The 225424-nt window shown below is 60.6% G+C and carries 219 protein-coding genes, 2 tRNA genes and 6 pseudogenes (2 of these 227 running past the window's edge); 143 read left to right on the forward strand and 84 right to left on the reverse strand.

Annotation, left to right across the window (positions count from 1 at the left end; all coding sequences use genetic code 11):
• The 5 genes in view from ruvX to U5O12_RS02370 are tightly spaced (at most 13 nt apart) and all read left to right on the forward strand, a layout consistent with a single transcriptional unit that may run on beyond the window.
• Nucleotides 1-132: the 3' end of a Holliday junction resolvase RuvX gene (gene ruvX, locus U5O12_RS02350; protein ID WP_322577084.1), read on the forward strand. Its footprint begins 288 nt before the window's first position; 132 of the gene's 420 nt are visible here — the last part of the coding sequence; its start codon lies beyond the left edge, outside the window; the stop codon is at nt 130-132.
• Entirely contained in the window at nt 129-626 is a 498-nt protein-coding gene (gene pyrR, locus U5O12_RS02355; RefSeq protein ID WP_322577085.1) for a bifunctional pyr operon transcriptional regulator/uracil phosphoribosyltransferase PyrR, read from the forward strand. The genes ruvX and pyrR overlap by 4 nt, the downstream gene beginning before the upstream one ends.
• Before the next feature lies 1 nt (nt 627).
• Complete coding sequence (locus tag U5O12_RS02360; RefSeq protein WP_322577086.1) at nt 628-1599, forward strand: aspartate carbamoyltransferase catalytic subunit; 972 nt, start codon at nt 628-630, stop codon at nt 1597-1599.
• Between the two features lie 13 nt (nt 1600-1612).
• Nucleotides 1613-2905, forward strand: coding sequence for a dihydroorotase (locus tag U5O12_RS02365; protein ID WP_322577087.1), 1293 nt, complete (start codon nt 1613-1615; stop codon nt 2903-2905).
• Nucleotides 2906-2909: 4 nt separating this feature from the next.
• Nucleotides 2910-3650, forward strand: a complete 741-nt coding sequence (locus U5O12_RS02370) for a lysophospholipid acyltransferase family protein (RefSeq protein WP_322577088.1) — start codon at nt 2910-2912, stop codon at nt 3648-3650.
• A gap of 17 nt (nt 3651-3667) precedes the next feature.
• Here U5O12_RS02370 and U5O12_RS02375 read toward each other — a convergent pair whose 3' ends face one another.
• Complete coding sequence (locus U5O12_RS02375) at nt 3668-4738, reverse strand: ABC transporter ATP-binding protein (RefSeq protein WP_322577089.1); 1071 nt, start codon at nt 4736-4738, stop codon at nt 3668-3670.
• Nucleotides 4739-4807: 69 nt separating this feature from the next.
• Between U5O12_RS02375 and U5O12_RS02380 the strand changes: the two genes are divergently transcribed.
• A complete protein-coding gene (locus tag U5O12_RS02380) occupies nt 4808-6430 on the forward strand; it encodes an iron ABC transporter permease (protein ID WP_322577090.1) in 1623 nt (540 codons plus the stop codon).
• Nucleotides 6431-6502: 72 nt separating this feature from the next.
• Here the strand turns inward: U5O12_RS02380 and U5O12_RS02385 are convergent.
• From U5O12_RS02385 to U5O12_RS02410, 6 genes are all read right to left on the reverse strand, one after another.
• A tRNA-Arg gene (locus U5O12_RS02385) sits at nt 6503-6577 on the reverse strand.
• Between the two features lie 73 nt (nt 6578-6650).
• Nucleotides 6651-7865: a VWA domain-containing protein gene (locus U5O12_RS02390; RefSeq protein ID WP_322577091.1), complete on the reverse strand. Its 1215-nt coding sequence runs from the start codon at nt 7863-7865 to the stop codon at nt 6651-6653.
• The gene (locus U5O12_RS02395) at nt 7859-8803 is read right to left on the reverse strand and encodes a hypothetical protein (RefSeq protein WP_322577092.1); all 945 of its coding nucleotides are present in this window, start codon (nt 8801-8803) and stop codon (nt 7859-7861) included. Before U5O12_RS02395 ends, U5O12_RS02390 begins: the two co-directional genes overlap by 7 nt.
• 20 nt (nt 8804-8823) lie before the next feature.
• Entirely contained in the window at nt 8824-9417 is a 594-nt protein-coding gene (locus tag U5O12_RS02400; RefSeq protein ID WP_322577093.1) for a GNAT family protein, read from the reverse strand.
• A gap of 3 nt (nt 9418-9420) precedes the next feature.
• A complete protein-coding gene (locus U5O12_RS02405) occupies nt 9421-9642 on the reverse strand; it encodes a hypothetical protein (RefSeq protein WP_322577094.1) in 222 nt (73 codons plus the stop codon).
• Between the two features lie 10 nt (nt 9643-9652).
• Complete coding sequence (locus U5O12_RS02410) at nt 9653-10507, reverse strand: MoxR family ATPase (RefSeq protein ID WP_322577095.1); 855 nt, start codon at nt 10505-10507, stop codon at nt 9653-9655.
• Nucleotides 10508-10637: 130 nt separating this feature from the next.
• Here U5O12_RS02410 and U5O12_RS02415 point away from each other — a divergent pair, with 130 nt between their 5' ends.
• A complete protein-coding gene (locus U5O12_RS02415) occupies nt 10638-11303 on the forward strand; it encodes a c-type cytochrome (RefSeq protein ID WP_322577096.1) in 666 nt (221 codons plus the stop codon).
• Between the two features lie 61 nt (nt 11304-11364).
• Here the strand turns inward: U5O12_RS02415 and U5O12_RS02420 are convergent, their stop codons facing one another.
• Nucleotides 11365-11799, reverse strand: coding sequence for a DUF1841 family protein (locus U5O12_RS02420; protein WP_322577097.1), 435 nt, complete (start codon nt 11797-11799; stop codon nt 11365-11367).
• A gap of 211 nt (nt 11800-12010) precedes the next feature.
• On the opposite strand from U5O12_RS02420, the gene U5O12_RS02425 reads away from it, so the two are divergent.
• Nucleotides 12011-12766 carry a sulfite exporter TauE/SafE family protein gene (locus tag U5O12_RS02425; protein WP_322577098.1) on the forward strand — a complete coding sequence of 252 codons (756 nt, stop codon included), beginning with the start codon at nt 12011-12013 and terminating at the stop codon, nt 12764-12766.
• Nucleotides 12767-12787: 21 nt separating this feature from the next.
• Here U5O12_RS02425 and U5O12_RS02430 read toward each other — a convergent pair whose 3' ends face one another.
• The 3 genes from U5O12_RS02430 to U5O12_RS02440 all read right to left on the reverse strand — a co-directional run bounded on the left by U5O12_RS02430 (nt 12788) and on the right by U5O12_RS02440 (nt 16122).
• Nucleotides 12788-13555 (reverse strand): hypothetical protein, encoded by a 768-nt coding sequence (locus U5O12_RS02430; protein ID WP_322577099.1) that lies wholly within the window; start codon nt 13553-13555, stop codon nt 12788-12790.
• 87 nt (nt 13556-13642) lie between these two features.
• Complete coding sequence (kefC, locus tag U5O12_RS02435; protein WP_322577100.1) at nt 13643-15469, reverse strand: glutathione-regulated potassium-efflux system protein KefC; 1827 nt, start codon at nt 15467-15469, stop codon at nt 13643-13645.
• Entirely contained in the window at nt 15469-16122 is a 654-nt protein-coding gene (locus tag U5O12_RS02440; RefSeq protein ID WP_322577101.1) for an NAD(P)H-dependent oxidoreductase, read from the reverse strand. Before U5O12_RS02440 ends, kefC begins: the two co-directional genes overlap by 1 nt.
• Nucleotides 16123-16163: 41 nt before the next feature.
• Between U5O12_RS02440 and U5O12_RS02445 the strand changes: the two genes are divergently transcribed.
• Entirely contained in the window at nt 16164-16784 is a 621-nt protein-coding gene (locus U5O12_RS02445) for a ParA family protein (RefSeq protein WP_322577102.1), read from the forward strand.
• 64 nt (nt 16785-16848) lie between these two features.
• The gene (locus tag U5O12_RS02450; protein ID WP_322577103.1) at nt 16849-17304 is read left to right on the forward strand and encodes a MaoC family dehydratase; all 456 of its coding nucleotides are present in this window, start codon (nt 16849-16851) and stop codon (nt 17302-17304) included.
• Here U5O12_RS02450 and trmL read toward each other — a convergent pair.
• Nucleotides 17301-17774 carry a tRNA (uridine(34)/cytosine(34)/5-carboxymethylaminomethyluridine(34)-2'-O)-methyltransferase TrmL gene (gene trmL, locus U5O12_RS02455; RefSeq protein ID WP_322577104.1) on the reverse strand — a complete coding sequence of 158 codons (474 nt, stop codon included), beginning with the start codon at nt 17772-17774 and terminating at the stop codon, nt 17301-17303. The two genes, U5O12_RS02450 and trmL, sit on opposite strands and share 4 nt — an antisense overlap.
• A gap of 113 nt (nt 17775-17887) precedes the next feature.
• On the reverse strand, nt 17888-18583 hold the full coding sequence (locus U5O12_RS02460) for a ComF family protein (protein WP_322577105.1): 696 nt from the start codon (nt 18581-18583) through the stop codon (nt 17888-17890).
• A gap of 39 nt (nt 18584-18622) precedes the next feature.
• Between U5O12_RS02460 and U5O12_RS02465 the strand changes: the two genes are divergently transcribed.
• From U5O12_RS02465 to U5O12_RS02500, 8 genes are all read left to right on the forward strand, one after another.
• A complete protein-coding gene (locus tag U5O12_RS02465; protein WP_322577106.1) occupies nt 18623-19540 on the forward strand; it encodes a biotin synthase in 918 nt (305 codons plus the stop codon).
• A gap of 145 nt (nt 19541-19685) precedes the next feature.
• On the forward strand, nt 19686-20162 hold the full coding sequence (locus tag U5O12_RS02470; protein ID WP_322577107.1) for a DUF2244 domain-containing protein: 477 nt from the start codon (nt 19686-19688) through the stop codon (nt 20160-20162).
• 58 nt (nt 20163-20220) lie between these two features.
• The gene (gene coxB / locus U5O12_RS02475; RefSeq protein WP_322577108.1) at nt 20221-21405 is read left to right on the forward strand and encodes a cytochrome c oxidase subunit II; all 1185 of its coding nucleotides are present in this window, start codon (nt 20221-20223) and stop codon (nt 21403-21405) included.
• A gap of 42 nt (nt 21406-21447) precedes the next feature.
• Entirely contained in the window at nt 21448-23064 is a 1617-nt protein-coding gene (ctaD, locus tag U5O12_RS02480; RefSeq protein ID WP_322577109.1) for a cytochrome c oxidase subunit I, read from the forward strand.
• Complete coding sequence (locus U5O12_RS02485) at nt 23064-23177, forward strand: cytochrome oxidase small assembly protein (protein WP_296467097.1); 114 nt, start codon at nt 23064-23066, stop codon at nt 23175-23177. Before ctaD ends, U5O12_RS02485 begins: the two co-directional genes overlap by 1 nt.
• Nucleotides 23178-23179: 2 nt before the next feature.
• The gene (locus U5O12_RS02490) at nt 23180-23776 is read left to right on the forward strand and encodes a cytochrome c oxidase assembly protein (RefSeq protein ID WP_322577110.1); all 597 of its coding nucleotides are present in this window, start codon (nt 23180-23182) and stop codon (nt 23774-23776) included.
• Nucleotides 23776-23994 (forward strand): DUF2970 domain-containing protein, encoded by a 219-nt coding sequence (locus U5O12_RS02495; protein WP_322577111.1) that lies wholly within the window; start codon nt 23776-23778, stop codon nt 23992-23994. The genes U5O12_RS02490 and U5O12_RS02495 overlap by 1 nt, the downstream gene beginning before the upstream one ends.
• Before the next feature lie 53 nt (nt 23995-24047).
• On the forward strand, nt 24048-24929 hold the full coding sequence (locus U5O12_RS02500; protein ID WP_322577112.1) for a cytochrome c oxidase subunit 3: 882 nt from the start codon (nt 24048-24050) through the stop codon (nt 24927-24929).
• 81 nt (nt 24930-25010) lie between these two features.
• Here the strand turns inward: U5O12_RS02500 and U5O12_RS02505 are convergent, their stop codons facing one another.
• On the reverse strand, nt 25011-25232 hold the full coding sequence (locus U5O12_RS02505; RefSeq protein ID WP_322577113.1) for a twin transmembrane helix small protein: 222 nt from the start codon (nt 25230-25232) through the stop codon (nt 25011-25013).
• Between the two features lie 15 nt (nt 25233-25247).
• Between U5O12_RS02505 and U5O12_RS02510 the strand changes: the two genes are divergently transcribed.
• The 5 genes from U5O12_RS02510 to U5O12_RS02530 are packed head-to-tail and all read left to right on the forward strand — an operon-like array spanning nt 25248 to nt 29314.
• Nucleotides 25248-25994 (forward strand): SURF1 family protein, encoded by a 747-nt coding sequence (locus tag U5O12_RS02510; protein ID WP_322577114.1) that lies wholly within the window; start codon nt 25248-25250, stop codon nt 25992-25994.
• Nucleotides 25972-26661 carry a hypothetical protein gene (locus tag U5O12_RS02515; RefSeq protein WP_322577115.1) on the forward strand — a complete coding sequence of 230 codons (690 nt, stop codon included), beginning with the start codon at nt 25972-25974 and terminating at the stop codon, nt 26659-26661. The genes U5O12_RS02510 and U5O12_RS02515 overlap by 23 nt, the downstream gene beginning before the upstream one ends.
• 21 nt (nt 26662-26682) lie before the next feature.
• Entirely contained in the window at nt 26683-27801 is a 1119-nt protein-coding gene (locus tag U5O12_RS02520) for a COX15/CtaA family protein (protein WP_322577116.1), read from the forward strand.
• Nucleotides 27798-28694, forward strand: a complete 897-nt coding sequence (cyoE, locus tag U5O12_RS02525) for a heme o synthase (RefSeq protein ID WP_322577117.1) — start codon at nt 27798-27800, stop codon at nt 28692-28694. The genes U5O12_RS02520 and cyoE overlap by 4 nt, the downstream gene beginning before the upstream one ends.
• Before the next feature lie 8 nt (nt 28695-28702).
• Nucleotides 28703-29314 carry an SCO family protein gene (locus U5O12_RS02530; protein WP_322577118.1) on the forward strand — a complete coding sequence of 204 codons (612 nt, stop codon included), beginning with the start codon at nt 28703-28705 and terminating at the stop codon, nt 29312-29314.
• A gap of 81 nt (nt 29315-29395) precedes the next feature.
• Here U5O12_RS02530 and U5O12_RS02535 read toward each other — a convergent pair whose 3' ends face one another.
• Nucleotides 29396-30385 (reverse strand): tripartite tricarboxylate transporter substrate binding protein, encoded by a 990-nt coding sequence (locus U5O12_RS02535; protein WP_322577119.1) that lies wholly within the window; start codon nt 30383-30385, stop codon nt 29396-29398.
• Nucleotides 30386-30490: 105 nt separating this feature from the next.
• Nucleotides 30491-30883 (reverse strand): XRE family transcriptional regulator, encoded by a 393-nt coding sequence (locus U5O12_RS02540; RefSeq protein ID WP_322577120.1) that lies wholly within the window; start codon nt 30881-30883, stop codon nt 30491-30493.
• Between the two features lie 79 nt (nt 30884-30962).
• Between U5O12_RS02540 and U5O12_RS02545 the strand changes: the two genes are divergently transcribed.
• The 5 genes from U5O12_RS02545 (at nt 30963) to U5O12_RS02565 (ending at nt 37848) form a co-directional block, all read left to right on the forward strand.
• On the forward strand, nt 30963-31964 hold the full coding sequence (locus U5O12_RS02545; RefSeq protein WP_322577121.1) for a DEAD/DEAH box helicase: 1002 nt from the start codon (nt 30963-30965) through the stop codon (nt 31962-31964).
• Nucleotides 31965-32070: 106 nt separating this feature from the next.
• Nucleotides 32071-33471, forward strand: coding sequence for a helicase-related protein (locus tag U5O12_RS02550; RefSeq protein WP_322577351.1), 1401 nt, complete (start codon nt 32071-32073; stop codon nt 33469-33471).
• A gap of 143 nt (nt 33472-33614) precedes the next feature.
• Nucleotides 33615-34292, forward strand: a complete 678-nt coding sequence (locus tag U5O12_RS02555) for a hypothetical protein (RefSeq protein WP_322577122.1) — start codon at nt 33615-33617, stop codon at nt 34290-34292.
• Nucleotides 34293-35593: 1301 nt separating this feature from the next.
• Nucleotides 35594-35878: a hypothetical protein gene (locus tag U5O12_RS02560; protein ID WP_322577123.1), complete on the forward strand. Its 285-nt coding sequence runs from the start codon at nt 35594-35596 to the stop codon at nt 35876-35878.
• Between the two features lie 1364 nt (nt 35879-37242).
• Nucleotides 37243-37848, forward strand: coding sequence for a hypothetical protein (locus U5O12_RS02565; RefSeq protein WP_322577124.1), 606 nt, complete (start codon nt 37243-37245; stop codon nt 37846-37848).
• 295 nt (nt 37849-38143) lie between these two features.
• Here the strand turns inward: U5O12_RS02565 and U5O12_RS02570 are convergent, their stop codons facing one another.
• Together U5O12_RS02570 and U5O12_RS02575 are read right to left on the reverse strand one after the other, a co-directional pair.
• Nucleotides 38144-38464, reverse strand: a complete 321-nt coding sequence (locus tag U5O12_RS02570) for a HigA family addiction module antitoxin (protein ID WP_322577125.1) — start codon at nt 38462-38464, stop codon at nt 38144-38146.
• Nucleotides 38465-38476: 12 nt separating this feature from the next.
• On the reverse strand, nt 38477-38758 hold the full coding sequence (locus tag U5O12_RS02575; RefSeq protein ID WP_322577126.1) for a type II toxin-antitoxin system RelE/ParE family toxin: 282 nt from the start codon (nt 38756-38758) through the stop codon (nt 38477-38479).
• A 53-nt stretch (nt 38759-38811) separates the two neighbouring features.
• On the opposite strand from U5O12_RS02575, the gene U5O12_RS02580 reads away from it, so the two are divergent.
• Nucleotides 38812-41670, forward strand: coding sequence for an ATP-binding protein (locus U5O12_RS02580; RefSeq protein WP_322577127.1), 2859 nt, complete (start codon nt 38812-38814; stop codon nt 41668-41670).
• 127 nt (nt 41671-41797) lie between these two features.
• Here U5O12_RS02580 and rpoH read toward each other — a convergent pair whose 3' ends face one another.
• Nucleotides 41798-42739 (reverse strand): RNA polymerase sigma factor RpoH, encoded by a 942-nt coding sequence (rpoH, locus tag U5O12_RS02585; RefSeq protein ID WP_322577128.1) that lies wholly within the window; start codon nt 42737-42739, stop codon nt 41798-41800.
• Nucleotides 42740-42911: 172 nt separating this feature from the next.
• Nucleotides 42912-44591 carry an AMP-binding protein gene (locus tag U5O12_RS02590; protein ID WP_322577129.1) on the reverse strand — a complete coding sequence of 560 codons (1680 nt, stop codon included), beginning with the start codon at nt 44589-44591 and terminating at the stop codon, nt 42912-42914.
• Nucleotides 44592-44820: 229 nt separating this feature from the next.
• Between U5O12_RS02590 and U5O12_RS02595 the strand changes: the two genes are divergently transcribed.
• Genes U5O12_RS02595 through U5O12_RS02610 form a run of 4 tightly spaced genes read left to right on the forward strand, consistent with a single transcriptional unit; the run spans nt 44821 to nt 47547 of the window.
• Complete coding sequence (locus U5O12_RS02595; RefSeq protein WP_322577130.1) at nt 44821-45387, forward strand: isochorismatase family protein; 567 nt, start codon at nt 44821-44823, stop codon at nt 45385-45387.
• A gap of 11 nt (nt 45388-45398) precedes the next feature.
• Nucleotides 45399-45668, forward strand: a complete 270-nt coding sequence (locus U5O12_RS02600; RefSeq protein WP_322577131.1) for a DUF1272 domain-containing protein — start codon at nt 45399-45401, stop codon at nt 45666-45668.
• Between the two features lie 14 nt (nt 45669-45682).
• Nucleotides 45683-46594, forward strand: coding sequence for an EamA family transporter (locus U5O12_RS02605; protein WP_416221432.1), 912 nt, complete (start codon nt 45683-45685; stop codon nt 46592-46594).
• Nucleotides 46582-47547 (forward strand): GlxA family transcriptional regulator, encoded by a 966-nt coding sequence (locus tag U5O12_RS02610; RefSeq protein ID WP_322577133.1) that lies wholly within the window; start codon nt 46582-46584, stop codon nt 47545-47547. The genes U5O12_RS02605 and U5O12_RS02610 overlap by 13 nt, the downstream gene beginning before the upstream one ends.
• Here U5O12_RS02610 and U5O12_RS02615 read toward each other — a convergent pair.
• Entirely contained in the window at nt 47522-48277 is a 756-nt protein-coding gene (locus U5O12_RS02615) for an ABC transporter substrate-binding protein (protein ID WP_322577134.1), read from the reverse strand. The genes U5O12_RS02610 and U5O12_RS02615 overlap by 26 nt on opposite strands.
• A gap of 114 nt (nt 48278-48391) precedes the next feature.
• The gene (locus U5O12_RS02620) at nt 48392-49150 is read right to left on the reverse strand and encodes an ABC transporter substrate-binding protein (protein WP_322577135.1); all 759 of its coding nucleotides are present in this window, start codon (nt 49148-49150) and stop codon (nt 48392-48394) included.
• Nucleotides 49151-49283: 133 nt separating this feature from the next.
• Between U5O12_RS02620 and U5O12_RS02625 the strand changes: the two genes are divergently transcribed.
• Genes U5O12_RS02625 through U5O12_RS21105 form a run of 3 tightly spaced genes read left to right on the forward strand, consistent with a single transcriptional unit; the run spans nt 49284 to nt 51042 of the window.
• The gene (locus U5O12_RS02625; protein WP_322577136.1) at nt 49284-50516 is read left to right on the forward strand and encodes a multidrug effflux MFS transporter; all 1233 of its coding nucleotides are present in this window, start codon (nt 49284-49286) and stop codon (nt 50514-50516) included.
• Nucleotides 50513-50836, forward strand: coding sequence for an NlpC/P60 family protein (locus U5O12_RS21100; protein ID WP_416221425.1), 324 nt, complete (start codon nt 50513-50515; stop codon nt 50834-50836). Before U5O12_RS02625 ends, U5O12_RS21100 begins: the two co-directional genes overlap by 4 nt.
• 47 nt (nt 50837-50883) lie before the next feature.
• A complete protein-coding gene (locus tag U5O12_RS21105) occupies nt 50884-51042 on the forward strand; it encodes an NlpC/P60 family protein (protein ID WP_416221433.1) in 159 nt (52 codons plus the stop codon).
• Nucleotides 51043-51061: 19 nt separating this feature from the next.
• Here U5O12_RS21105 and U5O12_RS02635 read toward each other — a convergent pair whose 3' ends face one another.
• Both U5O12_RS02635 and U5O12_RS02640 read right to left on the reverse strand, forming a co-directional pair.
• A complete protein-coding gene (locus U5O12_RS02635; RefSeq protein ID WP_322577137.1) occupies nt 51062-51763 on the reverse strand; it encodes a hypothetical protein in 702 nt (233 codons plus the stop codon).
• Nucleotides 51764-51786: 23 nt separating this feature from the next.
• Nucleotides 51787-52377 carry a flavin reductase family protein gene (locus tag U5O12_RS02640; protein ID WP_322577138.1) on the reverse strand — a complete coding sequence of 197 codons (591 nt, stop codon included), beginning with the start codon at nt 52375-52377 and terminating at the stop codon, nt 51787-51789.
• A 140-nt stretch (nt 52378-52517) separates the two neighbouring features.
• On the opposite strand from U5O12_RS02640, the gene U5O12_RS02645 reads away from it, so the two are divergent.
• Genes U5O12_RS02645 through U5O12_RS02655 form a run of 3 tightly spaced genes read left to right on the forward strand, consistent with a single transcriptional unit; the run spans nt 52518 to nt 54604 of the window.
• On the forward strand, nt 52518-53006 hold the full coding sequence (locus U5O12_RS02645) for a hypothetical protein (RefSeq protein WP_322577139.1): 489 nt from the start codon (nt 52518-52520) through the stop codon (nt 53004-53006).
• Nucleotides 52993-53262, forward strand: a complete 270-nt coding sequence (locus tag U5O12_RS02650) for a hypothetical protein (protein WP_322577140.1) — start codon at nt 52993-52995, stop codon at nt 53260-53262. The genes U5O12_RS02645 and U5O12_RS02650 overlap by 14 nt, the downstream gene beginning before the upstream one ends.
• Entirely contained in the window at nt 53231-54604 is a 1374-nt protein-coding gene (locus tag U5O12_RS02655) for a DNA polymerase Y family protein (protein ID WP_322577141.1), read from the forward strand. The genes U5O12_RS02650 and U5O12_RS02655 overlap by 32 nt, the downstream gene beginning before the upstream one ends.
• A 6-nt stretch (nt 54605-54610) precedes the next feature.
• Here U5O12_RS02655 and U5O12_RS02660 read toward each other — a convergent pair whose 3' ends face one another.
• Both U5O12_RS02660 and U5O12_RS02665 read right to left on the reverse strand, forming a co-directional pair.
• Complete coding sequence (locus U5O12_RS02660; RefSeq protein ID WP_322577142.1) at nt 54611-55102, reverse strand: hypothetical protein; 492 nt, start codon at nt 55100-55102, stop codon at nt 54611-54613.
• The gene (locus U5O12_RS02665; RefSeq protein WP_322577143.1) at nt 55102-55617 is read right to left on the reverse strand and encodes a DUF1993 domain-containing protein; all 516 of its coding nucleotides are present in this window, start codon (nt 55615-55617) and stop codon (nt 55102-55104) included. The genes U5O12_RS02660 and U5O12_RS02665 overlap by 1 nt, the downstream gene beginning before the upstream one ends.
• 46 nt (nt 55618-55663) lie before the next feature.
• Between U5O12_RS02665 and U5O12_RS02670 the strand changes: the two genes are divergently transcribed.
• Nucleotides 55664-56152, forward strand: a complete 489-nt coding sequence (locus U5O12_RS02670; RefSeq protein WP_322577144.1) for an acyl-CoA thioesterase — start codon at nt 55664-55666, stop codon at nt 56150-56152.
• Nucleotides 56153-56212: 60 nt separating this feature from the next.
• Nucleotides 56213-57304, forward strand: coding sequence for a patatin-like phospholipase family protein (locus tag U5O12_RS02675; protein WP_322577145.1), 1092 nt, complete (start codon nt 56213-56215; stop codon nt 57302-57304).
• 96 nt (nt 57305-57400) lie between these two features.
• Here U5O12_RS02675 and U5O12_RS02680 read toward each other — a convergent pair whose 3' ends face one another.
• On the reverse strand, nt 57401-57868 hold the full coding sequence (locus U5O12_RS02680) for an Lrp/AsnC family transcriptional regulator (protein WP_322577146.1): 468 nt from the start codon (nt 57866-57868) through the stop codon (nt 57401-57403).
• Between the two features lie 65 nt (nt 57869-57933).
• Between U5O12_RS02680 and U5O12_RS02685 the strand changes: the two genes are divergently transcribed.
• The gene (locus U5O12_RS02685) at nt 57934-58878 is read left to right on the forward strand and encodes an EamA family transporter (RefSeq protein WP_322577147.1); all 945 of its coding nucleotides are present in this window, start codon (nt 57934-57936) and stop codon (nt 58876-58878) included.
• 16 nt (nt 58879-58894) lie between these two features.
• On the opposite strand, the gene U5O12_RS02690 is transcribed toward U5O12_RS02685, so the two are convergent.
• Both U5O12_RS02690 and U5O12_RS02695 read right to left on the reverse strand, forming a co-directional pair.
• The gene (locus U5O12_RS02690) at nt 58895-59656 is read right to left on the reverse strand and encodes an SDR family oxidoreductase (protein ID WP_322577148.1); all 762 of its coding nucleotides are present in this window, start codon (nt 59654-59656) and stop codon (nt 58895-58897) included.
• 463 nt (nt 59657-60119) lie between these two features.
• Nucleotides 60120-60689 carry a YlcI/YnfO family protein gene (locus U5O12_RS02695; RefSeq protein WP_322577149.1) on the reverse strand — a complete coding sequence of 190 codons (570 nt, stop codon included), beginning with the start codon at nt 60687-60689 and terminating at the stop codon, nt 60120-60122.
• Between the two features lie 104 nt (nt 60690-60793).
• Between U5O12_RS02695 and U5O12_RS02700 the strand changes: the two are divergent.
• A pseudogene (locus U5O12_RS02700) lies at nt 60794-64125 on the forward strand (error-prone DNA polymerase).
• 67 nt (nt 64126-64192) lie between these two features.
• Here the strand turns inward: U5O12_RS02700 and U5O12_RS02705 are convergent.
• Nucleotides 64193-64810, reverse strand: a complete 618-nt coding sequence (locus U5O12_RS02705; protein ID WP_322577150.1) for a hypothetical protein — start codon at nt 64808-64810, stop codon at nt 64193-64195.
• A 183-nt stretch (nt 64811-64993) separates the two neighbouring features.
• On the opposite strand from U5O12_RS02705, the gene U5O12_RS02710 reads away from it, so the two are divergent.
• Nucleotides 64994-65953 carry a chemotaxis protein CheX gene (locus U5O12_RS02710; protein ID WP_322577151.1) on the forward strand — a complete coding sequence of 320 codons (960 nt, stop codon included), beginning with the start codon at nt 64994-64996 and terminating at the stop codon, nt 65951-65953.
• A 45-nt stretch (nt 65954-65998) separates the two neighbouring features.
• Complete coding sequence (locus U5O12_RS02715; RefSeq protein ID WP_322577152.1) at nt 65999-66370, forward strand: response regulator; 372 nt, start codon at nt 65999-66001, stop codon at nt 66368-66370.
• 11 nt (nt 66371-66381) lie between these two features.
• Here U5O12_RS02715 and U5O12_RS02720 read toward each other — a convergent pair whose 3' ends face one another.
• The 3 genes and pseudogenes from U5O12_RS02720 to U5O12_RS21110 all read right to left on the reverse strand — a co-directional run bounded on the left by U5O12_RS02720 (nt 66382) and on the right by U5O12_RS21110 (nt 69347).
• A complete protein-coding gene (locus tag U5O12_RS02720) occupies nt 66382-67416 on the reverse strand; it encodes a Gfo/Idh/MocA family oxidoreductase (RefSeq protein WP_322577153.1) in 1035 nt (344 codons plus the stop codon).
• Nucleotides 67417-67424: 8 nt separating this feature from the next.
• A complete protein-coding gene (gene iolG / locus U5O12_RS02725) occupies nt 67425-68420 on the reverse strand; it encodes an inositol 2-dehydrogenase (protein ID WP_322577154.1) in 996 nt (331 codons plus the stop codon).
• A gap of 50 nt (nt 68421-68470) precedes the next feature.
• Nucleotides 68471-69347, reverse strand: a pseudogene (locus U5O12_RS21110) (MurR/RpiR family transcriptional regulator).
• Between the two features lie 204 nt (nt 69348-69551).
• On the opposite strand from U5O12_RS21110, the gene U5O12_RS02740 reads away from it, so the two are divergent.
• The 8 genes and pseudogenes from U5O12_RS02740 (at nt 69552) to U5O12_RS02775 (ending at nt 79843) form a co-directional block, all read left to right on the forward strand.
• Complete coding sequence (locus U5O12_RS02740) at nt 69552-70586, forward strand: sugar ABC transporter substrate-binding protein (protein ID WP_416221426.1); 1035 nt, start codon at nt 69552-69554, stop codon at nt 70584-70586.
• 81 nt (nt 70587-70667) lie between these two features.
• A pseudogene (locus tag U5O12_RS02745) lies at nt 70668-71817 on the forward strand (ABC transporter permease).
• A gap of 18 nt (nt 71818-71835) precedes the next feature.
• Nucleotides 71836-72621 carry an ATP-binding cassette domain-containing protein gene (locus U5O12_RS02750; protein ID WP_322577157.1) on the forward strand — a complete coding sequence of 262 codons (786 nt, stop codon included), beginning with the start codon at nt 71836-71838 and terminating at the stop codon, nt 72619-72621.
• A 5-nt stretch (nt 72622-72626) separates the two neighbouring features.
• Complete coding sequence (locus U5O12_RS02755; RefSeq protein WP_322577158.1) at nt 72627-74582, forward strand: bifunctional 5-dehydro-2-deoxygluconokinase/5-dehydro-2-deoxyphosphogluconate aldolase; 1956 nt, start codon at nt 72627-72629, stop codon at nt 74580-74582.
• Nucleotides 74583-74643: 61 nt separating this feature from the next.
• Nucleotides 74644-76521, forward strand: a complete 1878-nt coding sequence (iolD, locus tag U5O12_RS02760; RefSeq protein WP_322577159.1) for a 3D-(3,5/4)-trihydroxycyclohexane-1,2-dione acylhydrolase (decyclizing) — start codon at nt 74644-74646, stop codon at nt 76519-76521.
• 23 nt (nt 76522-76544) lie between these two features.
• Entirely contained in the window at nt 76545-77471 is a 927-nt protein-coding gene (iolE, locus tag U5O12_RS02765; RefSeq protein WP_322577160.1) for a myo-inosose-2 dehydratase, read from the forward strand.
• A gap of 18 nt (nt 77472-77489) precedes the next feature.
• Nucleotides 77490-78309: pseudogene (gene iolB, locus U5O12_RS02770) on the forward strand (5-deoxy-glucuronate isomerase).
• 19 nt (nt 78310-78328) lie between these two features.
• Nucleotides 78329-79843, forward strand: a complete 1515-nt coding sequence (locus U5O12_RS02775) for a CoA-acylating methylmalonate-semialdehyde dehydrogenase (protein ID WP_322577161.1) — start codon at nt 78329-78331, stop codon at nt 79841-79843.
• Between the two features lie 100 nt (nt 79844-79943).
• On the opposite strand, the gene U5O12_RS02780 is transcribed toward U5O12_RS02775, so the two are convergent.
• Genes U5O12_RS02780 through U5O12_RS02790 form a run of 3 tightly spaced genes read right to left on the reverse strand, consistent with a single transcriptional unit; the run spans nt 79944 to nt 83346 of the window.
• Nucleotides 79944-80621: a GntR family transcriptional regulator gene (locus U5O12_RS02780; RefSeq protein ID WP_322577162.1), complete on the reverse strand. Its 678-nt coding sequence runs from the start codon at nt 80619-80621 to the stop codon at nt 79944-79946.
• A complete protein-coding gene (locus tag U5O12_RS02785; RefSeq protein WP_322577163.1) occupies nt 80618-81991 on the reverse strand; it encodes an aspartate aminotransferase family protein in 1374 nt (457 codons plus the stop codon). Before U5O12_RS02785 ends, U5O12_RS02780 begins: the two co-directional genes overlap by 4 nt.
• 14 nt (nt 81992-82005) lie before the next feature.
• Nucleotides 82006-83346, reverse strand: a complete 1341-nt coding sequence (locus tag U5O12_RS02790) for a glutamine synthetase family protein (protein WP_322577164.1) — start codon at nt 83344-83346, stop codon at nt 82006-82008.
• Between the two features lie 179 nt (nt 83347-83525).
• On the opposite strand from U5O12_RS02790, the gene U5O12_RS02795 reads away from it, so the two are divergent.
• The 8 genes and pseudogenes from U5O12_RS02795 to U5O12_RS02830 all read left to right on the forward strand — a co-directional run bounded on the left by U5O12_RS02795 (nt 83526) and on the right by U5O12_RS02830 (nt 94345).
• Nucleotides 83526-84695, forward strand: a complete 1170-nt coding sequence (locus U5O12_RS02795) for an MFS transporter (protein ID WP_322577165.1) — start codon at nt 83526-83528, stop codon at nt 84693-84695.
• Nucleotides 84696-85164: 469 nt separating this feature from the next.
• On the forward strand, nt 85165-86808 hold the full coding sequence (locus tag U5O12_RS02800) for a ShlB/FhaC/HecB family hemolysin secretion/activation protein (protein WP_322577166.1): 1644 nt from the start codon (nt 85165-85167) through the stop codon (nt 86806-86808).
• A 15-nt stretch (nt 86809-86823) separates the two neighbouring features.
• A complete protein-coding gene (locus U5O12_RS02805; RefSeq protein ID WP_322577167.1) occupies nt 86824-89424 on the forward strand; it encodes a filamentous hemagglutinin N-terminal domain-containing protein in 2601 nt (866 codons plus the stop codon).
• A 243-nt stretch (nt 89425-89667) separates the two neighbouring features.
• Entirely contained in the window at nt 89668-90777 is a 1110-nt protein-coding gene (locus tag U5O12_RS02810) for a FecR family protein (RefSeq protein WP_322577168.1), read from the forward strand.
• 4 nt (nt 90778-90781) lie between these two features.
• Nucleotides 90782-91903 (forward strand): annotated as a pseudogene (locus tag U5O12_RS02815) (CHASE2 domain-containing protein); the annotation flags it as partial.
• 340 nt (nt 91904-92243) lie between these two features.
• The gene (locus U5O12_RS02820; protein ID WP_322577353.1) at nt 92244-92939 is read left to right on the forward strand and encodes an adenylate/guanylate cyclase domain-containing protein; all 696 of its coding nucleotides are present in this window, start codon (nt 92244-92246) and stop codon (nt 92937-92939) included.
• A 22-nt stretch (nt 92940-92961) separates the two neighbouring features.
• Entirely contained in the window at nt 92962-93723 is a 762-nt protein-coding gene (locus U5O12_RS02825) for a GAF domain-containing protein (protein ID WP_322577169.1), read from the forward strand.
• A gap of 40 nt (nt 93724-93763) precedes the next feature.
• A complete protein-coding gene (locus U5O12_RS02830) occupies nt 93764-94345 on the forward strand; it encodes a cyclic nucleotide-binding domain-containing protein (RefSeq protein ID WP_322577170.1) in 582 nt (193 codons plus the stop codon).
• A 235-nt stretch (nt 94346-94580) separates the two neighbouring features.
• Here the strand turns inward: U5O12_RS02830 and xylA are convergent, their stop codons facing one another.
• The 6 genes from xylA to xylF form a co-directional block, all read right to left on the reverse strand.
• Nucleotides 94581-95897 (reverse strand): xylose isomerase, encoded by a 1317-nt coding sequence (gene xylA, locus U5O12_RS02835; protein WP_322577171.1) that lies wholly within the window; start codon nt 95895-95897, stop codon nt 94581-94583.
• A 74-nt stretch (nt 95898-95971) separates the two neighbouring features.
• Nucleotides 95972-97420 carry a xylulokinase gene (gene xylB / locus U5O12_RS02840; protein ID WP_322577172.1) on the reverse strand — a complete coding sequence of 483 codons (1449 nt, stop codon included), beginning with the start codon at nt 97418-97420 and terminating at the stop codon, nt 95972-95974.
• A gap of 6 nt (nt 97421-97426) precedes the next feature.
• On the reverse strand, nt 97427-98602 hold the full coding sequence (locus U5O12_RS02845; RefSeq protein ID WP_322577173.1) for an ROK family transcriptional regulator: 1176 nt from the start codon (nt 98600-98602) through the stop codon (nt 97427-97429).
• Between the two features lie 19 nt (nt 98603-98621).
• Nucleotides 98622-99401: an ATP-binding cassette domain-containing protein gene (locus tag U5O12_RS02850; protein WP_322577174.1), complete on the reverse strand. Its 780-nt coding sequence runs from the start codon at nt 99399-99401 to the stop codon at nt 98622-98624.
• Entirely contained in the window at nt 99398-100534 is a 1137-nt protein-coding gene (locus U5O12_RS02855; RefSeq protein ID WP_416221434.1) for a sugar ABC transporter permease, read from the reverse strand. Before U5O12_RS02855 ends, U5O12_RS02850 begins: the two co-directional genes overlap by 4 nt.
• 244 nt (nt 100535-100778) lie before the next feature.
• Entirely contained in the window at nt 100779-101798 is a 1020-nt protein-coding gene (xylF, locus tag U5O12_RS02860; protein WP_322577176.1) for a D-xylose ABC transporter substrate-binding protein, read from the reverse strand.
• Nucleotides 101799-102020: 222 nt separating this feature from the next.
• Between xylF and U5O12_RS02865 the strand changes: the two genes are divergently transcribed.
• The gene (locus tag U5O12_RS02865) at nt 102021-105005 is read left to right on the forward strand and encodes an FG-GAP-like repeat-containing protein (protein WP_322577177.1); all 2985 of its coding nucleotides are present in this window, start codon (nt 102021-102023) and stop codon (nt 105003-105005) included.
• Nucleotides 105006-105027: 22 nt separating this feature from the next.
• Here the strand turns inward: U5O12_RS02865 and U5O12_RS02870 are convergent, their stop codons facing one another.
• A complete protein-coding gene (locus tag U5O12_RS02870; protein ID WP_322577178.1) occupies nt 105028-105612 on the reverse strand; it encodes a hemerythrin domain-containing protein in 585 nt (194 codons plus the stop codon).
• 154 nt (nt 105613-105766) lie between these two features.
• Between U5O12_RS02870 and U5O12_RS02875 the strand changes: the two genes are divergently transcribed.
• Together U5O12_RS02875 and U5O12_RS02880 are read left to right on the forward strand one after the other, a co-directional pair.
• Complete coding sequence (locus U5O12_RS02875; protein WP_322577179.1) at nt 105767-109489, forward strand: DUF748 domain-containing protein; 3723 nt, start codon at nt 105767-105769, stop codon at nt 109487-109489.
• 10 nt (nt 109490-109499) lie between these two features.
• Complete coding sequence (locus U5O12_RS02880) at nt 109500-110135, forward strand: FMN-binding negative transcriptional regulator (RefSeq protein WP_322577180.1); 636 nt, start codon at nt 109500-109502, stop codon at nt 110133-110135.
• Here the strand turns inward: U5O12_RS02880 and U5O12_RS02885 are convergent.
• Complete coding sequence (locus tag U5O12_RS02885) at nt 110132-111148, reverse strand: pirin family protein (protein WP_322577181.1); 1017 nt, start codon at nt 111146-111148, stop codon at nt 110132-110134. The two genes, U5O12_RS02880 and U5O12_RS02885, sit on opposite strands and share 4 nt — an antisense overlap.
• A gap of 79 nt (nt 111149-111227) precedes the next feature.
• Between U5O12_RS02885 and U5O12_RS02890 the strand changes: the two genes are divergently transcribed.
• On the forward strand, nt 111228-112427 hold the full coding sequence (locus tag U5O12_RS02890; RefSeq protein WP_322577182.1) for a sialidase family protein: 1200 nt from the start codon (nt 111228-111230) through the stop codon (nt 112425-112427).
• The gene (locus tag U5O12_RS02895) at nt 112424-113038 is read left to right on the forward strand and encodes a hypothetical protein (RefSeq protein WP_322577183.1); all 615 of its coding nucleotides are present in this window, start codon (nt 112424-112426) and stop codon (nt 113036-113038) included. The genes U5O12_RS02890 and U5O12_RS02895 overlap by 4 nt, the downstream gene beginning before the upstream one ends.
• 150 nt (nt 113039-113188) lie before the next feature.
• Here the strand turns inward: U5O12_RS02895 and U5O12_RS02900 are convergent, their stop codons facing one another.
• Nucleotides 113189-114139 carry a HEPN domain-containing protein gene (locus tag U5O12_RS02900; RefSeq protein WP_322577184.1) on the reverse strand — a complete coding sequence of 317 codons (951 nt, stop codon included), beginning with the start codon at nt 114137-114139 and terminating at the stop codon, nt 113189-113191.
• A gap of 123 nt (nt 114140-114262) precedes the next feature.
• On the opposite strand from U5O12_RS02900, the gene ygiD reads away from it, so the two are divergent.
• The 7 genes from ygiD to U5O12_RS02935 all read left to right on the forward strand — a co-directional run bounded on the left by ygiD (nt 114263) and on the right by U5O12_RS02935 (nt 120446).
• Entirely contained in the window at nt 114263-115168 is a 906-nt protein-coding gene (gene ygiD, locus U5O12_RS02905; RefSeq protein ID WP_322577185.1) for a 4,5-DOPA dioxygenase extradiol, read from the forward strand.
• 101 nt (nt 115169-115269) lie between these two features.
• On the forward strand, nt 115270-115974 hold the full coding sequence (locus U5O12_RS02910) for a TetR/AcrR family transcriptional regulator (RefSeq protein ID WP_322577186.1): 705 nt from the start codon (nt 115270-115272) through the stop codon (nt 115972-115974).
• 160 nt (nt 115975-116134) lie between these two features.
• Nucleotides 116135-116689: a TRAP transporter small permease gene (locus tag U5O12_RS02915; RefSeq protein WP_322577187.1), complete on the forward strand. Its 555-nt coding sequence runs from the start codon at nt 116135-116137 to the stop codon at nt 116687-116689.
• Between the two features lie 17 nt (nt 116690-116706).
• Nucleotides 116707-117984: a TRAP transporter large permease subunit gene (locus U5O12_RS02920; RefSeq protein WP_322577188.1), complete on the forward strand. Its 1278-nt coding sequence runs from the start codon at nt 116707-116709 to the stop codon at nt 117982-117984.
• Nucleotides 117985-118084: 100 nt separating this feature from the next.
• A complete protein-coding gene (locus tag U5O12_RS02925) occupies nt 118085-119092 on the forward strand; it encodes a TRAP transporter substrate-binding protein (protein WP_322577189.1) in 1008 nt (335 codons plus the stop codon).
• A gap of 65 nt (nt 119093-119157) precedes the next feature.
• Nucleotides 119158-119613, forward strand: coding sequence for a type II 3-dehydroquinate dehydratase (gene aroQ / locus U5O12_RS02930; protein ID WP_322577190.1), 456 nt, complete (start codon nt 119158-119160; stop codon nt 119611-119613).
• Nucleotides 119613-120446, forward strand: coding sequence for a shikimate dehydrogenase (locus tag U5O12_RS02935; protein ID WP_322577354.1), 834 nt, complete (start codon nt 119613-119615; stop codon nt 120444-120446). The genes aroQ and U5O12_RS02935 overlap by 1 nt, the downstream gene beginning before the upstream one ends.
• 5 nt (nt 120447-120451) lie before the next feature.
• Here U5O12_RS02935 and U5O12_RS02940 read toward each other — a convergent pair whose 3' ends face one another.
• From U5O12_RS02940 to U5O12_RS02950, 3 genes are read right to left on the reverse strand one after another with little or no spacing between them, the layout of a single operon-like run.
• Nucleotides 120452-121138: a DUF4336 domain-containing protein gene (locus tag U5O12_RS02940; RefSeq protein WP_322577191.1), complete on the reverse strand. Its 687-nt coding sequence runs from the start codon at nt 121136-121138 to the stop codon at nt 120452-120454.
• Between the two features lie 3 nt (nt 121139-121141).
• Nucleotides 121142-122605 (reverse strand): TIGR01777 family oxidoreductase, encoded by a 1464-nt coding sequence (locus U5O12_RS02945; protein ID WP_322577192.1) that lies wholly within the window; start codon nt 122603-122605, stop codon nt 121142-121144.
• 15 nt (nt 122606-122620) lie between these two features.
• Entirely contained in the window at nt 122621-123298 is a 678-nt protein-coding gene (locus tag U5O12_RS02950; RefSeq protein WP_322577193.1) for a DUF4166 domain-containing protein, read from the reverse strand.
• Between the two features lie 192 nt (nt 123299-123490).
• Here U5O12_RS02950 and U5O12_RS02955 point away from each other — a divergent pair, with 192 nt between their 5' ends.
• From U5O12_RS02955 to U5O12_RS02965, 3 genes are read left to right on the forward strand one after another with little or no spacing between them, the layout of a single operon-like run.
• Complete coding sequence (locus U5O12_RS02955; RefSeq protein WP_322577194.1) at nt 123491-125329, forward strand: ATP-binding protein; 1839 nt, start codon at nt 123491-123493, stop codon at nt 125327-125329.
• Nucleotides 125330-125334: 5 nt separating this feature from the next.
• Nucleotides 125335-126723 carry a sigma-54 dependent transcriptional regulator gene (locus U5O12_RS02960; RefSeq protein WP_322577195.1) on the forward strand — a complete coding sequence of 463 codons (1389 nt, stop codon included), beginning with the start codon at nt 125335-125337 and terminating at the stop codon, nt 126721-126723.
• Nucleotides 126724-126761: 38 nt separating this feature from the next.
• Nucleotides 126762-126977, forward strand: coding sequence for a hypothetical protein (locus tag U5O12_RS02965; RefSeq protein WP_322577196.1), 216 nt, complete (start codon nt 126762-126764; stop codon nt 126975-126977).
• 69 nt (nt 126978-127046) lie between these two features.
• Here the strand turns inward: U5O12_RS02965 and U5O12_RS02970 are convergent, their stop codons facing one another.
• Genes U5O12_RS02970 through metK form a run of 4 tightly spaced genes read right to left on the reverse strand, consistent with a single transcriptional unit; the run spans nt 127047 to nt 131834 of the window.
• Entirely contained in the window at nt 127047-128873 is a 1827-nt protein-coding gene (locus tag U5O12_RS02970) for a hypothetical protein (protein WP_322577197.1), read from the reverse strand.
• On the reverse strand, nt 128870-129361 hold the full coding sequence (locus U5O12_RS02975) for a GtrA family protein (protein ID WP_322577198.1): 492 nt from the start codon (nt 129359-129361) through the stop codon (nt 128870-128872). Before U5O12_RS02975 ends, U5O12_RS02970 begins: the two co-directional genes overlap by 4 nt.
• Nucleotides 129358-130599, reverse strand: coding sequence for a glycosyltransferase family 9 protein (locus U5O12_RS02980; RefSeq protein WP_322577199.1), 1242 nt, complete (start codon nt 130597-130599; stop codon nt 129358-129360). The genes U5O12_RS02975 and U5O12_RS02980 overlap by 4 nt, the downstream gene beginning before the upstream one ends.
• Before the next feature lie 53 nt (nt 130600-130652).
• Nucleotides 130653-131834 carry a methionine adenosyltransferase gene (gene metK / locus U5O12_RS02985; RefSeq protein ID WP_322577200.1) on the reverse strand — a complete coding sequence of 394 codons (1182 nt, stop codon included), beginning with the start codon at nt 131832-131834 and terminating at the stop codon, nt 130653-130655.
• Nucleotides 131835-132018: 184 nt separating this feature from the next.
• Between metK and U5O12_RS02990 the strand changes: the two genes are divergently transcribed.
• Together U5O12_RS02990 and U5O12_RS02995 are read left to right on the forward strand one after the other, a co-directional pair.
• On the forward strand, nt 132019-132849 hold the full coding sequence (locus U5O12_RS02990) for a lysophospholipid acyltransferase family protein (protein ID WP_322577201.1): 831 nt from the start codon (nt 132019-132021) through the stop codon (nt 132847-132849).
• A gap of 20 nt (nt 132850-132869) precedes the next feature.
• Nucleotides 132870-133737: pseudogene (locus U5O12_RS02995) on the forward strand (lipid A biosynthesis acyltransferase).
• Nucleotides 133738-133741: 4 nt separating this feature from the next.
• On the opposite strand, the gene yihA reads toward U5O12_RS02995, so the two are convergent.
• The 4 genes from yihA to U5O12_RS03010 form a co-directional block, all read right to left on the reverse strand.
• A complete protein-coding gene (gene yihA, locus U5O12_RS03000; RefSeq protein WP_416221427.1) occupies nt 133742-134473 on the reverse strand; it encodes a ribosome biogenesis GTP-binding protein YihA/YsxC in 732 nt (243 codons plus the stop codon).
• A 34-nt stretch (nt 134474-134507) separates the two neighbouring features.
• The gene (locus tag U5O12_RS03005; RefSeq protein ID WP_322577202.1) at nt 134508-134816 is read right to left on the reverse strand and encodes a hypothetical protein; all 309 of its coding nucleotides are present in this window, start codon (nt 134814-134816) and stop codon (nt 134508-134510) included.
• A gap of 14 nt (nt 134817-134830) precedes the next feature.
• Nucleotides 134831-135097, reverse strand: a complete 267-nt coding sequence (locus U5O12_RS21115) for a recombinase family protein (protein ID WP_416221435.1) — start codon at nt 135095-135097, stop codon at nt 134831-134833.
• 4116 nt (nt 135098-139213) lie between these two features.
• Entirely contained in the window at nt 139214-139552 is a 339-nt protein-coding gene (locus tag U5O12_RS03010) for a hypothetical protein (protein ID WP_322577203.1), read from the reverse strand.
• Between the two features lie 575 nt (nt 139553-140127).
• Here U5O12_RS03010 and U5O12_RS03015 point away from each other — a divergent pair.
• The 6 genes from U5O12_RS03015 (at nt 140128) to U5O12_RS03040 (ending at nt 146356) form a co-directional block, all read left to right on the forward strand.
• Entirely contained in the window at nt 140128-140391 is a 264-nt protein-coding gene (locus U5O12_RS03015) for a hypothetical protein (protein WP_322577204.1), read from the forward strand.
• A 36-nt stretch (nt 140392-140427) separates the two neighbouring features.
• Nucleotides 140428-141066, forward strand: coding sequence for a c-type cytochrome (locus U5O12_RS03020; protein WP_322577205.1), 639 nt, complete (start codon nt 140428-140430; stop codon nt 141064-141066).
• Between the two features lie 114 nt (nt 141067-141180).
• Nucleotides 141181-143313, forward strand: coding sequence for a cytochrome c biogenesis protein ResB (locus U5O12_RS03025; RefSeq protein ID WP_322577206.1), 2133 nt, complete (start codon nt 141181-141183; stop codon nt 143311-143313).
• Between the two features lie 5 nt (nt 143314-143318).
• Entirely contained in the window at nt 143319-144677 is a 1359-nt protein-coding gene (gene ccsB, locus U5O12_RS03030) for a c-type cytochrome biogenesis protein CcsB (RefSeq protein WP_322577207.1), read from the forward strand.
• A gap of 44 nt (nt 144678-144721) precedes the next feature.
• The gene (gene msrP, locus U5O12_RS03035) at nt 144722-145729 is read left to right on the forward strand and encodes a protein-methionine-sulfoxide reductase catalytic subunit MsrP (protein ID WP_322577208.1); all 1008 of its coding nucleotides are present in this window, start codon (nt 144722-144724) and stop codon (nt 145727-145729) included.
• Nucleotides 145730-145732: 3 nt separating this feature from the next.
• On the forward strand, nt 145733-146356 hold the full coding sequence (locus U5O12_RS03040; protein WP_322577209.1) for a protein-methionine-sulfoxide reductase heme-binding subunit MsrQ: 624 nt from the start codon (nt 145733-145735) through the stop codon (nt 146354-146356).
• Between the two features lie 34 nt (nt 146357-146390).
• Here the strand turns inward: U5O12_RS03040 and lysA are convergent, their stop codons facing one another.
• The gene (gene lysA / locus U5O12_RS03045) at nt 146391-147674 is read right to left on the reverse strand and encodes a diaminopimelate decarboxylase (RefSeq protein ID WP_322577210.1); all 1284 of its coding nucleotides are present in this window, start codon (nt 147672-147674) and stop codon (nt 146391-146393) included.
• The gene (gene lptM, locus U5O12_RS03050; RefSeq protein WP_322577211.1) at nt 147671-147850 is read right to left on the reverse strand and encodes an LPS translocon maturation chaperone LptM; all 180 of its coding nucleotides are present in this window, start codon (nt 147848-147850) and stop codon (nt 147671-147673) included. The genes lysA and lptM overlap by 4 nt, the downstream gene beginning before the upstream one ends.
• Before the next feature lie 12 nt (nt 147851-147862).
• Between lptM and cyaY the strand changes: the two genes are divergently transcribed.
• Nucleotides 147863-148192, forward strand: a complete 330-nt coding sequence (gene cyaY, locus U5O12_RS03055; RefSeq protein WP_322577212.1) for an iron donor protein CyaY — start codon at nt 147863-147865, stop codon at nt 148190-148192.
• Here cyaY and U5O12_RS03060 read toward each other — a convergent pair whose 3' ends face one another.
• A complete protein-coding gene (locus U5O12_RS03060; protein WP_416221428.1) occupies nt 148193-150550 on the reverse strand; it encodes a penicillin-binding protein 1A in 2358 nt (785 codons plus the stop codon). It abuts the gene before it with no gap.
• Nucleotides 150551-150828: 278 nt separating this feature from the next.
• Here U5O12_RS03060 and U5O12_RS03065 point away from each other — a divergent pair, with 278 nt between their 5' ends.
• The 28 genes from U5O12_RS03065 (at nt 150829) to U5O12_RS03200 (ending at nt 178487) form a co-directional block, all read left to right on the forward strand.
• The gene (locus U5O12_RS03065; protein WP_322577214.1) at nt 150829-151908 is read left to right on the forward strand and encodes a pilus assembly protein PilM; all 1080 of its coding nucleotides are present in this window, start codon (nt 150829-150831) and stop codon (nt 151906-151908) included.
• Nucleotides 151905-152564, forward strand: coding sequence for a PilN domain-containing protein (locus tag U5O12_RS03070; protein ID WP_322577215.1), 660 nt, complete (start codon nt 151905-151907; stop codon nt 152562-152564). The genes U5O12_RS03065 and U5O12_RS03070 overlap by 4 nt, the downstream gene beginning before the upstream one ends.
• Nucleotides 152565-152573: 9 nt before the next feature.
• The gene (locus U5O12_RS03075; protein WP_322577216.1) at nt 152574-153239 is read left to right on the forward strand and encodes a type 4a pilus biogenesis protein PilO; all 666 of its coding nucleotides are present in this window, start codon (nt 152574-152576) and stop codon (nt 153237-153239) included.
• Complete coding sequence (locus U5O12_RS03080) at nt 153236-153784, forward strand: pilus assembly protein PilP (RefSeq protein WP_322577217.1); 549 nt, start codon at nt 153236-153238, stop codon at nt 153782-153784. Before U5O12_RS03075 ends, U5O12_RS03080 begins: the two co-directional genes overlap by 4 nt.
• An 8-nt stretch (nt 153785-153792) precedes the next feature.
• Nucleotides 153793-155871 carry a type IV pilus secretin PilQ gene (pilQ, locus tag U5O12_RS03085; RefSeq protein ID WP_416221436.1) on the forward strand — a complete coding sequence of 693 codons (2079 nt, stop codon included), beginning with the start codon at nt 153793-153795 and terminating at the stop codon, nt 155869-155871.
• A 33-nt stretch (nt 155872-155904) separates the two neighbouring features.
• Nucleotides 155905-156429, forward strand: a complete 525-nt coding sequence (locus U5O12_RS03090) for a shikimate kinase (RefSeq protein WP_322577357.1) — start codon at nt 155905-155907, stop codon at nt 156427-156429.
• A gap of 44 nt (nt 156430-156473) precedes the next feature.
• On the forward strand, nt 156474-157580 hold the full coding sequence (gene aroB, locus U5O12_RS03095) for a 3-dehydroquinate synthase (protein ID WP_322577218.1): 1107 nt from the start codon (nt 156474-156476) through the stop codon (nt 157578-157580).
• A gap of 58 nt (nt 157581-157638) precedes the next feature.
• On the forward strand, nt 157639-158847 hold the full coding sequence (locus U5O12_RS03100; protein ID WP_322577219.1) for a deoxyguanosinetriphosphate triphosphohydrolase: 1209 nt from the start codon (nt 157639-157641) through the stop codon (nt 158845-158847).
• A gap of 14 nt (nt 158848-158861) precedes the next feature.
• Complete coding sequence (locus U5O12_RS03105; RefSeq protein WP_322577220.1) at nt 158862-159452, forward strand: DUF1415 domain-containing protein; 591 nt, start codon at nt 158862-158864, stop codon at nt 159450-159452.
• Nucleotides 159449-160366, forward strand: coding sequence for an SAM-dependent methyltransferase (locus U5O12_RS03110; RefSeq protein WP_322577221.1), 918 nt, complete (start codon nt 159449-159451; stop codon nt 160364-160366). The genes U5O12_RS03105 and U5O12_RS03110 overlap by 4 nt, the downstream gene beginning before the upstream one ends.
• Before the next feature lie 53 nt (nt 160367-160419).
• On the forward strand, nt 160420-160887 hold the full coding sequence (locus U5O12_RS03115) for a hypothetical protein (protein WP_322577222.1): 468 nt from the start codon (nt 160420-160422) through the stop codon (nt 160885-160887).
• A 93-nt stretch (nt 160888-160980) separates the two neighbouring features.
• Entirely contained in the window at nt 160981-161757 is a 777-nt protein-coding gene (locus U5O12_RS03120; RefSeq protein WP_322577223.1) for an MBL fold metallo-hydrolase, read from the forward strand.
• Between the two features lie 40 nt (nt 161758-161797).
• Entirely contained in the window at nt 161798-162496 is a 699-nt protein-coding gene (locus U5O12_RS03125) for a transposase (protein ID WP_322577224.1), read from the forward strand.
• Between the two features lie 177 nt (nt 162497-162673).
• A complete protein-coding gene (locus U5O12_RS03130; protein WP_322577225.1) occupies nt 162674-167446 on the forward strand; it encodes a glutamate synthase-related protein in 4773 nt (1590 codons plus the stop codon).
• 34 nt (nt 167447-167480) lie between these two features.
• Entirely contained in the window at nt 167481-168947 is a 1467-nt protein-coding gene (locus U5O12_RS03135; protein ID WP_322577226.1) for a glutamate synthase subunit beta, read from the forward strand.
• 56 nt (nt 168948-169003) lie between these two features.
• Entirely contained in the window at nt 169004-169843 is an 840-nt protein-coding gene (locus U5O12_RS03140) for an ABC transporter ATP-binding protein (RefSeq protein ID WP_322577227.1), read from the forward strand.
• Nucleotides 169840-170622, forward strand: coding sequence for a lipid asymmetry maintenance ABC transporter permease subunit MlaE (gene mlaE / locus U5O12_RS03145; protein ID WP_322577228.1), 783 nt, complete (start codon nt 169840-169842; stop codon nt 170620-170622). The genes U5O12_RS03140 and mlaE overlap by 4 nt, the downstream gene beginning before the upstream one ends.
• Nucleotides 170623-170632: 10 nt before the next feature.
• Nucleotides 170633-171115, forward strand: a complete 483-nt coding sequence (gene mlaD, locus U5O12_RS03150; protein WP_322577229.1) for an outer membrane lipid asymmetry maintenance protein MlaD — start codon at nt 170633-170635, stop codon at nt 171113-171115.
• Between the two features lie 11 nt (nt 171116-171126).
• Nucleotides 171127-171864, forward strand: coding sequence for a VacJ family lipoprotein (locus U5O12_RS03155; protein ID WP_322577230.1), 738 nt, complete (start codon nt 171127-171129; stop codon nt 171862-171864).
• Between the two features lie 128 nt (nt 171865-171992).
• A complete protein-coding gene (locus tag U5O12_RS03160; RefSeq protein WP_322577358.1) occupies nt 171993-172577 on the forward strand; it encodes an ABC transporter substrate-binding protein in 585 nt (194 codons plus the stop codon).
• Between the two features lies 1 nt (nt 172578).
• Nucleotides 172579-172845, forward strand: a complete 267-nt coding sequence (locus U5O12_RS03165; RefSeq protein WP_322577231.1) for an STAS domain-containing protein — start codon at nt 172579-172581, stop codon at nt 172843-172845.
• Between the two features lie 28 nt (nt 172846-172873).
• Nucleotides 172874-173803 carry an ABC transporter ATP-binding protein gene (locus U5O12_RS03170; protein WP_322577232.1) on the forward strand — a complete coding sequence of 310 codons (930 nt, stop codon included), beginning with the start codon at nt 172874-172876 and terminating at the stop codon, nt 173801-173803.
• Complete coding sequence (locus U5O12_RS03175; RefSeq protein WP_322577233.1) at nt 173800-174555, forward strand: ABC transporter permease; 756 nt, start codon at nt 173800-173802, stop codon at nt 174553-174555. Before U5O12_RS03170 ends, U5O12_RS03175 begins: the two co-directional genes overlap by 4 nt.
• 7 nt (nt 174556-174562) lie before the next feature.
• A complete protein-coding gene (locus tag U5O12_RS03180; protein ID WP_322577234.1) occupies nt 174563-174805 on the forward strand; it encodes a BolA family protein in 243 nt (80 codons plus the stop codon).
• A 7-nt stretch (nt 174806-174812) separates the two neighbouring features.
• Nucleotides 174813-176090 (forward strand): UDP-N-acetylglucosamine 1-carboxyvinyltransferase, encoded by a 1278-nt coding sequence (murA, locus tag U5O12_RS03185; RefSeq protein ID WP_322577235.1) that lies wholly within the window; start codon nt 174813-174815, stop codon nt 176088-176090.
• A gap of 8 nt (nt 176091-176098) precedes the next feature.
• Nucleotides 176099-176737, forward strand: coding sequence for an ATP phosphoribosyltransferase (hisG, locus tag U5O12_RS03190; protein WP_105262764.1), 639 nt, complete (start codon nt 176099-176101; stop codon nt 176735-176737).
• Between the two features lie 17 nt (nt 176738-176754).
• Nucleotides 176755-178071, forward strand: a complete 1317-nt coding sequence (hisD, locus tag U5O12_RS03195; RefSeq protein ID WP_322577236.1) for a histidinol dehydrogenase — start codon at nt 176755-176757, stop codon at nt 178069-178071.
• Between the two features lie 29 nt (nt 178072-178100).
• The gene (locus U5O12_RS03200) at nt 178101-178487 is read left to right on the forward strand and encodes a hypothetical protein (protein ID WP_322577237.1); all 387 of its coding nucleotides are present in this window, start codon (nt 178101-178103) and stop codon (nt 178485-178487) included.
• Between the two features lie 211 nt (nt 178488-178698).
• Here the strand turns inward: U5O12_RS03200 and U5O12_RS03205 are convergent, their stop codons facing one another.
• The 3 genes from U5O12_RS03205 to U5O12_RS03215 all read right to left on the reverse strand — a co-directional run bounded on the left by U5O12_RS03205 (nt 178699) and on the right by U5O12_RS03215 (nt 180986).
• A complete protein-coding gene (locus U5O12_RS03205; RefSeq protein WP_322577238.1) occupies nt 178699-179673 on the reverse strand; it encodes an alpha/beta hydrolase in 975 nt (324 codons plus the stop codon).
• Between the two features lie 92 nt (nt 179674-179765).
• On the reverse strand, nt 179766-180134 hold the full coding sequence (locus U5O12_RS03210) for a VOC family protein (protein ID WP_322577239.1): 369 nt from the start codon (nt 180132-180134) through the stop codon (nt 179766-179768).
• A 264-nt stretch (nt 180135-180398) separates the two neighbouring features.
• Entirely contained in the window at nt 180399-180986 is a 588-nt protein-coding gene (locus tag U5O12_RS03215; protein WP_322577240.1) for a hypothetical protein, read from the reverse strand.
• A gap of 139 nt (nt 180987-181125) precedes the next feature.
• Between U5O12_RS03215 and U5O12_RS03220 the strand changes: the two genes are divergently transcribed.
• From U5O12_RS03220 to tatC, 14 genes are all read left to right on the forward strand, one after another.
• On the forward strand, nt 181126-181350 hold the full coding sequence (locus U5O12_RS03220; protein WP_322577241.1) for a CopG family transcriptional regulator: 225 nt from the start codon (nt 181126-181128) through the stop codon (nt 181348-181350).
• The gene (locus tag U5O12_RS03225; protein WP_322577242.1) at nt 181343-181807 is read left to right on the forward strand and encodes a PIN domain-containing protein; all 465 of its coding nucleotides are present in this window, start codon (nt 181343-181345) and stop codon (nt 181805-181807) included. The genes U5O12_RS03220 and U5O12_RS03225 overlap by 8 nt, the downstream gene beginning before the upstream one ends.
• A gap of 19 nt (nt 181808-181826) precedes the next feature.
• On the forward strand, nt 181827-182969 hold the full coding sequence (gene hisC, locus U5O12_RS03230) for a histidinol-phosphate transaminase (RefSeq protein WP_322577243.1): 1143 nt from the start codon (nt 181827-181829) through the stop codon (nt 182967-182969).
• Nucleotides 182966-183601: an imidazoleglycerol-phosphate dehydratase HisB gene (gene hisB / locus U5O12_RS03235; protein WP_322577244.1), complete on the forward strand. Its 636-nt coding sequence runs from the start codon at nt 182966-182968 to the stop codon at nt 183599-183601. Before hisC ends, hisB begins: the two co-directional genes overlap by 4 nt.
• A 78-nt stretch (nt 183602-183679) precedes the next feature.
• Nucleotides 183680-184330 (forward strand): imidazole glycerol phosphate synthase subunit HisH, encoded by a 651-nt coding sequence (gene hisH / locus U5O12_RS03240; protein WP_322577245.1) that lies wholly within the window; start codon nt 183680-183682, stop codon nt 184328-184330.
• Between the two features lie 68 nt (nt 184331-184398).
• A complete protein-coding gene (hisA, locus tag U5O12_RS03245) occupies nt 184399-185139 on the forward strand; it encodes a 1-(5-phosphoribosyl)-5-[(5-phosphoribosylamino)methylideneamino]imidazole-4-carboxamide isomerase (RefSeq protein ID WP_296466749.1) in 741 nt (246 codons plus the stop codon).
• A 119-nt stretch (nt 185140-185258) separates the two neighbouring features.
• A complete protein-coding gene (gene hisF / locus U5O12_RS03250) occupies nt 185259-186038 on the forward strand; it encodes an imidazole glycerol phosphate synthase subunit HisF (RefSeq protein WP_322577246.1) in 780 nt (259 codons plus the stop codon).
• 118 nt (nt 186039-186156) lie between these two features.
• Nucleotides 186157-186564: a phosphoribosyl-AMP cyclohydrolase gene (hisI, locus tag U5O12_RS03255; protein ID WP_322577247.1), complete on the forward strand. Its 408-nt coding sequence runs from the start codon at nt 186157-186159 to the stop codon at nt 186562-186564.
• Nucleotides 186565-186609: 45 nt separating this feature from the next.
• Nucleotides 186610-186993, forward strand: a complete 384-nt coding sequence (locus U5O12_RS03260) for a phosphoribosyl-ATP diphosphatase (RefSeq protein WP_094482449.1) — start codon at nt 186610-186612, stop codon at nt 186991-186993.
• 10 nt (nt 186994-187003) lie between these two features.
• Nucleotides 187004-187399 (forward strand): hypothetical protein, encoded by a 396-nt coding sequence (locus U5O12_RS03265; protein ID WP_322577248.1) that lies wholly within the window; start codon nt 187004-187006, stop codon nt 187397-187399.
• Entirely contained in the window at nt 187396-187770 is a 375-nt protein-coding gene (locus U5O12_RS03270) for a histidine triad nucleotide-binding protein (RefSeq protein WP_322577249.1), read from the forward strand. Before U5O12_RS03265 ends, U5O12_RS03270 begins: the two co-directional genes overlap by 4 nt.
• Nucleotides 187771-187842: 72 nt before the next feature.
• The gene (gene tatA, locus U5O12_RS03275) at nt 187843-188082 is read left to right on the forward strand and encodes a Sec-independent protein translocase subunit TatA (RefSeq protein WP_322577250.1); all 240 of its coding nucleotides are present in this window, start codon (nt 187843-187845) and stop codon (nt 188080-188082) included.
• Nucleotides 188083-188096: 14 nt separating this feature from the next.
• Nucleotides 188097-188540, forward strand: coding sequence for a Sec-independent protein translocase protein TatB (tatB, locus tag U5O12_RS03280; protein WP_322577251.1), 444 nt, complete (start codon nt 188097-188099; stop codon nt 188538-188540).
• A 20-nt stretch (nt 188541-188560) separates the two neighbouring features.
• Nucleotides 188561-189355, forward strand: coding sequence for a twin-arginine translocase subunit TatC (gene tatC / locus U5O12_RS03285; protein ID WP_322577252.1), 795 nt, complete (start codon nt 188561-188563; stop codon nt 189353-189355).
• A gap of 122 nt (nt 189356-189477) precedes the next feature.
• Here the strand turns inward: tatC and U5O12_RS03290 are convergent, their stop codons facing one another.
• Complete coding sequence (locus U5O12_RS03290; protein ID WP_322577253.1) at nt 189478-190623, reverse strand: S1C family serine protease; 1146 nt, start codon at nt 190621-190623, stop codon at nt 189478-189480.
• Nucleotides 190624-190720: 97 nt separating this feature from the next.
• On the opposite strand from U5O12_RS03290, the gene U5O12_RS03295 reads away from it, so the two are divergent.
• The 3 genes from U5O12_RS03295 to pdxA are packed head-to-tail and all read left to right on the forward strand — an operon-like array spanning nt 190721 to nt 192905.
• Nucleotides 190721-191086: a hypothetical protein gene (locus U5O12_RS03295; protein WP_322577254.1), complete on the forward strand. Its 366-nt coding sequence runs from the start codon at nt 190721-190723 to the stop codon at nt 191084-191086.
• Between the two features lie 17 nt (nt 191087-191103).
• Nucleotides 191104-191856, forward strand: coding sequence for a Nif3-like dinuclear metal center hexameric protein (locus U5O12_RS03300; RefSeq protein ID WP_322577255.1), 753 nt, complete (start codon nt 191104-191106; stop codon nt 191854-191856).
• Nucleotides 191853-192905, forward strand: a complete 1053-nt coding sequence (gene pdxA, locus U5O12_RS03305) for a 4-hydroxythreonine-4-phosphate dehydrogenase PdxA (RefSeq protein WP_322577256.1) — start codon at nt 191853-191855, stop codon at nt 192903-192905. The genes U5O12_RS03300 and pdxA overlap by 4 nt, the downstream gene beginning before the upstream one ends.
• Before the next feature lie 77 nt (nt 192906-192982).
• On the opposite strand, the gene mscL is transcribed toward pdxA, so the two are convergent.
• Entirely contained in the window at nt 192983-193411 is a 429-nt protein-coding gene (gene mscL, locus U5O12_RS03310) for a large conductance mechanosensitive channel protein MscL (protein ID WP_322577257.1), read from the reverse strand.
• 155 nt (nt 193412-193566) lie between these two features.
• Here mscL and petA point away from each other — a divergent pair, with 155 nt between their 5' ends.
• From petA to U5O12_RS03340, 6 genes are all read left to right on the forward strand, one after another.
• The gene (petA, locus tag U5O12_RS03315) at nt 193567-194181 is read left to right on the forward strand and encodes a ubiquinol-cytochrome c reductase iron-sulfur subunit (protein ID WP_322577258.1); all 615 of its coding nucleotides are present in this window, start codon (nt 193567-193569) and stop codon (nt 194179-194181) included.
• A gap of 11 nt (nt 194182-194192) precedes the next feature.
• Nucleotides 194193-195605, forward strand: a complete 1413-nt coding sequence (locus U5O12_RS03320; protein ID WP_322577259.1) for a cytochrome bc complex cytochrome b subunit — start codon at nt 194193-194195, stop codon at nt 195603-195605.
• 18 nt (nt 195606-195623) lie between these two features.
• Nucleotides 195624-196379: a cytochrome c1 gene (locus U5O12_RS03325; protein ID WP_322577260.1), complete on the forward strand. Its 756-nt coding sequence runs from the start codon at nt 195624-195626 to the stop codon at nt 196377-196379.
• A 102-nt stretch (nt 196380-196481) separates the two neighbouring features.
• Complete coding sequence (locus U5O12_RS03330; protein WP_105262683.1) at nt 196482-197093, forward strand: glutathione S-transferase N-terminal domain-containing protein; 612 nt, start codon at nt 196482-196484, stop codon at nt 197091-197093.
• A gap of 18 nt (nt 197094-197111) precedes the next feature.
• Nucleotides 197112-197576, forward strand: coding sequence for a ClpXP protease specificity-enhancing factor (locus U5O12_RS03335; RefSeq protein WP_322577359.1), 465 nt, complete (start codon nt 197112-197114; stop codon nt 197574-197576).
• Nucleotides 197577-197626: 50 nt separating this feature from the next.
• Nucleotides 197627-197702: transfer RNA gene (locus tag U5O12_RS03340), tRNA-Thr, on the forward strand.
• A gap of 13 nt (nt 197703-197715) precedes the next feature.
• Here U5O12_RS03340 and U5O12_RS03345 read toward each other — a convergent pair.
• The gene (locus tag U5O12_RS03345) at nt 197716-198039 is read right to left on the reverse strand and encodes a hypothetical protein (protein ID WP_322577360.1); all 324 of its coding nucleotides are present in this window, start codon (nt 198037-198039) and stop codon (nt 197716-197718) included.
• A gap of 26 nt (nt 198040-198065) precedes the next feature.
• Here U5O12_RS03345 and U5O12_RS03350 point away from each other — a divergent pair, with 26 nt between their 5' ends.
• The 5 genes from U5O12_RS03350 to U5O12_RS03370 all read left to right on the forward strand — a co-directional run bounded on the left by U5O12_RS03350 (nt 198066) and on the right by U5O12_RS03370 (nt 204533).
• A complete protein-coding gene (locus U5O12_RS03350) occupies nt 198066-199022 on the forward strand; it encodes a M23 family metallopeptidase (protein WP_322577261.1) in 957 nt (318 codons plus the stop codon).
• Between the two features lie 137 nt (nt 199023-199159).
• Nucleotides 199160-201913, forward strand: coding sequence for a preprotein translocase subunit SecA (secA, locus tag U5O12_RS03355; protein ID WP_322577262.1), 2754 nt, complete (start codon nt 199160-199162; stop codon nt 201911-201913).
• A 10-nt stretch (nt 201914-201923) separates the two neighbouring features.
• Nucleotides 201924-203153, forward strand: a complete 1230-nt coding sequence (gene argJ / locus U5O12_RS03360) for a bifunctional glutamate N-acetyltransferase/amino-acid acetyltransferase ArgJ (RefSeq protein WP_322577263.1) — start codon at nt 201924-201926, stop codon at nt 203151-203153.
• A gap of 22 nt (nt 203154-203175) precedes the next feature.
• Nucleotides 203176-204048 carry an ATP-binding protein gene (locus U5O12_RS03365; protein ID WP_322577361.1) on the forward strand — a complete coding sequence of 291 codons (873 nt, stop codon included), beginning with the start codon at nt 203176-203178 and terminating at the stop codon, nt 204046-204048.
• A complete protein-coding gene (locus tag U5O12_RS03370) occupies nt 204045-204533 on the forward strand; it encodes an NUDIX domain-containing protein (protein ID WP_322577264.1) in 489 nt (162 codons plus the stop codon). Before U5O12_RS03365 ends, U5O12_RS03370 begins: the two co-directional genes overlap by 4 nt.
• A gap of 28 nt (nt 204534-204561) precedes the next feature.
• Here U5O12_RS03370 and U5O12_RS03375 read toward each other — a convergent pair whose 3' ends face one another.
• From U5O12_RS03375 to rfbB, 10 genes are all read right to left on the reverse strand, one after another.
• Nucleotides 204562-204765, reverse strand: coding sequence for a DNA gyrase inhibitor YacG (locus tag U5O12_RS03375; protein ID WP_322577265.1), 204 nt, complete (start codon nt 204763-204765; stop codon nt 204562-204564).
• 18 nt (nt 204766-204783) lie between these two features.
• Nucleotides 204784-205539 (reverse strand): cell division protein ZapD, encoded by a 756-nt coding sequence (gene zapD / locus U5O12_RS03380; RefSeq protein ID WP_322577266.1) that lies wholly within the window; start codon nt 205537-205539, stop codon nt 204784-204786.
• 22 nt (nt 205540-205561) lie between these two features.
• The gene (coaE, locus tag U5O12_RS03385) at nt 205562-206170 is read right to left on the reverse strand and encodes a dephospho-CoA kinase (RefSeq protein ID WP_322577267.1); all 609 of its coding nucleotides are present in this window, start codon (nt 206168-206170) and stop codon (nt 205562-205564) included.
• Between the two features lie 4 nt (nt 206171-206174).
• Nucleotides 206175-207020 carry an A24 family peptidase gene (locus U5O12_RS03390; protein WP_322577268.1) on the reverse strand — a complete coding sequence of 282 codons (846 nt, stop codon included), beginning with the start codon at nt 207018-207020 and terminating at the stop codon, nt 206175-206177.
• Nucleotides 207020-208237, reverse strand: coding sequence for a type II secretion system F family protein (locus U5O12_RS03395; protein ID WP_322577269.1), 1218 nt, complete (start codon nt 208235-208237; stop codon nt 207020-207022). The genes U5O12_RS03390 and U5O12_RS03395 overlap by 1 nt, the downstream gene beginning before the upstream one ends.
• Before the next feature lie 20 nt (nt 208238-208257).
• A complete protein-coding gene (gene pilB / locus U5O12_RS03400; protein ID WP_322577270.1) occupies nt 208258-209988 on the reverse strand; it encodes a type IV-A pilus assembly ATPase PilB in 1731 nt (576 codons plus the stop codon).
• 131 nt (nt 209989-210119) lie between these two features.
• On the reverse strand, nt 210120-210656 hold the full coding sequence (gene rfbC / locus U5O12_RS03405) for a dTDP-4-dehydrorhamnose 3,5-epimerase (RefSeq protein WP_322577271.1): 537 nt from the start codon (nt 210654-210656) through the stop codon (nt 210120-210122).
• Nucleotides 210656-211558 (reverse strand): glucose-1-phosphate thymidylyltransferase RfbA, encoded by a 903-nt coding sequence (gene rfbA, locus U5O12_RS03410; protein ID WP_322577272.1) that lies wholly within the window; start codon nt 211556-211558, stop codon nt 210656-210658. The genes rfbC and rfbA overlap by 1 nt, the downstream gene beginning before the upstream one ends.
• 2 nt (nt 211559-211560) lie before the next feature.
• On the reverse strand, nt 211561-212466 hold the full coding sequence (gene rfbD, locus U5O12_RS03415; protein WP_322577273.1) for a dTDP-4-dehydrorhamnose reductase: 906 nt from the start codon (nt 212464-212466) through the stop codon (nt 211561-211563).
• Entirely contained in the window at nt 212463-213542 is a 1080-nt protein-coding gene (gene rfbB / locus U5O12_RS03420) for a dTDP-glucose 4,6-dehydratase (protein ID WP_322577274.1), read from the reverse strand. The genes rfbD and rfbB overlap by 4 nt, the downstream gene beginning before the upstream one ends.
• A gap of 232 nt (nt 213543-213774) precedes the next feature.
• On the opposite strand from rfbB, the gene U5O12_RS03425 reads away from it, so the two are divergent.
• Together U5O12_RS03425 and U5O12_RS03430 are read left to right on the forward strand one after the other, a co-directional pair.
• Nucleotides 213775-214197 carry a prepilin-type N-terminal cleavage/methylation domain-containing protein gene (locus tag U5O12_RS03425; protein ID WP_322577275.1) on the forward strand — a complete coding sequence of 141 codons (423 nt, stop codon included), beginning with the start codon at nt 213775-213777 and terminating at the stop codon, nt 214195-214197.
• Nucleotides 214198-214214: 17 nt separating this feature from the next.
• Nucleotides 214215-214802, forward strand: coding sequence for a PEPxxWA-CTERM sorting domain-containing protein (locus U5O12_RS03430; protein WP_322577276.1), 588 nt, complete (start codon nt 214215-214217; stop codon nt 214800-214802).
• A gap of 89 nt (nt 214803-214891) precedes the next feature.
• Here the strand turns inward: U5O12_RS03430 and U5O12_RS03435 are convergent, their stop codons facing one another.
• The 9 genes from U5O12_RS03435 to U5O12_RS03475 all read right to left on the reverse strand — a co-directional run.
• A complete protein-coding gene (locus U5O12_RS03435; RefSeq protein ID WP_322577277.1) occupies nt 214892-215359 on the reverse strand; it encodes an FxDxF family PEP-CTERM protein in 468 nt (155 codons plus the stop codon).
• A 94-nt stretch (nt 215360-215453) separates the two neighbouring features.
• Complete coding sequence (locus U5O12_RS03440; protein ID WP_322577278.1) at nt 215454-216890, reverse strand: phosphomannomutase; 1437 nt, start codon at nt 216888-216890, stop codon at nt 215454-215456.
• Between the two features lie 117 nt (nt 216891-217007).
• Complete coding sequence (locus tag U5O12_RS03445; protein ID WP_322577279.1) at nt 217008-218111, reverse strand: DUF1972 domain-containing protein; 1104 nt, start codon at nt 218109-218111, stop codon at nt 217008-217010.
• A 1-nt stretch (nt 218112) separates the two neighbouring features.
• Nucleotides 218113-219339 carry a glycosyltransferase family 4 protein gene (locus tag U5O12_RS03450; protein ID WP_322577280.1) on the reverse strand — a complete coding sequence of 409 codons (1227 nt, stop codon included), beginning with the start codon at nt 219337-219339 and terminating at the stop codon, nt 218113-218115.
• 1149 nt (nt 219340-220488) lie between these two features.
• Nucleotides 220489-221310 (reverse strand): hypothetical protein, encoded by an 822-nt coding sequence (locus U5O12_RS03455; RefSeq protein ID WP_322577281.1) that lies wholly within the window; start codon nt 221308-221310, stop codon nt 220489-220491.
• The gene (locus U5O12_RS03460) at nt 221307-222542 is read right to left on the reverse strand and encodes an O-antigen ligase family protein (RefSeq protein ID WP_322577282.1); all 1236 of its coding nucleotides are present in this window, start codon (nt 222540-222542) and stop codon (nt 221307-221309) included. The genes U5O12_RS03455 and U5O12_RS03460 overlap by 4 nt, the downstream gene beginning before the upstream one ends.
• Nucleotides 222542-223789 (reverse strand): glycosyltransferase, encoded by a 1248-nt coding sequence (locus U5O12_RS03465; RefSeq protein ID WP_322577283.1) that lies wholly within the window; start codon nt 223787-223789, stop codon nt 222542-222544. The genes U5O12_RS03460 and U5O12_RS03465 overlap by 1 nt, the downstream gene beginning before the upstream one ends.
• Entirely contained in the window at nt 223786-225048 is a 1263-nt protein-coding gene (locus U5O12_RS03470; protein WP_322577284.1) for a polysaccharide pyruvyl transferase family protein, read from the reverse strand. Before U5O12_RS03470 ends, U5O12_RS03465 begins: the two co-directional genes overlap by 4 nt.
• Nucleotides 225049-225075: 27 nt before the next feature.
• A protein-coding gene (locus tag U5O12_RS03475; RefSeq protein ID WP_322577285.1) for a lipopolysaccharide biosynthesis protein crosses the window boundary here: on the reverse strand, nt 225076-225424 show its 3' end. It continues 1106 nt past the right edge of the window; the window shows 349 of its 1455 coding nt (coding positions 1107-1455); its start codon lies off the right edge, out of view — the gene reads right to left on this strand; the stop codon is at nt 225076-225078.

The raw sequence follows: 225424 nt of genomic DNA on the forward strand, positions 1-225424 counted from the left end.
CGCTTTGGTTTGCCGGTGTTTGAGGTGGATGAGCGTTACAGCACCACCGAGGCTATCAGCTCGGGTGCTAAGGATGCGGATGCAGCATCAGCCTGCATCATCCTGGAACAATTTTTGAGGAGTTTGACGTGAGTATCCTGGCATTAGATGCGGAGGCGCTGTACCGCGAACTGCAGCGCGGTGTGCGGCAGTTGTGTACAGCGGACACCCGCTTGGTGGGCATCACCTCAGGTGGTGCCTGGCTGGCCGAGCGCCTGCAGGCTGACTTGAAGCTGCCGGGCAAGGCGGGCAGTATTTCTTCCGCCATGCACCGCGACGACTTCGCCCAGCGCGGCCTGTCCTCCGGCGGTCAAACCCAGCTGCCGTTTGATGTGAATGGTGCGCAGATCTTGTTGCTAGATGATGTGCTCTACACCGGGCGCACCTTGCGTGCTGTCATCAACGAGCTGTTTGACTTTGGACGCCCGGCCTCGGTGCAACTGGCCGTGTTGGTGGACCGCGGTGGTCGCCAGCTACCGATCCAGCCGGACTTTGCAGCGGCGCGGGTGAGTGTGGCGCCCACCCAGTCACTGGCACTGGCGCGCAGTGACGCAGGGGTGTTCTCCTTTGATGTGCAGGAAGCCTGACATGCTCTACAAACGCAACCCCCAACTCAACAAACACGGCGAGCTGGTGCACCTGCTGTCGGTCGAGGGCCTGCCCAAAAGCATCCTGACCCACATCCTGGACACCGCCTCCAACTTCGTATCGGTTAACGACCGCGAAGTAAAGAAAGTGCCGCTACTGCGCGGCAAGAGCGTGTTCAACCTGTTTTTTGAAAACAGCACCCGCACCCGCACCACCTTCGAGATTGCCGCCACGCGCCTTTCTGCCGATGTCATCAATCTGGATATCGCCCGTTCCAGCGCATCCAAGGGTGAATCGCTGCTCGACACCATTGCCAACCTGAGTGCCATGGCTGCGGACATGTTTGTGGTGCGCCACAGCGAGTCCGGCGCTCCCTACCTGATTGCCCAGCACGTGGCGCCCCACGTGCATGTGATCAATGCGGGCGATGGGCGTCACGCGCACCCCACGCAAGGCCTGCTGGACATGTACACCATCCGGCACTACAAGAAAGACTTTTCCAACCTCACGGTAGCGATCGTGGGTGATGTGCTGCACTCGCGGGTGGCGCGGTCCGACATCCATGCGCTGACCACCCTGGGCGCAGCTGAAGTGCGCGTGGTCGGTCCCAAGACACTGGTGCCCTCTGACCTGTCGGCCATGGGGGTGCGGGTGTGCCACACGCTGGAGGAGGGCATCAAAGACTGTGATGTCATCATCATGCTGCGCTTGCAGAACGAACGCATGAGTGGTGCCCTGCTGCCGTCCACCCAAGAGTATTTCAAGAGCTTTGGCCTCACGCCCGAGAAGCTGCAACTGGCCAAGCCGGATTGCATTGTCATGCACCCCGGCCCCATCAACCGTGGCGTGGAAATTGACTCTGCGGTGGTGGACGGGCCGCAAAGCGTGATCCTGCCGCAGGTGACCTTTGGTATCGCCGTGCGCATGGCGGTGATGGGCATCGTGGCGGGCAACGATGCAGATCCACGCTGAGAGAGGAATAAAAATGAAGCTGTTGATTCAAGGTGGACGCGTCGTAGACCCTGCCAGCGGTACCGACCAGTTGGCCGACGTGGCAATTGCCGACGGCCGCATTCTTGCCCTGGGTGATGTGCCTGCGGGCTTTGTTCCCGACCAGACCATTGCCGCGCAGGGCCATGTGGTGGTGCCCGGTTTGGTGGACCTGTGTGCGCGCTTGCGCGAGTCCGGTAAGCCGCAAGCGGGCCAGCTCAGCAGCGAGCGTGCCGCAGCAGCAGCAGGGGGGGTCACCACACTAGTGTGTCCCCCAGACACCCAGCCCGTGCTGGACGAAGCCGGTCTGGTGGAAATGTTGCACTACCGCACCCAGATGCAAGGCGGCCCGCGAGTTCTTCCTCTGGGGGCGCTCACCCGAGCCCTCGCAGGCGAGGTGCTGGCACCCCTGCAGCAGCTGGCCGATGCGGGTTGTGTCGGGTTTGGCCAGGCCGAGGTGCCTTTGGTCAATACCCAAGTCACCCAGCGGGCACTGCAGTACGCCAGCAGCTTCGGCTACAGCGTGTGGCTGCGCCCGCAGGAATACCACCTGGGCAAGGGTGTCGCGGCCAGCGGCCCGCTCGCCACACGCATGGGCTTGTCTGGTGTGCCGGTGGCCGCCGAGACCATCGCGCTGCACACCATTTTTGAGTTGGTCCGCGCCACCCAGGCGCGCGTGCACCTGTGCCGCATCAGCAGCGCAGCTGGTGTGGCCTTGGTGCGCCAGGCCAAGGCCGAGGGCTTGCCCATCACCTGCGACGTCAGCATCAATTCGCTGCACCTGACGGATCTTGACATTGGCTATTTCGACAGCCGTACGCGCCTGAACCCGCCCCTGCGTCAGCAGCGTGACCGCGACGCCCTGCGTGCCGGTTTGGCTGACGGCACGATCGACGCCCTGGTGTCCGACCACACGCCGGTGGATGACGACGCCAAGACCCTGCCGTTTGCCGAGAGTGAGCCTGGGGCCACGGGTCTGGAGTTGCTGCTGAGTTTGTCGCTCAAGTGGGCGCAAGACAGCGGCTTGGGCCTCAACGACGCCGTTGCTGTGGTGAGTAGCCGGGCGGCGCACGTTTTGGGCCGCGCTCCCGGTGCGTTGGCAGACAGCTTGGGCCGCTTGGTGGTGGGCGGTGTGGCTGATGTGTGTGTCTTCGACCCCAAAGCTGCCTGGGTAGTGCACCCTGCAGGCCTGCGCAGCCATGGGCGACACACGCCCTTCAGCGGCTACGAGCTGCCGGGTTGCGTGCGTGCCACGGTGGTGGCTGGGCGTGTGGCCTTTGTGGCCTGAGCCCATGGCCCGCATCCAGGCCTGTTGGCGACTCTGGCGCGTGCTGGTTCACGTGCTGGCGGGCGCCTGGCGTATCCGCTGGGTGTTCCCGCGCCTGCAACAACCTGAGCGTGATGCACAAGTTCAGGCCTGGGCCCGCGAAATGCTTGCGCGACTAGCTATTAAATTGATAGTGATTGGTCAGCCGCCGGCGGTTGGGCCGGTGCTGCTGGTGGCCAACCATATCTCCTGGCTGGACATCGTGGTCATGCACGCGGCACGGCACTGCCGTTTTATCTCCAAGGCCTCGGTACAGCACTGGCCCATCGTGGGCACCCTGGCCAATGGCGCGGGCACGCTGTACATCGAACGCGAGTCGCGCCGCGACGCCATGCGCGTGGTGCACCACATGGCCGAACGTCTGGCGGCCGGTGATGTGTTGGCCGTGTTCCCCGAGGGCACCACGGGCGATGGCACCACGGTGCGGCCCTTCCACGCCAACATGTTGCAGGCCGCCATTGCGGCCCAAGCGCCCGTGCAGCCGGTGGGTTTGCATTTTTGTGACGGCACTACCGGGCAGCACAGCTTTGCGCCTTGCTACATTGGGGACGACAGTTTGCTCGACTCGCTCTGGCGCACGCTCAAGACGGATGGTCTGCAGGCGGTGGTGAGTTTTGGGACAGTGCAGTTGCCAGAAGGGCGCGACCGCCGGAGCTGGGCGGCCGATCTGCACCAAGCCGTGGTGGACTTGCGCGCCGACCGTTAGCCCGCGGCGCAAGGCCTTCAGGCCGCCAGGCGGTTGAAGGTCACCACATGGTCCACCTGGGGACGAATGCCAATTTTTTCGCCCAGCTTGTGGTCGTGGTGGCTGGGCACATGGGCCATCACTGTCAGCCCGCTGTCCAGCCGCAGCGTGTACAAAAACTCAGACCCCCGAAACGACTTTCGCAGGATCTCGGCTTTCACCGGGGCATCGTCGTCATGCACGATGTCATCGGCCCGCAGCAGTACATCACACTCGCCCTTCGGGTAGGCACTAGGCAGCGGGCATTCGCTCACATCTTGCAGCACGCCCAGCGGGGTGTGCACCACCGGCGCACCGCCCTGCAGCGCGATCGTGGCGGGGGCGAACACCCCGTGGCCAATGAAATCTGCCACAAACCGGGTGGCCGGGCGGTGGTACAGCGTGTAGGCGTCGTCCCACTGGTGCAGCGTGCCTTCGTGCATCACGCCAATCATGTCGCCAATGGCAAAGGCTTCCATCTGGTCGTGGGTGACAAACAGGGCAGTAGCGCCTGCAGTCTTGAGGATGCCGCGTACCTCATGCGCCAAGCGCTCGCGCAGGTCCACATCTAGGTTGGAAAACGGCTCGTCCAGCAGCAGCAGCTGGGGGCGCGGCGCCAGCGCACGGGCCAGCGCCACGCGCTGCTGCTGTCCGCCCGACAGTTCATGCGGGTAACGCTGTTCCTGGCCGGAAAGGCCCACCCATTCCAGCACTTCTGCCACACGCGCTGCACGTTCGGCCGCAGGCAACTGGTGGATGCCAAAGCCCACGTTGCGGGCCACGTCCAGGTGGGGGAAGAGGGCGTAGTCCTGGAACACCATGCCAATGCGGCGCTCTTGGGCTGGCACACTGCTTTGGGCCGAGCTGACCATGGCCCCGCCGAGGCGGATATGTCCGCCGCTGGCGGGTTCCAGCCCGGCCACGGCACGTAGCAGGGTGGTCTTGCCGCAACCAGAGGGGCCAATCAGCACCCCGATGTCTCCGGCCCGCAGGCCCAGTGATGCGTTTTGCACCGCCGCCTGTGCACGGCCTGGGTAATGCACCTGCAGCTGAGAGACTTCTAGAAACATGCTGGCATTGTAGATGCTTACAATTCTCATTTAGTACCCATCCATCTGCCTGCGACCCCTACTTTCCCTATGTCTTTATCGCGCCTCACGCGCATCCCCTTGGTCTTGTTTGTTGCGGCGTTATTGCTGCCTGTGGTGGCCGTATTCGGTGCCTGGCTGCCCTGGGGCGAGTCGGGCGCGCAGTCGCTTCAGATCGTGCAGGAAATGGCGCGCACCGTGCTGCCCGAATACGCCTGGACCACCGTGCAGCTGTGCCTGATGGTGGGTCTGGGAGTGGTGCTGGTGGGCCTGGGCACGGCGGCGGCGGTCACGCTGTTTGACTTTCCGGGCCGGCGGGTGTTTGAGTGGGCGCTGCTACTGCCCCTGGCCATGCCGGCCTATGTGGTGGCTTACGCCTACACCGATTTTTTGCAGTTCAGCGGCCCGCTGCAAACCAGTGTGCGTGCCTGGCTGCAGGTGGAGGGGCGGGTGTTCCCCGAGGTGCGTAGCGTGGCCGGCGCCGCCTGGGTGTTTACTTTTGTGCTCTACCCCTATGTCTACCTGCTGGCGCGCACGGCCTTGTCGGAGCGGGCCAGCCATTTAATGGAAGCGGCCCGGCTCATGGGGGCAGGCTTGGGGCGGCGCATGGCGGTGGTCGCGCTGCCGCTGGCGCGTCCGGCCGTGGCGGCGGGGGTGGCGCTGGCGCTGATGGAGGTGCTGGCGGACTTTGGTGTGTCCAGCTACTTCGGCATCCAAACCTTTACCGCTGGCATTTACAAGGCCTGGCTGGCCATGGACAACCGCATTGCCGCAGCCCAACTGGCCACGCTGCTGCTTGCACTGGTGGCCCTGTTGTTGTGGCTGGAGCAGCGCGCCCAGGCGCGCATGCGTTTTGCCTCGGGCAAGGGCGCACGCGCTAACGCCAGCGATGCCCAGCCCGTGCGGCTCATGGGGCACCGCGCCGCATGGGCCTGGCTGGTGTGTGCGCTGCCCATCCTCATGGGTTTTGTGTTGCCGGTGGTCTTTATGCTGCGCCCGCTGTGGGTGGAGCAAAACGAGCTTCCCTGGAGCCGCTTTGGCGAATGGGCCCTGAACAGCGTGCGCCTGGCCGGTATCACCAGCGTGTTGGCGGTGGGCATTGCGCTCGCGCTGGCCTATGGCGCGCGGCGCAGCAGTCACTGGGCGCCGCGGGTGGCGGTCCAGCTGGCGGGTTTGGGCTACGCCATTCCCGGTGCGGTGGTGGTGGTCGGCCTGCTGCTGCCGGTGGGCTGGGTGCAGGCTTGGCAGCCCGAGTGGCAGGTGGGTTACTTTGTCACCGCCACGGCGCTGGGCATTGTCTGGGCTTACCTGGTGCGCTTTTGTGCGGTGGCGCTGCAATCCTTGCAAAGCGGCTACGCGCGCATTCCGGTAAGCATGGACGACGCCGCCCGCATGCTGGGCACCAGCGACGCAGGCACCCTGGTGCGTGTGCACTGGCCACTGCTGCGCCGGTCTACCGCCGCCGCGGCGCTGCTGGTGTTTGTGGACGTGATGAAAGAGCTGCCCGCTACCCTGGTGCTGCGCCCCTTCAACAGCGACACCCTGGCCGTGGTGGCCTACCAGCTGGCCCGCGACGAGCGCTTGGGCGAAGCCGCCGTGCCCAGCCTCGCGCTGGTGCTGGTGGGGCTGATTCCGGTGGTGATGCTGAGCCGGACCCTGCGCAGCAAGGTTTAAGAGCCAAATAGGGCTGTAGCCCGCGTAGATATTGCGCGAGCAGCTACTATATTGATAGTGATTTGAAGAGGCTGGTGCCCCCGACAGGAATCGAACCTGTATCTGTCCCTTAGGAGGGGACCGTTCTATCCATTGAACTACGGAGACCAGCGAGCCGGGATTGTAAGGGGGAGCTTCTGATCGGTTGGGGACAGAGCTGAAGGTCTGTCCCGCAAGGACATTACTTGGTCAGGTGGCGCATGGCCTCTTCCAGGCCCTTGAGGGTGAGCGGGTACATCTTGTGCCCCACGATCTCCTGGATCACGCTGATGCTCTGGCGGTACTGCCACACGCCTTGCGGCTCGGGGTTGATCCATGCGAATTTGGGGAAGGCGTGCAGCAGGCGCTGCAGCCACTCGGCGCCGGCCTCTTCGTTGTTGTATTCCACGCTGCCGCCGGGCTGCAGGATTTCATACGGCGACATGGTCGCGTCGCCCACAAAGATCAGCTTGTAGTCCTTGTTGTACTTGCGGATGATGTCCCAAGTCTCGAACTTCTCGGCAAAGCGGCGGCGATTGTTCTTCCACATGAAGTCGTAGACGCAGTTGTGGAAGTAATAAAACTCCAGGTGCTTGAACTCCGTCTTGGCCGCGCTGAACAGCTCTTCCACGCGTTGGATGTGTTCGTCCATGGTGCCGCCCACGTCCATCAGCAGCAGCACCTTCACATTGTTGTGGCGCTCGGGCCGCATCTTGATGTCCAGGTAGCCCGCGTTGGCCGCCGTCTTGGCGATGGTGGCGTCCAGGTCCAGCTCGTCCTCATGGCCTTCGCGCGCAAACTTGCGCAGGCGGCGCAGCGCCACCTTGATGTTGCGCGTGCCCAGCTCCTGGGTGTCGTCGTAGTCTTTGTAGGCGCGCTGGTCCCACACCTTCACCGCGCTCTTGTTGCGGCCCTTGTCCTGGCCGATGCGCACGCCCTGCGGGTTTTGGCCATACGCGCCAAACGGCGAGGTGCCGCCGGTGCCTATCCATTTGTTGCCGCCCTCGTGGCGTTCTTTTTGCTCTTCCAGGCGTTTTTTGAGCGTCTCCATCAGCTCGTCCCAGCCCATGGCCTGCAGCTTGGCCTGCTCTTCGGGCGTGAGGAATTTCTCCAGGTTCTTGCGCAACCAGTCGGCCGGAATCTCCTTTGTGAAGTCCGCAATCATCTCCACGCCCTTGAAATAGGCGGCAAAGGCGCGGTCGAACTTGTCGTAGTGCTTCTCGTCCTTCACCAGCGCAGTGCGGGCCAGGTAGTAGAAGTCGTCAATGCTGTAGCCGCTGGGCTCAGACACATCCTCGGGCTGTGGCGTCTTGGGCCCCACCACGCCTTTCTTCAGCGCTTCCAGCAAGGTCAGGTATTCCTTGACCGAGACAGGCAGCTTGGCGGAGCGCAGGGTGTAGAAGAAGTCGATCAACATCTACATGTCCTCAGGCATTGGAATTTCGGGCATTCTGGTAAGCCCTTTTCTAGATTCAAGGTATCACCCGCACAGATCCGCGTGTAGCGCGTTGACTTTGGTGGAATGGATGCTGTCGGGTAGTTTTTGTCGTAAGCCCAGACGTAAGAATCGGACTTCTTCTCGCTGTCTTCAAGCCACTTTTGACAAGCTTCGTCTTCATCTGCTCCAGAGGTCGATTCTGCCGATAGATTCCAATGTTTACTCGTGGTGTTGTGAATCCAGACCATACGGGGAATCAGATTTCCTTGCGCGCGCGGTGCGTCCTGCAGGCGTACGGTTCCGGTGGTGCTTTTTAGCGTCGTTGTGTATTGTTTGGGAGGTTTGTGAGCGGGCTTTTGCGGTGGTTCAAATTTATCTAGATGGGGACGGGTCCCTTGGATGCCCAGTTCGTAGTCTTTTAGGAGCACAGGTTCGTTGAACTTAGGTTGACAACGAGACTTCTCTTTCGGCGAGATAACTCCAGCGGATGTCTTTGTAAATACGCGCTCCCCACTGTCTGCAGCCAGAAGCTCTCCACGTGCCGAGATCTTAAATACCTCGACGTTGGCTTCACCGTATTCACGGTGGCCGTCAGCAACGTACAAAGTGACTTTGTCTCCCCGAACTCGACCAACGACTTCCCCAGAGTAGATTTTGTTGCAATTGAAGCCACCGCAGGCGTCAAAACTGCCGCAGATATTCTCACCGTTTTGCACTAGGGAATACCGCATGCCATGTTGATGCACATATCCCTCATAGCATGAAGCCATGTAGGCGGGGCCGTTCACTCCGTTGCTGCGGTCACACTTAGTTTGCTCTTGATGTACGCCCGTCAGGTCTGCAGGACTGCCCGCCTCGGAACAAAGGCTTGCAAAGAGCGCAGCTAAAGCGATAACGATCTTGGGCAACTGATTCATATGCCACCGCCCACCATTTCTTAGCGCGACTTGTCCAGCAGGTACAACAACTGGGCCTTGGCCTCGGCCCATTCGCCGCCGCGCATGCTGTACATCACGGTGTCGCGAATGGTGCCGTCGCGGCGCAGGGCGTGGCCGCGGAGGACGCCGTCTTTTTTGGCGCCCAGGCGTTCGATGGCGGCCTGGGATTTGAAGTTGAAGTTGTCGGTGCGCCAGCCCACCACGTGGCAGCCCAGGGTTTCAAACGCATGCGTCATAAGCAGCAGCTTGGCCGTGGTGTTGACATGGCTGCGCTGGACGCTTTTGGCATACCAGGTCCAGCCGATTTCCACGCGCTTCACCGCTTGCACGATGTCGTGGTAGCTGCTGCAGCCCAGCACGCGGCCGGTAGATTCCTCCAGCACCGCGAAGGCAAAGCGGTTGCCCGCCTCGCGCATGGCCAGCGCGTCTTCGATGTATTTGCGGGTCTGTTCCGGTTCGGGCACCGAGGTGATGCGCAGCTTCCAGAGTTCGCCATCGGCAGCGGCGGCGCGCAGGCCGGCTTCATGTTCCAGGCCCAGTGGCACCAGTTTGACACCGCGGGCGCTCAGGGTAACGGCTTCGACAAACGCCATGGGCTAGTCTTTCTTGTCTTGGTTGCGGTTGCGCCAGCGGCGTGCCAGTTGCAGGCCCAGGCCACCGCCCAAGCCCACCAGCACAATGCCGCCAATGCTGGCCGTGCCATAGCCGGGGGCAAACACATCGAGCCCCAGCAGGCGGCCCGCCCAAAAGCCGAGCAGCGCACCGCCTACAAAGCCCACGGCGTCAGACACGCCTTCGATGATTGGATTGTTTTTCATGGGGTGTGGCTCAGCGGTTGTGGCGTTGCATGAACATCAGTTTTTCAAACAATGTCACGTCCTGTTCGTTCTTCAACAGCGCGCCCACCAGCGGTGGCACGGCCATCTTGTCGTCCTTGCTTTGCAGCGCCTCTAACGGGATGTCTTCGGCCATCAGCAGTTTGAGCCAGTCCAGCAGTTCACTGGTGGAAGGCTTTTTCTTCAGACCGGGCAGGCCGCGCACTTCAAAAAAGGTCTTCATCGCGGCGCTGACCAGCTCTTTCTTGAGGCCGGGGAAGTGCACGTCCACGATGCTTTGCATGGTGGCGGCGTCGGGGAACTTGATGTAGTGGAAGAAGCAGCGGCGCAGAAACGCGTCGGGCAGCTCTTTTTCGTTGTTGGATGTGATGAACACCAGCGGGCGGTGCTTGGCCTTGATGAGTTCACGCGTTTCGTAGCAATAAAACTCCATGCGGTCGATTTCGCGCAGCAGGTCGTTAGGGAATTCGATGTCGGCCTTGTCGATCTCGTCGATCAGCAGCGCCACCGGCTTGTCGGCGGTGAAGGCTTGCCACAGCACGCCCTTGATGATGTAGTTTTGAATGTCCTTGACACGTTCGCCGCCATCGATGTCGGACAGCTGCGAGTCGCGCAGACGACTCACGGCGTCATATTCATACAGGCCTTGTTGGGCCTTGGTGGTGGACTTGATGTGCCACTGCAGCAGGGGCATGTCCAACGCAGCAGCCACTTCTTCGGCCAGCATGGTTTTTCCGGTGCCGGGCTCGCCTTTCACCAGCAGCGGGCGCTGCAGCGTGATGGCTGCGTTGACCGACAGCATCAGGTCCTGGGTGGCGACGTAGTTCTTGGTTCCGTGGAATTTCATGGCGGGTGCGAACAGGGCAAGGAGTGGTCGGACCAAACAATGCAGAAAAAGCCTGCAAAGGGCACGGATGGTGGTCGATATAATCGGCAAGCTGATTTATATCAATCACCGTCTGGATTGTCCCCGCAAAATGAACAAATTCCTCTTGTCCGTGTCCGCTGCGCTTGTCGCCTCTGTGACCGTTTTCGCTGCCCACGCCCAGGGCGTTCAGGGTGACATCAAGGCTGGCGAAAAGAAGAACGCCATGTGCATTGGTTGCCACGGCATCGTGGGTTACCAAGCCAGCTTCCCCGAAATCCACAAGGTGCCCAAGATCTCTGGCCAGGGCGGCAAGTACATTGCCTCCGCCCTGAACGCCTACAAAGCCGGGGACCGCAAACACGCCTCCATGCGCGGTATTGCTGCTTCCTTGACCGACCAAGACATCGCCGACTTGGCTGCTTACTACGAAGCCAGCGGTGTCGTCGAAGGCGCCCCGGCTTTGGCCAAGGCGCCTGACGCCTCCGAAAAAGTAAATGCCTTGTTGACCAAAGGCGCCTGCGCTTCCTGCCACGGCGATTCGTTCAGCAAGCCCATCGACCCCACCTATCCCAAGATTGCCGGCCAACACAGCGATTACCTGTTTGTGGCTCTGAAGTCCTACAAGGTGGAAGGCAATGCCCAAATCGGCCGCAGCAACGCCATCATGGGTGGTGTGGCCAAGCAGTTCACCAATGCCGAGCTCAAAGAGCTGTCCAACTACCTGGGCAAGCTGCCCACCGAACTGAAGGTTGTGCCGCAGAGCCGCTTCCGCTAAGCCGCACGCCCCTGACCCAAAGCCGCTTTTCAGCGGCTTTTTTTATGGCTCTTTCGGAGGCTTAGTCTTTGGTGGCGTGGCGTTGCACGCAGGCGATGTAGGCGTTGCCGTCAGGCGGCCGGCCCGCGCGCTGGCTTTCCCACAGCATGGTGCCCAAACATTCCATGGCTTCATGGTGCGCCTGGTGCAGCGAATTGCGCTTGTGGGTGAGCAACTCCACCGCCTGGCGGATGCCGCGCGGCTGATCGATGCTGCACTGCTCGCTGATGGAGAGGTGCATGCTCAGGTGCAAAAACGGGTTGGTGCGGCCCTCGGTCGCTTCGTACAGGGTGGCCAGCGCGGTGTCCACGTCGGCAAAGTCGGCGGCGTACTCGGGGTGCTCGTCCATCCACTGCGCTGCTATGGTTTCAATAGCTTCCAGCGCAACACCACTGCGTGCCTTGGCATAAGTGGCACAAAAAAATCGACGTACGTCTTCTTGGGAGGGGCTGAACATGGGCCAAGGTTAGCATGCGTCTGCCACTCCGGCATGGGCCTGCGGACATGCCCTTGGCGGAGCGGGTACCCAGCCCTGTGTACCATTTGCACCAGTGTGGAGCAGGGCAAGGCGCTGGTACTGGCACGCGTTTGGCGTGACGGGTTGCTATGATTTTGGAAGCTGCTTGCGCAATATCCACGGGCTCTAGAGCCTCGAATCATCCATATTCATGAATCTTCCGATCATCACCGATCCGTTTTTCTATGCCGTCACCATTCCTGCCGTGCTGCTGCTGGGCGTGAGCAAAAGCGGCTTTGGCGCGGGGTTTGGGTCTTTGGCCGTACCCATGATGGCGCTGGCGGTGAGCGTGCCCGAGGCGGCGGCGATTCTGATGCCCGTACTTTTTTTGATGGACGTGCTGGGCATGGCCGCATTCCGCAAAGACTTTGATCTCAAACTCTTGAAGTTTTTGATTCCCTGCGGGCTGGTGGGTATTGCAATTGGGGCGCTGCTGTTCAAGGTACTCAATCCCCACACCGTGGCTGCCATGGTGGGCGGCTTCACGCTGCTGTTTCTGGCGCAGCGCCTGCTGTTTCCGCCCCAGCCCAACAGCCCGCCGCCGCCGCGGTGGCTCGGTGCCATCCTCACGGCCACCTCGGGCTTTACCAGTTTCATTGCCCATGCAGGCGGCCCCCCTATCAACGCCTATGTGATTCCGCTCAAGCTCAGCCCCATCAAGTTCACCGCCACCATGGCATTTTTCTTCTTTGTAGTGAACCTGAGCAAGTGGATTCCCTACGGCATGTTGGGCCTGCTGGATATGCGCAACATGGCCACCAGCCTGGTGCTGCTGCCCATCGCGCCCGTGGGCGTGTGGGTTGGGGTGCGCCTGGCGCGGCGCATCAGCCAGGTGCTGTTTTATCGCTTCCTGTATGCCGGCATGTTTTTGACGGGTGTGAAGCTCTTGTGGGATGGTCTGGCCTGACGCGGAGTCCCGCGTGCAGGCTTATTTCGACGCCAAGTAGGTAGCCGGGCCAGGCAAGTCCGTGGCGTCGTTGTTGACGACCTTCATCCAGCGCAGGCCCGTGTCGTGCATCCACGCTTGCAAGTGTTGGCGGTAGGCCAAGTTCACATCGGCATTGGCATCGGCCCGCAGCAAGAAGGTGATGTTCATGGCCTTGCCGCGAAACTTGTTGCTGTTGATATCGACCGCCACGGCGCTGTTGGGCAACTCGTCGGCGTGGGGTGCCAGGCCCGAAAGATGCGCCTTGAACCAGTTGTCGGGCCCGGTGGGGGCGTCCTTGACGATTTGGCGCAGGTTGTACAACGCATCGCCGCGCGCGCAGGCGTAGAGCATGACGTTGGCGTCCACATTGAAGTTGTCGACCAAGCCCAGTGGGTTGTTGTTGGTGCAAGGGCGATTGCCCCAATTGATGGGAATCGAATTGGGGGTGAACTGGACCACCACGGCAAATAGCGGGCTGTCCCCCTGGTCCAGCCGGCGCAAGGTGAGTGACACACGGGGCGTGCTGCTCGGTCCGTCACTGCGTCCGCCGGTCAGGGGCAGGTCCACTTCGGTTCGGCTGACGACCGCCCAATTGCCTTCGGGCAGCGGAATGGGTTTGGCAAACAGGCCCAGGGCAATGCCGCTTGCCGTGAGGGTGGTGCCTGGCTCAATCTTGTCGTAGGCCACTTGGGCTTGGGTGGACGTGGCAAGGGCCAGCAGGCCGGTCCAAAGGCACGCGGTCAGGCGTGCGGTGTGGCTATTTCGCAAAACTTGTCTCCCTGAAATTTCAATTGCAGCGATGCTACCGGCTCGGGCGGTGGAGGGCCATCCCCCAAAGGAGTGATTCTGGCTGACTCATGGATCCCAGCCATGGGGGCGGCGCTGGGCCTGCTCAGCGCGCTCCTGCGCCATTTGTTCTTCCAGTTGCTGGCGGCCCTGCTTGATCACGGCAATCAGCTTGGAGCTGTCTTTGTAATGCGGGTGCAGCTTCTCAAACAGCTCCAGGTTGTGTTGGCGAAAGCGCATGGCTGTCTGGCGCGCCGCATGGGGCTCGTGGCCCAGCAGCTCCAGCACGCTGCGGGCGCTGCGCAGGCTGGACTCGAACAGTTCACGCTCCACCCGCACCACGCCGCGGTCGCGTAGCTGGTTCCAATGGGTCACGTCGCGCGCGCGCGCCACAATCTGCAGCTGCGGAAAGTGGGCCTGCGCCAAGTCCACAATTTCCAGCGATTGCTCCACATCGTCCACCGCCACCACCAGCACCTTGGCCGTGGCCGCGCCTGCGGTGCGCAGCAGGTCCAGGCGGGTGGCGTCGCCATAAAACACGCGGTAGCCAATGTTGCGCGCCACCTCGATCATCTCGGCGTCATGGTCCAGCACGGTGGTGGCAATGCCCTCGGCCGTGAGCATGCGACCCACAATCTGGCCGTAGCGGCCAAAGCCTGCAATCACGATGGGCGCCTCTTGTTGTTCCGAGATTTCTTCCAGTGTGGTCACCTTGCGGTGTGCGTACCGCGGCAGCAGTAGTCGGTCCACCGCCACCAGGATCAGCGGGCTCAGCAGCATGGACACGGCCACCGCGCCAATCAGCAGTGAGGCGGTCTCGGCCGGGAATACCTTCGCACCAGCCGCAGCCTGGAACACCACAAACGCAAACTCGCCACCCTGGGCCAGCAGCAGCGTGAACACCGGGCGCTCCTGGAAGGGCAGCTGGATGTGCCGTGCCAACGTGTAGATCACCAAGCCCTTGACCGCCAGAAAGCCCAGCACCACCAGCGCCATGAGACCGGGCGAGGCCAGCAGCACGCCAAAGTCGATGCTCATGCCCACGGCAATGAAGAACAGGCCCAGCAGCAGGCCCTTGAACGGCTCGATGTCGGTTTCCAGCTCGCGCCGGTATTCACTCTCGGCCAGCAGCACACCGGCCAGAAACGCGCCCAGCGCCATGGAGAGGCCCACCAGCAGCATCAGCGCCGAAATGCCCACCACCAGCAGCAGCGCTGCGGCGGTAAAGATTTCAGGTGTCTTGGAGCGCGCAATCCAGCGCAGCAGCGGGCGAATGAGCAATCGCCCACCGAGCACGATGCCGGCAATGACAGCTATGATTTTGATAGCTGCTTGCGCATATTCCACGGGGGCTGAGGCCTCATTTGTCACTGAAACGACGCCCAGCAGCGGCAGCAGCGCCAAGATCGGAATGGCGGCCACATCCTGAAACAGCAGGATGGAGAAGGCCGCTTGGCCACTGCGGGTGGGCAGCAGGTTGCGTTCGCCCATCACCTGCAGCGCAATCGCGGTGCTGGACAGGGCCAGACCCAGCGCCGCCACCACGGCCAGGCGCCAGCCCACGCCGCACGCCACCGCCACCAAAGCCAGCACCAGCGCGCAGCCCAGCACCTGCACGCTGCCCCAGCCAAAGATGGAGCGGCGCAGGTTCCACAGCCGCTTGGGCTCCAGCTCCAGCCCTACGAGGAAGAGCATCAGCACCACGCCAAATTCGGCAAAGTGCAGGATGTCTTCCACATTGGTCACCAGGCCCAGGCCCCAGGGGCCGATGGCAATGCCCGCAGCCAGGTAGCCAATGATGGCGCCCAGGCCCAGGGCTTTGGAGAGGGGCACGGCGATAACCGCCGCGCTCAAATAGATAAAGCTGTTGATCAGCCAGGTCGGTGCGTGTTCCATCAGGGTTGCTCCCCCAAGGCTTCGTGTGCAGGCCGGTCGGTGTCAGGCACCACGCAGGCCGGGCAACTTTCCATCTCGTCCAGCTCGGGCCACTGAGGGTAGCTGGCCAGACGATTGGCAAACATGGCCACGTGCGCGTCTACCTCGCTGCTGTCGACCCGGTGTGCGCCGTGTAGCACCAAAGGTGGAAGAAAACGCATGCCACACAGGGCGGCGGTCTGTTCGTAGGGTGGCAGGAAGGCGTCGAAAAAATAGCGGTTGTAGCCCTGCGGGTGGTACGAATCCTCAGGACCGCCGGTGGTGGCCACCAGCCACAGGTCTTTGCCCTGCAGCGCCTTGCCACCGCCATAGGCCCAGCCGTGGGTCAGTACCTCGTCCAGCCAGAGCTTGAGCAGGGCGGGCATGGAGTACCACTGCACCGGGTGCAACAGCACCACCAGCTGCGCCGCTTGGAGCCGCGCCTGTTCCGTCGGCACGGCGATGCTGTAGTCCGGGTAACGGGCGTACAGGTCACACACGGTGGCTGTATCAGCGCTGCGCGCCGCCTGCAGCAGGCGCCGGTTGACGCGGGATTCACGCCAGTTGGGGTGGGCGGCGACCACATAAACAGGTTGGGCGGGTGTCGTGGGCGGTGCTTGGTGTTCGGTGTCCATGCCGATAACATAGCGCAGTTCCACCCTCCAAGGAGTCGTGTATGCCCGTGGTTGTTGTCGCCAATCCCAAAGGCGGGGTCGGAAAGTCCACCCTGTCTACTCAGATCGCGGGCTACTTTGCTTCCCAGGGGCATGCCGTCATGCTGGGCGACGCCGACCGGCAACAGTCCTCCAGGCTCTGGCTGAGCCTGCGCCCCACCGGGGCGCGCCCCATCAAAGGCTGGGACCTGAGCGACGAGCAAATCGCCAAACCGCCCAAGGGAACCACCCATGTGGTGCTGGACACCCCGGCCGGCCTGCATGGCAAGCGCCTGAAGGAGGTGCTCAAGCTTGCCGACAAGGTGGTGGTGCCGCTGCAGCCCAGTGTGTTCGACATTTTTGCCACGCGCGCATTTCTGGACGAACTGGCCGACAGTGCCCAGGCTGCCAAGACCCAAATCGGCATTGTGGGCATGCGGGTGGATGAGCGCACGCGCGCGGCCGAACAGCTGCACACCTTTGTGGACAGCCTGGGCCTGCCGGTGCTGGGTTTTGTGCGCGATACGCAGAACTACATCCAGCTATCGGCCCGCGGCCTCACGGTGTTTGACGTGGCGCCGGGCCGGGTGGAGCGTGACCTGGTGCAGTGGCAGCCCATCTGCCAGTGGCTGGACGCGAAGTAAGCGCTGCGCCCGTTTGTCACCCGGTGGACACGCCGGTGCGTTGCGGCTGACTACAGTGGGCAGCATGAAAACCTTTGCCACCCTTGCCGAACTCTCCGCCCTGGTGGGCCAACATGTGGCCACCAGCGCGTGGATTACCGTCACCCAGGACCATATCAACCTGTTTGCCCAAGCCACAGGTGACCACCAGTGGATCCATGTGGACGTGGAGCGTGCCAAGGCCGGTCCGTTTGGTGCGCCCATCGCACACGGCTTTCTTACTCTCTCGCTGATTCCCCGTTTTTTTGAAAGTGCGCTCACCGTGACTGCGGTCCGCATGGGCGTGAACTATGGCCTCAACAAGGTGCGGTTCATCGCTCCGGTTCCCGTGAACAGCCGCCTGCGCGCGCAGCTGAAGCTGCTGGCGAGTGATCCCATCGACAACGGTGGCGTACAGCAGACTTGGGAGGTGAGCGTGGAGCGCGAGGGCGCGGCCAAGCCGGTTTGCGTGGCTGAATCGCTGGTGCGCCAGTACCCTTAGGCTGACGGGTTGGCGAAGTTCTGCTGCCGCCAGGCTTCGAACACGGTAACCGCCACCGCGTTGGACAGGTTCAGGCTGCGTTGCCCCGCCAGCATGGGCAAGCGCAGGCTGCGTTCTCCGTCGAAGTGGGCACGCACCGTGTCGGAAATTCCCTTGGTTTCCGAGCCAAACACCAGCCAGTCACCGGGCTGAAATGCCACCGCATAGGGGCTGCGCGTGCCACGTGTGGTCAGCGTGAACATGCGGTCGATGGCGGGCTGTTCGGTGTCCAGAAAGGCTTGCCAATCCGCATGGCGCTTGAGCGCCGCGTACTCGTGGTAGTCCAGCCCGGCGCGGCGCATGTGCTTGTCGTCCATCGAAAAGCCCAGCGGCTCCACCAGGTGCAGCGTGCAGCCCGTGTTGGCCGCCAGGCGGATGACGTTGCCCGTGTTGGGGGGGATTTCGGGTTCGACCAAGACGATATGAAACATGCCGCTATTGTCGCGTGACCCCAGCGAGCATTTTGCCGCCGGGCCGCACCAAGGTGAAATGTGACCCCTCGTGGACAGAGAGCGATAAGTCGTGTGCGACCGTGAGGCGATTTCTATTCCGTTCGTGCGAACACCAGTACGGTGAGATGCGCCACGCCAGCCGCGCGCAGGGCGGTGCTGGCGGCGTGTAACGAAGCTCCGCTGGTCATTACATCGTCGACCAAGACTACCCGTCGGTCGCGCAGTTCGCCGGCGCGCAGCGGTTCCATTGCAAACGCACCTTCCACACTGCGCAAGCGCTCGTGGCGCGGCAGGCTGCTTTGGGGTGGTGTATCGCGCACGCGCAGCAGCAGGTCGGCGTCTGCCTTGTCCGGCGCCAAGTGGCGCGCCAGTTCCAAAGCCTGGTTGAAGCCGCGACTTTGCAGGCGCTGGGTGGACAGGGGCAGGGGGAGCACCAAATGCGCGCTGTCGAGTGCAGGCTCCACCCAGGGGGCACTGCGCATCAAAGTTGCCAAAGTGCGCGCCCATGCCGGATGTTGCTGGAACTTGAATTCCACAACCAGACGCGACCAGGGGTAGGCATAGGGCACGGCAGCCAGTGCAGCATCCCACAACGGTGGCGCCGTGATGCATGTGCCGCAGCGTGGCATGCCAGCAGGCAGGGGCAAGGCACAGGTCTCACAGCGGTACACCGGCTGCGCGAATTGCGCAACACAGTGTTCGCACACCGCTTGGGTTGGCCACGCATGGCATACAAAGCACCGACTGGGCAGGTGCCTTGATACCCCCTGGATCAGCTGGCGGAACATGCAGGCAATATACTCGCCAGCGCTTTACGCACCCATCCCATGAGCTCCCAGCGCCCTCCCACCATCGACCCTGTAGCGGCCACCCGCTGGGCCACATTGCTACCCCGGCAAAGCGAGTCCCCTTGGTTGCATGAAGAGGTGGCGCGCCGCATGGAGGAGCGTTTGCAGTGGATCGTGCAAAAGCCACAACGATGGGTGCACTGGGGTGCTTTGCAGGGCGGTTTGCAGGCCCAAGGTTTGCTGGGCAATCGATATCCAGATTCAGAGTGTTTTGTGCTTGAAAGCACGGCGGAGCGTGCGCAAGCAGCTCTCAAATTGATAGCAAAACCCTGGTGGAGCCCTGGTGGGTGGGGTGGTCCGAAGGTCAAATTTAGGGCGCCAGCGCAACCGGTCCAGATGGTGTGGGCCAATATGGCGCTCCACACGGCGGCCGACCCCGAGGCGCTTATTGCAGAGTGGCATCGCCTCATTGCCGTCGACGGTTTTGCCATGTTTTCCTGTTTGGGGCCGGACACCCTGCGCGAGCTACGGTCTGTCTATGCCCGTATGGGCTGGCCTGTGCCCTCACATGAATTCACCGACATGCATGATTGGGGTGACATGCTTGTGCATGCCGGTTTTGCCGAACCCGTGATGGACATGGAACGCATCACCTTGACCTATTCAACCCCGCAAAGCCTTTTGGCCGAATTGCGGGGCTTGGGCCGCAACCTGCACCCCCAGCGGTTTGGCGGTCTGCGTTCGCGCGCTTGGCTGGATCGCCTGCACGCCGCATTGACCGAAGGCTTGGCGTCTCCAGCGGGTGATGGCCGTTTGCAGCTGACTTTTGAGGTGGTGTACGGCCATGCTTTCAAGCCAGCACCGCGCTTGCATGTGCAAGCCGAGACGACGGTTTCACTGGAGCAAATGCGAGCGGTTCTCAAGCACGGACCAGCAGGCTCCAAAAGCGGCTCCTAAGCATTTACCCGAGGCTGGCGGTGTGCCTTTTTGAGACGTATCAATAGATTGTCTCGACTACAATGTTAGGAATAAGAGGTAATGGCATTTCCCCCTGCAGTCTCGTCCCGGCTCTGTAAATGCCGGGCCTATTCGGGCAAGACGCATGACGAATTTGGTTTTTCGCTTTGCGACGGTACAAGGGCGGCATGTTCAGTGGTCTTTGCGGCGTAACTGTTCGGTTACCCCGTGGCAACTGGTCTGGCTGTATGTGTCACTGTGTGTGGTGTCGCTTGGAATTGGAATGTTTTTCTGGTTTCAGGGCGCTACGTTGGTGATTCCCTTTGCATCACTCGAGCTGGCCGCAGTGGGATTGGCGTTTCTGGTGTATGCCCGGCATGCTGCTGATGGCGAGCGCATCTCCCTGCGAGGAGGGCGTCTTGTCGTTGAATTGGAGTGTGCTGGCAAGCTGGAGCGCGCCGAGTTTTCAAGTGAATGGGTGAGGGTGGAGCCGCGTGCCGGTGATGGTTCGTTAATCGAACTTTCGGGCAGTGGTCAATCCATCCGGGTTGGTCGGTTCGTCAGGCCAGAGTTGCGTCCGCTACTCGCCAAAGAGATCCGACTTGCGCTGCGCACTGCCTGACTGGCAGGGCGTGGTGCCTGCGCATTTGGTTGTTTTGGGGCTTAGAAAAGTGAACACGATGAAGAGCATATTGAACAAACTGGCTACCCCCTTGTTGGCGGTGGGCGCATGGATTGGCACAGGAGCAATGAGCTTGGCACACGCTGTCAATGACTTGCCTGGCGGGCCTGCAGTCAACCAACTGAATTTGGCGCCCGCGGTGACCAAGATTGCCCAAGAGCAGCAGTGGTTGCACTGGTTCATGCTCATTGTGTGTTCAGTGATTTTCGTTGCCGTGTTCTCCGTGATGTTTTATTCCATCTGGAAACACCGCAAATCGCAGGGCTATAAGGCTGCCACCTTCCACGAGTCGGTAACGGTGGAAGTCATCTGGACCATCGTTCCGTTTGTGATCGTGATCCTGATGGCCCTCCCAGCGACCAAGGTTGTCGTGGCTATGAAGGACACTACCAACGCCGACTTGACCATCAAGGCCACCGGCATGCAGTGGAAGTGGGGCTATGACTACCTCAAAGGTGAAGGCGAGGGCATCGGTTTCGTCTCTACGCTAGACAGTGACCAGCGTGCCATGTCCAATGCCGGTGGCCCCAAGAAGGGCGAGTCGGTCGACAACTACCTGCTCAAAGTGGACAATCCTCTGGTGGTGCCTGTGGACAAAAAGGTCCGCATCATTACTACAGCCAACGACGTGATTCACGCCTTCATGGTTCCGGCCTTCGGTATCAAGCAAGATGCCATTCCCGGCTTCGTGCGCGATACCTGGTTCCGCGCTGAAAAGGTGGGCGACTACTACGGTCAATGCGCCGAACTGTGCGGCAAGGAGCATGCCTACATGCCCATCCACGTGAAGGTGTTGTCTGCGGAAGATTACTCCGTCTGGGTAGCTGCCGAGCAGAAGAAAATGGCTGCCAAGTTGGATGACCCCAGCAAGGTTTGGACTTTGGACGATATCTCCAAACGCGGTGAAAAGGTCTACGCCCAAAACTGCGCTGCTTGCCACCAAGCCAATGGCAAGGGCGCTGGCGCGATCAAACCAGTGGATGGCTCTGCTGTAGTGCTGGATGCCGACAAGAACAAGCAAATCCTGGTGCTGTTGAATGGCCAAAACAATGGTGCCATGCCGGCATGGAAGTCCCTGAGCGACACCGATATTGCTGCCGTGATCACCTACACCAAGAACAACTGGTCCAACAAGACGGGTCAACTGGTGCAGCCGGCTGATGTGCTGGCATTGCGCAAGTAATGCTCCCCCGACAGAACGCAAAGAATTGAGAAGGACATCAGAATGAGCGCCGTACTAGACCATCACGACCACGCCCATGACGACCACCACCACGCCCCCACCGGCTGGCAGCGTTGGGTGTTTGCGACCAACCACAAAGACATTGGTACTTTGTACCTTTTGTTCTCGTTCACCATGTTGATCATTGGTGGCATCTTGGCTTTGTTGATTCGCGCCGAGTTGTTCCAACCTGGTTTGCAATTGGTGAACCCTGAGTTGTTCAACTCGCTGACCACCATGCACGGTCTGATCATGGTGTTCGGCGCCATCATGCCTGGCTTCGTCGGTTTTGCGAACTGGATGATTCCTTTGCAAATTGGTGCTAGCGACATGGCTTTTGCCCGCATGAACAACTTCAGCTTTTGGCTGATGATTCCTGCAGCGCTGATGCTGGTTGCCTCGTTCTTCATGCCTGGTGGTGCACCCGCCGCTGGTTGGACGCTCTATGCGCCCCTGACTCTGCAAATGGGCCCCTCCATGGACGCTGGTATTTTTGCCATGCACATCCTGGGCGCATCCTCCATCATGGGTTCGATCAACATCATCGTGACCATCCTCAACATGCGTGCCCCCGGCATGACACTGATGAAGATGCCTATGTTCTGCTGGACTTGGCTTATCACTGCCTACCTGCTGATTGCTGTGATGCCAGTGTTGGCTGGCGCCATCACCATGACGCTGACAGACCGTCATTTCGGCACCAGCTTCTTCAACCCCGCTGGCGGCGGTGACCCCGTGATGTACCAGCACATCTTCTGGTTCTTCGGCCACCCCGAGGTGTACATCATGATCTTGCCGGCCTTCGGCATCGTTAGTCAGATTGTTCCCGCCTTTGCACGCAAGAAGTTGTTCGGATACGCCTCCATGGTGTACGCCACATCCTCTATTGCCATCTTGTCCTTCATCGTTTGGGCCCACCACATGTTCACCACCGGCATGCCGGTGACAGGCCAGCTGTTTTTCATGTACGCGACCATGCTGATCGCCGTGCCTACGGCCGTGAAGATCTTCAACTGGATTGCCACCATGTGGCAAGGCTCCATGACGTTTGAAACCCCCATGCTGTTTGCGGTGGGCTTCATCTTTGTGTTCACCATGGGTGGTTTCACCGGCCTGATTCTGGCCATGGCACCTATCGACATCCAGCTGCAGGACACCTACTACGTGGTGGCCCACTTCCACTACGTGCTCGTTGCTGGCTCTTTGTATGCCATGTTTGCCGGGTTCTACTACTGGGCTCCCAAGTGGACTGGCATGATGATCAGCGAAACCCGCGGCAAGATTCACTTCTGGTGGTCCTTGATTGCTTTCAACGTCACCTTCTTCCCCATGCACTTCCTGGGTCTGGCCGGCATGCCCCGCCGTTATGCCGATTACCCGATGCAGTTCGCAGATTTCAATGCTGTGGCTACAGTGGGCGCATTTGCCTTCGGCTTGGCGCAGGTGTACTTCTTTGTGTGGGTGGTGTTGCCTGCCATGATGGGCAAGGGAGAAAAAGCGCCCCAAAAACCTTGGGAAGCTGCTGAAGGTCTTGAGTGGGAAGTCCCCTCGCCTGCGCCTTTCCACACGTTTGAAAACCCACCCAAGCTGGATGCCACTGCAACCAAGGTGATAGGCTGATGGCTACGCCCGAGCAAAAGAAAGCCAACACACGCCTGGGCCTGATTTTGGCCTCGGTGGCGGCAATCTTTTTCATCGGCTTCATGGCACGTTTGGTACTGCTGGGCAAATAAGCATGGGTCTCAAGCGCGAAAACTCCCGGATGTTGGGCAAGCTGGCGGTGATCACCGTCGGCATGTTCGCATTTGGCTATGCGCTGGTGCCCATCTACAAAACCATTTGTGAAATGACTGGCATCAACATCCTGGCGTTAGGTGAGCAGGTGCTCACCGGGCAAAGGGTGCAAGCCAGCAACACGCAGGTGGATACCAGCCGGACCATCACGGTGGAATTTGATGCTAATGCGCGTGGTCCCTGGGAATTCAAACCTGCGCAGCGATCATTGCAAGTGCATCCGGGCGAATTAACCACCGTGGTGTATGAGTTCCAGAACGTGCAGAACCGTCGGATGTCTGCACAAGCGATTCCGAGTTATGCCCCCATGCAGGCGTCTGCTCACTTCAACAAGTTGGAATGCTTTTGCTTTAACCAGTACACGCTGGAGCCCGGCGAGAAGAAGTCATGGCCTGTGGTCTTTGTGATTGATCCCAAGCTGTCCAAGGATGTGAGCACTATCACCCTGTCTTACACGTTTTTTGAAGTGGGTGGCAAGACGCCTGCAGCCCCGGTGGCCAGTGCGAAACCAGTAGCAGCAGAAAGTGCAGGTTCCTGATGGCACCTAACACTGCTGAATCTGGCGGCGACAAGGCGTCGTTCTTGCGCAGTATCAAGCTGGTGGCGTGGTCGTTTCTGGGCATTCGCAGCAACAAGGGTTACCGCGATGATTTGGCCAAGGTCAACCCCATGCACGTGGTGCTGGTGGGCTTGGTTGCTGCTGTGTTGCTGGTGGTCGGTTTGATCAGTTTGGCGAAATGGGTCGTGGCTGCCTGATGGGTGCTGCGGCGGATTTCTGAGATTTGGATTAGAGAAGGAATGGAGCAAAAATGAGTTCAACAACACATGGTGGAACGCCGTACTACTTTGTACCCGGCCCTTCACGCCACCCGGTTATGGCTGCGGCTGGACTGTTTTTTGTGATTTTGGGTGCTGGCCAGTGGATCAACGGCGCTGACTGGGGTAAATATTCCTTGGCACTGGGCATGGTCTGGTGGCTGGCCGTGTTGTACCAATGGTTCAGCGACGCGATTGCCGAGAGCGAAGGCGGTCAGTATGGTCGCAAGATCGACATCTCCTACCGTTGGAGCATGAGCTGGTTCATCTTCTCGGAAGTCATGTTCTTTGGCGCGTTTTTCACCGCGTTGTGGTGGGCCCGCTCGCACTCGGTGCCAGCCTTGGGAAGCCTGGAAAATGCCTTGCTCTGGCCTGACTTCAAAGCCGTATGGCCCAGTTTGGCTGCCGGGGTGACGGCTTCGCCTGGCGGCATTGTGGAGCCTTTCACCACCATGGGCCCTTTCTGGTTGCCCACCATCAACACCGCCCTGCTGTTGACCTCTGGTGTCACATTGACAATTGCCCACCATGCGCTGGTGGACGGTAATCGCAGCAAAACCATTGCCTTCATGTGGGCCACCGTGTTGTTGGGTGTGACCTTCCTGTTCGTGCAGGGCTACGAGTATTACCACGCGTACACCGCCTACAACCTCAAGCTCAGCTCGGGCGTGTTTGGCTCCACTTTCTACATGTTGACCGGTTTCCACGGCTTCCACGTGTTGGTTGGTATGTTGATGCTGTTGTTCATCACCTTGCGCCTGCAAAAAGGCCACTTCACGTCGGAGCGTCACTTCGGTTTCGAAGGCGCGGCTTGGTATTGGCACTTCGTGGACGTGGTGTGGTTGGGTTTGTACGTGCTGGTGTACTGGCTGTAATCGCTATCACCGCACAAAAAAGGCACCGCTTGCGGTGCCTTTTTTAATGGAGCGGTTTGTCTTTTACGACTGTGCTGTCGTTCAGCTGCCTTGCGGAATGCCCGTGGGGTGGATGTAGCCCAGCTTCCAAGCCAACAAGATGCACACAAACAGCAAAATAGAAAATCCCACGCGCAAGGCCAGTGCCCGGGCCATGCCGCGTGATTTGTTGCTTTGCGTCTGTCCGCCGCGCAGCATGAAGAACAGGGCGGCGCCCAGGCTGGCCAATATGGCGAGGAATGCAATAGCGACAAGAATGCTCATGCCAAGGATTATGTCGTGAGAGCAAACCTTCGTCGTGTGGTGGTGGGAATTGCCGCCGTTGCGGCCGTGGCCTTGGCCGTGTCTTTGGGGCGCTGGCAACTGGACCGTGCGGCGCAGAAAGAGGCGCTGGCCCAATCCATTCAGGCCCAGGGCGGAAAATCGGTCTTGGCGGCCAGTGACATCCTCCAGGCAACCCAGCGGGACGTGTTGGTGCACCGCACGGTGCGCTTGCAGGGCCGTTGGCTGGCCGAGCGCACGGTCTATCTGGACAACCGGCAGATGCAAGGTCGCGTGGGATTCTTTGTGCTCACACCGCTGCAACTGGCCGACAGCCCGGCGGTAGTTCTGGTGCAGCGCGGCTGGGCGCCCCGTAATTTTGAAAATCGCACAGCGCTGCCTGCGGTCCAAACTGCCCATGATTTGGTGGTGGTGGAAGGGCGGATGGCCCCGCCCCCGTCCAAGCTTTACGAACCCGGTCCCTCGGCCTCGGGCGCAATCCGGCAGAATCTCGACCTGGCCCAATTCCAACAGGAAACGGGCCTGCCGCTTTTACAAGACCTGAGCGTGGTGCAGACCGGTGCTGCCAGCGAAGGCCTGCTGCGAGAGTGGCCTGAAATCAATGTGGGCGTAGACAAGCACTACGGTTATGCGGCGCAGTGGTTTGCACTGGCAGCCCTGATCGTGGTGTTGTACGCATGGTTTCAGCTCCGCCCCGTTTTATTTGTTTCCAAGGATCCCCATGTCGCGCGCGAACCCGAATGATGACCTCCCCCTGGGCTTGACCGTGCATTCCATGCCAGTGCCAGACCAGGGCTTGGCCAGTGCCGGTGCACGCACCCGTGTCGGACGCTGGAAGATGTTAATGGTGATGTTGGTGTGTGCCGCGCCGGTGATTGCCTCCTACTTCACCTACTACGTGGTGCGGCCCGAAGGGCGGCGCAACTTTGGCACCCTGGTGGACCCGCAGCGCCCGCTGCCAGATGTGGTGGGCACCACGCTGGATGGCAAGCCTGTGAATTTGCGCAGTCTGAAGGGCCAGTGGTTGTTCGTGAGTGTGGCGGGAGCTGACTGCGACGCCGAATGTGGGCAGCGCCTATACCTGCAACGCCAGCTGCGCGAGGGCCTGGGCAAAGAAAAAGACCGCCTGGACTGGGTCTGGCTCATCAACGACACACAGCCGGTGGCGGAGGCCTTGTTGCCCGCGCTCAAGGACGCCACGGTTATCCGCGTGCCGCAAGCCGACCTGTCGGCCTGGCTGGTGGCCCAAGAGGGCTCGGCATTGCCGGACCACCTGTACGTGGTAGACCCGATTGGCAACCTGATGATGCGGTTTCCACCCAAGCTAGATCCCGAGGGCGCACTCAAGGCCAAGCGTGATCTGGATCGTCTGATGCGTGCCGCCGCTTTCTGGGACAAGGCTGGCCGCTAACGCCAGGTTCCGCTTCACACCATGCAGACTGCCTTGTACGACTTGTCTCCGGTGCTGCGCCTGCTTCTGGTGGGCGGAGTGCTCACTGCTGTGCCCCTGCTCTGGGTGCTGCTGCGCCACCGGCGTACCAGCCCCATGGGGCGTTACCAGGCGCTCACCGTGGTGACCCTGTTCCTGACCTTTGACCTGGTGCTGTTCGGTGCCTTCACGCGTCTCACCGACAGTGGCCTTGGTTGCCCCGACTGGCCCGGTTGTTACGGCAGTGCCAGCCCCTTGGGGGCCAAAGAGGCGATTGCCACGGCGCAAGCGGCCATGCCCACCGGCCCGGTGACCCACGGCAAGGCTTGGATGGAGATGGTGCACCGTTACCTGGCTACGGGCGTGGGCGGATTGATTCTGGTGCTGGCGGTGTCGGCCTGGCTGGGTCGCAAAACCTACTTGAAACAATCCGGACTGGGCCCTTGGTTGCCCACCTTCACCCTGGTATGGGTGTGTGTGCAGGGGGCGTTTGGCGCACTCACGGTGACCATGAAGCTGTTTCCGGCCATCGTGAGCCTGCACTTGCTGGGCGCCTATCTGCTGCTGGCGCTGTTGACGGTGCAGGTGGTACGCAATGCTGGCATGGCAGCGGTGGTGCCGTCCTGGGTCAAGCCTTGGGCGGTGGGTGCCTTGGCCATGCTGGTGTTGCAAGCCGCATCGGGCGCTTGGGTCAGCACCAATTACGCCGTACTCGCCTGTACCGAATTCCCCATGTGCCAAGGCAGCTGGTGGCCCGCCATGGACTTTGGCGGTGCGCTGGAACTCTGGCGTCCGCTGGGCGTGGGCCATGACGGTGAGCACATCAGCTTCCAGGTGCTGACCGCGATTCACTTTACCCACCGCCTGTTGGCGGCGCTCACCGTGGTGGTGTTGGCCAGTCTGGCTTGGCGCTTGCGCGGTCTTGCCGCCTTGCGCCAACCTGCTCGCTGGCTAGGGGCTTTGTTGCTCTTGCAGGTGGTTACGGGCTTGAGCAATGTGGTGCTGGACTGGCCGCTGCTGGCGGCCGTCTTGCACACGGGGGGCGCTGGGGCTTTGTTGGTGACCCTGGTGTGGATCTTGGCCCTGACAGCCCAGCCCTCCTTGAACGGAAAAAAAGAATGACTGCGAACGCTTCCATGGCTGCGCCCTCGGTGCTGCGCCAATTTCATGCGCTGACCAAACCCCGGGTGATTCAGCTGATCGTCTTCTGTGCCCTCATCGGCATGGTGCTGGCCGTACCCGGTTTGCCCACCTTCCCGCAAATTGGCCTGGCCGCGATTGCCTGCGTCGGCATCTACCTGGTGGCTGGTGCGGCCGCCGCGTTCAATTGCATTGTGGAAAAAGGCATTGATGCCAAGATGAAGCGCACCGCCTGGCGCCCCACCGCGCGTGGGGAGCTCAGCGATGTGCAGACCCTCATCTTCTCGGCCCTGCTGTGCAGCGCGGGTTCGGTCATTCTCTATGTCTGGGTCAACCCGCTCACCATGTGGCTCACCTTTGCCACCTTTGTGGGTTACGCCGTCATCTACACCGTGATTCTCAAACCGCTGACACCCCAGAACATCGTCATCGGCGGTGCCTCTGGCGCCATGCCGCCAGTGCTGGGCTGGGCTGCCATGACCGGCGATGTGGGCCCCGAAGCGCTGATCCTGTTCCTCATCATCTTCTTGTGGACGCCTCCGCATTTCTGGGCGCTGGCCCTGTACCGGGTGGAGGACTACCGCAAGTCTGGCCTGCCCATGCTGCCGGTCACCCATGGCAGCGAGTTCACGCGCCTGCAAATCCTGCTCTACACCATCATCCTGGCAGCGGCCTGCGTATTCCCCTTCGTTTATGGCATGAGTTCCTGGCTTTACCTCGTGGTGGCACTGGGTTTGAGCGCTGGGTTCTGCTGGTACGCCGTGCGCCTGCTGCGCAACTATTCGGACGACCTCGCCCGCGCCACTTTCCGCTTCTCCCTCATCCACCTTAGCGTGCTGTTTGCCGCACTGCTGGTGGACCACTACCTTCTGTGAGACCTGCCATGAACAAACGTTTTGCTCTTAAATCCATAGCTATTGGCGCAATGGCCATGGGGGCTATGGCCGTTTTGACGGCATGTTCTGAGCAGAAGCCCTCGTTCGCCTCGGTGGACGTGACCGGTGCCAACTACGCCAAGGACTTTGAGCTGACCGACCACAACGGCCAGGTGCGCCACCTGACCGACTTCAAGGGCAAGGTGGTGGTGATGTTCTTTGGTTTCACCCAGTGCCCCGATGTGTGCCCGACCTCCATGGCCGAGCTGGCTGAGGTCAAGCAACTGCTGGGCAAAGACGGCGACCGCCTGCAAGGCCTGTTTGTCACCGTAGACCCCGAGCGCGATACCCCCGAGGTGCTGAAAGCCTACATGGGCAACTTCGACCCCACTTTTCTGGCGCTGAGCACCACACCTGAAAAGTTGGCCGCATTGGCCAAGGACTACAAGGTCTATTACAAAAAGGTGGGGGGCAAGACCCCCACCAGCTACACCATGGACCATTCCGCTGGCAGCTACATCTACGACCCGCAAGGCAATCTGCGCCTGTTCACGCGCTACGGCAGTGGTGCCAAGGTGCTGGCCTCCGACATCGCCCAGCTGCTCAAAAGCAGCTCCTGAGCAGATTTAGATCAAAAAGGCCTCTAGAGACCGTGGAGTATGCGCGAGCAGCTCCCATTTTGATAGCGTTCGGCGCGCGCTTCAGTCGATCTTGATGCCCTGGCTGGCGATGATGCCAGCCAGCAACGCGGTGTCGGACTGCACGCGCAGGCGCAGGCCCTCCGCCGTAGTGCCCACCACCGTCCAGCCCTGTTGAAACATCTTTTGGCGCATTTCGGGGCTGCGCGCAATCTCGCTGAGCAGTGTGGCCAGCTTGGCCGCTGCCGCCGGCGGCAGGCTGTTGGGCGCGGCCACGGCGTTCCAGATCTCCAGGTTGAAGTTCTTCACCCCGGCTTCGGACAGGCTGGGAATCTCGGGAGCCAGCGGGCTGCGCACGCTGGCTGTTACACCAATTGCCTTGAGCTTGCCGGCCTTGATTTGTGCGTTTGCCAGCGCCGGGGGCAGCAGGCTCAGGTGCAGGTCACCGGCAATCATGGCGGTGGCCACCTGCGGGTAGCCGGGGTAGGGCACATGCACCGGGGCAATCTTGGCTTGTGACTTGAGCAGCTCCATGCCCAGGTGGCCTACCGTGCCCATGCCGGGTGTGCCGTAGTTCCAGCGGTCACCCGCTGCACGTGCGGCCTGCAAAAACTCGGCGGCGTTGTTGCCCGGGGCGTTGGCCGGCGCCGTCAGCACCAGGGGCGACACACCCAGCAGGCTCAGCGGCTGCAGGTCCTTGAGCGGGTCGTAGCTCAGCTTGGGGTTGAGCAGCTTGGCAATCGTCATATTGCCGTTGATCATCAGACCGATGGTGTGGTTGTCCGTGGCCTTGGCCACTGCGTCCGCGGCAATATTGCCGGCCGCGCCCACCTTGTTTTCCACAATCACCGGCTGGCCCAGGGCTTTGGACAGCGGCTCGGCAAAGGCCCGCGCCGTCAGGTCGGGCGAGGATCCGCCGGGAAAGCCCACGATGATGCGCAGCGGTTTGCTGGGCCAAGCCTCGGTTTTTGATGCTTTTTGGGCCATAGCCCCCGTAGACAGTGCGCAAGCAGCTATCGAAAGTGTAGCAAGGGTGAGCGCGCGGCGTTGCATGATGGTATGTCTCCAGAATAAAAAATGCCCCCGCGGGCGGGGCCAGCAGGGGCATTGTCGCGCATGCGCAGTTACCGATACATCGCAGTGACAGCAACAGAGTCGCTACTGGTGGACTTTGGAAAATGTCAGAATCACTTCGCGAATGAGTTTGCGCTGAGGGACAGGCAACTTGAGAAAGGCCTCGAAAATATCTTGATCTTGGTAGCCCACGCCACTGTCCCAGCGCGCCCTGCGCTGCTCTACCTTGCGGTAAATCTCATCGCCAAAGCCCAGTTGTTGCGGTGACACCGCCAACCACTCCGCCAGCACCAGCAATTTGTCGTGTGTTGGGATGGTCTCGCCGCGCAGCCAGCGCCGCACGCCATGCAGTGTCATGGGTTTGCCCCAGTAACGCGTATTGAACTCGCGCTCCAACACGGCGGGCTTTGGTTCATATCCCGCTGCCTTCATCGCATCACGTAACCGATCCGCAAACAATTTCCGTGCTTCTTGCATGGGGTTACGCTATCTGGCGTGGTCTTACTGCCCGGCACAGAACGTTATAGTCACGTTTTAAACGTAACTATTGATTACGTTGACTTGTTCTGACCAGCCAGACGGAGGAGTCAACGCTGCCGCCATGCTCACGCTGGAAAACATCCAAAAAAACGCAGCTATTGCAGGTATTGAGCCCGGCCAGGTGGTGCGCATCGTCACCACCGAGCCGGTGGGTGACAACGCGCTCACCGTCTACTACAAAACCGCCGACGGGCAGCTCCACGAGCGCATGCTGTTCCGCGCCGACGAAGCCACGCTCTCGCTGGCTGAAGCGGGCCGCCCCTGGGCGTTCGACGCGCCGGGCGCCGATTTCAAACTAGCGGCCGAGGCCTGGCGCATCCATCTGGCGCACCTGTTCGACCCCATGATGGCAGTGCACACCTCCAACGTGGAGCCGCTGCCGCACCAGATTACCGCGGTGTACGAATCCATGCTCCCGCGCCAGCCCTTGCGCTATGTGCTGGCCGATGACCCCGGCGCGGGCAAAACAATCATGGCGGGCCTGCTGATTCGCGAATTGCTGATGCGGGCCGACGCCCAGCGCGTGCTCATCGTCGCGCCAGGCAGCTTGGTGGAGCAATGGCAGGACGAAATGTCTGAAAAGTTTGGCCTGCACTTCACCCTGTTCAGCCGCGAGCAGATGGAGGTCTCCCGCTCCGGCAACCCGTTTGACGACACCGACCTGATGGTCGCCCGCATCGACCAGCTCTCCCGCAACGAAGACCTGCAAGACAAGCTGCGCCAAACCCGTTGGGATTTGATCGTGGTGGACGAAGCCCACAAGCTCTCGGCCAACTACTTTGGCAACAAGGTCAACAAGACCAAACGCTTCCTGCTGGGGGGAGCTGCTGGGCAGCCTCACCCGCCACTTTTTGCTGATGACGGCCACGCCGCACAACGGCAAGGAAGAAGACTTTCAGCTCTTCATGTCTCTGCTGGACTCCGACCGCTTCTACGGCAAATTCCGCGATGGTGCCCACAAAGTAGACGTGACCGACTTGATGCGCCGCACCGTCAAGGAAGACATGCTGCGCTTTGACGGCAGCAAACTCTTCCCCGACCGGCGCGCCATTACCGCCAACTACCAGTTGTCGGATGCTGAGGCTGCGCTGTACGCCGCCGTCACCGACTATGTGAAGCAGGAAATGAACCGCGCCGACCAGTTGGACGGCCAGCGCAAAGGCACGGTGGGCTTTGCCCTGACCACGCTGCAGCGCCGCCTGGCCTCCAGCCCCGAGGCCATTTACCGGTCACTGCAACGCCGCCACCTCAAGCTCAAGCGCCGGGTGGAAGACGAAAAACTCCAGCAGCGTGGGCACGCACAAGGACACATTCAAGGTGCGTTGGCAGCCCCATCCCTGCACATCAGCGGCGCGCCCGAAGACATATGGGAGTCCGACGACGCCCTCTCGCCCGACGACTACGAGCAGTTTGAAGAAACCGTGGTCGACCAGGCCACCGCCGCGCAAACCATTGCCGAACTGCAGGCCGAAATCTACAGCCTGGAGGCGCTGGAAGAACAAGCCCGCCAACTCGTCCACTCTGGCCAGGACCGGAAGTGGGACGAGCTCTCCAGCCTGCTGCAATCCTCTGCATTGCGGGACAGTAGTGGCCTGCAACGCAAGCTCATCATCTTTACCGAGCACCGCGACACGCTGAACTACCTGGCGATCAAAATTCGCGGTCTTATTGGTGCGGAAGATGCCGTGGTCATGATCCATGGCGGCATCAAGCGCGAAGACCGCCGCAAGGTGCAAGAGCTGTTTCGCAACGACCCGGCCACGCGCGTGTTGCTGGCCACCGATGCGGCTGGCGAGGGCGTGAATCTGCAGAACGCCCACCTCATGGTCAATTACGACCTGCCCTGGAACCCCAACCGCCTGGAGCAGCGCTTTGGCCGCATCCACCGCATTGGCCAGACCGAGGTGTGCCACCTGTGGAACATGGTGGCCGCCGAGACGCGCGAGGGCGATGTCTTCCAGCGCCTGTTTGACAAGTTGGAGGTGGAGCGCGCTGCCTTGGGTGGGCGCGTGTTCGACATTTTGGGTGAGGTGTTTGAGAACAAAAGCCTCAAAGACCTGCTGATCGAAGCCATCCGCTACGGCGAAGACCCCGAGGTGCGCGCCCGCATGGTGCAACGCATCGAAGGCGCGCTGGACACCGCGCACCTGCAAAGCATTCTCCAGCGCAACGCGCTGTGTGAAGAGGTGATGAGCACCGAGCGCCTGTTTGCCGTCAAAGAAGAAATGGAGAGAGCCGAGGCCCGCAAGCTCCAGCCCTACTTCGTTCGCGCCTTCTTCAACCAGGCATTGCAGCAACTGGGCGGCGAACTGCGCCCACGCGAGCCCGGTCGCTACGAAATCACCCACGTGCCCGCGCCCATCCGCGAACGCGACCGGCAAATCACCGGGCGCGACCGCGCAACGCAGACCGCGTGTGCGCCGGTACGAACGTGTGTGTTTCGAGAAACCCGGCGCCGACCGACCGGGTGGGCGCGCCCATGGCCAGCCTGCTGCACCCCGGCCACCCGCTCATGCAATCGGTGACCGACCTGGTGCTGGAGCACCACCGCAGCAAGCTCAAACAAGGCGCGGTGCTGGTAGACCCGGCCGATGCGGGCACCGTGCCCGGCTGCTGTTCATGATCGACCACGCGGTGAAGAGGGTGCGTCCCCCCATGGTCTCCCGCCGTGTGCAGTTTGTGGCATTGCCCCGGAGGGCGAGGCCACCGGCAGGCTGGGCCCCCACCGGGCCTGGAGCCGATCAGCGGCCGACCTGGCCCTGCTGGCCGATGTGCTGGCCGCCCCTGGCTTGCGGGCAACGGCACGGCTGGAGCGAGTGCCCTGGCCCACGCCTCCACCACCTGGTGCCCGGCAGACGAAGTGCGCATCCGCCGCGAAAAGCACGTCGACAAAACCCGGCCGCCGTACACGAGCGCCTGGTACGGAAATAATTCTGGTCTGCCGTTACATAAATTCAGGACGACATCGCCGCTGGAAAGCGTGCGCCTCGTGGACAACGGCGCCGCACCATCGACGACCTCCGCCCGCCGCGCATCGCGCGAACGCGACTGCTGGCCCAGCGCCACGTGGTTAGCACCGGTGGTGGCGGTGGTGCGCTGGTCATCCCGCTGGCTGTTGGCGAGCGCAAAGGGACGGATGGGCCACGCCTTGGTCTGCGGCGCCGAAGCCCGCAGCCGCATCGAATGGGCCGCCATGCACGCGATGAACGCCGAGCGCGCCCGGGCCACAGCGTGCCGACGGTCCGCCAGAAATGCGGCTGGGACGGACCAGCAGCCCGGGCGGGACGGCGCTACCGAGTTCGCACATGAAGTAAGGGCCGGCAAGGGTGCCAGCACCATCACGTGACGAAGAACGAATCTTAGGTTTGAACCAGAAGGAAAATTTTGCTGTTGGTGGATGGCGACAGTGCGAAGGCTTAGTGGAGAGGAAGGCGGATGGGCGGTGACAGATAGTGGGTGTGTGAGGGGAGGGGTGTGAGAAAGAATTTTGTTGGTGGTTTTTTCTAAGTGGTAGCGAATTTGATAGCCGTTTCGGTGTTCTTTTGTGGCTGTGGTGGCTAAAGAGGGTGGGGCTGGCGCTTGTTGTCAGCCGAGAGGGCCGGCAGTGTGGGCGATTGTGTGGTACGATGGAGGCAGGGCGGATTCGAGATATTGGGCGAGGATCGCGTGGTGGTCGGTTTTGGCCCCCGCAAAAGGCCTTTGCGGTGTGGATGGTAAGAAGGGCCGGCCATCGGAGTGCCGTCTGGTCATTGTGGTGTGGGGTGGGCAGTGTTCCGTAGAAATTGAAGGGCGGCGATGAAGAGTGAGTCGGTGCAAGTAGGCGTAAGGTGAGCAGAAAGGCTGGGCGCAAGGATGGGTTGGGTTGGGGGTCGGGGATTGGACGTAAAATTGCTGCGAAGTTGTGGGCCGCGGAGAGGTGGAAATGTGCGAGGCGAGCCGAGGGGGCGAAGGCGAAGGTGTGCATGTGGCGGTGTTCAACCAAGCATTTAGAGCGAGGGTGTCTGGAAAGATTGAGGGGGCTGCCCGCAATGTGGTTTGCGACGGTCTCGTCGTCGTGCGGCCTGTGCGCCTGTCGGGCGCCGTAGCGTTGAGATGGGTTGGTGAATGACTGATACGGCGAGTGGGTCGTCGAGGGTTGCGGCCAATGGGGGCAGTGGGGCATGAGACGAGAATGTTACCCATAAACCCCCAAGACTCATGAGGTGGCCCTGCCGCTGGATGCCATCAACGCCGCCTGCGCGCGTGAAAGTCCATCGCAGGCCACCCGCGCTTGCCCTGTGGTGGGCGCGGCGTGGGCGGCGGCGCGGGCCGTCATTTTGCGCAGATGGTGGAGACCCCGGCCAGCAGGGCGGTGGGTCTCGCTAGGCGTGAAGAAGGAGAAAGCCGCGTGGAGCGGGAGCGCCTGTTCAAGATCATCGAGGACCTGGTGCTGTGGGAGAACACCAACAACGAAGAAGTGCGGAGCGCGCCCGGCCGAAATCCGCCGAGTGGGTCGAGACCGCGAGCTAAACAAGCGCACCCGCGGGCCGCCGAGCTGTTCGACCCCGACAGCTGCCTGCCTTCCACGGTCCCTTTGCCGGCGGTGGCGCGCTGCCGCTGGAGGCGCAGCGGCTGGGGCTGGAGAGCTACGCCAGCGACCTGAACCCGGTGGCGGTGCTGATCAACAAGGCCATGATCGAGATACCGCCCGGTTTGCCGGGCGCGCTCGGGGCCTGCGCCGATGGGGGCAAGGCCAGCCAGGAGATGTTCAGCAAAACCTGGACCGGTGCGCAGGGCCTGGCCGAAGACGGGCGCCGCTACGGCGCGTGGATGCGGGCTGAGGCCGGGAACGCATCGGCCACCTGTATCCGCAGATCACGGTTCTCTGATGGCTGGGATGCGGGGGCTTCGACAAGGCACGAAACACCGGCCAACACCGGTCTGGGGGTGTGAGGTGGGCGAGCTCACCGTCATTGCCTGGCTGTGGGCGCGCACGGTCAAGAGCCCCAACCCGGCCTTCAGCCAGGGCGTGCCGCTGGCCAGCCCTTCATTTTGTCGAGCAGGCGGGCAAGGAGGCCTATGTGAGCCGGTGGTGGAGGGGACAGGTACCGCTTTGAGGTGCGCAGGGCCGCCGCAGAGAGTGCGAAAGGTGGCACCAGGCGGGGGCGCGCCGCCTCATGGTCTCTTTCGGGTGCGCCGTGACTGCAACCACATCGCGCGGAGGGTAAGGCCGGGCGATGGGCCAGCGCCCATGGCCGTCGTGGCCGAAGGCGCGAGGGGCGGATTTCTTTGTCCCCCACCGAGGACAGTCGCTATTGCCTAGCGCTATCGGCGTGGACGCCGGATATGGCTTGCCCGACAACCCGGAGATTAGACCTAGCAGGAGAGCAAGTTCGGCGACCTACCCCCGCCAATGTCGCCTACCACCTTCTGTTGGTGCCCGAGGCCATGCCGCTCGGCAGCTGGCGCCTATGGCGAGTGGGGGGGTGGATGTGGGTGGAGTGGGGTATGTTATGGGAGGAGTAGGTATTTGGGTTTGTGGCCAAGTATGATATTGGAGTATTGATTGGCGTTGATCAGGGGTAGTGGCATTCTGGTGGGGTTTTGGGAGGCTATGTTGGATAGTTGGTTGTGGATTTTAGGGCCATTGAATGTTTCCTGCGAGGTTGGTGGCCGGGTCGTTGAATCCGACGCCCAAGCCCAAACCATAGCGCCGCCAAGTCGTCTCCCCGACCCTCCGTACTACGACAACATGGCTACGCCGACCTATCGGATTTTTACGTCTGGCTGCGCAAAAGCCTCGGCCCATCTTCCCCGGCCTGTACGCCCCGTCGCCGTGCCCAGGGCAGAAGAGTTGGTGGCCACGCCCTACCGCAGGTGGCAAAACCGAGGCCGACTTTTTCCGGACGGCATGACGCAGGCATGCCAACCTGGCAGAAAAGCGCACGCGGCCTTTCCGGTCACCATCTACTACGCCTTTAGAGCGACACGCAGGACGATGGCGGCACCCACGCACGGGTGGGGTTTTGGAGCGGTGTTGGCGCAGGTTTTGCGCTCACCGGCACTTGGCCCATGCGCACCGAGTTGGGCGACCGCATGATTGGCTCGGGCACCAACGCCCTGGCCTCCAGCATCGTCCTCGTCTGCCGCCAGCGCGCCGCCGATGCGCCCACGGTGAGCCGCCGCGAGTTCATCCGCGAACTCAATGCCGCGCTGCCCGATGCGCTGCTGGACATGACGCGTGGCGGCGCGGATATGACCGGCGGTGCCGTGTCGCCGGTGGCGCCGGTCGATTTGTCGGCCTCATCGGCCCCGGCATGGCCATCTTCAGCCAGTACGCCGCCGTGCTGGAGGCCGACGGCACACCCATGCGCGTGCGCACGGCGCTGCAGCTCATCAACCGCTTTTTTGCCGAAGACGACTTCGACCACGAAACCCAGTTTTGCCTGGCCTGGTTTGACCAGCAGGGTTGGGCCACCGCCAAGTTTGGCGACGCCGACGTGCTGGCCCGCGCCAAGGGCACCAGCGTGGGGGGCCTGGTCGAATCCGGCGTGGCGGAAAGCAGCGCAGGCACCTTGCGCCTGCTGCGCTGGGCCGACATGCCGCGCGACTGGGCACCTGAGGTGGATGCACAAACACAAGACAAGAGCAGGGGCGCCACACCCATTTGGGAAGCCCTGCACCAACTCATCCGCGCCTTGAACCAAGACGGCGAAACGGCAGCCGGTGCCCTGCTGGCCCGCATGCCCAGCTGCGCCGAGCCCATGCGCTCCCTGGCCTACCGCCTCTATACCCTGTGCGAACGCAAAGGCTGGGCTGAGGATGCTCGGGCGTACAACGAGCTGGTGACGGCGTGGGGTGCTATTGAATCAGAAGCTGCCAGCGCAGGTCTGGTGGGCTCGCAGGGCAGTTTTGATTTGTGAGGGAAGAAGCGTTCCTATGTCAGCGTTTCAAATCCCGGTAGGAGGTTCAGTCTGCGGGGAACCGGTTCGGCCCCGTGGCACAAAGGGCACGCTGTCTTCCCGTGGCTCGGCCAAGCTCTTGAGGCTTGCGGCAACGAAAGAGGGCGGCAGATCGGGGTTGCCTTCGGCGGCGCGCCGCACCTTGGCTCGGAACTTTAAGCGCGCCGAAGCCGTGGGCGAAGTGTCCAATCCACCAATTTTCAAATTGGTCTGCTCCATGTTTACACCTCCGTTGATGCAAGCGCGCGGCAGGGGCTTAAGCCGCAGCCAATTCCCTGATATGCCCCAAGCTGTCTTTGAACGTGGCCTTGGCAATTTTCAGGTCGTAGTCGGCCTGCAAATTCAGCCAATATTGCGGGCTTTGACCAAAGGCGCGCCCCAACCGCAGGGCCAGCTCGGCAGTGACGGGGCGATCGCCCTTGAGCACATGCGACACGCGCATGGCCGATACGCCCAGCGCTTCGGCCAGCGCCGCCTGGGTCAGTGCCATGTCGTCCAGGATTTCACGCAGGTACTCGCCGGGGTGAATGGCGGGCAAGCCGTTGACGGGGGTGTTCTGGGGGGCTCGTGCAGTCATTTCAATCACTCCTTAGTGGTAGTCCACGATTTCAACGTCAAAGGCATTGCCGCCCTCGAACCGAAAACACACACGCCAGCGGTCGTTGATGCGGATGCTCCAGGTGCCTGCCAGGTTACCGGTCAAGGCTTCCAGCCGGTTGGACGGCGGCATGCGCAGGTCATCGACTTCCACCGTGGCATTCAGTTGGTTCAGACGCATGACGGCACGTTTGAGGATCTCTGGCGGCAGTCGGCGCGACTTGGCCGTAGCAAACAGGCGTTCGGTCTCGGAGCTGGCAAAGCTTTTGATCATTTGGCCTCATTGTAAACAAATTGTTTATTCGTTGGTAATAACAGGATAAGACCATGACTCTCAAACCCTGGCGCGAAGTCGCCGAACCGCATGAAGATGTGCTCAAGGGCACGTTCCAGCAAGCCGAGTTTGCGGCCGACCTGTCGCGTGTGCATGAGGGCACGGCCACGGCCGAGTACCAGAACCCGGCGCTGTTCTTCCAGCGCACCTTTATTACCGAAGGCATGGGTCTTTTGCTTGACTCGGTGGTGAAGCGCTTGTCGGGCAAGGGCGGTGACCCGGTGATTCAGTTGCAAACGGCGTTTGGTGGCGGTAAGACGCACACCATGCTGGCGGTGTACCACCTGGCCCAGGGGCTGGCCCCGGCCAGCGAGCTGCAGGGCGTGCCCGCCATTCTGGACAAGGCGGGGGTGACGGAGCTGCCCCGCGCGCGGATTGCGGTGCTGGACGGCATCAAGTCATCGCCCAACCAGCCCACGGTGCGCGACGGGCAAGCCATTCGCACCCTGTGGGGCGACCTGGCTTGGCAGCTGGGCGGGGCACAAGGGTATGCGCTGGTGGCGGATGCCGATGCCTCGGGCACCTCGCCTGGTAAGGCGGTGCTGGAGGCGCTGCTGGCCCGTTGCGCGCCCTGCGTGATCTTGATTGACGAGCTGGTGGCCTACGTGCGCCAGTTTGAAGAGGGCAAGGCCTTGAGCGGAGGCACGTTTGACTCCAATCTGAGTTTTGTGCAGGCGCTGACCGAGGCGCTGAAGGCCGTGCCCACAGCCGTGTTGCTGGCCTCGCTGCCCGAGTCAGACAAAGAGGCAGGCAGCCAGCGCGGCGTAAAGGCGTTGGCCTCTTTGGCGCATTACTTTGGGCGCATTCAGGCGCTGTGGAAGCCGGTGGGCACCGAAGAAGCGTTTGAGATTGTGCGCAGGCGCTTGTTCAAGTCCATCCACGACCCGGCGGCTGCCGAGCGAGTGTGCCGGGCGTTTGCCGACTTTTACACCGCCAACAGTGCCGACCTGCCGCGCGAGACGCAAGAGAGCCGTTACTTTGACCGCCTGCTGCGCGCCTACCCGATCCACCCCGAGGTGTTTGACCGGCTGTATGAAGACTGGTCGTCGCTGGACAATTTTCAGCGCACGCGTGGTGTGCTCAAGCTGATGGCCAAGGTGATTCACCGGCTGTGGAAGGACAACGACAAAGACCCCTTCATCATGCCCGGCAGCTTTCCACTGGCCGATGCCGAGACGCGCAACGACCTGATTTACTACCTGCCCCCTGGCTGGGACCCGGTGGTGGAACGCGATGTGGATGGCGAACGTGCAGAGACCACCGAGATTGAAAGCCGCGACACGCGCCTCGGCGCGGTGCAGGCCTGTCGCCGTGCGGCGCGGGCCATTTTTTTGGGCAGCGCCCCCACCACGGCCAACCAGATGGTGCGCGGCATTGAGCTGGAGCGCATCGTGCTGGGCGTGGCGCAGCCGGGCCAGCAGGTGGCGATCTACCGCGACGCGTTGCGCCGCCTGGGGGACCGGCTGCACTACCTGAACAGCGGTAACAACCGCTTTTGGTTTGACACACGCCCTAATCTGCGCCGTGAAATGGAAGAGCGCAAGCGCCGCTTTCAGGACAAGGAGGACGTTTTTCCTGCCATCCGAGAGCGTATGCAGCGCATGTTTGCCTCCAGCGTGTTTGGTGGCACCCACATCTTTACCGGCAGCGGCGATGTGCCAGACGACTGGCAACTGCGCCTGGTGGTGCTGCCGCCCGACGCGGCCTATAGCAAGAGCGGACAAAGCCAGGCCACTGAGCGTGCGCAGCAGATGCTGAAGACTCGGGGTGAGCAGCCGCGCTTCAAGCAAAACCGGCTGATCTTTTTAGTGGCCGACTACGACAGCGTGAGCCGCCTGAAAGACCAGGTGCGCTCGGCGCTGGCGTGGCATTCCATCGTGGCCGACATCAAGGACATGAAGCTCAACCTGGACCAGTACCAGGCGCGGCAGGCCAGTGCTAGTTTGGACGACGCCAATGAGGCCCTGCGTCGCATGGTGCGCGAGACCTACAAGTGGCTGCTGGCGCCGGTGCAAACACGTGCGGGCGCGGGTTTGTCCGACATCCAGTGGGAACACTTTGCGGTGAACCCCGGCGCGGCTAATTTGTCGCAAGAGATTGAGCGTGTGCTGAAGGAAAACGAGTTGCTCATTTCCGAATGGGCACCCATTCACTTGGCCAAGGAGCTGAAGAACTGGTTCTGGAAAGACGATGTGAAAGAGGTCAGCGCGCTGAATGTGTGGCAGCAGACCTGCCAGCAGTTGTACCTACCGCGCATCTTGGACGACCAAGCCTTTCAGCGCACGCTGACGGCGGGTGGTGAGAGTCAAGACTTCTTTGGCTTTGCGCAGGGAAAAGAGGAGGGGCCGGACGGTGTGCGTTACCTGGGCTTTAGCCTGGGCGCGCGCAGCTTGCTCACGCTGGATGCTTCTTTGTTGCTGGTGGAGCCGACTACGGCGCAGGCCTATGCCCAATCCGTGGCGCTGGCGCAGCGTGCCGCGCAAGAGGCTGCACCATCGCCACTTAGCCCGACAGTGCCACTTACCACCGGCACCGGAGATCAGCCGCAGGGCATGCACGAACCCAGGCCGGGCGAGAAACCAGTGGCGCTTGGCGTGCAGACGCGTTCCGCCAAAAAACACTTCTACGCAAGCATCGAACTCGACCCGTTTCAGGCGAAGAAGCAGTTTGCAGACGTGGTGGATGAGGTGGTGTTGCAATTCACCGCCAGACTCGGCGACAAAGTAAGGATCAAGATCGAGATCCAAGCCGATACAGCCACTGGGTTTGACGATGCGGTGCAGCGTGCGGTGAAGGAAAACTGCAAGGTGTTGCGCTTCAAAAACGCTGAGTTTGAGGACTCTGGTGATTGATTAGTGGTCAATTGGGTCTCTAGCCCTAGTGGATATTGCGCAAGCAGCTATGAAATAAATAGCAAAAAACCCTGAATATCGAAGTGTTCAGGGCTTCTTTGTGTGGGCTGCGCAATGTGCGCCTGGCTTACGCGTAAGCGGCCAGTGCCGTCTTCATCTTTTTCATGGCCGCCACTTCAATCTGGCGGATGCGCTCGGCGCTCACGCCGTACTCGGCGGCCAGGTCGTGCAGGGTCATGCCACCGCTGTTGTCGTCGTTCACCTTGAGCCAGCGCTCCTCCACGATGCGGCGGCTGCGTTCGTCCAGGCTGTTCAGCGCGGTGGCAATGCCATCGGTGGCCAGCACATCGCGTTGGCGTGCCTCGATCATGGCCACGGGCTCGTGGTTGGTGTCGGTCAGGTAGGCGATGGGGCCAAAGGCGTCTTCGCCGTCGTCACCCGGGGTGGGGTCCAGCAGCACGTCGCCACCCGACAGGCGGGTTTCCATTTCCAGCACTTCTTCGGGCTTCACGTTCAGCTCGCGCGCCATCGCGTTCACCTGCGCAGGGTTCAGCGTGTCGCGGTGGGTGTCCAGATCGGCAGCGGCATCTTCGCCCTTGAAGCGCTGCTTCATGGAGCGCAGGTTGAAGAACAGCTTGCGCTGGGCTTTGGTGGTGGCCACCTTGACCATGCGCCAGTTCTTCAGGATGTACTCGTGAATCTCGGCCTTGATCCAGTGCAGCGCGTAGCTCACCAAGCGGACGCCTTGGTCCGGGTCGAAGCGTTTGACGGCCTTCATCAGACCCACATTGCCTTCCTGGATCAGGTCGCCGTGGGGCAGGCCGTAACCCAAGTATTGGCGCGACACGGATACCACCAGACGCAAGTGAGAGAGCACTAACTTACCGGCAGCTTCAAGGTCGTTGTCGTTCTTGAACTTGCGCGCAAACTCCTGCTCTTCTTCCAGCGTGAGCATGGGCAGGCGGTTGGCGGCGGAAATATAGGCGTCCAGATTCCCCAGTGGCGGCACCAGCGACCACGGATTGGCCGGGGCCAGGGCAGTTTGGGGCATGGCAAGCAGTGTGGACATTCAGAACCTCCTTGTGTTCGGTCTTTATATTAGCACTCGGTAGACCTGAGTGCTAAAGGGAAGTTCAATGACCCCAATAGGAGTCGGATGAAGTTGTGTAAAGCCCCGGCCCCCACAGTTTTGAGCGCAAAAAAAGGGGCCGAAGCCCCTTGTGCCAATGCAGGACTGGGTTTTAGGCCCACTGCACCGTGCCCTTGCCGCTGTACCAGCCGTCCAGCTGGGGCTCCACGGCCGCTTCGATGCGGTTGCGGCGGATCTTCATGGTGGGGGTCAGGAAGCCGTTCTCAATCGACCAAGGCTCCGGCGCAATCACCAGCATCTGCAGCCGCTCGTAGTCGGGCAGTTCGGCGTTCACGTCCTTGAGTAACTGGGTCAGGTCGGCGGTGATCTGGGCTTTGACGGCTGGGTCCTTGACCGTGGGGCGCACGGTTTCGGCCAGTACGACCATGGCGTAGGCCGAAGGCTGGCCCACGCCAGACACCATGCTCAGCTCGATCAGCGGGCAGGCGTTGATGCGGTTCTCGATGGGCGCGGGCGCTACGTACTTGCCCTTGGAGGTCTTGAACAGCTCTTTCACCCGGCCGGTCAGGCGCAGTAGGCCGTCGGCGCGGCGCTCGCCCTTGTCACCGGTGCGGAAGAAGCCGTCTTCGGTGAAGACTTCGGCGTCCAGGTCTGGTCGCTTGTAATAGCCCACAAACTGGCCGGGCGACTTGATCAGCACTTCGCCTTCCTCGCTGATGCGCACTTGCACCCCCTTGAGAGGCACGCCCACGCAGCCTGGGGCGTTGATCTTGTCGGTGGAGTTGTGCGAGTAGGCAAAGTCCTCCGTCATGGCGTAACCCTCAATGAGGTTGAGCCCGAGGCGGCGGTACCAGGCAATCAGCTCGGCCGGGATGGGGGCGGAACCACTGCCTGCCAAGAGTGCGTGGTCCAGACCCAGGCCCTTGAGCACCTTGCGCCCGACGATTTTCCCCAGGATAGGGATGCTCAGCAGGCGGTCCAGCTTCTTGGGCGGCATCTTGGCAAATACACCTTGCTGGAACTTGAGCCAGAGGCGCGGTACCGAGATAAAGGTCACCGGCTTCGCGCGGTTCAGGTCTTGCACAAAGGTGTCCAGCGACTCGGCGAAGAACAGGTGGGTGTGGCCATCGACCAGCGATGCACTCTCGACCCAGGCGCGCTCGAACACGTGCGCCAGCGGCAGGTAAGACAACATGCGGTTTTTCACGTCCGCCCCAATGCGCGACTTGGTGTCGTGGCTGATGCCCTCGGCCGCTGCGGTGATGCGCTCAAAGCTGTGCATCACGCCCTTGGGCTGTCCGGTGGAGCCGGAGGTGTACATCAGGATGCCAATGTCTTGGGCGCCACGGGCCACCTTGCCTTGCAGGGGCTGGGTGCGGGCCACTACGGCGTCCCAACTCTCGTAGCTGTTTTTGGGTGCCAAGGGGAAAGCAATGCGGGGCAGGGAGTCTGGAATGCCGGGCAGTTGCTGGTCAAAGGTGTCGAGCTTGCCCACAAACAGCAGGCTGGCCTCGCTGTGCTCCAGCACGTAGCGCACGGTGTCGGCCGTTTCGGTAGGGAAGATGGCCACAGTGGTGCCACCCGCCAGCCAGATGGCCAGCTCTGCCATGATGAAGTGGGCGCAGTTTTTGGACAGGATGGCCACGCGCGCGCCCGGCGCCAGGTTCTGCGCCTTCAGGTGCGCGGCCATGCGGCGCGACTCGTCCATCACCTGGCGCCAGGTGTAGTCCTTGACCTGGCCGCCGCCAATCGGTTGGGTCAGGTAGACCTGATCGGCCAGCCGGGTTTCGTGGTCGTAAACGTAGTCGAGGATGAGTTTGGCTTGGGCCATGGATTTGTCTCCTGTTTTAAAAATACTTGCGGCATTGTCTGGTGATTTGGCAGCAGTAGAGCGCTTTGAGCGACTATTTCCCTGCAAAAACGCGGCTTTACAGTATTTACCCTAGGTTTTCCTGCTGCAAAACTTGGCATTTTTTGTCCTCTTGTGGTCTGTGCCAGTGCTTACGGCGGGTGGGGTGCTCCGTTAGCATGAGGCCATCTTTCACCGCACCGAGAACACCATGCCCAAGCCCTTGTCCCCCAAAGCTGCGCTCATCGTCATTGATGTGCAGGAGTCCTTTGCCCAGATGTCTTTTTGGCCAGAAGGCATCCACGCACCGTTTCAGCGAGCCTTGTTGAAGCTGGACGCAGGCGCCCGTGCGGCGGGCGTGCCAGTGGTCCACATTTACCACGTGGGGCGTGCGGGGCCATTCCTGCCAGAGTCTGGGTTTGTCAAGCCTTTGACTTGGTTGCCGGGTGACCCGGCGGTGCGTTTTGACAAACACACGCACAACGCGTTTACCGACACCGGGCTGGACCTGTGGCTACGCCGCCAGGGCATTACCAAGCTCATCATCAGCGGCATCCGTACCGAACAGTGCTGCGAAACCACGGCGCGTGTGGGTTCGGACTTGGGCTACGACGTGGACTTTGTGTCCGAAGCCACGCTGACCTTCCCCATGACGCACGCTGGCAGCGGCCGCACCTTCAGCGCGGAAGACATCACCACGCGCACCGAGTTGGTATTGGCGGATCGTTTTGCGCGCATCGTCGATGTAGACACCTGCCTGGCCGATCTGGCCGCCTAAAGGAACGCCCCATGCTGCAACTGCGCCCCAACTGTGAGTGCTGCAATGTGGACCTGCCACCCGCAGCCACCAACGCCCGCATCTGTTCGTTTGAATGCACTTTTTGTGTGGACTGTGCCGACACGCGCCTGCATGGCGTGTGCCCCAACTGCGGTGGTGAGCTGGTGCGCCGTCCGGTGCGGCCTGCGGGAAAACTGGCCAACAACCCACCTTCCACCGAACGCATCTTCAAGCCCCAGGGCTGCGCGACACCACCCCAGCCTGCTGCAGTGACTGCATGAGTACCGGCTTGCCCATGCGGCCCAAAGACCTGGGGCTGGCCTTGCTGGTCATCCTGGTCTGGGGCGTCAACTTTGCGGTGATCAAGGTCGGTGTGGTGGGTATTCCGCCGCTGCTGCTGGGGGCGCTGCGCTTCATGTTGGCGGCGTTCCCTGCTCTGCTGTTCCTCAAGCCGCCCAAGGTGCCGCTGCGCCTGTACCTGGCCTATGGCCTCACCATCTCGGTGGGGCAGTTTGCGTTTTTGTTCAGCGCCATCCACGTGGGCATGCCCTCCGGGCTGGCCTCGCTGGTGTTGCAGTCGCAATCGTTCTTCACGCTGCTGTTGGCGGCGTGGTGGCTGAAGGAGCGTTGGCAGGCCAACCAAATGGCAGGGCTGTTGCTGGCCGCCGTGGGGCTGGTGTTGATCGGCAGCGCCAGCGGTGCGGCGAATGGTGTGTCCATGCCGCTATTGGGATTTTTGCTCACCATTGCGGCCGCGGTCATGTGGGCCTGCGGCAACATCGTCACACGCGCGGTGGGCAGCTACGGGCCCATGAACCAGCTGGCCTTTGTGGTCTGGGCCAGCTTGGTGCCGCCGCTGCCGTTTCTGGGCCTCTCGGCCTGGCTGGAAGGGCCAGACGCCATGTTGCAGGCCCTGCAGCACATCGACCTAGTCGCCGTGGGCGCCATCGCCTACCTGGCCTGGGCTGCCACCCTCTTGGGCTATGGGCTGTGGACGCACCTGATGTCGCGCTACCCCACCAACCGCGTGGCGCCGTTCACGCTGCTGGTGCCCATCGTGGGGCTGAGCACTGGCTGGCTGGTGTTTGGCGAGGCCCTGCGCCCCATCCACTTTGCGGGCGGTGCCTTGCTGATGGCGGGGCTGCTGGTGAATGTGTTTGGCGCGCCACTGTTCGCCCGCATCAAGGAGATGGCATGGAAGACCTGACGCTCTCCATCTACCTGGTGCTCACGCCCAACGTGCTGATGCTGGACTACGCGGGCCCGGCTGAGGCGTTGCGCATGGCGCGTGACATGGGCGCGCCCATTGCGCTGCACACTTGCGGGCCGCAAGCCTCCATCAGCACCTCGTTGGGCACGGGCTTGTCGGGTCTGGAGCCTTTGCCCGCGCACCTGCCACCGCGCAGCCTGGTGCTGGTGGTGGGCAACAGCAACGAGGTGGTGGACTACGCCACCGAGGCCGCACACACCGTGGTGCAGTGGCTCAAGACCGCACCGCAGGCCGACACGCGGCTGGCTAGCATCTGCTCCGGCGCGCTGCTGCTGGCGCAGGCGGGTTGCCTGGAAGGGCGGCATTGCACCACCCACCACACGCTGATTGCCGACCTGCAGGCGTGTGTGCCCAGCGCCCATGTGGTGACGGACCGCATTTTTGTGGACGACGGTCGCGTGCTCACCAGCGCCGGCATCACCACCGGCATTGACCTGGCGCTCTACATCGTGGAGCAGGCCGCGGGCCCCGAGTTGGCCGCGCGTGTGGCGCGCCGCCTGGTCATGTACCAGCGCCGTGGCGCACACGACCCGCAAATGTCGCCCTGGCTGGCGCACCGCAACCACATGCATCCGGCCGTGCACCGCGCGCAGGACGCCGTAGCGCGCGAACCCGAACGCAGTTGGGCGCTGGAGGATCTGGCGGCAGTTGCCTGTGTGAGCCCGCGCCACCTGAGCCGTTTGTTTGCCCTGCACACGGGCATCAGCGTGGTGACCTACCAGCAGCAGTTGCGCATTGCGCGGGCGCAGGACATGCTGACGCACAACCCCACGCTGTCGCAGGAGCAGCTGGCGCAGGCCTGTGGCTTTGGTTCTGCGCGCGATTTCAGGCGTGTGTGGCAGCGCTGCGCGGGTGTTGCCTCCGTTACGGGCCGAAGTTCTGTGCGATGATTTTGGGGATGTCACCGCGCGCGTAGCCGCGTTTGATGACTTGGTTGAACTTGTCCAGCCAGGGTTTCATCTGCATGTTCTTGGGGAACGCCAGAAAATTCGGGTCGCTGCGCAGCGGCACGGGCAGCACCACTAGCATGTCGCGCAGCCCTTCCAAAGTCTTGTTGCTGCGCAGCAGCTCTTCAAACCCGGCTTTGCCCGCGTTGAACAGCGCGCAGTCCAAGCGGCCCAGCACCAGTTTGTTGATGCGGTCCGTGGCACCACCATCACCGTCCACCACAAACAAACCCGCCTCGCGGGCTTTTTCAAAAGCTTCGCCGTAGCTTCCTCCGCGCCCCAGGCCTACGCGTTTGCCCTGCAGGTCTGCCAGTTCCTTGAAGCTGAACTGCTTGTCTTTGCGCACCACAATCACCACGTCGTCCACGTATACCGGGTCCGAGTAGTCAAACAGGGTAGAGCGCTCCTGTGTCCACGACAGGCCCACGATGCCCCCAACGCCGCTGGTCGCGTAGCGGTAGGCACGGGCCCAGGGGTAGAGCTCAATGCGTAGCTCGTCTTCGCGCAGTTCTTGGTCGGCGTATTGCAGGATGTCGATCAGGATGCCGCGGCTTTTACCGTCTTGCAGGTACATCTTGGGGGGCGAGCTGTCACCGCCGAAGATGGTGAGGTCCATGCTCCAGGCCGCGCTTGCCAGCAACAGCCCCAACAAGGCACTGAGGATTTTTTTCATGGCATTTCCTTCTTGTGCATTCCAACGTACGCGAAGTCCCTGCGCAGTATGCCGCCTTTTCAGCTCCCTGTACTGTCGCCCCTTGTGCCTGCGCCGCGGGTGACCCGGTGCAGGTTAGGAGCCGAGGTTCTGCGCGATGATCTTGGGAATATCGCCACGCGCATATCCTTTTTTGATGACCTGGTTGAACGTCACCAGCCAGGGTTTCATGTGCATGCTTTTGGGAAAGGCCAGAAAATTCGGGTCACTGCGCAAGGGCACGGGCAGCACCACCAAGGTGTTTTTGAAGGGCAAAAAATCTTTGTGAATGCGCAGCGTCTCTTCAAACCCCGCCTTGCCCACATTGAACAGCGCGCAGTCAATGCGCCCGGCCATCAGCTTGTGCAGGCGGTTGCTGGCCCCGTTGTCGCCGTCCACTACAAACACACCCGCATCACGGGCTTTCTCAAACGCCTCGCCATAACTGGCATCCCGCACAATACCCACGCGTTTGCCACGCAGGTCGCTCAGGGTCCTGAACGGAAACTCGTTCCCCTTGCGCACGACCACCGCCACTTCATCAAAAAACAGTGGGTCCGAATAATCGAAGAGTTCTTCCCTGCGACGGGTCCACGACAAACCCACAATGCCGCCGTCGCCTGACGAGGCCTGCAGGTATGCGCGGGCCCAGGGGTAGAGTGCCAGTTGCAGGCTGTCGTTGTGCAGGTGTTGGTCGGCGTATTGCAGGATGTCGATCAGGATGCCGCGGTTTTTACCCTCTTGCACATACATCTTGGGTGGCGATCCGTCGCCGCTGAACACGGCAATGTCCGCAGCCCCTGCACCGGCGCCCAAGAGCAATCCCAACACGCACGCCACGAACAACTTCACCATGCACCTTTTAGTTTGATGAGCAAATAAAGCATAACCTGCAAAACCGCGTGCCCGGCGCAGGCTTGCTCGGCAAGCGCATGTTTCTTCGCTGTCCGTGTTTCAATAGACTGTTGCACAGCCCCATTTCTCTTTCATGAATCCCGACGCCCTCAAACTCTGGCGCGCCCCGCAATGGGCCTTCTCCATCCTGCTGGCCCTCTTGGGCATGTTGGGGCCGTTCTCCATCGATACCTACATTCCCGCCTTCGCGGGCATCAGCCAGTCGCTGGGCGCCACACCGGTGCAGATGCAGCAAACGCTGTCGGCTTACTTGTTTGGTTTTGCCTTCATGGCGCTGTTCCATGGCTCGTTCTCCGACAGCTTTGGCCGTCGCCCCGTGGTGCTGTGGGGGCTGGCTGCGTTCACCATCGCGTCCATTGGCTGCGCGCTGGCCCAGAGCATTGGCCAACTCATCTTCTTCCGCGCCATGCAGGGCCTGTCCACCGGCGCAGGCATTGTGGTGTCGCGTGCGGTCATCCGCGATGTGTTCCCGCCATCGCAGGCGCAAAAGGTCATGAGCCAGGTCACCATCTTCTTTGGCGTGGCCCCGGCCATCGCGCCCATGGTGGGCGGCTGGCTGCTGGTGCACGCCAGCTGGCACGGCATCTTCTGGTTCCTGACCGGTGTGGGCGTGTTCTTGTGGGTGGCCAATTACTTCTTGTTGCCCGAGACCCTGCGGCCTGCCGACCGCCAGCACTTCCATGTCAAAAACCTCATGGCCGGTTACTGGAAGCTGGGCTCTGACCCGCGCTTTGTACTCTTGGCGCTGGCCAGCGGCATTCCGTTCAACGGCATGTTTTTGTATGTGCTGAGCGCGCCTGTGTTCTTGGGTGAGCACCTGGGCCTGCAGCCGCAGCAGTTCTTCTGGTTCTTTGTGCTCACTATCAGCGGCATCATGGGCGGCGCCTTTGTCAGCGGCCGGGTGGCCGGCAAGATCAGCCCGAAGCGCCAGATCCGCAACGGCTTTCTCATCATGCTGATCATCGGCCTGCTGAATCTGGCCGCCAACCTTGTCTTCAAGGCGCACGTGAGCTGGGCCCTGTTCCCCATTGCCATCTTCGCTTTTGGCTGGGCCATGATGGTGCCGGTGGTCACGCTGCTGGTGCTGGACCTGCACCCCGACCGCCGTGGCATGGCGTCCAGCCTGCAGATGTTTGTGGGATCGACTGCCAACGGCATTGTGGCCGGCGTTATTTCGCCCCTGGTCATGCACTCCACCGTGGGGCTGGCCACCGCCTCGGTGTTGATGATGTGCCTGGGCTTGTGCTCTTGGGTGTTTATCCGCCGGCAGTGGCCCGAAATCGGACAGAAGGTGGACAGCCTGTGAGCGGCGCAGCCATGCGATGGGCAGAGCGTGTGGGGTCGCCGATTGGCACGGCGCTTTTGGCGGGTGCGCTGGTGGTGATGGCCGGCTGCTCCTCGGTACCACAGTCATCGGCACCGCCGGTGGCTGCCCCCCAGCCCGCTGGCCGCCTGACGCTGGACCAGGCCAACGACGTCACCGTCATGGCCATTGGTTTGGTAGGCACCCCCTACCGTTACGGCGGCAACACGCCAGCCAGCGGCTTTGATTGCAGCGGCCTCATCGGCTACGTCTACAAACAGCGCGCCGGTGTGGTGGCGCCGCGCTCAACGGCTGGGCCTTGATCGATTGGGGCACCAGCATTCCCGCGCCCAGTTTGCGCACGGGCGATTTGGTCGTCTTTGCGCAAAACGGCCGCGCCACGCATGCAGGCATTTATGTGGGGGAGGGGCGCTTTGTGCACGCGCCATCCACGGGCGGGACGGTGCGGCTGGATAGCCTCAAGTCGGCGTATTGGGCGAAGCAGCAGGTGAGTTATCGGAGGCCGTGAGATGAGCATCCGGAGGAGTCTATTTTTCTAGCCTCTGCCGAACGGCACTGAGTTTTGTAAATAGTGCGTCCAGCTCGTTCTCTAGTTTTTCGAATGATGCATTGAGCCCCTGTGCTGTGTCAGCTTGTGGGGGAGCCATTAATTCATGTGGCTGAGTTTTTAGACCGGAAGCAAGACCCTCTACGAGAGTGGTTAGGCCGAAGAAACTTCCCGCCATTCCCGTGATCATGCCAATGACGTCACCTGGCAAATGTCGATAAATTTCCCTGTCATAAAGCATTTCATAGCGTCGCTCGATTGTTTCTGCATACTTGTTCAGAACAACTAACGGGCGATTACCTTGTGTAAGAGTAAGTCGTAATGAGTGAACTCTGCTTTTGAGGTCATTTGTAATGGCCATTGAATGATGCAAGCAACGAACTGCATCCTGCTGATGTTCATGTGTTGCTTGGCGTTCTGCAATATTCAGTGCCACAACAGCCGCGATTAGAGCGCCTATGCCTGAGACCCATCCACTTATCATGGATAGAAGTGGAATGATTACTTCGTTCAAATTCTTCCCAGAGTTATCTACGCCAAATGCAAACCCAAGCGATGCAAAAAGAATCGAGAGAGTCAATCCGCCCAGAATGATGGCTGTTATGTGTGCGGTCTTTCGCATTGAAATTCCATTTCTTAGTGTCGTAAATAATCCAAGTTTCAGACTGAGTTGGGCGGTCATGTACTAAGTCCTTGTGCGCGATCCTATTGGGTGATCTCCACCTTCACCCCCTCCCCAATCACAAAAAACTGCCCGCCCGCCACATAGTGCAAGGTCCGCAGTTCATCCGGCGCCTTGTCAAACTCCCAGTGCCCATTGACGAACACGCGCTCATCCGCCCAAGCCTGGGTGACTTCGCCAATGAACAAATCGTAGGTTTGCTGGTTGTGCGGTTCGGGCACCAGCTTGCAGAGCAGCCAGCCCACGCAGCCCTGCACCAGGGGCAAGTCACATCCTTCGGGTTGAAAGTGCTGGATGCCATGGCGTTGCAGTTTGTCGGGCATGGCCGCCGCACTGTCGCTGCCCACGCCCAGCGTGGCCTGGGCCAGGCCGCGCGCGGGCACGTTCAGGGCAAACCAGCCGCTGCTTTCCACCAGCGCGCGGGTGTGCGTGGCCTTGTCGATGACCACTGTCACCTTGGGCGGGCTGAAGTCCAGCGGCATGGACCAGGCCGCCGCCATCACGTTGTGCTGGCCTGCGTGGGCGGATGACACGAGCACGGTGGGGCCGTGGTTGAGCAGGCGGTAGGCTTTGTCCAGCGTGACGGGGGTGCAGAAAGCGGGCAGGGTGGTCATGCGGGCCACTCTAGCAAAGCCGCCAAAAGCCCGTGCCGCGGCAGCCCCCGCCGGGGCTGGCACGCCTGTTCTTGATTTTGATAGCAGGGGCGTTTTCCATATACTGTTTAAAAAAACAGTACTATGTTCAAACCCTTGCCATGACTAGCCTAGCGCGCGTTCACTCCGGTTCGCCTGACCCGCAAGACATCCACGCCGATGTCTGGCATGCGCACGCGCTGGCCGGTAGCCCGCAGGTGGTGCAGCCTACGGGTGATGCGCTGCTGGACGCCCAGTTGCCCGGCGGCGGTTGGCCCGTGGGCGCGCTGGTGGAGCTGCTGCAGCCCGCCGGTGTGCACAGCGAATGGCGGCTGCTGCTGCCCGCGCTGGCGCGCTGCGGCCAGGGGCCGGTGGTGCTGGTGGGCGCGCCCTACCTGCCGTTTGCGCCAGCCCTGGCGGCGCTGGGCCTGCGTGCCAGCCGCTTGGTGGCGGATCAGTACGGGGGCCACAGGTGCGACGGGCACAGCCCAGGACGGCCGGCTGTGGGCCACCGAGCAACTGCTGCGCTGCGCGGAGGTGGACGCGGTGCTGGCCTGGCTGCCGCAGGCCCGCAGCGACCAACTGCGCCGCCTGCAGATGGCAGCGGCTGAGCACCACAAGCTGCTGTTTGTGATGCGCCCGGCCGCGCTGCAGGCCGATGCCTCGCCCGCCGCCCTGCGCTTGGTGCTGCAGCCGCAGCCACCGGTGCAGAGCCCGCGGCTGGACGCGCTGGCGGTGCACATCGTCAAGCGCCGTGGCCCGCCATTGGCCCAGCCGCTGCAGCTGCAGGCGCGTGCGGCCCGCCTGGCCGTGCTGTTGGCGGCGGAGGGTGCCCATGCACTGGATCGCACTGCGGCCCACGCCTGATGCCGCCACCCCGCCCGAGCCCACCTTGGCCGACGTGCACACCGCGCTGGCCTGGTGGGCGCTGCGCTTCACGCCGCTGGTGGCGCGGGTGGAGGACGCGCTGGTGCTGGAGGTGTCGGGCAGCGAGCGCCTGTTTGGCGGGCGCCGTGCCTTGCTGCAGCAGATTTTGGAGCCAAATCAGCCTCTGGCCCCGGTGGAAACTGCGCAAGGCGCTACGTCTTTGATAGCGTTGGGGCGGCTATGGAGCGGGCGCGAGGTGGCGCCCGAGGCGCTGTCGGTGCACGTGCTGGCCGCAGCCCGGCCGCACCTACCGACGCTGGCGCGCCTGGGCGTGCGCAGCTGGGGCCAGTTGCGCGCGCTGCCACGTGGCGGGCTGGTGCGGCGCTTTGGCGCCGAGTTGGTGGACGCGCTGGACCGCGCCTGGGGCCAGCGCCCCGAGGTCTACCCCTGGCTCACGCTGCCCGAGGTGTTTGACGCGCCGCTGGAGCTGGCTGCGAGCGTGGAGTCCGCCCCGGCCCTGCTGTTTGGCGCGCGCCGCCTGCTGACGCAGCTGCTGGTGTGGCTGCGCGCACGCCAGCGTGGCGTGCTGGCGCTGGAGCTGCTGTGGGACCTGGACGCGCGCCGCTCCAACACGCTGCATGTGGATGCGCACCATACGGGCGGCCAGCAGGGCCGGCTGGAACTGCGCACGGCCCAGGCCACGCAAGACATGGCGCACTTGCAGCGCATTTTGGGCGAGCAGTTGGCGCGCGTGACCTTGCCCGCGCCCGTGCTTTATCTGCGCCTGCGCAGCCTGCAGACCCAGCCGCTGGGTGGCGAGAGCCACAGCCTGCTGCCCGACGACGTGCGCAAGGGCGACAGCCTGCACCAGACGCTGGAGCGCCTGGCCGCGCGGCTGGGGGCGGCGCAGGTGCAGTGCGTCAGCCCGCTGGCCGACCACCGGCCAGAGCAGATGCAGCATTGGGCACCGTGGTGTGCCGATACGCCACCACAAAATGCTACGAAATCAGGAGCTTTTCGCGCAATATCCATGGGGCCTAGAGGCCTAAAAGACCATGAACCACACCCCCAGGCCAGTGTCTGGCCTACCTGGCTTTTGCCCAGCCCGCAGCGCCTGCCGGTGCGTGACCACTGCCCGCAGTACCAGGGGCCGCTGGCCCTGCTGGTGGGGCCGCAGCGGCTGGAGGCGGGCTGGCTGGACGGTGCGCCCGTGCTGCGCGATTACTTCATTGCCCGTAGCCCGCAGGCCGGGCTGGTGTGGGTGTACCGCGAGCGACTGACAGCAGACGGAGTACCCTGCGCGCAAGACGCGCCCTGGTACCTGCACGGGCTGTATGCATAAGAGGGCTTAGAACAGGCGAAACTTCACTTGCACCACTAGCGCACCATCAATCTGGGCCACGCTGGGGATCAGGCTGAGGTTGACGCCAAAACGTTGGCCTTCGTAGCTGACCATGGGCAAGGCGGCAACAAAATAGTCGCCATTCTTCATGGCGGGGTAGCCATTCATTACGCCCACGGCCATGCCCAGCTTCCAGTCGCCTAGCGCGATGGGCTGCCAGTTCACGGCGGCGTAGTGGGTGTCGCGGCGCACGCTGTTGTAGAAGGTGCCCACCATCACCGAGGTGTCGGGCCGCAACCGGTACTCCACACCCAGGCCATGGTTGTTTTCGTTGTAGCCCTTGCTTTGGTTGGCGTGGTAGGTCAATGCCCCCACGTTGACCCAAAGCGCATCAGGCGAAGGCGCTTCGGTGGCGTCTTGGGCCCAGGCAGAGGCGCCGCAGACCATTGCAGCGGCCAAGGCAAGGAGGCTGCGGTCGGACCAATGTGGGCGGTGCATCAGCGCGGCGCCGTGGCTTCGTAGACATGCCAGCCATCAAAGTCGCCCTTGCTCAGGGGCAGGCTTTGCTGGCGCAAGATGGCGTAGACCATGCTGAGATGAAAGAAGAAGTTGGGCAGCGCGTATTGCTGCAAAAAGGTGCTGCCGTCGAGAGTGACCGTGGTCTCCCCGGCCGGGTCGCTGATCTGCCGCTGCGCGGCATTGGCAAATTGCGTGGGTTGCAGGGTGGCCAGAAAGGCCAAGCCCTGGTCTACACGGGCCTGCAGCGTGGCAAAGCTGGCCCGGTGTTCGCCAAAGGCTGGCACGGCCTGGCCTGCCAGGGGCGCGCAAGCGCGAAACACAAAGTTCACCGCCACCTCCACCTGCACGGCCAGCGGCAGCATGTCGGGCGCCAGCCGCGCCTGCAGTAGCGTGGCGGACTGGTCATGCTGCGCTGCCCGCGCCAGCAGCCCCTGCAGCTGCACAAGGTAGCGGCGGAACACGGGAACGCTGGCGTCAAACAAGGGTGGAAACATGGGGTGCAATATAGCCCGGCAGGGCGGCTCTTTTACACTCGGGCCCATGAACCTGCCTACCCACCAACTCAGCATGACCGTGCTCATGTCGCCCGACATGGCCAACTTCTCCGGCAATGTGCACGGCGGCGCCATCCTCAAGCTGCTCGACCAGGTGGCGTATGCCTGCGCCAGTCGCTATGCCTCGCGTTATGTGGTCACGCTCAGTGTGGACCGGGTGCTGTTTCTGCAGGCCATCCATGTGGGCGAACTGGTCACTTTTTTGGCCAGCGTCAACTACACCGGCAAGTCGTCCATGGAAGTGGGTATCAAGGTGATTGCCGAAAACATCCGCAGCCAGGAAGTGCGCCATGTGAACAGCTGCTTCTTCACCATGGTGGCGGTGGACGATGCGGGCAAGGCAGCGCCGGTGCCCGCGCTGCAGCCCGAGACGCCCGACGAGATACGCCGCTTTGAAGCGGCGCAGATGCGCAAAGCATTGCGCCACGAGCTGGAGCAGAAGTTCCGCCAAACCCGGCAGGCCAGCACGATCTAGGGAAAACCCTATACTGGTCCGCAACTGCATGTCCTCGTGTGCAACGAAAGGACTTTGGCCATGGACCTTCCCACCACTGCCCGTCGCCTCTTGCCCTCTGCGGGCAGCCAGCTGTTCAGGCGCCTCTGGCGCACGCGTCTCAACACCCCGTCTCCTGCCCGCTTAAACCTTGCCCTGCAAGGGGGTGGTGCGCATGGCGCCTTCACCTGGGGGGTGCTGGACGCGCTGCTGCAAGACCCGCGCATGCACTTTGAGGGCATCAGCGGCAGCAGCGCGGGCGCCATGAATGCGGTGGTGATGGCGCAGGGCTGGATGACCGGCGGCCGCGACGGTGCGCGCGAAGCCCTGGCCCAGTTCTGGACCGAGGTGAGCCAGCAGCTGCCCTGGGGCATGCTGACCACGGGCGGGGGCGATGCGATCAGCCTCTCGCCGGCCACCAAGATGTTGGCGCAGTGGGCGGGGTTCTTCTCGCCAGCGGAGCTGAACCCGTTGGCCATCAACCCGCTGCGCAGCCTGCTCAAGCGCCAGATCGACTTTGAACGCTTGCGCGCCGAGAGCCCGTTCAAGCTGTTTGTCGGCGCCACCCAGGTCAACACCGGCAAGCTGCGTTTGTTTCGCGAACACGAGCTGACGCTGGACATGCTGCTGGCCTCGGCCTGCCTGCCCAAGATTCACCACACGGTGGAGATTGAGGGCGAGCCGTATTGGGACGGCGGTTTTGCGGCCAACCCCGCGGTGTTTCCGCTGTTTTACGACTGTGCGGCGGGTGATGTGCTGCTGGTGTTGCTGGCGCCGCTCAAGCATGAAGGCACGCCGCATACCAAGGACGAGATTGAGGCGCGCATGGAAGAGTTGGGTTTCAAGGCCCATTTCATGCGGGAGATGCAGATGTTTGCCCGCGTGCAGGACGCGGCCCACGTGACCCAGCACCAAGGCCCGCTGGAGCGGCGTCTGCAGAGCGTGCGCTTCCACATGATTGACTCCAGCAACCTGGAGAGCCTGCAGCGCAGCGAGACCAAGATGGTGGCGCACGCGCCTTTTTTGAACCTGCTGCACGACCAGGGGCTGCACCGCGGTCAGCAGTGGCTGGCTGAGCACGCCAGTGCGGTTGGCCAACGCACCACGGTGGATATGCAGCAATGGTTGGCCTAGTTAGAGGCCCCCACGCTCCATCGCTGCGCGGGTCGCTGCCCCCAAGGGGGCTCATTTGCCTTGGGGCGGCCCGGCGGCAAATTGCCTTTTCCTCGACTAGTCGCCGAGCCGCAGGGGCTGGTCTTCAAACTCGGTGTTCAGCACCACGGTGCTGGTGGTGCGCGCCACGCCGGGAATCGCTTTGATTTGCAGCAACACGGCCTCCAGGTCGCGTGCATGGGCCGTGCGCACCTTGGCCAGCAAGTCGTATTCACCGGCCACGCTGTGCAGTTCTTGGACCGCACTCACCTCGCGCAAGCGTGCCGAAATGTCGCGGCAATGCGCGCCACCGTCGTTGCGGATGGCCACAAACGCGGTGAAATTCAGGCCCACGGTGAGCGGGTCCACGCTGATGGAGAAGCGGCGGATCACGCCGCGCTCCAGCATTTTCTTCACGCGTTCATGCACCGCAGCGGTGGATAGGCCCACCTCGGCCCCCACCTCGGCGTAAGAACGACGGCCATCTTCCCCCAAGGCCGTAAGAATTTTGGCGTCTATCGCATCCGTCTGAATATTTGCTTGCATTGGGCCAGTTTTTCGGTAATATCACGCCCAACGGCGCTGGTTGCCGTAAATTTTACGGACTATTCATGATTTCGGCACTCAATATTCAGCACGGCTGGCGTTTGTCTCCTTTTTGGCGCCTCATGGTGGCGTTGTGGTTGGTCTACATCGTCTGGGGTACCACTTACTTTGCCATCGGCATTGCGGTGCACAGCTTTCCGCCGCTGTGGATGAATGCCACGCGCTTCACATTGGCTGGCGTGATCATGCTGGCCTGGGCGCTGTGGCGCGGCGAAAAGCTGCCCAGCTGGCGCCAGTGGCGCAATGCTGCGCTGGTGGGCGGGCTCATGGTGTTTGGCGCCATGAATCTGGTGGTGTTTGCGCAGCAGCACGGCATTGGCTCGGGCCTGATGGCCACGGTGGTGACCACCATGCCCATGTGGCTGGCGCTGTGGACACGCCTGGGCGGTGAACGTGTGCCGCTAACCAGCTGGATTGGCCTGGTGCTGGGGGTGGGCGGTGCCCTGCTGCTGGCCATGGAGGGCGACTTTTCCGCCAGCTGGCTGGGTGCGTTGGCTGCCTTTGGCGCACCGCTGTGCTGGAGCGTGGGATCGTATGCCTCGCGCAAGCTGGACCTGCCGGGCCCAGCCATGGCCTCTGCCACCGAGTGGCTGGCTGGCGGGCTGATGGGGGTTGTTGCCGCATCGTTGATCGAACCACAAAATGCCTTGAGCAACGTAACGCATGAGGCCTGGATGGCCTGGTGGTACCTGCTGGTGTTTGGCACGCTGATCGCGCTCAACGCCTACCTGTGGCTGCTGCAAAACACCACGGCGGCTGTGGCCGGCAGTTACTCGTTTGTGAACCCAGCCGTAGCGCTGGTGGTGGGCGTGATGATTGGCAAGGAAGTGCTGACCGGTTGGGTGTTCCTGGCGCTGCCGCTGATTGGCGGCGCGCTGGCCATGATCATGTACGGCCCGGCCATCGTGGCGTGGTTGCAGGGGCTGCGCCGCCGCACCGGCCGGGCTTAAACCCTGACGGCTCCCTTTAAACCGAGGTCATTCCGCCGTCCACCGTGTGGGCCAGTCCGGTCACAAAGCTGGCTGCATCCGAGCTGAGCCACAGCACTGCGGTGGCCACTTCATCGGCTTCGCCAATGCGGCCAATCGGGTGGATGCCGGCCACGGCTGGGCCAACTTTGGGGTCGGCGGCCACCGCGCGGTCAAACATTACGGTGCGGATGACGCCGGGGCATACGGCATTCACGCGAATACCCTTGCGGCCGTATTCGGCTGCTGCAGATTTGGTCAGGCCCACCACGGCATGCTTGCTCGCGGCGTAGGCTGACATCTTGGGCGCGCCAATGAGGCCGGCCACCGATGCGGTGTTGACGATACTGCCACCGCCCTGGGCCAGCATCTGCTGGATCTGGTACTTCATGCAGAGCCACACGCCCTTCACATTGACGCCCAGGATGCGGTCGAACGTGGCTTCCTCGCAGTCGGCCAGGCGCATGTGTTCTTCTTCAATGCCTGCGTTGTTAAACGCGCAGTCCAGCCTCCCAAAGTGCGCCACAACTTGCGCGACCATGGCCTGCACCTGCGTGGCCTGCATCACGTCCGCGGCCACAAACAAGGTCTCGGCCCCCAGCGCGCTGACTTGCGCCGTGGTTTCTTCACCGGCTTGCACGTCACGGTCAGTCACCGCCACATTGGCACCTGCACGGGCAAACGCCAGGGCACTGGCTCGTCCAATGCCACCGCCACCACCCGTGACCAGCACCACCTTGTTGTCAAAACGCAAATCCATGGAATGCACCTTCGTAAAGAGTGACCTAAAAAGCCATCTTAGGAGGCTGTGGCCCGCACCGGCGCCTTTGGCGTAACCCGCGCGACAGGGGCGTGCCGTGCCCTACAGGGGCCAGCCACCACAGGGAGAGCGCCATGACTTCAACCACCTCGCCACACCTGGGCCCTGGCCCTGCTGGCCGTACTGCATGGCGGAGCGGGAGCACTGACGCCCGAAGATCGGCCCTGCCTGGGCGGCTACACCAGTGGCTCCGTGGACACGGTGAGCCAGATCATGCTGCTGGACGACAACACCTTTTGTTTTCGTTTCATGGGCGGGGCGCTAGACATGCTGGTGGCCGGCCACTGGAAAGCGTTGCTTGGCACAAACGCGTGAGTGCGTTTGCAAGAGGTGTGCAGGGGAGCCGATCTTTCCCACCCCCGCCAACTGAATGAGTCAGCCTGAGGGGCAATAGCAGCGGAGGCTAGTGCTCCAGTCCCATGACGTCGGCCAGGTCGGCGCGCTGCAGGGGTTTGGAAAACGAGCCCAATACACGCAGGCCGTCTGACACGGCCACCTCGGCGGCAATGGACAGCATCAGGCTGTCACCGCCGCTGAGCAAGATTACGCCGCCGCGGTATTGCATCTTGGCCAGGTGGCCCAGGAAGTCGATGCCATCGGTGTGCGGCATGATCATGTCGCAAATCAAAAATTCGGGTGGTGCGGGCATTTTGGCCAATACCTCGGCGCCGGTGCTGCCGTCGCGCGCCGTGTGCACTTCGGCCACACCCAGGCTCAAGAGCATTTCGCGCAGCACGGTGTGGCTGAAGTCATCGTCGTCCACCACCAGCACACGCAGCGGGCCGGTGTAGGCAACTTGCTGTTGGGTGGCCGCTTCGGCACGCATGGCGGCCGCGTGACGGCGGCGTTCCAGGCTTTCCAGCACTGCGGTAAGCACAAACTCCGACAGCGTTTCTTGGGAGTCGAGCAGGGACTCAATGTCCGCACGCAAAGCGGCAGTGATGGGGATAGCGGGCAGCGAAGACAGTTGCATGCGCCAAGTGTAAGTGGAATGTTAATGTTTTTACAGATGTTGGCTGTATATAAGTACAGTTATTTGTAATAATTCCGCTCCTTGATGCACTGGGGCACACCACCATGCTTCCGGATTACGCAGAACTGTACAGCCTCTCTTCTTTCAGCTTTCAGCGCGGCGCCTCGCAGCCTGAAGAGTTGGTGCAGCGCGCCCATGCACTGGGTTACCGCGCGCTGGCAGTCACCGACGAATGCACGGTGGCTGGTCTGGTGCGTGCACATGTGGAGGCCAAGCGCCTGGGCTTGCAGCTGTTGCCAGGGGCCGAGTTTTCCGTGGCGCTGCCGGATGGAGGGCACTTCACGCTGGTGGCATTGCCGCACACGTTGCGAGGCTGGGGCAACCTGTGCGAGTTCATCACCCAGGCCCGCATGGCAGCCATCAAGGGGCAGTACCTGTGCAGCTGGGCTATGTCGCCCTGGGCGCTGCTGGCGGACTGCGAAGTGTTGCTGGTCTTTTCGTCTGCTATCAATATAGAAGCTGCTTGCGCAATATCCATAAGGGCTGGAGCCCTATTTGGAACCCATTGCTGGCTGGCAGCCAGCGTGGGGCTGGTGGCCGGGGATGCGTTGCAGCGCGTGCGGGTGCAGCAGCTTTCGGCCCTCAGCGGCCTGCCGGTGCTGGCCACGGGCCAGGTGTGCATGCATGTGCGCTCACGCAAGCCGCTGCACGATGTGCTGACCGCCGTGCGCTTGGGGCAGCCCGTGTCGGCATGCGGGTTTGCGCTGCAAGCCAATGCGGAGGGGCACCTGCGCTCGCGTGCGCGCTTGACCGCATTGTTCCCCGCCGAGTGGTTGGCCAACACACTCACCGTGGCGCAGCGCTGCACCTTCAGCCTGGACGAGCTGCGCTACCACTACCCGCTGGAGGCGGTGCTGCCGGGCCAGACGGCGGCGCAGACCTTGCGCCACTATGTAGAGGAGGGTGCGCAGGCGCGCTACCCGGCGGGCGTGCCGCAGGACATCCGTGCGCGCGTGGAGCACGAGATGGCGCTGATTGTGGAGCTGCGGTTTGAGATGTACTTCCTGACCGTGCACGACATTGTGCGTTTTGCGCGTCGCGCGCAGATCCTGTGTCAGGGCAGGGGCTCTGCGGCCAACTCGGTGGTCTGCTACTGCCTGCACATCACCGAGGCCAACCCGCACGAGACCTCGCTCTTGTTCGAGCGCTTTATCTCCAGAGAGCGCAACGAGCCGCCCGACATCGATGTGGACTTTGAACACCAGCGCCGCGAGGAGGTGATCCAGTACATCTATGCCAAATACGGCCGCGAGCGCGCCGCCATTGCGGCCACCGTGATCAGCTACCGCCCGCGCAGCGCGCTGCGCGATGTGGGGCGTGCGCTGGAGATTCCCGAGGACCTGATCACCGCCATGGCCAAAGAGCACCCCGGCATGTACAGCCGCGCGGTGCTGGCGGGGCGGTTGCAGGATGCTATTGAAAAAGTAGCGGATGGCGCATATTCCATGGGCGTTGGAGGCACTTCGATAGCAAAGAGTCAGGGAGACAGTGTGCCCAGCGTAGGTCAAGAAGGAGCCTGCGCAGCGGGCGGGGGACACGAAGCTGGGCGCGCTGCCTCCCTGACGTTGGCGTCGCACAACGGTATGGCGATCCCCTCCGCACGCAGTCTGCAGCTATGGCTGGAGCTGAGCACCACGTTGCAGGGTTTTCCGCGCCACCTGAGCCAGCACGTGGGCGGCTTTGTGCTCACCCAGGGGCCGCTGACCCGCCTGGTGCCGGTAGAAAACGCGTCCATGCCAGACCGCTCCATCATCCAGTGGGACAAGGACGACCTGAGCGCGGTGGGCCTGATGAAGGTGGATGTGCTGGCCTTGGGCATGCTCAGCGCCATCCGCCGCTGTCTGGACATGGTGACGCAGCGGCGCGGCCTGGCAGAGCCGATGCGCATGCAAGACATTCCGCGCGATGACAAGGCCACCTACGACATGATCTGCGCGGCCGACACGGTGGGCGTATTCCAGATCGAGAGCCGGGCACAGATGAGCATGTTGCCGCGCCTGCGGCCGCGCACCTATTACGACCTGGTGGTGGAAGTGGCCATCGTGCGGCCGGGGCCGATTCAGGGCGGCATGGTGCACCCGTATCTGAAAGCGCGCAAAGACCCGGCGCTCGCGCAGTCTCCCTATCCGGCGCTGCGGGAGGCACTGGGCCGCACCCATGGTGTGCCCATCTTCCAGGAGCAGGTGATGCAGATCGCCGTGCTGGCCGCGGGCTTCACGCCCGGCGAGGCTGATGCGCTGCGCCGTTCCATGGCCGCGTGGAAGCGCCATGGCAATGTGAGCCAGTACCACGACCGGTTGGTGGGCGGCATGGTGGAGCGGGGCTACCCGCTGGACTTTGCCGAGGCCATCTTCAAACAAATGGAGGGTTTTGGCGAATATGGTTTTCCCGAGAGCCATGCGGCCAGCTTTGCGCTGCTGGTTTACATCAGCAGTTACCTCAAATGCCACGAGCCAGCCTGTTTTTTGGCCGCGCTGCTCAACAGCCAGCCGCTGGGTTTTTATGGTCCGGCACAGCTGGTGCAAGATGCACAGCGCCATGGGGTGACCGTGCGCGCAGTAGATGTAGCGCACAGCGATTGGGATTGCACGCTTGAGACCCTGGGGTCAGACCACCACATTGCGCCGCAATGCGCGTGCGCTGACCCCATCGGTTCAGTAGCGGTACGTTTGGGCCTGCGCCTGGTCAGCGGCCTGACCCAAGCGGTGGCCCAGCGCATCACCGCACAGCGCCAACGGGCCCCCTTCGCCAGCACCCAAGACCTGGCACTGCGCTGCCAGCTCGACACGGGGGACCTCAACGCACTGGCCAGTGCCGATGCGCTGCAGTCCCTCAGCGGCCACCGCCGCCAGCAGGTGTGGGACGCCTCGGCCCTGCGGCCCGCACCGGCGCTGCTGCAAGGCGTGCCGATTGAGGAGGACGACCTGCAGTGCTGCCTGCCGCGGGTGAGGGCGAAGAGGTGAGCTTTGACTACGCCGCAGTGGGCCTCACTTTGCGCTCCCACCCCTTGCTGCTATTGCGCGAGCAGCTATCAAAACAGAAGCTGCTGACGGCCGCACAGATGCGCGACTACCCCACGGGGCGGCTGGTGCGCGCCTGCGGCATCGTCACCGCGCGCCAGCAGCCGGGCACCGCCAAAGGCGTGGTGTTTGTGACGCTGGAGGACGAGACCGGCAGCGTGAATGTGATTGTGTGGAAAAGCGTGCGTGAGCAGTTTCGTGACGTGGTGTACCGCGCGCGCCTGATGGCGGTGTATGGCGTGTGGCAGCGCGATGACGATAGCGGCGGCCAGGTGCGCCACGTGGTGGCCAAACGGCTGGTGGACCTTACCCACCTGCTGGGGCCGCTGGCGACCACCAGTCGGGATTTTCATTGAGGCATAGCAACTGGCGCAGTCGATGGCCCAGTCCAAACTCAGTGCCTGAACACTGGCGTCTGGGGGTTCAGAACTTCTTTCTGAAACCGATGCTTAGAAAGTCCTCACCATTGGCGCCGTAGTTGTTTAGCAAGTCATAAATGGCGCATCGGTGGTGCAGGCGTACAAAAAACTCACTGTCTTTGGTTTGTGGCCGTGAGAACGCGGCTTCCACAAACAGGTAGTTCAGGGTACGGCTTCCACGCCCGTCCGGGCCGGCTTCCAGCGGGCCCACTTGGCTGGTGTATGACAAGCCCAATGGGGCCAAGCGAATGTCGGTGCGCAGCGTGTCACGCCAAGGCAAGCCACTCCAGCGCAATGCAGGCGCTATTGCAATCTCGGTCAAGTTGGCCAAACCACTCTGCTGTCCCAGCATGCCGTCCAGTTCGATGGCGATGGGCCATTCACTGTGGCGCCACAATGTTTTGCTGCCAGTGACTGCCAGCATGTAGTGCTCGACGTAATTCGCGCGGCCTGCCAGTGCACCCGCAGGTTCCGCGTCGTGGTATTTGCCAGCGTAGACCCCCATGCTCCAGTCGAATTCATCAGCCTGCACGGTCCATGCGGCGACGCTTGTGATGGCGACAATGGCCATTCTGCGCAGTCGCTTGGATACGGTCTCGGTAACCCAGACGGTTGTATACATGGCGGTAAGGTAATTGGCTGCCGGGGCTCCAATGCTAATGAACGGGCCGGAGTTCGGGCAATTTTGATTGCCAATACCCCTAGGCATTTCAAGGCAACAGACGGGCGTCTTCTCCATCGCAACATCCCCATCACGGTGTAGGATGCTTTCAGGGAGTTCTACCCAATCTGCGAGGCCTGCGCGATGACTGATACCACCCACCTGGAAGCCAAGGTGTTGCTCTTGGAGCACGATGCCCAGCAATGCAAAGTGCTGACGGACTTTTGTGATTCGGTGGGGCTTATGCCCTTGCTACGCACCTCACACGATGCCTTGTCTTGCCTGGAGCAGCACAAAGATCTGGCGGGTGTGTTGCTGGCTGAAGATCTGCCCTGTGGCACCCGTGATGCGCTGCACCTGGCAGAGTCCATCCACCGGTTGCGCCCTGAACTACCGATTTTTCTGCGGCGCACGACCCATGGTGATCTTGACGCCCTCTACCGTGAGTTCATCCGCTACCCCTGGAGCACCGGTGACGTGGAGCAACTGCGTGCCGGGGTGGAACGGTCCATCTTCAGCTTGCGCTACCCCACCGCGCTGGTGGAAGGCATTGTGGATTTGACGTTGACTTCCATGCGTTCCATGTTCCCCCATGCCAACGTGACGGCTGAGCCGCCCTATGTGGTGCACGACCGCATCATCCATGGCGAGGTGTCCACCATCATCCCCATCGAGAGCTCCTGGTGTCGCGGCTACATGATGCTGCAAACGGAAGAAAGCGCCTTGCGCCAAGGCATGCTCAAGGGCTTCAGTTACGAAGGCGTGGGTGGTGAGCTCAATTTCCGTGACCTCAACAACATGCTGGGTGAAACCACCAACCTGATTTGGGGGGCTTTCAAAAACCGCTACATCGCCCCGATAGCTGCCTCGACGCAGTTGGCCCAGGTACCCATTGTGATCAACCATGCGCACAAATACATCTCGTTCGGGTCGCCAGATCCGCAACTTTGTATCCGGTATTCACTGTCGGAATCCGGTCGCCGTGGCGGCCAACCCCTGGTGATCGTGCAGCGGTTTATATTCAACCTCCATTGGTCACCCGAGCAATTCGCCGAATATGCAGCGTCAAGCTCCAGCGATGCGGGTGAACTGGATCTGTTTTAAGCAACACAAAGCGTCAACTTCGGTGCGGATGGGAAGAGGGTAGAGATGGCGAATGTTCTGGTGGTGGACGATTCCAGCACGATGCGGGAAATCGTTTCCGGCTACTTAATCAAACATGGTTTTGATGTGGCGTTGGCTACAGACGGACGCGACGGATTGGCCCAGCTAAAGGTCGACCCCGGCATCAAGCTGGTGATCAGCGACATCAACATGCCCAATATGGATGGTTTGGCCATGGCCGACAAGATCCGCAATGACCTGGGCAACAAGTCGGTGCACATCATCATGCTCACCACCGAAGACAACCCAGTCATGCGTGAGCGCGGCCGCACCATCGGCGTGACCGGCTGGATCGTCAAGCCCTTCCGCGGCGATGCGGTGCTGGGGCCTTTCAAGAAATTTTGCGGATTGGTGTAAGGGGCTGGCCCTCACACCGCTTCGGGCATGCCGCTTTGCAGAGAGCGGGTGATTGCCAGGCCAATGCGCGTCGCCTCCAGTGCGTCCGACAAGGTCAGTGTGAGCTGCGTTTCCCCGCGGCAGGCTGCAACAAACTCGGCCATTTCCGCAGCAAACGCTGCCTCAAAACGCTCGTAGAAGTCCTTGAGCACCGCATGGCGCACGCCGTGGGCGTCGCTCTTCACCACACGGTCGCGCGCGGCGTGTTCTCCCACCAGCAACTTGCCGGCGGTGCCGATGATTTCGGTGTGTGTCTCATGCCCGTGGGCCATGGTGCGCGAGGCGTAGAACACCGCCTTGGCACCCCCCTCAAAGTCCACGATGGCCAGGCCGTTGTCCACGTCACCAAACTCGGCCAGGCCGGGGTGTAGCGCGATGGTGCCGGTGGCGTAGGCGCGCGTGGCCTTGGGGCGCCCCAGCATCCAGCGCGCCAGGTCGATGTCGTGCACGCTGCAGTCCATGAAGATGCCGCCGGAGGTGGGTGCAAAGCGCACAAAGAAGCCATCCGGGTCGTTCTGGTCGCAGGTCTGCGAGCGCACGATGAAGGGGCGACCAATCTCACCCGCCTCAATGCTGGCCTGGGCTGCGCGGTAGCTGGGGTCAAAGCGGCGTACAAAGCCGACCATGGCGATCAGCTCGGGGTGCTTCTCGGCCTCCACCAGCACGCGCTCGCAATCAGGCACGTTCAGGGCCAGGGGCTTTTCCACAAACACATGCTTGCCGGCTTGCAGCGCGGCAATGGTCTGGTCCGCGTGCAGGGAGGTAGGGGTGACTAGCACCACCGCGTCCACATCAGGGCTGGCGAGCAGCTCATCATAGTGGGCGTAGACCTGCTGGATACCCAGCTGTTCGGCGGCATAGGCACGCTCAGTTTCTACCGGGCTGCAGGCGGCAGTGAGCACGCAGTTGCGCGTGCTGAAGGCCAGGGCTTGTGCGTGGCGCTGGCCCAGACGGCCCAGGCCGACGATACCGATTCGGAGGGGTGTTTTGGAGCGAGGCGTGGACATGGTGGTGTTCAGAAGGTGATGGGTTGGCCGCTTTGGGCACTTTCTGCGGCAGCGTCTGCCAGGATCTGGGCGTCCACACCGTCCTGCACGGTGGTGCGGAATGTTCCCCCGTTTTGCAGTTGCGTAAAGAAATGCTCAATCTCCAGCCGGTAGGCCGCGGCATAGCGCTGCAGGAAGAACGCTTCTGGGTTGTCTTGCGAGGTGCCTTGGGCGGTGGCTTGGGTCACTTCGCTGGGCTTGTGGTTGCCACATTGCAGCATGCCCTTGGAGCCGATCACTTCAAAGCGTTGGTCGTAGCCGTAGGCAGCACGGCGCGTGGTGTTGATCTGGCACAGGCGGCCCTTGACGGTCTTGATGGTGACGGCCGTGCAGTCAAAGTCGCCGGCCTTGCCAATGGCGGGGTCGGTCAGGCAGGAGCCGGTGGCGCTCAGCCAGGCGGCTTTGTCGCCGTCGCCGCACAAGATCCAGCGGAACACGTCAAAGTCGTGAATCAGCATGTCACGGAAGATGCCGCCGGACTGCTGGATGTATTCCACGGGTGGCGCGCCTGGGTCGCGGCTTGTGATGACCAGCATTTCGGGATTGCCGATATCGCCACGGTCCAGGCGTGTTTTGGCTTCATTGAACGTGGGGTCAAAGCGGCGCTGGAAGCCAATCATGCAGGCCACGCCGGCCTGGGCTACGACGGCCGCGCAGGCGCGGGCGCGCTCGGCAGACAGATCCACCGGCTTCTCGCAGAAGATGTGTTTGCCAGCCTGGGCCGCGCGTGTGATCAGGTCGCTGTGCGTGGTGGTGGGGCTGCCGATGACGACCGCGTCAATCGACGTGTCGGCAAAGATGGCCTCGATGCTGTCCACGCGCGCACCATGCTCTTGGGCGAGGGAGGCCGCGTTGGCGGCCATCGGGTCACTCACTGCAGTGAGTTCAATGCCGGGCATGGCGGCGAGGTTGGCGGCGTGGATGCGACCGATACGGCCGGCGCCGAAGAGGGCTACTTTTTTCATAGGTGTTTCAAGGTAAGGAATGGGAACAGAAAGGAATGCCTGCCTGCCCGTCAGGACGGGCGCGGCCGGGTGGGTTCGTATTGCAGCTCCAGCCGGTAGGCCAGTGCCATAAAGAGGCTTTGCACCACGGCCATGGTGTTGGTCAGTGCGCGAAAGCCGAAGACGCTGGTTTCGTTCACCAGAATCGAGGTCTGTGCCAACCGGGCCATGGGGCTCAGGCTGCTGTCAGTGATGCAAATAATCCGCGCGCCGCGCGCATGGGCTTCCGCCACGATGCTTTCGGTCTCCGGGGCGTAGGGCGCAAATGAAATGGCCACCATCACATCCCCGGGGCGCAGCCCCCGCAATTGACCATCCTGCATATTGCCCATGGCGGTGATGTGCTGCACCCGCTTCTCGGTGTGTTGCAGGGCATAGGTCAGGTAGGTCGAAATGGCGAATGAGCGGCGGGTCGCCATCAACCAGACGGTGTCGGCGCGGAACAGCAAATCCACCGCAGCTTCAAACGCGGGCTCTTGCAGACTGCTTTGCAGCTCTTCCATCCCCGACAATGCCGCCACCGATCACCGCATGCACGATGTCTGCACTGGTCAGGTCCTTGGCGCCGGACTCAATCGCGCTACGTATGCGCGACTGGTAGTCCCGGCTGGGTGATATCTGCCGCGCCAAGCCATCGCGAAACAGCTTCTGCATTTCGCTGAAACCGCTGAAGCCGAAATGTTTGGCAAAACGCACCACCGCTGAAGGCTGCACTTCGCAATGCTCCGCCACCTGCTGGATGGACCGGATACCCACTTGCCCACGGTGTTGCTCCACATAGGTGCCGATTTGTTTGAGTTGGCGGCTCAGACCTTCGAATGCATGCGCAATCGCGGCAATCAGGGCTTCTTCGCTCTCGGGAGCTGGGGGCGTGGGAAGGGTGTTCATACAGGCTATTTTTAGAACAAATTATCCGTCAAACCTTCTAATTGAAAAGAAAATATGTTCTAGGGTTTTTACTAATTAGAAATAACTTTCTAAATTTGAGTGAAGTCGATAAACTTCTTCGCAGATGCCGGAAGCCCCGCGTCTGCTGCATTGCAGTGAAGTTTTTATCTTTATCTGTGACATCAAAAAATTGGAGACCGCAAGATGAACCTGAAGTTGTCCCGCAAGACATTTGCAAAAACCGTATTGCTGAGCACATTGCTGGCTGTGAGTGGCATGGCCGCTGCGCAGTCCAAGATCGCATTGATCAGCCACGCACCCGACTCGGATTCCTGGTGGAACACCATCAAGAACTCCGTCAAACACGCCGGAGAAGACTATGGTGTGCAGGTCGACTACCGCAACCCACCCAACGGTGATCTGGCCGACATGGCCCGCCTGATCGAGCAAGCCGCCGCCCAAGGCTACGACGGCGTGATCGTCACCATTGCTGACTACAACGTGCTGCAAAGCGCCATCAAAAAGCTCACCGACAAGAAGATCCCTGTCATCACCATCAACTCCGGCACCACCGAGCAGAGCGAGAAGCTCGGCGCCGTGATGCACGTGGGCCAGCCTGAGTACGAAGCCGGCAAGGGCGCTGGCATGCGCGCCAAGGCCGACGGTGTGAAGTCCTTCTTGTGCGTGAACCACTACGCCACCAACCCCGCCTCGTTTGAACGTTGCCGCGGTTTTGCCGACGCCATTGGTGTCGACTTCAAGAAGAGCACCATCGATTCGGGTGATGACCCCACCGGCATCGAAGCCAAGGTCTCTGCCTACCTGCGCCAGAACCCCAGCACCGGTGCGGTGCTGACCCTCGGCCCCACATCCGCCCACCCCACCTTGAAGGCTCTGGAAAAAGCAGGTCTCAAGGGCAAGATGTGGATGGCCACCTTCGACCTGTCTGACGAAATCTCCAAAGGCATCAAGGATGGCTCGGTGAAGTTCGGTATTGACCAGCAGCCCTATTTGCAAGGCTATGTCCCTGTGGCCGTGCTGGCCAGCATGAAGTCGATGAAGAGCACGGATCTGGCTGCGGTGTCTGCCGCGGTCAAGGCCAATGCCAAAACCACGGCCCGTTTCAATGAGTACGGTTTGGCACCTGCCTACGGTCCCCGTCACATCGGCTCCGGCCCTGGCTTTGTGACCAAGGACAACATCGGCAAGGTCGAGAAGTACGCAGGCCAATTCCGCTAATTGCCTGTCCCCGTGGCAGAAAGGGCGCACTGCGCCTTTTCTGTTGCGGTCGGTTTCATTTTATTTTGCATTTCCTGTGTGATGTTTATGACCCCCAACGCCCCCACCCTCGCCACCACGGCACCTGTCGACGACAGGGTCCGCCAGGTCAGCCTCGTGCGCAAACTCATGGCGCGCCCCGAATTCGGCGCCTTGGCCGGTACCTTGCTGGTCTTCGTCATGTTTGCATTCAGTGCTGGCGGCTCTGGCATGTTCAATCCCGAAGGCATCATCAACTGGAGCACCGTGGCCGCGTACCTCGGCGTGCTCGCTGTCGGTGCGGCACTGCTGATGATTGCGGGTGAGTTCGATTTGTCGGTGGGCTCCATGATCGGCTTTGCCGGCATGTTGCTGGCTATTCCGGCCCTGTACTGGGGTTGGCCCATCTCCGCCTCGGTGGTGTTTGCTTTCACGGTCGCCATGTGCCTGGGCTGGCTCAACGGCTGGTTGGTCGTACGCACCGGTCTGCCTTCGTTCATCGTCACGCTGGCGTTCTTCTTCATTTTGCGCGGCCTGTCGCTGGCGGTGTCGGTCATCTTCACCGGCAAAACCATTTTGAGCGGCAATGGCGATCTGGTGCTGCGCGACATGATCAGCCAAGACCCGGTGATTGCGTTTCTTGTTCAACGGCTACACCCTGACCGGCCTGTTTAACAGCCTGGCCGAGGCCGGTATCTTGGCGGCCCGCGATGACGGCACCGCGCTGGCCACCGGCATTCCCAAAGCCGTGGTGTGGTGGGTCGGCCTGACCGCTGCTGGCGCCTTCTTGTTGGCCCGCACCAAGTGGGGCAACTGGATCCAAGCGGTGGGTGGCGATGCCAATGCCGCGAAAAACGTAGGTATCCCGGTCGCCAAAGTCAAAGTCAGTCTGTTTGTGCTGATGGCCTTTTGCTCCACCGTGTTTGCTGTGTTGCAAGTGGCTGATGCTGGCTCTGCGGCAGCAGACCGGGGTCTGCAGAAAGAATTTGAAGCCATCATCGCCGCGGTGATCGGCGGCTGCCTTTTGACGGGCGGCTACGGCTCGGTGATCGGCGCCGCATTTGGTGCGCTGATCTTCGGCATGGTGCAAATCGGCATTGGTTACACCAGCATCGACAACAACTGGTACCGCGTATTCCTCGGCCTCATGCTCTTGATTGCCGTGCTGTTCAACAACTACATCCGCTCCCGCTTTGCTGCAGGCCGTCGTTAAACCACAGAGCCAATTCCCATGAGCGACTACATCCTTCAACTCGAAGACATCAGCAAATTCTTCGGCCCTGTCATCGCCCTGGGTGGCGTGACCTTGCGCCTGCGTCGTGGCGAAGTGCACTGCCTGCTGGGCGACAACGGTGCCGGCAAGTCCACCCTCATCAAAACCCTGGCCGGTGTGCACAGCCCCGACAAAGGTGAATACCTGATTGACGGCAAGCCGGTGCGTTTCACATCGCCCCGCCAGGCGTTGGACGCCGGTATCGGCACCGTGTACCAAGATTTGGCGTTGGTGCCGCTGATGAGCGTGGCCCGCAACTTCTTTATGGGCCGCGAGCCCACCAAACAGCTGTTGGGTTTCTTGCCTGTCATGGACCACGCGCTGGCCGCTGAAACTGCCGGTTCCAAACTGCGCGACATGGGCATTCGCATCCGCGATGCCAACCAGATGGTCGGCACCATGTCCGGTGGCGAGAAACAATGTCTGGCCATTGCCCGCGCCATCCACTTTGGTGCGAAGGTGCTGATTCTGGATGAACCCACTGCCGCACTGGGCGTGAAGCAATCGGCGAACGTGCTCAAGCTCATTGCCACCGCCCGGGCCCGTGGCATTTCGGTGATCTTCATCACCCACAATGTGAACCACGCGTACCCGATTGCAGACAGTTTCACCTTGCTTAACCGTGGCAAATCGCTCGGCACCTACTTGAAAAAGGACGTCAGCAAAGACGAAGTGCTGGACATGATGGCTGGTGGCGAGGAAATGCAAAAGCTCATGGCCGACCTCGAAGGCGTAACGATCTGAACACCATGACACATTTGAAATTTCCGCAGGGTCGAACCTACGACCTGGCCTGCATGGGCCGCTTGGCCGTCGACCTGTATGCCGAGCAATTCGGCTCCCGGCTGGAAGATGCGCGCAGCATGGCCAAGTACCTGGGTGGCAGTTCTGCCAACCTGGCGTTTGGGGTGGCCCGCCTGGGGTGCAAAAGCGCCATGATCTCGCGCGTGGGCAACGAACAAATGGGGCGCTTTCTGCTGGAGACCCTGAGTTCAGAAGGCTGCGACACCAGCCAGGTGCAGATCGACCCCGAGCGCCTGACTGCGCTGGTGTTGCTGGGCCTCAAAGACCGCGACACCTTTCCTTTGTTGTTCGTGCGCGAGAACTGCGCCGACATGGCCATTGACGCGGCAGGCATCGATGAAGGCTTTATCGCCCAATGCCGCGCACTGGCCATTACCGGCACCCACCTCTCGACCCCTGGCACCCGCGCTGCGGCCCACAAGGCGCTGCAATTTGCACGCGCGCACGGCACGGTGACGGTGCTCGATATCGACTACCGCCCTGTGTTGTGGGGCCTGACGTCGCGGGGCGCGGGCGAGAACCGATTTGTAGACAACGCAGGTGTCACGCAGCAACTGCAGCAAAGCCTGCCTTTGTTTGACATGTTGGTTGGCACTGAAGAAGAATTTCTGATTGCCGGCGGCGTTGCCCATGACCTCATTGCCAGCCTGCGCGCCGTACGTGCCCTGTGCCCCCAGTCCACACTGGTGGTCAAGCGCGGGGCCTTGGGTTGCTGCGTGATCGAAGGCGCGGTGCCCAGCGACATAGACGCCGCACCAACTTACCGTGGCGAACGTGTGGAAGTGCTCAATGTGCTGGGTGCGGGCGATGCCTTTTTGTCGGGCCTGATGGCCAGCCTGCTGCAGGGCAAAGACTGGGCGGAGTCCACCAAAGTGGCCAACGCCTGCGGAGCCATCGTGGTCTCGCGCCACGCCTGTTCGGCCGCCATGCCCACCCCGGCCGAGCTGGACCATTGGTTTGGCGGCACGCGCAACCCCAAGGTCGATGCCGATCAACAACTGGCGCACCTGCACCGCGTCACCGCCGCCCGCCCGAGCTGGAGCGAGCTGTGCGTCATGGCTTTTGACCACCGCAGCCAGTTCTACGACATCACCCGCGCTTGCGGGGTGTCCGAGTCGCGTATTCCAGCCCTCAAAAAGCTGCTGGTGCAAGCGGCAGAGCAGGTCGAGCGCAGCCGCCAGTTGCAAGGCCACACTGGCGTGCTGATCGACGGTGGCGACTATGGTGCCGATGCCCTGGCCAGCGCCACGGGAAGGGGCTGGTGGGTGGGCCGCCCGGTGGAGTTGCCTGGTTCGCGCCCCCTGCGTTTTGATGGCACGCGCTCGATTGGCAGTGCCCTCACGCACTGGCCCACCGAGCATGTGGTCAAGTGCCTGGTGCACTACCACCCGGATGACGAATTCAGCCTGCGCCTGGCGCAAGAGCAAACGGTGCTGGAGCTGTGGGAAGCCACGCGCCAGTCCGGCAACGAGCTGCTGCTCGAAATCATTCCCCCCCGTGCGCTCACCCCGGATGGCACGGCCGACGCGGCGGTGCTGCGTGCGGTCAAGCGCTTTTACAACCTGGGCGTCAAACCCGAGTGGTGGAAGCTGGCGCCCATGCAAGCGCAAGGCTGGCGCGACCTGGAAGCGCTGGTAGCCGAACGCGACCGCCATTGCCGTGGTGCCGTCATTCTGGGTTTGAACCAGCCGCTGGACTTTTTGGCCGCCAGTTTTGCCCAGGCCACCAACCCCATCGTCAAAGGCTTCATGGTCGGCCGCACCCTGTGGGTGGATGCCTCCACCCGCTGGTTCAAGGGTGAAATGACCGATGCCGAACTGGTGCAAGCCGTCGCCCACAACTTCGCCGTGCTGGTCGATGCCTGGCAGAGCCGCCACACCGCATCCCGCGCAGCTGCCTAGCTGCCTGTGGATTGGAGGTGAAAGAGAAAAGTGCTAAGGGGAAAAGTATTCTTTGATTCCTATGAAACACATCCGACTCACGATGGCCCAGGCGCTGGTGCAGCACCTGGCTTCGTTGCAATCCGAGGTCGAGCACCTCGATGGCACCACGACCGTAGAACCTTACTGCGGTGGCGTGTTCACCATCTTTGGCCACGGCAATGTGGCGGGCCTGGGTGAGGCCCTGGCCGCCGAGCGCAGCCGTTTGCCCACCTACCGCGCCCACAACGAGCAGACCATGGCGCACGCGGCGATTGCGTTTTCCAAAGCGCAGTTTCGCCAACGCATCATGGCGGTGTCCACCAGCATTGGCCCCGGCGCGACCAACCTGGTGACGGCCGCTGCAGTGGCCCATGTCAACCGCCTGCCCGTGCTGCTCTTGCCCGGTGACATCTTTGCCAACCGCCGGCCCGACCCGGTGCTGCAGCAGATTGAGAGCTTTGCCCAGGGTGACGTGAGCGCCAGTGACTGCTTCCGCCCCGTCACCCGCTACTTCGACCGCCTGACCCGCCCCGAGCACATCCTGACGGCCTTGCCGCGTGCGGTGCAGATGATGACCGACCCCGCCAACTGCGGCCCGGCCTGCCTCTCGCTCCCGCAGGACGTGCAGGCCATGGCCTTTGATTGCCCGGAGGACTTCTTGCACCCCGACGTGCTCCGTTTCCGCCGCCCGCCTGCAGACACGCGCGAGCTGGCCAACGCGGCGGCACTGCTGCGCACCGCCAAGCGCCCGCTTATCGTGGCCGGTGGTGGCGTGCTTTACAGCCAGGCGTGGGCCGCACTGCGCGCCTTTGCCGAGGCGCATGGCATTCCTGTCGTGGAGTCGCATGGCGGCAAGAGCAGCCTGCCGTGGGACCACCCGCTGAATCTCGGTGCGATTGGGGTGGACGGCGTCTCGTGGGCGAACGACATGGCCCGCGAAGCCGATGTGGTGTTTGCCGTGGGCACCCGCCTGCAAGACTTCACCACCGGATCGCATGCGCTGTTCCCGCAGGCCAAGCTGCTGAGCCTGAACGTACAACCCTACGACGCCGGCAAATGGAGTGGCACCGCGCTGGTGGCCGATGCCCGGGTGGGCCTGGGCCAGCTACAAGCCGGTTTGCAGGGCTGGGCGGCTGATGCCGCGTGGACCGCCCGCGCCCACCAGCAAGCCGCTGCGGCCAACGCCCGCATCACCGAGCTGACCACCCATGTCCCCAAAGACATGCTGCCCTATGACGCGGAGGTGATTGGCGCGGTGCGCGACTCGGCCACTGTGCTGGGCCTGGACAGCGCGCAGCACGATGTGGCCTTGTGTGCTGCCGGCACCTTGCCTGCCGAACTGCACAAGCTGTGGCGCGCGGGGCGGCCGGGCAACTACCACATGGAGTACGGCTACTCCTGCATGGGCTACGAAGTGGCCGGGGGCTTGGGCGTCAAGATGGCCCGCCCCGACCAAGAGAGCATTGTGCTGGTGGGCGACGGCTCCTACATGATGGCCAACTCCGAGCTGGCGACCTCGGTGATGCTGGGCAAGAAGATCATCGTGGTGGTGCTGGACAACCGGGGCTACGGCTGCATCCAGCGCCTCCAAACAGCCACCGGCAGCCCTGCCTTCAACAACCTGCTGGACGACTGCGTGCCCGAGGGCGGGGAGCGCAGCACCATTGACTTCGCCATGCATGCCCGCTCCATGGGGGCTGACGCCGTGCACGTGAAAGACGTAGCCGAGCTCAAAGCCGCCATGGTGCAAGCGCGTCAGGCCAAGCGCACCCAGGTGATCGTCATCGACACCACCCACACCCGCACCACCGACGGTGGCTGCTGGTGGGAGGTCGCCATTCCTGAGGTGTCTGCACGGCCTGCCGTGCGCGACGCCTATGCCGGCTATCTGGCGGGTCAACAAACGCAACGTATTTGATCTTTAAAGAAAGCCTTATTGCCATGACCTGGAACGTACAAATCGGCATCAACCCTATCTCTTGGTTCAACGACGACATGCCCTCACTGGGTGGCGAAACGCCACTGGAAACCGCGCTGCGTGAAGGTAAGGAAATCGGTTACGTCGGCTTTGAGTTGGGCAACAAATTCCCCAAAGACGGCCCCGCGCTCAAAGCCAAGCTCGACGAGTACGGCTTGGCCTGCGTGTCCGGCTGGTACTCCGGCTTTCTTGCTGAAGTCGAGCCGGGACAGAGCAATGCTGACGCTGTGGCCGCTGAAATCGAGCGCTGCAAGGCCCACATGAGCAAGCTGCAATACAACGGTGTGAAGGTGGTGGTCTATGGCGAGTGCGCAGGCACCGTGCAAGGCCAGATGGACACTCCCGTCAACAAGCGCCCCCAGTTCGCCAGCGAGGCGCTGTGGCAGGGCTACGCCGAGCGCCTGAACGCCTTCGGCGAGCACCTCATCCAGACCTACGGCATCAAGTTGGCCTACCACCACCACATGGGCGCCTATGTGGAGTCCCCGGCCGACATCGACAAGCTGATGACCCTGACCGACCCCGCCAAAGTTTTCTTGCTTTACGACACCGGCCACGCCTATTTTGGTGGAGCTGCCGACCCGGTGGCCCTGCTCAAAAAGCACGTCAAGCGCGTGGTGCATGTGCACTGCAAGGATGTGCGCACCCCGGTGATTGCCCAGGCTCGCAACGACGGCTGGAGCTTTTTGCACGGCGTGCTCAACGGCACCTTCACCGTGCCCGGCGACGGCACCATCGACTACGCAGCCGCCCTCAAGGTGCTGCGCGATGCTGGCTACGAAGGCTGGCTGGTGGTGGAAGCCGAGCAAGACCCGGCGGTGGCGCCCAGCTACCAGTACGCGAAGAAGGGCTACGAGACGCTCAGCGGTCTGGTCAAAAGCCTCGCCTGATCTGCAAAGGACACCACCATGGTCAGCCCCCTCTTAGCCAAAGCCGCGCCCACGGGCCGCGAGATTGTCAATGTCACCCCCGAGCGTGCGGGCTGGACGCACGTGGGCTTCCGCGCTGTGCGCCTCGAGGCTGGTGCTACAGAAATCGTAGCTAGCGGCGCACGTGAGCTGTGCGTGGTAGTGCTCACAGGCTTGGTGGATGTGACGGTGGATGGCACCACCTACGCCAACCTCGGTACCCGCGACAGCGTGTTTGATGAGAAGTCGCCCGCCGCGGTGTACGTGCCCGCCGGCAAGACGGTCACGCTGCGCGGCGTAAGCAATGCGGAAGTCGGTCTGTGCACCGCACCCAGCGACGCCCAAGGACCGCACCGTGCGCGTGATCGACCCCGCCACCATGCGCCGCAGCGTGCGCGGCAAGGGCACCAACACCCGCTATGTGTGCGACATCCTGCCGCACGACGACCCCACTGCCGCCCACCTGCTGGTGGTGGAGGTGATGACGCCCGCCAGCCACAGCAGCAGCTACCCACCCCACAAGCACGACGTGGAGCAGCCGCCTGTGGAGACGCTGCTGGAAGAAACCTACTACCACCGCCTCAACCCGCCGCAGGGCTTTGCCTTTCAGCGCGTCTACACCGACGACCGCAGCATCGACGAGGCTTGCGCGGTCGAGAACCACGACGTGGTCATGGTGCCCAAGGGCTACCACCCGGTGGTCGCACCCCACGGCTACGACTCGTATTACCTGAACGTGATGGCGGGTCCCAACCGCTTCTGGGTCTTCAAGAACGACCCTGCCCATGAATGGATGCTGGCCCCCACCGCCAACATCTGACCTTTTCCAGAAACACTGCATGTCCCCAATTACTGCCATCTCCCACTACATCCACGGCCAGGTCACCCCCGGCACCAGCGGCTGCGCCCAGGATGTCTTCAACCCCGCCACCGGCCAGGTCACCGGCTCGGTAGCGCTTGCCAACGGGGCAGAGGTCAACGCTGCGGTGGCTGCAGCGCAAGCGGCTTTTCCCGCTTGGTCAGACACGCCGCCCATCCGCCGCGCGCGCATCATGTTCAACTTCTTGCAGTTGTTGAACGAGCATAAGGACGCCTTGGCCCGCATGATCACCGCCGAGCACGGCAAGGTGTTTACCGACGCGCAGGGCGAGGTGTCCCGCGGCATTGATATCGTTGAGTTCGCTTGCGGCATTCCGCAGCTGCTGAAGGGCGACTTCACGGACCAGGTGTCCACCGGCATCGACAACTGGACCCTGCGCCAGCCGCTGGGCGTGGTGGCTGGCATCACGCCGTTCAACTTCCCGGTCATGGTGCCCGCGTGGATGTTCCCCGTGGCCATTGCGGCGGGCAATACCTTTGTGCTCAAGCCCAGCCCGATTGACCCGTCCCCCAGCCTGTTTATTGCGGACCTGTTGAAGAAAGCCGGTTTGCCCGATGGCGTGTTCAACGTCGTGCAAGGCGACAAGGAAGCCGTGGATGCACTGCTGGTGCACCCGGATGTGAAGGCCGTGAGCTTTGTGGGCTCCACCCCCATTGCCAACTACATCTACGAGACCGGCGCCCACCACGGCAAGCGCGTGCAGGCCCTGGGCGGCGCCAAGAACCACATGGTGGTCATGCCCGATGCGGATGTGGACCAGGTGGTGGACGCCCTCATTGGCGCAGGCTACGGTTCCGCCGGCGAGCGCTGCATGGCCATCAGCGTGGCGGTGCTGGTGGGCGATGTGGCGGACAAGGTCATCCCCAAACTGCTGGAACGTACCAAGACGCTCAAGGTGCTCAACGGCACCAACCTCGCGGCCGAAATGGGCCCCATCGTTACCAAAGCTGCGCATGCCCGCATTAGCGGCTATATCGATCTGGGTGTGCAAGAGGGCGCCACCCTGCTGGCCGACGGCCGCGGCTTTGATGGCAAGCAAGCCGGCGAAGGCTGTGGAGAGGGCTTCTGGCTGGGCGGCACACTGTTCGACCACGTAACGCCCGAGATGCGCATCTACAAGGAAGAAATCTTCGGCCCCGTGCTCGCCTGTGTGCGCGTGCCCGACTTTGCCAAGGCGCTGCAGCTCATCAACGACCACGAGTTCGGCAACGGCGTGGCCTGCTTCACCCGCGACGGCAACGTGGCGCGCGAGTTCAGCCGCCGCGTGCAAGTGGGCATGGTGGGCATCAACGTGCCGATTCCGGTGCCCATGGCCTGGCACGGTTTTGGGGGCTGGAAGAAGAGCCTGTTTGGCGACATGCACGCCTACGGCGAAGAGGGCGTGCGCTTCTACACCAAGCAAAAGTCCATCATGCAGCGCTGGCCCGAGAGCATTGGCAAGGGCGCTGAGTTTGTGATGCCGACGGCAAAATAAGGGTCATTTCAGAGCCAAATTGGCCTCTGGCCCTTATAAACGCTGCGCGAGCAGCTACTGGTTTGATAGCAAAAATGGCGACTCTACGGAGTCGCCATTTTTATTTGCGTTTCTTGTCCCCACACGCCGCGCGTAAAAACTGTCCCGCCACAAAGATGTCGCGTTCCACCGCGCGACGCACCGCAGCGCTGTCGCGCTTTTGCAGGGCTTGCACCAGGTCGTCGTGGGCGTCGTTGAGCACGGCACTGGCAGCAGGCGTGTCAAACAGGCGGTTGGAAATGGGGCCGGCGCGCAGCCACAGGGTGTCTATCAGCTGAAACAGCAGGGGCGAGCCGGCGGCCTTGTAGAGCAGCACATGGAAATCTTCGTTGATGTCCAAGTAGCGCTTGGCGTCACCCGCTTGCAGGGCTGCGGCCATGTCGGCGCTCCAGCCTTGCAGGGTGGCAATCTGCGCCGCATCCAGTCGCAGGCTGCCACGTTCGGCGGCTTCGCCTTCGAGCATCATGCGCGTTTGCAGCAGGTCATCAAACTCGGGCAACGAGAGCTTGGGCACTGTCACCCCGGCGTTGGGCACATTGATGAGCGCACCCTCGGCAGCCAGGCGCTGCAAGGCCGCGCGCACCGGCATCTGGCCCACGCCCATGTCGGCCGCCACGGTGCGGATTTTGAGCCGCTCGCCGGGCAAAAATCGGCCCACCGTGATCCACTGCCGCAGCGTGGTGTACACGCGGTCCTGCTCGGTGCTGCTGATCACTTCTGTAGTGGGGGCTTCGCTCATGGCGCGATAGTGTCCACCACAAACGCTTCCATGCCGGCCACCAGGCGGTCCACATCGTCGGCCGTGGTATCGGGGCAGACCAGCATCATGTTGTGGAAGGGCGTGATCACCAGGCCCCGGTTCAGCAGGTAGAGGTGGATGTTCTGCTCCAGCGCCGGGTTCAGGATGCGGTCCGCCTCGCTGCCGTTGCGCGGCGGCGTGGGGGTGAACTGGAACTCGGTGCGCGCGCCCACTTGCGTGACGCACCAGCCCAAGCCGTGGCGCGCAATCATGGCGCGCAGGCCATCCGCCAAGCGGGTAGCCAGCGTGAACATATGGGCGTAGGCCGCGTCCGTCATCACCTCAGCCAGGTTGGCGCGCATGGCGGCCATGGTCAGCAGATTGGCGGTCAGTGTGGTGCCTATGCCGCTGTGGCCGGGTGGCGCGTTGCGCTTGGCTGCCTCGGCGCGCTCAGCTGCCTCGGCACTGAAGCCGTACACCGCGCAGGGCACGCCACCAGCCACGGGTTTGCCCAGCACCAGCAAGTCCGGCTGCAGGCCGTGGGCACGGGTGTAGCCGCCGGGCCCGGTGCTGATGGTGTGGGTTTCGTCGATCAGCAGCAGCGTGCCGTAGCGGCGGCACAGGGCCTGCGCCGCATCCCAAAAGCCGGGCTCGGGCAGCACCATGCCGATGTTGGTCATGGCCGGCTCGGCCAGCAGGCAGGCTACCTGCCCATCGGCCAGCGCCGCTTCCAGCGCGGCCAGGTCGTTGAACTCCACGCTGCGCGTGGTGCGGGTGATGTCCACCACCTGACCCAGCAGGCTGTCGCGCGTGCGGGGCTGGCCGTCCACCAGGTCCACAAACACATCGTCCACCGTACCGTGGTAGCAGCCATTGAAGATCAACACCTGCGTGCGCCCCGTGAGCGCACGCGCCCAGCGGATGGCAAAGCGGTTGGCGTCGGATGCTGAGAGCGCAAACTGCCACACCGGCAGCCCGAAGCGGCGGGCCAGCTCCTCGGCCACCCACACGCCGTTTTCACCGGGCAGCATGGTGGTGATGCCTTGCGCCGCCTGCGCAGCAATGGCGCGCGCCACGGCGGGCGGGCTGTGGCCGAACATGGCGCCGGTGTCGCCCAGGCAAAAGTCGACGTAGTGGTGGCCGTCGGCGTCGGTCAGCCGCGCGCCTTGCGCGTGGGCCAGGTGCAGCGGGAAGGGTGTGGACCAGTCGCTCATCCAGTGCAGGGGCACACCAAACATCAGGTGCTTGGAAGCCCTTTGCGACAGGGCGTGTGACGTGGGGTTGGCAGATGCGTAGGCCGCGCGCTCGTGTTCGCGCACGTCGCGCAGGCGTTGCGGGTCCAGTTGGCGCAAGGCGGGTGTCTGTATCATGGCGAGTCCCCCGCTTACACCAACAGCAACAAATGCTCGCGCTCCCAAGAGCTGATCACGCGGTTGTAGGTGGCGTACTCCAGCTCCTTCACCGCGCAAAAGGCGTCCACAAAGCCGGCGCCCAGCACCTCGCGCATGGGCTCGCAGCTGCGCATGGAGGCAATCGCGTCTTCCAGGTGGCGCGGCAGCTCGTGGCTCACGTTCCAGGCGCTGTCGGTGGTGGGGGCGCTGGGCGTCAGGCCCTCGGTCATGCCTAAGTAGCAGCAGGCCAGCGTGGCGGCCATGGCGAGGTAGGGGTTCACGTCCACGCCAGGCACGCGGTTTTCTATCCGGCGGTTGGCCGGGCTGGACTTGGGCACGCGAATGCCGCAGGTGCGGTTGTCATGCCCCCAGCGCACATTGATGGGCGCCGACATAAAGGGCGAGAGCCGCCGATACGAATTCACATACGGCGCAAACATGGGCATGAGCTGCGGAATGTAGGCCTGCAGCCCCGCAATGCACTGCCCGAACAGCGGGCTGGCCGAGCCATCGGGCAGGCTGAAGATGTTGTTGCCATCCGCATCCAGAATGCTTTGGTGGATGTGCATGGCGCTGCCCGGCTCCTGCTCCATGGGCTTGGCCATGAAGGTGGCAAAAATGCCGTGGCGCAGCGCCGTCTCGCGCACAGTGCGCTTAAACAAAAACACCCGGTCCGCCAGCTCCAGCGCATTGCCATGGCTGAAGTTGATCTCCATCTGGCCGGGGCCGGCCTCGTGGATCAGCGTCTCCACGCCCAGGTTGTGCTGCTTGCAAAAGCTGGACAGCTCCATGAAGAAGGGGTCGAAGTCGTTGACCGCGTCAATCGAATAACTCTGCCGCCCCGCCTCGGGCTTGCCGGTGCGGCCCAGGGGCGGCTGCAGTGGCTCGTGCGGGTTTTGCTGGCGGGCCACCAGGTAGAACTCCATCTCGGGCGCCACCACCGGCGTCCAGCCACGCGCCTCATACAACTTGAGCACGCGGCGCAGCACGCCGCGCGGCGAGATTTGCACCGGGCTGCCGTCCCACTCCTGGCAGTCGTGAATGACTACTGCCACTGGCTCGGCCGCCCATGGCACCACGCGGGCGGTGCTCACATCGGGCAGGCACACCATGTCGGGATCGGTGTCGCCCACATAGGGGCCGTTGTCGGGCTGCTGGCCATTCACCGTATTGAGCAGCACGCTTTTGGGAATGCGCATTTCCCCCGCCGCCAAAAACAGGTCGCGCGGCAGGATCTTTCCCCGCGCTATGCCCGTCATGTCGGGGATGACGCACTCCACCTCGTGGATGCGGTGCTGGGTCAAAAAGGCTTCGATGGTGCTGGGGCTGGACATGGGTTTGGTGGGGAGTGGAGATGAGTAAATTCTAGTGCGGCGACTTTAATTTATGATCACAAATCTAAAAAGATAGCCAATTAATCGAAAAAATAGCTTGTATGTGATCTAAAAAGTTGGCGTATGAGTCTGCCTGCGCGGGGCGGCTAGACTCCCACCCCCGCTTTCAGTTTTGTTCTATGTCCAGTTCCTCGCCCGCCTCTCCCGCCTACGACTGGCGCACGATCACCGCCCTCAACACTGTCTCCACTCTGGCCCAGATCGGGCAGTTCGGCATCATCTTTGTCATCGTGCCGGTGTGGCTGGCGCTAAAGGGCTTGAGTGCAGCGCAGCTGGGCTTTTTTGCCGCGTCCTTGTGGATGGGGCAAATGCCTGGCCTGGGCCTTGCGCCCTGGCTATGCCGCCACTGGGGTGCGCGCACCGTGGTGGTGGTGGGGCTGGCTGGCTCGGTGGTGGCGCTGGGGGGCATGGCATGGGTGCCGGTTGCGTCATGGCCCTGGCCTGCGTATTTGGTTTGCGGCTTTCTGGCTGGCCTGGGCATGGGCCTGCGCTGGGTGGGGCTGGAGCCCTGGCTCTACAACATCGCTCCCGCCCATGCACGCGGGCGTTTGGTGGGTTTTCATGAAACGCTGATTGCCGCCGCCCCCGTGGTCGCCCCGGCCATTGCTGCCTGGGTGGGTGTGCAAGGCCACACCATTTTGTGGGTGGGCGTGGGCTTTACCGTGTCGGCACTGGTGCCGTTGGCATTTGCCCGCACGCCGCCGGTGGAAGAGGCGCACCACATCAACAGCTGGCCCCAGTCCGCCCGCGCGGCGTGGCCGCATCGCATCTTTAAGCAAGGGCTGCTGATTGCGCTGTGTGGTGGCATGCTGGAGTCTGCGCTGGCGGGCCTGTTTGCCGTGTTCGCGGGCGACCGCGGGTTTGAGGCCGAAGGCATCGCCCACTTGCTCACCGCCTTCGGGTTGGGTGGCTTGCTGCTGCAATACCCCGTGGGCTGGATGGCCGACCACTGGGGCCTGCGTGCCGCTGGCGCCTTGGCTGCACTGGGCACCGCCTTGGCTGCGGCATTGCTGGCGTGCCTGCCCGACGTGCCCGTTGCCTTTGCCACCATGTTTGTGCTGGGCGGGTTGATCACCGCCTTCCTCACCCTGGCACTGATTGCCGCCACCAAGACCCCCACGCCCGACATGGCCTGGAACGTCAGCAGCCTCTCCATGGCCTATTCACTCAGCGCCGTCGTCGGCCCGGTGGTAGCCGGTGGCGCCATGACCGCGACCAGCAGCGTGGCGCTGATGTGGTTTGCGGCTGTGGTGGGTGTTGTGATGGTTGGATTGCTATTAAAAAGATAGCTGGTGGCGCAGGTTTTATAGGGTCTAGAGTCAGATTTGATGCTTTATTCGAGCCACGGCAGTCATTTGCCCGTTGTGAAGCGGCTGCTTGAGTTCTCGCGTATCGGGGGCCGCTCGGATTGATTGCGTCGCGGCCGTCTCGATGGGTGCGCACCCGGCCAACCCAGATGATCAAAGTCCGTTGGTCGTCCGCATCACATGGCGTACTTTTGCCAAAAACGTGAACAAGTACCTTGCCATGCACCCCACGTTCAACCTAGCCTTCCAAGCAGTAGTCCAGTCGGGCCTTCGCGGGTTTACCCAAGGCGCGCTTTCCACGTTGATTCCATTGAATTTGCTCTCGTACACTACCTGCCCGAACCCTTGCAAGCGCCTCCGCTGAGGTCGGTGCTAGCAAGAAATACGACCCAATTTTGCTTCAGCTGTGCCCCCTACACACCTTTTCCCGTCTCTGCTGTTGGGCTCCTTTGTGCTTGCCACCGCAACGGCGCCACGGGCTCAGCAAGCGCCCAATGCGAGTACGCAGCTGCAGCAGATTCCCGCCTCGCCCAGTGTGTCCACCAAGCAGCCAGACATTCAGCAGGCTGCACCGCAGGCGCCGCTTCCGGTAGATTCCAGTGGGCCCAAGGTTCTTGTTGAGGCGCTCACCTTGGCTGGCAACGAGGTGTTCACCACACTTGAGCTGGTCCAGGCCAGCGGGTTCGTTGCCGGCCGCGCCTACACGCTGGGCGAATTGCGTCAGTTGGCGGCCAAGGTCAGCAGCTACTACCGCGAGCGGGGCTACTTCTTGGCGCAAGCCTTGGTGCCAGCCCAAGAGATCACCAACGGCATGGTGCAGCTGAAGGTGCTGGAGGGGCGTGTGGGGCAGGTGGAGTTGAACAACGCCTCTGAGGCGTCTGACCGCACCGCGTCTAGCCTGCTGGCCGGATTGCAGGACGCCAGCCCGGTGACGCAGGCAGAGCTCGAACGGCGGATTTTGTTGCTCAGTGACCTCCCGGGTGTGCTCGCGCGCTCCACCCTGCGCCCGGGTTCCACACCCGGCACGGCCGATGTGGTGGTGCAACTGTCGGCGGGGCCCAAAATGGGCGGCAGCCTGGAGTTGGATAACCAAGGCAACCATTACACGGGTGCCTACCGGGTGGGGGCTACGCTCTATGTCAACGAGCCCACGGGCAGCGGCGATATGGCATCGGCCCGGCTGTTGACCTCGGGGGAGGGGCTGTCGTATGGCCGTTTTGCCTACCAAACCTTGATGGGCCCTTTCACGCTTGGGCTGGCCACCAGCAGCCTCTATTACCAACTGGGCGGCGCGTTTGCCCGTCTGGAATCCAGTGGGACGGCGCAAACCGGTTCCGCGTTTGCCAGCTACCCCTTGCTGCGCTCGCGCCAGCAGAACTTGAGCGCACAGTGGTCGGTGGACTACAAGGACTTCAGCGACCGCACCGGTGGCGGTTCGCCCAGCCAGGCGTCCAAGAACGCACGCATTCACACCCTCGGGCTGAAGGGCGACCTGCAGGATGCGGCGGGCCAGCGGGCTTGGCAGTACAACGCGGCGTGGGCACTGGGCACTATGTCTTTGCAAGACGCCACCACCCGAAACAACGACGCCATCACCGCGCAAAGCAATGGGGCCTATGAGAAGCTGGTCTACGGCGTTGCCTTGCAACAAGAGCTTGCCCAGAAGCGCAGCCTGTACCTGAGCCTCAACGGGCAATGGGCCTCCAAGAATCTGGACGCTTCGGAGAAATTCAGCCTCGGTGGCACCGGTGGCGTTCGCGCTTACCCCGCAGGCGAAGCCAGTGGTGACGAGGGCTTTGTCCTGACCCTGGAAGCAAGAATGCCGTGGCCGGCTTTGTCGAACTACCTTGCCGGATCGGCCCAAGCCGTGGCATTTGTGGACACCGGTACAGAGACTGCCAACAAGTCTCCGTGGGACGCTGGCACCAGCACGAAGCGCAGGACCCTGAGTGGTGTGGGCGTGGGGCTGAATTACAGCAGCCCCAACAAATGGACAGCGACTGCCTATTGCGCCTTCAAGGTGGGCGATGAAACGGCTACCTCTGCCCCCGACGCCGCCTGGAGATTCTGGCTCCAGGCGGCGAAGTTTTTCTGATTGTCGAGCTGCACCATGTCTCGCCTGAGCACTTCATCATTCAAACGTCGCATCATCGCGTTGGCAGCAATGGCCACCCTGGGAGGCACGGCATTGGCCCTGCCGGTGGATGGGGTCGTCACCAACGGAAATGCAGCTATCACCAGTGGCGGCACTGGCGTCTTGGTCGTCACCCAAACCAGCAACGCGGCCACCATCAACTGGCAAAGCTTCAGCATCGGCGCCAGCGAGACGGTGCAGTTTGTGCAGCCCAGCAGCAGTTCGGTGGCCTTGAATCGGGTACTGGGCTCGGACCCTTCCCAGATCTTGGGCAAGCTGTCGGCCAATGGCCAAGTCTTTTTGATCAACCCCAATGGCATCTTGTTCGGGCAAGGTGCATCGGTCAATGTGGGTGGCCTGCTTGCTTCGACGCTGGACATGACGGACGGCGACTTCCTCGCAGGCCGCTTCAACCTGCGGGGCGGCTCCTCCGCCGGTGTGCGCAATCTGGGCACGATCCAGGTTCAAGAAGGCGGCTACGTGGCGCTGGTGGGCCACACCGTGGAAAACAACGGCACCATCGCGGCCCCCATGGGTAGCGTGGGCTTGGCCGCAGGCAGCGCCGTCACCCTGGACTTTGCCGGGGATGGCTTGCTGAAGGTGGCCGTGAGCGAGTCTGCCCTGAATGCGCTGGTGCGCAACGGGGGCGTTGTGCAAGCCGACGGGGGCGCGGTGTGGATGTCTGCCTCGGCCCGGGATGCCTTGCTGTCCACCGTTATCGACAACTCCGGCATCGTCCAGGCCAACACGGTGGGCTACCGCAACGGGCGCATTTACCTGGATGGCGGAGAGTCTGGCGTGGTGAGCGTAGGCGCCACCGTGCAGGCCGCTGGAATAGCTGCGGGCACCACGGGCGGCAATATCGCGGTGAGCGGTGACAAGGTGGCCGTCAACGACGGGGCACTGCTGGACGCTACGGGCCAGGCGGGCGGTGGAAGCATTGCCGTGGGCGGGGGCTGGCAGGGCAAGGACCCCAACATCCGCCAGGCCAATGCGGTCTACATTGCGCGCGGCGCCACGCTAGACGCATCCGCCACCAGCACAGGCGATGGCGGAACGATTGTGGCGTGGTCGGATGTGTCCAAGCCAGGGGCCAGTACCCGGGCGTACGGCACATTGCGTGCGCGGGGCGGCGCCTTGTCGGGTAACGGGGGGCGCATCGAGACGTCCGGGCACTGGCTCGACGTGCAAGGCCTACGATTGGACGCCACCGCACTGAATGGAAGCGGCGGCACCTGGCTGCTGGACCCGGAGGACCTGACCATTGGTTCCGTTGCGACCGATGCGATTTTTATCCCTCCCGGGCCGTTTGCGATCTTCACATCGGGTGCGGGCACGCCGAACGTGCTGAACACCGACATCGAAACCCAGCTGAACGCGGGTGTGAGCGTAGTGCTGCAAACCGCGCCCACCGGGACAGGTGCTGGCAATATTTCCGTCAATGCCAGCGTTTCCAAGACCGGTGGCGGCAATGCTTTTCTCACCCTCCAGGCGATTGGTGGTATCACGCTGGCCAATGGTGTCAGCATCAGTTCCAGTGCCGGCGCACTGGACGTCAATCTGTTGGCAGGTGGGGGCATAGGCCTGGGCTCCGGCAGCAGCATCTCCAGCAACGGAGGCACCATTGTGTTGGCGGGGAGCAGTTTTTCCAACAGCGCTGGCGCAGGGGCTTTCAATACGGGGGGCGGGCGGTGGCTGGTCTACTCCAACAGCCCCTTGAATGACTCTGTGGGTGGCCTCAACAGTGGTAACGCGGCCATTTATGGCCAAGACCCTGGCAGCTTGCCGCCGCCCTCGGTCGCAGCGGGCAACTGGTTCATTTATGCCTCCGCCAACCCCACGACCGCCGTAACCCAAACACTGGGCCCCATGCAATCAGGCCTTGGCGCTACGCCCCCCGCTCCCAAAGCGCCAACGCTGGCGCCATTGCTGTTGGCCTTCGATCCACCCGACTGGCTTTTCCGAAGCGTGGAAGAAGGCGGCCTGGCGATACTGCAAACGGGCGGTCCCGACTCACCTGGGCGCTCGATTGGTGTAGCGCCCACCGCCACGGCTGTGGCGACATCGAGCACCCTGTCGCCTGGGGCCGCGGCGGGCGGCGCAGCTGCCCTTGGCGGCAGTGCCGGGGTAGCACCTACCAGCCGCTTGCGCAGCAGCGGCCTTTCAGGTGCTCCAAGGCCCGTCACATCCGCTGCCCCAGCGGTCGCCCCCCGTCCTTCCCTGGAGGCGTTTTTGAAGGGCGCAGCAAAGTCGCTCCAAGTCGGTGCCAGCAGCAGCGGCGCCGTGCTGTTGGGCGCCGTCAGCGCCCCTGGGCGGCCACTCGGCATGACAGTCGCGGTGGCACCTGGCGAGGGCTTTCAGATCAGCCTGCCACCTCCGATTTTGCAGGGCCTGCAGACCAACGGGCGGGCCACAGCCTTGCAAGCGCAAGTGGGCGGGGGCTCGCTTCCCGCGTGGCTGCGGTTTGACCGCTCCACGGGTGGTTTGAGCGCCAGTGCGGTTCCTGCCAGTGGCCTGCCGTTGACAGTGCGGCTGGTGAGCCCGAACGGCAAATTTGCGGACGTGGTCTTCCAATGAACGCTCGTATCTTCATGGCACGTTCGATGGCATTGATGTTGTGGCTATGCCTTGCCGGTCCGGCCTTGGCCCAAGCGCAGAGTGGCAGTGGAGTCTGGGGCTACAAGGTCAAGCCGGGCGACCGCTTGATTGACATTGCCAAGACCTACCAAAAGAAGCCCGATGAGTGGAAGCAACTGCAGCAGCGCAATGGCGTTACCGATCCGAAGCTGCTGACGCCGGGCAAGCAACTGAACATTCCCGGTGGGCGAATTGAAGCAAGGCAACCCGGTGGCAGAAGCCGTGTTGGTGCATGGGGACGTGCAACGGCTGGACAAAACCGGGCAGCCCGCAGGCAAGCTGTCCTCGGGCGATATTCTCAAGATGGGGGAACGCCTGCAAACCGGCGCCCGCAGCACCGTGACGATTCGATTTGCTGACGATTCGCGCATGCTGGTGACAGAAAAAAGCACGGTCGACCTGACCAGCCTGGTCAATTACGGCAAGACCGGCATGGCCGATACCAAGGTGCAGGTGCTTGAAGGCGGCACGGACTCCCAGGTGTCTCCGCAAAAGGGGCCTGCCTCACGCTACGAAATCGGCACCCCGGCCATCAACCTTGCGGTGCGCGGCACCGGCTTCCGCATCCAGGTGGACGGTGCCAGCGGCGCGACACGCACCGAAGTGGGCGAGGGCTTGGTGGCCGGTACCGCAGACGGACAGCAGGCCCTGATTGGCCGAGGTTTCGGGCTGATTGCCGAACCTGGAAAGCCGCTGGGCCAACCCCAGGCGCTGCTGCCGGCCCCGCAGTTGGAAGGCCGGGATGAGGTCATCGGCAAACTGCCGGTTCAGTTCGCCTGGCAGGCGTTGGCGGGCGCGCAGCAGTACCGTCTTCAGTTGCTGGCGCGCGTGCAGGGCGCAGAGGCCATCATTGAAGATACGTTGCTGCAAACCACCAACGTGCAATGGGATGACCTGCCCGATGGCGACTACCTGCTGCGCATCCGTGGCGTGCATGCCTCCGGTCTTGAAGGCCTGAATGCGGTCCAAGCCTTCGCGCTCCGCACCAGGCCTACGCCCCCGAAGTTGGCATTACCGAGCGATGGGCAACGCGGCGCTGATTCCAAGGTTTCCTTCCGCTGGGATGCGGCTCCCGATGCCCACACCTACCGCTTCCAGATTGCTGAGGACGAAAAGTTTGCGCAGGTGGTGGCCATGGTCCCGAACATCGCGAGTGACGCCGGTGCCGTCTTGTTGGCGCTGGCGCCCGGGCGCTACTTCTGGCGTGTTGCCAGCGTAACCCGAGCCGGGGTCATCGGGCCTTATAGCGATGCGTTCCATCTGGTGCTGCAAGGCGGAGGTCTGAAAGACTGACGCCATGCGCAAGTTGTTGTTCCCCCTGCTGCGCGTGTTGCTCCCTGTGGGGCTGCTCTGTGCTTTGTTGGTCGTGCAGTTCGAGGATCCGTTGTTCCGCATGCGCATTCGCGATCTGGCGTTTGATCAACTGCAAAAGCTGCATCCGGCCGCCTATGTGGATGACATTCCGGTGCGCGTGGTCGCCATTGACGACCCCAGCTTGGCGGCGGTAGGCCAGTGGCCGTGGCCGCGCACGGTCATGGCACAAATCGTGGACCAGTTGACCGCCATGGGTGCCAGAGTTGTGGTGATGGACCTCATCCTGGCGGAGTCGGACCGCACATCTCCTGAGCAAGTCAAACAGTTCTGGCCCGACAACCAGCGGCTGGATGCCTTGTTGGCCACCTTCCCCTCCCACGATCAGATATTGGCGGAGAGCATTGCACGCAGCCGGGTGGTGACAGGCGTGGTGGCGCAGCACCGTGGCGCGCCGGGCCCATTGCCAGACAGACACGCCCGGTTTGTCAGCCAGGGGGGAGACGCCCGCGATTGGCTGAAGGATTGGGCGGGTGGCACCGGCTTTCTTTCCCCCTTATCTGCCAACGCCGCGGGCGCGGGGGTGGTGACGGTGGTGCCTGACCACGACGGGATCCTGCGCTCCATGCCCTTGGTCAACCTGCTGGGCGGGCGCGTGTACCCCAGCCTCGCGCTGGATGCGCTGCGGGTGTACATGGGCGAAGCGTCGCTGGCTGTGCAGGTCAGATCCTCGGGCGAAGCCGGGCTGTTCCAAAAGGCGGGCATTTCCGGCATCGGCTTGGGCCAAACGGCATTGCTGCCCACCGCACCCGATAGCCGGGTTTGGCTCCATGCCCGCCCGCAGACTACCGCCCGCTATGTATCCGCCATCGATGTGCTGGCGGGACAGGTGGAGCCCAACCGGATCAAGGATCACATCGTCATCATTGGCGCCACGTCGGCAGGGCTGGGCGACATTATTCGCACGCCTTTGGGTGAAGCAGTGCCGGGGCTGGAGGGCCATTTACAGCTCATGGAGCAGCTGCTGACCAGTGAATACCTGCTGCGCCCCAGCTGGGAGAACGCGTGGGTTACTGCCCTGTGGGGGCTCTCTGCCCTCGTCTTGGCATGGATGCTGGCGAAGTTTCGGCCGGTATGGTCTGTGGCATTTGTGGGGGCGGGTATTGCGGGCTTGCTGTGGCTGTCGGACCATCTTTTTCAGTCGCAGCAACTGCTGCTCGATCCGGTGTTCCCTGCAGCGGGGCTGCTGGGCATCTTTCTTGTCGCTGGCGGTGCCCAGCTACCTGCGCACAGAGTACGAGCAGCGTTGGATCAAAAATGCGTTCTCTCGCTACGTGTCGCCCAACCGGGTCAAGTATTTGCAAGAGCACCCCGAGACCCTGGCCTTGGGCGGCGAGTACCGCGAATGTTCCTTTGTCATGACCGATCTGGCCGGCTTCACCGCCATGATGGAGAAGCACGAACCAGCCATGCTCTCGGCGCTGCTCAACGAATATCTGGACGGCATGATTGCCATCGCCTTTGCGCACGAAGGCACCCTGGACCGGATTGTGGGCGACGCCGTGGCGGTGATGTTCTCAGCCCCGGTCGCCCAGCCCGACCACGCCGCAAGGGCCGTCGCCTGTGCACTGGCCATGGACCAGTTCGCCCACCATTTCAGCCAGCAGCAACAAGCCCGCGGCATTCCATTTGGCAAGACCCGCATCGGGGTCAACACCGGTGACGTCTTGGTCGGCAACTTTGGTGGGCAGGTCATGCTGGACTACCGCGCGCTCGGTGATGCCATCAACACCGCAGCGCGACTGGAAACCCTCAACAACCACCTCGGCACCCGCATCAGCGTGAGCGCGTCCACGGTGGAGCAGTGTCCGAACTTTGTTGGCCGGCCCGCTGGGCGATGGGTTCTCAAGGGGAAAAATGTCCCCACCGCCGTGTTCGAACCGCTCGCTGCAGACGAGGCCCGCAGCGAGCGGATCAGTGCGTACCTTGCGGCGTACACGCTCATGGAGGCCGAGTCGCCCGACGCCCTCGCGGCCTTTCAGGACCTGCATGCGCACCATCCGGACGATGCGCTGGTGGGCTACCATCTGCACAGGTTGAAGGCGGGTGACAACGGCAGCCTGATAGTGATGGGGCGCAAATAGCGCAATATGGGGAAACACGTTCATGAATGACGCTTTAATTGATTTGCTGGATTTCGTGGCCAAGCACCACGATGTCGCCACCATGGCGACCAAAGCCATGCCCCTGATGGTCAGTTACCTCGGAGCGGACAACGGCTCGCTTTTACTCCTGTCGCAAGATCGCGTGGTGCACAAAGTGCTGGCCACCAAGGAAACCTTTACCCAGGTCTCCGATCACAAGGTGCGCACTGTCATTGCTGAAGGGCTTGCCGGCTGGGTGCTCCAACACCGCCAGGGCGGGCTGGCATCCAACACCAGCCTGGATGCCCGCTGGGCCTCCTTGGGCGACACCTCCATCGGGTCCGCCCTGGTGGTGCCCTTGATGAGCCGCAACACGGTGGTTGGACTGCTGTCCTTCCACCACGTGCAAGCCGGCTTTTTGCGGGAGCGTCACCTGGCACGCGCTGCCGAGTTGGCACAGTTGCTGGCCCCCCTGTTTGACGTTGCGCTCATGGCAGAAGCATCGCTGGCAACGCTATCGCAAATTTGCCAATGTGCCAGCCAGCCCTCCACTTTGTTGGACTGGCAAGGTAACGTCAAAGTGGTGAACCAAACTATGGAGGCGCTGGACATCATCTGGAGCCCAGGGCAGTTTTCGCAAAGCCTGCTGCAACGCGAGCTGGGTGTGGATACTGTCGTTCAATGTGACTGGGAGGGCCTGCGCACATTGAAAACAATGCCTTTTGATGCGCAGACATTCCAATTCCCAGGCGTCGGTGTGTGGATTCAGCTGGCCAGCCGTTGACACCCAACGACCCCTCACCCACCCATTCTGAAAGGTTGGCATGAACCCCGCAGCAGCATCACCTCCCACCACTTCAACACGGTCGATCACCGAAGTCCCTGAGTTCGCAATCAAAGCTGCGGAGCTATTGCGCAAGACGAGCCCGAACTTTGCGCTGACGATGCAGGAGGCGAACTACATCGTCTCGCTCATGCGGCTGGTTCAGTTTCCTGCAGGTACCACCCTGTTTAGCGCAGGCGACGCCAGCAACACCGGGTATATGCTGCTGTTGCTGGAGGGTGATGTGTCGGTGGATACCGGCAATACCGGCGGCGCTTCCAAAGTAGACATCTCTTCCATTGGCCCTGGTGCACTGATCGGTGAGTTGGCCTTGATGGACGGTTCGCCACGCTCGGCGACGTGCACAGCCATCTCTCCCGTCGTTGCTGCGGGACTCTCCTCTGGAGGTTTGCAGCGCCTGATAGAGCAGTTCCCCCAAGTGGCGATCAAGCTGGTGATCTACATTGCCCAGAGCGCTTCCGACCGGCTGCGCTCGCTCAGCGAGCAGCTGCAAATGTATGATCAGATCACCAACAACCTGCGACAGGAAATCGCGCAACTGCGACTGGCCGCCAAGCGCTAGGGGCCAGCGCCTGTGGCGCAGGATGGTGGTGGATTCCACCACACCGAGAATGGCTTCATGACCTGTTTTGCTGCATTTTTTATAGCTGTTTGCGCAGTATCCATAAGCGTTTGAGTCGAATTTGATGCTTATTTGACTCGGAGCAGTTCGCCGTCCATCGCAACCCCATCAAACAAAAGGCCCCGCAGGCATTCACTTGCGGGGCCTTTGTCTTTCAGCTGGCTAGGGATGTAGCTCAGATATAGCTGTTCAGCAAGTTCTCCAAATGCTCCTGCCGACCCGACACGGGCATGGTGTCGGTGTTGCGCTCGGTCACATGCGCAGCCACGGCTTCCAGGCTCAGCTTGCCGTCCAGCACGTCCTTGCCGAACGCGGCATTCCAGCCCGCGTAGCGGTCGCTTACCAGCTTGGCCAGCTTGCCGTCGTTGATCATCTTCTCGGCGATCAGTAGCGCGCGGGCGGTCACGTCCATGCCACCGATGTGGCCGTGGAACATGTCTTCGGGGTCAATCGACTGGCGGCGCACCTTGGCGTCGAAGTTCACGCCGCCGTTGACGAAGCCGCCACCTTGCATGATGGTGTACATGGCCAGCGCGGTTTCGGGAATGCTGTTGGGGAACTGGTCGGTGTCCCAGGCGCACTGCATGTCGCCGCGGTTCATGTCGATGGAGCCGAAGATGCCCAGGTCCACCGCAGTGGCGATCTCGTGTTCAAAGCTGTGGCCGGCCAGCGTGGCGTGGTTGGCTTCGATATTGACCTTGATTTCCTTTTCCAGACCGTAGCGGCACAGGAAGCCGTAGACCGTGGCGCTGTCAAAGTCGTACTGGTGCTTGGACGGTTCACGCGGCTTGGGTTCGAGCAGGATGGTGCCCTTGAAGCCGATCTTGTGCTTGTACTCCACCACCATGTTCAGGAAGCGGCCCATCTGGTCCAGCTCGTGACCGATGCGGGTGTTGAGCAGGGTTTCGTAGCCTTCGCGGCCGCCCCACAGCACGTAGTTGGCGCCGCCCAGCTTCAGTGTGGCGTCCATGGCTTCTTTCACCTGCAGTGCACCCAGGGCAAAGATTTCGGGGTTGGGGTTGGTGGCTGCGCCCGACATGAAGCGGCGGTGGCTGAACAGGTTGGCCGTGCCCCACAGCAGCTTCATGCCGGTTTGGGCCTGCTTGTTGCCCAGCACGTCCACCATCTCGCGGAAGTTGCTCACGCTGTCGCGCGGGGTGGCGCCTTCGGGGGCGATGTCGCGGTCGTGGAAGCAGTAGTAGGGCGCGCCCAGCTTGGCGAAGAATTCAAACGCCACATCGGCCTTGGCCTTGGCGGCGGCCATGGGGTCGGCCATGTGCTGCCAGGGGCGCTGGAAGGTGTCGCCACCAAATGGGTCCTGGCCATTCCAGCAGAAGCTGTGCCAGTAGCACACGGCAAAACGCAGCTGCTCTTCCATGCGCTTGCCCAGCACGATGCGGTCTTTGTCGTACCACTTGAAGGACAGCGGGTTGGTGGATTGGGCGCCCTCATAGGCGATGGGCTTTGTCACGGTGGGAAAGTAGTGGCTCATGGTGTGGTCCTTGGGTTGATTAGTTGTGTGGTCGAATTAAATGATCGGTGTAACGCCCTTGCGGGCGTGGTGGTTCAGGTGGATTGGTACAGGCTGCGGAAGGTCGCATAGCGCTCCAACAGCAGGGCTTGCTCGGCAGCGATGGGGCGGTAGGTGGCCTCCACCTCGGGGCTCAGGCATACATCGGCAGACGCAGCGCCCGTGGCCAGCCAGCCCAGCCGTGCGGCGCCCAGGGCACCGCCAACTGCAGAGCTGCCATGGGTCACGATGTCTACGTTCAGCGCGCTGGCCAATTGCTGCGCCCAGAAGGCACTGCGCGCGCCGCCACCCACCAGCGACAAAAGGGTGACGCTGCTGCCCGCCGCGTTGAGCGCGGCCAGTCCGTCTTTCAGGCCAAAGGTCACGCCTTCAATCACTGCGTAGCCCAGGCGGGCGGCATCGGTGTCAAAGCTGAGGCCGTGGAAACTGCCGCGCACATTGGCGTCGTTGTGCGGGGTGCGCTCGCCACCCAGGTAGGGCAAAAACAGGGGGGATGCAGCGCGTTGTGCCGCGCTCAGGGCGCTGGCTTTTTCTGCCACCGCGCCCGCGTTGGGTGCGCCCAGCAGGTCGGTCACCCACTGCAGGCTGCTGGCGGCAGACAGCATCACGCTCATCTGGTGCCAACGGCCGGGCACGGCGTGGCAAAACGCGTGGGTAGCGCTGGCTGCGTTGGGCTGGTAGCTGGGCGTCACCACAAACAGCACACCGCTGGTGCCCAGCGACAAGAAGCCTTGGCCGCTGTCGACTGCACCCATGCCCACGGCGCTGGCTGCGTTGTCGCCCGCGCCACCGGCTACCACGATGCCCTTGGGCAAGCCCAGGGCCTGGGCCACATCGGCTTTCAGGGTTCCGCTGGGTGCGCTGCCTTCCACCAGGCGCGGCATATGGGCCTGCGTCAGGCCGGTCAGGGCCAGCAGGGCGTCCGACCAGGTGCGCTTCTGCACATCGAGCCACAACGTGCCGCTTGCGTCCGACATGTCACTCACGTAGTCACCGGTGAGCTTGAGGCGCACATAGTCCTTGGGCAGCAGCACCTTGGCGACTTGCGCAAAGATGGCAGGCTCATGTTTGGCGACCCAGCGCAGTTTGGGAGCGGTAAAGCCGGGCATGGCCAAGCTGCCGGCCAAATCGGTCAGGCCCGGCAGCTCGGCCATCATCTCGGTGCATTCCAGCGCGCAGCGGGTGTCATTCCACAAAATGGCGGGGCGCAGCACCTGGTCTTGTGCATCCAGCAGCACGGCGCCGTGCATCTGGCCCGACAGGCCAATGGCCTGCACCGCGGCGAATTCCTTCGGGTGTGCAGCGCGCAGCTGCGCCAAGGCCGACTGCGTGGCGGCCCACCAGTCGAGTGGGTTTTGTTCGCTGTGGCCGGGGTGTGGGCGCTGCACGGTGAGGGCAGTTCCCGCTGATCCGAGCACGCGGTGGTCGGGGGCCAAAAGCAGCACCTTCACTTCGGAGGTGCCAATATCGATACCAATAAACATGCGTGGTTATGCGGTGATGGTGGAGGAAGAAGAAATCTCGGTGGCCTCCGCAGCGCGGGCTGCAGGTGCCGGGGTTTTGGCATGCATCGGTCGCAGGTCGTGGTGCAGCACCAGCGCTGCGGCGCCTACGGCGGACGCCAGCAAGCCGTAGCGCGCGGCGCGCACGGTAGGGGCTGCCATGCCGGCACTCGCGGCGTAGGCCTGCAAGGTGTCTTGGGCGACTTGCACGATGCCGGGGTAGGTGTCGCACGAAGGGCCGCCCACCACCAGCATGCTGGGGTTGAAGGTGGTCCACAGGTTTTGCAGCACCACGCCCAAGTAGTGACCACCTTGCGAGGCGTCAGGCAGCTTGGACAGTGCGCGGGCACCAAAAAAGGTTTCGGCGCAGCCCTTGCGGCCACACGAGCACAGCGGCCCGTCCATCTGCAAAATGCTGTGGCCAATTTCGCCGGCCATGCCTTGCATGCCGGTAAACAGGCGGTCGTTGAGCACAATGCCCGCGCCCACACCAGCCCCGCAAGTCACAAAAATGAGTGAGTCTTTGGCATCGCCCTCGGAAAACTCGTATTCGCTGAGCGCGGCGGTGTCGGCTTCGTTTTGCACATGCACCGCCACCGGGGGCACACCGGCTTGCGCCAGCGCATGGGTGATCAGCGGTACAAAGTCCACATTGCGCCAGCCCAGGTTGGGTGCAAACCGCAGCATGCCGGTGGCTTCGTCAAAGGCACCGGGCAAGCCCACCCCCACTCCGGCCAGCTGCACGTTGCGCTGCAGCAGCTGCGCGTGGGTGCGTGCCACCAGGCGCGCGGTCTGGCGGCACACCTCTTCGGGCTGGGTGCCCAGCAGGGGTTCTTCCAGGGCGCACAAGACTTGGCCGGTGAGCGACACGCCCACCACGCGCAGGGCTTCCACCGCCACTTCCACACCCACCATGCCGCGGCTGCGGCTGTCGATCTGCAGGGGGGTGGAGGGGCGGCCCAGGCCAGGGGCGGCGGTGGCGTCGGTTTCGGTGAGCCAACCTTCGTCAATCAGCTCGCGCACCAGCAGGCTCACGGTGGATTTGGTGAGGCCACTTTCCACGGCGAGTTGGGCGCGCGAGAGCCCGCTTTGGCTGCGCAGCAGCCGCAGCAGCACGCTGCGGTTGATGCGTTTGACTAATTGTTGGTCGCCGGTCGTTTTCATGGTGGGGGAGGTGCCGCACTCACAGGCTGTGGGTTTGCGGCTTTCCTTCGGGTTGTTTGCCTGCGATGATCATTCCAAGGACCTCGTCCTCGTTGACATCGCTTGTGCGGTATGCACCCACCAATTTTCCATTTTTCATGACCGCCAATCGGTCACTGAGGCCAAAAACATCGGGCATGTCGTGCGTGATCAGGAAAATGCCCACGCCTTCGGCCTTGAGTTGCTTCACCAGGTTGCCCACCATCGCGGTTTCCTCGGGGCCCAGGGCGGCCGTGGGCTCGTCCATGATGAGGATCTTGGCGTTGAAGTAGATGGCCCGAGAAATGGCCACCACCTGGCGCTGTCCGCCGGAGAGGCGGCGCACCGGGGTGCGCACGTTCTTGAAGTTCTTGTTCAGGCGGTTGAAGACTTTGCGGGCGTCCGCGTCCATGCGGTGGTCGTCCAGCGTGTTCCAGCGGGTCAACAGTTCGCGGCCCAAAAAGAGGTTGGCCACCGCGTCCAGGTTGTCGGCCAGGGCCAGCGTCTGGTAGATCGATTCGATGCCGCAGCGCTGCGCATCCACGGGGGTGCGGATGTTTGCCTTTTCGCCGTTGATGAGCACCTCGCCGCTGTCGATGGGGTAGGCACCGGCCAACATTTTCATGAGGGTGGATTTGCCTGCGCCGTTGTGGCCCAGCAGGGCCACCACTTCACCGGGGTAGAGCGTGAGGCTCACATCGTCCACCGCGTGCACGCCACCGAAGGATTTGCCGATGTTGCGCATCTCCACCAGCGCTTGCTTTGTATTGCCCGCGCTCATACGGTGTCTCCTGTCATACGGCGGTAAACCACATCAAACACCACCGCAGCAATCAGCACCTGGCCGATGATCACGTAGCGCACCCCAATCGACACATCGAGCAGCAACATGCCGCTGTCAATGCTCTGCATGATCAGCGCACCCAGCACCGATCCCAAAATAGAACCACTGCCGCCGGCCAGCGCGGTGCCCCCAATCACGGCAGCAGCAATCACATACAGCTCCATGCTGGTGCCCAGCGAGTTGGTGCCTGCGTTCAGGCGGGCAATGGACACCATGGCGGCGATGGTGATGAGCACACCCATCAGCGCAAACAGCATGAGCGTGACTTTGCGCACCGGAATGCCCACCAGCGCGGCCGCCTCGGGGTTGCCGCCCATGGCAAACACATAGCGGCCAAAACGCGTGCGGTGCACGATGAATGAGAGCACCAGCGCCACCGCAGCCCAGATCAGCACGGGGATCGGAATGCCTTGCGGCGCGTCCTTGTTCATGATCTGGTAGTTGTTCATGGCGGTGACAAAACCCAGCACGATGGCCACGGGCACCAGCACGATCAGCGCGTCCAGCCACAAGGGGTTGTTGGGCACGTCATACGATGCCTTGGCGCGGCGCTTGGCCCACATCTGAACCACCAGGGCCAGCACAATCACGCCAGCCAGCACCCAGCTGGCGGTGACGCCAATCGCACCGTCAAAACCACCGCCCAGGCGTTGGAAGAATTGGTCATTCACGGGTTGGGTTTTGCCGTCGGCCACCAGAAAGGCCGCACCGCGAAACGACATGAGGCCACCTAGCGTGACGACGAAGGAGGGCACGCCCAGCATGGCGGTCAGGGCGCCCTGGTACAGCGACACGGCGATGGCCACGGCCAGGCCGGCCAGCGAGGCCTCGACCCAGTGCCAGCCGGCGGTGTACATCAGGGTGGCAATCAGCACGCCCACAAAACCCATGACCGAGCCCACCGACAAGTCGATATGGCGCGCCACGATGACCAATACCACCACGGTGGCGACAACGCCCACCACGGCTGTTTGCTGGGCAATGTTGTACAGATTCTCGGGGGACATGAAGAGTCCGCCGGACAGGATGTTGAACACGATGGCAATGGCTGCCAGCACGGTGCCCATCATCACCAGGCGCCAGTCGATGGCGGCCTGCTTCAGGGAATTCAAAACGGGATTCACATGCGTTCTCCGCAAGACATAAAAAAACCGCGGGCTGTCCCCAGCCCGCGGTTGGAGGGCTCTTCAGTTCCTTAGCGCGCTGTAATCGGCGCGACGGGTGTCCACTCAGGGCACCCGCGGAACTGGCTTTGCCAGGCCGCTGGGTGCGCCCCCCTGGAGGGGGGAGCCGCGCAGCGGCTCAGGGGGTGCTTCATTTGCAAGCGGCTGGGCCCTTGGCAGCGTCTACGCCTTTGCACAAGTCAGCCTTCTTGATCCAGCCGGCCTTGACCACCAGATCCAGGTTTTTGGCGGTCACTGGCACAGGCTTCAAGAACTGGGCTTGCAGAGCCACTTTCTTCTCGCCACCGTTCCAGGTTTGGGCGCCAGCCACTTTTTGGCCCTTGGCCAGATGCACGGCGGCAGCCGCGGCGTCACGGCCCAGGTCACGGGCGTCTTTCCACACCGACACGGTCTGGCTGCCCAGTGCCACGCGGTTCAGCGCAGCGTGGTCACCGTCTTGGCCGGAAACGGGAATGCCCTTGATGCCCTTGGCTGTCAACGCAGCCACCACACCACCGGCGGTACCGTCGTTGGAGGCCACCACGGCGTCAATCTTGCCGCCGGTCTTGGTGATGATTTGCTCCATGTTCTTCTGGGCGACTTCGGGCTTCCAGCCGTCGGTGTATTCCTCGCCAACGATCTTGATGTCGCCCTTTTTCACGGCGGCGTCAATGATTTCTTGCTGGCCACCGCGCAGGAAGTTGGCGTTGGGGTCGGTAGGCGAGCCCTTGATCATCACGTAGTTGCCCTTGGGCTTGGCTTCCAGAATGGCGCGGGCTTGCATACGGCCCACTTCCACGTTGTCGAAGGTGATGTAGAACACGCCGGGCGCTTCGATCAGGCGGTCATAGGCCACCACGGGGATCTTTTGCTGGTTGGCCTTGTTCACGGCCGGCAGGATGGCGTCCTTGTCCATGGCCAGAATGATCAGGGCCTTGGCGCCTTTGGAGATCAGGCTGTCGATGTCGGCCAGTTGCTTCTCGGGGGAGCCACCAGCGTCGGCGCTGATGTAGCTGGCACCGTCTTTGGCCAATTGGGCCTTGATGGCGGCTTCGTCAGTCTTCCAGCGTTCTTCCTGGAAGTTGGACCAGCTCACGCCCACGACTTGGGCAAATGCGCCAGCAGCAGCCAGGCTCAGGGCCAGGGCAGTCAGGGTTGTCTTCAATTTCATTGCTTGTCTCCGGTGGATTGGCCTGTGTCAGGCCTATGGTTTTGGAAGGACTCATCCGAGCCATCGTGCTGCCTTCAATGCAGCACACTGCATTTAGTAAGGACGACAAACTAATTGTTCGGGACTTGGCTTGCGGCGCAAATAGGGATAAACCCGACATAGTTTAATCATCGAACTTAATAAGATCGCCGGGTTCTTTCATTTTTCACAAAGGATTGCCACGTGCACCCTCTGGATTGGATTTCCCGGCCCGCGGTGCGCAGCGTGGTGGCTGGCCTGGGCCTGATGTCGGGCGCCTGGGCGGCCGATGCGCCGGTGCCTGCCACGCCCCGGTTTGCCGAAGAAACCGACACCGCCGGCTTGCAAAGCCGCTTTGAAGGCGAAGGTGAGTACATGGTGGGTGGCGGCGTGGCCACCTTCGATTGCGACGGCGATGGCCTGCCCGAGGTGTACGTGACCGCAGGCGTCAACAAAGCCAAGTTCTACCGAAACCGCAGTACACGCGGCGGTGCGCTCAAGCTGCAAGAGGAGCGCTCCGGCCTGGAGCTGACCAATGCCGTGGGTGCCTACCCGCTGGACATGGATGGCGATGGCCAGACCGACCTGGTGGTGCTGCGCGTGGGGGAGGTGCAAGTGTTCAAGGGGCTGGGCCAGTGCAAGTTCGAGCGCGCCAACGACGCGTGGACGATTCGCACCGGCAACGGCTGGCACACCGCGTTTACTGCCACCTGGGAGCAGGGCCAAAGCTGGCCCACGCTGGCCATTGGCACCTACACCGACCGCAGCAAGCCCGAGTTTCCTTGGGGCAGCTGCACACCGGGTCTGCTGTTGCGCCCCAAAGAGGGGGGCGGTTACCAGCCTGCCACGCCCTTGGTGCCGGGCCACTGTGCGCTCTCCATGCTGTTTTCGGACTGGAACCGCTCAGGCTCAGCAGCACTGCGTGTGAGCAACGACCGCGAGTACTACAAGGGCGGCGAAGAGCAGCTCTGGCAGTTGCCCGCTGGCGGTGCCCCTGTGCTGTACACCGCCGCCCAGGGCTGGAAGCCGCTGCAGATCTGGGGCATGGGCATTGCCAGCCACGACCTCAATGGCGATGGCTACCCCGAGGTGTTCTTGACCAGCATGTCCGACAACAAGCTGCAGACGCTGGAGGCGGGTGCGACCCAGCCGCGCTTCATCGACATGGCCTTCAAGCGCGGCGTGACCGCGCACCGGCCTTATGTGGGTGGCGATGTGCACCCCAGCACCGCCTGGCACGCGCAGTTTGCCGACATGAATAACGACGGCCTGACGGACCTGTTTGTGGTCAAGGGCAATGTGTCCACCATGCCCGACTTCGCCACGCTGGACCCCAACAACCTGCTGCTGCAAAAGGCCGATGGCAATTTTGTGGAAGCCGGCAGTCAAGCGGGCCTGGCCAGCTTCAAGCGCGGGCGTGGCGGCATGGTGGTGGACCTGAATGGTGACGGCTTGTTGGACGTGGTCGTGGTGAACCGCTGGGACAAGGCGCAGGTCTGGCGCCAAACCAGCAGCGGTGCCACTGCGGAGGCCAGCCACTGGCTGCAGCTGCGCCTGCAACAGCCCGCAGGCAACCGCGATGCGGTGGGCGCCTGGGTGGAAGTGAAGCTGGGTGAAGGGGATGCGACCCGCGTGATTCGCCAGGAGCTGACCGTGGGCGGTGGTCACGCCAGCGGGCATCTGGGCTGGATGCACTTTGGCCTGGGCGCTGCACAGTGCGGCGCAGCTGCGGGTGCAGTGGCCGCACGGCGGCTGGAGCGACTGGATGCCCGCGAAGGCCGATGCCTTCTACACCCTTGGCGCCCAAGGCCTTGTGAACTGGAAAACCCCATGAAACACCGATTGCTTTCCCTGTGCCTGGCCGGGGCCTGCGCCTGGGCCAGTGTGCCTCTGGCGGTGCAGGCACAGCAGCCCACCCCTGTTGCGCGCCCGGCCAGCGCCTTCAGTGCGAGTGTGGCGACCGAATGGTTCAACCTGGCCTTGTTGCTCACCCAGCAGACACCGGGCTACAGCCCGCCCGTGGCCTCGCGGGCGCTGGCGTACCTGGGGCTCGCCCTCTATGAATCGGTGGTGCCCGGCATGCCCCAGCACCAGAGCCTGGCGGGACAGCTCAACGAACTGCAGTCGCTGCCCTGGGCACAACCCGACGAGGTGTTGCACTGGCCTACGGTGGCCAACGCGTCCATGGCGACCATGACGCGCATGATGTTCCCCACCGCCAGTGCCGAGAACAAGGCTCGCGTGGACCTGTTGGAGCGCAGCCTGCCGCTCAAATACAGCCAGGACTTTGACCCCAACACGGTGACGCCCGAGATCACCAACCGCTCGGAGACCTTTGGCAAGCTCATGGCCATGGCCATCATGACCTGGGCCCGTACCGACGGCGGCCACGAGGCCTGGGGCCCGTTGCGCCGCAGCCAGCAAAACTATGTGCCGCCCAGTGGTGAGGGCCAGTGGTCGGCTACACCGCCCGCATTTGCACCGGCGCTGCTGCCCTGGTGGGGCGAGGTGCGGCCCTTTGTGCTCAAGACCAGCAGCGCATGCGCGGCGCCTTTGCCCCCGCCGTATTCCGAGAGCCCCGGCTCGGCCTTCTACAAAGAGGCTCAAGAGGTCTACCAGGTGAGCAACAAGGCCACCCAAGAGCAGCGCCAGGTGTCGCTGTACTGGGCCGATGACCCACTCAAGACCCCCACACCTGCGGGCCACTGGGCCTACATTGCCAACGACTTGCTCAGAGTGCAAAAGGCCGACCTGGCCCAGGCCGCCCACACCATGGTGCGCCTGAACATGGCCATGGCCGACGCCTTTATTGCCGGCTGGAAAACCAAGTACACAGTGAACCTGTTGCGCCCGGTGACCTATGTGCAGCTGGTGATCGACAGCAACTGGGTGCCCACGCTGATGCACACGCCACCGTTCCCGGAATACCCCTCCGGCCACTCGGTGCAGTCCAGCGCGGCGGCGGGCATTCTGGAGGTGGTGTTTGGCGCCAACAAACCCTTCACCGACAACACCCACAACGACCGCGGCTGGGGCCCACGCACGTTTGCCAGCTTCAAGGTGGCGGCCGATGAAGCCGCCATCTCGCGCATGTACGCCGGCATCCACTTTCGCAGTGGCATTGAGGGTGGCAAGGTGCAGGGTCGCTGCGTGGCCCAGCAGGTGCTGGCGCTCAAACTGACGCGCTAATCCGGGAGGCTTGGCAGCGCTTTCAGCCTTCGCCCACCCCAATGGGCGCAGGCGCCCGCATCACGATGCGGGTAAACAGGCGGTCGAACGCCGGGTCGCGCGGATGTTGGCCGGTGAGCGGGTCGCAGTTGTTGGCAAAGGCCGCGTCCAGCTCGGCCCAGTCGGCATCGCCCAGCACGGCTTGGGCCACGGGCAGGATGGCGGTTTCTTCCAGCTTCATGTGGGCCAGGTAGGCCGCCACATAGCGGCGCACGGCGGTGTCAAACGCGGCGTGGCGGCTTTCGCCCAGCAGCTCCCAGGCCAGCAGCAGGTGTTGCAGCTCGCGCACGGCGCCTTCGCTGTGGGCATGGTCTTTTTCCAGCTGGGTCACGGCTTCCATGGTCTGGGGCGCCAGGCGCACCACGCGCGGAAACAGCAGGTCTGACTCCTTGGGGTGGTGCAGACGTTCGGGAAATTCGTCAATGTAGAACAGCATGGCGCGCAGCACGTCAAAAAAGCGCTCGGGCTCATCGCCGGGGCCACGGTCCAGCATCAGCAGCAGTGACTGCAGCATGGCGGCCAGGGCGGCGTGTTCGTCTTTGATGGTTTGCAGGCTGCTGCGGGGCATGGCGTGTCTCCGGTGATTTTGCGAGAGCTTCCCACGTGCGGTCCACGGTGAGCTTGATGCAGGTCAACGGCTGTGCACGGTTCAAATGGCGCCGTTACCATCGCTGGTGTGCGCCACCCGGCGCGGTGCCGACGCTTTTACTTCCAGACCTGCCATGACCCCACTTCCCACTCGAATCCTGCCCTGGTTGCGCCGCCTGGCCTATGCGCTGGGTGCGCTGGTTTTGCTGTGGGCGCTGGCCTGGGCGCTGGTGCCTTCCATCGCAAAGAGCCAGGCCCAAACCCGGCTGTCGGCACTACTGGGCCGCGCGGTCACCATTGGGGCCATCGAGTTTGCGCCCTGGTCGCTGGAGCTCACGGTGCGCGACCTGGCGGTGGCCAAGGCGGATGGCAGCGGGCCGCAGTTCAGCGTGGCGCGCGTCTATGTGGATGCCGAGTTGCAGTCGTTGCTGCGCCTGGCGCCTGTGGTGGACGCGGTAGCGGTGGAGGCGCCTACGCTGCATCTCACCCACACCGGCAAGGGGCAGTACGACATTGACGACATCGTGCAGCGCTTGCAGGCGCCGTCGGACGCGCCTGCGGAGGACCCGCTGCGCTTTGCGGTGTACAACGTCACCCTCAGCGGCGGCAGCGTGGACTACACCGACCAGGCGCTGCAAGGCCCGCCGCGCCAGCACACGCTGCGCGAGCTGCAGCTCAATGTGCCGTTTCTCAGCAACTTTGATTCCAAGCGCGATGTGCTGGTGGCGCCCCGGCTGGCCTTTGTGCTCAATGGCAGCGCGTTTGATTCGTCGGCCCAGGGTACCCCGTTTGCCCAAACCCGCCAGGGTGAGGCGCAGCTGAAGATCCGCCAGTTCGACCTCAAGCCCTATCTGCCGTACCTGCCGGCGGGCCTGCCCGTGCAGCCGCAAAGTGCGGTAGTGGATGCCGAGCTCAAGATCGCCTTTGTGCAGCAACCGCAAACGGCGGTCACGCTGTCGGGTGTGGTCACTGTCAGCCAGCTGGCCGTGGCGGACGCCGCTGGCGCGCCCCTGTTGTCTGTGGACACAGTACGCACCGAGTTGACCGATGTGCGCCCGCTGGAACAGCAGGTGACGCTGGGCGCGGTGGATATCACCAACCCGCGCCTGCAGGTACTGCGCGCGCGCAACGGCCGCCTGAACCTAGAGCTGGCCGGAGTAGGTACTGCCAAAAATGCTCCTAAAACAGGAGCTGCTCGCGCAGATGCTACGGGGGCTAAAGGCCAAAATGACACTCAAACACCTGCGGCAGCCAAACCCTGGACCTTGGCGCTGGAGCGCTTGGCACTGCGCGGCGGACGCGTGGACTGGCAGGACCAGCAGACCACGGCCAAGCTGGCGCTGACAGACATTGAGCTCAGCGCGCAGGGCCTGCATTGGCCCCTGGAGAAACCGGTGCAGGCCGAACTCAGCGCCAACCTGCCTGCGGGCAAAACCAGCGCGCGCCTGACCCTGCAAGCCGAGGGCACTGACCAACAAGGTAGCGCCCAAGCCACGGTCAATGGCCTGGCATTGGCGCTGGCCGATCCCTACCTGTCTGCCTGGCTCCAGCCCACGGTGCGCGGGACGCTGGACGCCGAGCTGGGCGCCACGTGGACTGGCGACACGCTGCAGGCCACGGTGAAAAAACTGGCGGTGCGCGACGCCGGCTTGGTCGCCAGCAAGGCGATGGCGGCCACGCGTACCACGCGCAACGCCGAGGGCCTCAGCTCCCAAGACCTGCCCAAATTCAAGCTGCTTGAGCTGAGCGATGCCCAGGTGGACCTGGCCGCCCGCAGTGCCCGCGTGGGCAAGCTGCTGCTGGCTGGCGCCAGCAGCGGTGTGCGCCGCGAGACGGACGGGACCTGGATGTTTGAACGCTGGCTGAAGACGGCCCCTGAGGCTGGGCCCGGTGCTCCTGCCACCCCGGCTGCCACGGCGCACGCTGCTGCACCGTGGAAAGTGGTGCTGGGCGAGCTGCAGGTGCAAGACGCCAGCGTGCAGTTCACCGACCGGATGAACGCGCGCCCGGTCCGGCTGGACGTGTCGGCCCTGAACCTGCAGGCCAAGGGGGCCGCCCTCGATGGCAGGAAGCCGGTACCGGTGACGTTAAGCGCCCGCGTGAAGTCCGGCCAAGCCGAAGCAGGAAGCCTGCGCTACCAGGGTACGGTGGCTTGGGACCCGGTGGCGGCCCAGGGCGCGCTGGAGCTGCTGGAGTTACCGGTGCATGCGCTGGCCCCCTATGTGGCCAGCCAGGTGAACCTGGATGTGTTGCGGGCCGACGCCAGCTTCAAGGGCCAACTTCGCTTTGCCAGCACAGCCAGGGGGCCAGAGGTGGCGCTCAAAGGCGATGCACAGCTGGAAGACTTCCGGGCCAACACCGTGCAGGGCGCGGCCGGCAGTTTTGCAGAAGAACTGCTGAGCTGGAAGTCGCTCAACGTGCCCGGCATCGACCTGGCCATGGCGCCCGGCACCGCCACCCGCGTGAGCGTGCGTGAGGCGGCGCTGTCCGACTTTTACGCCCGCCTCATCGTCAACCCGAATGGCCGCCTGAACCTGCAAGACCTGAGCAAAACCCCGGCCCAGGCCGAGGCGGCCGCCAGTGCGCCACCCGGTGCTGGGGCATCGGCTCCGGCAGCGGTTGCATCTGCAGCTGCAAGTGCCAGCGCCGGTCCTGACGCCATCATCACCATGGGGCCCATCAGCCTGGTCAACGGCAGGGTGCTGTTTTCTGACCGCTTCATCCAGCCCAACTACACCGCCAACCTGAGCGACCTGACCGGCAAGCTCAGCCAGTTCTCCAGTCAGCCCGCCAACGGCGTGGTGCAGCTGGCGGACTTGGAGCTGCGTGGGCGTGCGGAAGGCACGGCGTCGCTGGACATTACCGGCAAGCTCAACCCGCTGGCCAAGCCGCTGGCGCTGGACATTGCGGGCAAGGTGCGTGACCTGGAGCTGTCACCGCTCTCGCCCTATGCAGTGAAATATTCTGGCTACGGCATCGAGCGCGGCAAGCTCAGCCTGGATGTGCGCTACACCGTGCTACCCGACGGCCAGCTCACTGCCACCAACAAGCTGGTGCTGAACCAGCTGACCTTTGGCGACAAGGTGGACGGCGCGCCCAACAGCCTGCCGGTCAAACTGGCCGTGGCGCTGTTGGCCGACCGCAATGGCGTGATTGACCTGGACCTGCCCATCAGTGGCTCGCTCAACGACCCGCAGTTCCGCATTGGCCCGGTGATCTGGAAAGTGGTGACCAACCTGGTGGCCAAGGCCATCACGGCCCCCTTTAGCCTGCTGGCCAATGCCTTTGGCGGCGGTGGCAGTGCCGAGCTGAGCACGGTGGCCTTTGCGCCCGGCAGCGGCGTGCTGACGGACCCCGCCAAGGAAGGTCTGGACAAGGTTGCCAAGGCTCTGGTGGACCGCCCCGGTTTGCGCTTGACCGTGCAAGGAGCGGCCAACGTGGAGGCAGAGCGCGAGGCGATCAAGCGCGAACGCCTCAAGGGCCTGCTGCTGGCCGAAAAACGCCGCCGCGCCACCGCCCAAGGGCAAGACGCTGCGGCCGTAGCCAGTTACAGCGCCGAAGAAATGCCGGTGCTGCTGCGTGCGGTCTACCGCCGTGCCGACATCACCAAGCCACGCAATCTGGTGGGCCTGACCAAAGACATTGAGGTGCCCGATATGGAGGCACTGCTGCTGGCCAACATCACGGTCAACGACGAGGCTGCCCGCGAGTTGGCGTTGCAGCGTGGTGTCGTGGTCAAAGACTACCTGGCTGCGAAACAGGTGAGCGCAGAGCGCCTGTTTTTGGGCGCTGTTAAAACCGGTGGCGCTGCGGCAGATGCCAAACCGCAGGCTGAACTGAACCTGGCCAGCCAGTAAGAGACGCTGCATGTACCAACCTAGCCATTTCGAAGAAAACCGCCCCGAGGTTCTGCACGCACTGCTGCGCAGCCATCCACTGGCCACCTTGGTGACGCTGACTGCGCAGGGCCTGGAGGCCAACCACATTCCGCTCTATCTGCGCTGCAAGGGCGTGGACCGCCCCACGCTGGTGGGCCATGTGGCACGCGCCAATCCGCTGTGGCGCGATACCGATCTGGCCACACCGGTGCTGGCGATCTTTCAGGGCCCGCAGCACTACATCAGCCCTGGCTGGTACGCCAGCAAAGCGGAGCACGGCAAGGTGGTGCCCACTTGGAACTACGCGGTGGTGCATGCCAAGGGCCTGCTGCGGGTGCGTGACGATGCGGTATGGATTCGCCAGCAGATGCAAGAACTGACCACCCAACAAGAGGCTCCCATCCCCGCGCCCTGGGCTGTAGACGATGCTCCGCGCGATTACACCGACCGCATGATTGCGGCGGTGGTAGGTATTGAAATCCCCATCGACAGCCTGGTGGGCAAGTGGAAAGTGAGCCAGAACCAGCCAGCTGCCAACCAGGTCACCGTGCAGCAGGGGCTGCAGGCCACGGGCACCGAGGCCGGCGCCGCGATGGCCACACTGGTGCGGGAGAGTGGGGGCTAACGCTCTTCTATTTTTCCATCCGCATGCTTGGCAAAGCGGCCCTTTTCGCGCGGGTGCACGGGGTCACTCGCGCCCCAGGGCCAGCCGCCAAATTCGGTGCGGCGGTAGTCGGCAAAGGCCTGGTGAATCTCTTGTTGGGTGTTCATCACAAACGGGCCGTACTGCGCCACAGGTTCGCCAATCGGGCGGGCCTGCAGCACCAGCAGTTCACTCTCGGCATCACCGTTCACAAAACCGCAGTCATGGTCGGCCTGTACTTCCATCACGGATTTGACAGGCACTGATTCCCCTGCGACGGTGAGTGCACCGCCTTTGAAAAAATACAGGATGCGGCGTGTGGCGGCACTGGCGGCCGCAGGCAAGGTCCACTGGGCCCCGGGGCTGAGTTTGATGGTGTAGATGCCCAGGTCGCTGCCGGGTTCGCTGGCCCAGGAGTCGGGGGGCGGGGGCAGGGCCTGTTTGCCTTCCAGCGTGCCGGCAATACACACCACCTCTGTGGTCTTGCCCTGTGCATCGGTGGCGGTGATGCGGGGAATGTCCTCGTGCCAGAACATGGTGAAGTGGGGCTCGGCCATTTTGTGTTTGGCCGGCAGGTTGACCCAGATCTGGAATAGCTCGGTCGGGTTGGGCGCATCGGTGTGCAAGAGCGGGAACATCTCGCAGTGCACGATGCCTTTGCCGGCTGTGAGCCACTGCACATCGCCGCCGCCGAAGCGGGCGGTGGCTCCCAGCGAGTCGGAGTGGTCAATGCGACCATTGCGCACGATGGTGACGGTCTCGAAGCCCCGGTGCGGATGCGAGGGGAAGCCGGGCACGGTGTCGCCGTGGTACATGCTCCAGCCGTCCTTGCCCGCAAAGTCCTGGCCGATGTTGCGGCCGGCCAGCAGTGCCGGGTCGGGCGCCATCTGTGCGTTGCCTGCCGGGTAGGCGTCGTTGTGGTGCACGCAGAACAGGAAGGGGTCCATGGTCTGCCAGGGGAAACTCAAAGGGGCGATGGAGCGCAGGGTTTTCATATCCCGCATTGTCCCCGCCTTGGGAAGTTTTTGCAGCCCTTGCGGCAGAGTCCCCGTGGCGGACCACTAAGATCGGCGCATGCTTTTTTCTTCTCTTTTGGCGCGCCCCGGTGGCCGTGTGGCCCTGGTGCTGGCCAGCCTGGCGACGCTGCTGGGTGCAGACTTCGCTGTGCGCCCGCCTGCGGCCGCCCCTGCGCTGGCGCAGATGCCGGCCATTGCCGTGGGCGGCCAGCCGGTGCAGGCGGCGCAGTTGCAGCGTATGGCCGGGGGCGATGTGCCCATGCCGCCGGGCACCGCTGCCGCGCACGCCAGCAGCCTGCTGCCCATGCCGGCCGGGCACGCCGCAGCATTGAGCCTGTTCTGGTTTTCGGGCGAGCGCGAAAGTGGCCCGCTGGTGCAGATTGCCGCCACCCAATGGGACCGTGCCAGCCAGGCCTGGCTGCCGCCGCGCTTTGTGGTGAACCGCCACCAGATGGGCGACTTGCTGGGCCACGGCCTGCGCCGCTTGGGCAACCCGGTAGCCTGGACCGATGCGCAGGGCCGCATGCACCTGTTTGTGGTGGCCACGGGCTGGGGCGGCTGGGCCGCGAGCCGGGTGCTGCATTTGCAGCAAAGCAGTGCCTCGCAGGACCTGGCCGAGCTGGCCTTTGCACCGGTGCGCGTGCTGCCCTTGTCATGGTTGTGGAACACCAGCTTTTTGGTACGCAACGCCATGCTGCCCCTGCAAGATGGTGGTGCGGTGTTGCCGGTGCATTTTGAGCTGGGGCTGAAATATCCAGCGGCCGTGCGGCTGGATGCGAATGGAGAATTTCTGGGCCTGACCCGCATGTCCAACCGGACCCACAACCTGCAACCCAGCATCTTGCCGCAAAGCCCTGCGCAGTGGGTGGCGCTGATGCGCGACGAGCGGCACGGTGGTCGGGTCACCGCCGTACGCACCGACGATGGCGGCGCGCACTGGACCGATCTGCCCGATCTGCCGCTGGGCAACCCCGATGCGGCCGTGGCCGGCTTTGCGCTGGGGCCGCAGCAAATGCTGCTGGCCCACAACCCCACCCCCGAAGGCCGTGCCCGGCTGGACCTGAGTCGTAGCGCCGATGGCCTGCAGTGGACGCTGCAGCAAACGCTAGCCAAGGGGGCGGAGGAGGCCGAGTTTTCTTACCCCGCGCTGGCCTGGGCCGATGGCGCCTTGTGGATCAGCTACACCGTGGACCGGGCGACGCTGTCCTGGCAGCGCTTTGCACCCGGCGGATCCGGCACATTCGGAGGTACGCCATGAGCGCGCCCACTTTGCCACCGCTGTGGCTGATGCAGGTCTGGCTGCCACTGGGCTGGGCCGTGGTGTTGGCTGCGCTGGTGGTGCTGATAGGTGCCCGCTTCACCCGGCACCGTGGCGTGGTGTGGGGCTTGCCGCTGCTGGTGGCGCTGTGGACCCTGCTGCCCGGCGAACTGTCCCCCGCGTATTGGCTGGGCCTGGCCTTTCAGGCGCCCAGCGTGCTGATGGTGCTGCTGTGCGCCTGGTGGGGCGGCCGTGTGCTGCGGGGGGCGCCTGGGGTGGCGCACCCTGGCAAACCCATGGTCGTTGTGCTGCTTGCCGCCCTGGTGCTGGGCTGGCTGTTGTTGCTCGACACCCTGGCCCAACTGCTCGTGGCCTTGTATGCGTTGGGCTTTGGTGCGCCCGCCGTGGCTGTGGTGGCGCTGGTCACCGTATTGCCTCTGCTGCAAGCGGGCGCGGCCCAGCGGGTCAGCACCTGGCTGGCACCGCTGGCCGTGTTGCTGTTTGTGCTGCTGCGCCTACCCACTGGCAACGTGTGGGACGCGGTGCTGGACCCCTGGCTGTGGTTGGCACTGCATGTGTATCTGCTGCGGAGTATTTTTCTGCGCTCCTGATTTGATAGCTGCTTGCGCATACTTTCGGAATTGGAGAATCGTTTTGATAAAAGGCGCACTTTTTTGTGACGCCTCTCCGCAATAGCCGATGTGTCGCGACGCCCTACCGAATTCTGCGGCTGAACCAAAGTCTTCGCTATTAGCTGATTGTCAATCGTGGAGGTCTTGGGGTGTGCCAAAAATCAAATTCAGCATGTATCTGTCCAGAGATTCACTGGATCCGTTTTGAAAAAGTTTGTCTAGTTTTTTATCCTGAATAATTTTCAGAACCAAACTTCTCGCGTGATCGTCACAGTTTTTGGAAATCGCAGGGAGATTCACGATGATTTTTTCGGAAAGAGTATCCCCGTGGACTATCTTTGAACGTATGCCATACGCTTGTTTGATTTGTTGAAAAATATCGAATCTTTCATTGGGGGTTTTGCCGATGAAGAACGCGGTACGTTCAGCTAATTGGTGCGATAGCTCCGAAGACGATGTGCTGAGTGTTGACTCGAAAAAAGAGCAGTAATTTGCAATTTTTTGCCCGAGGTCGGTGTTAGCTCTTGCCTGTTGAAGGTAAGAAATGCCTCGATCCAGGCGCCCCATAGTTTTTCTGAATTTGGTGTGCGGTTGTTTTTCCTGCTCGCGTGCACCTTGTAAGAACTCCGCATGCAAATGCCCAATTTTTCGCAATTTGTCTGGGTGCAAGATCACCGGACTTCTTTCCCCCTTGCATGACGTGTAGTTCAACGCCAAGGAATTGCTGTGTACATGTACTTGACTCTGAGAAAATGAGAAAGCTAGCTCGCAATTAGCACTGTTGTCTTCAACTAACCAAGCAGCAGTTAGAAATGCTTGAACCTCTCTAAGAAAGTTGACGATTTCAATATCTGCTTCTGTTGAGGACGATATTTCGTCAATCCGATACAGTACGGGGGTTCCATTTGTTAATGGTCTCGCCTCCAAGCTACCAATAGTTATCAGGTCGCTAGGTGTCATATAGCCGGCGATGTGAGCCGGATTGTTCGAGATATATAAATTTTCCTTAATCCTCAATGGAGTCAACAATCTCTCGTTGATTTGAAAGTCGATCAAAGCAGTTATATAGACGTATTTCATATGTCTTTTGAGGTTGCGGATGTCTGAGGAGTTTATTCAATTGTTTTTTGCCTTCTGCTATCAAAGCCGGAGCTTTGAATACGTTGGAGGGAACTTCATGCTGGTGTGATGCATCCATCTCCGATGCAACGTAGAACCACCTTGGCCGCTCTGGCCACACTCCCCAGCCTGCTCACCACCCCGCTGTCCAGTGCCGCCACCCAGCCCATGCTGCAGGGGCTCAAGCCCTCGCCGCGTTTGCCGGTGCTGTTTGTGGGGCATGGCAGCCCCATGAATGCGATTGAAGACAACGCCTGGCGGCGCAGCTGGCAGACCATGGGGACCGAGCTGCTGGCGCGTGGTGTGCGGCCGCAGCTGATTTTGTGCATCTCGGCGCACTGGCTCACACCGGGCTGGCAGCTCACCGGCATGGCGAAGCCCAAGACGATCCACGACTTTGGTGGTTTTCCGAAGGCCCTCTTTGACCAGCAATACCCCGCGCCCGGTGCACCGGCGGTGGCGCGCAGCCTGGCCAGCAGCCTGAAGTCGCCCGCCATCGGCACGCCCTTGGGTGTGGACGCCCAGTGGGGCTTTGACCACGGCACCTGGTCGGTGCTGAAACCCATGTTTCCCAAGGCCGACATTCCCGTGCTTCAGCTGAGCATGGACTACAGCCGCGCGCCCTCTGAGCACTATGCGCTGGGCCGGCAGCTGCAGGCACTGCGTGAGCGCGGCGTGCTCATCGTGGGCAGCGGCAACATCGTCCACAACCTGCGCGCCACACGCCAGGACACGGCGCCCAACGAAGCTTATGACTGGGCTACCGAGTTCGACACTGTGGTGCAGAACCAGATCAAGAAGGGGCAGCTGGACGCATTGCAAAACTTCCAGTCACTGGGCGCCGTGGCGCAGCAAGCGCATCCCTCGCATGAGCACTACCTGCCGCTGCTGTATGCGGCCGGCGCAGCACGGCCCAGCGAAATGCCGCGTTTCTTCAACACCGGTTTCCAGTCGGCATCCATCTCCATGCGTTCGGTGTTGTGGGGTTGATCAGGTCTTATTTGCTATTAAAAGTGTAGCTTATTGCGCATATTTCATAAGGGTTAGGGGCGATTTTCATAAGTGAAGTGAGGCCCTCCTATACTTGGGCCATGAGTGAGTCCGTCCCATCTTCTGCCTTGCCCGCCAGCGCACATCCAGCGGTGCCGCCTGTTCGGGCCAGCAAATTGGCCAAGCCCGCCACGCGCACCAATGACCCGGCACGCACGATGGCGGGCATTCTGGAAGTGGCGACCAAAGAGTTTGCCGCCAAGGGCCTGAGTGGAGCTCGCATTGATGCGATCGCCGAAGCCACCCACACCAGCAAGCGCATGATTTATTACTACTACGGCAGCAAAGAAGGGCTGTACGTAGCGGTGCTGGAAGAGTCGTACCGACGCATGCGCCAGATCGAAGGGCAGTTGCACCTGGAGGACATGGAGCCAGAGGCAGCGCTGCGCCGGCTGGTGGAGTTCACCTTCGACCGGCACGCCGACAACGAAGATTTCATCCGCCTGGTGATGAACGAAAACATCGAGCAGGGCAGCTACCTGGCGCAGAGCAAGACCATCCAGCAGCTCAACGTACCTGCCATTCAGGCGATTCGCCAGCTCTATGACCGGGGCGTGCAGCAGGGCGTGTTCCGCCCGGGGCTGGACCCGGTGGACATCCACGCTTCCATCTCGGCGCTGACGTTTTTCAACGTGTCCAACCGCCACACCTTTGGGCTGATCTTCAAGGACAAGGCACAGGACGCGCAGTCCGATGCCCGCCGCGCCAGCATCACCGAGATGGTGGTGCGCTTCGTGCGCAAGTAACCGCGCTGGCTTGATGCGCCCCGTGCGCAGAGATCGTCTAAGCAATTCACTTTTGGCATAACAGCTTTCCCGGTTATGCGCGATATAGCTAGGGAAAACCCGCATCACGCAAAACTAACTAGTTCGTACATTAACAAACGTACGAAATCTGGAGCAATGCGTGGTCAACAAATTCATCAAGGGGTACTGCAAGCTGCTGGGCTATCTGATTGCCGCCGCGCTGGCGCTGATGGTGGTGCTGGTGTTTGGCAATGTGGTGATGCGCTACGCCTTCAACTCGGGTTTTACGCTCTCCGAGGAACTGTCGCGCTGGCTGTTTGTCTGGGTCACCTTCATGGGCGCCGTGGTGGCTCTGCATGAAAAAGCCCACCTGGGCACCGACATGCTAGTGGGCCGCCTGGGCGCCACCGGCAAGAAGGTGTGCATGGCACTGTCTCTGGTGCTGATGTTGTTCTGCCTGTGGCTGGTGGCCAAAGGTTCTTACGACCAATACCTCATCAACAAGGAATCCACCAGCCCAGTGATGGAAGTGTCCATGGGCATTTTTTACGCCTCGGGCGTGGTGTTTGCTGCACTGGGCGCGCCCATTGTGCTGATGGACCTGTGGCGCTTGCTCAGCGGCCAGGTGGACGACGCACACCTGGTGCTGATCCAGGAATCTGAAGAGGCCCCGCACGGTGGCAATTCGGATGCCCAAGCCCATTCCCGCAACTGAGCCCGGAGCCGACTGAGATGACGATTGCAATTTTTCTGGGTTCTTTGCTGGCATTCATGGCGCTGGGGGTGCCGATTGCGTTTGCCCTGCTGCTGTGTGGTGCGGCGCTGATGTGGCAGATGAACATGTTCGACGCGCAAATCCTGGCGCAGAACGTGATTGAGGGGGCCAACAGCTTTCCGCTGCTGGCGGTGCCATTCTTCATGTTGGCGGGCGAGATCATGAATGCCGGCGGCCTGTCGCGCCGCATCGTGAACTTTGCCATGGCGCTGGTGGGCCACATCAAGGGCGGCTTGGGTTATGTGACGATTGTGGCAGCGGTGATCATGGCCTCGCTGTCGGGCTCTGCGGTGGCAGACGCTGCTGCGCTGACCGCTTTGCTTCTGCCCATGATGGTGGCGGCTGGCCACGACCGGGCCCGCTCGGCGGGGCTGATTGCGTCTGCCGGCATCATCGCCCCCATCATTCCGCCCAGCATTGGCTTTGTGATTTTTGGTGTGGCGGCCAACGTGTCGATTTCCAAGCTCTTCATGGCCGGCATCTTTCCGGGCGTGTGGCTGGCCTTGTCGCTGGTGGCCACCTGGTGGTGGCTGGTGCGCAAGGAAATGGTGGTGCCACCACCGCGCAAAACTGCGGGCGAAGTGCTGGACGCAATGCGTCTGGCGACCTGGGCGCTGGTGCTGCCCTTCATCATCGTATTTGGCCTGAAGTTCGGGGTGTTCACACCTACCGAGGCGGCCGTGGTGGCAGCTGTGTATTCGCTGTTTGTTTCTACCGTGATCTACCGCGAGCTGAATTTCAGCAAGCTGGTGCCTCTGTTTATTGCAGCTGCCAAGACCAGTGCGGTGGTGATGTTTTTGGTGGCCGCGGCCATGGTCTCAGCCTGGATGATCACCGTGGCCAACCTGCCTGGCCAAGTGGTGGAGCTGCTGCAGCCCCTGCTGGACAGCCCGCGCCTCCTGATGCTGGCCATCATGATTCTGACCATCGTGGTGGGCACCGCGCTGGACATGACGCCCACGATTCTGCTGCTGACGCCGGTGCTGATGCCAGTGGTCAAGGCTGCAGGCATTGATCCGGTCTACTTTGGTGTGATGTTCATCATCAACAACGCGATTGGCCTGATCACGCCGCCCGTCGGCACGGTGTTGAATGCCGTGGCCGGTGTGGGCAAGGTCGGTATGGACGAGGTAACCAAAGGAGTGCTGCCCTTCATGGCTGCGCAGTTCGCCATCATGTTTTTGATGGTCGCCTTCCCGCAGCTGGTGATGGTGCCTGCGCGCTGGTTTTATTGATCTTTAACGGCAGCTGGGCGTGCTTGGGTACGCCACGTCCGGCAGGCTTTTTGTAATGCGTACAGCCGCTCTCGGTTCCCACAAATTCAGGAGACAAGTCATGAAGCGTTTAGTCCTCAAAGCCATTGCCGCAGCCGCTGTCCTCGCCACCTTTGGCGTGGCCCAGGCGCAAGAGATCCGTGAACACACCATCAAGTTCGCCACCCAAAACCCCAAAGGCCACCCCATGGTGCTGGGCATGGAGCGTTTTGCCGAGAATGTGGCCAAGAAGTCCGGCGGCAAAATCAAGGTCAACCTGTTCCCCGGCGGCGTGCTGGGCGGTGACCAGGCCAATGTGTCCGCCGTGCAGGGCGGCACGCTGGAGATGGTGGTGCTCAACACCGGTATCCTGGCCAGCGTGGCCAAAGAGCTGGCGATTTTTGACTTCCCCTTCCTGATCAGCTCGCCCCAAGAGGCTGATGCGCTGGTGGACGGCCCGGTGGGTAAAAAGCTGCACGCCAAGCTGGAAGAGCGCGGCATTGTGGGTCTGTCCTACTGGGAGCTGGGCTTTCGCAACATCACCAACAGCAAGCGCCCCATCCTCAAGGTGGAAGACATCGAAGGCCTGAAGCTGCGCGTGATCCCCAACCCCATCAACGTGGACTGGGTGAAGGCCCTGGGCGCCAACCCCACACCGCTGCCTTTCCCCGAGCTGTACGCCGCGCTGGAGCAAAAGGCGATTGACGGCCAGGAGAACCCCCTGACCGTGATCAACGCCAACAAGCTGTACGAGGTGCAGAAGTACGTCACGCTGACCAACCACCAGTACAACCCCCAGTCGGTGATCATCAGCAAGAAATTCTGGGATACGCTGAACGCCGCCGAGAAGAAGCTGATTGACGAAGCGTCGGACGATGCGACCAAGTACCAGCGCGAGCAGTCCCGCGCCCAAGCCGCTGCGGCGGTGGATGGCCTCAAAAAGGGCGGCATGACGGTGAGCGAGTTCTCGCCTGCCGAGCTGGCCAAGCTGCGCGAGAAGATGAAGCCTGTGGTGGCCAAGTACAGCGCCAACGTGGGTGAAGCCACCGTTGCCGAAGTGCAGGCCGAACTGGCCAAGAACCGCAAGTAAGCGCCGCCCCCTGCGCAGCCTGGGGGCTGCGCAGGGCCGCCGAATTTTTAAGTTTTCGAGGTTGTATGAAAGTCCTGATGCTGCACGGCATTAACCACAATATGTTCGGCAAGCGTGACCCCGCGCAGTACGGCACCATCACGCTGGACGAAATCAACGCCAGCTTGACCACGCTGGGCCGCGAGCTGGGCGTTGACGTGGATGCCTTTCAGACTAACAGCGAGAGCGCCATGTGCGAGCGCATCCACCAAGCGTTTACCGATGGGGTGGACGCCGTGCTCATCAACGCCGGTGCCTGGACGCACTACAGCTATGGCATCCGCGATGCCATCTCTATCCTGACCTGCCCGGTGGTGGAACTGCACATGTCCAACATCCATGCGCGCGAGGAATTCCGCCACAAGTCGGTGTTTGCCGACATCGTCAAAGGCCAGATAGCCGGCTTTGGCGTGGACAGTTATTTGCTGGCGCTGCGCGCCGGAGTGAATGCGGCCAAGGCTGCGAAGGCCGCACAGGCATGATCATCAACGGCAACACCGAAGTCATTGCCCACATTGGCTTCCCCACCCACGCCTTCAAGGCACCCATGATTTACAACCCCTGGTTTGAAAAAGCCGGGGCCAATGTGGTGGTGGTGCCCATGGGCTGCCAGAGCCCGGACTACGCCACCTTTTTGCGCAGCGTGTTCACGCTCACCAACATCCGTGGCGCACTCATCACCATGCCGCACAAGGTGCCCACCACCGGGCTGGTGGACGAGTTGTCGCCCACTGCGGCCATTGCCGGCGCGTGCAATGCGGTGCGTCGGGGCCCCAAGGGCCAGTTGCAGGGCGACATGTTTGACGGCGCTGGCTTTGTGCGTGGCGTGTTGCGCAAGGGCCTGAAGTTGCAAGGCGCCCGCGCCCTGGTGGTGGGCAGCGGCGGTGTGGGCTGTGCCATTGCGGCCTCGCTGGCGGCCGAAGGCCTGTCGGCACTGGCGGTGTTTGATGTGAACGCCGCTGCGGCCGATGGCCTGGCCGCCCGCCTGCGCCAGCACTACCCGCAGCTCGACGTCTTGACCGGCTCCACCGACCCGGTGGGCTTTGACTTGGTGGTGAACGCCACGCCGCTGGGCATGAACGAGGGCGACGCGATGCCGCTGGATGTGACGCGCCTGGCCGCCACCACGTTTGTGGGTGAGGTGGTCATGAAGACCGAGACCACGGCTTTTCTGGCTGCGGCCATCGCACGTGGCTGCAAGGTGCAGGTGGGGTCGGACATGCTGTTTGAGCAGATTCCCGCCTACCTGGAGTACTTTGGCTTGCCCAGCACCACACCCGAGGAGCTGCGGGCGGTGGCCCGGTTGCAGTACTGAACTGGCTAGTCCCTGACCAGTGCCGTTAGAGCCCGCGTCACGGCGGCGTGGGCATCCGTTTCCAGAATGGAGTTGTGGGCAAAAATCACCCGCGTGAAGTCCCATTGAAGGATGTGCTGGACACTGGCTTGGGCTGCGCGCCGGTCTTTCAGCATGAACTGCACAGTTCGGGGGACCGCAAACTGCTCCTTAACCCCGGTCGCCCAGGCAAAGAGTTTGGCTCGTAGCGGCATGGATCCTCGCCAACATTGGCAGAGGTCGGTCAAGACCAAGGTCTTGGACGGCAGGTGCAGCCACACCGACTCATTCAAATCTGGTATGCCTTGAAAGACATGCATTTCCAGTTCCGGGCGCCAGGGCGCTGGGGTGTGTTCATTCAGCTCCAGCCAGTCGGAGTTCTGCGCCGGCTTGGATGATGTGCCTGGAGCCATCAAAACCTGTGCTTGGGGAAACCGGGCCGCGCAATCTGCGAAGAAGAGCCGATGCCCCTTGTTGGGCGCAACGACGAATTGAACATGGCCGAGTTGTAGAAGTTCTTGCTCCAACTCTCCGTGGATGGGAATGGGGGAATGCAGCCACAGCCCCCCGTTTTTCAGACGAACGACTGTCATCCGAGTTGCAACGGGAATGCCACCCGTAGAGAAATGGTGTTCGGTGTGCCAAACATTGCTGGTGATTTTTTTTAAATGCATGGCTCAGTTCCGGGAAGTTGATAGGGCGGCAAAGGCGCTTGCCAGCCCGGGGTATGCAAATCGATAGCCCGCTGCCAGTGCAGCCCGAGGCCTGGCGTTTTGGCCGTCCAGGAGCAGTGTGGCCATTTCGCCCAAGACTGCACGCATGGGTGCACAAGGCATGCGAATTCTGACACGGCGACCAAAGGAGTCAGCCAGTACTGCTGCGAACTGGGCTTGTGGCACGGTGTCAGGGGCCACCGCGTTGACAGCTCCACGCAGTTGGTCGTTTGCCATCGCAAAGTGCAGCATTCCAACAGCATCTTTCAGGTGTATCCATGGCGCTGGTTGGTGTCCGCTACCAAGTACAGCGCCCAGACCCATGCGGGCACTCAGTGCGAGCATGGGATAGGCTCCGTCGCCTTGCCCCAGCACCACGCCAAACCGCATGCGCACCACGCGTATGCCCAGTGCTTCTGCGCGGCGCGCTTCATGCTCCATGGCCACGCACAAATCAGATTGAAATTCGCCGGGACGCGGGCCTGCTGTCTCATCCAAAGGTTCAAATGACGCGTTGGGGGATGCTCCGTAGAAACCCACTGCAGATGCACTGATTAATGCCCGCGGCGGTTGTTGCATGCGCCGCATCAGATCCACCAGTGCCGCGGTAATGCCCACACGACTGGCGAGCAAGGTGCGCCTGCGCGAAGCGGTCCAGGGCACACCCAGAACACGCGCCCCCGCCAGGTTGACGACCGTGTCGATGTGCGTCTCACTCGGAATGGCATCCAGACTTTCAATCGCCCACACCTGGGGTCCGAAGGAGGCTTGCGCTTGACGCGCATCACGCGACAACACAATCACCCGCCGCCCTTCGCGCAGCAAGTCTGCCACCAGCGCGCTGCCAACAAACCCGGTTGCACCCGTGACCAGCACTGCCGGTGCCACCCGTTGCCGCAGGTCGATGGGCAAGGTTGTGCTGGAGTTGCGTGCCAAGCGATTCAGGCGCAGCACGGCGCGTACATTGCGCAGACTCCATGCCAAGACGCCGATGCCGTACACACTGCACAACCAGGAGGCCCATCCGTGTGGAGTGAGCACCCATGCGGTCGGCAGCTGTGCCCAAGTCAGCAACATCGGTGCGAAGACGCCCAAGAACAGACCGTAGCTGATGGTCAGCAAGGTATGCAACACGCGCTCAAACGGTGGCAGGCGGCGTGTCCGGTCTTCTTCAAGAAAATCAGTTAGCGTGATGCCCAGTTCGGCGACTAACAGGATCGCCAGGACAGCGGCCAATGCGCCGCGCCATTCGAACCAGGCCAAGCCTAGAAAAACGATGCCATAAATGGCCTCACGCGAAGCGTGCAGCGCGAGCTCAAAGCGTGCCGAGACGCGTTGCGGCAACTTGGCTTCCAGCTCGTGGTGCCAGAGGTTGTCAAAGGCGCCCATGACTGCCTGGATGGAGAGAAGGATGAAGATGGTGTTCATGATGGTGGTGCGCTTTCAAGCGTTGCAAGGATCGACAAAAACGCCGGATTGGTAGAAGGTCTCACCCCATAGCGGGTGGACCATGGACAAGGTGAAGCGAAACAGGCCGTTGCCCAGATCGGCATGCACGACGCGGCAGGTACCCGGGGTCAGCAAAGTCGGAATGCGGATGCGCAGTTGTCCGAACATCCACCAGAAGCGATGGCTGCGAAAGACCAGCATCCCGTCCTCTTCAAACACAGCCAAGGACATGCTCAAGCCGCCATCGGTGCGCTCCAGCAAACTGCCGTCGGTGTCCAGCACCTTGGTGGAACGCACTACGCACTCTTGACCACTTGTCTTGGCGGTTTCGGCGAGGAAGCAGCGCTCCCAAACGACACCGCCCTGACCATTGCCTGTTACCCGCACCTTGATGGGAACACCAAAGCAGTTCAGTGTCGTCAGCGGTCCACCCACGATCCGCGAAAGGACCGCGTAGACCCAACCCATGCGCGAGCGGCGCAGGTCCATATGACCTTCGTAGGTGGTATCCGCATGGGCAACCGCGAAACGCCTTTGCACTGCAAGCGGCAGACGCGACCAGCCGTCTGCGCCAACCATGGTCGGAAGATCGAGATCAGGCTTCGCTTCCGCGTCGGCGCGGTAGATGAGGCGACCCAAGCGGCTGTTTTGAAGGGCGGGTAGGACAAACATGGAGGCGTTATCCGTAGTTGTGGATAGGCCTCTTATTGCTAGAACTGGGCCAGCCAGGTGACCTCTTGCAAGTCTTTGATTTCATTGAAATTTATGTTTCGATCTGCATACTTGGTTTACAGTCGGCTTTACCCAAATCGTCAACTCCAGTAACAGGCCCATCACCATGAATTTCCAGGCCATCGGATTCGCATGCTGATCCACGCAGTTCTTGGCTTTGCATTGCTGGAGACCCTGGTCCTGGCGGCGGTGTTGTTGGCTTGGGCGGATCGCGTCGCCGGCGCGCGGCTGCTTGCGGCCTTCCTGATTGGCATCTCGCTGTGGATGGTGGGCAACGAGTTGCCCAACTGGTTTGGCCCGGAAGTGGAGCATGGGAGCATGCTGCTGCTGGCCACGGCACCGTTCACTTCCACTTTGTTTTTTCACTTCTGCACGGTGTTCTGTGGCCTGGACATAGGGCGCAAAGGCGTGGCCGCGGCCTACGTGTTGGGGGCCGGGGCCAGCAGCGTAGCCATGGTCTTGACACCGGGCCACCTGGTGCCGCACCGCGACATTGGCTGGATTGCGATTGCGGACACCGTGGGATGGATGGCCAGCATGGCATGGGTCATCCTGGGTATCGGCGGGGTCACGGTGCTGCTGCATGCACTGGTGCGGGCCCATCGGGCAGGCGACCGGCAGAAACTCCGCCAGATCGCGGCGGTTACGGCGTCGTGTCTGTGGGGCCTGGTGTGTTTGACGGGTTACGGCATTGCTGTGCTGGACCTGCCGCTGTACCCCTTTCCCTTGCTAGGGCTGCCGCTGTATTCCTTGATTCTGGTGTACGGAATCCTGCGCTACGGCGTGTTCGTTGCCAATGCCTGGGCACGTCGGGCCTTGGTTTGGGCGCTGCTGCTGGCCCTGGGTGGGTTGGTGGTGGCGCTCACCCCTCTGTTGCCATTTGAATCACGTTGGTTGGGGGGACTGGCTGTCGCCGCCAGTGTGTTGGCGCTGAACGGCCCGGTGCGGCGCTTTGCGGAGCGGCTGGTTTACCCGGGCGGAGAGGTCTCCGTGGCTGACTTGAGTGCGTGGCGTACAGTCCTGCAAGTCTGCGAGACCCCGGAGGCCCTGGCCGAGCGCAGCGCGGCGCTGCTGAGCAAGCGGATCGGCACGCAGGTGGACGTTTGCATCGGCGCCGCCCCGGAAGGTGATGTGGCCAGCAGCGTTCCAAAGCTGGTATGTGCCCCGAGCCCTGATGGATGGAACACCACTTTGGAGGGGTGGGATGCGGCGCCACCCGGGCCGCGCCATGTGGCGGAATTGTTTGGCACCGTGGTGGCGGACGCCGCGCTGCGGGTCGCGCAGGCCTTGCAATTTGCTGCGCGTGAACGCGAGCGCCAACTGCAGGCACGTCTGGCCGAGTTGGGCTCGCTGGCAGCCACCGTGGCGCACGACATTCGCAACCCGCTGAACATCATTTCCATGGCGGTCGCTATGGCCCCAGGTGACACACGGCGTGAAGTGGCCGATCAGGTAGCCCGCATTTCCAATTTGACACGCGACCTGTTGGACTACGCCAAGCCCTGGAAATTGACGCCTTCGCGCCTGGACCTCGCGCCCCTTGTGCGTGCAGCAGCCGTGCGGGTGCCAGGCGCGAGCCTGGGAGCCGGGCTGGACCAGGCATTGCCGCTGGATATTGATCCGCAGCGCATCGACCAAGCGTTAACAAACCTGTTTGAGAATGCGCGAACGGCGGTGGCTTCAGCGGGAGAAGCTGCCACCTCTGCGGCCACGCATAGCCATGTGCACATTGACGCAGAGGTGAGCGGCGATGCTGTGCTGCTGCATATTTGCGATGACGGTCCGGGTGTTCCGGAGGAGATTCGTGATCGCCTCTTCGAGCCTTTTGCTTCACGCAGTCCGGGGGGCACTGGCCTGGGGCTGGCCATCGTCGCGCGCATCATGGCCGCTCACGGAGGTTCTGTCGCATTGACCGAGCGTGCGCCTTGGCGCACCTGTTTTACCCTGCGCTTTGCGCGGACCCTACCGTGAGTGCCATGACCGCAGAAACCCTCGAAACAAATCCCGAGACGGGGCATGTCCTGCTGGTGGACGATGAGGTCGCTTTCCAGAGACTGGGCGGTGCTTTCCTGCGTGACCTCGGCCATACCGTCACGCTGGTGGGCGATGGTGAGCAAGCCGTAGCGGCATTTGCGCAGCACAAGCCCCAACTGGTGCTGCTGGATCTGGCGATGCCGCCGCATATGGACCCTGAGATCGGGTTGGAACTCATCCCGCGTTTTGCGCGGGTGCCGGTGGTGGTGCTGACAGGCCATGGTGACCATGCGCTGGCCTTGCGTGCCACCGAACTAGGGGCATGGGATTTTCTGACCAAGCCCATAGACCCGGACATGCTGCGCTTTGTGGTGGCCCGCGGCTTGCGCAAGGCCCGCCTGGATGCTGAACTCAGCGCGCTGCGGGCCGAGCAGGCCGTGGATGATTTGGGAATGGTGGGGCAGGCGCCTGCCACTGTGCAATTGCGTGCGCTGGTGCGCCGCGTGGCACAAACCGCGGTGAGCGTGTTGGTTCTGGGGCCAACGGGTACCGGCAAAGAGTTGGTCGCTCGTGCGCTGCATGCGTGCAGCGCACGCCAGGGCAAGCCTTTTGTCGCCATCCACTGCGGTGCCTTGTCGGCCGAGCTGTTGGAGAGCGAATTGTTCGGCCATGTGAAGGGCAGCTTCACAGGTGCCTACCGGGACCAGCCGGGTTTGGTGGAAGCTGCGCATGGCGGCACGCTGTTTCTGGACGAGGTGGGTGAAATGCCGCCGCCCATGCAGGTCAAGCTGTTGCGGTTTTTGCAGGAAGGCTCATTTGTGGCCGTGGGCGGACGGGTACAAAAGCATTCCGACACGCGCGTGGTCGCCGCGACACACCGTGACCTGGAAGCCATGGTGCGCGAAGGCACGTTTCGCGAAGACTTGTTCTACCGCCTGAAGGGAGTGGTGCTGCGTACCCCTGCGGTGGCTGAACGCCCTGCCGATATCCCTCTGCTAGCCACACGCTTTCTGCACCGGGTTGCGCCGCGCGCTGGTCTGTCCGCGGGTGCCCTGGCTTGGCTGATGGCGCGCGAATGGCCAGGAAATGTGCGTGAGCTCAAAGCCGTTGTGGAGTCCGCCGGTGCCTTATTGCTGCCGGACCAGCGCGAGGTGGATGCTGAACTACTGCGCCTTGCCAGTGGAGATATGAATGAGTTGGTGACGCGCACGGAAACGCCTGTACTAGGTGATGGCGCTGGCCCGCTGGACGCAGCCTTGCTGGAGCTGGAGTTGCGCCTGGTGCGAGACACCATGGTCGCAGTCGGTGGCAACCAATCGGAAGCTGCGCGGAGGCTGGGAGTCTCGCGCGTGGGTCTGATCAAGAAACTGACCCGGCTGGGTTTGCGCTGAATTTGTCGTACCGGGATCAGCCCTGCTGAGGCATCTGTGTGCACCAGCGCCAGATGCTGGCCGAGTCCTGGATGGATACGCCGGTGCGCCTGGACGCCGGCATGCGCTACCAGGTGCTCAGCGGGGGCTGGCTGGAGCTGGAGGCCTATGGCACGGCTTCGGTGGCGGTGTGGTCGGCGGTCAGCGTTTGGCCCAGCGTGGCGCTGGCCTTGCGCCGTGGGCTGCGTGGTTTTCGTCGCGTTTTCAGTGTCTGATGAGCATCCAGCCCACGTAGATACTGCGCAAGAAGCTACTAAATCAGTAGCGCCTTGCGGGCGGCTCGGTTAGGGGCGGGCGGGCACCAGCAGCCATTCCCGGCGGAACAGCCAGTCCTGCGGCTGCCACAGGTTGTCCAGCGTCACCTCGCCGCTCTTGTGGCGGCTCTTCACATGCCAACGCTGCGCCACCAGAGTGCAGTGCGGCAGGCAACTGGGGGCCTCGTTCAAGTCCTCTTGCAGCCAGACCACGGCGTCGAACTCCATCAGTAACCGGTCCAGCCGTTCCTTGCCTGGCATGTCGGGGTAGAGCGCCCCGGTGTTGCGGCCTTCGGCGTCGTAGGGGCTAATGCGGGCCCCAGGCAGTACAAAGTGAAAGCGCTCGTACTGGCCGGTAAAACCATTGGGCACCACCACGCGCTGGCCGCGCATCTGCGCCTGCACGGCGGGGCTGTAGCCGGCTGCCGGTTGCGATAGCGGCGCCACCATGAGCCCAAAGCAGCCATAGACCGCCAGGCAGGCCACCAGGGCGGCATTGCGCGCCCAGTTTTTATGAAGAAAACCAGCAATAGCCCCCGCCAATCCTGCGCCAGAAGCTATCAAAGTCATAGCAACTTCGAAGGGGTTGGCGATTTCCATGCCACCCATGACCCAGCCAATGCGCGCCAGCATCACCAGCGCTGGGGCACATACCAGTAAGGTGAGCCAGAACCAGACGCGGGGCAAGCGGTCCCACACCAGCGCCATGGCAATCGCCAGCGCCGGCATGGCGGGAATCACATAACGCGCCGAGCGCTGGCTGGGAATGGTGAACACCACCAGCCACACCAGCAACCAGGCCAGCAGCACCCACAGCGCCGGCGTGAGTTGCGCATAACTTTGGCGGCGCACGCCGCGCCACAGCACCAGCGCGCAAAAGCCCAGGGCCATGAAGGCGAGCAGGCCCGCGTTTTCGGGGTAGGCCAGCAGCTGCGTCCACAGCGGGTAGGGGCCGGAGAGCGCGGCTTGCCAGTAGCCCATGGTGTTGGACATCTTGCCCGCGTTCTCCGCCACCACAAATTCTTGCCAGACGGCAGCCGGATCCGGGTCCAGCACAAACCACAGCGCAAAAATGCCCACGCCCAGCAGCGTGCTCCATGCCACGCCCGCGGTGGTGCGCCATGTGGTGCGCCAGGCCAAGGGTTCACTTAGCAGCACGGCGCACCACAGGGCTGCGGCAGCCGGGGCCACCAGGGCAAACGATTTGTACGCCGCGCCCAGCCCCATGGCAATGCCAAACAGGGTGTAGGCCAGCCAGCCCAGGGCGCGTGCTGGGTGACGTGCCTTGTCACGGACGCGCAGCCACAACACCCACCACATGGGCAGCGCCAGCCAAAAGGTCTCAGGCGCCGAGGTGAGGTAGACACGCCCGTAGCGGAAGGTCGAGAAGAACAGCAGGTACAAGGCCGCGGCCACGCAGGCCGCGCGCAATTTGCCGGGCGCCGGTGCCATGCGGTGGGCGAAGAAGGCCAGCAAGGCGGTGGTGGCAAAGGTGTAGGCGATGCTGGGCAGGCGCAGCGCAAACAGGTCCCAGCTTTGGCCCCAGCCACCGGCCACCATGGCCTGCCAGATCAGCAACGGCGGCTTGGTGTTGCGCGTGCCCAGCAGCTCGGACTGCAGGGGCAGCCAGTGGCCGCTCTCGGCCGTCATGCGCGCGATGTGGATGTAAACCATCTCGTCGCCATTGGTGGGCGCATAGGGGCTGCCCAAGCCCAACAGGTACAGCAGCGCAGTAAACGCCACCAGTAGCAGCCATGGCCAATGCGCAGATAGGTTTTTGCGCCGGGCCGCCCCAAGCAAAAACGCGCCCCCCTGGGGGGCAGCGACCCGCGCAGCGGTGGAGCGTGGGGGCTTCATTCTTTGGGGCGCTTGAAGGTCCAGCGGTCGTTGGCCAAGAAGTTGCTCACGCTGGCGGCGATGATGGCGATGATGTTGGCCACGCGGTAGTCCATGCTGCCCGACAGCAGCAGCGTGAGCACGTACTGCAGGCCGCTGCCAAAGGCTGATGCGGTGACGTACTGGCCAAACTCCATGCCCAGCAGGCGCAGGCTCACGGGTTGGACTTCGCCTGCTTCCAGGGTCTTCACCCGGTCAGCCCAGGTCCACAGGCGGTTCCAGGTGAAGTTGTTGAGGGTGGCCAGGGCGATGGCCAGGGCCAGGGACAAGTAGGGTTTTTTGTAACCCGCCTCAATGGCATTGAAGATGTATTCGTGGCCCAGGTGGAGCACGGTCAGGTTCACCACCACGCCGCTGGCGCCCACGATGCCGAATTTGATGAAGCGGTAACGCTCCAGCAGTCCCAGCGCCCACAGCACGGCGCGCTGCAGTCCGTTCACGCCACTCATACGCTCGCGGCCTCGGTGCGGGTGCGCAGGTAGGCCAGGGCTTGGTCCAGCACCGGGTCGGGGGCGATGCGTTTGAGGCACTGGTTGTCGCCGTCGCAAAAGGTCAGGCGGTGGTTGTAGGCGGTGAGGCAGGGCGAGCAGGCGATGCCCGACTCCAAAATGATGGTGCGCTTGCCCAGCGGCCCATAGAGTTTGCCGGTTTCGGGCCCGAAGAACACCATGGTCTGGATGGGCGTGACCGTGGCAAAGTGGCTGGGTCCGCCGTCATTGGTGATCAACAGGGCACTGGCATGCATCAGCATGAGCAACTCGCGGATGCTCTTGGTGTAGCCGGTCAGGTTGAGGCAGGCTTCGTGGCCGACTTGGGCCTGCAGGTCGCGCGCGAGGATGGCATCGTCCTTCAGGCCGATCAGCCCCACCGCATAACCGGCTGCACACAGGCCCTGGACCACACGCGCATAGTGGCTGGCAGGCCAGGCGCGCTCGGGCAGGATGCCGCCGCCCGCATAGACCAGCACCAAGGGGCGGTCCCGCGTCACGGGGTGGTCGGTTTCCACCTTGCTGCGGTAGGTCTCCAACTCGGTGGGCGTGAAGGCCACCGACAACTCGGGCTCGGCCGGAATGTCGCGGATGGCACCTGCGCGGTTGCGTGGCATGCCTTGGGGCGACTGCAGTGCATCCACCAGCGAGAGGAATTGCTTGCTGATGTGCTGGTAAGGGTTGTAGGGAATCGCGTGGTTGATGAAGCTGCCGCGGTACAGGCCTTCCTGCGTGTGGGGCGTAAAGCCCGCGCGCACTGGTGCACCCGTGCTGAAAGAGAGCAGGGCGCTCACGCGCGAAAACAGTTCGCAGTCAATCACTGCGTCCAGACCGAGGCGGCGCATGGCCAGGCTCACCTTGAGAATGTCTGCAATCAGTGCACCACCGGAGCTGTCGTCCAGCGTGTGCATGTGCTCGGGCTCGGTGAGCGAGAGCAGCTTGGAGACTTCCTGGTTTTTCTTGAGCTGCAGGATATGAATGGCCGCACCGGGATATTGGCGGCGCAGCGCTGCGAACATGGGGCCTGCCAGCACGATGCTGCCCATTTCGGACAGCAGGATGACCAGAATATTCTTGGCTTGTGTGTCCAGGGTGGCGGGCGCAGACCATAACCCGGTAAAGCGTACCCAAGCCGAGACCGCAGCACACAGCAGTTGGCCAACCCAGCGGTCTATGAATCGTTGTGTTTGGAGTTTCATCGGGTTGGCATTGTGCCAGCGGTGCAGTCGTGCGCCGCTGGCAGAGGACGGCTTTACAGGCCGGCGGCTGCGCGCAGTGCGGCAGTCTTGTCGGTGCGCTCCCAAGTGAACTCGGGCTCTTCGCGACCGAAGTGGCCGTAGGCGGCAGTCTTTTCGTAGATGGGGCGCAGCAGGTCCAGCATCTGGATGATGCCTTTGGGACGCAGGTCAAACACCTCGGCCACGATGGCGGAGAGCTTGTCGTCAGGGATGACGCCCGTGCCCTCAGTGTAGACCGTGATGTTCATGGGTTTCGCCACACCGATGGCGTAGGCCACCTGCACCTGGCACTGCTTGGCCAGACCAGCGGCGACCACGTTTTTGGCCACATAGCGTGCAGCGTAGGCTGCCGAGCGGTCCACCTTGGAGGGGTCCTTGCCCGAGAACGCGCCACCACCGTGGGGGCAGGCGCCGCCGTAGGTGTCCACAATGATTTTGCGACCCGTCAAACCGCAATCGCCCTGGGGGCCACCCACCACAAAGCGGCCGGTGGGGTTGATCAGGTACTTGGTGTTCTGCAGCCACTCTTTGGGCAGCACGGGCTTGATGATTTCTTCGATGATGGCTTCGGTGAACGAGGCCTTCATCTTGTGCTGGGTTTCGCTCTGGTCCGGGCTGTGCTGGGTGGAGAGCACCACGGTGTCGATGCTGTGGGGCTTGCCATCCACATAACGCATGGTGACCTGGCTCTTGGCATCCGGGCGCAGGAAGGGCAGACGGCCATCCTTGCGCAGCTGGGCTTGGCGTTCCATCAGGCGGTGGGCGTAGTAGATGGGGGCGGGCATCAGCTCGGGCGTTTCGTCGCAGGCGTAGCCAAACATCAGGCCCTGGTCGCCAGCGCCGGTGTTCAGGTGGTCGTCCGATGCGTGGTCCACGCCCTGGGCGATGTCGTTGGACTGCTTGTCATAGGCGACCAGCACGGCGCAGCCCTTGTAGTCGATGCCGTAGTCGGTGTTGTCGTAGCCAATGCGTTTGATGGTGTCGCGCGCCACCTGGATGTAGTCCACATGGGCGTTGGTGGTGATTTCACCGGCCAGCACGACCAGACCGGTGTTGGTCAGGGTTTCGGCGGCCACGCGGGACTTGGGGTCCTGCTTGAAAATCGCATCGAGAATTGCGTCAGAAATCTGGTCGGCAACTTTGTCGGGGTGGCCTTCAGAAACAGACTCGGAGGTGAAGAGAAAATCGTTCGCCATAACTGGGTCTCCAAAATAAACATCAAGTCGCGTTGCTTGGGCTTTGGAGCTTACAGCGAACGCTTTAGCAGATTCGTCAAAATTTTGACAAGGCACAATGGCGGGCCTTGGGAGGCAAACCAGTGTGTGCGTCGCCCTGCAAGTAGTTCCATAACTCAGCGACGCTGCCGATTTTAGCCCACCCATGTTCCTGGTTTTCAAATTGCTGTCCTACCTGCCTTTGTGGCTATTGCACGGTGTGGGCTATGGGCTTGGGTGGGTAGCTTTTCTACTGTCTTCCACGTACCGGCAGCGCTTTGCCGCCAATGCACGCCAAGCGGGTTTGGGTGCGGCGCAGCGGCGTGCCGCGGTGGGCCAATCCGGAATGTTGGTGGCAGAGTTGCCGCGCTTGTGGTTGGGGGCGCCAGTGCCCGTGGTATGGCAGGGTCGACAGCATGTGGAAGCCGCCTTGCAGGGGGGACGTGGTGTGGTGTTCTTGACCCCCCACCTCGGCTGTTTTGAGATTACGGCCCAGGCTTACGCCCAGGCCTTTGGTCAGCAGGGGCGGCCCATGACGGTCTTGTTTCGGCCGCCCAGGCAAGCGTGGCTCGCGCCCCTGGTGACGCAAAGCCGTGCCCGGCCCGGCATGGAAACCGCTCCCACCACGCTGGCCGGGGTCAAGCAAATGCTCAAGGCGCTCAAGGCAGGTGATTGCGTGGGTTTGTTGCCGGACCAGGTGCCGCCGCAATCGCAGGGGGTGTGGGCGCCGTTTTTTGGCCGAGATGCTTACACCATGACCTTGTCTGCCCGCTTGGCGGCCCAAAGCGGCGCAACTGTTTTGGTGGCCTGGGGTGAACGCCTGCCTTGGGGGCAGGGATATGTCGTGCATGTGCGACCTTTGGATGCGCCCGTGTCCCCCGATTTGACCGTGGCTGCAGGTCAGATCAACGCAGCGATGGAGGCGCTCATCCTCCAGTGCCCGACGCAGTACCTGTGGGGTTATGCCCGTTACAAGGCGCCGCGTGCGACGCCCTGAGGCACCCAAAGGTAGGCACCATGATGAGTCGCTGGATGCTGAAACTGTTGGTGCTGCTGGGGGCGCTGCCTTTGCCGCTGTTGCGTGGTGTGGGATGGGTGCTGGGCGCGATGTTGTACGTCCTGGTTCCCTCCCGGCGGCATGTGGTGCAGACCAATTTGACCCTGTGTTTTCCTGCGTGGAGCTCGGCTGAGCGTAGGCGGCAATGTGTTTTGACCTTTGTGCATTTCGCCCAATCCTGGCTGGACCGGGGATGGCTCTGGCATGCACCGCCATCGCTGGTGCAAACGCGCTTGCAACTAGGCGGCGCGCTGGATGCACTGGCTGGCGATACCCCGACCGTCTTGTTTGCCCCCCACTTCATGGGCCTGGATGCTGCTTGGACGGCGCTGACCCAGCAGGTGCCACGGCGGTTTTCGACGATTTACTCCCCCCAGCTCAACCCTGTCGGTCGATGCCTGGGTCCTGGCGGGCAGACAACGCTTTGGACAGCCGGAGATGGTGGCGCGCTTGGATGGCGCTAAGCCGATTGTGGCGGCCGTACGTCGTGGGGAGCCGCTCTACCTTTTGCCGGACATGAACTTTGATCCGTCCGAGTCACTGTTCGTGCCCTTTTATGGCGTTTCTGCGGCGACTGTGCCCTCCTTGTCACGCTTTGCCAAGCTGGGGCGGGCCCAGGTTGTGCCCGTGGTGACCCGCATGACGCCACAGGGCTACGCCATTGACGTCTTGCCAGCCTGGAACAACTTTCCGACAGCAGATCTTGAAGCTGATACCGAGCGCATGAATCGGGAGCTCCAGTCTTACATTGACACCATGCCCGCCCAGTATTACTGGGTGCACAAACGCTTCAAAGACCGCCCCAACGGTGAGGCTCCGCCCTACTAATTAATTAGGTCGCTGGCGCGGCGTCGGCAGGCGCGGCGCCTGTGGTGCCGTTCGGGTGGGCCCATTTCCACAAGAGCTGGGCGACCTCTTCAATGCCCTGGCGTTTGGGGGCCGAGAACAGCATGACTTCGCCGCCACCGGCCTGCAACTTGGTAATGGACAAAATCTTGGCCTGTTCGCTGCGGGTGAGCTTGTCGGCCTTGGTGAGGATGATTAGAAACTTCAGACCCTCCTGCACCCGGGGGCGGATCACATCGAGCAGGATTTCGTCGAGTTCGGTCATGCCATGGCGCGGATCGCACATCAGCACAATGGCATGGAGGTTTTTGCGCGTGACCAGGTAATTGGCCATGACCTGCTGCCAGCGGATCTTGTCCTGCTTTGGCACGGCCGCGTAGCCGTAACCTGGCAAATCGGTCAGCACTGCATCGGTCTGGCCCTGTTTGCCCAAGGCGAACAGGTTGATGTGCTGGGTCCGGCCTGGCTTCTTGGAGGCAAAGGCCAGCTGCTTTTGCTGGGTCAGGATGTTGATGCAGGTGGATTTGCCTGCGTTGGAGCGGCCCACGAAGGCAATTTCGGGCACGTCCAGCTCGGGCAAAAAGTGCAATTGGGGCGCTGTTGTGAGGAAGCGGGCGGTGTGTAACCAGCCCATGGCCACCGCCCCCGCCGACTTTTCGGTGCCGGGTGCGGGGGGATTGGTGGCGCTTGTGGCGCGTGGGTTTGGTGTGTTGGTCATTGAATGTAAAGGTAAACCCAGAGCTGCATTGTACTTAGGCACCGCTTTTGGGGAGACTCCGAGGCCTGCCGGGGCGACTGAAAAGCGAGGGAGGAAAACGCGCTGTAATCACGCGCTTGGCAACAGACTCCCCAACACCAAACACAGCACCAACCGATTTAATCGTGTGGCCACCTTGCACAAATAGCGCAATTAATTCCTCTTCTTTTTCTGGTGTTAAGTGGGGCCTTGTGCCCCATTTTTTTCCTCTTGCTTTTGCAGCAGCCTGACCAGCGACAACACGCTCACGAATATGACCGTTCAACGAGCACCGCACCGGTATCTGCACAGTAAATTCGCCCAAGGGGGTGGTTGTATCTATCGGCTCAGTAAGCGACCATGAGGCCCCGCAGCTGCGCTGGAGAGGATCGAAAGCAGGTCAGAGAGGCCACGGGCGACCCGGTCCAACTTCCACCACAAGCCACCAGCGCAAAGCGAGGCAATCGCGCGCCGTAGTTCGAGACGAGGACCGACACCGGACGAGGACTCAAAAAACACATCCTGAACACCCGAGCCTGAGCGCGTCGAGCTGCAAAGCCGTACTTGTGCGGACGTGGAAACACGGGCGTAACCTATCCTTCTCATTTCTCCCTTTGCTACGTTTTCGAAGCATAGGCGGAGAAGTAGACTTTTTCTGAGATAAAAAGAAAAAGAGACCACTTGCTAACACCGAGACCAAAAGAGAAGAGAGGCCGTAGCCCCGACAAAGGAGCTTGAATGATGGCCACGGCCCAGACGGGCCGGGGTTCACCCCAAAAAGCTACGGTTGGGTCTTTTGACATCGGAAAGTGGTTATGTCTTGGAGAGATACGCGGTGGAGCGGAGCGGGTTTGTTACGCTTGCCAGCCGAGATACAACATTGCCCCAAGTTCCCTAGTCACTGAGCGCAAATGGAGCGCACAAGGTTGTAAGACTTGTATTCGCCGTTCGGGTAAGGTTGCGCGTCGCTCGCACCCGATGTGCACATGCCATGCCCCCGGTCCGTTCTTAAAACAGCCACACCGCGGAAGTAGGCAAGCACGACGAAGGCGACGGACAAACTGGGTTAGCTTTTGTAGCCCAAATCCTTGCGTCTACGGAACGGAGGTCATGAGGGTATTGGCACCCAGACCTTAAAAGACGCCTGCGCGGGTTTAGACGCTGGAGCGCGCTAAGGTTAGACGGTCACGCTCTTCTAAGCTTCCTGAGAGCGGTCCTGCAAGCGCGCTCAATGCGCTTTATCTCACGCAATAGGGCCAGCTTTGCGCCCGGAGTCGTTTTAAACTCGCGTTCGTAATACTCGTACACGGACTGGCCGACTATCTCGGTATGACCATTGCCCAAATCGTGGGCCTTCACCTGACGTCATCGGTGCGGTAACGCTCGTAAATTCGTCACCGATGAGCATGTACTTGCCGATTTTTTCGGATGGGGAATAATTGGAGCCATCGGTTCACCTACTTTGGACTGATCACGAACCCGGAGGCATTGCAGTGCCTGCCGGGTTCTTTGGGGCCAGAACCCGAGACGCAGCGGACACAAAAGGACCGCCATAGACAACCCACCGAGAAAAACCAGAGGAGCAGCCGAAGAAGTAACGGTTTCATTTGTGGTGAGGTCATAAAGATAAATCTAGGGCGGCGCGGCCGCCGTATGGGCGCCACGCACCAATCGGGGGCACTCGCCGCCCAATAACGAGAAACGACGCGAGGCGCTGATAGGCGGAAGCGAGAGCAAGGGCCACAAGGGCTAAGGAGGATGAGGGCGAGAGATAGGGGCGGGGACAGGCCGAGGCTTTGAGGGGCTACAACAGCCGAAACATGCGCGGATGGCCGCCATGTAGTGGGGTCGCGTGCTGATAACGACCGTGACGGCAGGGAGATAGACGAGTGCGTGCATGGGGATGCTGATTGAAACTCTTGGCGGTGTCATCACTCTCTATGCCCCCACGACGTGGGATTGGTAACAAGTTGCGGACTGGTGCAACGAACGGAGGTGAAACTTGGATGTAGCAGCTTTACGAAGAGGAGAGAAAGAAGCCACGAAGGGAATGCGGACCTATCGAAGCGAGTGTGTCTAACCGTCGCTAATAAAAGCCCCGCAGCTGCTTTCCACCTGAAGCACGTTTTGATGATGTAGTAGGTTCAGCCGAGCTTGCGACATGGGCAAGAAATCAGACCCGCGGGCTTATCGGTTTGTGAGTGTTGAGCAAGTACCTAACCGTCGAGAAACAGGCCGCCGTTCTTGTCCTATCGTACGAGTCGCATGCCAGACAGCCGCAGAAATCGAACTCGGTAGGCTTAGGGAATGCGTACGTAAGTGGCGCGAGACATAGGGCCAAACATGGGCTAAGGCACAGATCAAATTCGTGGCGACCTTGTACTTCGCCGCAGATACTGATCACGAATGATGATCACCGCGTGCTTACTCTTGCCCGTCCCCTTTTTGCCCGTGGAGCGTAATCGGATTTAGCGCACAGGAGTGGAGGAGAAAGAAAGGGAAAGGTAGGAGCGAACAATAGAAGGACAGAGGGAGAGGAAACGCGACATGAACGCCCAAGGTTTTAATACCATCGGTGAGACGTGGGCGACAGCGGACAGGGAGATAAGAAGCGGGGGATGAACACACGCGCATGAAGAAAGACAGGAGAGAGAGACAGGCGCGCACACACGGAACGAAGACGACGAAGATAGAGCGAGAGAGAAAATAGACGGAACAAAGCGCGGGGATGGCTATCATGGGGTGGCGAAGCGAGCGCACGAGGAAGGGAGAGAGGCCGAAAGGGCCGAGGACAGCGACCGGGGGGGTGACCCGGGGAAAGGACAGCGCCGGTGTCTGCCGGCGGGCGGGAGGGGGCGACGGGGTAAGAGGTGGGACGAAGAGGGGAGGAAGATAGAGCGGGAAAAGGATTGAGGGCCGGAGGGCTCGCCGGGCGCTGGGGAGCGGCGTACAGGGGGGGGGGGGGTGCCGTTTACGTGAGAGGCGGCCCGGAGGCGAGGTTTCACTGGGAGGAGGGCCGGGAGAACTCGCACTCCGGGTGGTCCCGGGGGGGGGGGGGGGGGTGCCGTCCGAGGCCGGGGACTTGCCTGCCAGGAGACGCTTCTAGGCGGAGGCTAGACCCGCCGGGGGGGGGGAAGGGGGAGGCCGGGACGGGGGGAGGGGGGGCGGACTACCGAAGAAAGACTGCTAACGGGGGCGGAGAAGGCAGCCGGACTGGGGAATGGTGGCCTCTAGCTCCGAGGGGGCGCCCTGCGGGGGAACGGGAGCCTAAACGCCTCGCCGCCGGTAAAAGCACGACCCATTCTCCGGAGGGCAGGTGACGCCCAGGAGCGCACAGCGCGCGCGGAAGTTTGCCTTGCTCCCACCATGCGTAGACGAGTGATACGTGGAAAGGCCGCGCCGTCGCGGACCGCACGGGGGGGAGAAGGTTCGCTTTTAGGGCTCGCGCCCTGAACTGTCCGCTGAAGCGGCGCCGCCGACTGGAGGAGCGCGGTGGAGACCGAACCGGGAGTTCCGACTGCTTTGAACGGGCGGAGAGGAGACGAGGGGCCTCACGTGTTACCAAGGGGGTTCCACCGCTAGCGCATCGTTCCACATCGGACGGGCGGGGGTGAATACCCGCCCCGTAGCTATACGCTGGCCGCTGGGTCTGAAACACGGAGAAACTCCAGGGGAGGGGAGAGAGGGAGGGTTGCGACGGCGGGGATAAAAGAGGGAGAGGGAAAGAAGGATAGCCGGAGGGAGGGCGACGGTGATGGGCCTAGATGGTTCGGGAGTGCACTGCACAGAAAGCCGAGGGGGCTTTGAGCCTGACGGCTACGCTTGATCCATCGCCGAGGCGATGCAACGGAGGCGACTGAAGGCCGAACCGGGCCGAAGCCGGCCGGTGGTAGGCTTTGAACCGCTTCATGCGGGAGGGTGGCGCGAGAGCACAGAGCAAAGGGGGGGGAAGGAGCGAGGCGATAATTTTGCTTATGGCGGTCAATAAAGGGCGTTGCCGGACGGTGCGACATTGCACCAAAGGACGGACAAGCCGACCTGTGGCTAATGTCTTTGGTTGACGGGAGGGAAAGCCGGGGGAGGAGGGGGGCGGAGTTGCACCCTTGAAACGAGTTTAAGGTGCAACCGGATGTGAGGGGAAAAGCAAAAGCCGAGGACGCGCTTCCCGGGGAATGCACTACAAACAACCGAACAGCCGCCCCGCCGTGGCTTGTAGCTCGCCCGTGGGCACAACTCACCTGCCCAAAGGGGTGCCCCTGTGGACAGCCGGGTCCGTGAGTTGCACAATGGGCTGCGCGCCCGCCGTGGACAAACCTTTACCTTGTAAAGGTGTTGCCCCCGTGGCTTTGCCCTACCAGTTTTTTACTTCTCTTTTTTTGTCGAAGATGGCGCCCCCACGCCGCGTAGAGTGCCTGCCGGTGGCGCGCACTTCCAGAAGGACGAGCCCACCGCCCGCGGCAAGGTAGACGCCGAAAAGCTAGTATGGCACTTTCCCCGCAACGGGAGCCGCTTTTGGAGGCTGGAGAGGACCGGGTTAGGCAAGACCACCGCCCCCCATGGGTTTGTCCAAGGGCGCCGCCCGGTAGACACCGACCACGGCAACCCAACAAAGCCCACGCAATAACCCGCTTCACTGCATGCCCCCGATGTACCCGAGCGCAAATAGCACCACGACGAAGCCGCCGCTTAGAAGGTGCTGGAGCTGCTCAAAATCGGCGGCAGTCATTGCGCAGCCTTGGCAGCGGCAGGGGCGCTGGCGGCGGGAGCGGGACCAGTGCGCACGGGCACAGGCTGTAGGCCAGTCAGGCGAGCTGTAATGTCGCCCTTCTGATCACCGAAGGTTGGCACGACAAGCGCGAACGAAGCGCGGAATGTGCCGAGCGCGAGGCCTTCACGCAGGACCGGAGGGATCACCAGACGCCCGACGCACTCAACGCCGCCGAGGTCATCCAACAGCAGGCATTCGGCGGTGTGGCGCTCCCATGGCTGATTGGTTTTCTTGGAGATACCCGACTCAACGGGGTTGATTTTGAGAACCTGGACAGTAGAGGAAAAAGACATAGTTGGCTTTCGATAAAGTTACGGGCAAAACGCGCCCCAACTGCCCCTACCCGCGAGGCAGGTAGAGGCGATTCACAACGACCAGAGAGGAATAGATATGGGAGCAACACTGCTCGGAATGTCAGTAGGCGCAGGGCTAACAGTGCTAGCACTCGCGTGGGTGATACGCGAGGCGCGCAGACCCAAACGACCAATGACAGACGAAGAACAGAAACGACTCAAGGAGGTAGCCGACTCGTGGCCGTTTAAGCGGAAAGAGTAGGAGCCCGCCCCCTGCACAGACACGGCGGGAGCCGTCACAGATAACGCCGGATCTACAGAAGCAGGGGGAGGGCAAGGGTGACAGCCAGCTTGAATAATCAAACCAGCCAGCTCACGAAGCTGAAAGAGGAAAACAGACCGATATGGAGGGAGCGCAGAAAGAGCAGCACCACGCATAAAAGCCAGATGTTCAGAAGCAGGGGACACGGTGACGACTCCGGTGTTAAAGTTGCATTTACGTGCAGAGAACTGCACTAACTGCAAATATACCAGAATACTGCACTTATGTGCAGATAAATTGATTGGGGTTTTCTATGCCTATCGACGAGCTAATAGCACTTGCAAGCATCCGGAGCGGAAAGAAGAAGAAAGCGCTGGCATCCGAAATGGGACACGCAGACGAAACACGCCTAAGCAAACTGGCGAGCGGCAGACTCAAGGCAGACGCATCCGAGATTGTTTTTCTAGCGGCAGCGGCAAAGCTTGACCCGATAAAGGTGCTAGCGGAGATCGAGAGCGAACGGCACCCAGAACTCGCCGGGGTATGGGGAAACCTGATAACAAGCGCGGCACTGTAGAATGGCGCTGTTTTGCTCACCAGACACGACATTCCTATGAAGTTGATTGCACACCTGCTCCTCGCGGCCTCGTTCGCGGCCTTCTCTGCGCCTTCTTTTGCACAAGACGCCAAGCCTGAGGCTGCCAAAGCTGCCAAACCAGACTTGGTGAAGGGTGAGGCTAGCTATACCGCAGTGTGCGCCGCCTGCCACGGTGCTGACGGCAACGCGGGGTCCCCCGCGTACCCCAAGCTGTCGCAGCAACATCCGGAGTACCTGGTCAAACAATTGCAGGAATTCAAATCTGACAAGCGCAACAACGCGGTGATGAAGGGATTTGCCTCCGCGCTGAGCGATGAAGATATGAAGAACATTGCGTACTGGGTCACATCGCAGAAAGCCAAGCCCGGGTTTGCAAAAGACAAAGCTTTGGTGTCTTTGGGTGAGCGTATCTATCGCGGTGGCATTGCGGATCGTCAGGTTCCCGCTTGTGCCGGTTGCCACAGCCCCAACGGCGCTGGCATTCCGGCCCAGTACCCCCGTTTGAGCGGTCAGCATGCGGATTACTCGGTGGCCCAGTTGGTTGCCTTCCGTGATGGCGTGCGTAAAAACAGCTTGCAGATGACCCAAGTCGCAGCAAAGATGAATGACCGTGAAATCAAGGCTGTGGCGGACTACATCGCCGGCCTGCGGTAAGCCCTTTTTTCGGTGCGAGGCAGGTTCTCAGGAACCAATCGCACCGAGACCACCCTAACAGGCGGGTCCATCCCATGATGGCCTGCCTTTTTTTTTGAATATTCACTGCCTCCCATGACCGTTTCCACCCAAGGCCTGGTATTGCAAACAGGCTCGCGTGCTTGGCGCTCTGCGGTCGAGTTGCTGTCGTCCATGCGTTTTGCAATTTCGCTGCTGACAGTAATTTGCATTGCATCCATCATTGGAACGGTGCTCAAGCAGCACGAGCCCCTGAATAACTACGTTAACCAATTCGGGCCATTCTGGGCTGAGGTGTTTGGCGTGGCCAGCCTCTACAGCGTCTACAGCGCGTGGTGGTTTTTGTTGATTTTGGCGTTTTTGGTGACCAGTACCTCTCTGTGTGTCGCCCGCAACACGCCCAAAATCCTGACTGATCTCCGTTCTTACAAAGAGAACATCCGCGAGCAAAGCCTCCAGGCTTTCGGGCAGCGCGCGCAGATGGAGTTGGCAGAACCCGCAGAGCTGGCTGCGCACCGGATCGGTAATTTGCTGGTCAGTGGGGGCTGGCGGGTGAAGTTGCAGCGCCGAGAAACTGCCCAGGGCATTGGGTGGATGGTGGCTGCCAAAGCAGGAGCTGCCAACAAACTGGGCTATATCGCCGCCCACAGCGCGATTGTGTTGGTGTGTTTGGGAGGGCTGCTCGATGGGGACTTGATCGTGCGGGCTCAAATGTTGTTTAACGGCAAAGAGGTCTATAAAGGCGGTGGGCTGATTGCGGATGTGCCGGCGCAGCATCGTCTGAGTGAGCGCAACCCGACCTTCCGCGGCAACCTTCTGGTGGCAGAAGGAACCCAATCGAGCACGGCCATTCTGAATCAGTCAGATGGCGTGTTGCTCCAAGACTTGCCTTTCGCCATCGAACTCAAAAAATTCATTGTGGAGTACTACTCCACGGGCATGCCCAAATTGTTTGCCAGCGATATCGTTATCCACGACAAGGTGACGGGCGAGAAAATTGAAGCGCGCACCGAGGTGAACCACCCCGTCAAGCATCGGGGCATCGAGATATTCCAGAGCAGCTTTGATGATGGTGGCTCCAGCTTGCGCCTGCGTGCCCAATCACTGACCGGGCGCACCCAGCCCTTCGAACTGAGCGGCGTGGTCGGTGGCTCTTCACAACTGACCAACCAAGCCGGCGCAACCGGCGATCAATTGACGGTGGAGTACACCGGACTGCGCGTGATCAACGTTGAGAATTTTGGTGGTAACCCGGCGGAGGGTATCGATGTCCGCAAAGTGGATTTGCGCGATGCGGTGAACGCCCAAATGGGTGCCGCCAACAAGACCAAAGAACAAAAAAACCTGCGCAACGTGGGGCCCAGCGTGACCTACAAGTTGCGTGACGGGGCGGGGCAAGCGCGGGAATACCACAACTACATGTTGCCGGTGGACATGGGCGAGGGAGTGCCGGTGTTCTTGCTGGGCATGCGTGAGACGCCGGCGGATACCTTCCGCTACATCCGGGTACCCGCGGATGAAAAAGGCTCCATGGACGATTTCATGCGCTTGAGCCAGGCGTTGGCAAACTCCGCGATGCGTGAAAAAGCAGTGCAACGTTATGCCACGAAGGCTGTGGATGGCAAACGTCCTGAACTTTCTGCTCAACTGAGCGCATCGGCTGCGCGCGCGCTGGCCTTGTTTGCCGGAGTACCTGTGGGTGGGCAGACTCCTGCAGTGGCGGGCTTGCAGGCCGTATCGGACTTTATTGAGGCGAATGTGCCCGCGGAAGAGCGCAGCAAAGCGGGTGAGGTGCTGGTGCGGATTCTGAATGGCGTTTTGTTTGAGCTGGAGCAGGTCGCGCGCGAGCAAGCAGGTTTGCCTGCGTTTGCGCCGGACGCGCGTGGCCAGGCCTTTATGACTCAGGCTGTGCTGGCCTTGAGTGACGTGCCTTTGTACCCGGCGCCTTTGGTTTTGACACTTGCGGATTTCACACAGGTACAGGCCAGTGTGTTCCAGGTGGCGCGCGCTCCCGGAAAGACAGTGGTCTATCTGGGCTGTGCCCTGCTGATTATTGGGGTGTTTGCCATGCTGTATGTACGGGAACGCCGCGTTTGGGTATGGTTGGCTCCCAGTGCTGACGGCGCGACGTCACATGCCACCATGGCGTTTTCTACGAATCGCAAGACTTTGGACAGTGACCAAGAGTTTGAGCATCTCAAAGCACGCTTGATAGCTTGGAAGGAATAAGAGATATGAACGCAGTTTCCGGTACCCGCAACGAGACACTGGGCCAGGCATCCGCGGATGCCATTCGCCTGAATGTGGGGTACTTTGCCCGCCGCACTTGGGTTGACTGGTTGTTTGGGTTGCTGGTGCTCGCTGGCGGGCTGTTCGCGTTTACGCGGTATGCCGACAGCATGGATGTCTACGAAAAGGGCATTCTCTTGGCGGCCATGCCCTCTGTTGTTTGGTTGGGCTGGTTCTGGCGTCCTTTGCAAACCTTGATGCTTGTGGTGGCTGGTTTGTCGCTGGCGGCTGTGTTCTCCTATGAGGGTGCGCTGGAGCGTGCCGAGACGGTGTTCTGGCTCAAGTACTTTTTGTCCAGCCAGTCGGCCATTCTGTGGATGAGCATGCTGTTCTTCATGGCCACGGTGTTCTACTGGATTGGCGTGTTTGCCAAGGGCCGTGCGGAGGGTATGGAACTGGTGGCGTCGCGTTTGGTGTGGGTTGCCATCACCATGGCGCTGACCGGCACCATGGTGCGCTGGTATGAGAGCTACTTGCTGGGAGCCGACATCGGGCACATCCCGGTAAGCAACCTGTATGAAGTGTTTGTGTTGTTCTGCTGGATGACTGCGGCCTTTTACTTGTATTTTGAAGCCCAGTACAAAACCCGCGCCTTGGGTGCTTTTGTCATGCTGGTGATCAGCGCAGCGGTGGGGTTTTTGCTGTGGTACACCGTGGTGCGCCAAGCCCATGAAATTCAGCCCCTAGTGCCTGCGCTCAAGAGCTGGTGGATGAAGTTGCATGTGCCAGCCAATTTTATTGGTTACGGCACTTTTGCGTTGGCCGCCATGGTGGCATTTGCCTACCTGATCAAGCAGCAGGCGACCGAAACCCGTTGGTACAAACTGGCGCCCTTGTGGCTGCTGGGCATCGTTTTGTGTTTTGAGCCGCTTGTGTTTCGTCGGTCTGCCAGTGGTGGAATGAGCGATTACTGGGCTGTCTACTTCGGTTTCTCGGCTCTGGTGGTAGCGGGTATTTTGCTGGGGCGCAAGCAGATTGCGGCCAAGTTGCCCAGCTTTGAGATATTGGACGATGTGATGTACAAGTCCATCGCGGTCGGCTTTGCCTTCTTCACCATCGCCACCGTGCTGGGGGCGCTGTGGGCCGCTGAGGCCTGGGGCGGCTACTGGAGCTGGGACCCCAAGGAGACTTGGGCGCTGATTGTCTGGCTGAACTATGCCGCTTGGCTGCACATGCGGCTCATGAAAGGTCTGCGGGGAACGGTGGCTGCTTGGTGGGCCTTGGCGGGTCTGGCGGTGACCACGTTTGCTTTTATTGGCGTCAATATGTTCCTGAGCGGATTGCACAGCTACGGAACTTTGTAAGAAATGGCAATGTCGGACGACCAACGACCAGACGAGGAGTCCCCATGTTGATCAAGTCCCAGAATTCCGGTTTCGACCACCCGATCGCCAGCGAGATCACCGCCCGTGGTGTGTACGAAGAGCGTCGCCGCATGCTCAAACACCTGGCAACGGGTGTGGCGGGCCTGGGTATGGCGCAATGGGCTGCGCGGGAAGCGCTGGCGCAAGGCGCTGTCTGGGGTGCCGCGCCCGGCAAACTGGCTGCGTTGCCATCGAAGGTGTCCGCCGTGGCTGGCGCCATGGCGATGGAGAAAGTCACCGCCTACAAAGATGCCAGCAGCTACAACAATTTCTACGAGTTTGGTACTGACAAGGCAGATCCTGCCGTCAACGCCCATACGCTCAAGACCGATCCCTGGTCAGTAGAAGTCGAGGGGTTGGTGAAAAAGCCAGGGCGATTTGCACTGGAGGATCTGCTCAAGCTCAGCCCCATGGAAGAGCGGATCTACCGCTTGCGCTGTGTGGAAGGCTGGTCCATGGTGATTCCCTGGGTGGGCTATTCGCTGGCCGAGTTGATCAAAAAGGTGGAGCCGCTGGGCAGCGCCAAGTACGTGGAGTTCCTCACGCTGGCGGACCCCAAGACCATGCCCTTCGTGGGCTCGCGCATTCTGGACTGGCCGTATGCAGAGGGCCTGCGCTTGGACGAAGCCATGCACCCGCTCACTTTGCTGAGCTTCGGCATGTATGGCGAGGTGTTACCCAAGCAAAACGGTGCACCGGTACGCCTGGTGGTGCCGTGGAAATACGGTTTCAAGAGCGGCAAGAGCATCGTCAAGATCCGCTTTACCGAGAAACAACCGGGTACGGCCTGGAACAAGGCAGCGGCCAATGAATACGGTTTCTATTCCAACGTGAACCCCAATGTGGACCACCCACGCTGGAGCCAAGCTACCGAGCGCCGCATTGGTGAAGACGGCCTGTTTGCCAAGAAGCGCAAGACTCTGATGTTCAACGGCTACGAGGCCCAGGTAGGGCAATTGTACGCCGGCATGGACCTCAAGAAGTTCTACTGAGGCATGGCGTCCGTGAATGCCTGGCTGGCCCACCGCGCGGCCAAGCCATTGGCGTTCAGTGCTGCCGCTTTGCCCTTGTGCTGGCTGGTGTTTGCCGCCTTCGCTGACCGGCTAGGCGCCAACCCTGCGGAAGCACTGGTGCGTGCGACGGGTGACTGGACGCTGCGGATGCTGTGTGTCGTGTTGGCCGTGACGCCGCTGCGCACCATGGCGGGCTGGCCCGCATTGGCCCGGTTACGGCGCATGCTGGGTCTATGGACCTTTTGCTATGCGCTGCTACACATGTTGGCCTACAGCTGGTTCGATATGGGCATGGATGTGGGCGAGATCGCCAAAGACATCGCCAAACGGCCATTCATTCTGGTGGGCTTTACCGCCTTGTTGTTGCTGGCCGCCTTGGCTGCGACCTCTTTTAACCGTGTAATCAAGGCCATGGGTGCCAAACGCTGGCAGGCGCTGCACCGGGCGGTATACGCCATTGCTGCGCTGGCCTTGTTGCACTTCTTCTGGATGCGTTCCGGCAAAAACAACTTTGCAGAAGTCGCCGTGTACGCGGGCGTTATCGCTGCCTTGATGGGCTGGCGGCTACGCAGGTTTTTTGGCAAAAAGAGGCAAAAAAGCACATAGGTATTGCGCGAGTAGCTCCTGAATTGATAGCGATTTACAGCAGTATTTCGCCACGCAACTGATCTGCCAGGCTGTCACGTTGGCGGATCAGATGGGCGCTCTCGCCATCGACCAAGACTTCCGCAGCCTTGGGCCGGGAGTTGTAGTTGCTGGACATGCTCATGCAGTAAGCGCCTGCCGAAAGTACGGCCAGCTGGTCGCCAGCCTGCACATTCAGCGCGCGATCGTGCCCAATCCAGTCCCCGCTTTCGCAGACCGGTCCCACCACGTCAAATACGTTGTCACTCGCCCTTGCCAGCTTGTTGGCGTCCAGCGGAACAATGCTGTGGAAGGCTTGATACATCGCAGGGCGCGGCAGATCGTTCATGGCGGCGTCCACAATGCAAAAGTTCTTTTGCTCTCCTGGCTTCATGTACAACACTTCAGTTACGCACAAACCGGCATTGCCGACCAGTGAGCGCCCGGGTTCGATCATCAGCTTGCGCCGGCCAAAGCCACGTGCGTCCAGCTTGACCAGTAGCTTGGCCCACAAAGCATCGGCGGTTGGCGGTGTGTCGCCGTTGTAGTTGATGCCCAGACCTCCACCAAAATCGATGTGTTCAATGGGGATGCCAGCCGCCTCAATCGACTCAACCAGATCAAGCATCCGGTCCATGGCATCCAGGTAGGGCGTTTCTTCCGTGATTTGCGAGCCAATGTGGCAGTCAATGCCCACCACTTGCAGGCCAGGCAGAGCCGCCGCGCGTTGGTAAGTGGCTAACGTGCGCTCGTGTGCAATACCAAATTTGTTGCCCTTGAGGCCGGTGGAAATGTAGGGATGGGTTTTGGGGTCCACGTTGGGGTTCACGCGGATGCTGATAGGCGCCTTGCGCCCTGCCGCAACGGCGACCTGATTGAGGACCTCGATCTCAGCTTCGCTTTCCACGTTGAAACAGCCAATCCCGGCCAACAGGGCTTCGTGCATTTCTCTCCGCGTCTTGCCCACGCCCGAGAAGATGATTTTGCGGGCTTCACCGCCAGCGGCCAGCACGCGGGCCAATTCCCCGCTCGACACGATGTCAAAGCCGCATCCCGCCTCGGCAAACAGCTGCAGGATTGCCAAGGAGGAGTTGGCTTTCATTGCGTAGCAGATCTGTGCATTGCGACCTGCAAAGCCTTTTTGGTAGGCCGCTAGCGCAGTCAGCATGGACGATTTGGAGTAGATAAACAGGGGCGTGCCATATTGGACGGCAAGCGTCGCCACCGCGCAGTTCTCCACATGAAGCTGCCCTTGGGCGTAATGAACAAAAGGCGAACCTGGCAGGGAGGGGGTGCTCATGGAGTGGTAGTGGGTGCTGTAGTGTTGGCGGGCGTCGCGGGGCTGGTAGCAGCAGGGCTGCGTGACTCAGATTTGGATGGCAAATACAGTGAACCAGTCTGCCCACAAGCAGCCACAGTGAGCACACTGACGGCAAGGGCAAGGGGTCTGACTAGAATTTGGGCTGCTTTCAACATACTGAAATTGTAATGACCGACCAAGAATTTATGGACCGTGCAGAGACTCTGCTCAAGGCGGTGGAAGTCTGCTGCGACCGGATTAACGATGATTCGGATGCGGACATCGACAATCAGCGCACGGGCGGCATGGTGACCCTGACGTTTCCCAACCGTAGCCAAATCATCATTAACTTGCAGAAACCTTTGCATGAGGTGTGGATGGCTGCCAAGTCAGGCGGCTACCACTACCGCTGGGCGGATGGGCTCTGGCAAGACACTAAAGGACAAGGGGAGTTTTTTAGTGCATTGACTGCCAATGCCAGCCAGCAGGCTGGCATTGCATTGGCATTCAGGGCTTGATCACTGGGTGAACAGGTCCAGGATTTTCTTTTTTTCCTCGGCTGCAGGCATTGGGATGGTTTCCGCTTCAGGCGCGTCGCCCAGGCCCAACGAAGAGATACCAGCGCCCTTGGCGTACTCGTCGTAGTACCACTCGCCCCCTTGGTAGACGACGCCTTCCGGTGCAGCAATCTCAGTGACGGGCACCCCCTTGAGAGCAGTTTCCATGAAACTGATCCAAACAGGCAAGCTCAGCCCGCCGCCCGTTTCACGGTCACCCAACTTCCGTGGTGTGTCATAGCCGATCCAGGTCACAGCGGCCAAGGTGGGTTGGTAGCCGGCAAACCAAGCGTCCATGGAATCGTTGGTCGTCCCCGTTTTTCCGTAAAGATCGGGCCGTTTGAGTGTCGCTTGTGCTCGGGCGGCCGTACCTGAGCGGGTCACTTCCTGCAAGAGACTGGACATGATGAACGCATTGCGAGGTTCGATAGCGCGCTCTGTTTCTTCCAATACGGGGGGGGTGGACTCCACCAGTACTTTGCCCCGCTGCTCGCTGACTTTGGAAATCACCCACGGGTTGACGCGGTAGCCACCGTTGGCGAACACGGCGTAACCGGTGGCCATTTGCATGGGGGTTACCGTACCAGCGCCCAAGGCCATGGTGAGGTATGCAGGGTGTTTTTCTGCCTCAAAGCCAAACTTCCCCACCCATTGCTGGGCGTATTCGGTACCTACCGACTGCAAAACCCGGATGGAAATCATGTTCTTTGACTTGGCCAGACCCCGCCGCAAGGTCATGGGGCCTTCGAAGGTTCCGTCGTAGTTTTTCGGTTCCCAGGGTTGGCCGCCTGTGACGCCAGCGCTGAAGAACAAAGGGGCATCGTTCACCACGGTGGCGGGTGTAAACCCTTTCTCCAGGGCAGCTGAGTAAATAAATGGCTTGAAGCTGGAGCCCGGTTGCCGTAAGGCTTGGGTCACATGGTTGAACTTGTTTTTGGCAAAGTCAAAGCCTCCCACCAAAGCCTTGATCGAGCCGTCCCGCGGGTCCAATGCGACAAAAGCGCCCTCAACTTCAGGCAACTGGGTCATTTCCCAGCCGCCCTTGGCTGTTTTGGCGACGCGAATCACGGCGCCGCGGCGAATTTTTGTGTTGGGTGGAGCTTTCTCTGAGAGGCCTGATTGCGCTGGTTTGAGTCCATCGCCCGTGATCTCTACAATTTCAGCGTTCTGGCGAATCGCTTTGACCAATTTGGGAGTAGCTTCCAGCACCACGGCCGACATTACATCGCCATTGTCCGGGTGCTCATCCAATGCTTCGTCTATGGCGTCTTCCAATTCCTGTGGATTGGAGGGCAGGTTAATGAATTTCTCAGGGCCGCGATAGACCTGCCTGCGCTCAAAGTCCATGATGCCGCGCCGCAAGGCTTTGTAGGCTGCCATCTGGTCCTGTGTGCGCAAGGTAGTCTGTACGTCCAGACCTCGGGTGTAAGTTTCTTCGCCGTACTGAGCGTAGACCAATTGGCGCACCATTTCCGCCACATATTCAGCATGGATGGGATTGGCCGCAGCATTGTTTTTGATTTTTAGCGGCTCAGCCTTGGCGGTCTCAGCTTGTTCTTCCGTGATGAAGTTGTTCTCCAGCATCCGGTCAATGATGTAGAGCTGCCGTGAGCGGGCACGTTTGGGATTAACGATTGGGTTGTAGGCCGAAGGTGCTTTTGGCAGGCCTGCCAGCATAGCCGCCTCGGCGATCGTGATGTCTTTGAGGGCCTTGCCAAAATAAGTCTCTGACGCGGCAGCAAAGCCGTAGGCACGGTTGCCCAAATAGATCTGGTTCATGTAGATTTCCAGAATCTGGTCTTTGCTGAGGTAGTGCTCCAACTTGAAAGTCAGCAGAATCTCATAAATCTTGCGCGTGAATGTTTTTTCAGACGACAAGTAGACGTTGCGCGCCACTTGCATAGTGATGGTAGAGGCCCCTTGGCTTTTGACGCGGCCTACATTGGCCAGACCTGCACGGACCACACCCACATAGTCCACTCCACCGTGCTCATAGAAGCGGGCATCTTCAATGGCCAAGATGGCATGGGTCATGACTTTGGGTATATCTTTGATGGGAGTGAGGTTGCGGCGCTCTTCGCCAAATTCACCAATCAGGTCACCATCGGCTGAAAAAACACGCAGCGGAAGTTTGGGGCGGTAGTCCGAGAGGTCCGAAATGTCCGGCAGGTTGGGGAATGCCATTGCCAAGGCGAGTGCGACCATGGCGAGAATCGAGAACAAGCCAGCCAAGCCAAGTCCAACAAGCCAAAACAAGGCGCGCAATGCCCAATGCATGGGGCCAGTTGATGGCAAGGATTCAGTTTTTGAGGAGGACATACGGGGCGGAGGCTGTCGGGTCCCCGATTATAAAAATGCGGAGTTGACCCAAGCGGGCGGTGAAATCAAGGATTCTTGAGCATAGCGTGCAGACCGGGCACGGACGGACCTAGAAATCCGTCAGCCACTTACTTTGCGTAACAAAACGTCTGCTTTTGGCAACGTTGTTGCAGGGCAAAACGGCAAAAAACCTTTGCCGCTCAACGATCTTGCTGCTAGCATTGAAGTGATTTCTTAAGTTTCGCCGGCTATTTGCTGGTTTGTTTCAGGGGACCGTTTTGATCTCATTGGGGTCGTTATTCAGTCGACAGCCTGCTCCCATGCTTGGGCTGGACATTAGTTCGTCCAGTGTCAAACTGGTAGAGCTGGGGCGTGACAAGGCGGGCAATCTGGTCCTAGAGCGTTGTGCCATCGAGCCTTTGGAGCGAGGGTGGATTTCCGATGGGAACATCGAAAAGTTCGATGAGGTAGCGGAAGCGGTCCGTCGCTTGGTCAAAAAGAGCGGCACCAAAACCAAGCAGGTAGCCATGGCACTGCCCCCCTCGGCAGTGATCACCAAAAAGATCATTCTTCCCGGTGGTATGACGGACCAAGATCTGGAACTGCAGGTCGAGTCAGAAGCCAATCAGTACATTCCATTCCCTCTGGATGAAGTGAGCTTGGATTTCTGTGTGATCGGCCCCAGTGCCGCGTCGGCGGGTGATATTGAAGTATTGATCGCTGCCTCGCGTCGCGAGAAAGTTCAGGACGTGCAAGGTTTGGCCGAAGCGGCTGGGTTGACACCTGTGATTGTGGATGTCGAGTCCTACGCCTCACGTTTGGCTGCTGCACGACTGATCGAAAACCTACCCAACCAGGGTCAAGGCCTGATCGTTGCACTGTTCGAAATTGGAGCAATGACGACCAGTATGCAGGTTATGCGAGACGATGAGGTTTTGTACGACCGAGATCAAGCGTTTGGTGGCGCTCAATTGACGCAGTTGATCGTACGCCAATATGGCTTTTCGCAAGAAGAGGCGGAGAGCAAGAAACGCAGTGGGGAGTTGCCAGAGGACTACGAATCCGCAGTTCTCAAACCTTTTATTGACACGATGGTGCAAGAGCTGGGCCGCGCATTGCAGTTTTTCTTTACCAGTACCCCGCACAACAAGGTGGATTACATCATGTTGGCCGGTGGTTCTGCGGCTTTGCCCGGTCTGACCGGTGCAGTCACCCAGCACACCACATTCTCATGCAGTCTGTTGAATCCGTTTGACGGGATGGAGATCGGTGATGGTGTCAGGTTAAAACGCATGACGCGTGAAGCTCCGTCGTATTTGACCTCTTGCGGTTTAGCCTTGCGGAGGTTTGCGCAGTGATTTTGATCAACCTACTGCCTCACCGCGAAGCAGCGCGCAAGCGGCGCCGCGATCTCTTCAATGTATCGCTAGGCGCCTCTGCTTTGCTCGGGGGCATCATTGCGGGCTCCATCTTTCTTTGGTACCAGGCTGCCATTACCTCTCAACAGTCCAACAACACTTTGCTGGAAACCGAAATCAAGAAGCTGGAAGCACAAATTAAAGATATTGCGACGTTGGAAGCCGAAATTGCAGCATTGCGCGCTCGGCAACAGGCTGTTGAAGATTTGCAATCGGATCGCAACCTTCCAGTGCACCTGTTGACAGAGCTCGTTAACCAGTTGCCTGATGGTGTTTACATCAACAAGATGACGCAAGTCGATCAGGCTGTCACTCTCAATGGGGTGGCCCAGTCGAATGAACGCGTATCAGAACTGTTGCGCAATTTGGCCAATAACACCCCTTGGTTTTCCAAGCCCGAGTTGATTGAAATTGTGTCTGGTACTGCATCCATTTCTGCCAAAGAGCAAAAACGGGTTGCGAACTTTGTGATCAAAGTTCGTTTGGTGCGCGCCAGTGAAGCTGAGAAAGTTGCGGCCCAGATGGCATCGAATGCAGCATCCAGCCCGACACTAGCTTCCTCATCGGCGGTAGCCCCTTCACCGGCCAAACCATAAGTTCAGCGTATGGCTAAAACATCAACCCCTACTTTCGATTTCGTAGTTTGGCAGCAAAAGCTGTCTAGTCAGTTCCGTGATCTCGATCCAAAGGATCCCTCTCTTTGGCCCTCGATTCCTCAGTACGCGCTATTTGTATTCACAAGTATTGTTGTGGTCGTTGCACTTTGGTTTGTCTGGTTGAGTGGCTCGGAAGAGGCATTGAAACTTGAGCAAGACAAGGAGATAGTGCTTCGCGAAGACTACAAAAAGAAACTAGTTAAAGCGGTGAATCTGGATGCTTTGCGCAAACAGCGTGAGCAAGTTCAGCAGTACGTGACGCAACTCGAAAAACAACTGCCCAGTAAGGCAGAAATGGATGCCTTGTTATCGGATATCAACCAAGCCGGTTTGGGGCGTAGCTTGCAATTTGAGTTGTTTCGCCCCGGGCAGGTCGCCGTCAAAGAATACTATGCGGAATTGCCGATTACCTTGCGTGTGGCGGGAAGATTTCATGACATAGGCGCATTTGCTTCTGATATAGCGCATTTGTCGCGTATCGTGACGTTGAACAACCTCACGGTTACTCCTAGGGCCGACAACAGCCTTACCCTGGATGCAACGGCCAAGACCTTCCGGTACTTAGATGGTGAAGAGGTCAAGGCGCAGAGGAAAGCTACGGGAGCGAAAAAATGATCCAGCGAGTTTGGGGTTGGGCCTGTTTGCTTCTATCGGTCGGTTTCTTCTCGGGCTGTGGTTCTTCTAGCGAAGACGAGGTCCGGCAATGGATGGTTACCGAGCGCAATTTAGCACGTCCTAAGGTGGCACCGATTGCAGAGCCAAAGCAATTTGTTCCTGCGCCTTACACAAACATGTCCTCGGTTGAACCCTTCAGCAACCAAAAATTGGCTCAGGCATTGAAACGTGACTCTGCCCAAACTGTTTCGAATGCAGCCTTGGTTGCGCCTGAATTGGCACGTCGGAAAGAGCCCCTTGAAGCATATCCCTTGGACACCATGATGTTGGTAGGGAGCCTGATCAAAGCTGGACAGCCAGTCGCACTAGTCAGGGTGGACAACTTGCTTTACCAAGTCAAAGTAGGCAACTATTTGGGCCCGAATTACGGGCGGGTCATGAAAATTGAAGAGACCGAAGTCACTTTGCGTGAAATTGTGCAGGACGCCGTCGGCGAATGGATTGAACGCGCTGCAACTCTGTCGTTGCAAGAGAGGTCGAAATGATGATTCCTATGCTTATGCGAGAACTGCGAATGTACAAAAGAGTTTGTGCGACCTTTCTGTTGTCTTTGTCCGGCTTGGTGTTTGCACAGCCCTCAATTGAGGCGGTGACAGGTTCCATGCAAGGCGGGAGTGAGGTTGTGAAAATTGACCTTTCGCAAGCTCTTACTGCGCTACCTACAGGCTTTGCGATTCAATCACCCGCAAGGATTGCTTTGGATTTCCCTGGCGTTGCCAATGCAATGGGGCGTTCAACGGTTGAGATCAATCAAGGCAACCTCCGCTCGGTGAGTATCGTACAAGCCGGAGAGCGCACGCGCGTTGTGCTGAATCTTAAGCAACCCGCCGCTTACAAGGCAGAAATCCAAGGCAATTCATTGTTAGTAGCTTTAGAGCCTGTAGTTGCTAGCGGGCCAGCCGCAGTTACTAATTTTGCTGAGAGCCGCAATCGCGACAGCGCACCGTTAAAAGATTTGGACTTTCGCCGGACCGCAGATGGCGCGGGTCGGGTGGTAGTAACTTTGCCGAACAATCAAGTCGGTGTTGATATCCGCCAGCAAGGTCAAACGTTGGTGGTTGACTTCATGAAGTCAACTTTGCCGGAAGGCTTGCGACGCAAATTGGACGTGAGTGACTTTGGCACCCCGGTTAAGTCGGTGACATCTGTTCAGTCTGGCGATCGCGTCCGGATGGTGATTGAACCTCAAGGCCAATGGGAGCACAGCGCATACCAAAGCGATGAACAGTTTGTTGTGGAGATCAAGGAAATCAAGACTGATCCTAAAAAGCTGACGCCCGGTGTTGGTTACAACGGCCAAAAGCTTTCGCTGAATTTTCAGAATATTGAGGTCCGCAGTTTGCTGCAGGTGATTGCTGACTTCACAAACTTTAACATTGTGACCTCTGACTCGGTTTCTGGTTCAGTTACCTTGCGCCTTCAGGATGTACCTTGGGACCAAGCGTTGGATATTATTTTGCAGGCAAAGGGCCTGGGTTTGCGTAAAAGCGGCAACGTGCTTTGGGTGGCGCCCAAAGACGAGATTGCGGCGAAAGAAAAGCTGGATTTGGAGTCCGTCGTTGCGGTCCAGAATCTAGAGCCACTGCGTACACAAGCATTCCAAATCAACTATGGCAAAGCTTCTGACATTGCTGCAGGCCTTGTTGCTGCTGGTTCTGGTCCTGGGCAAGGGGTCACACCCAGCCGCATCTTGAGTAGCAGAGGTAGCGTCATTTACGAAAATCGTACCAACCAACTGTTTGTGACGGACATCCCGAGCAAGTTGGAGCAGGTGCAGCAGTTGATCGCCAAGATTGACATTGCGGTGCGTCAGGTTTTGATTGAGGCGCGTATTGTTGAAGCATCAGACAGCTTTGGAAAGTCCTTAGGCGTGAAGCTTGGTGGGGGCGGTACCGCGGCAGCTGTTGGAGATCGTGCTGGCTTGGCGGTGGGATCGAGTTACGTCGTTGGTTCTGCTGCGACAACATCCGGTAATTTTGTGAACTTGCCGTCTACCGGGGCATTGGGATCATCCAGTCCAGGTACTTTTGCAGTGTCTATCTTCGGTGCTGGGGCAGACCGCTTTTTGAACCTCGAAATCTCTGCTTTGGAAGCCGATGGCAAAGGCAAAGTGGTTTCAAGCCCTCGCGTGGTTACTGCTGACCAGATCAAAGCATTGATTGAGCAAGGAACAGAGTTGCCTTACCAAGTTGCGTCAGCCAGCGGGGCTACGTCGATTGCCTTCCGTAAGGCCAATTTGAAGTTAGAGGTCTTGCCGCAGATTACGCCCGAAGGCAACATTATCTTGACTTTGGATGTGACTAAAGACACTGTGGGGCAGTCAACGCCCGCAGGTTTCGCAATTGATACAAAGCACATCCAGACGCAAGTTTTGGTGGAGAACGGTGGTACTGTCGTTATCGGTGGCATTTTCACTGAAGACCAGACAGAGAGTGAGACAAAGGTTCCATTCTTTGGTGATCTCCCGGGCTTGGGTGTGCTTTTCCGCAACCGCTCCAAGTCCACCACCAAGCGAGAAATGTTGGTATTCATTACCCCCAAGGTGCTGTCTGACAAGGCCATTGCCCGCTAAATCTGGAGTCGGTCGGGTGGACGTGTCTTGCTGTTGAGTATCAGTCTGGTCGGCTTGCCCGGCTCTGGGAAAACCACTGTAGGGAGGCAGCTTGCGCGCAGGCTTCGCCTCCCTTTCGTTGATTCTGATCACGCCATCGAATCCCGCTTGGGTTGTTCGATTCGCGAGTTTTTTGATCGGGAAGGCGAGGCCAAGTTTCGGGATATCGAGCAGGACGTACTGGATATCCTGACGCAAGGCCCCACTTCGGTCATATCAACCGGTGGAGGCGCTGTGTTACGGCCTGCCAATCGGCAGCATCTGCACGAGCGAAGTCATGTGGTCTACCTCAAGTCAACCCCGGAAGAGTTGTTTCGGCGCCTGCGCCATGATGTGAGCCGCCCACTTCTTCAGGTTGCTGATCCTTTGGCGCGCATGCGTGACCTCTTTGTGGTTCGCGATCCGCTTTACCGGGAGGCTGCGCATTTCCTGCTGGAAACTGGTCGTCCTTCCGTGGCGACGCTGGTGAATATGGTAGTGATGCAGCTCGAGCTGTCAGGCCACTTGCCGACTGCTTAGCGAGCCGTTGAAGTGGCTTATTGCCTAGCCTCTAAACTCGGGGTATGACGACGCCTACTTTCTCCACCGTTTCCATCGATTTGGGGGAGCGCAGCTATCCCATCCATATCGGTACAGGCTTGCTGGCCCACGCTGCCACCTACGACCAGCTTCCCAAAGCTGCCCACGCCGTGGTGGTGACCAACACCACCGTATCGCCCCTGTACGCCGACGCACTGGTGTCCGCCCTGCGTACGCAGTACCCGGCGGTAGAGCTGGTGGAGCTGCCCGATGGCGAGAGCTACAAGCACTGGCAGACGCTGAACCAGATCTTCGATGCATTGCTGGGCCAGGGCTGTGACCGCAAAACCATTCTGTTTGCGCTGGGCGGTGGCGTGGTAGGGGACATGACCGGTTTTGCTGCTGCGAGTTACATGCGCGGCGTGCCTTTTGTGCAGGTGCCCACGACCTTGCTTGCGCAGGTGGATTCTTCGGTGGGTGGCAAGACCGGCATCAATCATCCGCTCGGCAAAAACATGATTGGCGCCTTTTACCAGCCGCAAATGGTGGTTTGCGACATCGCCAGCCTCACCACCCTGCCCGCGCGCGAGCTGAGCGCGGGCCTGGCGGAGGTCATCAAATACGGCCCCATCGCCGATCTACAGTTCCTCGCCTGGATCGAAGCCAACCTGGAGGCCTTGATGGCGCGTGAGCCGCAGGCCTTGGCGTATGCCGTGCAGCGCAGCTGCGAGATCAAGGCCTGGGTGGTAGGGCAAGATGAGCGTGAGGCCGGGCTGCGCGCCATCCTGAATTTTGGCCATACCTTTGGCCACGCCATTGAAGCGGGGTTGGGTTACGGCGAGTGGTTGCATGGCGAGGCGGTGGGCTGTGGCATGGTGATGGCGGCACATCTGTCGCAGCGATTGGGTTTGGTGGATGCCGACTTTGTGGCGCGTCTCACGGGGCTGATTACCAAAGCTGGCTTGCCCACCCGGGGTCCCACGCTGGACGCGGCGGACAATGCCGGGCGTTACCTGGCGTTGATGCGCCTGGACAAGAAGTCGGAGGCCGGCGATATCCGCTTTGTGGTGATTGACGGACCGGCGCGTGCAGCCGTGCGCGGCGCACCGGACGCGCTGGTGCGCGAAGTGATTGACCTCTGCTGCGCCTGATTTGCTATTGATTTGATATCTGTTTGCGCATATTCCATAAGCTCTAGAGCCCTATTTCATGCCTGAAGCCTTGCGCCCGTACGCCTGTGATCCCGCCCAGTCCCGTGGGCGGCGTTATGCGCAGCCCGATGCCCCGACGCGCACGGCCTTTCAGCGTGACCGCGACCGCATCGTGCACTCCACGGCCTTTCGGCGGCTGGTTTACAAGACGCAGGTGTTCATCAATCACGAAGGGGATTTGTTCCGCACGCGGTTGACCCACTCGCTGGAGGTGGCCCAGCTGGGGCGCTCCATGGCCCGCACCTTGGGGCTGAGCGAAGACTTGGTGGAAACCATTGCGCTGGCCCATGACCTGGGGCACACCCCGTTTGGCCACGCAGGCCAAGACGCCCTCAATGAATGCATGGCGCCCTTTGGGGGCTTTGAGCACAACTTGCAAAGCCTGCGCGAGGTGGACTGGCTGGAAGAACGCTACCCACAGTTCGATGGGCTCAACCTCAGCTTCGAGTCACGCGAAGGCATTCTCAAGCATTGCTCGCGCCGCAATGCCGAGGCGATTGAGGCGCTGGAGCCCGCATACGCTGATGGCGGCGGCGGGGTAGGGCGCCGCTTTCTGGACCCAGGCCAGCCCAACCTCGAGGCGCAGCTTTGCAACTTGGCCGACGAGATCGCCTACAACGCACATGACATTGACGACGGGGTGCGTTCGGGCCTGCTGACGCTGGAGCAGCTGCACGACGTTCCGCTGTTCGCCGAGTTCAGCCAGGCCGCCCTGGCGCAGCACCCTGACCTGGGTCAGCCCGCGCAGGCGCGCCGCTGGCTTTACGAATCCATCCGCCTGATGCTAAGTGCGCAGGTGTACGACCTGATGGCGGCCACCCAGGCCGCGCTGGATGCGGCGCAGCCCGCGTCCGTGGCGGCGGTGCGCGAGCACCCGCAGGCGCTGGTGTGTTTCAGTGCCGACATGCGGGCCCAGTCCCGCGCCATGAAGGCCTTTTTGTTCAAACACCTGTACCGCCACTCTCAGGTCATGCAGACCATGGACCAGGCCAAGCAGGTTATTGCCGATTTGTTTGCCGCCTACTGCGACGCCCCCACGCAAATGCAAAACGAAGCTGCAGTTCGTCTGGCAGCCCAAGCACCGAAGCACCACCTGCATGAGTCCGATGACCAGCGCCGGGTGGCGGACTACATTGCCGGGATGACCGACCGGTTTGCACTGCGTGAACACGAGCGCCTCACGGGACAGCGCCTGTTTGCCGCATGAGCCACGCCCACACCATGGCCCTGCCCCCCTCCGCTGACGCCCCATCCGCCGAGACAGCGCGTGTCATCGCCGCCACGCAGCAGTGGCTGGAGCGCGCCGTGATTGGCCTCAATCTCTGCCCGTTTGCCAAGGCGGTGCACGTCAAGCAGCAGATCCGCTATGTGGTCTACCCAGGTGACGATGCTCAGGAATGCCTGGCGTTGCTGCGCACCGAGCTGAAGGAACTGGCGGCGGCCGACCCGGAGGTGCGCGACACCACCTTGCTGGTGGCTCCGCATGCTTGGCCAGATTTTCTGGTTTTCAATGACTTTCTGGACCAGGCAGACCGGGTGCTGCGCAAGGCAAAACTCGACGGCGTGTTACAGATCGCAAGTTTCCATCCCCAGTTCCAGTTCGCCGACAGTGCGCCGGACGCCATCAGCAACTACACCAACCGCGCCCCGTTTCCCACCCTGCATTTGTTGCGCGAAGCGAGCATTGACCGGGCGGTCCAGGCCTTTCCCAACGCCGAGTCCATTTTCGAGAAGAACATCGAGACATTAGAGCGGCTCGGACATGCCGGCTGGGAGGCCATGGGTTTGCGCTCCACCAAGGACTCTTCATGAACACCAAGCCACGCAAGCCTGGCGCCCAAGCCACCGCGCCAACCAAAGCTCACCCCCTGGCAGACGAGGTGCGCCCCGGACAATCCATCGAGTTGCTGCAGGAGCTGCACATCCTCACGCGCGATGGAAAACTCAACCAGGACTCGCGCCGCAAGCTCAAGCAGGTCTACCACCTCTACCAGTTCATCGAAAAACTCATGCTGGAGCTGCCCCCCAGCAGTAGCGGTACGCTGACCCTGGCCGACCATGGGGCCGGCAAGTCCTACTTGGGCTTCATTCTGTACGACCTGTTCTTTAAGAACCTGCCGGCCAGCCACCTCTATGGCATCGAGACGCGGGCGGAACTGGTGCAAAAGTCTCAGGCACTGGCGAAGCAACTGGGCTTCGGGCGCATGAGCTTTCTCAACACCAGCGTGGCAGAATCGACCCAGTCCAGCGCCTTGCCTCCCAACTTCGATGTGGTCACGGCCCTGCACGCCTGCGACACGGCCACCGACGACGCCATTGCCTTTGGTTTGCAAAAAAAGGCCCGTGCCTTCGTGCTGGTTCCCTGCTGCCAAGCTGAAGTCGCTCGCCATCTCAGCCAGAGCAAGGCGCTGTCGCTGACGCGCACGCCGCTGGCCGAGCTGTGGCGCCACCCGCTGCACACGCGGGAGATGGGCAGCCAGATCACCAATGTATTGCGCTGCTTGTATCTGGAGGCACATGGCTACCAAGTCACGGTGACTGAGCTGGTGGGCTGGGAGCACAGCATGAAGAATGAGCTCATCCTCGCTCGCTATACCGGCCAGCGCAAACGGGCCGCCGCTCAGCGGCTGCGTGCCATTCTGGAAGAATTTGGCCTACTGGCCCTGCTTGACACACGGTTTACATTGCCGGCAGACAATGCGCAGGACAACGCCTTGCCCGCCTGAGCCGTTAAGAAGAGCTGGCAATGCGGTTCGCTATCGTGAAACAGGAGTTTTATATGCAAAAGATTTTGAAGTCGGCGGGTTCTGTGGGGCTGGTGTTGGCCTTGGCTGCCTGTGCCAGCAGCAGCCCTGACGTGATTCAGCGTGGCGATGCCCAGCGCATGGCCCAGGTGCAAGACGGCGTGGTGCTGTCGGTGCGCAATGTGGTTGTGGACGGGAGCCAGTCCGGTATTGGCGCAGCTGTCGGTGGCGTAGTTGGTGCTATCGGTGGCTCCGCTGGCAGTGGCGTTCAGCGTGAGGCCCAGGTTCTGGGCGTGTTGGCGGGTGTGGCGGGGGCGGCTGCGGGCAACGCCATCGAACGGTTTTCCACCAAAGAAGAAGCCGTGGAAATTCTGGTGCAGCTCAAAGGTGGTGACCGCCGTGCCATCGTTCAGGCCAAAGGCAGCGAGCAATTGGCAGCAGGGGACCCAGTGATTTTGGTGACAACAGGTGGCAAGGTGCGTGTGACCAAAGCGCCCAAATAACCTGACTTAGATCAATACTGCTGCGGAGCTGCAGCTCCACAATGGGATCCCAACGAGCGCAATGGAGCGCTCGTTGTCTTTGGGGTCCCCATCATGCCAATCGAGCTTTACAAAGATGCCCATCACTGCTGTGTGATGTTCACCGACCTGGTGTCCGATGAAGCGGAGGCAGTGCAGGCCAACCAGTTCCTCATTGTCAACCACGGCGAGGGAGTCATCCTCGACCCAGGTGGCAACATGACCTACAACGAGCTGAACCTGACCATGCGCAAATACATTGCGCCCCAGCACCTGGACTTCATTTTGGCCTCGCATGCAGATCCCGACATCATTGCGTCCCTGGACCGCTGGATGACGTCCACCCAGGCCAAACTGGTGATTTCCAAGCTCTGGGCACGCTTTGCCCCCCACTTTTGCAAAATCGGCAAGACCGAAGACCGCATCATTGCCATTCCCGATGAAGGTGGGCGTCTGCGCTTTGGCAAGGCCGACCTCTGGTTGCTGCCCGCCCACTTCTTGCATTCAGAAGGTAATTTTCAGTTCTACGACCCTATAAGCAAGATCCTGTTTTCTGGCGATTTGGGGGTTTCCTTGGTGAGCGGTCAGGAGGCGCAGCAGTTCATCACCTTATTGACGCCCATGCCGCCCGGGATGGAGGCTTTTCATCGCCGGTATATGGTGAGCAACAAGATTCTCAAGCTATGGGTGCGCATGGTGCGCGAGTTGGAAATCTCCATGATCGTCCCCCAGCATGGGGCGCCCATCAAGGGCGAGGCGATTGGTCAATTGCTGGACTGGCTGGATACGCTGTCTTGCGGTATTGACCTCATGGGTACGCCCCAGTACCAATTGCCGCAATCGCGCCTCTGAGGCTTCCGGCCAGTCGCGAGGTTTCAGGCAAACTCGGGGGATGGCACGTCTTCCCCGATTGACCTTGGCTGCGCATCCGCACCACGTTATCCAGCGTGGCAACAATCGTCAGTCTATTTGTTTGGATAACGCAGACTTTCAGACCCTGAAAGATATATTGGGCGCATGTGCCCAACGATTCCACGTCGCGGTGCATGCCTTTGTCCTTTTGGACAATCATTTCCATCTGCTGGCAACGCCACCCACAGATGATGCTCTGCCCAAGATGATGCAAGCTCTGGGGCGGAGCTACGTACGTTACTTCAATGACCGCCATCAGCGCACAGGAACTCTGTGGGAAGGGCGCTACAAATCCACTCTGATTGACGCGGACCGCTATTTGCTGGCTTGCATGGTCTATATCGACCTGAACCCGGTTCGTGCGGGTGTGGTGGGCCATGCGGGCGACTACCTTTGGTCCAGTTATTCGCACTACGCCGGTATGCGGCCGGACAAGCTGCTAAGCCCGCACCCTTTGGTTTGGAATCTCGGCAACACACCTTTCGCGCGCGAGGCCGCGTACGCCCAATTGGTGCAAGACGGCCTCACATCTGTGCAGCTGTCCGAACTGACCGAGGCGGCATTGCACGGCTGGGCTTTGGGTGCCCCGCAGTTTTTAGATGTGCTGCAAAAACAAACGCTACGGCGGTTGCGGAAAAGCGCCCCTGGTCGACCGTCCAAATCAAGTATTTCAGAGTAAAAATGTCATTAATCCTTGTGGATTAAGCGCCAGTAGCTATCATTTTTGATGTGTCCCCATTTAAATCTTGATCAATTTGTTCAACAAATAAATAGAATCTGACCCCATTTAAAGTGTTTGGCACTTTTGTTGCATTGCAGTATCCTCCGTTTCCACTGTAATTTTCAGGAGTGCGCCATGACCACGGCAGCCGAAATCCAACACCTCAAAGACCACGGTTTGTATTCCAATGCCAATGAGCACGATGCCTGCGGCGTCGGGTTTGTGGCCCATATTCGTGGCGAAAAGAGCCATGACATTGTCAAGAATGCCCTGAAGATCTTGGAGAACCTAGACCACCGGGGTGCCGTGGGTGCGGATGCCTTGATGGGAGACGGAGCGGGTATCCTGATCCAGTTGCCTGACGCGCTGTACCGCGAAGAAATGGCTGCCCAAGGCGTAGTCTTGCCACCCCAAGGCGAGTACGGTGTTGGCATGATTTTCCTGCCCAAGGAGCATGCATCCCGTCTGGCTTGCGAGCAAGAGATGGAACGCGCCATCAAGGCCGAAGGCCAAGTGCTGCTGGGCTGGCGCGACGTGCCGGTCAACCGCGACATGCCCATGTCGCCCACCGTGCGCGAAAAAGAACCTATCCTGCGCCAAGTTTTCATCGGCCGCGGCAACGACGTGATCGTGCAGGACGCGCTGGAGCGCAAGCTGTACGTGATCCGCAAGACCGCCAGCGCCAACATTCAGGCCTTGGGCCTGAAGCACAGCAAGGAATACTACGTTCCCAGCATGTCCAGCCGCACCGTGGTCTACAAGGGCCTGCTGCTGGCCGACCAAGTGGGCGTGTACTTCAAGGACTTGGAAGATGCGCGCTGCGTGTCCGCCCTGGGCTTGGTGCACCAGCGCTTCTCCACCAACACCTTCCCCGAGTGGCCGCTGGCTCACCCTTACCGCTATGTGGCGCACAACGGTGAAATCAACACGGTCAAGGGCAACTACAACTGGATGAAGGCGCGCGAAGGCGTCATGTCTTCGCCGGTGTTGGCTGCCGACCTGCAGAAGCTCTACCCCATCAGCTTTGCCGACCAGTCCGACACCGCCACCTTTGATAACTGCCTTGAGCTGTTGACCATGGCCGGTTACCCCATCAGCCAGGCCGTGATGATGATGATTCCCGAGCCCTGGGAGCAGCACACCACCATGGACGAGCGCCGCAAGGCCTTCTACGAATACCACGCCGCCATGATGGAGCCATGGGATGGCCCGGCCTCCATCGTGTTCACCGACGGCCGCCAGATCGGCGCCACGCTGGACCGCAACGGCCTGCGTCCCTCGCGCTACTGCATCACTGATGACGACTTGGTCATCATGGGCTCCGAGTCCGGCGTGTTGCCCGTGCCTGAAAACAAGATCGTGCGCAAATGGCGCCTGCAGCCCGGCAAAATGTTCCTGATCGACTTGGAACAAGGTCGCATGATTGACGACGAGGAGCTCAAAGCCAGCCTCGCCAACAGCAAGCCCTACAAACAGTGGATCGAGAACCTGCGTATCAAGCTGGATGACGTATCGTTCTCCGAACGTCGCAAGGATCCTGTCTTCGCCGCAGTGGTGGAGGGGGTGGAGCCCAAGCGTGCGACCGACAAAGTCAGCCTGCTGGACCGTCAGCAAGCTTTCGGCTTCACCCAGGAAGATCTGAAGTTCCTGATCGCCCCCATGGCTACCGCCGGCGAAGAAGCCATCGGTTCCATGGGCAACGACAGCCCCTTGGCGGTGCTGTCTGACAAAAACAAGCCGCTCTACAGCTACTTCAAGCAGCTGTTCGCGCAGGTGACCAACCCGCCGATCGATCCGATCCGCGAAGCCATCGTGATGTCTTTGGTGTCCTTCATCGGCCCCAAGCCCAACCTGCTGGACATCAACCAGGTGAACCCGCCCATGCGCCTGGAGGTGAGCCAGCCGATTCTGGACTTTGCCGACATGGCCAAGGTGCGTGACATCGAGCACCACACCCAGGGCAAATTCCGCAGCTACACGCTGGATATCACCTACCCCTTGGCATGGGGCCATGAAGGTGTGGAAGCCAAGCTGGCTTCTTTGTGCGCTGAGGCGGTGGATGCCATCAAGAGCGGCAAGAACATTCTTATCATCAGCGACCGCAGTATCAGCTCCACACAAGTGGCGATTCCTGCGTTGTTGGCACTCTCTGCCATTCACCAGCACCTGGTGCGCGAAGGGCTGCGCACTACCGCCGGTCTGGTGGTGGAAACCGGCACGGCCCGTGAAGTGCACCACTTTGCCGTGTTGGCCGGTTACGGCGCAGAGGCCGTGCACCCCTACCTCGCCATGGAAACCCTGCAGGACATCCACAAGGATCTGCCGGGCGACCTGAGCGCTGATAAAGCCATCTACAACTACATCAAGGCGATCGGCAAGGGCCTGTCCAAGATCATGTCCAAGATGGGCGTGTCGACTTACATGTCTTACTGCGGTGCCCAGCTGTTCGAAGCCATTGGCCTGAACACCGAAACCATCGATAAGTACTTCACCCGCACCCCCAGCAAGGTGGAAGGTATCGGCGTCTTCGAAATCGCGGAAGAAGCCATCCGCATGCACAAGCTGGCATTCGGTGACAACCCCGTGCTGGCAAACGCCCTGGACGCTGGCGGCGAATACGCATGGCGTACCCGTGGCGAAGAGCATATGTGGACACCGGATGCGATTGCCAAGCTGCAGCACTCCACCCGCGCCAACAACTGGAACACCTACAAAGAGTACGCCCAGATCATCAACGACCAGTCCAAGCGCCACCTGACGCTGCGGGGCCTGTTCGAATTCAAGGTGGACCCTGCCAAGGCCATTCCGCTGGAAGAGGTCGAGCCCGCCAAGGAAATTGTGAAGCGCTTTGCCACCGGCGCCATGTCCTTGGGCTCCATTTCCACTGAAGCCCACGCGACGCTGGCCGTGGCCATGAACCGCATTGGCGGCAAGAGCAATACCGGTGAAGGTGGTGAAGACGCTGCCCGTTACCGCAATGAACTCAAAGGCATTCCGATCAAGCAGGGCGACAGCCTCAAGAGCGTGATCGGCGCCGAGAACGTGGAAGTCGATTTGCCTTTGCAGGCGGGCGACTCCCTGCGCAGCCGCATCAAGCAAGTGGCCTCCGGCCGCTTCGGTGTGACTGCCGAGTACCTGTCGAGTGCAGACCAGATCCAGATCAAGATGGCCCAGGGTGCCAAGCCAGGTGAGGGCGGCCAGTTGCCCGGTGGCAAGGTGTCTGACTACATCGGCAAGCTGCGTCACTCCGTGCCCGGTGTGGGCCTGATTTCGCCCCCTCCGCACCATGACATCTACTCCATCGAGGACTTGGCCCAGCTGATCCACGATTTGAAGAACGTGGCGCCGCACTCCGGTATCAGCGTCAAGCTGGTGTCTGAAATCGGTGTGGGCACTATCGCAGCCGGCGTGGCCAAGTGCAAGGCCGACCACGTGGTGATCGCAGGTCACGACGGTGGCACCGGTGCGTCACCCTGGTCGTCCATCAAGCACGCCGGTTCGCCATGGGAAATCGGCTTGGCCGAAACCCAGCAGACTCTGGTGCTGAACCGCTTGCGCAGCCGTATCCGCGTGCAGGCCGACGGCCAGATGAAGACCGGCCGCGACGTCGCCATTGGTGCTCTGTTGGGCGCGGATGAATTCGGCTTCGCCACCGCCCCGCTGGTGGTGGAAGGCTGCATCATGATGCGCAAGTGCCACCTGAACACCTGCCCCGTGGGCGTGGCGACCCAAGACCCCGTGTTGCGCGCCAAGTTCTCCGGCAAGCCGGAGCACGTGGTGAACTACTTCTTCTTCATTGCTGAAGAAGTGCGCCAGATCATGGCCCAGCTGGGTATCCGCAAGTTCGACGACATGATCGGCCGCTCCGACCTGCTCGATACCCGCAAGAGCATCGAGCACTGGAAAGCCCAAGGCTTGGATTTCGCCCGTTTGTTTGCCCAGCCGCAAGTGCCGGCCGACGTGCCACGCTTCCAGACCCTCACCCAAGACCACGGTCTGGAAAAAGCGCTGGACAACGTGCTGATCGCCAAGAGCCGCGCAGCCATCGACAAGGGCGAGAAGGTGCAATTCATGGAGCGTGCCCGCAATGTGAACCGCTCCGTGGGCGCCATGCTCTCCGGCGCGGTCACCAAGGTGCACCCAGAGGGTCTGCCGGATGACACCATCCGCATCCAGCTGGAAGGCACTGGCGGCCAGTCCTTTGGGGCTTTCCTGGCCAAGGGCATTACCCTTTACCTGATCGGCGATGCCAACGACTACACGGGCAAGGGCCTGTCCGGCGGCCGCGTGGTGGTGCGTCCGAGCATCGATTTCCGTGGTGAAGCGATCCGCAACACCATCGTGGGCAACACCGTGATGTACGGCGCGACCACTGGCGAAGCCTTCTTGAGCGGCGTGGCGGGTGAGCGTTTTGCGGTTCGTTTGTCTGGCGCCACTGCCGTGGTGGAAGGCACCGGTGACCACGGTTGCGAATACATGACCGGCGGCACCGTCGCCGTGCTGGGTAAGACCGGCCGCAACTTTGCAGCCGGCATGAGCGGCGGTATCGCCTACGTATATGACGAAGACGGCCAGTTCGCCAAGCGCTGCAACACGGCCATGGTGAGCATGGAGAAGGTCCTGACTGCCGCTGAGCAGGAAGCTACCCTCGACAAGGCCATCTGGCACCGTGGCGAAACCGACGAAGCCCAGCTCAAGAAGCTGCTGGAAGACCACAACCGCTGGACCGGCAGCAAGCGTGCCCGTGAGTTGCTGGACAACTGGGACGTGTCGCGCGCCAAGTTCGTGAAGGTATTTCCGAACGAGTACAAGCGTGCTCTGGGTGAGATTCATGCACGTAAATCGGCTGCAGCTCCCGCCAAATCCGCGCCAGCAGCTACAAAAAAAGAAGCAGCGGCTGCCAAGTAAGGCGAGCCTGATCTAACGCACAAGGACCTACATCATGGGAAAAGTCACTGGCTTCATGGAGTTTGAGCGCATCGAAGAGGGCTACAAGCCTGTTACCGAGCGCTTGAAGAACTACAAAGAGTTCGTTATCGGTCTGGACGATGCACAGGCCAACAAGCAAGCCGCGCGCTGCATGGACTGCGGCACGCCGTTCTGCAACAACGGCTGCCCGGTCAACAACATCATTCCGGATTTCAACGATCTCGTCTTCCGCAAAGACTGGAAGGCCGCGATTGACACGCTGCACAGCACCAACAACTTCCCCGAGTTCACCGGTCGCATCTGCCCCGCACCCTGCGAGGCCGCCTGCACCTTGAACGTCAACGAAGAAGCGGTGGGCATCAAATCGATCGAGCACGCCATCATTGACCGTGCCTGGCACGAAGGTTGGGTAAAGCCTCAGCCCGCAGCGGTCAAGACGGGCAAGAAAGTCGCCATCGTAGGTTCCGGCCCTGCAGGTATGGCCGCAGCCCAGCAGTTGGCCCGCGCTGGTCACGATGTGACTTTGTTCGAGAAAAACGATCGCATCGGCGGCCTGCTGCGCTACGGCATTCCTGACTTCAAGATGGAGAAGTCCCACATCGACCGCCGCGCCGAGCAGCTGGTTGCTGAGGGCGTGACCATCCGCACCGGCGTGCTGGTAGGTGAAATGCCCAAGGGCTCCAAGGTCACCAACTGGGCCAAGGAAACCATTTCCCCCGAACAGCTCAAGAAGGATTTCGATGCGGTGCTGCTGACCGGCGGCTCCGAGCAGTCGCGCGACCTGCCTGTGCCCGGCCGTGACCTCGATGGTATTCACTTCGCCATGGAGTTCCTGCCTCAGCAGAACAAGGTCAATGCCGGCGACAAGCTCAAGAACCAACTGCGCGCTGACGGCAAGCATGTCATCGTCATCGGCGGTGGTGACACCGGCTCTGACTGTGTGGGTACCTCCAACCGCCATGGCGCGGTCAGCGTGACCCAGTTTGAAGTGATGCCTCAGCCGCCAGAAGTGGAAAATCGCCCGTTGACTTGGCCTTACTGGCCGCTGAAGTTGCGCACCAGCTCCAGCCATGAAGAGGGTTGCGAGCGCGTGTTCTCCATCTCCACCAAAGAGTTCATCGGCGAAAAAGGCAAGGTCACAGGTCTCAAGACCGTGCAAGTCGAGTTCAAGGACGGCAAGTTGGTGGATGTGCCCGGCACTGAAAAAGTGCTCAAGGCAGACCTCGTGCTGCTGGCCATGGGCTTTGTGAATCCCGTGGCGACCATACTGGACGTGTTTGGTGTGGACAAGGATAGCCGCGGCAACGCCAAGGCCAGCACTGAGTTCATCGGCGGTTACGCCACCAATGTGCCCAAAGTTTTCGCTGCGGGTGACATGCGTCGCGGCCAGAGCCTGGTGGTGTGGGCGATCCGCGAAGGCCGGCAAGCCGCGCGCTCGGTCGACGAGTTCCTCATGGATTTTAGTGACTTGCCCCGTTGATCTCGGGTAATCCCTTATGATTCCAAGGCCGGGTACATCCCGGCCTTGTTGCTTATATGGCCAACCTATCCACCGCCCCTCTTGTTGAACTCCAGGAATTGTCCTTTGGTTACGGCGAACGCCTGATCCTGGACGGTGTAACGTTGTCCATTCCGCGTGGCAAAGTTACGGCACTCATGGGCGCATCGGGGGGGGGCAAGACGACGGTCTTGCGGCTCATTGGCGGACAGTGCCGCGCGCAAAAAGGCCAGCTATTGCTGCATGGCGCAGAACCGGGCAAGGACGTGCAAGATATCGGCAAGGCCAATGCGCAGCAGCTCTACGCAGCCAGGCGCCGGATGGGGATGCTGTTCCAATTTGGCGCTTTGTTTACCGACTTGAGCGTATTCGACAACGTAGCCTTTCCCCTGCGCGAGCACACCAACCTGTCCCCCGCTTTGGTGCGCGATATTGTGCTCATGAAGCTCAATGCGGTGGGCCTGCGTGGTGCGCGCGAATTGATGCCCTCCGAGATATCTGGCGGCATGGCCCGGCGTGTGGCGCTGGCCCGTGCCATTGCGTTGGACCCTGAACTGGTAATGTACGACGAGCCCTTTGCCGGGCTGGACCCGATTTCGCTAGGCACCGCAGCCCGCCTGATCCGCCAGCTCAACGACACCATGGGTCTGACCAGCGTGATCGTTTCGCATGATCTGGAAGAAACCTTTCACATCGCCGACAAGGTCATCATCTTGGCCAACGGCAAGATTGCCGCCCAAGGCACCCCCGATGAGGTGCGGCACAGTACCGATCCCTTGGTTCACCAGTTTGTGAATGCTCAGCCCGAAGGGCCGGTGCGGTTTCACTACCCGGCGGCCAGTGTGGATGCTGATTTTTCTGTTGGAGCTGGCCAATGAGCTGGTACCACCCCGCCGATGTGGGCTTGGCCGTCCGTTCCAAGCTGGCCGACTTGGGTTATGGTGCGCGCCTGTTTGGCCGTTTGTTAGCGTCTGTTGGCACCCTGGTACGACGCCCCGGCTTGGTGCGCGACCAGATTCACTTCATGGGCAACTACTCGCTGGCCATCATTGCGGTGTCTGGCATCTTTGTGGGCTTTGTGCTCGGTCTGCAGGGCTATTACACCTTGCAGCGTTACGGTTCGTCAGAGGCTTTGGGCCTGCTGGTGGCCTTGAGTTTGGTGCGTGAGTTGGGGCCAGTCATTACAGCTCTGCTTTTCGCGGGACGTGCGGGTACCTCTCTTACCGCTGAAATCGGACTCATGAAAGCGGGTGAACAGCTCAGTGCCATGGAAATGATGGCCGTGGACCCGGTACAACGCATTCTGGCGCCGCGCTTCTGGGGGGCGGTCATTGCCATGCCCCTGCTGGCCGCGGTCTTTAGTGCGGTGGGGGTGATCGGCGGCTACATCGTGGGTGTGCTGATGATTGGCATCGACGCTGGCTCCTTCTGGAGTCAGATGCAGGGCGGCGTGGATGTGTGGCAGGACGTCGGCAATGGCGTGCTCAAGAGCTTGGTGTTCGGTTTTGCGGTGAGCTTTATCGCCCTGCTGCAAGGCTATGAAGCCCAGCCCACGCCAGAAGGCGTGGCCCACGCGACCACACGTACTGTGGTCGTCGCTTCGTTGACTGTATTGGCTCTGGATTTCGTCCTGACCGCCATGATGTTCAGTATTTAGGGGATAACAAATGCAACGTTCTGGCAAAGATGTGTGGGTGGGCCTGTTTGTGCTGCTGGGTGCTGCGGCTTTGCTGTTTTTGGCCCTGCAGTCAGCCAATCTGTTGTCGCTGAATTTCGAGCGGGGCTACGCGGTGAGTGCCAAGTTTGACAACATTGGCGGCCTCAAGCCCAAGGCGGCCGTCAAAAGCGCGGGCGTGGTGGTGGGGCGTGTGGACTCCATCACGTTTGATGACAAAAGTTTCCAAGCCAAGGTGATGTTGTCCATGGACAAGCGCTTTGCCTTCCCCAAAGACAGTTCTCTCAAAATATTGACCAGCGGTCTGCTCGGAGAGCAGTACATTGGCATTGAAGCTGGCGCAGACGCCGCCAACTTGGCCGCCGGAGACAGCATAGGCACCACCCAGTCGGCAGTAGTATTGGAAAACCTCATCAGCCAATTTTTATATAGCAAAGCGGCTGACGGGTCTGCCAGCGACAAAGAAGGCAAATGAGCAGCTCTGATATGTCAAACGTCCTGCCTGTGCATCGCCTGATGCGTGGTGCCGTGGGCATTGTGTTGGGCGTGGTCTTGCTCGTGCTGCAGGGTTGTGCAACCGTGGCTTCCCCGGATTCGCGCGATCCTTTGGAGTCTTTCAATCGCGGTGTGTTCGGTTTCAACGACGGAGTAGACCGCATAGTATTGAAGCCAACGGCCCGTGCTTACCAAGCCACCTTGCCCTCGTGGGCGCGCAAGGGGGTGGGAAACTTCTTCAACAACCTTGAAGATGTCTGGTCCGCCTTGAATAATGGCCTGCAACTGCGGGGTCAAGAGATGGGCGACAGCATTGGCCGGGTGATGGTGAACAGCACCATCGGTCTTGCGGGTTTGGTGGATGTTGCCAGTGACCTGGGAATTGACCGGCATCCAGCCAACTTTGGCCTGACCTTGGGGCGTTGGGGTGTTAGCCCCGGGCCCTATTTGGTTCTGCCTTTGTTGGGGCCTGCCACCCTGCGCGAAGTGGCAGCCTTGCCGGTAGATCAGCAGGGGAGTCTGGTCACGCACATGCCAGACGAAGCGACGCGCACCGGGCTGACCGTACTCAATGTGGTGGATACGCGTGCCACCTACTTGAGAGCTGGGGACGTGGTGGATGGTGCGGCTTTGGACCGTTATTCCTTCACCCGTGACGCCTATTTGCAGCGTCAGCGCAATGACGACTACGATGGTGACCCGCCACCCGAAGAAGGCACCGAGCCCTGAAGGGGAATCTTGCCCGTTCAGCGCCGCTCGCCGGGTCTGTGGATAATTGCATGCATGGAGGCTAGCGCATGATTTTGAACAAGCGACAAGTGGTGACCGCATTGGCGGCTGTGGCAACTTTGGGTGCCATGGTGCTCTCCACCCCAGTTCGGGCGGAAGACGAGGCGCCTGATGCGCTGATCAAACGTCTGTCTGTCGATGTGCTCGACACCATCAAGGCCGACAAAGCCATTCGAGCCGGCGACATGGCCCGTGTGGTTGCACTGGTAGACACTCGCATCATGCCGAATGTCAATTTCCAGCGCATGACAGCATCTGCCGTCGGCCCCGGTTGGCGCCAAGCAACTCCCGAGCAGCAAAAACGCCTGCAAGACGAATTCAAGATTCTGCTGGTGCGTACCTATGCTGGCGCTTTGGCGCAGGTCAGTGACCAAACCATCGCCATGAAGCCCTTGCGCGCTGCGCCTGAGGATAAAGAGGTGGTAGTGCGCACCGAAGTGAAAGGCCGTGGAGATGCCATCCAGCTCGACTACCGTTTGGAGAAAACCCCAGGCGTAGGCGCGGGTTGGAAGATTTACAACCTCAACGTACTGGGTGTGTGGCTGGTAGAGACGTACCGCAGCCAGTTTGCACAACAAATCAATGCCAAGGGCATCGACGGTCTGATCGACACACTGACCGAACAAAACAAGGCCAACGCCAAGAAAGGCTGATGTGCTGAACCTTCCTTCCACCCTGACGCAGGACGTGGCACATGATTGCCTTGCCACTCTGCGTTCCGGCCTGCAGGCTGAGCCGCACACCATCGTGGTGGATGGGGCAGCGCTGCAGCGGTTTGACTCCTCAGCCCTGGCTGTGTTGTTGGAATTGCGCCGCGAATGCGCCCGCATTGGCAAACAATTTGCCGTTCGCAGTTTGCCCCAGCGTTTGCGGGACCTTGCTGCCTTGTACGGGATTGATGGCCTGCTAACTGCGGCCTGAGCCCGTCCGCGTAAAATCGCGGGTTCCCATGCCCGCAATCTCATTCCAATCCGTCTCCAAAGCCTACGCCTCTCCCAAAGGCCATAAAGGCACTACCTTCAAGGCCCTGGACGGGGTCAGCCTCCAGATCGAAGAGGGCGAATTTTTTGGCCTGCTCGGTCCCAATGGGGCAGGTAAAACCACCATGATCAGCATCTTGGCCGGCCTGACCCGTGCCAGCAGCGGCAGCGTCCGGGTACTGGGTAGCGATGTCCAGACGGACTATGCCAATGCCCGCCGCAAGCTCGGTGTGGTGCCGCAGGAATTGGTGTTCGACCCCTTCTTCAATGTGCGTGAAATGTTGCGCATCCAGTCCGGTTACTTTGGTGTCAAGAACAACGATGCCTGGGTGGATGAGTTGCTGGAAGGCTTGGGGCTCACCGACAAGGCCAATGCCAATATGCGCCAGCTCTCCGGTGGCATGAAGCGTCGTGTGCTGGTGGCGCAGGCGCTGGTGCACAAACCGCCTGTGATCGTGCTGGACGAGCCCACCGCCGGTGTGGACGTGGAGTTGCGTCAAACACTCTGGCAGTTTGTGGCCAACCTCAACAAACAAGGCAGCACTGTGTTGCTGACCACCCACTACCTCGAAGAGGCCGAGGCCTTGTGTGGCCGCATTGCCATGCTCAAGACCGGTCGTATCGTGGCACTAGACAAGACCAGTGATTTGCTCAAGGCTGCCAGCAGTAATGTGTTGCGCTTCAAGACCGGTGACACCCTGCCCATCGCACTGGCAGCGCGTGCGCGCATCACAGGTCGTATCGTGCAACTGCCCGCGCATAACGCGCTGGAGATTGAGCAGTACCTGGCTGCTGTGCGCCAGGCAGGCGTGACGGTAGAGGATGTCGAAATCCGCAAGGCCGATCTGGAGGATGTGTTCCTCGATGTCATGGGTTCCAAGGCGGAGGTCACAGCATGAACGGCTGGCAAACCCTGTTGTACAAGGAGGTGCTGCGCTTCTGGAAGGTGAGCTTCCAAACCGTGGCAGCACCCGTGCTCACGGCCCTGCTGTACCTGATGATCTTCGGCCATGCCCTGGGTGACCATGTGAAGGTGTACGACACCATCAGCTACACCGCGTTTCTGGTGCCGGGGCTGGTGATGATGAGCGTGTTGCAAAACGCGTTTGCCAACAGCTCTTCGTCGTTGATCCAGAGCAAAATCATGGGCAACCTCGTGTTTCTGTTGCTCACCCCGCTGTCGCACTGGAGTTGGTTCTTCGCCTATGTGGGCTCCAGCATCGCGCGCGGGCTGGTGGTGGGCGCTGGTGTGTTTGTGGTGACTTTGTTCTTCACGCCGATCAGCCTGGTGGCACCGCTGTGGATTCTGGTGTTTGCGGTGCTGGGCGCTGCCTTGCTGGGCACGCTGGGGTTGATCGCGGGTTTGTGGGCCGAAAAATTTGACCAACTCGCAGCCTTCCAGAACTTTGTCATCATGCCCATGACCTTTCTCAGTGGCGTGTTCTATTCCATTCACTCGCTGCCGTCGTTCTGGCAAAGCGTGAGCCACCTCAACCCTTTCTTCTACATGATCGACGGCTTCCGCTATGGCTTCTTTGGCGTGAGCGACGTGTCGCCCTGGCTGAGCCTGGGCATCGTCGGCATTGCGCTGGTGGTGGTGAGTGCCATTGCCGTGCACCTGCTGCGCACCGGCTACAAGATTCGTTCCTGATTTTTTTATGACAGCTGACCAACTCCAAGCCCTCATCACCGCCGGTATTGCCTGCGACCATTGCGCACTCGAAGGCGATGGCCGCCACTGGTACGCCACTATTGTGTCCAGCGCGTTTGAAGGCAAGCGTCTGATCCAGCGCCACCAGCAGGTCTATGCCACGCTCGGCAGCCGCATGCATACCGATGAAGTGCACGCCCTGTCCATGAAAACCTACACGCCGGCCGAGTGGGCTGCGCAATCAGCCTGAGCGCCGTATGGACAAACTACTGATCCGTGGTGGCAACACCTTGCAGGGCGAGGTGCTGATTTCCGGCGCCAAAAATGCCGCGTTGCCAGAGCTATGCGCCACCTTGCTCACCGCCGAGCCGGTGACGCTGTTGAATGTGCCGCGCCTACAAGACGTGTCCACCATGCTGACGCTGATTCGCAACATGGGTGTGCAGGTGGAGCAGGGCGCCGATGGGGCAGTGCACATCAATGCCGGCCCGCTGAGCGCACCCGAAGCCCCTTACGAGTTGGTGAAGACCATGCGTGCCTCCGTGCTGGCGCTGGGGCCGCTGCTTGCACGTTTTGGTGAGGCCACTGTGTCCTTGCCCGGTGGCTGTGCCATTGGCTCGCGCCCGGTGGACCAGCACCTGAAGGGTTTGACCGCCATGGGGGCCGAGATCGTGGTCGAACACGGCTACATGATCGCCAAGCTGCCCAAGGGCTGGACGCGCCTGAAGGGCGCGCGCATTGCCACCGACATGGTGACCGTGACCGGCACCGAAAACTTCCTGATGGCCGCAGCACTGGCCGAGGGCGAAACCATTCTTGAAAACGCCGCCCAGGAACCCGAGATTCCCGATCTGGCCGAAATGCTCATCAAGATGGGCGCCAAGATTGAAGGCCACGGCACCAGCCGCATCCGCATCCAGGGCGTGGAGCAACTGCAGGGTTGCACCCACCAGGTGGTGGCGGACCGGATCGAGACCGGCACCTTTTTATGTGCCGTGGCCGCCACAGGTGGCGACGTATTCTTGAAGCATGGCCGTGCTGACCATTTGGACGCCGTGATCGACAAGCTGCGCGATGCGGGCGTGACCGTGACTGCGGTGGAAGGCGGCATCCGCGTGCAGGCGCAGGGGCCGGCCTTCCATCATTTGAAGGCGCAGAGCTTTCGCACCACCGAATACCCCGGTTTCCCCACCGACATGCAGGCCCAGTTCATGGCGCTCAACGCCATCTCGCAGGGTGCCAGCAAGGTGACTGAAACCATCTTCGAGAACCGCTTCATGCACGTCAACGAGCTGGTGCGCCTGGGCGCGCACATCCAGATCGACGGCAAGGTGTCGGTGATCGAGGGTGTGCCCAAACTGTCGGGCGCCACGGTGATGGCTACCGACCTGCGCGCTTCCGCCAGCCTGGTGATTGCCGGCCTGGTGGCCGATGGCGAAACCATGGTGGACCGCATTTACCACCTGGACCGTGGTTACGACCAAATGGAAGCCAAGCTGCGCGGCATTGGCGCAGATATCGAGCGCATTACATGACTACTGAAATGATCACACTCGCCCTGTCCAAAGGCCGCATCTTTGAAGAAACCGTGCCCCTGCTCAAGGCGGCGGGTATCGAGGTGCTGGACGACCCCGAGAAATCGCGCAAGCTGATTCTGGACACCAACCAGCCCAACGTGCGCGTGCTGGTAGTGCGGGCCACCGACGTGCCCACCTATGTGCAGTACGGCGGTGCCGACCTTGGTATTACTGGCAAGGACACGCTGCTGGAGCACGGCAGCCAAGGCCTGTACCAGCCGCTGGATTTGCAGATTGCCAAGTGCCGCATCAGCGTGGCGGTGCGGGCTGACTTTGACTATGCATCTGCCGTCAAGCAGGGCTCGCGTCTGAAGGTGGCCACCAAGTACGTGGCGATTGCCCGTGAATTCTTTGCCAGCAAAGGCGTGCACGTGGACCTGATCAAGCTCTACGGCAGCATGGAGTTGGCGCCCCTGGTGGGCCTGGCCGATGCCATCGTCGACCTGGTGTCCACCGGCAATACGCTCAAGGCCAACCACCTGGTCGAGGTGGAGCGCATCATGGACATCAGCTCGCGCCTGGTGGTGAACCAGGCTGCGCTCAAGCTCAAACAAGAACCCATCCGCAAGATCATCGACGCCTTTGCCGGTGCGGTGGGCCAGTAATCCGATTTGAAATTGCTATGACTTTTGTAGCTGCTCCCGCATACCTATCAAGCGCCAGTGCCACTTTTGATGCTGATTTCAAGGCGCGTCTGCACTGGTCTGCCGATACTGATGCGGCCATCGAGCAGCGCGTGGCCGACATCCTGGCGGACGTGCAGCAGCGCGGCGATGCCGCCGTGCTGGAGTACACGGCCCGTTTCGATGGCCTGACAGCGACCGACATGAAGGCGCTGGAGCTGACCCAGGCCGAACTCAAGGCCGCGTTCGACAGCATTCCCGCCGTACAACGCGAAGCGCTGGAAGCCGCAGCCAAACGCGTGCGCAGCTACCACGAGGCGCAGAAGAAAGCCTCTGGCGAGAGCTGGAGCTACCGCGACGAAGACGGTACGTTGCTGGGCCAAAAGGTCACGCCACTGGACCGCGTGGGCATCTACGTGCCCGGTGGCAAGGCGGCGTATCCATCCAGCGTGTTGATGAACGCCATCCCCGCCCACGTGGCAGGGGTCGGCGAGATCATCATGGTGGTGCCGACGCCCAAGGGCGAGAAGAATGCTCTGGTGCTGGCCGCCGCCTATGTGGCCGGTGTCACCCGCGCATTCACCATTGGCGGTGCGCAGGCCGTGGCCGCGCTGGCCTACGGCACGCAAAGCATTCCCGCCGTGCACAAAATCACCGGCCCCGGCAACGCCTACGTGGCCGCCGCCAAGCGCCGCGTGTTCGGCACCGTGGGCATCGACATGATTGCTGGCCCCAGCGAGATTCTGGTGCTGGCCGACGGCACCACGCCGCCCGACTGGGTGGCCATGGACCTGTTCAGCCAGGCCGAACACGACGAGCTGGCGCAAAGCATTTTGTTGTGCCCGGACGCGGCGTACATCGCGCAGGTGCAACAGAGCATCAACCGCCTGTTGAACGAGATGCCGCGCGCCGAGATCATTGCCAAGAGCCTCACCGGCCGTGGCGCGCTGATCCATACGCGCAGCATGGAAGAGGCCTGCGAGATCAGTAACCGCATTGCGCCCGAGCACTTGGAAGTTTCCAGCAACGACCCGCACAAGTGGGAGCCGCTGCTCAAGCACGCAGGCGCCATCTTTTTGGGTGCCTACACGTCAGAGAGTCTGGGCGACTACTGCGCCGGCCCCAACCACGTATTGCCCACCAGCGGCACTGCGCGCTTCAGCAGCCCGCTGGGGGTGTACGACTTTCAGAAACGCAGCAGCCTCATTGAGGTGAGCGAGCAGGGCGCGCAGGCGCTGGGGCAGATTGCCTCGGTGTTGGCGCATGGCGAAGGCCTGCAAGCCCACGCGCGTGCGGCGGAAATGCGATTGAAGTAAGAATGGGCGCAGACGGACGACCAACCCCCATGCGCACCAAACTCCAAGCCCTCAACACCTCCTCCTCACTGCGGCAGGTTGCTGCGTTGTTTGCCCTGTGCCTTGCCGCAGCTTCTGCGGCGCATGCCATGACCATCCGTGAAATGCGGGCCCTGGAAAAGACTGAAAAGCAAGGCAGCACCTACACCGACTATTACCTGGTCGGTGTCATGGAGGGTGCGGTAGAAGCGCACAACCAAGCTGTGCGTGACGGCGCCAAGCCGAGTATTTGCCTCAACGGCCGCAAGCTCGAACCCCACATGGCCAAGAACCTGTATACCGCCGAACTCAAGCGCAATGCTGACGTGTACGAGGCCGATTTCCCGGTGCAGTTGGTATTGGTGAATGCGCTGGGTACTGTGTACCCCTGTTTGTGAACCCGTTGTTTGATTTGTGTTGCTATCTATTTGATAGCTGCTTGCGCATATTTTGTCTGGGCTTTAGCCCGTAAGTCCCAAAAATTCAGAGGGAGTGCGCGGTTCTTTTTTCCCAAACTCCGGATAGTCTAATTCGGGCGTTTTGCATACTGCTGAGCAGCTGAAATCAGCAGGACACTCGGGCTTTGATCAACGTTTGAGTTGGGCATCGCTAGCGCGGCGCTCCGAATGCAGCCCGCACTTGCTTTGCAGAAAAGAAGCTTGCAAGTGCCTCAGTGAAATCAGTGTTAAGTGGAAGGGCAGGATCGCCGTACGAGGCAATCTGCTTCTGGCGATCAGGGGGAACACTCTTCATGACGTGGTTCATTCCCGCTACAACCCTCAGTACGCACGCCTTGTTGGCGGCGTGAAGCGCTTCCGCGTCAGCTACACCAACCTGAATGTCGGTTCCTCCTTGTACAAGCAGGCACGGCATTCGCAGTTTGACCAGCTCATCCGATGGAGAGTACTTGAACCAAGAAATGAGATACGGCTGGACGCTGGGGCGATACAAGGCCAGGAGTGGCGGGGGAACCTCGCTGGCAGTACTGCCGGATTCAAGGGCACTCAAAATCTCTTCGTTCCGCGTGGCCAGATCGGGGGGCAAACGTCCCTGAAGCTGACGGCGCAGCACCACCGACGCCCTTTCCGCAGGACCCGCCACCGAGATGAATGCCACGGAAGGGCTGCGCTGCGATGCAAGCATGCCAATCAGTGACCCCTCGCTGTGCCCTAGCACGGCGACGCCTGTGAAGCGGGAGTCCTTTGCAAGCCTTGTTGCCCAAGATGCTGCATCTTGGACGTAATCCTCGAAGCGTAAGTCGGACTCGGCGTGGGCCGCCCGGCTACTCGCGGCTATGCCGCGCTTGTCGTATCGAACCGACGCGACGCCGTTGTCTCTGAGTGCGGCTGCGAGCAACTTCAAGCTGTCGTTCTTGCCGGCAGCCATCGGTGTGTTCCCGTCGCGGTCAGTCGGTCCTGAGCCTGCGATCAACAGGACTACCGCCGTTCGCGAATCGCCCGGTGGCATGGTCAGCGTGCCTTTGATAACGCCGGTTGGCGTTTCTAGCTCAATCGCCTGTTCCGCTGCGATTGATGATGAGCTGGTTGCAACGAGCGCGGAGAGGACGAGTGCAAGACGGTTCATTTGCGATGCCCAACGTTCGAGTTAGGCGTCACTGCGCAGCGTGGAGATTGATGCCCTGAGGTGAATGAACTCTCGGAGCCCACTTGACCCACCTACTTGACGTTCTGGGCGATTCGCCACAGTACCCCCGACGGGTCAAACAGCTCAAAGTCTCGCATTCTCCAAGGCTGAAGCTCTACCGCACCAACATGGACGCTGTACTTCTCAGCGATGCCTGATTCCACGATTGCTTTGTGCCAAGAGTCAACGTCTTCGACCAGCAAATGCATCATGAAGTTCTTGATGTGCTCATCGACGCAGAAGTCCTGCAACAGAAAGCTCGAATCACCATGGTGGAAGTAGGCAACGCCGTCGCCATCTGATGCCATGGTGAAGCCAATGTCTTGGTAGAACTGCTTCGAGACTCCGAAATCCCTGGCGGGAACAAAAGCCTTGATTTCGACTACACGAAGGTCTGACATAGTGCCCTCTTGTGACGCCTAACGAGGTTGTAAAAAATGTCGAGACTGTTCAAACTGACCAATTTCAGGGGGTACTTGACCCCTTCCGACATCTGCGATCGTTCATTGTGGGCCGTTCTATGAGGTCGTTTTTTCATATCGCTGGTGTCCAAATTAGATGGCGAGTTTTTTTACAGCCTCAACGTCGGCGCTGTCCGGCACGCAGCAGCCGTTGCGAAGCGACAACCTGTTGCTGCGTGTCCGCGACGAGCAACCTGTTATCCCTCATTTCGTCCCCTGACCTGCTTTGAGTCGACTTTGAATGGACTGGCGCATGCTCTCATTCAATACCTTGAACTCTTCGATGAGTTTGTCACATTGAGCTTTTTCAGCCTGGCATAGGGCACGCATTTCTATGAAGACACCGCCTTCACGATTCACTTTTACTTCGCGACGAACGACAGCAGGATTCGCATAGTGGTTGCTGGGTACAAACGACCATTGAATCCCACTGGGTTCGTTGACGATTGTCCAGGCGTCGGGCTTTGTAATCTGAACCTCCACGCCGGGTTTCGCCTTCAACGATGCGATCGCTTCTGCAACGGTTGGATAACCGATTCCTTCGCTACCGGTCTGCTCCGGCGTTTGCGCTGCGACTGCAGTACCAACAAGCATGGCAATTGAGGCAATGGCGGTTTGTAGGCGCATGGGTTTACATGAGGGATAACGTGATGTAGCCGAGTCGGATATTCCGACAAAGTTACCAGCTAAATTGGCCTCCAGCCCTTGCGGAATATGCGTAAGCTGCTCATATAAAGATAGCGGTAAACCCGCCAGCTTCCATGCGCTCTTTTTCGCTTGAATTGCCACCATCGTTCACCCCTCCCGTTCTTTGCTTGCGCCGCACTATAGCGCCAGGCATGCGCGTGTTGCTCGTTTGCCTTGCTTCGCCAATCTCAAAAAATTTACACGAATTTCGTGCAACACGAATTTCGTGTAAACTGCATTCACGATGAAAAACGTCACCATCACCGTTGAAGACGCCACCCTGGAGTGGGTGCGGATCGAGGCGGCGCGGCGCAACACCAGTGTGTCGAGGCTGGTCGGCGAGATGCTGACCGACAAAATGCAGCACGACGACGCCTACGCCCGCGCCCAGCGCGACTGGGTGGCGGATACCTCCAGCTTCAGCTCGGGTGGCAAGGTCTATCCGGTGCGGGATTTGAACATTGGCTAGCCCACTCGACACCTCCGGCGCCATCGTTTTTGTGGACACCAACGTGCTGCTGGCCGCCGACGACGCGTTCGACGCCGCCCGCCAAGCTCGTGTGCGTGAATGGCTGCAGGCCTTGTGGCAGCGCAGGGCGGGGCGTTTGAGCACGCAGGTGCTCAACGCCTATTACGTGGGCGCCACGCGCCACTTCGCCATGCCGCAGGGCGACGCGCGTGCCAAGCTGCGCCGTTACCAGCTCTGGCAGCCCTGGCAGATTGACCACCAGACGGTGGAGACCGCTTGGGGCGTGGAGGCCCGATTTGGCCTACCGTACTGGGACGCGCTCATCGTGGCCGCCGCGGCCCAAAGTGGCGCCAGCCATGTGCTCTCGCTGGATCTGCATCACGGGCAGCAGATCGATGGTGTCACCATCCTCAGCCCCTTGCTGGCCGCGCCCGCCGATCTGGCCTTGACCGAATAACTTTTGTGAAAGCCTCCGCATGACTTCTGCCGTCGACACCACCCTGAACGCGCTGATTGCACGCCGTATCCGCCAGGACGTGCAGGGCATGCATGCCTACGCGGTGCAGGAGTCCAAGGGCATGACCAAGCTCGATGCGATGGAAAACCCGTTTTCCCTGCCGCCGGAACTGCAGGCCGCCTTGGGGCAGCGCCTAGGCGCGCTGGCACTGAACCGCTACCCCGATGGTCGTGTCAACGACTTGCGCAAGGCGTTGGCCGCCTATGCCGATATGCCTGCGGGCTGCGACATCATGCTGGGCAATGGCTCGGATGAGCTCATCAGCCTGCTGGCCATGGCCTGTGACGTGCCGCCAGCGCCGGGGCAAGCCAAGCCAGTGATCCTGGCGCCGGTACCGGGTTTCGTGATGTACGCCATGAGCGCAGCCCTGCAGGGGCTGGACTTCTGCGGCGTGCCGCTGACGGCCGACTTTGCCCTGGATGTGCCTGCCATGGTGGAGGCTATTGCCCGCACCCAGCCGGCTATCGTCTACTTGGCTTACCCCAATAACCCTACCGCCAATCTGTGGGATGCCGCAGACATGCGCACGGTCATTGCGGCCGCCCGCGAGGCCGGCAGCATCGTAGCGGTGGACGAGGCCTACCAGCCCTTCTCCAGCCGCACCTGGCTGGACGACATGCGGGCCCAGCCGCTGGACAATGCCCACGTATTGCTGATGCGCACGCTCAGCAAGTTCGGCTTGGCGGGCGTGCGCCTAGGCTACATGATGGGGCCGTCCGCACTGATTGCGCAGATTGACAAAGTGCGCCCCCCTTACAACGTGAGCGTGCTGAACTACGAATGCGCGCTGTTTGCGCTCGAGCATCAGGATGCTTTTGCGGCGCAAGCCCGCGAAATATGTGCGCAACGCGCCATCCTTTTGCAAGCGCTGCGCAAGCTGCCCCGCGTCAAGGCCTGGGACAGCGATGCCAATATGGTGCTGATTCGCCTAGCTGGCGAGGGCGATCCTGCACAAAAAGTGTTCGACGGCCTCAAGGCGCGCGGCGTTCTGGTCAAGAACGTTTCTAAAATGCACCCATTGCTGGCCCAATGTTTGCGTTTGACCGTTGGCACGGCCGACGAAAACACCCGTTTGCTGAAGGCCCTGCAGGAAACTTTATGAGCACCCCCCACTACCCTCTTACCGAAGTGCCCGCTGCTGCGGCCCCCCGCATTGCTGAGGTGTCCCGTAACACTGCGGAAACCAAAATCCGCGTGCGCGTGAACCTGGACGGCACCGGCGTGAGCCGCCTGTCCACCGGCATCGGCTTTTTCGACCACATGCTCGACCAGATCGCCCGCCACGGGCTGATTGATCTCGATATCGAGGCCGAAGGCGACTTGCACATTGACGGGCACCACACCGTGGAAGACGTGGGCATCACCTTGGGCCAGGCCTTTGCCAAGGCCGTGGGCGACAAGAAGGGCATCCGTCGCTACGGCCATGCCTACGTGCCGCTGGACGAAGCCCTGAGCCGTGTCGTGATCGACTTTTCCGGCCGCCCGCAGTTGGAGATGGATGTGCCCTTCAAGAGCGGCATGATCGGCGCGTTTGACACCCAGCTCACCCACGAATTTTTCCAGGGTTTTGTGAACCACGCGCTGGTGACCCTGCACATCGACAACCTGAAGGGCGAGAACGCCCACCACCAGGCCGAGACCGTGTTCAAGGCCTTTGCCCGCGCGCTGCGCGCAGCCATCGAGTTTGACCCGCGCGCCCTGGGCGTGATCCCCTCTACCAAGGGGACGCTCTAGAATGCAAGCCAAATGTGCCTCTAGACCTTGTGGCGTATGCGCAAGCAGCTACTAAAACCATAGCATGAAGAAAGCAGCATGAAAAAGGTCGCGGTCGTCGATTACGGCATGGGCAACCTGCGCTCTGTCACCCAGGCGGTGATGCATGTGGCCGCCGATGCGGGTGTGGAAGTGGTTTGGGCGCGCACCGCCCAAGAGGTGATGGACGCCGAGCGCGTGGTGCTGCCAGGGCAGGGCGCCATGCGCGACTGCATGCGCGAGTTACACGACTCCGGCATGTTCGACGCCGTGATGCACGCCGCCGCCCACAAGCCACTCATGGGGGTGTGTGTGGGCATGCAAATGCTGCTGGACCACAGCGACGAGCAGAACACGCCCAGCCTGGGCCTCATTCCTGGCAAGGTGGTCAGGTTTGATCTGGCGGGGCAAACCCAGCCGGATGGCAGCCGATACAAGGTCCCCCAAATGGGCTGGAACCAAGTGTGGCAGACAGGCGCGACCCGTCACCCGGTGTGGGGCGAGGTGCCTGACGGCAGCTACTTCTACTTTGTACACAGTTACTACGCCCAACCGTCAGATGCACGCCACAGCGTGGGCGAGGCGGACTATGGCCAACGCTTCTCTGCAGCGATTGCACGCGATAATATTTTCGCAACCCAGTTTCACCCGGAGAAAAGCGCCGAGCATGGCCTGGCGCTGTACCGCAACTTCCTGCACTGGAATCCTTGAATCTTTATCCTTGCCGCACTTCTGCATCTGGCAACGCGACTCTCTTTTCCCTCCAACCCTGAAGCACCATGCTTTTAATTCCTGCGATTGACCTCAAAGACGGCCACTGTGTACGCCTCAAACAAGGCGATATGGACCAATCCACCACCTTCGGCGAAGACCCCGCGGTCATGGCCCGCAGCTGGGTGGACAAAGGCGCGCGGCGCCTGCACCTGGTCGATCTGAACGGTGCCTTTGCCGGCCATCCCAAAAACGAGATGGCGATCCGCAAAATCCTCAAGGAAGTGGGCAACGAGATCGACGTGCAACTGGGTGGCGGTATCCGCGACCTGGACACCATCGAACGCTACCTGGACGCCGGCCTGCGCTACGTCATCATCGGCACGGCTGCGGTCAAGAACCCCGGCTTTCTGCAGGACGCCTGCACCGCGTTTGGCGGCCACATCATCGTGGGCCTGGACGCACGCGACGGCAAGGTGGCCACCGACGGCTGGAGCAAGCTCACCCGCCACGACGTGGTCGACCTGGGCAAGAAGTTTGAGGACTACGGCGTCGAAGGCATCATCTACACCGACATTGGCCGCGACGGCATGCTGTCCGGCATCAACATCGACGCCACCGTCAAGCTGGCCCAGGCCCTCACCATCCCCGTCATCGCTTCCGGCGGCCTGTCCAACATGGCCGATATCGAAGCGCTGTGCGCGGTGGAAGACGAAGGTGTGGAGGGCGTGATCTGCGGCCGCGCGATTTACAGTGGTGACCTGGACTTTGCCAAGGCGCAAGAGCGCGCGGATGAGCTGAATGGTTGATAGACGCTTTTGGGATCCGCGGACTGGGTATTCCACCCGCGAAGGTCCCAAAACCGGCGGTCTCCTCCTTGGTGGGGCAGCGAAGCTACACCCAGTCAGCTGAATCCGGGCGTTTGCACATGTTAGCTAAACGCATCATTCCCTGCCTGGATGTCACAGGCGGCCGAGTCGTCAAGGGCGTCAACTTTGTGGAGCTGCGCGATGCGGGCGACCCGGTGGAAATCGCGGCGCGTTACAACGACCAAGGTGCCGACGAACTCACGTTTCTGGACATCACCGCCACCAGTGATGGCCGCGACCTGATCCTGCACATCATCGAAGCCGTGGCCAGCCAGGTCTTCATTCCGCTCACCGTGGGCGGAGGCGTGCGCGTAGTGGAAGACGTGCGCCGCCTGCTAAATGCGGGTGCGGACAAGGTGAGCTTCAACTCCGCCGCCTTGGCCAACCCCCAAGTCATTGAAGATGCGTCGCTGAAGTATGGCTCGCAAGCCATCGTGGTGGCCATTGACGCCAAGCGCCGCTCCGAAGAAGACGCCGCCACCCGTGGTGCCGGTTGGGACGTGTACAGCCACGGTGGCCGCAAGAACACCGGCCTGGATGCCGTGGCTTGGGCGACCGAGATGGCACGTCGTGGTGCCGGCGAAATCCTGCTGACCAGCATGGACCGTGACGGCACCAAGAGTGGCTTTGACCTCGCGTTGACCCGGGCCGTGGCCGACGCCATCAGCGTGCCCGTGATCGCCAGCGGCGGCGTGGGCAACCTGGACCACCTGGCGGATGGCGTGCAGCAGGGTGGGGCCGATGCGGTGCTGGCAGCCAGCATCTTCCACTACGGTGAATACACCGTAGGCCAGGCCAAGGCCCGCATGGCCGAGCGTGGCATTCCTGTGAGGTTGTAACCCCCGTAGGCTTCGCGCACTTCGTGTCGCTGCGCCCTCCCCCCTGCCGGGGCAGCATCAGCGGCCCGGCAAAGCCGGTTCCGCGATGCCTCTGGGTTTGCGGGTCTGCACTCAACCAATGACGGACAATTGCACTATGAACTGGCTCAAACACATTCGATGGGACTCCAAGGGCTTGGTGCCTGTGATCGCACAAGAGCAGGGCACCAACGACGTGTTGATGTTTGCCTGGATGAACCGCGAGGCCCTGCAAAAGACGGTGGAGCTGGGCCGAGCCGTGTACTTCAGCCGCACGCGCGACAAGCTTTGGTACAAGGGGGAAGAGTCCGGCCACGTGCAAACCGTCCACGAGATCCGCATGGACTGTGACAACGACGTGATTCTGCTCAAAGTGACCCAGCTGGGCCACGAGCCCGGCATTGCCTGCCACACCGGCCGTCACAGTTGTTTCTTCAGTGTGCTGGAAAATGGCGAGTGGAAAGCCGTGGATCCGGTCTTGAAAGATCCCGAGTCCATCTATAAGTAATATTTTTGCGGGACAGATCTTTCGCTCTCTCCCCAACTGATCAACATGTCCACCTCTCAAGACTCCCTGGCCGCCCTGGCTGCCGTGATTGAAAGCCGCAAGGTTGCCAATGGTGGCAACCCGGACGCGAGCTACGTGTCCCGCCTGCTGCACAAGGGACCCGACGCCTTCCTGAAGAAGATTGGCGAAGAAGCCACCGAAGTGGTCATGGCCGCCAAGGATGCCGACCACGGCGGCGATGCCAGCAAAATCGTCTACGAGGTGGCCGACCTGTGGTTTCACACCATGGTGGCGCTGTCGCACTACAACCTGTCGCCTGCGGATGTGATTGCCGAGCTGGAGCGCCGTGTGGGCACCAGCGGCCTGGAAGAAAAAGCCCTGCGCAAAGTGCTTGCGCGCGAGGCCGAGCCCAAAGCCGATTCCCACTGAAGGAGTGTCTATGAGCCAGGATTTCACCACCCCCGCCGAAGTGCCCAGCGTGCAAAAACTGCAGTCGCTCAACACCGTGGGCACCATTAGCTACGTGCTACACCTCATCGTGGCGGTCAGCGCCTTCATACCGGGTGGTCAGTTTGGCGTGACCCTGCTGCTGGTGGCACTGATTTTGGACATGGTCAAGCGCGCCGACGCAGCAGGCACTTGGCATGCATCGCACTTCCGCTGGCGCATCCGCTCGGTGGTGATTGCGGGCGTGGCCTATCTGGTAACCGTGCCACTGTTCCTGTTGCTGTATTTCCCCGGTGCGATTGCCTGGGCCCTGATTTCGGTGTGGTTTTTGTACCGCATCATCACCGGCTTCATTGCCATGAACAAAGGCCAGGAGATCGGTGCATGAGTGCGCACACGCCGGGCCACGACGCCAACTGCATTTTTTGCAAGATCATTGCCAAGCAGATCCCATCCAAAGCGGTGTACGAGGACGAGCAGGTTTATGCCTTCCACGACATCAACCCTTGGGCGCCGGTGCACTTTTTGCTGATTCCCAAGGCCCACATTCCCAGCATGGCGCAAATTGGGCCCGAGCATGCGGCGCTGATGGGCCACATGATGGCCCTGGTGCCCAAGCTGGCGCTGGAGCAAGGGTGCAACCCCTATCCGGATGGCGGCTACCGTTTGGTCACCAACACAGGGGCCGAGGGCGGGCAGGAGGTGCACCACTTGCATTTCCACATCATGGGCGGTCCGCGTCCGTGGTCGCGAGGTTAGGTGGCAGGGCGGCGCAGTAAAAAGGGCTTTGCCCGCGCCGACTAGAATTCAACAAATCGTTAGGAGTAAATCATGGGTACTTTCAGCTGGATTCACTGGGTTATTGTTCTTTTGATCGTTGTCATGGTGTTCGGCACCAAGAAGCTCAAAAACTTGGGCTCTGACTTGGGTGGTGCGGTCAAGGGTTTTAAAGATGGCATGAAGGACGCGTCGACTCCAGCGGCTGACGACAAGCCTGCTGCCCCTGCACAGCAAGTGGCCAACGCTTCGGAAAAAACCACGATCGACGTGGAAGCCAAGCAAAAGAACTAAAGCGTTAGTACGGCGTGATTGACCTCGGCATATCGAAGATGGCGCTGATCGGCGCGGTGGCGTTGATCGTCATCGGGCCCGAAAAGCTGCCCAAAGTGGCCCGCACCGTGGGTGCCTTGCTGGGCAAGGCACAGCGCTACGTGGCGGACGTGAAGGCCGAAGTCAACCGCTCCATGGAGCTCGACGAGCTCAAGAAGATGCGAGAGACGGTGGAGGGTGCTGCGCGTGATGTGGAGAACTCCATTCAGACGCAGGCCAGCGACTTCGAAAAGTCGTGGACCGACGCCACCGACACCGCGCTGGAGCCCGAAACGCCCCAGTACAAACATCCCAACAAAAACTGGCGCCTGAAGCAAGGCGCCATGCCTCAGTGGTACAAGGCCCGCAATGGCGTGCGTACCCGGGCGCAATCGGGCGCAGCCCGTGTGGCGCGCTTTCGTCCGCCGCGCGTGCGCTGACCCGTTTACCCTTCCTCCCCATGGCATCTGACGACAACAAGCAGGACGAGCTCGCCGGTACGGAGCAGCCCTTTGTGCAGCACCTGATGGAGCTGCGCGACCGTTTGGTCAAGGCCGCCATTGCCGTGGGCGTAGCCCTGGCCGTGCTGGCGCTGTACCCCGGCCCGGCCGCGCTATATGACATCTTGGCTGCGCCCTTGGTTTCCACTTTGCCGGCCGGCGGAAAACTGATTGCCACTTCGGTGATTTCTCCGTTTTTGGTGCCACTCAAGATCATGCTGATGACAGCCTTCTTGCTGGCCCTGCCGGTGGTGCTGTGGCAGGTCTGGGCTTTTGTGGCGCCTGGCCTCTACAGCCACGAGAAGAAGCTGGTCTTGCCTCTGGTGGTATCCAGCACCGTGTTGTTTTTTATTGGCGTGGCGTTTTGTTACTTCTTTGTGTTTGGCCAGGTGTTCAAGTTCATCCAGAGTTTTGCCCCCCAAAGCATTGCGGCCACCCCGGATATTGAGTCGTACCTGGACTTTGTGCTGTCCATGTTCCTGGCCTTCGGCCTGGCGTTTGAGGTACCGATTGTGGTGATCGTGCTGGCCCGCATGGGCATCGTCAGCATCGAAAAGCTCAAGGCCTTCCGCAGCTATTTCATCGTGCTGGCCTTTGTGGTGGCTGCCATCGTCACACCGCCCGATGTGGTGTCCCAACTGGCCTTGGCCATCCCGATGTGCATCTTGTACGAAATCGGCATCTGGGCGGCGCAGATCTTTATCAAACACACCCAGGCGCCTGCCGAAGAGGCCCCGACACCTGACGCTCCATAGGCTGATTTTTAGCCAAATCGGCCTCTAGCCCCCGCGCTTATTGCGCGAGCAGCTACTGAAACCATAGCAAAAAGGCGACCCGAGGGTCGCCTTTTTTGTTGGCCTGGCTGCGTAGGGGGTGCTTACCGTGCTGCCGCCTTTGGCTTGGGCCGGACGCCCGGTGTCACATTGAGCTCCATCTTCTGGTTCTTGCGCTCGATGGTGAAGGGGGCTGGGGCACCCGGTTTGAGCGAGGCCACGATGGACAGCAACTGGGTCACGTCGCCAATCGGCTTGTCGGCAATGCTCACGATCACATCTCCGGGGCGCACCCCGGCCTGGGCTGCTGGGCCGTTTTGCAGCACGCCAGTGATGATCACGCCTTCCTTGGCCTTCACGTCAAAGGTCTCTGCCAGCTCGGGGGAGAGGTCGTTGGGTTCCACGCCAATCCAGCCGCGTGTGACCTGGCCGTCTTTCACAATACCGTCCAGCACCATCTTGGCGGTGGCCACCGGAATGGCAAAACCAATGCCCATGCTGCCGCCCGAGCGTGAGTAGATGGCGGTGTTGATGCCCAGTAGGTTGCCATGGGTGTCCACCAGCGCACCGCCCGAGTTGCCGGGATTGATGGCCGCATCGGTCTGGATGAAGTTCTCAAAGGTGTTGATGCCCAACTGGTTGCGCCCCAGCGCGCTCACAATGCCGCTGGTCACAGTCTGGCCTACGCCAAAGGGGTTGCCAATGGCCAGAACCTGGTCGCCGACCTGCAGGCTGTCGGAATTGCCCAGCACGATGGTGGGCAGCTTGTCGAGCTCAATCTTGAGCACGGCCAAGTCGCTGTCAGGGTCGGTGCCAATCACCTTGGCGGCCACGCGGCGGCTGTCGTTCAAGATCACTTCGATCTCGTCGGCCTCTTCAATCACATGGTTGTTGGTCAGGATGTAGCCACTGGGGCTCACGATCACGCCGCTGCCCAAGCCACCTTGGGGCTCGTTGCCCTGGTCGCCGTAGAAAAACTTGAACCAGGGGTCATTGGCGTTGGGGTTTTTGGCCGCCGCCTTGCTGGTGTTAATGCTCACCACCGCGGCCGAAGCCTTTTGTGCCGCCAGGCGGTAGCTGCCAGGCGGAATCTCCCCCGGCTGTGAGGGCGGGGCCTGTAGCAGGGCGATGGCGCTGTCTACCGTGTTGGCGCCATGGCCCAGCCACTGGGGCTTGAGGGTGGCCACCACAAAGTAGGCGGCAAGCAGCACCGTGGTGGTTTGGGAAAACAGCAACCAAAAACGTTTCATCGGAATTTCCAACAGGGGCGGCACACCGACGCGCCGCGCAGCGCAAATTGTAGGCGGCATGGCCTGCGCGTTACAGTGCCACACCACGCCGCTCGCCATGCAAACCATCCTCATCCATCCCGCTGCACCGCCCAAGCCGCCAGAAGGTGCGCCTTGCAATGGCTGCGGCGTGTGCTGTCTGGCCCAGCCCTGCCCAGTGGGCATGGTGTTGTCGGGGCGGCGGCGCGGGGCTTGCGAGGCGCTGCGCTGGGATGGGGTGCAGGCCCGGTACCGCTGCGGCGCCATCACCGAGCCACGCACTGTCGTGTTGGCCGCGTTGCCACCTGCGCTGCAATGGCTGGCACCCTTGCCTGCTGCAATGCTGGCGCGTCTGGCAGGGCGCTGGGTGGCTGCCGGGCAGGGCTGCGACAGCGACCTGCAGCCCCAGTCACCACCAACCGCCTCAACGACAATGCCATCTTGACCCTACCGCGTACCGCCATGACCGACCGCACCACCTTGTTATCTACTCTGGACACGCTGTTACAACCTGAGCGTTTCAAAGACTACGGCCCCAACGGCCTGCAGGTGGAGGGCCGGGCCGAAGTACGCACCCTGGTATCCGGCGTCACCGCTAGCCTGGCGCTGATCGAAGCGGCGGTGGCGGCGAATGCCGATGCCATTCTGGTGCACCACGGCCTGTTCTGGCGCGGGCAGGACGGCCGGGTGACCGGCTGGATGCGCCAGCGCCTGGGCCTGCTGCTGGCGCACAACATCAACCTCTTCGCTTACCACCTGCCGCTGGATGCCCACCCCGAGCTGGGCAACAACGCGCAATTGGGCCGCGTGCTGGGGCTGCAGGCGGACGCACGTTTTGGCGAGCAGCAGCTGGGCTTTGTGGGCGCTGCGCCTGCGGCCCTGGCCACCGCGCAGGCGTTGGCCGAGCATGTGCAGGCCGCTCTCGGTCGCACCGTCACCCTGGTGCCCGGCGGTACGCAGCCGCTGCGCCGCATTGCCTGGTGCACGGGTGGCGCCCAGGGCTACTTTGAAGACGCCATTGCTGCCGGGGCCGATGCGTTCATCACTGGCGAGATTTCCGAGCCCCAGGCCCACTACGCCCGTGAATGCGGTGTGGCCTACATTGCCTGTGGCCACCACGCCAGCGAGCGGTATGGCGCGCCCGCCGTCGCTGCCCATGTGGCGGCGCAACTGGGGCTGGCCCACACCTTCATCGATATCGACAATCCCGCATGAGCACCCCTGTTCTCCCCATTGCCATCACCCTGGGCGATGCCGCCGGCATTGGCCCCGAAATCGTCGCCCAGTCGTTTTTGCGTGAACCTGAGATGCTGCGCGGCTGTTTTGTGGCCGGCGATGTGCAGGCCATGCGCCGCGCGCTGGCCGTGGTGCAGGGCGTGGTGCCCCTGCCTGTGGTGCAGATCGCCACTCCGGCTGAGGTAGCGCAGTTGCCCCCGCGCTGCCTGCCCGTGCTGCAGGTGGGCGAGGCGCTGGCGCCCGTGGCCTGGGGCCAGGTGAGTGCCGCCGCCGGTGAATTTGCCGGGCGTTGTGTGCTGTGGGCGGCGGATGCGGCATTGCGCGGAGAGGTGGCTGCGCTGGTAACTGCGCCGCTGCACAAGGAAGCCTTGTCCGCCGCCGGCGCCCCCTACAACGCCTACCCAGGCCATACCGAGATGCTGCAGGCGGCCGCTGCCCGCCACGCGGGTTTGGCGGTAGACGCCATGCCCGTGCGCATGATGCTGGCCAACGATGAGTTGCGTACCGTGCTGGTCAGCATCCACGTCTCGCTGCGCGACGCACTGGCCGCCGTGACCGTGGACAACGTGTTGCAAACCGTTCTGATCACCCATGCCGCACTGCTACGCACATTGGGCCGCGCGCCGCGCATTGCGGTAGCGGGAGTGAACCCCCACGCAGGCGAGGGCGGCCTGTTTGGCCGCGAGGAGCTGGATACGGTGATCCCTGCCATCGAGGCGGCGCGTTCCCAAGGCTGCCAAGTCTATGGTCCGATTGCTCCCGACACCGTATTCATGCGCGCCCGCCATGCGCCGGGGCATCCGGGCGAGTTTGATGTGGTGGTGGCCATGTACCACGACCAGGGGCTGATTCCCGTGAAGTACTTGGGCGTAGAGCAGGGGGTGAACGTGACGCTGGGCCTGCCGCTGGTGCGCACCAGCCCGGACCACGGCACGGCGTTTGACATCGCCGGCACGGGCCGTGCAGACCCGTCCAGCCTGCTGGCGGCCATCCGCATGGCACGCCAACTATGTTCTCCGGCCGTATAAGAGAAAACGGGCGCTAGAGCCCGTCCTTGTTGCGCAAGAAGCTATTGAATTTATAGCGTCTTTGTTGTCGGGAGTGTTTACTTTTTCAGGCTATCGCGAATTTCGCGCAGCAGCAGCACGTCTTCGGGCGTGACCACTGGGGCGGGGGCGGCGACGGGCGCTTCTTTCTTCAGGCGATTGATCTGCTTCACCATCAGGAAAATGATGAAGGCCAGAATCGCAAAGTTCACGGCCACGGTGATGAAGCTACCGTACGCAAATACGGGAATGCCGGCTTTTTTGAGTCCGGCCAGGGTGGTTTCGGTGCCAGGTGGTACGGCCCCCAAGACCCAGAACATATTGGAAAAGTCCAATTTGCCGATGACGGCACCCACCAGCGGCATGATCAAGTCGCCCACCACCGAATCCACGATCTTGCCAAAGGCAGCGCCAATGATCACACCGACAGCGAGGTCGATCACATTGCCTTTGACCGCGAAATCCTTGAATTCTTGAATCATTCCCATCGCTTGTTGCTCCACATTGGTTGAAAGGTGCTGAGTATTACCGACAAAACCGGGGCAACGGAAGCCTGCTTCGTCAACCCCCGCATTGAATGTCCCCACTGCCGTCAGCTACAATCCCGGCTTACCCCTACTAGCGATGTTCATTGAGGATTCTCATGAGTGAAACCCCTGTCGACACCAAAAAGATCGACGCCAGCAAACGGACTTGGTTGATTGCTTCCGGCTGCGCTGGTGCAGTGGGCGGTGTCGCAACCGCCATCCCTTTTGTGAGCACTTTCCAGCCGTCCGAGCGCGCGAAAGCCGCCGGCGCTGCCGTTGAGGTGGACATCGGGGAGCTTAAACCCGGCGAAAAAGTCACCGTTGAATGGCGCGGCAAGCCCGTCTGGATTGTGCGCCGCACGCCAGAGCAGGTGGCAGCGTTGGCCGGTATTGACGGGCAGCTGGCGGATCCCAAGTCGGAGCGCAAGCCTGATGAACTGACGCCTGAATACGCTCGCAACGAGGCACGCTCCATCAAACCAGAATTTTTTGTTGCTGTAGGTATCTGCTCCCACCTGGGATGTTCGCCTTCCGACAAGTTCCAGATTGGTGCCCAGCCTTCGCTGCCCGACGACTGGAAAGGCGGCTTCTTGTGCCCTTGCCACGGTTCCACTTTCGACATGGCGGGCCGCGTGTTCAAGAACAAGCCAGCGCCTGACAACCTCGAAGTGCCGCCGCACATGTACCTGTCGGACAGCAAGCTGCTGATCGGCGAAGACAAGAAAGCCTGAGGACGAACAACATGGCGACTTTCAAGGAAATCTCTCCCAACGCCTCAGCCGGCGAAAAGGTCACGAACTGGTTTGAAAACCGGTTCCCCACTGCCTTTGATGCCTACAAGGTGCACATGTCGGAGTACTACGCTCCGAAGAACTTCAATTTCTGGTACATCTTTGGCTCGCTGGCCCTTTTGGTGTTGGTGATCCAGATCGTGACTGGCATTTTCTTGGTCATGCACTACAAGCCTGATGCCGCTCTGGCGTTTGGCTCGGTCGAATACATCATGCGCGATGTGCCATGGGGTTGGCTGATCCGTTACATGCACTCCACAGGCGCCTCCGCCTTCTTCGTGGTGGTCTACCTGCACATGTTCCGTGGCCTCATTTACGGCAGCTACCGCAAGCCGCGTGAACTGGTCTGGATCTTCGGTTGTGCCATCTTCTTGTGCCTGATGGCTGAAGCCTTCATGGGCTACTTGCTGCCTTGGGGGCAGATGTCCTATTGGGGCGCCCAAGTGATCGTGAACTTGTTCGCAGCTGTGCCTTTGGTTGGCCCAGACTTGGCTTTGCTGATTCGTGGTGACTTCGTGGTCGGCGATGCCACCCTGAACCGCTTCTTCAGCTTCCACGTGATTGCGGTGCCTCTGGTCCTCTTGGGGCTGGTGGTGGCGCACTTGCTGGCGTTGCACGACGTGGGTTCTAACAACCCCGATGGCATCGAAATCAAGGGCCCCAATGCCCCGCGCGATGCGGCGGGCCATCCCCTGGATGGCGTGCCGTTCCACCCCTACTACACGGTGCACGACATCTTTGCGGTGAGCATGTTCCTGATGGTGTTTACCGCCATCATCTTCTTCGCACCAGAGATGGGCGGCTACTTCCTGGAGTACAACAACTTCATTCCGGCCGATCCGCTGAAGACACCTGCCCACATTGCCCCCGTCTGGTACTTCACGCCGTTCTACTCCATGCTGCGTGCCATCACCAGTGAAATGATGTACGCACTGATTGCCTGCGTGCTGGGCGCTGCAGCCTTCAGCATCTACAAGTTCAAGATGCCCACGATCTTCAAGGGCGTGCTGGCGGGAGCTGCCATCGTGGCAACGGTGCTCATGCTCAATATTGACGCCAAGTTCTGGGGCGTGGTGGTGATGGGTGGCGCTGTGGTCATCCTGTTTTTCCTGCCTTGGCTGGACTACAGCCCGGTCAAGTCCATTCGCTACCGTCCCGATTGGCACAAATACTTGTACGGTATCTTTGTGATCAACTTTGTGGTTCTGGCCTACTTGGGTGTGCAGCCGCCGTCCCCCATTGGTGAGCGTGTGTCGCAAGTGGGTACTTTGTTCTACTTTGGCTTCTTCCTGCTGATGCCCTGGTGGAGCACCTTGGGTGAGTCCAAGGAAGTGCCTGCCCGTGTGACCTTTGCGGCCCACTGAGCGCCGGAGACGACTGACATGAAAAAACTTCTGATTACCCTCGTGGCTGCCTTGGGCTTTGCTGCCGGTGTCCATGCCGCCGGTGGCGGTATCCCCTTGGACAAAGCGCCTTCCAAGACCAATGACTTGGTGTCCCTTCAAAACGGTGCCAAGCTGTTTGTGAACTACTGCCTGAACTGCCACTCGGCAGCCTTCATGCGCTTCAACCGCCTCAAGGACATCGGCCTGACCGACCAGCAGATCAAGGACAACCTGTTGTTCACCACCGAAAAAGTGGGCGAAACCATGAAGGCTGCGATTGATCCCAGGCAGGCCAAAGATTGGTTTGGTGCCAACCCGCCCGACCTGACCGTGATTGCCCGCTCGCGTGCTGGTGCTGGGGGTTCCGGTGCAGATTATCTGTACACCTACCTGCGCACCTACTACCCTGATGAAACCAAAGCCACGGGCTGGAACAACTTGGTCTTCCCGAGTGTAGGTATGCCCCATGTATTGTGGGAACTGCAGGGTAAACGGGTACCGGTATACGACACGGTCACCGAGCACGGCCACGAAGTACAAGTCTTCAAAGGCTGGCAGCAAATCACGCCCGGTACCATGACCCCCGCGCAGTTCGACCAAGCCATTGGTGACTTGGTTAACTACATGCAGTGGATGGGTGAGCCCGCACAGAACACCCGTGTTCGCGTGGGTGTGTGGGTTTTGTTGTTCCTGTCGGTGCTCACGCTGTTTGCGTGGCGCCTGAACGCGGCGTTCTGGAAAGACGTCAAGTAAAGTCACGCGCTGTCGCACAGGCCGTATTGGCCTGAGGTGATGGTGTCAGAGTGGGTCTGCCAAGGCGACCCACTCTTTTTCATTTTTTAGGAGTCTCTTGCCATGATGGTGCTGTATTCAGGAACAACCTGCCCCTTTTCTCACCGTTGCCGTTTCGTGTTGTTCGAGAAGGGCATGGACTTCGAAATTCGCGATGTCGACTTGTACAACAAGCCCGAAGATATCAGCGTGATGAATCCCTATGGGCAAGTGCCAATTCTGGTCGAGCGCGACCTGATTTTGTATGAGTCCAACATCATTAACGAGTACATTGACGAGCGGTTTCCCCATCCCCAGCTGATGCCTGGTGACCCCGTGGACCGCGCCCGCGTGCGCCTGTTTCTGCTGAACTTCGAAAAAGAGCTGTTCGTACATGTGTCCACACTGGAGGCTCGCGCCTCCAAAGGCAACGAAAAAGCCCTGGAGAAAGCCCGTGCGCACATTCGCGACCGCCTGACCCAGTTGGCTCCCGTGTTCCTCAAGAACAAATACATGCTGGGTGAGAATTTCTCCATGTTGGACGTGGCCATTGCGCCCCTGCTCTGGCGTCTGGATTACTACGGCATCGACCTCAGCAAGAACGCTGCGCCCCTGCTCAAGTATGCCGAGCGCATTTTCTCGCGCCCTGCCTACATTGAAGCGCTGACACCTTCTGAGAAGGTCATGCGCAAGTAAAGCGGGACGCACGCCATGATGGATGCCGATAACGCCCAGTCTACACGCCCGTACCTCATTCGTGCTTTGTACGAATGGTGTACGGACAACGGCTTTACCCCTTTTATAGCGGTTCAGGTGGACGACTCCGTGCGCGTGCCCCAAGAGTATGTGAAGGATGGCGAAATCGTGTTGAACGTAAGTTTCGATGCGACCAGTGCCTTGCAACTGGGTAACGAGTTCATCGAGTTCAAGGGCCGTTTTGGTGGTGTGGCGCGTGACATTCTCGTGCCTGTGCACCGTGTGCTCGCCATTTATGCGCGGGAAAATGGGCAGGGTATGGCTTTTCCCGTGACTGCAGTCCCAGAAGTTGCTGCGCCCAAGCCACCCGTGCCGGAGGCAAAGCCTGCGGTGTTGGCGCCTGTGCCTAGCTCAGAAGAGGTCGGCCCCGACACTCCGCGTCCCCCTGGCGGCGGTCGGCCAGCACTGACGCGTGTGAAATAGACGGCTTTATGTCCAATCGGGCGTCGTGCTTGATGTAGAATTCGGCCCGTGCCGCTTTAGCTCAGTTGGTAGAGCAACCGCCTTGTAAGCGGTAGGTCGTCAGTTCGAATCCGACAAGCGGCACCATTTCACCCTCCCGTCATAGCTTATTTTTGCTTGGCGGCGACACTTGGACCTTTAAGCGAATTGAGTTAACCTCCCAGCCTTTGGAGCGCAAATGCGCTTGCATGGCAGGGAGTAGCTGACGCAATTTTGCTGCTACTGCTGTGTTATCCAGCAGCAAGCACCATTCGCTCCCATCAATAGGCCCTGCTTGGATTGCCAGCCGCAAAGAGCGCGGAATCACGGTGTCCAAGCTTTTGAGTCGTGCCGTTGATTCTGTCGCGAGGTCACTGAGTCTCGCCAAAGCAGGCGATTCCCGGCTGGCCTGCAGGGCAGTCACGGCTCGGTGATTGCGGGTCAAAGATTGCATGAAGAAGGTGTTGGAATATGCAAGTGATTATCACGGATGCTTGGATGGCCAAAAGCAGGGCTTTCCACCTGAGTGGCACCAAACTGGTGTTGTCTTTTTTAGGCCTTTCTATCGCGCTGATGCTGGTCTCGGCAGGGCTTTACCACTGGGTCTTTCTCAAGGGTGCGCGCGAAGGTTGGCCCATTGTTGGCTCCCTGGTGCGGTTGGTTGTGAAGGATGAATTCGCCCAGCGCGACCGCTATTTGCGGGAAAACATTGAGGTGCTGGCCAAGAAATTGGGCGAGATGCAGGCCAAATTGCTACAGCTGGAGTCTTTGGGGGAACGTGTGTCGGGGCTCGCGGGCATCAATCCTGCCGATATCAAAGTCAAGCCTGGCCAAGGTGGTCTGTTGGTGGAAGGCCGGCCCTTGACTTTGCAGGAGCTGGATGCGGGGCTGGATGCGCTGGATCTAGTGGCCAGTCAGCGGGCTGAGGCCATGACCGTCCTGGAATCGCGCTTGTTTGAGCAGAAGATAAAGAAGATGATGGTGCCTACCCAGACGCCCGTGCAGGATGCAAACTTGGGTTCGGTGTTTGGGTGGCGTATTGATCCCATTACGGGACGGTCGGCCCTTCACACCGGACTGGACTTTCCGGCTGAGACGGGAACCCCCATTTATTCAGCAGCCGGTGGCATGGTGGTGACACAAGAATTCCACTTCCAATACGGCAATATGATCGAAGTCGACCATGGCAATAACCTGATCACCCGTTATGCACATGCCTCCAAAGTATTGGTCAAAAAAGGCGATTTGATCAAACGCGGACAGAAGATTGCCGAGGTGGGGACTTCAGGGCGGTCGACGGGACCTCATTTGCATTTTGAGGTGCTGGTGCAGGGCGTGCCCCAAGATCCTCAAAAGTTTTTGAACGCAGGTCGTAATCTTCCGGGTGCTCAGCTTGTGCAATCCAAAGCGTCTGATACGCAACGCTAAAATGGGCGGTTTGGTATTTGTGGTGGTGCAAGCACGGATGTGCTTGTCTTCCATCTGAATGCCCCCATTTCACACAGACGAGAAAAAGGACTGCGCTGATCTGTTACCCATGGTGGGGGCAGGCCAGTCTTGCATGCATGGCCATCAATATCCTTACCAAAATCTTCGGCAGTCGCAATGACCGCTTGCTCAAGCAATACCGCTCCGTCGTTGCGCGGATCAATGCGCTGGAGCCGCAGTTCGAGAAGTTGACCGACGACGGGTTGCGTGCCAAGACCCAGGAATTCAAGGATCGCATTGCAAAGGGTGAAACGTTGGATGCGGTCCTGCCCGAGGCCTTTGCGGTGGTGCGTGAAGGTTCCAAGCGTGTCATGAAGATGCGCCACTTCGATGTGCAGTTGTTGGGTGGCATGTCGCTACACAACGGCAAAATTTCGGAAATGCGCACAGGTGAGGGAAAGACCCTGACTGCCACACTGCCGGTCTACCTCAACGCATTGAGTGGCAAGGGCGTTCATGTTGTTACGGTGAATGACTACCTCGCCAGCCGCGATGCGAAGTGGATGGGCCGCCTCTACAATTTCTTGGGTTTGACGGTGGGTATCAACCTGCCCCAGGCCCCCAGAGAAGACAAGCAAGCCGCTTACCGCGCAGACATCACTTACGGCACCAACAACGAATACGGCTTCGACTACCTGCGCGACAACATGGTCTATGAGGTGGCTGACCGCGTGCAGCGTGGCCTCAACTACGCCATCGTTGACGAGGTGGATTCCATCTTGATCGACGAGGCGCGTACACCTTTGATCATTAGCGGGCAGGCGGAAGACCACACCGACCTGTACCTTGCCATCAACAAGGCTATCCCCAAGCTGGTGAAACAGGAAGGGGAAGCCGACCCGCGCACGGGCGAGGGCGTGACAAAACCCGGCGATTTCACTTTGGATGAAAAGACGCACCAAGTCTTTTTGACCGAGCAGGGCCACGAATCTGCGGAGCAGATTTTTGCCGAATTGGGCCTGATTCCAGCAGGCTCGTCGTTGTATGACCCCGCCAACATCACGCTGATGCATCACTTGTATGCAGCGCTGCGTGCCAACCACCTGTACCACCGCGATCAGCACTATGTGGTGCAGCAAGGCGAGATCGTCATCGTGGATGAATTCACCGGGCGCCTGATGACAGGGCGCCGCTGGAGCGATGGCCTGCACCAAGCGGTGGAAGCCAAAGAAGGCGTGCAGATCCAGGCTGAAAACCAGACCCTGGCCTCTATTACCTTTCAAAACTACTTCCGTCTCTACGGCAAGCTCGCTGGCATGACCGGCACTGCCGATACAGAAGCCTATGAGTTCCAAGAGATCTATGGCTTGGAAACGGTGGTCATCCCACCCAATCGCAAAAGCCTGCGTGATGACCAGTTGGACCGCGTGTACAAAACCACGCGCGAAAAATACGAAGCGGCGATCAAGGACATTCGCGAATGTTACGAACGTGGCCAGCCTGTGCTGGTGGGTACCACGTCGATTGAAAATTCCGAGATCATCGCGCAGCTCCTGGAGAAGGAAAAGCTGCCCCATCAGGTTCTCAACGCCAAGCAACACGCACGCGAAGCGGATATCGTGGCCCAAGCCGGTCGCGCCAAGATGATCACCATTGCCACCAACATGGCAGGCCGGGGTACCGACATTGTGCTGGGTGGCAACATCGAAAAAGACATTCAGGCGGTGGAAGCCGATGAAAGTCTGGACGCCGCCGCCAAGGAAGAAAAAATCAAGGCTCTGCGCGCCCAGTGGACGCAGGACCATGAAGCCATCAAGGCCCTGGGCGGCTTGCGCATCATTGCTACTGAACGCCATGAGTCGCGCCGCATTGACAACCAGTTGCGCGGTCGTTCCGGCCGTCAGGGCGATCCGGGTTCCTCGCGGTTCTACCTGAGCCTGGACGATTCGCTGATGCGCATCTTCGCGGGTGACCGCGTGAAATCCATCATGGATCGCCTGAAAATGCCCGATGGCGAAGCGATCGAAGCCGGCATTGTGACGCGCAGCATCGAGAGTGCGCAGCGCAAGGTGGAAGCACGCAACTTTGACATGCGCAAGCAATTGTTGGAATACGATGACGTGTCCAACGACCAGCGCAAAGTGATCTACCAGCAGCGCAACGCGATTCTGGATGCCCAAGATTTGGGTGCCCAAATTACCTCGCTGCGCGAAGGCGCTTTTGAAGATTTGGTGCGCCAGTACGTGCCAGCGGAATCTGTGGAAGAGCAGTGGGATGTGCCCACATTACAAAAAGCACTGGGCGATGATTGGCAAATCAGTCTGGATTTGCAAAAGCAGGTGTCTGAAGCCAGCTCTATTACCGATGAGGAAGTGGTGTCAACCGTGGTCAGTGCAGCCAATGCTGCTTTTCAGGCCAAGGTTGATCTGGTCGGCGCCGATAACTTCACCCAGTTTGAGCGTATGGTGTTGCTGCAAAGCATTGACAGCCACTGGCGCGACCATCTGAGCGCATTGGACTACCTGCGCCAGGGTATCCACTTGCGCGGTTATGCCCAGAAACAACCCAAGCAAGAGTACAAGCGCGAAGCTTTTGAGCTGTTCGGCCAGTTGCTGGACTCCGTCAAAAACGATGTCACCAAAGTTTTGATGACGGTCAAGATCCAGTCCAACGAACAATTGGAGCAGGCTGCGGATGCAATGGAAGCCCGCGGGGAGAGCATTGCCAACGTGACCTACAGTGCTCCATCGGAGACTGGTGAAGTGCAAACCACGGTAGATACCGCCACGGTCAAGCCCAGTGCAAGCGATGTTCCGCGCGTAGGACGCAATGAACCCTGCCCGTGCGGCAGCGGCAAGAAATACAAACACTGCCACGGCCAATTGACCTGAGAGTACTCCGATGCCTGTAAACCTTCCCCTGCCCGACGTGGCAACCCTGTTCCCTATCGCGGGAGTACGCATTGGCGTAACCGAGGCAGGTGTGCGAAAGGTGGGTCGCAAAGACCTGACGGTGGTATTGCTGGATGAAGGGGCCAGTGTTTCAGGCGTTTTTACCTCCAACCGTTTTTGTGCCGCTCCGGTGCAGCTGTGCCGCGAGCATTTGGCTTCTGGCCAGGCAATCCGCGCGCTGCTGATCAACACCGGCAATGCCAATGCAGGTACCGGTGCGGATGGTTTGACCCGCGCGCAGAACACCTGCGTTGCATTGGCAGCCAAGCTTGGAATTGCTGCGCAGCAAGTGCTGCCGTTTTCTACAGGCGTAATCATGGAGCCGTTGCCTGTTGACCGTATCGAAGCAGGCCTCGAGGCCGCCATTGCAGATGTACGTGCAGACAACTGGTTGAAAGCGGCCGAGGGCATCATGACCACGGACACCCAACCCAAGGCTTTTGGCGCCCAGATTACGCTGGGTGGCAAACCTGTTTGTATCAGCGGTATCAGCAAGGGCGCTGGCATGATTCGCCCCAACATGGCCACGATGCTGGGGTTTATCGCTACAGATGCCTGTGTAAGCCAGGCTGTGATGCGCCAGTTGTCGCTGGAGTTGGCTGAGGGTTCGTTCAACCGTGTCACTGTGGACGGAGACACCTCCACCAACGATTCATTGGTAGTGATTGCCAGCAACAAAGCGGGTAACGCAGAGATCACGTCCCTGGAGTCGGCCGATGGCCTGGCTCTCAAGTCGGCCATGCTCAGCGTGGCCCGCAAATTGGCCCAGGCTATCGTGCGCGATGGCGAGGGAGCGACCAAGTTCATCACGGTGCAGGTAGACGGTGGACGGACCGCAGAAGAGTGCCGCAAGGTGGCGTATGCCATTGCGCATTCGCCGCTGGTGAAGACAGCGTTTTATGCCAGTGATCCCAATCTGGGGCGCATTTTGGCGGCTGTGGGTTATGCCGGTATCGACGACTTGGACCAGACCGGTATTGAGCTGCATCTGGACGATGTGCATGTGGCCACACGCGGTGGGCGTAATCCCAATTACCGCGAAGAAGATGGGCAGCGCGTGATGAAGCAAAGCGAAATCACCGTGCGGGTGGGCTTGGGCCGAGGTGCCGCCACCGAAACTGTCTGGACCTGCGACTTCAGCCACGATTACGTCACCATCAACGCAGACTACCGCTCCTGAACGACGCGCCATGACCGATACCATGACCAAAGAATTGGCCGGTTTCTTGGCACGTGCCGAATTGTTCATGGCACGAGTCGAAGCGTCACTGCCTCATGGGTTGGAGCAGCCCGACTGGAATGCTTCTATCGCTTTTCGGTATCGCCGTCGGCGCTCCGGTCAAGGCGTGATCACGCCCGTGCAACATGTGGGGGCCATGGGCTTGGACGATCTGAAAGAGATCGATGATCAAAAAGAAAAAATCCAGCGCAACACCGCCCAGTTTGTGCGCGGTGCTACGGCCAACAATGTGTTGCTTACCGGTGCCAGAGGCACTGGCAAATCGTCCCTGATCCGCGCCTGTCTGCACACCTATGCAGCGCAAGGGTTGCGGCTTATCGAGGTGGACAAGGCGGATCTTGTTGACCTGACGGACATCGTGGAACTGGTCGCCCAGCGTCCCGAGAAGTTCATTGTGTTTTGTGACGACCTGAGCTTTGACGAAGGCGAAGCGGGGTACAAGGCTTTGAAATCGGTGCTTGATGGCTCGGTGGCTGCAGCTACTCCCAATGTGCTGATTTACGCAACTAGTAACCGACGCCATCTGTTGCCGGAGTACATGTCGGAGAACCTGACCTACAAGCACACGGAAGACGGTGAGGTGCATCCGGGCGAGGGTGTGGAAGAGAAGATTTCACTGTCAGAACGGTTTGGTCTGTGGGTAAGTTTTTACCCATTTAGCCAAGATGAGTACTTGGCCATCGTGGCGCAGTGGCTCGGAGCACTGGGCATTTCCCCAGACCGTATTCCAGCCGCCCGACCCGATGCCCTGTTGTGGGCACTGGAGCGCGGTTCACGTAGCGGACGGGTGGCTTACCAGTTCGCCAAAGACTTTGCCGGGCGTGAAACGGTATGAGTGACCGCTTGGTGGCGGATCCCGGCACCGCCCGGGAGGGTGGGCCAGACCGCAAGGCTGTGGAGGTCGCGGTGGGGGTGTTGGTGCGCAAGGATGGCGCCTTTTTGCTCACGTCCCGCCCCGTTGGCAAGGCTTATGCCGGGTACTGGGAGTTCCCGGGTGGCAAACTGGAAGTTGGTGAAACCATCGAACAGGCCTTGCGCCGTGAGCTGCAAGAAGAGATTGGTATCACGATAGGTGCTGCAATCCCCTGGAAAGTGGAGTTGGTCGACTATCCCCACGCTTTGGTACGTTTGCACTTCTGCAAGGTGTTCGAATGGGCCGGCGAGCTGCAAATGCGCGAGGCACAAATGTATTCGTGGGAGCAGCTTCCTGTTCAGGTGCAGCCTGTATTGCCGGGCACGGTACCTGTGCTGGACTGGTTTGCCAAAGAACGGGCACATTCGGGTGCTACACATTTGGTAGCTGCTCGCGCAGATTCCTAGTGCTCTAGAGGCCTGTTCGGCTTAAATATCACTGGAGTTTGGCGTCACCAAAAACCTGGTCGTCTGGTGGTGCTTCGCTAGGAACGCGAAAGGATTCACTGGCCCAGGCGCCCAAATCCAGATTTTTGCAACGTTCGCCGCAAAAAGGGCGATAGGCATTGCTGGGGGCATACACACTATCCCCACCGCATTGCGGGCAGACAACGATCTTCTGGAAAACCGGCTCGGCCATGGAAAATCTGCTCTCAGTCTAAGAGCACAGAGTCAACTCAAAAGCTCCGTCTTCGCCGCTGGCATGCAAGCGGTCATCGTCCCCGTGGCGCATTAGGCGAATGGACACCATCAGGCGGTTGCCACTGATCTCGGCGATCAGCTGCAGTGCAGGGTCCAAAGACAGCCGTAGTAATTGGAACGTCCTGCCTTGGGGCAAGTTTTGCTGGAATTGGCCGCCAACGGCCACTACTTTTTGAGGGGCACCGGAATCGCGCAGCATCTTGAGCAACAAGTGAATTGACTCTGCCAAAGGTGCAAGGGTGGATGCCCAACGCTGAAGGTCCTGCTGGCGCACTTCCGCGCTGCGGTGCTGCCACGCGTAATAGGCCGGCAGGTCAAATTCGCATGTGCCGCCAGGAATGCCGACCCTGCTTCGGATGCTCATTAACCAATCGTTTTCGGTGAGAGCCTGACCGGCTTTGCCCGCCAAGCCATTCAAAGAAGTAAAACAACGATCGAGCTGACCAATGACTTGGTCCAGCACAGCCTCTGCAATTGCGGGGTTGCCGCGGTATCCATTCAGAATTTGTTTTTGCTTGTCCAGATCTTTGAGGACATCGGACTTCAGGTCCGCACGGGCCCCCACGTCCATGACTTCAAAAATGGTCGTCAAGGCAAAGTGGTGATCCAAGGGCTCAGAACGCGCCATCAACTCTGCCAAACGCAAAAACAGATGTTCAAGTCGCAAATAGGTGCGAATGCGTTCGTTGAAGGGGTATTCGTAAAGGATCACGCTGTATTTTCCGGTCGCCGAATCATAGCCCGAACTGATTCGCAATTTGTTGCACTTGCACTGCGAGTTCATCCAGATGGATAGCTTCGTTGAAAATTGCCGCATCTGCGGCTTGCAGGCGCTGTGACCGGCTGGCTTGTGCTGCCATGATGTTTTCTACTTCGGGACGCGAGAGGCCATTGCGTTGCATTACGCGCTGGATCTGGGTTTCACTGCCGCAATCCACCACCAGAACGCGGTGAAGGCGCTTGCGCCAGTGGGCCGATTCCACCAAAAGGGGAATGTCAAAAACAAGGCAGTGAGCACCATCCGTTTCGGCATGCACGGCTGCTTGTTCAATGGCCATGCCAACCAAGGGATGAACGATGGACTCGAGTCGCGCCCGTACGCCGGCATCGGCAAAGGCAAGTTGGCGCATTTTTTCGCGGTCCAAAGCGCCCTCAGGGGTCAGCGAATCTGCTCCAAATGTCTCTCGTATCCGGGAAATGGCAGCCCCGCCTGCTGCCGTAGTGGCGCGGGCCAAGACGTCGGCGTCTATCAGACGGGCGCCATGGGTCTGGAGCAATTTGGCAACCGTGCTTTTGCCGCTGCCGATACCGCCAGTCAGACCCAAGCGCAAGGCGGCAGGCATGCGTCTAGAGGCCTACCAGTTGGCGCAAGGTCTGGGGGCCGAATAGCAAACCGGCAAACCCAGCACCCGCAAGGAAGGGACCAAAGGGCACATAGCCGCCTTCCCGCAGGCCGCTGGAGTACTTCATGGCAATACCAACCACAGCTCCGATTACCGATGCAATCAAGATGATGGGAATCAGCAGCGGCCACCCAAACCAAGCACCGAGTGCAGCGAACAGTTTGAAGTCACCGTACCCCATGCCTTCTTTGCCGGTGACCAGCTTGAACACCCAGTAAATGGACCACAAGGACAAATAACCTGCGACTGCTCCCCAAAAAGCAGTCATCAGAGGAACGCTGGTCCATTGCATGGCAGCCGCAACCAGCCCCAGCCACATCATGGGCAAGGTCATGTCATCCGGCAGCAGGGTGGTGTCCCAGTCAATCAGTGCCATACCCAGCAGCAAGGCAGAGAAGGCACACCAAGCCAGTCCAGTGGCAGACGCGCCCCATTGCCAAGCGCACCAGAAGAACAAGCCACCCGTGACTATTTCGACAACGGGGTAACGCAAGCTGATGGGCGCTTTACACCTGGCACATTTGCCACCCAACACGGCATAACTTACTACCGGGATGTTTTCAAACCAGCGAATCTGGTGGCCGCAATGCGGGCATCGCGAGCGCGGCACCATAAGGTTGAAGGGTTCGGCGGCGGGGGCCTCTTTGCCAGACAGGTCTGCGCATTCCGTGGCCCATTGCCGCTCCATCATTTTGGGAAGGCGGTACACCACTACATTGAGGAAGCTGCCGATCAATAGACCCAGCACACCTATCAGGCTGGCATCCAGCCATTGCACACCCGTCAACATCAAACCACTTGTCCCAGCTTGAAGATAGGCAGGTACATGGACACCACGATACCGCCGATGATGGTACCCAGCACCACGATGATGATGGGTTCCATCAGGCTGGAGATGCCAGCCACCATATCGTCCACTTCGGCTTCAAAAAAGTCGGCGGCTTTGCCCAGCATGTGGTCAATAGAGCCAGACTCTTCGCCAATCGCACACATTTGCAGAACCATGCTCGGGAACAGGTTGGCATTGGTCATGGCAGCAGTTAAGGCGGTACCTGTTGATACCTCTTGCTGAATTTTTTGGGTGGCTGTCTGGTAGACGATGTTGCCCGATGCGCCTCCCACAGAATCAAGGGCTTCCACCAAGGGTACGCCTGCAGCAAACATCGTGGAGAGAGTGCGGGTCCAGCGTGCCACACAGCTTTTGTCCACCATTACGCCGAAGATGGGCAGCTTGAGCATCAGGCGGTCCATAAAAGCCTGCACTTTTTCATTGCGCTGCCAGGCCTGCATAAAGAAATACAGGCCGCCACCTATGCCACCAAAGATCAACCACCAGTAGTCAATAAAGAACTCGCTCATGGCAATGACCATCAGCGTTGGCGCTGGCAACTCACCACCAAATGATGTGAAAACCTGCTTGAAGGACGGAATCACAAAAATCATGATCACCGAAACCACCACAAACGCAACCACCAGCACGGCGATCGGGTACATCAGTGCCGACTTGATTTTCGATTTGATCGCTTCCGTCTTCTCCATGTAGACCGCGAGGCGGTCCAGCAATTGGTCCAAAATACCAGCCGATTCGCCGGCCTCCACCAAATTGCAGTAGAGGTTGTCAAAGTACAGCGGATATTTGCGGAAGGCAGTGCTCAGCGAGGTGCCGGTTTCAACGTCCTGGCGGATGTCATTGAGCAGCTTGGTCACGCTGGGGTTGGGGTTCCCACGCCCCACAATGTCAAAGGCCTGCAACAGCGGCACACCGGCTTTCATCATGGTGGCCAGTTGCCGGGTAAAAATCGCCATGTCTTTGGGCTTGATACTCTTGCCCGAGCGCATGCGGCGCTTTTTGATCTTGGTGGGTGTGACCCCTTGGCGGCGCAGGGAAGACTTGACCTGGTTTTCGCCGATGGCGCGGATTTCTCCCCGTACCTGCTTGCCGTTGCGGTCTTTGCCTTCCCACTCGAATACTGCGTCTTTGGTGTCCGCAGATTTTGCTGTTGCCATAGGGTCCCCTGGGTTGTCTTCTATTCGTTGGTGACGGCCAGCACTTCTTCCAACGAAGTCAGCCCTAGTTTCACTTTGTGCAGGCCAGCCTGGCGCAGCGATCGCACGCCTTCGGCCTCCGATTGCGCTGCAATATCCATGGCACTGCCATCCCGCAGGATGATGCGCTGGATTTCGTCGCTGATGGGCATCACTTGGTAAATACCAACACGCCCTTTGTAACCGTTGTTACACATGGAGCAGCCAACCGCCCTGTAAGGCTTCCAGCTACCGTCCAGGTCGCTTTCTTTGAAGCCCGCATCCAACAAAGCTGCTGTTGGCACATCAGCCGGCTGTTTGCAATTCAGGCAGAGGCGGCGTGCCAAGCGCTGCGCCGTAATCAGAATCACACTGGACGCAATATTGAAAGGCTGGATCCCCATGTTGCGCATGCGCGTCAAGGTCGTGGGCGCGTCGTTGGTGTGCAAGGTGGACAACACCAAGTGGCCCGTCTGCGCCGCTTTGATGGAGATGTCTGCCGTCTCCAGATCGCGGATTTCACCGACCATGATGATGTCTGGATCCTGCCGCAAGAACGACTTCAAGGCCGCAGCGAAAGTCAGCCCAGCCTTCTCATTCACGTTCACCTGGTTCACGCCCGGCAGGTTGATTTCAGACGGGTCTTCCGCCGTGGCAATGTTCACGCCGGGTTGGTTCAGCATATTCAGGCAGGTGTAGAGAGACACCGTTTTGCCGGAGCCTGTAGGTCCGGTTACCAAAATCATGCCGTACGGGCGCCCAATCGCCTTGACCAGTCGTTCTTTCTCTTCAGCCTCGTAACCTAGTGCGTCAATGCCAAGCTTGGCGCTGCTCGGGTCCAAGATCCGGATCACGATTTTTTCGCCAAACAGAGTCGGTAGGGTACTCACGCGGAAATCGATCACGCGGTCAGCACCCACCTTGAGTTTCATACGCCCGTCTTGCGGTACCCGTTTCTCGGAAATATCCATCCGCGAGATCACCTTGATCCGCGAGGCCAGTTTGTCCTTGATGGCAATAGGCGGGCTGGCAATCTCGCGCAACTCGCCGTCGATCCGGAAGCGCACCCGGTAGGTGTGCTCGTAGGGCTCAAAGTGCAAATCAGAGGCCCGCATGCTGAAGGCGTCCATCAGCATCTTGTGCAGAAAACGCACCACCGGAGCATCTTCTACTTCGGCCGTCGTCGCCGTGGTTTCAGTGGCAACCTCCGTTGCGCTTTCGTCAAACTCAAAGTCTCCGCCGATGATGTCTTCCATCGCTTCGGAGGCTGTGGTGGTGTTGGCGTCCACCAGCTTGGAGAGCTTGTCAAATTCGGCAATCACCCAGTCAAAACCCATTTGGGTCGAGAACTTGATCCGCTCGGCAGCAGCTTGATCCGACGGGTCTGCGGTAGCGATGATCAGCCGGTTGCCGCGTTTGCTGAGCACCAGCACACGGAAATCAGTGCAAATCTTGGGGTCCAGCAGCCCTTTGGGAAGGCGTTGGGGGTCTACGGCATCCAAGTCCACCAGTGGCGCTGCAAATGCGGCGGATAAGGTGTGCGCCAAATCGGCAGAAGACACCGCGCCTGAGCCCACCAGCTCCGCCATGAAGCTGGTTTTGCCGCCCATGGCCTTGCGGTACAGGTCTTCGGCTGCTTTTTGCGGCAGCTTTCCAGCGGCCACCAAGGCACGTCCAATACCGGGCAGGGCCACCGAAGTGGTATCGCGGTTCACAGAGTCAGCTACAGCCATAGCCAACTAGGATATACGAAGCCAGACGCATTGGTGCAGTTGTAGGGGGCAGGGGGGCAAATTTCCCCCTTTGTGCGTCGCATATTCCCCACCCCGGTCGCCAAAAATAGGTAAGGATGCCGCCGGTGCGCTCAAGCGTCGCCAAAGGCCATGCCTGCCGCATCTTTGGCCGACAGCAGGGGCGCCATACCCAATGAGGGCCACGCGATGGCCAGCGTTGGGTCGTTCCAGGCAATGCAACGCTCATGGGCCGGGGCGTAATAGTCGGTCGTTTTGTACAAAAACTCGGCCGACTCCGACAACACCACAAAACCATGGGCCAGTCCGGGTGGTACCCACAGCTGGCGCTTGTTGTCACCTGACAAAACCTCCCCCACCCATTGGCCATAGGTGGGCGAGTCGCGGCGAATGTCCACAGCCACGTCAAACACCTCACCTGCCACTACACGCACCAATTTGCCTTGGGCTTGTTGGGTCTGGTAATGCAGCCCGCGCAGCACGCCGCGGCCAGATTTGGAGTGGTTGTCCTGCACAAACGGTAGGGTCACACCAGTGGCCTCCCGGAAGGCGCGTTCGTTAAAACTCTCAAAGAAAAAACCGCGCTCATCCCCAAACACCTTGGGTTCGATCAGCAGCACATCAGCAATAGCAGTAGGCGTGGCCTTCATCAAAACACCTTGTCCTTGAGCAAGCGCAGCAGGTATTGCCCATAGCCCGATTTGGCGAGTGGTTGCGCCAGTTTTTGTAACTGCGCATCGTCAATCCAGCCGCTGCGCCATGCAATCTCTTCGGGCGCGGCTACTTTCAGGCCCTGACGGTTTTCTATGGTGTAGATGAATTGGCTGGCCTCCAGCATGGATTCGTGGGTGCCGGTGTCTAGCCAAGCGTAGCCACGGCCCATGGTCTGCACGTCCAGCTGGCCACGCTCCAGGTAGAGGCGGTTCAGGTCAGTAATCTCCAGTTCACCACGCGCCGATGGCTTGACCTGTTTGGCCAACTCCACCACTTGGTCGTCATAAAAGTACAGACCTGTCACCGCGTAGCGCGACTTGGGCGCCTTGGGTTTTTCTTCCAGGCTGATGGCACGACCTTCTTCATTGAACTCCACCACGCCATACCGTTCGGGGTCGTTCACGGCGTAGGCAAACACGGTGGCGCCCGTGGTCTGCTGGGTGGCGCTTTCCAGCAGGCCTGCAAAGTCATGTCCGTAAAAGATGTTATCGCCCAGCACCAGCGCACTGGGAGCGCCATCCAGAAACGTTTCGCCAATCAAAAAAGCTTGCGCCAAGCCGTCTGGTGAAGGTTGAACAGCGTATTCGATGCGAATGCCCCACTGCGAGCCATCGCCCAGCAACTGCTCAAAGCGCGGGGTGTCCTGCGGCGTACTAATTACCAGCACATCTTTGATGCCCGCCAGCAGCAGAACGCTAAGCGGGTAATAAATCATGGGCTTGTCGTAAATGGGCAGCAGCTGCTTGCTCACCGCCTGCGTGGCAGGGTAGAGCCGGGTGCCGGAGCCACCCGCGAGGATGATGCCTTTGCGCTGCTTGGCGCCTGAATTTTTTGTCATGCTTACTTCCCTGAAATTTCGGTCAACATGCGCGCCACGCCTGCTTGCCAGTGCGGCAGCGTCAGGCCAAAGGCAGCTTGCAGCTTGCCAGTGTCCAGCCGTGAATTGAGTGGGCGTTTGGCGGGAGTAGGGTAGCTGCTGGTCGGAGTGGGTGCCACTTGGGCGGGCCCAGCCTTGAGTGGCAAGCCCAGTGCGTGGGCCTGCGCCAGCACAAACTGGGCGTAACCATGCCAAGTGGTTTCTCCGCTGGCAATACAGTGGTACAGGCCGGCAAGCGCTGGCTGCGTTCGCAGTTGTCGCAGTGCATGGGCCGTCACATCGGCCAGCAGCTCGGCCGACGTGGGTGCGCCAAACTGGTCGTTGATCACCGTCAACGCCTCACGCTCGCCTGCCAAGCGCAGCATGGTTTTGGCAAAGTTACCGCCGCGCGTGGCGTACACCCAGCTCGTACGCAAGATCAGATGCTTGGGCGTGGTGGCTACTGCCTGCTCCCCCTCCAACTTGGTCTGACCATACACACTCAGCGGACCCGTGGAGTCAGTCTCTTTCCAGGGGGTAGAGCCGCTGCCGTCAAACACATAGTCAGTGCTGTAGTGCACCAGCCATGCTCCTATTTTGGTAGCTGCTTGCGCAAGTATGGCGGGCGCCAGGGCATTAATGGTGCGTGCAAGCTCAGGTTCGCTCTCAGCCTTGTCCACCGCCGTATGGGCAGCGGCATTCACGATCACGTCGGGCCGCACTTGCAACACGCTGCGCTCCAGCCCGGCCAAATCGGTAAAGTCGCCGCACAGGCCGTCGGGGTTGTGCGCAGCGTCAAAATCCAGCGCCACCACCTCACCCAGCACGCCCAAAGCGCGTTGCAGCTCCCAACCCACCTGGCCACCACGGCCCAAGAGCAGTATCTTCATGCCGCAGCCTTGGTGGCGGCGCCGTATTGTTTGTTCACCCAGTCGCGGTAGCCGCCACTCAGCACATTCCCCACCCACTCGGGGTTGTTCAGGTACCACTGCACCGTTTTGCGGATGCCGGTTTCAAAGGTCTCGGCCGGCTTCCAGCCCAGTTGCTGCTCAATCTTGCGGGCGTCAATGGCATAGCGGCGGTCGTGGCCTGGGCGATCCGTCACATAGGTAATTTGTTCTTTGTAGGGTTTTCCATCTGCACGCGGCTTGAGCTCGTCCAGCAGTGCGCACACGGTGTGCACGATCTCCAGGTTCGGCTTCTCGTTCCAGCCGCCCACGTTGTAGGTCTCGCCCACAGTGCCTGCTTCCAGTACACGACGGATAGCGCTGCAGTGATCCTTCACATACAGCCAGTCGCGCACTTGCTGACCATCGCCATACACCGGCAGCGGCTTGCCCGCCTGCGCATTCACAATCATCAGCGGGATCAACTTCTCGGGGAAGTGGAACGGGCCATAGTTGTTGCTGCAATTGGTGGTCAGCACCGGCAGGCCATAGGTGTGGTGGTAGGCACGCACCAGGTGGTCACTGGCGGCCTTGCTCGCGCTATAGGGGCTGTTGGGCTCGTACTTGTTGGTCTCGGCAAACGCAGGGTCAGTTTTGGAGAGCGAACCGTATACCTCGTCCGTGGATACATGCAGAAACCGGAACGCTGCCTTGGCATCAGCTGGCAGGCCACCAAAGTAAGCCCGCACACACTCCAGCAGATGGAAAGTGCCCACGATGTTGGTTTGGATGAAATCTTCCGGCCCGTGGATGGATCGGTCCACATGGCTCTCCGCCGCAAAGTTCAGGATGGCGCGCGGCTGGTGCTGTGCCAGCAACTGGTTCACCAGCGCCGAATCACCAAAGTCACCTTGCACAAACACATGGCGGGCATCGCTGTTCAGGCTGGCCAGGTTCTCCAAGTTGCCGGCATAGGTCAGCTTGTCGAGGTTGACCACCGTCTCGTCCGACTGGGCCAGCCAGTCCAGCACGAAGTTGCTGCCAATAAAGCCGGCACCGCCGGTTACCAAAATAGTCATTGTGAAGAGTCCCTGTCGCGCAAAACCGCCGCTGATTATCGCCCTGCAAAGTGGCACTTCCGTGGCCGCGGCCTTGAGCTAGTCCAATCAGACTATGGCTGTGTAACAGCAAGTTTGGTGCCCAAAAAAGCCAGCTAGTCTGGTCGGGCTATTTGCATGCCAACCGTAAGTCCTTATGATTGGCCGTAACAAATTGTTACCCGCACCCTTTGGTGCGCCTTTGCCGGGTTCCATGTCCTTGATTCGCCACTTACAAAGTAAACCCGCCCGCCGCGTTGAGGCCCAGCGTGGTTTTACGCTCATCGAGCTGGTCATGGTTATTGTGATTCTGGGCGTGTTGTCGGCGGTGGCCATCCCCAAGTTTGTCGACTTGCGCGCCGACGCGCAGCTGGCAGCAACCCAGGCCATTGCGGGATCGGTTTCGTCTGCGTCTGCCATCAATGTGGCCGCCCGGAGGGTCAATGGCAGCAATGGCGTGGTGGTGGACGACTGTGCCGATGCAGGCAGCCTTCTCCAAGGTGGTTTGCCAGCCAATTACTCCACCGGACCGGTGGGGCTGCCGCTACCCATTGCCAACGGCGATACGCGCTTGTGTACCGTGTATGGCCCCAACAACACCACGCAGGCGCAAGCCAGTGTTACCGGGATTTTGTGACCATGAGAAAGCTTTTGATGTCCAAACCACACTTGGCTTTGAGCCGCAGTTTTGTATTTCTGGGGCTTAGTGTTTTGTTGTCAGGTGCTGCCCAAGCCGCCGTGACATTTGAAGACCTCGCGACGCCAGTGCCATTTGGAAGCACGTCGCCCTTCTCCAGTGGCGGGCTGACGTTTTCCACCACCAGCACCTACACCGTGACCACCGATTTGGGCTTTCCTGCCCCCAACCCCGGCAAGTTTCTGGCCTACAACAGTGGTGGCACCGCTTCCTTTGCGTCGGTGGCTCCCTTTAATTTACTGAGTCTTGACTTGGGTGGTTGGGTCGGGTTTGGCCCCAACCCAAGCCCGCTGCGCATCACCGGGCTGCGCGCCGCAGGCCCCGAGGTGTTTGTTGATGTGACGGTCAGTCCCAGTGCTTTTTCCAGCTATACCTTCAGCGGGTTCACCAATCTGCAGTCTGTGCGTTTGGGCAGCACTAACGGGTTTTATGTAGGCGTAGACAACATTGAAGTGTCGCCCGTACCGGAACCCACCACGTGGGCCATGTTGCTGGCTGGTATGGGGCTCTTGGGAGCCGCTGTGCGGCTGCGTCAGCGAGGCTAAAGCGAATTCGTATTTGGGCGGCCACTAAATGCCACCCACAAAAAAGGGACTGCAGTGCAGTCCCTTTTTTTAATAACCAGCGCTGTGGATTAAACGGCGGCGGCAGTCTTGCGGCGGCGGGCAATGGCGCCCATCACACCCAAGCCAGCCAAAAGCATGGCAAAGGTTTCGGGTTCGGGCACGGGCGTCACTTGGTATTGGGCGGCGATGTAGTTGAAGCCATTCACGCTACCACTGGCCTTCAAGCTGTAGGTGCCTGCACCCAGATTGCTGAAAGTGAAAGCGTTGCTGCTCGCGGTTCCGACAGACAAACCATTGAGGTACAACGACACCGAGCTGAACGTTACAGCTGGCAGAGTGAAGTCTGTGCCAAACAGGTTGTAAGAGGTCACGTAGCTGGCGGTTCCGCCCACATTGGATGAACCACCAAGGATGATGTTGCCCAGCAGCACGTCCGAGAACGAGCCCTGCACAAACACGGGGGTTGTTTGGGCTGCATTGGCGCCCAAGGAGCCCAGCGCCAGAACGGCGGTGGCGATGACAGTTTTGATATTCATGTTGATCCCTAATAAATTGGTGGCTGAAATGCAGCCTCTGCCATAGTAGGGTTAGCCCTAGCCTGCGTAAATAGTCCGTTTGGCGCTGTCGTGGTTAACCCGCCACCTGCAGCACCCGCAGCAGGCAGCTGTCGCACAGCTTGCGTGCGTTAAGCGCTGAGCTGGATTCGGCGTAGCAGCGCAGCTCTGGCGCGTTGCCCGAGGGGCGCAGGTGCACGATGTCGCCCGACGCAAAAAATGCGCGCAGGCCATCCGTCTCGTCCAGCGCCTCCAGCGGGCCCGAGTGGGGCGCCAGCAGCTGGCCCAGCAGTGCGGTGTCGTGCTTCAGCCGGGCAATCAGTGCCTGGCTGGCCTGCGTGGCCACGTTTTGCAGCCGGTCGCTCGCGGTAAAGCGCTTGGGCAGCTTGTAGCCCAGCTCCGACACCTTGAGCCCCCGCTCTTTGGCTGCGCACAGCAGCGCCACAATCGGCAGCACTGCATCCCGCGTGGGCAGCGGCCCCAGGCGCTGGCCGTTGCGCAGCACCTGGCTGCCCAACAAAAAGCCGCCATTGGCCTCGTAGCCCACCACCAGCCCTGCGCCTTGGGCCAGCGCGCCTTCCATACCGGCAATCACATAGGGCGAGCCAATGCGCGTGCGCAGCACCTGGCCAAACACCTGGCTGCGCTCCAGTGCCGTATTGCTGCTCACCGGCGTTACCACCGCCTGGGCTTGCAGGTACTGGGCGCACAAAATGCCCACCACATCCCCGCGCAGCCACTCGCCGGTTTCGTCGCCAATCAGCGGGCGGTCTGCGTCGCCATCGGTGGACACCACGGCGTCAAAGTCGTGCACCGCAGCCCACTCCAGGGCCCGCTCCACGTCCTCGTGGCGCACGGCCTCGGTGTCTATGGGCACAAACTCGTCCGAGCGGTCCAGCGGCAGCACCTCGGCCCCCAGCCCTTCCAAAATCTCGCGCAACACATCGCGCCCCACGCTGGAGTGTTCGTACACCGCCACCGTCATGCCCTCTAGTGCCTGCGCGCCAAAGAAATTCACGTAGCGGTCCACATACGCCTGCTGCACCGCGGCCAGGGGCGCAGGCAGCGGGGCGGGCTGCAGGTTTTTGGGCAGGCCCACCAGGTAGCCAAGCATGGCCTGCTCGTCCGCCTTGCTGATCTCGCCGTCTTCGCGGTAAAACTTGATGCCGTTGCGGTCAAACGGAATATGGCTGCCGGTGACCACGATGGTAGGCGCGCCGGTTTGCGCGCCATACAGCGCCAGCGCAGGGGTGGGCAGGGCGCCGGCGTACACCACCGTCAGCCCTTGGTCGCGCGCAGCAGCAGCGCAGGCCGCAGCAATGGCTGGGCTGCTGGGGCGCAGGTCGTGGCCCAGTACCACATGGGTGGCTTTGGGGGCTACGGCCAGCAAAAAAGCGGTGGTGTAAGCGTGGCACAGCGCGGGCGTCATGTCGGCCACCAAGCCGCGCGCACCGCTGGTGCCAAACGCCACGCCCGACTGGGCGGCTATCTCTTGCAGGGTCATTACATTCATGGGGTACCGATCCTAAAAGCGCCCGCGGCTGCGGTCTATAGTCCCTTTGGATTTGGTGCCAAATGTGCCTCTAACGCCCATGGATATTGCGCGAACAGCTCCTGTTTTTATAGCGAATCAGCGCGGCAAATACTGCGTCAACAAATCTTCGTATTGCTTCAGAACGTGGGGCCAGGTGAACTCCTGCGCATACCGGGCTTGGCCTTGGCGGCGTAGCTCGGCCAGCATGCTTGACTGGGCCTGTACCTTGTCCATACACGCCGCAAACCCATCCGCACCGCTGAAGTACACCGCGCCATCACCCACCACCCAGCGGTTAAAGCGGTTGTCGTGCGCAATGACCGCATTGCCAGCGCCCAGAGCCTCCACCAGCGATGGGTTAGTGCCACCCACTTGGTGGCCGTGTACATAGGCCGCGCTGTGAAAGCGCAGCGCCTGCACCACCGTCTTGTCGTAGATGGCGCCCACAAACTTCACTTCATCGCTGGCGGCATCTTTCACCGCACGGTGGTAAGCGTTGGCATCGGAGTAGTTGCCCAGCACCACCAGCTGCATGCCCCGTGGTTTGGCCGAGAAGCCTTTTACGATTTCCAGCAGCGAGTTTTCTGGCTCCGGCCGCGCAATCACAGTCATGAACTGCCCCGGCTGCAGGCCCAGCGCTTCCACGGGTGCGGTGGACGCGTGGGTCACGGCATCGGCGCCGTAGGGGATGGTGGTGATCTTGTCGGCCCGCACGCGGCTGGTCAGGTGCACCTTGATCTGCGGGTGGTCTGCCACCAGGTGGTTGCCCAGCCAGCAGCCCGCCCAGTCATTCATCCAAAACCAGGTCTTGGCCACCGGGCCCCACTTCATGCGCGACCACTCAATGCCATCCATGTTGATCACGTTGGGAATGCCCTTGATGCGTAGCAGCGCACAAAACACCGCCGTGTTGTAGCCCAAGGTCAGGCACAAATCGCGGTGCTTGGCCGCATGCGCTGTGGCTAGCCAGTCAAACACAATGGTGCCCTTGGGCCCCTCTTGCTGCACCGGAATGCGCACCCGCTCCACGCCTTGCCAGGTGTCTTCAAACACGGGGCCGGTGCCGTCTTCCTGGCAATACACCACCACGCGCCAGCCTTGGGCCACCAGGTAGTGCGACAGGTACTCGGCAAAGGTTTCAAAGCCGCCGTGGGCAGCAGGCACACCGCGGGTACCGAGAATACGTAGAGTTTTTTTCATATCAGTGTTTCACGCCCAAGCTGGCGTACAGCTCCAGGGTCGCCTGTAAATAACCTGCACGGTTGAAATGGGAAGCCACATGGTGGCGAGCATTGCGCCCCGTTGTTTCCATCGTCGCGGCGGGCATGGCAGCCACGCGGGCCAGCAGCTCTGTGAGGCCGACTACATCGCGGCTCGCAAACGTCCAGCCTGTTTCGCCATCTAGCACCATCTCCGGTATGCCGCCAATGTTGGCCCCAATGACTGGTGTGCCCAAGGCAAAGCTCTCCAGAACGCTCATGGGGGCGTTTTCGTACCACTCGGATGGCAACACCATGGCGCGGGCCTCGCGAATCAGGGCATGCAATGTGGCCCCAGACTGGTAACCCAAGAATTCAATATCGCCTCCCAGTTCTTGCTGCAAAGCATGAAGCTCCGCCTCGATCGGGCCCGTGCCTGCAATCTTGAGCTTGACGCCTGCCGCTTTTGCAGCCCGCATCAGCGTTGCCACCCCTTTCTCAGGCGCCAAACGACCGAAGTACAGAAAATAGTCACCGGGGGTGTAGCCGGGCTCAAAGCGTGTGGAGTCCACATAGTTTGGGATGTAGGCAAACTTGTCGCGCGACCAGCCCCACTCCACAAACTTCTCCATGAAAAAGCGGCTGGGTACCACCACCTTGTCCAGCTTGCCTTGGTAGGTGTTGAGCATGCGGTGCACGGTGCTCTCCACCATGACAATGGCACTCGCCGCCAGCGAGTCGCGCACACAGCGGTGTTGCACCACGTTCAGCAGGTTTCCGCCCTTGCACTTCTCGCAGACGCCGGTGTTGTTCAGCATCTTGTAGGCGGGGCACGCGATTTTCAGGTCATGTGCCGTCATCACCACGGGCACGCCCGCATCGCGCAGCGTGGGAATGATGGAGGGTGACAGGTGGTGGTAGATGCAGTGCAGATGCGCTACGTCTGCCGGAAAGTCTTGCAAGAGGCGTTTGAGTTTTTTTTGCGCCTCGAAGGAGTAGACCACCTTGGACGCCATGGCCAGCTTCTGGCCCACAGAGTAGGCGTGGCCAAACTCAATCTCATCGATGAAATACTGTGACCAAGGTGTCTCGAAGTTCTTGGGGTGGTGCATGGAAAAAAATCCATTGCTCCAGCCTTGCTCCTCCATCAGTGCAGCGTGGTCTAGGTAGACCACGTCGGAGCCGCCTCGGCGGTAGTGGTAGTTGTTGATACTTAGAAGTCTTTTCATCAGAAATACTATTTGGCGTGTACTGTGTTTAAAGATAAATCGATGGGCTCTTCGTCAATTTCACTGTGAATTTTTCCTCACGCCAAACCAAAATAAAACTTGCCGAAAAGAAAAGAATCCTTGCAGGGGAGGTGGGAAGAAAAAAAGCGCGAGGGGGGGGTGGGGGGGATAGGGGTAGGGTGAATCATCAACGGAAGGGTGATTGAGTGTTGGGTGGGGGGAGAGAGCAGCGCGTGGGGGGGGCGGAGCGACAATCTACCTGATTGGTTGGAGGGGGCCGGGCGGGGGAGGGGTAGAGTAGGAGGAAGAAGAAAGGTGGGCGGCTGCGAGTAGTGGTCCCGAAAGGGGGGGGGAATCTCTTGGGGTGCGCGCGCGGGGTGTGGGGGGGGGGGTGGGGGGGGGAGAAGAGGGGGCAGCGCGGGGGGTCATGGATAGGGATAGGATGCGCCGCCCAATGCATGGTATGGGGGGGGGGTGTCCCTGGGGGGGGGGGGGAGGATGTAGTTTTGTGGCGCGGCGTCGCGGGGGGGGAGGGGGGAGAGTGAAAATGAAAATGAAGAGGGTGGGGTGGGGGGGGGAATGCTGGGCGGGGCTAAAAAGGGGGGGGCAAAAAACATAGGGATGGCGATGAGAGAGGGGGGGGGTGGGGGGGTGGGAGTGGGGTCAAAAGAGGGTTTGTAGATTCAGGATGGAACTATCTCGGGGAAATGAGAAGGGGCGGCGGGGGGAGGAGGCGTCGGTGAGGAGGGGGTGGCGGGAGTGTCCTCTGGGAGATTACCTCATGTAGTCGTCGACTAAGGGGGGTCATATCTGTGGGGTGCGACGGGGCGGGCCCGATGGAGTGGACGGGGGTGAAGGGGGGGGGGAGAACGGGGGGGGGGGGGGATGGGAAAGGGGGGGGGGGTAGAGAAGAAGGAGGAAAAAAAGGGGGAGATGGGGATAGGTGAGTACGGGAAGACGGGAATTCGAGGGAAGTCAAGGGTAATAGGGAGGGGGAGGGGGGGAAGGGGGGTGAAGGGTGGAAGAGTGGGGGGTGGATGTGGCCAGGTGCCCATTCCGTGGGAGGTTGAGTTGGTGGTCCGTGGATCGCCCAACTCAGCCCAACCGACCCCCTCAACACCCAAGAAGAATTTCAATCGGAACCTGTGCCTAAGAGGGTGTGTACGGGGGGTTTTTGTATATATGATGTGGGCTGGGTTGGGAATCGATGTAGCCACTCTCCTGCAAAGTCTTCAAGGCATCTCCAATCGCGGTTGTAAGACCAATGACTTGCCACTCGCCGGATAGCACCTTTAAGCGGCCTATGGCGATATCTTTATTAGTTCGGTAGTTGTCCCACAATGCGCTGGTGGTAGTCCAATAATCAGCACCTAAACCTAAAACAATGCTCCGTGGAGGACCTGAAACCTGTTTTGCTCGCAGATAGACGAGAAATCCACATAAGTTAGAAGATTCCAATTTGAATCTTCCGGATTTCGGCCAAAAGTGAAACGCAGACCCGACTTCAAATTCAACCTGGGATAACTCGCCGATAGTAGAAAAAATAGATGCTGGGCGGCTAATATTTCCTAAAAAATCAGCTCGAAATTCCCGCCCCTCTACTGGGCCACTTTGAACAAGCGACCACTCTTTCCGAGTCGGTGTGTTTGTGCAAACAAGTGTTCGAAAATCTTTGATCAGGAAGCTACTACGCGATTTCGCTTGAATGTCGTTTGTGTAAAAGACCTGCCCCCATCCAGTCGCTGCTTGGAAGCCAGCAGAGTTGTTGCCAGCACCGACTCGAGGTCCCTTATACCAATCGTAGCTACTGGGGACTCCCGCCGGTAAGGCTTCGTGAGACTTGGCATTATCAAAAGCAATTGTTGTAAGTTCACGCAGCGACAAAGGTATTGGAACACGTTCATTCGCAGCAACAGGCCCACTCACGTATATGCTGAAAAAACCTATGTAAACAAGGGAAGCAAGTTTCATGATTGATTCGTATCGATTTCCATGCGAGAGCGAGTAGCCAGAACGCCTGCAGAGAGAAAAAACAATATCATCGCAAGATAGTTATTAATCAAATTCTCGCTAAAGAAATAAACTACAACTACAAGTATGGGGGTTAAGGTCCATCCTCGGGGTATTGAACGCACAACGGATACTAGTAATCCGATGAATCCCAAAAAGGCGATAAAACCAAACTCAAAAATTACACGTATGTAATCGTTGTGAGGTACTAGATTTATGGTGGATAAAGCTACAGAAGAGCCGGCGCCAAATCCAAATAAATAATTGGAGAAATTGCCATCAATGTAGATGTTGAATAGGTTGTACCAGTGCTTCAACCGAAACAGGAATGATAGATCTTGTGTGTTGAGCAAACGTACGAGATCTGCGTAAGTTACCGTTTCCAAATCAATACGGCCAGATGCCAGCAAGACTATGCTGTCTATCACGGGTTTGATTCTTAATTTGCTGCCGACTTCTGGAAAAAAACTGACCAAGATAAGTGTAGATGCTATGAGAACGATACCCATAACCAGATGTGCCGCTCTGCTGATCGACAGGAAAAGAGCCAAGACAACTGCTAAGAAGAGACCAAGTGTGCCAAACATCAAACCAACGCACATGTACAGGATGGGCGAAGCGAATGGTTTGTCAGTCAATACGCAGTAGAAAGAAAGTAAGCAAATTGCATACAGTCCTGCATTATTTCTGTTGGCAAAGAATCCGATTTGCTTGTTTTCAGAAAAATCACGAGAACCTGTGAGTAACTGAATAAGTATTGCAAGTAAGGGTAAAAGAATCAAAGCCCAAAATAGTAACTTCGTGCTTCGCTCCTTCATTGACCACTTCGATATATCAACTGCTAAGGATGTGCCAATGATGATAAAAGAGGGAGCGATTGCTATTTTTATTACATCAACAACCTCGCTTGATCGGAAATTTATAGCAGTGGATCCAAATATGCCTATGTACAACAATGTCAAACTAAGAATTTGATCTGTTTGAACTTTTGTATGGCTCTTGTAAAAGGCCCAGTTTACTGCGGCGACAATAAATATTCCGATTGCAGCTGCATTTGCAAGGGCTTTTACTAGACCGGATTCGGTCGCAACGGTTAGGCAAAGCAGCAACAAATAGCCGGCAAAGCTAAAGTGAATGGTCCTTAGCGGATTCGCTTTTCCTCTGAGCGGCGCCAATGGTTTTGTGTTATCCACTAGGCCGGACTCCCAGCACTGAGTACACCTTGAATGATTTTATTGGTAGTATCCCAATTGAATCCCCCAGCGATTAGTTTCTTTCCGGCTCTTCCTATATCTTTTCGCTTATCTTCATTCTCAATCAAATAGGTGATCATATTGACAAATTCATCTTTGGACTTTTTGAGGCAAACTGCACCATGAACATTGGATTCAAACCCAGGAATGCCATTGAATGCAGCAGCACCACCCACTACCGCGACACCGCAAGCCATTGCCTCAACTGTCTTGTTAATAAGGCCGAAGCCTTTAAATACCGGACTGATCGCGATAATGGCGTCTTTGTATACGTCCGACAGATCTTCTACGTATTCAATGTTCTCAACGCCCTGGGTAGATCTAATATTGGCCGCTAGGGTGCTACTTGCGCCTTTCCCTACAATCCGTAGATTTGAATTCGGACAACGATCGACGACCCCTGGCCAAACTTCGCTGACTAACCAACTTATTATTTCCCCATATTCACCACTAAGCTCACCGACGAAAACAATATTCCTTCCGTTTTCATTCGAAACAGACCTGAAGCGATGGTTTACGCCATTGGGGGCAAGTACCACTTTTGCGGCAATGGTGGGATGAACCAACTCCTTCATCAGCTCTTTGTCGCGCGCAGTTTGGAGAAGTATCGCGTCATACGATTGCAGCATTTTGGCTTCAATAACTCCGATCCAACGACTTCGTAGGTAATCAATTACCGCCTTGAATAGAGTTTTAAGGCTGCCAAAGTGGCTCTGGTATCTGTAGTGGTATTCAGCAGCTGTGCAATCATTAACTGCGGCTACGTGAACCGCGCTTTTCCTGAATACCCCGTTTGTCACTGAACCCCACTTGGCTACAGCACTCATAGGAGAAACCAGGATTGAGTTGGGTGTCGTGGGCAATTGGGCGGCACCTGGAAGATATTTCCAGCCATGCTGATACATCTCTTTACTGAGTAATTCGGAAATTATTCTAGTGAGTTTTGACTTTCGAGTCAGAGGTAAGAAGCAAATAGGTCCATAGAGCTCCTCATTGGCCTCAATACTTGCGGGTGGAAAATTACATTGAATATCATTCAGAACTATCAAGCGTATGGAATATGAACTCTTGAGCCCTGCAAGATAATTGAATAGGGGTAGAGTAATACCATTTCGCGGTGGAAAAGGGAGTTGATCTGTAACAACCCACAATACAGGCAACTCTGAAGCCAATCCCTCTGAGGTCATTGCAGGCCTTTGAAAGTAGATCGGGTCGCCGCTAGTACGGCAGGAAGCCTGCTGTCTAGCTGGGTCTTTAGCTCTGGCAAGTTGGTGATGAACTGCTGAAAGATGTCAACCAATTTTTCATTATCTAGCACCTCATTGGGCGGAACCACGACCCATTCTGGGAATGCGAAATGCTTCATCAAACCTTCAAATTTGCCTTGGTACGCAAACGTCAGGACAGGCACACCTTGGCCAAGCGAGGCAATAGCCAGGTGCATGCGGCCGGTTATTACCCCATCCAGTGCGCCTGCGATGGTCTTCAACTCTCCTGCTGATGGGGGAGAAATGATTCTGTAGCTATTGGTATTTACATTGGCCGGAAGTTGTGCTTCGAGCATCTCCAATGTACTCATGTCGCCAGCTTCCATCCTGTCGTCGTGTGGAACCAGCAGCCAGCTTACGCTAGCCATATTCTGAGCCTCTTGCATGGCCCGTATTACTGCATTGGCCAGCTTCTGCGTACTCACCCTGGCTTCGTCCTTGGCGAAAAGCATCGGGTGGAAATTAACGCCCAAGACAATGCGCCCCTTTTTGCGTTGATCATTGATCCAATCCAAGGCTGCTCTAGCTATGTCACCCGGCTCTGCCGGCTCGAGAAGAAACGCCGTATCTGCAACCAAGTTGCCGGTATTCCCGGCAATTGTGCGGTGTCTCTCGAACGATAGTGGATCACGGAGATTCACCTGTACTTGTTTACTTAATTGGCGAAAGCCAATTTTTACCAACGGTGCAATTGAAGTATTCAGACTAAATCCAAGAAAACGACTAATTCCACAATATCTGGCTATCAAATCTGCGGAAATAATCATTCGCAATGAAGTTACAGGTGAATAATGTCCGTCCATAATATCGGCTCCCATAATCAATCCTGCAGTAGGTTTGATTGCGAGTATTGATTTAAGAAAATAAAATGGCATAAATATACCGCCCCAAACATCGAATGGCTTGCAACCTAGGTCCTTTGCGATCTTGGTGGCATTGTTTGTAGCGCAAGCAATATAAATTTCTACATCGTTGCCGTTGGATCTAATCTGATCTAATGCTCCCTCTAACATGGCGGCGTCTCCGCGGGAACCTATTAGTCCTTGAGAGTCGGCTGTGATTAGTATGACTCGGTATGACTCATTGGTTCTTCTTGGCAACGCCTTAAGCACCAAGGCTGAGCAAAGCCAAAATAAAAAGAGGGTGACTTGGTGGATAAATTTCTTGGCGGTCTTCATGATATTTCTGTTTATTCTTGTATTCAGCTATTTCTTTAAGGCGCTAATAATTCCATTTATTTCTGCAAGTAACTTCTTTCGCGACATTGAATACAAAGTCAGTGCATAAGTTATGCTGAATGTGGTGCCGGCAACTGCTGCCGCTTGCCATGATGGCAATGCCTCAAGCTCTGTGGTCTTTCTCAATGCAGCTACTAAGATTAAAGCGAGTAATGAAGAAATAGTCCCTGGCAATACCTGTGCAAACACCTCACGGGCGGAGCTGTTGGTTGCTTTGGCGGCGAGTGTGAAGCTAACTGGAGTTACGCAAAGCTGTGAGATAGCGAAAGCTCCTATTAGCTCCGCAGTCGAGTTGGTAGGGTATAGAGCGAGCATT

The organism is Rhodoferax sp., from assembly GCF_034519335.1.
Classification (GTDB): domain Bacteria; phylum Pseudomonadota; class Gammaproteobacteria; order Burkholderiales; family Burkholderiaceae_C; genus Allorhodoferax.

Bases quoted from the DNA above. Each gene is read 5' to 3' on its own strand.
- U5O12_RS02445 (WP_322577102.1), top strand. From the start codon at position 16,164: ATGCCCGTGGTTGTTGTCGCCAATCCCAAAGGCGGGGTCGGAAAGTCC.
- U5O12_RS02615 (WP_322577134.1), bottom strand. From the start codon at position 48,277: ATGAAAAAAATCCTCAGTGCCTTGTTGGGGCTGTTGCTGGCAAGCGCG.
- U5O12_RS02380 (WP_322577090.1), top strand. From the start codon at position 4,808: ATGTCTTTATCGCGCCTCACGCGCATCCCCTTGGTCTTGTTTGTTGCG.
- U5O12_RS03470 (WP_322577284.1), bottom strand. From the start codon at position 225,048: ATGAAGACCGCCAAGAAATTTATCCACCAAGTCACCCTCTTTTTATTT.
- argJ (WP_322577263.1), top strand. From the start codon at position 201,924: ATGCCTGTAAACCTTCCCCTGCCCGACGTGGCAACCCTGTTCCCTATC.
- U5O12_RS02375 (WP_322577089.1), bottom strand. From the start codon at position 4,738: ATGTTTCTAGAAGTCTCTCAGCTGCAGGTGCATTACCCAGGCCGTGCA.
- xylF (WP_322577176.1), bottom strand. From the start codon at position 101,798: ATGAAATTGAAGACAACCCTGACTGCCCTGGCCCTGAGCCTGGCTGCT.
- cyoE (WP_322577117.1), top strand. From the start codon at position 27,798: ATGACTGCGAACGCTTCCATGGCTGCGCCCTCGGTGCTGCGCCAATTT.
- aroQ (WP_322577190.1), top strand. From the start codon at position 119,158: ATGAAAGTCCTGATGCTGCACGGCATTAACCACAATATGTTCGGCAAG.
- U5O12_RS02395 (WP_322577092.1), bottom strand. From the start codon at position 8,803: ATGAATCAGTTGCCCAAGATCGTTATCGCTTTAGCTGCGCTCTTTGCA.
- U5O12_RS02650 (WP_322577140.1), top strand. From the start codon at position 52,993: ATGGCAGCGGCTGAGCACCACAAGCTGCTGTTTGTGATGCGCCCGGCC.
- U5O12_RS02690 (WP_322577148.1), bottom strand. From the start codon at position 59,656: ATGGATTTGCGTTTTGACAACAAGGTGGTGCTGGTCACGGGTGGTGGC.
- U5O12_RS03075 (WP_322577216.1), top strand. From the start codon at position 152,574: ATGGCTAAAACATCAACCCCTACTTTCGATTTCGTAGTTTGGCAGCAA.
- hisB (WP_322577244.1), top strand. From the start codon at position 182,966: ATGAGCACCCCCCACTACCCTCTTACCGAAGTGCCCGCTGCTGCGGCC.
- U5O12_RS02600 (WP_322577131.1), top strand. From the start codon at position 45,399: ATGCTGCAACTGCGCCCCAACTGTGAGTGCTGCAATGTGGACCTGCCA.
- U5O12_RS02400 (WP_322577093.1), bottom strand. From the start codon at position 9,417: ATGGCGTTTGTCGAAGCCGTTACCCTGAGCGCCCGCGGTGTCAAACTG.
- U5O12_RS03440 (WP_322577278.1), bottom strand. From the start codon at position 216,890: ATGAATGTAATGACCCTGCAAGAGATAGCCGCCCAGTCGGGCGTGGCG.
- U5O12_RS02645 (WP_322577139.1), top strand. From the start codon at position 52,518: ATGACTAGCCTAGCGCGCGTTCACTCCGGTTCGCCTGACCCGCAAGAC.
- U5O12_RS03155 (WP_322577230.1), top strand. From the start codon at position 171,127: ATGTCAAACGTCCTGCCTGTGCATCGCCTGATGCGTGGTGCCGTGGGC.
- U5O12_RS02540 (WP_322577120.1), bottom strand. From the start codon at position 30,883: ATGCAAGAAGCACGGAAATTGTTTGCGGATCGGTTACGTGATGCGATG.
- hisG (WP_105262764.1), top strand. From the start codon at position 176,099: ATGATCACACTCGCCCTGTCCAAAGGCCGCATCTTTGAAGAAACCGTG.
- trmL (WP_322577104.1), bottom strand. From the start codon at position 17,774: ATGTTTCATATCGTCTTGGTCGAACCCGAAATCCCCCCCAACACGGGC.
- U5O12_RS03395 (WP_322577269.1), bottom strand. From the start codon at position 208,237: ATGGCAACAGCAAAATCTGCGGACACCAAAGACGCAGTATTCGAGTGG.
- secA (WP_322577262.1), top strand. From the start codon at position 199,160: ATGGCCATCAATATCCTTACCAAAATCTTCGGCAGTCGCAATGACCGC.
- U5O12_RS03455 (WP_322577281.1), bottom strand. From the start codon at position 221,310: ATGAAACTTGCTTCCCTTGTTTACATAGGTTTTTTCAGCATATACGTG.
- xylA (WP_322577171.1), bottom strand. From the start codon at position 95,897: ATGAGCCACTACTTTCCCACCGTGACAAAGCCCATCGCCTATGAGGGC.
- hisA (WP_296466749.1), top strand. From the start codon at position 184,399: ATGCTTTTAATTCCTGCGATTGACCTCAAAGACGGCCACTGTGTACGC.
- U5O12_RS03445 (WP_322577279.1), bottom strand. From the start codon at position 218,111: ATGAAAAAAACTCTACGTATTCTCGGTACCCGCGGTGTGCCTGCTGCC.
- U5O12_RS03425 (WP_322577275.1), top strand. From the start codon at position 213,775: ATGTCCTTGATTCGCCACTTACAAAGTAAACCCGCCCGCCGCGTTGAG.
- U5O12_RS02450 (WP_322577103.1), top strand. From the start codon at position 16,849: ATGAAAACCTTTGCCACCCTTGCCGAACTCTCCGCCCTGGTGGGCCAA.
- mlaE (WP_322577228.1), top strand. From the start codon at position 169,840: ATGAGCTGGTACCACCCCGCCGATGTGGGCTTGGCCGTCCGTTCCAAG.
- U5O12_RS02740 (WP_416221426.1), top strand. From the start codon at position 69,552: ATGAACCTGAAGTTGTCCCGCAAGACATTTGCAAAAACCGTATTGCTG.
- U5O12_RS02970 (WP_322577197.1), bottom strand. From the start codon at position 128,873: ATGAAGCCCCCACGCTCCACCGCTGCGCGGGTCGCTGCCCCCCAGGGG.
- U5O12_RS02490 (WP_322577110.1), top strand. From the start codon at position 23,180: ATGGGTCTCAAGCGCGAAAACTCCCGGATGTTGGGCAAGCTGGCGGTG.
- U5O12_RS03270 (WP_322577249.1), top strand. From the start codon at position 187,396: ATGAGTGCGCACACGCCGGGCCACGACGCCAACTGCATTTTTTGCAAG.
- U5O12_RS03465 (WP_322577283.1), bottom strand. From the start codon at position 223,789: ATGACCTCAGAGGGATTGGCTTCAGAGTTGCCTGTATTGTGGGTTGTT.
- U5O12_RS02780 (WP_322577162.1), bottom strand. From the start codon at position 80,621: ATGAGCGAAGCCCCCACTACAGAAGTGATCAGCAGCACCGAGCAGGAC.
- U5O12_RS02805 (WP_322577167.1), top strand. From the start codon at position 86,824: ATGTCTCGCCTGAGCACTTCATCATTCAAACGTCGCATCATCGCGTTG.
- U5O12_RS03205 (WP_322577238.1), bottom strand. From the start codon at position 179,673: ATGAACCGTCTTGCACTCGTCCTCTCCGCGCTCGTTGCAACCAGCTCA.
- U5O12_RS03020 (WP_322577205.1), top strand. From the start codon at position 140,428: ATGAAGTTGATTGCACACCTGCTCCTCGCGGCCTCGTTCGCGGCCTTC.
- U5O12_RS02665 (WP_322577143.1), bottom strand. From the start codon at position 55,617: ATGTTTCCACCCTTGTTTGACGCCAGCGTTCCCGTGTTCCGCCGCTAC.
- U5O12_RS02495 (WP_322577111.1), top strand. From the start codon at position 23,776: ATGGCACCTAACACTGCTGAATCTGGCGGCGACAAGGCGTCGTTCTTG.
- U5O12_RS03260 (WP_094482449.1), top strand. From the start codon at position 186,610: ATGTCCACCTCTCAAGACTCCCTGGCCGCCCTGGCTGCCGTGATTGAA.
- U5O12_RS02910 (WP_322577186.1), top strand. From the start codon at position 115,270: ATGAGTGAGTCCGTCCCATCTTCTGCCTTGCCCGCCAGCGCACATCCA.
- U5O12_RS02635 (WP_322577137.1), bottom strand. From the start codon at position 51,763: ATGACCGCCCAACTCAGTCTGAAACTTGGATTATTTACGACACTAAGA.
- coxB (WP_322577108.1), top strand. From the start codon at position 20,221: ATGAAGAGCATATTGAACAAACTGGCTACCCCCTTGTTGGCGGTGGGC.
- U5O12_RS03430 (WP_322577276.1), top strand. From the start codon at position 214,215: ATGTCCAAACCACACTTGGCTTTGAGCCGCAGTTTTGTATTTCTGGGG.
- hisD (WP_322577236.1), top strand. From the start codon at position 176,755: ATGACTTTTGTAGCTGCTCCCGCATACCTATCAAGCGCCAGTGCCACT.
- tatC (WP_322577252.1), top strand. From the start codon at position 188,561: ATGGCATCTGACGACAACAAGCAGGACGAGCTCGCCGGTACGGAGCAG.
- U5O12_RS02670 (WP_322577144.1), top strand. From the start codon at position 55,664: ATGAACCTGCCTACCCACCAACTCAGCATGACCGTGCTCATGTCGCCC.
- U5O12_RS02660 (WP_322577142.1), bottom strand. From the start codon at position 55,102: ATGCACCGCCCACATTGGTCCGACCGCAGCCTCCTTGCCTTGGCCGCT.
- U5O12_RS02425 (WP_322577098.1), top strand. From the start codon at position 12,011: ATGAATCTTCCGATCATCACCGATCCGTTTTTCTATGCCGTCACCATT.
- U5O12_RS02440 (WP_322577101.1), bottom strand. From the start codon at position 16,122: ATGGACACCGAACACCAAGCACCGCCCACGACACCCGCCCAACCTGTT.
- U5O12_RS02845 (WP_322577173.1), bottom strand. From the start codon at position 98,602: ATGAAAACGACCGGCGACCAACAATTAGTCAAACGCATCAACCGCAGC.
- kefC (WP_322577100.1), bottom strand. From the start codon at position 15,469: ATGGAACACGCACCGACCTGGCTGATCAACAGCTTTATCTATTTGAGC.
- U5O12_RS02975 (WP_322577198.1), bottom strand. From the start codon at position 129,361: ATGAGTGGCGTGAACGGACTGCAGCGCGCCGTGCTGTGGGCGCTGGGA.
- U5O12_RS02655 (WP_322577141.1), top strand. From the start codon at position 53,231: ATGCACTGGATCGCACTGCGGCCCACGCCTGATGCCGCCACCCCGCCC.
- U5O12_RS02820 (WP_322577353.1), top strand. From the start codon at position 92,244: ATGGAGAAGCACGAACCAGCCATGCTCTCGGCGCTGCTCAACGAATAT.
- metK (WP_322577200.1), bottom strand. From the start codon at position 131,834: ATGGCGAACGATTTTCTCTTCACCTCCGAGTCTGTTTCTGAAGGCCAC.
- rpoH (WP_322577128.1), bottom strand. From the start codon at position 42,739: ATGTCCACACTGCTTGCCATGCCCCAAACTGCCCTGGCCCCGGCCAAT.
- U5O12_RS03370 (WP_322577264.1), top strand. From the start codon at position 204,045: ATGAGTGACCGCTTGGTGGCGGATCCCGGCACCGCCCGGGAGGGTGGG.
- U5O12_RS02710 (WP_322577151.1), top strand. From the start codon at position 64,994: ATGACTGATACCACCCACCTGGAAGCCAAGGTGTTGCTCTTGGAGCAC.
- xylB (WP_322577172.1), bottom strand. From the start codon at position 97,420: ATGTTTATTGGTATCGATATTGGCACCTCCGAAGTGAAGGTGCTGCTT.
- hisC (WP_322577243.1), top strand. From the start codon at position 181,827: ATGACTTCTGCCGTCGACACCACCCTGAACGCGCTGATTGCACGCCGT.
- U5O12_RS02505 (WP_322577113.1), bottom strand. From the start codon at position 25,232: ATGAGCATTCTTGTCGCTATTGCATTCCTCGCCATATTGGCCAGCCTG.
- U5O12_RS02590 (WP_322577129.1), bottom strand. From the start codon at position 44,591: ATGGCCCAAGCCAAACTCATCCTCGACTACGTTTACGACCACGAAACC.
- hisH (WP_322577245.1), top strand. From the start codon at position 183,680: ATGAAAAAGGTCGCGGTCGTCGATTACGGCATGGGCAACCTGCGCTCT.
- U5O12_RS02370 (WP_322577088.1), top strand. From the start codon at position 2,910: ATGGCCCGCATCCAGGCCTGTTGGCGACTCTGGCGCGTGCTGGTTCAC.
- U5O12_RS03175 (WP_322577233.1), top strand. From the start codon at position 173,800: ATGAACGGCTGGCAAACCCTGTTGTACAAGGAGGTGCTGCGCTTCTGG.
- U5O12_RS03375 (WP_322577265.1), bottom strand. From the start codon at position 204,765: ATGGCCGAGCCGGTTTTCCAGAAGATCGTTGTCTGCCCGCAATGCGGT.
- U5O12_RS02365 (WP_322577087.1), top strand. From the start codon at position 1,613: ATGAAGCTGTTGATTCAAGGTGGACGCGTCGTAGACCCTGCCAGCGGT.
- tatA (WP_322577250.1), top strand. From the start codon at position 187,843: ATGGGTACTTTCAGCTGGATTCACTGGGTTATTGTTCTTTTGATCGTT.
- U5O12_RS02465 (WP_322577106.1), top strand. From the start codon at position 18,623: ATGAGCTCCCAGCGCCCTCCCACCATCGACCCTGTAGCGGCCACCCGC.
- U5O12_RS03200 (WP_322577237.1), top strand. From the start codon at position 178,101: ATGCGCACCAAACTCCAAGCCCTCAACACCTCCTCCTCACTGCGGCAG.
- murA (WP_322577235.1), top strand. From the start codon at position 174,813: ATGGACAAACTACTGATCCGTGGTGGCAACACCTTGCAGGGCGAGGTG.
- U5O12_RS02680 (WP_322577146.1), bottom strand. From the start codon at position 57,868: ATGCAAGCAAATATTCAGACGGATGCGATAGACGCCAAAATTCTTACG.
- U5O12_RS03320 (WP_322577259.1), top strand. From the start codon at position 194,193: ATGGCGACTTTCAAGGAAATCTCTCCCAACGCCTCAGCCGGCGAAAAG.
- iolE (WP_322577160.1), top strand. From the start codon at position 76,545: ATGACCTGGAACGTACAAATCGGCATCAACCCTATCTCTTGGTTCAAC.
- U5O12_RS02885 (WP_322577181.1), bottom strand. From the start codon at position 111,148: ATGAAAACCCTGCGCTCCATCGCCCCTTTGAGTTTCCCCTGGCAGACC.
- U5O12_RS02880 (WP_322577180.1), top strand. From the start codon at position 109,500: ATGTACCAACCTAGCCATTTCGAAGAAAACCGCCCCGAGGTTCTGCAC.
- U5O12_RS03215 (WP_322577240.1), bottom strand. From the start codon at position 180,986: ATGGTGGCAATTCAAGCGAAAAAGAGCGCATGGAAGCTGGCGGGTTTA.
- U5O12_RS02790 (WP_322577164.1), bottom strand. From the start codon at position 83,346: ATGTCCAGCCCCAGCACCATCGAAGCCTTTTTGACCCAGCACCGCATC.
- U5O12_RS03335 (WP_322577359.1), top strand. From the start codon at position 197,112: ATGGATGCCGATAACGCCCAGTCTACACGCCCGTACCTCATTCGTGCT.
- U5O12_RS02945 (WP_322577192.1), bottom strand. From the start codon at position 122,605: ATGAACACCATCTTCATCCTTCTCTCCATCCAGGCAGTCATGGGCGCC.
- U5O12_RS02990 (WP_322577201.1), top strand. From the start codon at position 132,019: ATGTTCCTGGTTTTCAAATTGCTGTCCTACCTGCCTTTGTGGCTATTG.
- U5O12_RS02705 (WP_322577150.1), bottom strand. From the start codon at position 64,810: ATGTATACAACCGTCTGGGTTACCGAGACCGTATCCAAGCGACTGCGC.
- U5O12_RS02785 (WP_322577163.1), bottom strand. From the start codon at position 81,991: ATGATACAGACACCCGCCTTGCGCCAACTGGACCCGCAACGCCTGCGC.
- U5O12_RS02720 (WP_322577153.1), bottom strand. From the start codon at position 67,416: ATGTCCACGCCTCGCTCCAAAACACCCCTCCGAATCGGTATCGTCGGC.
- U5O12_RS03060 (WP_416221428.1), bottom strand. From the start codon at position 150,550: ATGTCCTCCTCAAAAACTGAATCCTTGCCATCAACTGGCCCCATGCAT.
- U5O12_RS03010 (WP_322577203.1), bottom strand. From the start codon at position 139,552: ATGTCTTTTTCCTCTACTGTCCAGGTTCTCAAAATCAACCCCGTTGAG.
- cyaY (WP_322577212.1), top strand. From the start codon at position 147,863: ATGACCGACCAAGAATTTATGGACCGTGCAGAGACTCTGCTCAAGGCG.
- aroB (WP_322577218.1), top strand. From the start codon at position 156,474: ATGACGACGCCTACTTTCTCCACCGTTTCCATCGATTTGGGGGAGCGC.
- U5O12_RS02620 (WP_322577135.1), bottom strand. From the start codon at position 49,150: ATGGTGAAGTTGTTCGTGGCGTGCGTGTTGGGATTGCTCTTGGGCGCC.
- U5O12_RS02360 (WP_322577086.1), top strand. From the start codon at position 628: ATGCTCTACAAACGCAACCCCCAACTCAACAAACACGGCGAGCTGGTG.
- U5O12_RS03450 (WP_322577280.1), bottom strand. From the start codon at position 219,339: ATGAAAAGACTTCTAAGTATCAACAACTACCACTACCGCCGAGGCGGC.
- U5O12_RS03025 (WP_322577206.1), top strand. From the start codon at position 141,181: ATGACCGTTTCCACCCAAGGCCTGGTATTGCAAACAGGCTCGCGTGCT.
- U5O12_RS02925 (WP_322577189.1), top strand. From the start codon at position 118,085: ATGAAGCGTTTAGTCCTCAAAGCCATTGCCGCAGCCGCTGTCCTCGCC.
- U5O12_RS03135 (WP_322577226.1), top strand. From the start codon at position 167,481: ATGGGAAAAGTCACTGGCTTCATGGAGTTTGAGCGCATCGAAGAGGGC.
- U5O12_RS02595 (WP_322577130.1), top strand. From the start codon at position 44,821: ATGCCCAAGCCCTTGTCCCCCAAAGCTGCGCTCATCGTCATTGATGTG.
- U5O12_RS03115 (WP_322577222.1), top strand. From the start codon at position 160,420: ATGCAAAAGATTTTGAAGTCGGCGGGTTCTGTGGGGCTGGTGTTGGCC.
- rfbD (WP_322577273.1), bottom strand. From the start codon at position 212,466: ATGAAGATACTGCTCTTGGGCCGTGGTGGCCAGGTGGGTTGGGAGCTG.
- U5O12_RS02900 (WP_322577184.1), bottom strand. From the start codon at position 114,139: ATGAAATACGTCTATATAACTGCTTTGATCGACTTTCAAATCAACGAG.
- U5O12_RS02565 (WP_322577124.1), top strand. From the start codon at position 37,243: ATGGCCATCTTCAGCCAGTACGCCGCCGTGCTGGAGGCCGACGGCACA.
- U5O12_RS03140 (WP_322577227.1), top strand. From the start codon at position 169,004: ATGGCCAACCTATCCACCGCCCCTCTTGTTGAACTCCAGGAATTGTCC.
- U5O12_RS02795 (WP_322577165.1), top strand. From the start codon at position 83,526: ATGTCCAGTTCCTCGCCCGCCTCTCCCGCCTACGACTGGCGCACGATC.
- U5O12_RS02890 (WP_322577182.1), top strand. From the start codon at position 111,228: ATGCTTTTTTCTTCTCTTTTGGCGCGCCCCGGTGGCCGTGTGGCCCTG.
- U5O12_RS03015 (WP_322577204.1), top strand. From the start codon at position 140,128: ATGCCTATCGACGAGCTAATAGCACTTGCAAGCATCCGGAGCGGAAAG.
- U5O12_RS03300 (WP_322577255.1), top strand. From the start codon at position 191,104: ATGACCGACCGCACCACCTTGTTATCTACTCTGGACACGCTGTTACAA.
- pdxA (WP_322577256.1), top strand. From the start codon at position 191,853: ATGAGCACCCCTGTTCTCCCCATTGCCATCACCCTGGGCGATGCCGCC.
- U5O12_RS02750 (WP_322577157.1), top strand. From the start codon at position 71,836: ATGAGCGACTACATCCTTCAACTCGAAGACATCAGCAAATTCTTCGGC.
- U5O12_RS02415 (WP_322577096.1), top strand. From the start codon at position 10,638: ATGAACAAATTCCTCTTGTCCGTGTCCGCTGCGCTTGTCGCCTCTGTG.
- U5O12_RS02830 (WP_322577170.1), top strand. From the start codon at position 93,764: ATGAACCCCGCAGCAGCATCACCTCCCACCACTTCAACACGGTCGATC.
- pilB (WP_322577270.1), bottom strand. From the start codon at position 209,988: ATGGCTGTAGCTGACTCTGTGAACCGCGATACCACTTCGGTGGCCCTG.
- U5O12_RS02960 (WP_322577195.1), top strand. From the start codon at position 125,335: ATGACCGCAGAAACCCTCGAAACAAATCCCGAGACGGGGCATGTCCTG.
- U5O12_RS03435 (WP_322577277.1), bottom strand. From the start codon at position 215,359: ATGAATATCAAAACTGTCATCGCCACCGCCGTTCTGGCGCTGGGCTCC.
- mscL (WP_322577257.1), bottom strand. From the start codon at position 193,411: ATGGGAATGATTCAAGAATTCAAGGATTTCGCGGTCAAAGGCAATGTG.
- U5O12_RS21115 (WP_416221435.1), bottom strand. From the start codon at position 135,097: ATGAGAAGGATAGGTTACGCCCGTGTTTCCACGTCCGCACAAGTACGG.
- U5O12_RS02850 (WP_322577174.1), bottom strand. From the start codon at position 99,401: ATGAGCGCGGGCAATACAAAGCAAGCGCTGGTGGAGATGCGCAACATC.
- iolG (WP_322577154.1), bottom strand. From the start codon at position 68,420: ATGAAAAAAGTAGCCCTCTTCGGCGCCGGCCGTATCGGTCGCATCCAC.
- hisI (WP_322577247.1), top strand. From the start codon at position 186,157: ATGACGGACAATTGCACTATGAACTGGCTCAAACACATTCGATGGGAC.
- U5O12_RS02500 (WP_322577112.1), top strand. From the start codon at position 24,048: ATGAGTTCAACAACACATGGTGGAACGCCGTACTACTTTGTACCCGGC.
- U5O12_RS03110 (WP_322577221.1), top strand. From the start codon at position 159,449: ATGAACACCAAGCCACGCAAGCCTGGCGCCCAAGCCACCGCGCCAACC.
- U5O12_RS02485 (WP_296467097.1), top strand. From the start codon at position 23,064: ATGGCTACGCCCGAGCAAAAGAAAGCCAACACACGCCTGGGCCTGATT.
- U5O12_RS03290 (WP_322577253.1), bottom strand. From the start codon at position 190,623: ATGAAACGTTTTTGGTTGCTGTTTTCCCAAACCACCACGGTGCTGCTT.
- U5O12_RS02410 (WP_322577095.1), bottom strand. From the start codon at position 10,507: ATGAAATTCCACGGAACCAAGAACTACGTCGCCACCCAGGACCTGATG.
- U5O12_RS02875 (WP_322577179.1), top strand. From the start codon at position 105,767: ATGACCCCACTTCCCACTCGAATCCTGCCCTGGTTGCGCCGCCTGGCC.
- U5O12_RS02755 (WP_322577158.1), top strand. From the start codon at position 72,627: ATGACACATTTGAAATTTCCGCAGGGTCGAACCTACGACCTGGCCTGC.
- rfbC (WP_322577271.1), bottom strand. From the start codon at position 210,656: ATGAAGGCCACGCCTACTGCTATTGCTGATGTGCTGCTGATCGAACCC.
- U5O12_RS03365 (WP_322577361.1), top strand. From the start codon at position 203,176: ATGACCAAAGAATTGGCCGGTTTCTTGGCACGTGCCGAATTGTTCATG.
- yihA (WP_416221427.1), bottom strand. From the start codon at position 134,473: ATGACCAACACACCAAACCCACGCGCCACAAGCGCCACCAATCCCCCC.
- U5O12_RS03325 (WP_322577260.1), top strand. From the start codon at position 195,624: ATGAAAAAACTTCTGATTACCCTCGTGGCTGCCTTGGGCTTTGCTGCC.
- U5O12_RS02825 (WP_322577169.1), top strand. From the start codon at position 92,962: ATGAATGACGCTTTAATTGATTTGCTGGATTTCGTGGCCAAGCACCAC.
- lysA (WP_322577210.1), bottom strand. From the start codon at position 147,674: ATGAGCACCCCCTCCCTGCCAGGTTCGCCTTTTGTTCATTACGCCCAA.
- U5O12_RS02570 (WP_322577125.1), bottom strand. From the start codon at position 38,464: ATGACTGCACGAGCCCCCCAGAACACCCCCGTCAACGGCTTGCCCGCC.
- U5O12_RS03160 (WP_322577358.1), top strand. From the start codon at position 171,993: ATGGTGCTCTCCACCCCAGTTCGGGCGGAAGACGAGGCGCCTGATGCG.
- iolD (WP_322577159.1), top strand. From the start codon at position 74,644: ATGAAACACATCCGACTCACGATGGCCCAGGCGCTGGTGCAGCACCTG.
- coaE (WP_322577267.1), bottom strand. From the start codon at position 206,170: ATGCCTGCCGCCTTGCGCTTGGGTCTGACTGGCGGTATCGGCAGCGGC.
- U5O12_RS03180 (WP_322577234.1), top strand. From the start codon at position 174,563: ATGACAGCTGACCAACTCCAAGCCCTCATCACCGCCGGTATTGCCTGC.
- U5O12_RS02605 (WP_416221432.1), top strand. From the start codon at position 45,683: ATGCGGCCCAAAGACCTGGGGCTGGCCTTGCTGGTCATCCTGGTCTGG.
- U5O12_RS02535 (WP_322577119.1), bottom strand. From the start codon at position 30,385: ATGCAACGCCGCGCGCTCACCCTTGCTACACTTTCGATAGCTGCTTGC.
- U5O12_RS03170 (WP_322577232.1), top strand. From the start codon at position 172,874: ATGCCCGCAATCTCATTCCAATCCGTCTCCAAAGCCTACGCCTCTCCC.
- U5O12_RS02515 (WP_322577115.1), top strand. From the start codon at position 25,972: ATGTCGCGCGCGAACCCGAATGATGACCTCCCCCTGGGCTTGACCGTG.
- U5O12_RS02530 (WP_322577118.1), top strand. From the start codon at position 28,703: ATGAACAAACGTTTTGCTCTTAAATCCATAGCTATTGGCGCAATGGCC.
- U5O12_RS03040 (WP_322577209.1), top strand. From the start codon at position 145,733: ATGGCGTCCGTGAATGCCTGGCTGGCCCACCGCGCGGCCAAGCCATTG.
- U5O12_RS03125 (WP_322577224.1), top strand. From the start codon at position 161,798: ATGGCACGTCTTCCCCGATTGACCTTGGCTGCGCATCCGCACCACGTT.
- U5O12_RS03390 (WP_322577268.1), bottom strand. From the start codon at position 207,020: ATGTTGACGGGTGTGCAATGGCTGGATGCCAGCCTGATAGGTGTGCTG.
- U5O12_RS02695 (WP_322577149.1), bottom strand. From the start codon at position 60,689: ATGCAACTGTCTTCGCTGCCCGCTATCCCCATCACTGCCGCTTTGCGT.
- U5O12_RS02575 (WP_322577126.1), bottom strand. From the start codon at position 38,758: ATGATCAAAAGCTTTGCCAGCTCCGAGACCGAACGCCTGTTTGCTACG.
- U5O12_RS02855 (WP_416221434.1), bottom strand. From the start codon at position 100,534: ATGATGGGCACCGTGCTGGCAGCCATTGCCATCGTGTTCAACATCCTG.
- U5O12_RS02980 (WP_322577199.1), bottom strand. From the start codon at position 130,599: ATGAAACTCCAAACACAACGATTCATAGACCGCTGGGTTGGCCAACTG.
- U5O12_RS02625 (WP_322577136.1), top strand. From the start codon at position 49,284: ATGAATCCCGACGCCCTCAAACTCTGGCGCGCCCCGCAATGGGCCTTC.
- U5O12_RS02580 (WP_322577127.1), top strand. From the start codon at position 38,812: ATGACTCTCAAACCCTGGCGCGAAGTCGCCGAACCGCATGAAGATGTG.
- U5O12_RS03295 (WP_322577254.1), top strand. From the start codon at position 190,721: ATGCAAACCATCCTCATCCATCCCGCTGCACCGCCCAAGCCGCCAGAA.
- U5O12_RS02955 (WP_322577194.1), top strand. From the start codon at position 123,491: ATGCTGATCCACGCAGTTCTTGGCTTTGCATTGCTGGAGACCCTGGTC.
- petA (WP_322577258.1), top strand. From the start codon at position 193,567: ATGAGTGAAACCCCTGTCGACACCAAAAAGATCGACGCCAGCAAACGG.
- U5O12_RS02610 (WP_322577133.1), top strand. From the start codon at position 46,582: ATGGAAGACCTGACGCTCTCCATCTACCTGGTGCTCACGCCCAACGTG.
- lptM (WP_322577211.1), bottom strand. From the start codon at position 147,850: ATGTTGAAAGCAGCCCAAATTCTAGTCAGACCCCTTGCCCTTGCCGTC.
- rfbA (WP_322577272.1), bottom strand. From the start codon at position 211,558: ATGACAAAAAATTCAGGCGCCAAGCAGCGCAAAGGCATCATCCTCGCG.
- U5O12_RS03220 (WP_322577241.1), top strand. From the start codon at position 181,126: ATGAAAAACGTCACCATCACCGTTGAAGACGCCACCCTGGAGTGGGTG.
- U5O12_RS02920 (WP_322577188.1), top strand. From the start codon at position 116,707: ATGACGATTGCAATTTTTCTGGGTTCTTTGCTGGCATTCATGGCGCTG.
- mlaD (WP_322577229.1), top strand. From the start codon at position 170,633: ATGCAACGTTCTGGCAAAGATGTGTGGGTGGGCCTGTTTGTGCTGCTG.
- pilQ (WP_416221436.1), top strand. From the start codon at position 153,793: ATGCTTATGCGAGAACTGCGAATGTACAAAAGAGTTTGTGCGACCTTT.
- U5O12_RS03120 (WP_322577223.1), top strand. From the start codon at position 160,981: ATGCCAATCGAGCTTTACAAAGATGCCCATCACTGCTGTGTGATGTTC.
- U5O12_RS02895 (WP_322577183.1), top strand. From the start codon at position 112,424: ATGAGCGCGCCCACTTTGCCACCGCTGTGGCTGATGCAGGTCTGGCTG.
- U5O12_RS02870 (WP_322577178.1), bottom strand. From the start codon at position 105,612: ATGCCCCGCAGCAGCCTGCAAACCATCAAAGACGAACACGCCGCCCTG.
- U5O12_RS02685 (WP_322577147.1), top strand. From the start codon at position 57,934: ATGATTTCGGCACTCAATATTCAGCACGGCTGGCGTTTGTCTCCTTTT.
- U5O12_RS02420 (WP_322577097.1), bottom strand. From the start codon at position 11,799: ATGTTCAGCCCCTCCCAAGAAGACGTACGTCGATTTTTTTGTGCCACT.
- U5O12_RS02460 (WP_322577105.1), bottom strand. From the start codon at position 18,583: ATGTTCCGCCAGCTGATCCAGGGGGTATCAAGGCACCTGCCCAGTCGG.
- U5O12_RS03130 (WP_322577225.1), top strand. From the start codon at position 162,674: ATGACCACGGCAGCCGAAATCCAACACCTCAAAGACCACGGTTTGTAT.
- rfbB (WP_322577274.1), bottom strand. From the start codon at position 213,542: ATGACTATTTTGGTAACCGGCGGTGCCGGCTTTATTGGCAGCAACTTC.
- U5O12_RS02715 (WP_322577152.1), top strand. From the start codon at position 65,999: ATGGCGAATGTTCTGGTGGTGGACGATTCCAGCACGATGCGGGAAATC.
- hisF (WP_322577246.1), top strand. From the start codon at position 185,259: ATGTTAGCTAAACGCATCATTCCCTGCCTGGATGTCACAGGCGGCCGA.
- ctaD (WP_322577109.1), top strand. From the start codon at position 21,448: ATGAGCGCCGTACTAGACCATCACGACCACGCCCATGACGACCACCAC.
- U5O12_RS02405 (WP_322577094.1), bottom strand. From the start codon at position 9,642: ATGAAAAACAATCCAATCATCGAAGGCGTGTCTGACGCCGTGGGCTTT.
- U5O12_RS03105 (WP_322577220.1), top strand. From the start codon at position 158,862: ATGGCCCTGCCCCCCTCCGCTGACGCCCCATCCGCCGAGACAGCGCGT.
- U5O12_RS02940 (WP_322577191.1), bottom strand. From the start codon at position 121,138: ATGCATTTAAAAAAAATCACCAGCAATGTTTGGCACACCGAACACCAT.
- ygiD (WP_322577185.1), top strand. From the start codon at position 114,263: ATGCAACGTAGAACCACCTTGGCCGCTCTGGCCACACTCCCCAGCCTG.
- U5O12_RS02470 (WP_322577107.1), top strand. From the start codon at position 19,686: ATGACGAATTTGGTTTTTCGCTTTGCGACGGTACAAGGGCGGCATGTT.
- msrP (WP_322577208.1), top strand. From the start codon at position 144,722: ATGTTGATCAAGTCCCAGAATTCCGGTTTCGACCACCCGATCGCCAGC.
- U5O12_RS03350 (WP_322577261.1), top strand. From the start codon at position 198,066: ATGCAAGTGATTATCACGGATGCTTGGATGGCCAAAAGCAGGGCTTTC.
- U5O12_RS03210 (WP_322577239.1), bottom strand. From the start codon at position 180,134: ATGTCAGACCTTCGTGTAGTCGAAATCAAGGCTTTTGTTCCCGCCAGG.
- U5O12_RS02390 (WP_322577091.1), bottom strand. From the start codon at position 7,865: ATGTTGATCGACTTCTTCTACACCCTGCGCTCCGCCAAGCTGCCTGTC.
- ccsB (WP_322577207.1), top strand. From the start codon at position 143,319: ATGAACGCAGTTTCCGGTACCCGCAACGAGACACTGGGCCAGGCATCC.
- U5O12_RS02520 (WP_322577116.1), top strand. From the start codon at position 26,683: ATGCAGACTGCCTTGTACGACTTGTCTCCGGTGCTGCGCCTGCTTCTG.
- U5O12_RS03330 (WP_105262683.1), top strand. From the start codon at position 196,482: ATGATGGTGCTGTATTCAGGAACAACCTGCCCCTTTTCTCACCGTTGC.
- U5O12_RS03100 (WP_322577219.1), top strand. From the start codon at position 157,639: ATGCCTGAAGCCTTGCGCCCGTACGCCTGTGATCCCGCCCAGTCCCGT.
- U5O12_RS02675 (WP_322577145.1), top strand. From the start codon at position 56,213: ATGGACCTTCCCACCACTGCCCGTCGCCTCTTGCCCTCTGCGGGCAGC.
- U5O12_RS02950 (WP_322577193.1), bottom strand. From the start codon at position 123,298: ATGTTTGTCCTACCCGCCCTTCAAAACAGCCGCTTGGGTCGCCTCATC.
- U5O12_RS02775 (WP_322577161.1), top strand. From the start codon at position 78,329: ATGTCCCCAATTACTGCCATCTCCCACTACATCCACGGCCAGGTCACC.
- U5O12_RS02640 (WP_322577138.1), bottom strand. From the start codon at position 52,377: ATGACCACCCTGCCCGCTTTCTGCACCCCCGTCACGCTGGACAAAGCC.
- U5O12_RS02550 (WP_322577351.1), top strand. From the start codon at position 32,071: ATGAACCGCGCCGACCAGTTGGACGGCCAGCGCAAAGGCACGGTGGGC.
- U5O12_RS03265 (WP_322577248.1), top strand. From the start codon at position 187,004: ATGAGCCAGGATTTCACCACCCCCGCCGAAGTGCCCAGCGTGCAAAAA.
- U5O12_RS03080 (WP_322577217.1), top strand. From the start codon at position 153,236: ATGATCCAGCGAGTTTGGGGTTGGGCCTGTTTGCTTCTATCGGTCGGT.